Origin of the sequence: Pseudomonas sp. NPDC087185 (genome assembly GCF_044744955.1) — a bacterium.
Taxonomy (GTDB): Bacteria; Pseudomonadota; Gammaproteobacteria; order Pseudomonadales; family Pseudomonadaceae; genus Aquipseudomonas.
The window spans coordinates 764,527-986,604 of record NZ_JBIUZK010000002.1; the positions used below are offsets into that span (position 1 = coordinate 764,527).

219 protein-coding genes, 1 tRNA gene and 4 pseudogenes (2 of these 224 cut by a window edge) are annotated in these 222,078 nt (G+C 59.3%); 106 read left to right on the forward strand and 118 right to left on the reverse strand.

Annotation, left to right across the window (positions count from 1 at the left end; translation table 11 throughout):
- The 3 genes from ACIPIJ_RS09015 to ACIPIJ_RS09025 all read left to right on the forward strand — a co-directional run.
- Positions 1–424: the 3' portion of an IclR family transcriptional regulator gene (locus ACIPIJ_RS09015; RefSeq protein ID WP_401075126.1), read on the forward strand. Its footprint begins 353 nt before the window's first position; 424 of the gene's 777 nt are visible here — the last part of the coding sequence; its start codon lies beyond the left edge, outside the window; it ends in the stop codon at positions 422–424.
- Positions 425–573: 149 nt separating this feature from the next.
- Positions 574–1,626, forward strand: coding sequence for a Gfo/Idh/MocA family protein (locus ACIPIJ_RS09020; RefSeq protein WP_401075128.1), 1,053 nt, complete (start codon positions 574–576; stop codon positions 1,624–1,626).
- A 30-nt stretch (positions 1,627–1,656) separates the two neighbouring features.
- Positions 1,657–2,472, forward strand: coding sequence for a sugar phosphate isomerase/epimerase family protein (locus tag ACIPIJ_RS09025; RefSeq protein WP_401075131.1), 816 nt, complete (start codon positions 1,657–1,659; stop codon positions 2,470–2,472).
- A gap of 80 nt (positions 2,473–2,552) precedes the next feature.
- Here the strand turns inward: ACIPIJ_RS09025 and ACIPIJ_RS09030 are convergent, their stop codons facing one another.
- Positions 2,553–3,734, reverse strand: a complete 1,182-nt coding sequence (locus tag ACIPIJ_RS09030) for an MFS transporter (protein ID WP_401075134.1) — start codon at positions 3,732–3,734, stop codon at positions 2,553–2,555.
- 116 nt (positions 3,735–3,850) lie between these two features.
- Between ACIPIJ_RS09030 and ACIPIJ_RS09035 the strand changes: the two genes are divergently transcribed.
- From ACIPIJ_RS09035 to ACIPIJ_RS09045, 3 genes are all read left to right on the forward strand, one after another.
- Positions 3,851–4,846, forward strand: a complete 996-nt coding sequence (locus ACIPIJ_RS09035; protein ID WP_401075136.1) for a LysR family transcriptional regulator — start codon at positions 3,851–3,853, stop codon at positions 4,844–4,846.
- A 601-nt stretch (positions 4,847–5,447) separates the two neighbouring features.
- The gene (locus ACIPIJ_RS09040) at positions 5,448–6,581 is read left to right on the forward strand and encodes an aminotransferase class V-fold PLP-dependent enzyme (RefSeq protein WP_401075138.1); all 1,134 of its coding nucleotides are present in this window, start codon (positions 5,448–5,450) and stop codon (positions 6,579–6,581) included.
- A 316-nt stretch (positions 6,582–6,897) separates the two neighbouring features.
- On the forward strand, positions 6,898–7,659 hold the full coding sequence (locus ACIPIJ_RS09045) for an SDR family NAD(P)-dependent oxidoreductase (protein WP_401075742.1): 762 nt from the start codon (positions 6,898–6,900) through the stop codon (positions 7,657–7,659).
- Between the two features lie 218 nt (positions 7,660–7,877).
- Here ACIPIJ_RS09045 and ACIPIJ_RS09050 read toward each other — a convergent pair whose 3' ends face one another.
- From ACIPIJ_RS09050 to ACIPIJ_RS09060, 3 genes are all read right to left on the reverse strand, one after another.
- Complete coding sequence (locus tag ACIPIJ_RS09050) at positions 7,878–8,777, reverse strand: helix-turn-helix domain-containing protein (RefSeq protein ID WP_401075140.1); 900 nt, start codon at positions 8,775–8,777, stop codon at positions 7,878–7,880.
- Between the two features lie 206 nt (positions 8,778–8,983).
- Positions 8,984–9,238 carry an Atu4866 domain-containing protein gene (locus tag ACIPIJ_RS09055; RefSeq protein ID WP_401075143.1) on the reverse strand — a complete coding sequence of 85 codons (255 nt, stop codon included), beginning with the start codon at positions 9,236–9,238 and terminating at the stop codon, positions 8,984–8,986.
- 27 nt (positions 9,239–9,265) lie between these two features.
- The gene (locus tag ACIPIJ_RS09060) at positions 9,266–10,003 is read right to left on the reverse strand and encodes an SDR family oxidoreductase (protein ID WP_401075146.1); all 738 of its coding nucleotides are present in this window, start codon (positions 10,001–10,003) and stop codon (positions 9,266–9,268) included.
- Positions 10,004–10,461: 458 nt separating this feature from the next.
- Between ACIPIJ_RS09060 and ACIPIJ_RS09065 the strand changes: the two genes are divergently transcribed.
- The 3 genes from ACIPIJ_RS09065 (at position 10,462) to ACIPIJ_RS09075 (ending at position 13,150) form a co-directional block, all read left to right on the forward strand.
- Positions 10,462–10,677 carry a hypothetical protein gene (locus ACIPIJ_RS09065; RefSeq protein ID WP_401075149.1) on the forward strand — a complete coding sequence of 72 codons (216 nt, stop codon included), beginning with the start codon at positions 10,462–10,464 and terminating at the stop codon, positions 10,675–10,677.
- A gap of 158 nt (positions 10,678–10,835) precedes the next feature.
- The gene (locus ACIPIJ_RS09070) at positions 10,836–11,750 is read left to right on the forward strand and encodes an AraC family transcriptional regulator N-terminal domain-containing protein (RefSeq protein ID WP_401075152.1); all 915 of its coding nucleotides are present in this window, start codon (positions 10,836–10,838) and stop codon (positions 11,748–11,750) included.
- Positions 11,751–12,232: 482 nt separating this feature from the next.
- On the forward strand, positions 12,233–13,150 hold the full coding sequence (locus ACIPIJ_RS09075; protein WP_259135869.1) for a LysR family transcriptional regulator: 918 nt from the start codon (positions 12,233–12,235) through the stop codon (positions 13,148–13,150).
- A 30-nt stretch (positions 13,151–13,180) separates the two neighbouring features.
- Here ACIPIJ_RS09075 and ACIPIJ_RS09080 read toward each other — a convergent pair whose 3' ends face one another.
- The 3 genes from ACIPIJ_RS09080 to ACIPIJ_RS09090 are packed head-to-tail and all read right to left on the reverse strand — an operon-like array spanning position 13,181 to position 15,673.
- Positions 13,181–14,383 (reverse strand): NAD(P)-dependent alcohol dehydrogenase, encoded by a 1,203-nt coding sequence (locus tag ACIPIJ_RS09080; protein ID WP_401075155.1) that lies wholly within the window; start codon positions 14,381–14,383, stop codon positions 13,181–13,183.
- 13 nt (positions 14,384–14,396) lie between these two features.
- The gene (locus ACIPIJ_RS09085) at positions 14,397–15,185 is read right to left on the reverse strand and encodes a carboxymuconolactone decarboxylase family protein (RefSeq protein WP_266030819.1); all 789 of its coding nucleotides are present in this window, start codon (positions 15,183–15,185) and stop codon (positions 14,397–14,399) included.
- A complete protein-coding gene (locus tag ACIPIJ_RS09090) occupies positions 15,182–15,673 on the reverse strand; it encodes a cupin domain-containing protein (protein WP_259135871.1) in 492 nt (163 codons plus the stop codon). The genes ACIPIJ_RS09085 and ACIPIJ_RS09090 overlap by 4 nt, the downstream gene beginning before the upstream one ends.
- A gap of 323 nt (positions 15,674–15,996) precedes the next feature.
- Between ACIPIJ_RS09090 and ACIPIJ_RS09095 the strand changes: the two genes are divergently transcribed.
- The 4 genes from ACIPIJ_RS09095 (at position 15,997) to ACIPIJ_RS09110 (ending at position 21,021) form a co-directional block, all read left to right on the forward strand.
- On the forward strand, positions 15,997–17,244 hold the full coding sequence (locus tag ACIPIJ_RS09095) for a multidrug effflux MFS transporter (protein ID WP_266030821.1): 1,248 nt from the start codon (positions 15,997–15,999) through the stop codon (positions 17,242–17,244).
- Positions 17,245–17,286: 42 nt separating this feature from the next.
- Complete coding sequence (locus ACIPIJ_RS09100) at positions 17,287–18,051, forward strand: SDR family NAD(P)-dependent oxidoreductase (RefSeq protein WP_259135873.1); 765 nt, start codon at positions 17,287–17,289, stop codon at positions 18,049–18,051.
- Positions 18,052–18,169: 118 nt separating this feature from the next.
- On the forward strand, positions 18,170–20,548 hold the full coding sequence (locus ACIPIJ_RS09105; protein WP_401075160.1) for a membrane-bound PQQ-dependent dehydrogenase, glucose/quinate/shikimate family: 2,379 nt from the start codon (positions 18,170–18,172) through the stop codon (positions 20,546–20,548).
- A 59-nt stretch (positions 20,549–20,607) separates the two neighbouring features.
- Entirely contained in the window at positions 20,608–21,021 is a 414-nt protein-coding gene (locus tag ACIPIJ_RS09110) for a putative quinol monooxygenase (RefSeq protein ID WP_401075163.1), read from the forward strand.
- A 63-nt stretch (positions 21,022–21,084) separates the two neighbouring features.
- On the opposite strand, the gene ACIPIJ_RS09115 is transcribed toward ACIPIJ_RS09110, so the two are convergent.
- Entirely contained in the window at positions 21,085–21,984 is a 900-nt protein-coding gene (locus ACIPIJ_RS09115) for a LysR family transcriptional regulator (RefSeq protein ID WP_401075166.1), read from the reverse strand.
- 138 nt (positions 21,985–22,122) lie between these two features.
- On the opposite strand from ACIPIJ_RS09115, the gene ACIPIJ_RS09120 reads away from it, so the two are divergent.
- Positions 22,123–22,551, forward strand: a complete 429-nt coding sequence (locus ACIPIJ_RS09120; RefSeq protein WP_259135877.1) for a cupin domain-containing protein — start codon at positions 22,123–22,125, stop codon at positions 22,549–22,551.
- A 334-nt stretch (positions 22,552–22,885) separates the two neighbouring features.
- Here ACIPIJ_RS09120 and ACIPIJ_RS09125 read toward each other — a convergent pair whose 3' ends face one another.
- Complete coding sequence (locus tag ACIPIJ_RS09125) at positions 22,886–23,272, reverse strand: helix-turn-helix domain-containing protein (protein WP_070096009.1); 387 nt, start codon at positions 23,270–23,272, stop codon at positions 22,886–22,888.
- Between the two features lie 118 nt (positions 23,273–23,390).
- Here ACIPIJ_RS09125 and ACIPIJ_RS09130 point away from each other — a divergent pair, with 118 nt between their 5' ends.
- Positions 23,391–23,855 carry a nuclear transport factor 2 family protein gene (locus ACIPIJ_RS09130; RefSeq protein ID WP_070096008.1) on the forward strand — a complete coding sequence of 155 codons (465 nt, stop codon included), beginning with the start codon at positions 23,391–23,393 and terminating at the stop codon, positions 23,853–23,855.
- A 5-nt stretch (positions 23,856–23,860) separates the two neighbouring features.
- Here the strand turns inward: ACIPIJ_RS09130 and ACIPIJ_RS09135 are convergent, their stop codons facing one another.
- On the reverse strand, positions 23,861–24,754 hold the full coding sequence (locus ACIPIJ_RS09135) for an AraC family transcriptional regulator (RefSeq protein WP_175442723.1): 894 nt from the start codon (positions 24,752–24,754) through the stop codon (positions 23,861–23,863).
- A 139-nt stretch (positions 24,755–24,893) separates the two neighbouring features.
- Here ACIPIJ_RS09135 and ACIPIJ_RS09140 point away from each other — a divergent pair, with 139 nt between their 5' ends.
- From ACIPIJ_RS09140 to ACIPIJ_RS09160, 5 genes are all read left to right on the forward strand, one after another.
- Positions 24,894–25,637, forward strand: a complete 744-nt coding sequence (locus tag ACIPIJ_RS09140; RefSeq protein ID WP_070096007.1) for an SDR family NAD(P)-dependent oxidoreductase — start codon at positions 24,894–24,896, stop codon at positions 25,635–25,637.
- 15 nt (positions 25,638–25,652) lie between these two features.
- Positions 25,653–26,063, forward strand: a complete 411-nt coding sequence (locus tag ACIPIJ_RS09145; protein ID WP_401075170.1) for a VOC family protein — start codon at positions 25,653–25,655, stop codon at positions 26,061–26,063.
- Positions 26,051–27,028: a saccharopine dehydrogenase family protein gene (locus ACIPIJ_RS09150; protein WP_401075173.1), complete on the forward strand. Its 978-nt coding sequence runs from the start codon at positions 26,051–26,053 to the stop codon at positions 27,026–27,028. The genes ACIPIJ_RS09145 and ACIPIJ_RS09150 overlap by 13 nt, the downstream gene beginning before the upstream one ends.
- 78 nt (positions 27,029–27,106) lie before the next feature.
- On the forward strand, positions 27,107–27,601 hold the full coding sequence (locus tag ACIPIJ_RS09155; protein ID WP_401075175.1) for a hypothetical protein: 495 nt from the start codon (positions 27,107–27,109) through the stop codon (positions 27,599–27,601).
- Positions 27,602–27,985: 384 nt separating this feature from the next.
- A complete protein-coding gene (locus tag ACIPIJ_RS09160) occupies positions 27,986–28,546 on the forward strand; it encodes a hypothetical protein (protein WP_401075746.1) in 561 nt (186 codons plus the stop codon).
- A 344-nt stretch (positions 28,547–28,890) separates the two neighbouring features.
- Here ACIPIJ_RS09160 and ACIPIJ_RS09165 read toward each other — a convergent pair whose 3' ends face one another.
- From ACIPIJ_RS09165 to ACIPIJ_RS09185, 5 genes are all read right to left on the reverse strand, one after another.
- The gene (locus ACIPIJ_RS09165; RefSeq protein ID WP_401075178.1) at positions 28,891–29,532 is read right to left on the reverse strand and encodes a 3-oxoacid CoA-transferase subunit B; all 642 of its coding nucleotides are present in this window, start codon (positions 29,530–29,532) and stop codon (positions 28,891–28,893) included.
- A gap of 8 nt (positions 29,533–29,540) precedes the next feature.
- Entirely contained in the window at positions 29,541–30,236 is a 696-nt protein-coding gene (locus ACIPIJ_RS09170) for a 3-oxoacid CoA-transferase subunit A (protein ID WP_401075181.1), read from the reverse strand.
- Positions 30,237–30,673: 437 nt separating this feature from the next.
- Positions 30,674–31,510, reverse strand: coding sequence for an IclR family transcriptional regulator (locus ACIPIJ_RS09175; protein WP_401075184.1), 837 nt, complete (start codon positions 31,508–31,510; stop codon positions 30,674–30,676).
- Positions 31,511–31,618: 108 nt separating this feature from the next.
- Entirely contained in the window at positions 31,619–32,560 is a 942-nt protein-coding gene (locus ACIPIJ_RS09180) for an ATP-binding protein (RefSeq protein ID WP_401075187.1), read from the reverse strand.
- Positions 32,561–33,015: 455 nt separating this feature from the next.
- The gene (locus tag ACIPIJ_RS09185) at positions 33,016–33,738 is read right to left on the reverse strand and encodes a response regulator (RefSeq protein ID WP_401075189.1); all 723 of its coding nucleotides are present in this window, start codon (positions 33,736–33,738) and stop codon (positions 33,016–33,018) included.
- A 219-nt stretch (positions 33,739–33,957) separates the two neighbouring features.
- Here ACIPIJ_RS09185 and ACIPIJ_RS09190 point away from each other — a divergent pair, with 219 nt between their 5' ends.
- The 11 genes from ACIPIJ_RS09190 to ACIPIJ_RS09240 all read left to right on the forward strand — a co-directional run bounded on the left by ACIPIJ_RS09190 (position 33,958) and on the right by ACIPIJ_RS09240 (position 49,138).
- Positions 33,958–34,209, forward strand: coding sequence for a DUF2790 domain-containing protein (locus ACIPIJ_RS09190; protein ID WP_401075191.1), 252 nt, complete (start codon positions 33,958–33,960; stop codon positions 34,207–34,209).
- Between the two features lie 100 nt (positions 34,210–34,309).
- Entirely contained in the window at positions 34,310–37,531 is a 3,222-nt protein-coding gene (locus tag ACIPIJ_RS09195; RefSeq protein WP_401075194.1) for an efflux RND transporter permease subunit, read from the forward strand.
- Positions 37,521–38,687, forward strand: coding sequence for an efflux RND transporter periplasmic adaptor subunit (locus ACIPIJ_RS09200; RefSeq protein ID WP_401075749.1), 1,167 nt, complete (start codon positions 37,521–37,523; stop codon positions 38,685–38,687). Before ACIPIJ_RS09195 ends, ACIPIJ_RS09200 begins: the two co-directional genes overlap by 11 nt.
- On the forward strand, positions 38,671–40,065 hold the full coding sequence (locus ACIPIJ_RS09205; RefSeq protein ID WP_401075197.1) for an efflux transporter outer membrane subunit: 1,395 nt from the start codon (positions 38,671–38,673) through the stop codon (positions 40,063–40,065). The genes ACIPIJ_RS09200 and ACIPIJ_RS09205 overlap by 17 nt, the downstream gene beginning before the upstream one ends.
- Before the next feature lie 192 nt (positions 40,066–40,257).
- Positions 40,258–40,596, forward strand: coding sequence for a hypothetical protein (locus tag ACIPIJ_RS09210; RefSeq protein ID WP_401075200.1), 339 nt, complete (start codon positions 40,258–40,260; stop codon positions 40,594–40,596).
- Between the two features lie 119 nt (positions 40,597–40,715).
- Positions 40,716–42,107 (forward strand): MFS transporter, encoded by a 1,392-nt coding sequence (locus ACIPIJ_RS09215; RefSeq protein ID WP_401075203.1) that lies wholly within the window; start codon positions 40,716–40,718, stop codon positions 42,105–42,107.
- A 123-nt stretch (positions 42,108–42,230) separates the two neighbouring features.
- Positions 42,231–43,160: a dihydrodipicolinate synthase family protein gene (locus tag ACIPIJ_RS09220; RefSeq protein WP_196135580.1), complete on the forward strand. Its 930-nt coding sequence runs from the start codon at positions 42,231–42,233 to the stop codon at positions 43,158–43,160.
- 220 nt (positions 43,161–43,380) lie between these two features.
- Positions 43,381–44,616 carry an OprD family porin gene (locus tag ACIPIJ_RS09225; protein WP_401075752.1) on the forward strand — a complete coding sequence of 412 codons (1,236 nt, stop codon included), beginning with the start codon at positions 43,381–43,383 and terminating at the stop codon, positions 44,614–44,616.
- Positions 44,617–45,036: 420 nt separating this feature from the next.
- Complete coding sequence (locus ACIPIJ_RS09230) at positions 45,037–46,584, forward strand: AMP-binding protein (protein ID WP_401075206.1); 1,548 nt, start codon at positions 45,037–45,039, stop codon at positions 46,582–46,584.
- Positions 46,585–46,599: 15 nt separating this feature from the next.
- On the forward strand, positions 46,600–47,763 hold the full coding sequence (locus ACIPIJ_RS09235) for an acyl-CoA dehydrogenase family protein (protein WP_401075209.1): 1,164 nt from the start codon (positions 46,600–46,602) through the stop codon (positions 47,761–47,763).
- Positions 47,764–47,827: 64 nt separating this feature from the next.
- Positions 47,828–49,138 (forward strand): MFS transporter, encoded by a 1,311-nt coding sequence (locus ACIPIJ_RS09240; RefSeq protein WP_401075211.1) that lies wholly within the window; start codon positions 47,828–47,830, stop codon positions 49,136–49,138.
- Here ACIPIJ_RS09240 and ACIPIJ_RS09245 read toward each other — a convergent pair.
- Complete coding sequence (locus ACIPIJ_RS09245; protein WP_401075214.1) at positions 49,123–50,085, reverse strand: LysR family transcriptional regulator; 963 nt, start codon at positions 50,083–50,085, stop codon at positions 49,123–49,125. The genes ACIPIJ_RS09240 and ACIPIJ_RS09245 overlap by 16 nt on opposite strands.
- Before the next feature lie 150 nt (positions 50,086–50,235).
- Here ACIPIJ_RS09245 and ACIPIJ_RS09250 point away from each other — a divergent pair, with 150 nt between their 5' ends.
- From ACIPIJ_RS09250 to ACIPIJ_RS09260, 3 genes are read left to right on the forward strand one after another with little or no spacing between them, the layout of a single operon-like run.
- Positions 50,236–51,573, forward strand: coding sequence for a DUF1329 domain-containing protein (locus tag ACIPIJ_RS09250; protein WP_401075217.1), 1,338 nt, complete (start codon positions 50,236–50,238; stop codon positions 51,571–51,573).
- Positions 51,574–51,585: 12 nt separating this feature from the next.
- Positions 51,586–51,975 carry a YidH family protein gene (locus tag ACIPIJ_RS09255; protein WP_401075219.1) on the forward strand — a complete coding sequence of 130 codons (390 nt, stop codon included), beginning with the start codon at positions 51,586–51,588 and terminating at the stop codon, positions 51,973–51,975.
- A complete protein-coding gene (locus ACIPIJ_RS09260; RefSeq protein ID WP_401075222.1) occupies positions 51,965–52,264 on the forward strand; it encodes a DUF202 domain-containing protein in 300 nt (99 codons plus the stop codon). The genes ACIPIJ_RS09255 and ACIPIJ_RS09260 overlap by 11 nt, the downstream gene beginning before the upstream one ends.
- Before the next feature lie 18 nt (positions 52,265–52,282).
- On the opposite strand, the gene ACIPIJ_RS09265 is transcribed toward ACIPIJ_RS09260, so the two are convergent.
- Both ACIPIJ_RS09265 and ACIPIJ_RS09270 read right to left on the reverse strand, forming a co-directional pair.
- Entirely contained in the window at positions 52,283–54,241 is a 1,959-nt protein-coding gene (locus tag ACIPIJ_RS09265; protein ID WP_401075225.1) for an alkyl/aryl-sulfatase, read from the reverse strand.
- Positions 54,242–54,342: 101 nt separating this feature from the next.
- Complete coding sequence (locus tag ACIPIJ_RS09270) at positions 54,343–55,242, reverse strand: LysR family transcriptional regulator (RefSeq protein WP_401075228.1); 900 nt, start codon at positions 55,240–55,242, stop codon at positions 54,343–54,345.
- 67 nt (positions 55,243–55,309) lie between these two features.
- Between ACIPIJ_RS09270 and ACIPIJ_RS09275 the strand changes: the two genes are divergently transcribed.
- The 7 genes from ACIPIJ_RS09275 to ACIPIJ_RS09305 all read left to right on the forward strand — a co-directional run bounded on the left by ACIPIJ_RS09275 (position 55,310) and on the right by ACIPIJ_RS09305 (position 64,583).
- Entirely contained in the window at positions 55,310–56,581 is a 1,272-nt protein-coding gene (locus tag ACIPIJ_RS09275; protein WP_401075230.1) for a 3-hydroxyacyl-CoA dehydrogenase NAD-binding domain-containing protein, read from the forward strand.
- Positions 56,578–58,365 carry an acyl-CoA dehydrogenase C-terminal domain-containing protein gene (locus ACIPIJ_RS09280; RefSeq protein WP_401075233.1) on the forward strand — a complete coding sequence of 596 codons (1,788 nt, stop codon included), beginning with the start codon at positions 56,578–56,580 and terminating at the stop codon, positions 58,363–58,365. Before ACIPIJ_RS09275 ends, ACIPIJ_RS09280 begins: the two co-directional genes overlap by 4 nt.
- Positions 58,366–58,408: 43 nt before the next feature.
- Positions 58,409–59,572 (forward strand): iron-containing alcohol dehydrogenase, encoded by a 1,164-nt coding sequence (locus ACIPIJ_RS09285; protein ID WP_401075235.1) that lies wholly within the window; start codon positions 58,409–58,411, stop codon positions 59,570–59,572.
- Positions 59,573–59,574: 2 nt separating this feature from the next.
- Positions 59,575–60,009, forward strand: a complete 435-nt coding sequence (locus tag ACIPIJ_RS09290) for an acyl-CoA thioesterase (protein ID WP_401075238.1) — start codon at positions 59,575–59,577, stop codon at positions 60,007–60,009.
- Positions 60,010–60,030: 21 nt separating this feature from the next.
- Positions 60,031–61,215 (forward strand): acetyl-CoA C-acyltransferase, encoded by a 1,185-nt coding sequence (locus ACIPIJ_RS09295; protein ID WP_401075241.1) that lies wholly within the window; start codon positions 60,031–60,033, stop codon positions 61,213–61,215.
- Positions 61,216–61,389: 174 nt separating this feature from the next.
- On the forward strand, positions 61,390–63,243 hold the full coding sequence (locus ACIPIJ_RS09300) for a DUF1302 domain-containing protein (protein ID WP_401075243.1): 1,854 nt from the start codon (positions 61,390–61,392) through the stop codon (positions 63,241–63,243).
- Positions 63,244–63,263: 20 nt separating this feature from the next.
- Entirely contained in the window at positions 63,264–64,583 is a 1,320-nt protein-coding gene (locus ACIPIJ_RS09305) for a serine hydrolase domain-containing protein (protein WP_401075246.1), read from the forward strand.
- 336 nt (positions 64,584–64,919) lie between these two features.
- Here the strand turns inward: ACIPIJ_RS09305 and ACIPIJ_RS09310 are convergent, their stop codons facing one another.
- Complete coding sequence (locus ACIPIJ_RS09310; RefSeq protein WP_401075248.1) at positions 64,920–65,627, reverse strand: tellurite resistance TerB family protein; 708 nt, start codon at positions 65,625–65,627, stop codon at positions 64,920–64,922.
- Between the two features lie 188 nt (positions 65,628–65,815).
- Positions 65,816–66,016: pseudogene (locus ACIPIJ_RS09315) on the reverse strand (polyphosphate kinase 2); the annotation flags it as partial.
- A 162-nt stretch (positions 66,017–66,178) separates the two neighbouring features.
- Between ACIPIJ_RS09315 and pstS the strand changes: the two are divergent.
- From pstS to ACIPIJ_RS09345, 6 genes are all read left to right on the forward strand, one after another.
- Complete coding sequence (gene pstS / locus ACIPIJ_RS09320) at positions 66,179–67,210, forward strand: phosphate ABC transporter substrate-binding protein PstS (RefSeq protein WP_401075251.1); 1,032 nt, start codon at positions 66,179–66,181, stop codon at positions 67,208–67,210.
- A gap of 74 nt (positions 67,211–67,284) precedes the next feature.
- A complete protein-coding gene (gene pstC / locus ACIPIJ_RS09325) occupies positions 67,285–68,253 on the forward strand; it encodes a phosphate ABC transporter permease subunit PstC (protein WP_401075253.1) in 969 nt (322 codons plus the stop codon).
- Entirely contained in the window at positions 68,250–69,143 is an 894-nt protein-coding gene (gene pstA / locus ACIPIJ_RS09330; RefSeq protein ID WP_401075255.1) for a phosphate ABC transporter permease PstA, read from the forward strand. The genes pstC and pstA overlap by 4 nt, the downstream gene beginning before the upstream one ends.
- A gap of 74 nt (positions 69,144–69,217) precedes the next feature.
- On the forward strand, positions 69,218–69,979 hold the full coding sequence (gene pstB, locus ACIPIJ_RS09335) for a phosphate ABC transporter ATP-binding protein PstB (protein ID WP_238343281.1): 762 nt from the start codon (positions 69,218–69,220) through the stop codon (positions 69,977–69,979).
- 92 nt (positions 69,980–70,071) lie between these two features.
- Complete coding sequence (locus tag ACIPIJ_RS09340; protein WP_401075258.1) at positions 70,072–70,770, forward strand: hypothetical protein; 699 nt, start codon at positions 70,072–70,074, stop codon at positions 70,768–70,770.
- A complete protein-coding gene (locus ACIPIJ_RS09345) occupies positions 70,770–71,369 on the forward strand; it encodes a hypothetical protein (protein WP_401075261.1) in 600 nt (199 codons plus the stop codon). The genes ACIPIJ_RS09340 and ACIPIJ_RS09345 overlap by 1 nt, the downstream gene beginning before the upstream one ends.
- A 558-nt stretch (positions 71,370–71,927) precedes the next feature.
- Here ACIPIJ_RS09345 and ACIPIJ_RS09350 read toward each other — a convergent pair.
- Entirely contained in the window at positions 71,928–72,104 is a 177-nt protein-coding gene (locus ACIPIJ_RS09350; RefSeq protein ID WP_401075264.1) for a restriction endonuclease, read from the reverse strand.
- Positions 72,105–72,665: 561 nt separating this feature from the next.
- Between ACIPIJ_RS09350 and ACIPIJ_RS09355 the strand changes: the two genes are divergently transcribed.
- On the forward strand, positions 72,666–73,934 hold the full coding sequence (locus tag ACIPIJ_RS09355) for a DUF6861 domain-containing protein (protein ID WP_401075755.1): 1,269 nt from the start codon (positions 72,666–72,668) through the stop codon (positions 73,932–73,934).
- Positions 73,934–74,407 carry a lytic transglycosylase gene (locus ACIPIJ_RS09360; protein ID WP_401075267.1) on the forward strand — a complete coding sequence of 158 codons (474 nt, stop codon included), beginning with the start codon at positions 73,934–73,936 and terminating at the stop codon, positions 74,405–74,407. Before ACIPIJ_RS09355 ends, ACIPIJ_RS09360 begins: the two co-directional genes overlap by 1 nt.
- On the opposite strand, the gene ACIPIJ_RS09365 is transcribed toward ACIPIJ_RS09360, so the two are convergent.
- Entirely contained in the window at positions 74,350–74,880 is a 531-nt protein-coding gene (locus tag ACIPIJ_RS09365) for an EamA family transporter (RefSeq protein ID WP_401075270.1), read from the reverse strand. The genes ACIPIJ_RS09360 and ACIPIJ_RS09365 overlap by 58 nt on opposite strands.
- A gap of 350 nt (positions 74,881–75,230) precedes the next feature.
- On the opposite strand from ACIPIJ_RS09365, the gene ACIPIJ_RS09370 reads away from it, so the two are divergent.
- Both ACIPIJ_RS09370 and ACIPIJ_RS09375 read left to right on the forward strand, forming a co-directional pair.
- Entirely contained in the window at positions 75,231–75,716 is a 486-nt protein-coding gene (locus tag ACIPIJ_RS09370; RefSeq protein WP_401075273.1) for an AAA family ATPase, read from the forward strand.
- 129 nt (positions 75,717–75,845) lie between these two features.
- Positions 75,846–76,181 carry a hypothetical protein gene (locus tag ACIPIJ_RS09375; protein ID WP_401075276.1) on the forward strand — a complete coding sequence of 112 codons (336 nt, stop codon included), beginning with the start codon at positions 75,846–75,848 and terminating at the stop codon, positions 76,179–76,181.
- Between the two features lie 40 nt (positions 76,182–76,221).
- Here ACIPIJ_RS09375 and ACIPIJ_RS09380 read toward each other — a convergent pair whose 3' ends face one another.
- Positions 76,222–78,177, reverse strand: coding sequence for a hypothetical protein (locus ACIPIJ_RS09380; protein WP_401075279.1), 1,956 nt, complete (start codon positions 78,175–78,177; stop codon positions 76,222–76,224).
- 76 nt (positions 78,178–78,253) lie between these two features.
- Positions 78,254–78,538, reverse strand: a complete 285-nt coding sequence (locus ACIPIJ_RS09385) for a hypothetical protein (RefSeq protein ID WP_401075282.1) — start codon at positions 78,536–78,538, stop codon at positions 78,254–78,256.
- A 90-nt stretch (positions 78,539–78,628) separates the two neighbouring features.
- Between ACIPIJ_RS09385 and ACIPIJ_RS09390 the strand changes: the two genes are divergently transcribed.
- Positions 78,629–79,621: a hypothetical protein gene (locus tag ACIPIJ_RS09390; RefSeq protein WP_401075284.1), complete on the forward strand. Its 993-nt coding sequence runs from the start codon at positions 78,629–78,631 to the stop codon at positions 79,619–79,621.
- 133 nt (positions 79,622–79,754) lie between these two features.
- On the opposite strand, the gene ACIPIJ_RS09395 is transcribed toward ACIPIJ_RS09390, so the two are convergent.
- Both ACIPIJ_RS09395 and ACIPIJ_RS09400 read right to left on the reverse strand, forming a co-directional pair.
- Positions 79,755–81,380 (reverse strand): diguanylate cyclase, encoded by a 1,626-nt coding sequence (locus ACIPIJ_RS09395; RefSeq protein WP_401075758.1) that lies wholly within the window; start codon positions 81,378–81,380, stop codon positions 79,755–79,757.
- 215 nt (positions 81,381–81,595) lie between these two features.
- Positions 81,596–81,828, reverse strand: a pseudogene (locus tag ACIPIJ_RS09400) (phosphonoacetaldehyde hydrolase); the annotation flags it as partial.
- Positions 81,829–82,020: 192 nt separating this feature from the next.
- Here ACIPIJ_RS09400 and ACIPIJ_RS09405 point away from each other — a divergent pair.
- Positions 82,021–83,592 carry an EAL domain-containing protein gene (locus tag ACIPIJ_RS09405; RefSeq protein WP_401075287.1) on the forward strand — a complete coding sequence of 524 codons (1,572 nt, stop codon included), beginning with the start codon at positions 82,021–82,023 and terminating at the stop codon, positions 83,590–83,592.
- 172 nt (positions 83,593–83,764) lie between these two features.
- On the opposite strand, the gene ACIPIJ_RS09410 is transcribed toward ACIPIJ_RS09405, so the two are convergent.
- From ACIPIJ_RS09410 to ACIPIJ_RS09445, 8 genes are all read right to left on the reverse strand, one after another.
- Positions 83,765–84,658: a LysR family transcriptional regulator gene (locus ACIPIJ_RS09410; RefSeq protein WP_401075290.1), complete on the reverse strand. Its 894-nt coding sequence runs from the start codon at positions 84,656–84,658 to the stop codon at positions 83,765–83,767.
- An 82-nt stretch (positions 84,659–84,740) separates the two neighbouring features.
- On the reverse strand, positions 84,741–85,793 hold the full coding sequence (locus ACIPIJ_RS09415; RefSeq protein WP_401075293.1) for an alpha/beta hydrolase: 1,053 nt from the start codon (positions 85,791–85,793) through the stop codon (positions 84,741–84,743).
- A 49-nt stretch (positions 85,794–85,842) separates the two neighbouring features.
- Positions 85,843–86,787, reverse strand: coding sequence for an alpha/beta fold hydrolase (locus tag ACIPIJ_RS09420; RefSeq protein WP_401075761.1), 945 nt, complete (start codon positions 86,785–86,787; stop codon positions 85,843–85,845).
- A gap of 121 nt (positions 86,788–86,908) precedes the next feature.
- Positions 86,909–87,682, reverse strand: a complete 774-nt coding sequence (locus tag ACIPIJ_RS09425; RefSeq protein ID WP_401075296.1) for a carboxymuconolactone decarboxylase family protein — start codon at positions 87,680–87,682, stop codon at positions 86,909–86,911.
- A gap of 228 nt (positions 87,683–87,910) precedes the next feature.
- Positions 87,911–88,378, reverse strand: coding sequence for a cupin domain-containing protein (locus ACIPIJ_RS09430; RefSeq protein ID WP_401075299.1), 468 nt, complete (start codon positions 88,376–88,378; stop codon positions 87,911–87,913).
- A 59-nt stretch (positions 88,379–88,437) separates the two neighbouring features.
- On the reverse strand, positions 88,438–89,430 hold the full coding sequence (locus ACIPIJ_RS09435) for an aldo/keto reductase (RefSeq protein WP_401075302.1): 993 nt from the start codon (positions 89,428–89,430) through the stop codon (positions 88,438–88,440).
- A gap of 24 nt (positions 89,431–89,454) precedes the next feature.
- Complete coding sequence (locus ACIPIJ_RS09440; protein ID WP_401075304.1) at positions 89,455–90,045, reverse strand: flavodoxin; 591 nt, start codon at positions 90,043–90,045, stop codon at positions 89,455–89,457.
- Positions 90,042–91,031 (reverse strand): aldo/keto reductase, encoded by a 990-nt coding sequence (locus ACIPIJ_RS09445; RefSeq protein ID WP_401075306.1) that lies wholly within the window; start codon positions 91,029–91,031, stop codon positions 90,042–90,044. Before ACIPIJ_RS09445 ends, ACIPIJ_RS09440 begins: the two co-directional genes overlap by 4 nt.
- Before the next feature lie 481 nt (positions 91,032–91,512).
- Here ACIPIJ_RS09445 and ACIPIJ_RS09450 point away from each other — a divergent pair.
- Both ACIPIJ_RS09450 and ACIPIJ_RS09455 read left to right on the forward strand, forming a co-directional pair.
- A pseudogene (locus ACIPIJ_RS09450) lies at positions 91,513–91,647 on the forward strand (sensor histidine kinase); the annotation flags it as partial.
- Positions 91,598–91,864, forward strand: a complete 267-nt coding sequence (locus ACIPIJ_RS09455) for an ATP-binding protein (protein ID WP_401075764.1) — start codon at positions 91,598–91,600, stop codon at positions 91,862–91,864. The pseudogene ACIPIJ_RS09450 and the gene ACIPIJ_RS09455, both read left to right, overlap by 50 nt.
- Before the next feature lie 93 nt (positions 91,865–91,957).
- On the opposite strand, the gene ACIPIJ_RS09460 is transcribed toward ACIPIJ_RS09455, so the two are convergent.
- From ACIPIJ_RS09460 to ACIPIJ_RS09470, 3 genes are all read right to left on the reverse strand, one after another.
- Complete coding sequence (locus ACIPIJ_RS09460) at positions 91,958–92,467, reverse strand: ProQ/FinO family protein (protein ID WP_401075309.1); 510 nt, start codon at positions 92,465–92,467, stop codon at positions 91,958–91,960.
- A gap of 257 nt (positions 92,468–92,724) precedes the next feature.
- Entirely contained in the window at positions 92,725–93,279 is a 555-nt protein-coding gene (locus ACIPIJ_RS09465) for a YdeI/OmpD-associated family protein (RefSeq protein ID WP_401075312.1), read from the reverse strand.
- A gap of 27 nt (positions 93,280–93,306) precedes the next feature.
- A complete protein-coding gene (locus ACIPIJ_RS09470; RefSeq protein ID WP_401075315.1) occupies positions 93,307–93,801 on the reverse strand; it encodes a GNAT family N-acetyltransferase in 495 nt (164 codons plus the stop codon).
- Positions 93,802–94,072: 271 nt separating this feature from the next.
- On the opposite strand from ACIPIJ_RS09470, the gene ACIPIJ_RS09475 reads away from it, so the two are divergent.
- Positions 94,073–95,614, forward strand: a complete 1,542-nt coding sequence (locus ACIPIJ_RS09475) for a gamma-glutamyltransferase family protein (protein WP_401075318.1) — start codon at positions 94,073–94,075, stop codon at positions 95,612–95,614.
- 77 nt (positions 95,615–95,691) lie between these two features.
- Entirely contained in the window at positions 95,692–96,387 is a 696-nt protein-coding gene (locus ACIPIJ_RS09480; RefSeq protein WP_401075321.1) for a GntR family transcriptional regulator, read from the forward strand.
- Here ACIPIJ_RS09480 and ACIPIJ_RS09485 read toward each other — a convergent pair.
- The 4 genes from ACIPIJ_RS09485 to ACIPIJ_RS09500 are packed head-to-tail and all read right to left on the reverse strand — an operon-like array spanning position 96,356 to position 102,140.
- The gene (locus ACIPIJ_RS09485; protein ID WP_401075323.1) at positions 96,356–97,603 is read right to left on the reverse strand and encodes an amidohydrolase family protein; all 1,248 of its coding nucleotides are present in this window, start codon (positions 97,601–97,603) and stop codon (positions 96,356–96,358) included. The genes ACIPIJ_RS09480 and ACIPIJ_RS09485 overlap by 32 nt on opposite strands.
- Positions 97,600–100,080, reverse strand: coding sequence for an ATP-binding cassette domain-containing protein (locus ACIPIJ_RS09490; RefSeq protein WP_401075325.1), 2,481 nt, complete (start codon positions 100,078–100,080; stop codon positions 97,600–97,602). Before ACIPIJ_RS09490 ends, ACIPIJ_RS09485 begins: the two co-directional genes overlap by 4 nt.
- Before the next feature lie 2 nt (positions 100,081–100,082).
- Positions 100,083–100,952 carry a branched-chain amino acid ABC transporter permease gene (locus ACIPIJ_RS09495; protein ID WP_401075328.1) on the reverse strand — a complete coding sequence of 290 codons (870 nt, stop codon included), beginning with the start codon at positions 100,950–100,952 and terminating at the stop codon, positions 100,083–100,085.
- A gap of 15 nt (positions 100,953–100,967) precedes the next feature.
- Positions 100,968–102,140, reverse strand: coding sequence for an ABC transporter substrate-binding protein (locus ACIPIJ_RS09500; protein ID WP_401075331.1), 1,173 nt, complete (start codon positions 102,138–102,140; stop codon positions 100,968–100,970).
- 184 nt (positions 102,141–102,324) lie between these two features.
- Here ACIPIJ_RS09500 and ACIPIJ_RS09505 point away from each other — a divergent pair, with 184 nt between their 5' ends.
- On the forward strand, positions 102,325–102,723 hold the full coding sequence (locus tag ACIPIJ_RS09505) for a nuclear transport factor 2 family protein (RefSeq protein WP_401075334.1): 399 nt from the start codon (positions 102,325–102,327) through the stop codon (positions 102,721–102,723).
- A gap of 144 nt (positions 102,724–102,867) precedes the next feature.
- Here ACIPIJ_RS09505 and ACIPIJ_RS09510 read toward each other — a convergent pair whose 3' ends face one another.
- The 14 genes from ACIPIJ_RS09510 to gspE form a co-directional block, all read right to left on the reverse strand.
- Entirely contained in the window at positions 102,868–103,647 is a 780-nt protein-coding gene (locus ACIPIJ_RS09510; RefSeq protein ID WP_401075337.1) for a transglutaminase N-terminal domain-containing protein, read from the reverse strand.
- On the reverse strand, positions 103,644–104,594 hold the full coding sequence (locus ACIPIJ_RS09515; protein WP_401075339.1) for an alpha-E domain-containing protein: 951 nt from the start codon (positions 104,592–104,594) through the stop codon (positions 103,644–103,646). Before ACIPIJ_RS09515 ends, ACIPIJ_RS09510 begins: the two co-directional genes overlap by 4 nt.
- A 3-nt stretch (positions 104,595–104,597) precedes the next feature.
- A complete protein-coding gene (locus ACIPIJ_RS09520) occupies positions 104,598–106,007 on the reverse strand; it encodes a circularly permuted type 2 ATP-grasp protein (protein ID WP_401075341.1) in 1,410 nt (469 codons plus the stop codon).
- A gap of 308 nt (positions 106,008–106,315) precedes the next feature.
- Positions 106,316–108,565: a type II secretion system secretin GspD gene (gene gspD / locus ACIPIJ_RS09525; RefSeq protein WP_401075344.1), complete on the reverse strand. Its 2,250-nt coding sequence runs from the start codon at positions 108,563–108,565 to the stop codon at positions 106,316–106,318.
- Entirely contained in the window at positions 108,562–109,074 is a 513-nt protein-coding gene (locus tag ACIPIJ_RS09530; protein WP_401075346.1) for a hypothetical protein, read from the reverse strand. The genes gspD and ACIPIJ_RS09530 overlap by 4 nt, the downstream gene beginning before the upstream one ends.
- Complete coding sequence (gene gspM / locus ACIPIJ_RS09535) at positions 109,071–109,682, reverse strand: type II secretion system protein GspM (protein WP_401075348.1); 612 nt, start codon at positions 109,680–109,682, stop codon at positions 109,071–109,073. The genes ACIPIJ_RS09530 and gspM overlap by 4 nt, the downstream gene beginning before the upstream one ends.
- The gene (locus ACIPIJ_RS09540; protein ID WP_401075350.1) at positions 109,666–110,715 is read right to left on the reverse strand and encodes a type II secretion system protein GspL; all 1,050 of its coding nucleotides are present in this window, start codon (positions 110,713–110,715) and stop codon (positions 109,666–109,668) included. The genes gspM and ACIPIJ_RS09540 overlap by 17 nt, the downstream gene beginning before the upstream one ends.
- Entirely contained in the window at positions 110,703–111,416 is a 714-nt protein-coding gene (locus ACIPIJ_RS09545) for a type II secretion system minor pseudopilin GspK (protein ID WP_401075353.1), read from the reverse strand. Before ACIPIJ_RS09545 ends, ACIPIJ_RS09540 begins: the two co-directional genes overlap by 13 nt.
- Positions 111,413–112,018: a prepilin-type N-terminal cleavage/methylation domain-containing protein gene (locus ACIPIJ_RS09550; protein WP_401075355.1), complete on the reverse strand. Its 606-nt coding sequence runs from the start codon at positions 112,016–112,018 to the stop codon at positions 111,413–111,415. The genes ACIPIJ_RS09545 and ACIPIJ_RS09550 overlap by 4 nt, the downstream gene beginning before the upstream one ends.
- Positions 112,015–112,377, reverse strand: coding sequence for a type II secretion system protein (locus ACIPIJ_RS09555; RefSeq protein WP_401075358.1), 363 nt, complete (start codon positions 112,375–112,377; stop codon positions 112,015–112,017). Before ACIPIJ_RS09555 ends, ACIPIJ_RS09550 begins: the two co-directional genes overlap by 4 nt.
- The gene (locus ACIPIJ_RS09560) at positions 112,374–112,814 is read right to left on the reverse strand and encodes a GspH/FimT family pseudopilin (protein WP_401075360.1); all 441 of its coding nucleotides are present in this window, start codon (positions 112,812–112,814) and stop codon (positions 112,374–112,376) included. Before ACIPIJ_RS09560 ends, ACIPIJ_RS09555 begins: the two co-directional genes overlap by 4 nt.
- A gap of 2 nt (positions 112,815–112,816) precedes the next feature.
- Positions 112,817–113,239, reverse strand: a complete 423-nt coding sequence (gene gspG / locus ACIPIJ_RS09565) for a type II secretion system major pseudopilin GspG (protein WP_401075363.1) — start codon at positions 113,237–113,239, stop codon at positions 112,817–112,819.
- 10 nt (positions 113,240–113,249) lie between these two features.
- A complete protein-coding gene (locus tag ACIPIJ_RS09570; protein WP_401075365.1) occupies positions 113,250–114,449 on the reverse strand; it encodes a type II secretion system F family protein in 1,200 nt (399 codons plus the stop codon).
- Between the two features lies 1 nt (position 114,450).
- Positions 114,451–116,139, reverse strand: a complete 1,689-nt coding sequence (gene gspE, locus ACIPIJ_RS09575) for a type II secretion system ATPase GspE (RefSeq protein ID WP_401075368.1) — start codon at positions 116,137–116,139, stop codon at positions 114,451–114,453.
- A 485-nt stretch (positions 116,140–116,624) separates the two neighbouring features.
- Here gspE and ACIPIJ_RS09580 point away from each other — a divergent pair, with 485 nt between their 5' ends.
- Together ACIPIJ_RS09580 and ACIPIJ_RS09585 are read left to right on the forward strand one after the other, a co-directional pair.
- Positions 116,625–116,867, forward strand: coding sequence for a hypothetical protein (locus tag ACIPIJ_RS09580; RefSeq protein WP_401075370.1), 243 nt, complete (start codon positions 116,625–116,627; stop codon positions 116,865–116,867).
- Positions 116,868–116,943: 76 nt separating this feature from the next.
- Positions 116,944–119,598 (forward strand): glycoside hydrolase family 3 C-terminal domain-containing protein, encoded by a 2,655-nt coding sequence (locus ACIPIJ_RS09585; protein WP_401075767.1) that lies wholly within the window; start codon positions 116,944–116,946, stop codon positions 119,596–119,598.
- An 8-nt stretch (positions 119,599–119,606) separates the two neighbouring features.
- Here ACIPIJ_RS09585 and ACIPIJ_RS09590 read toward each other — a convergent pair whose 3' ends face one another.
- On the reverse strand, positions 119,607–120,251 hold the full coding sequence (locus tag ACIPIJ_RS09590; RefSeq protein WP_401075373.1) for a TetR/AcrR family transcriptional regulator: 645 nt from the start codon (positions 120,249–120,251) through the stop codon (positions 119,607–119,609).
- A gap of 59 nt (positions 120,252–120,310) precedes the next feature.
- Positions 120,311–121,657: an MATE family efflux transporter gene (locus tag ACIPIJ_RS09595; RefSeq protein ID WP_401075376.1), complete on the reverse strand. Its 1,347-nt coding sequence runs from the start codon at positions 121,655–121,657 to the stop codon at positions 120,311–120,313.
- 381 nt (positions 121,658–122,038) lie between these two features.
- On the opposite strand from ACIPIJ_RS09595, the pseudogene ACIPIJ_RS09600 reads away from it, so the two are divergent.
- A pseudogene (locus ACIPIJ_RS09600) lies at positions 122,039–122,161 on the forward strand (DUF6021 family protein); the annotation flags it as partial.
- Between the two features lie 85 nt (positions 122,162–122,246).
- Here the strand turns inward: ACIPIJ_RS09600 and ACIPIJ_RS09605 are convergent.
- The 4 genes from ACIPIJ_RS09605 to ACIPIJ_RS09620 all read right to left on the reverse strand — a co-directional run bounded on the left by ACIPIJ_RS09605 (position 122,247) and on the right by ACIPIJ_RS09620 (position 127,329).
- Complete coding sequence (locus ACIPIJ_RS09605) at positions 122,247–124,100, reverse strand: ABC transporter ATP-binding protein (protein ID WP_401075378.1); 1,854 nt, start codon at positions 124,098–124,100, stop codon at positions 122,247–122,249.
- Positions 124,101–124,240: 140 nt separating this feature from the next.
- The gene (locus ACIPIJ_RS09610) at positions 124,241–124,732 is read right to left on the reverse strand and encodes a DUF1543 domain-containing protein (protein WP_401075381.1); all 492 of its coding nucleotides are present in this window, start codon (positions 124,730–124,732) and stop codon (positions 124,241–124,243) included.
- Positions 124,733–124,830: 98 nt separating this feature from the next.
- Positions 124,831–126,006: a M20 aminoacylase family protein gene (locus ACIPIJ_RS09615; protein ID WP_401075383.1), complete on the reverse strand. Its 1,176-nt coding sequence runs from the start codon at positions 126,004–126,006 to the stop codon at positions 124,831–124,833.
- A gap of 3 nt (positions 126,007–126,009) precedes the next feature.
- Positions 126,010–127,329 carry an MFS transporter gene (locus tag ACIPIJ_RS09620; RefSeq protein WP_401075386.1) on the reverse strand — a complete coding sequence of 440 codons (1,320 nt, stop codon included), beginning with the start codon at positions 127,327–127,329 and terminating at the stop codon, positions 126,010–126,012.
- Between the two features lie 418 nt (positions 127,330–127,747).
- On the opposite strand from ACIPIJ_RS09620, the gene ACIPIJ_RS09625 reads away from it, so the two are divergent.
- The gene (locus ACIPIJ_RS09625) at positions 127,748–128,842 is read left to right on the forward strand and encodes a porin (RefSeq protein ID WP_401075389.1); all 1,095 of its coding nucleotides are present in this window, start codon (positions 127,748–127,750) and stop codon (positions 128,840–128,842) included.
- A gap of 25 nt (positions 128,843–128,867) precedes the next feature.
- Here ACIPIJ_RS09625 and ACIPIJ_RS09630 read toward each other — a convergent pair whose 3' ends face one another.
- Positions 128,868–129,767, reverse strand: coding sequence for a LysR family transcriptional regulator (locus tag ACIPIJ_RS09630; RefSeq protein WP_401075391.1), 900 nt, complete (start codon positions 129,765–129,767; stop codon positions 128,868–128,870).
- A gap of 245 nt (positions 129,768–130,012) precedes the next feature.
- On the opposite strand from ACIPIJ_RS09630, the gene ACIPIJ_RS09635 reads away from it, so the two are divergent.
- Positions 130,013–130,906 (forward strand): LysR substrate-binding domain-containing protein, encoded by an 894-nt coding sequence (locus tag ACIPIJ_RS09635; RefSeq protein WP_401075394.1) that lies wholly within the window; start codon positions 130,013–130,015, stop codon positions 130,904–130,906.
- A gap of 93 nt (positions 130,907–130,999) precedes the next feature.
- Here the strand turns inward: ACIPIJ_RS09635 and ACIPIJ_RS09640 are convergent, their stop codons facing one another.
- The 3 genes from ACIPIJ_RS09640 to ACIPIJ_RS09650 all read right to left on the reverse strand — a co-directional run bounded on the left by ACIPIJ_RS09640 (position 131,000) and on the right by ACIPIJ_RS09650 (position 133,200).
- A complete protein-coding gene (locus ACIPIJ_RS09640; RefSeq protein ID WP_401075396.1) occupies positions 131,000–131,329 on the reverse strand; it encodes a YnfA family protein in 330 nt (109 codons plus the stop codon).
- A gap of 303 nt (positions 131,330–131,632) precedes the next feature.
- A complete protein-coding gene (locus tag ACIPIJ_RS09645; protein ID WP_401075399.1) occupies positions 131,633–132,097 on the reverse strand; it encodes a hemerythrin domain-containing protein in 465 nt (154 codons plus the stop codon).
- Between the two features lie 245 nt (positions 132,098–132,342).
- On the reverse strand, positions 132,343–133,200 hold the full coding sequence (locus tag ACIPIJ_RS09650; RefSeq protein WP_401075402.1) for a glucose 1-dehydrogenase: 858 nt from the start codon (positions 133,198–133,200) through the stop codon (positions 132,343–132,345).
- Between the two features lie 196 nt (positions 133,201–133,396).
- Here ACIPIJ_RS09650 and ACIPIJ_RS09655 point away from each other — a divergent pair, with 196 nt between their 5' ends.
- The 4 genes from ACIPIJ_RS09655 (at position 133,397) to ACIPIJ_RS09670 (ending at position 135,664) form a co-directional block, all read left to right on the forward strand.
- Entirely contained in the window at positions 133,397–133,921 is a 525-nt protein-coding gene (locus ACIPIJ_RS09655) for a hypothetical protein (protein ID WP_401075405.1), read from the forward strand.
- Positions 133,922–134,402: 481 nt separating this feature from the next.
- Positions 134,403–134,648, forward strand: a complete 246-nt coding sequence (locus tag ACIPIJ_RS09660; protein WP_401075408.1) for a hypothetical protein — start codon at positions 134,403–134,405, stop codon at positions 134,646–134,648.
- A gap of 364 nt (positions 134,649–135,012) precedes the next feature.
- The gene (locus ACIPIJ_RS09665) at positions 135,013–135,381 is read left to right on the forward strand and encodes a hypothetical protein (protein ID WP_256818925.1); all 369 of its coding nucleotides are present in this window, start codon (positions 135,013–135,015) and stop codon (positions 135,379–135,381) included.
- Between the two features lie 16 nt (positions 135,382–135,397).
- The gene (locus ACIPIJ_RS09670) at positions 135,398–135,664 is read left to right on the forward strand and encodes a DUF3800 domain-containing protein (protein WP_401075411.1); all 267 of its coding nucleotides are present in this window, start codon (positions 135,398–135,400) and stop codon (positions 135,662–135,664) included.
- A 376-nt stretch (positions 135,665–136,040) separates the two neighbouring features.
- Here the strand turns inward: ACIPIJ_RS09670 and ACIPIJ_RS09675 are convergent, their stop codons facing one another.
- Positions 136,041–136,259: a hypothetical protein gene (locus ACIPIJ_RS09675; RefSeq protein ID WP_401075414.1), complete on the reverse strand. Its 219-nt coding sequence runs from the start codon at positions 136,257–136,259 to the stop codon at positions 136,041–136,043.
- The gene (locus tag ACIPIJ_RS09680) at positions 136,256–136,972 is read right to left on the reverse strand and encodes a hypothetical protein (RefSeq protein ID WP_401075417.1); all 717 of its coding nucleotides are present in this window, start codon (positions 136,970–136,972) and stop codon (positions 136,256–136,258) included. The genes ACIPIJ_RS09675 and ACIPIJ_RS09680 overlap by 4 nt, the downstream gene beginning before the upstream one ends.
- A gap of 138 nt (positions 136,973–137,110) precedes the next feature.
- On the opposite strand from ACIPIJ_RS09680, the gene ACIPIJ_RS09685 reads away from it, so the two are divergent.
- Positions 137,111–137,416: a hypothetical protein gene (locus tag ACIPIJ_RS09685; protein WP_401075419.1), complete on the forward strand. Its 306-nt coding sequence runs from the start codon at positions 137,111–137,113 to the stop codon at positions 137,414–137,416.
- Between the two features lie 57 nt (positions 137,417–137,473).
- Entirely contained in the window at positions 137,474–137,683 is a 210-nt protein-coding gene (locus tag ACIPIJ_RS09690; protein ID WP_401075422.1) for a hypothetical protein, read from the forward strand.
- Positions 137,684–137,692: 9 nt separating this feature from the next.
- Here ACIPIJ_RS09690 and ACIPIJ_RS09695 read toward each other — a convergent pair whose 3' ends face one another.
- Positions 137,693–138,016 carry an SH3 domain-containing protein gene (locus tag ACIPIJ_RS09695; protein ID WP_401075770.1) on the reverse strand — a complete coding sequence of 108 codons (324 nt, stop codon included), beginning with the start codon at positions 138,014–138,016 and terminating at the stop codon, positions 137,693–137,695.
- A gap of 165 nt (positions 138,017–138,181) precedes the next feature.
- Here ACIPIJ_RS09695 and ACIPIJ_RS09700 point away from each other — a divergent pair, with 165 nt between their 5' ends.
- Entirely contained in the window at positions 138,182–138,805 is a 624-nt protein-coding gene (locus ACIPIJ_RS09700) for a class I SAM-dependent methyltransferase (RefSeq protein WP_401075424.1), read from the forward strand.
- A gap of 19 nt (positions 138,806–138,824) precedes the next feature.
- On the opposite strand, the gene tnpC is transcribed toward ACIPIJ_RS09700, so the two are convergent.
- From tnpC to ACIPIJ_RS09720, 4 genes are all read right to left on the reverse strand, one after another.
- Positions 138,825–140,399 carry an IS66 family transposase gene (gene tnpC / locus ACIPIJ_RS09705; protein ID WP_401075427.1) on the reverse strand — a complete coding sequence of 525 codons (1,575 nt, stop codon included), beginning with the start codon at positions 140,397–140,399 and terminating at the stop codon, positions 138,825–138,827.
- 81 nt (positions 140,400–140,480) lie between these two features.
- On the reverse strand, positions 140,481–140,816 hold the full coding sequence (gene tnpB, locus ACIPIJ_RS09710) for an IS66 family insertion sequence element accessory protein TnpB (RefSeq protein WP_387524068.1): 336 nt from the start codon (positions 140,814–140,816) through the stop codon (positions 140,481–140,483).
- Positions 140,813–141,145 (reverse strand): IS66-like element accessory protein TnpA, encoded by a 333-nt coding sequence (gene tnpA, locus ACIPIJ_RS09715; RefSeq protein WP_400629948.1) that lies wholly within the window; start codon positions 141,143–141,145, stop codon positions 140,813–140,815. The genes tnpB and tnpA overlap by 4 nt, the downstream gene beginning before the upstream one ends.
- 73 nt (positions 141,146–141,218) lie before the next feature.
- Complete coding sequence (locus ACIPIJ_RS09720) at positions 141,219–141,458, reverse strand: hypothetical protein (protein WP_401075430.1); 240 nt, start codon at positions 141,456–141,458, stop codon at positions 141,219–141,221.
- A gap of 434 nt (positions 141,459–141,892) precedes the next feature.
- On the opposite strand from ACIPIJ_RS09720, the gene ACIPIJ_RS09725 reads away from it, so the two are divergent.
- The 4 genes from ACIPIJ_RS09725 to ACIPIJ_RS09740 all read left to right on the forward strand — a co-directional run bounded on the left by ACIPIJ_RS09725 (position 141,893) and on the right by ACIPIJ_RS09740 (position 144,271).
- Positions 141,893–142,138, forward strand: a complete 246-nt coding sequence (locus ACIPIJ_RS09725; RefSeq protein WP_401075433.1) for a hypothetical protein — start codon at positions 141,893–141,895, stop codon at positions 142,136–142,138.
- Between the two features lie 23 nt (positions 142,139–142,161).
- Positions 142,162–142,881: a metallophosphoesterase gene (locus tag ACIPIJ_RS09730; RefSeq protein WP_401075435.1), complete on the forward strand. Its 720-nt coding sequence runs from the start codon at positions 142,162–142,164 to the stop codon at positions 142,879–142,881.
- Between the two features lie 106 nt (positions 142,882–142,987).
- The gene (locus ACIPIJ_RS09735; RefSeq protein ID WP_401075438.1) at positions 142,988–143,497 is read left to right on the forward strand and encodes a hypothetical protein; all 510 of its coding nucleotides are present in this window, start codon (positions 142,988–142,990) and stop codon (positions 143,495–143,497) included.
- Between the two features lie 675 nt (positions 143,498–144,172).
- A tRNA-Pro gene (locus tag ACIPIJ_RS09740) sits at positions 144,173–144,271 on the forward strand.
- Between the two features lie 552 nt (positions 144,272–144,823).
- Here the strand turns inward: ACIPIJ_RS09740 and ACIPIJ_RS09745 are convergent.
- The 3 genes from ACIPIJ_RS09745 to ACIPIJ_RS09755 all read right to left on the reverse strand — a co-directional run bounded on the left by ACIPIJ_RS09745 (position 144,824) and on the right by ACIPIJ_RS09755 (position 150,079).
- Positions 144,824–145,042 carry a hypothetical protein gene (locus tag ACIPIJ_RS09745; protein WP_401075440.1) on the reverse strand — a complete coding sequence of 73 codons (219 nt, stop codon included), beginning with the start codon at positions 145,040–145,042 and terminating at the stop codon, positions 144,824–144,826.
- A 105-nt stretch (positions 145,043–145,147) separates the two neighbouring features.
- Positions 145,148–145,969 carry a GIY-YIG nuclease family protein gene (locus ACIPIJ_RS09750; RefSeq protein WP_401075442.1) on the reverse strand — a complete coding sequence of 274 codons (822 nt, stop codon included), beginning with the start codon at positions 145,967–145,969 and terminating at the stop codon, positions 145,148–145,150.
- A gap of 21 nt (positions 145,970–145,990) precedes the next feature.
- Complete coding sequence (locus tag ACIPIJ_RS09755; protein ID WP_401075445.1) at positions 145,991–150,079, reverse strand: P-loop NTPase fold protein; 4,089 nt, start codon at positions 150,077–150,079, stop codon at positions 145,991–145,993.
- 229 nt (positions 150,080–150,308) lie between these two features.
- Between ACIPIJ_RS09755 and ACIPIJ_RS09760 the strand changes: the two genes are divergently transcribed.
- Together ACIPIJ_RS09760 and ACIPIJ_RS09765 are read left to right on the forward strand one after the other, a co-directional pair.
- Positions 150,309–151,967 carry an ATP-dependent nuclease gene (locus tag ACIPIJ_RS09760; protein ID WP_401075448.1) on the forward strand — a complete coding sequence of 553 codons (1,659 nt, stop codon included), beginning with the start codon at positions 150,309–150,311 and terminating at the stop codon, positions 151,965–151,967.
- Entirely contained in the window at positions 151,960–153,138 is a 1,179-nt protein-coding gene (locus ACIPIJ_RS09765) for a UvrD-helicase domain-containing protein (protein ID WP_401075451.1), read from the forward strand. Before ACIPIJ_RS09760 ends, ACIPIJ_RS09765 begins: the two co-directional genes overlap by 8 nt.
- Before the next feature lie 265 nt (positions 153,139–153,403).
- On the opposite strand, the gene mobH is transcribed toward ACIPIJ_RS09765, so the two are convergent.
- Positions 153,404–155,122: a MobH family relaxase gene (gene mobH / locus ACIPIJ_RS09770; RefSeq protein WP_401075453.1), complete on the reverse strand. Its 1,719-nt coding sequence runs from the start codon at positions 155,120–155,122 to the stop codon at positions 153,404–153,406.
- Between the two features lie 222 nt (positions 155,123–155,344).
- On the opposite strand from mobH, the gene ACIPIJ_RS09775 reads away from it, so the two are divergent.
- Both ACIPIJ_RS09775 and ACIPIJ_RS09780 read left to right on the forward strand, forming a co-directional pair.
- A complete protein-coding gene (locus ACIPIJ_RS09775) occupies positions 155,345–155,539 on the forward strand; it encodes a hypothetical protein (protein ID WP_401075456.1) in 195 nt (64 codons plus the stop codon).
- A gap of 125 nt (positions 155,540–155,664) precedes the next feature.
- The gene (locus ACIPIJ_RS09780; RefSeq protein WP_089230089.1) at positions 155,665–156,030 is read left to right on the forward strand and encodes a histone-like nucleoid-structuring protein, MvaT/MvaU family; all 366 of its coding nucleotides are present in this window, start codon (positions 155,665–155,667) and stop codon (positions 156,028–156,030) included.
- An 85-nt stretch (positions 156,031–156,115) separates the two neighbouring features.
- Here the strand turns inward: ACIPIJ_RS09780 and ACIPIJ_RS09785 are convergent, their stop codons facing one another.
- Together ACIPIJ_RS09785 and ACIPIJ_RS09790 are read right to left on the reverse strand one after the other, a co-directional pair.
- A complete protein-coding gene (locus tag ACIPIJ_RS09785) occupies positions 156,116–157,054 on the reverse strand; it encodes an ArdC family protein (protein ID WP_401075459.1) in 939 nt (312 codons plus the stop codon).
- Between the two features lie 706 nt (positions 157,055–157,760).
- Entirely contained in the window at positions 157,761–158,126 is a 366-nt protein-coding gene (locus tag ACIPIJ_RS09790) for a DUF3085 domain-containing protein (protein WP_401075462.1), read from the reverse strand.
- A 572-nt stretch (positions 158,127–158,698) separates the two neighbouring features.
- Between ACIPIJ_RS09790 and ACIPIJ_RS09795 the strand changes: the two genes are divergently transcribed.
- On the forward strand, positions 158,699–158,929 hold the full coding sequence (locus ACIPIJ_RS09795) for a hypothetical protein (protein ID WP_192907280.1): 231 nt from the start codon (positions 158,699–158,701) through the stop codon (positions 158,927–158,929).
- On the opposite strand, the gene ACIPIJ_RS09800 is transcribed toward ACIPIJ_RS09795, so the two are convergent.
- The 13 genes from ACIPIJ_RS09800 to ACIPIJ_RS09860 all read right to left on the reverse strand — a co-directional run bounded on the left by ACIPIJ_RS09800 (position 158,918) and on the right by ACIPIJ_RS09860 (position 170,748).
- Positions 158,918–160,459: a conjugal transfer protein TraG N-terminal domain-containing protein gene (locus tag ACIPIJ_RS09800; protein WP_401075465.1), complete on the reverse strand. Its 1,542-nt coding sequence runs from the start codon at positions 160,457–160,459 to the stop codon at positions 158,918–158,920. The genes ACIPIJ_RS09795 and ACIPIJ_RS09800 overlap by 12 nt on opposite strands.
- 9 nt (positions 160,460–160,468) lie before the next feature.
- Positions 160,469–160,774 carry a hypothetical protein gene (locus ACIPIJ_RS09805; RefSeq protein WP_401075468.1) on the reverse strand — a complete coding sequence of 102 codons (306 nt, stop codon included), beginning with the start codon at positions 160,772–160,774 and terminating at the stop codon, positions 160,469–160,471.
- Positions 160,771–162,126 (reverse strand): integrating conjugative element protein, encoded by a 1,356-nt coding sequence (locus ACIPIJ_RS09810; RefSeq protein WP_401075470.1) that lies wholly within the window; start codon positions 162,124–162,126, stop codon positions 160,771–160,773. The genes ACIPIJ_RS09805 and ACIPIJ_RS09810 overlap by 4 nt, the downstream gene beginning before the upstream one ends.
- Positions 162,126–163,103, reverse strand: coding sequence for a TIGR03756 family integrating conjugative element protein (locus ACIPIJ_RS09815; RefSeq protein WP_401075472.1), 978 nt, complete (start codon positions 163,101–163,103; stop codon positions 162,126–162,128). The genes ACIPIJ_RS09810 and ACIPIJ_RS09815 overlap by 1 nt, the downstream gene beginning before the upstream one ends.
- 222 nt (positions 163,104–163,325) lie before the next feature.
- Positions 163,326–166,067 carry a conjugative transfer ATPase gene (locus ACIPIJ_RS09820; RefSeq protein ID WP_401075475.1) on the reverse strand — a complete coding sequence of 914 codons (2,742 nt, stop codon included), beginning with the start codon at positions 166,065–166,067 and terminating at the stop codon, positions 163,326–163,328.
- Complete coding sequence (locus tag ACIPIJ_RS09825; protein WP_401075478.1) at positions 166,067–166,486, reverse strand: TIGR03751 family conjugal transfer lipoprotein; 420 nt, start codon at positions 166,484–166,486, stop codon at positions 166,067–166,069. The genes ACIPIJ_RS09820 and ACIPIJ_RS09825 overlap by 1 nt, the downstream gene beginning before the upstream one ends.
- The gene (locus ACIPIJ_RS09830) at positions 166,449–167,957 is read right to left on the reverse strand and encodes a TIGR03752 family integrating conjugative element protein (protein WP_401075481.1); all 1,509 of its coding nucleotides are present in this window, start codon (positions 167,955–167,957) and stop codon (positions 166,449–166,451) included. The genes ACIPIJ_RS09825 and ACIPIJ_RS09830 overlap by 38 nt, the downstream gene beginning before the upstream one ends.
- Positions 167,947–168,753, reverse strand: coding sequence for a TIGR03749 family integrating conjugative element protein (locus tag ACIPIJ_RS09835; RefSeq protein WP_401075484.1), 807 nt, complete (start codon positions 168,751–168,753; stop codon positions 167,947–167,949). The genes ACIPIJ_RS09830 and ACIPIJ_RS09835 overlap by 11 nt, the downstream gene beginning before the upstream one ends.
- Entirely contained in the window at positions 168,753–169,391 is a 639-nt protein-coding gene (locus tag ACIPIJ_RS09840) for a PFL_4703 family integrating conjugative element protein (RefSeq protein WP_401075487.1), read from the reverse strand. The genes ACIPIJ_RS09835 and ACIPIJ_RS09840 overlap by 1 nt, the downstream gene beginning before the upstream one ends.
- Entirely contained in the window at positions 169,388–169,789 is a 402-nt protein-coding gene (locus tag ACIPIJ_RS09845; RefSeq protein WP_401075489.1) for a TIGR03750 family conjugal transfer protein, read from the reverse strand. The genes ACIPIJ_RS09840 and ACIPIJ_RS09845 overlap by 4 nt, the downstream gene beginning before the upstream one ends.
- Positions 169,790–169,796: 7 nt before the next feature.
- Entirely contained in the window at positions 169,797–170,174 is a 378-nt protein-coding gene (locus ACIPIJ_RS09850; RefSeq protein WP_138736114.1) for a TIGR03745 family integrating conjugative element membrane protein, read from the reverse strand.
- 15 nt (positions 170,175–170,189) lie between these two features.
- The gene (locus tag ACIPIJ_RS09855; protein WP_401075492.1) at positions 170,190–170,429 is read right to left on the reverse strand and encodes a TIGR03758 family integrating conjugative element protein; all 240 of its coding nucleotides are present in this window, start codon (positions 170,427–170,429) and stop codon (positions 170,190–170,192) included.
- A complete protein-coding gene (locus tag ACIPIJ_RS09860; protein ID WP_401075773.1) occupies positions 170,416–170,748 on the reverse strand; it encodes an RAQPRD family integrative conjugative element protein in 333 nt (110 codons plus the stop codon). The genes ACIPIJ_RS09855 and ACIPIJ_RS09860 overlap by 14 nt, the downstream gene beginning before the upstream one ends.
- Before the next feature lie 620 nt (positions 170,749–171,368).
- Between ACIPIJ_RS09860 and ACIPIJ_RS09865 the strand changes: the two genes are divergently transcribed.
- A complete protein-coding gene (locus tag ACIPIJ_RS09865; RefSeq protein WP_401075495.1) occupies positions 171,369–171,884 on the forward strand; it encodes an OsmC family protein in 516 nt (171 codons plus the stop codon).
- A 210-nt stretch (positions 171,885–172,094) separates the two neighbouring features.
- On the opposite strand, the gene ACIPIJ_RS09870 is transcribed toward ACIPIJ_RS09865, so the two are convergent.
- The 13 genes from ACIPIJ_RS09870 to ACIPIJ_RS09930 all read right to left on the reverse strand — a co-directional run bounded on the left by ACIPIJ_RS09870 (position 172,095) and on the right by ACIPIJ_RS09930 (position 183,319).
- Entirely contained in the window at positions 172,095–172,823 is a 729-nt protein-coding gene (locus ACIPIJ_RS09870) for a TIGR03747 family integrating conjugative element membrane protein (RefSeq protein WP_401075498.1), read from the reverse strand.
- Between the two features lie 24 nt (positions 172,824–172,847).
- Positions 172,848–174,974 (reverse strand): type IV conjugative transfer system coupling protein TraD, encoded by a 2,127-nt coding sequence (gene traD, locus ACIPIJ_RS09875; protein WP_401075499.1) that lies wholly within the window; start codon positions 174,972–174,974, stop codon positions 172,848–172,850.
- Positions 174,975–174,983: 9 nt separating this feature from the next.
- The gene (locus ACIPIJ_RS09880) at positions 174,984–175,403 is read right to left on the reverse strand and encodes an integrating conjugative element protein (RefSeq protein ID WP_401075502.1); all 420 of its coding nucleotides are present in this window, start codon (positions 175,401–175,403) and stop codon (positions 174,984–174,986) included.
- Complete coding sequence (locus tag ACIPIJ_RS09885) at positions 175,400–175,954, reverse strand: transglycosylase (protein WP_401075504.1); 555 nt, start codon at positions 175,952–175,954, stop codon at positions 175,400–175,402. Before ACIPIJ_RS09885 ends, ACIPIJ_RS09880 begins: the two co-directional genes overlap by 4 nt.
- Positions 175,936–176,625, reverse strand: coding sequence for a TIGR03759 family integrating conjugative element protein (locus ACIPIJ_RS09890; protein WP_401075776.1), 690 nt, complete (start codon positions 176,623–176,625; stop codon positions 175,936–175,938). Before ACIPIJ_RS09890 ends, ACIPIJ_RS09885 begins: the two co-directional genes overlap by 19 nt.
- A 40-nt stretch (positions 176,626–176,665) precedes the next feature.
- On the reverse strand, positions 176,666–177,334 hold the full coding sequence (locus tag ACIPIJ_RS09895; protein WP_401075505.1) for a hypothetical protein: 669 nt from the start codon (positions 177,332–177,334) through the stop codon (positions 176,666–176,668).
- Positions 177,331–177,840 (reverse strand): PilL N-terminal domain-containing protein, encoded by a 510-nt coding sequence (locus ACIPIJ_RS09900; protein ID WP_401075508.1) that lies wholly within the window; start codon positions 177,838–177,840, stop codon positions 177,331–177,333. Before ACIPIJ_RS09900 ends, ACIPIJ_RS09895 begins: the two co-directional genes overlap by 4 nt.
- Before the next feature lie 131 nt (positions 177,841–177,971).
- Positions 177,972–178,688, reverse strand: a complete 717-nt coding sequence (locus ACIPIJ_RS09905) for a hypothetical protein (protein WP_401075510.1) — start codon at positions 178,686–178,688, stop codon at positions 177,972–177,974.
- Positions 178,689–178,753: 65 nt separating this feature from the next.
- Positions 178,754–179,248: a JAB domain-containing protein gene (locus ACIPIJ_RS09910; RefSeq protein WP_401075513.1), complete on the reverse strand. Its 495-nt coding sequence runs from the start codon at positions 179,246–179,248 to the stop codon at positions 178,754–178,756.
- 65 nt (positions 179,249–179,313) lie between these two features.
- Complete coding sequence (locus tag ACIPIJ_RS09915) at positions 179,314–179,571, reverse strand: hypothetical protein (protein ID WP_401075516.1); 258 nt, start codon at positions 179,569–179,571, stop codon at positions 179,314–179,316.
- A 67-nt stretch (positions 179,572–179,638) separates the two neighbouring features.
- The gene (locus tag ACIPIJ_RS09920; protein ID WP_401075518.1) at positions 179,639–180,166 is read right to left on the reverse strand and encodes an STY4534 family ICE replication protein; all 528 of its coding nucleotides are present in this window, start codon (positions 180,164–180,166) and stop codon (positions 179,639–179,641) included.
- A 742-nt stretch (positions 180,167–180,908) separates the two neighbouring features.
- The gene (locus ACIPIJ_RS09925) at positions 180,909–182,876 is read right to left on the reverse strand and encodes a DNA topoisomerase III (RefSeq protein WP_401075521.1); all 1,968 of its coding nucleotides are present in this window, start codon (positions 182,874–182,876) and stop codon (positions 180,909–180,911) included.
- Between the two features lie 98 nt (positions 182,877–182,974).
- Positions 182,975–183,319, reverse strand: coding sequence for a helix-turn-helix domain-containing protein (locus ACIPIJ_RS09930; RefSeq protein WP_088512832.1), 345 nt, complete (start codon positions 183,317–183,319; stop codon positions 182,975–182,977).
- 140 nt (positions 183,320–183,459) lie between these two features.
- Between ACIPIJ_RS09930 and ACIPIJ_RS09935 the strand changes: the two genes are divergently transcribed.
- Positions 183,460–183,687, forward strand: coding sequence for a hypothetical protein (locus ACIPIJ_RS09935; RefSeq protein ID WP_138736130.1), 228 nt, complete (start codon positions 183,460–183,462; stop codon positions 183,685–183,687).
- Positions 183,688–183,781: 94 nt separating this feature from the next.
- Here the strand turns inward: ACIPIJ_RS09935 and ACIPIJ_RS09940 are convergent, their stop codons facing one another.
- The 10 genes from ACIPIJ_RS09940 to ACIPIJ_RS09985 all read right to left on the reverse strand — a co-directional run bounded on the left by ACIPIJ_RS09940 (position 183,782) and on the right by ACIPIJ_RS09985 (position 192,291).
- Positions 183,782–184,210: a single-stranded DNA-binding protein gene (locus ACIPIJ_RS09940; protein WP_401075524.1), complete on the reverse strand. Its 429-nt coding sequence runs from the start codon at positions 184,208–184,210 to the stop codon at positions 183,782–183,784.
- A 4-nt stretch (positions 184,211–184,214) separates the two neighbouring features.
- Positions 184,215–184,709, reverse strand: a complete 495-nt coding sequence (locus ACIPIJ_RS09945; RefSeq protein WP_401075527.1) for a DUF3158 family protein — start codon at positions 184,707–184,709, stop codon at positions 184,215–184,217.
- Entirely contained in the window at positions 184,706–185,461 is a 756-nt protein-coding gene (locus ACIPIJ_RS09950; protein WP_401075530.1) for a PFL_4669 family integrating conjugative element protein, read from the reverse strand. Before ACIPIJ_RS09950 ends, ACIPIJ_RS09945 begins: the two co-directional genes overlap by 4 nt.
- A 150-nt stretch (positions 185,462–185,611) precedes the next feature.
- Entirely contained in the window at positions 185,612–186,829 is a 1,218-nt protein-coding gene (locus ACIPIJ_RS09955; RefSeq protein ID WP_401075533.1) for an STY4528 family pathogenicity island replication protein, read from the reverse strand.
- Positions 186,823–187,374, reverse strand: a complete 552-nt coding sequence (locus ACIPIJ_RS09960; RefSeq protein ID WP_401075536.1) for a DUF2857 domain-containing protein — start codon at positions 187,372–187,374, stop codon at positions 186,823–186,825. The genes ACIPIJ_RS09955 and ACIPIJ_RS09960 overlap by 7 nt, the downstream gene beginning before the upstream one ends.
- 16 nt (positions 187,375–187,390) lie before the next feature.
- On the reverse strand, positions 187,391–188,929 hold the full coding sequence (locus tag ACIPIJ_RS09965) for a ParB family protein (RefSeq protein WP_401075538.1): 1,539 nt from the start codon (positions 188,927–188,929) through the stop codon (positions 187,391–187,393).
- Positions 188,930–188,943: 14 nt separating this feature from the next.
- The gene (locus ACIPIJ_RS09970; protein ID WP_401075541.1) at positions 188,944–189,819 is read right to left on the reverse strand and encodes a ParA family protein; all 876 of its coding nucleotides are present in this window, start codon (positions 189,817–189,819) and stop codon (positions 188,944–188,946) included.
- Positions 189,820–189,822: 3 nt separating this feature from the next.
- Positions 189,823–190,038 carry an AlpA family transcriptional regulator gene (locus tag ACIPIJ_RS09975; protein WP_401075544.1) on the reverse strand — a complete coding sequence of 72 codons (216 nt, stop codon included), beginning with the start codon at positions 190,036–190,038 and terminating at the stop codon, positions 189,823–189,825.
- A 113-nt stretch (positions 190,039–190,151) separates the two neighbouring features.
- Entirely contained in the window at positions 190,152–190,889 is a 738-nt protein-coding gene (locus ACIPIJ_RS09980) for a hypothetical protein (protein WP_401075547.1), read from the reverse strand.
- Between the two features lie 556 nt (positions 190,890–191,445).
- Positions 191,446–192,291, reverse strand: a complete 846-nt coding sequence (locus ACIPIJ_RS09985) for an SDR family oxidoreductase (RefSeq protein ID WP_401075550.1) — start codon at positions 192,289–192,291, stop codon at positions 191,446–191,448.
- 115 nt (positions 192,292–192,406) lie between these two features.
- On the opposite strand from ACIPIJ_RS09985, the gene ACIPIJ_RS09990 reads away from it, so the two are divergent.
- From ACIPIJ_RS09990 to ACIPIJ_RS10020, 7 genes are all read left to right on the forward strand, one after another.
- Positions 192,407–192,850 carry a winged helix-turn-helix transcriptional regulator gene (locus ACIPIJ_RS09990; RefSeq protein ID WP_401075780.1) on the forward strand — a complete coding sequence of 148 codons (444 nt, stop codon included), beginning with the start codon at positions 192,407–192,409 and terminating at the stop codon, positions 192,848–192,850.
- A 74-nt stretch (positions 192,851–192,924) separates the two neighbouring features.
- Complete coding sequence (locus ACIPIJ_RS09995; protein WP_401075553.1) at positions 192,925–193,785, forward strand: LysR substrate-binding domain-containing protein; 861 nt, start codon at positions 192,925–192,927, stop codon at positions 193,783–193,785.
- Positions 193,786–194,322: 537 nt separating this feature from the next.
- Complete coding sequence (locus ACIPIJ_RS10000) at positions 194,323–195,120, forward strand: transporter substrate-binding domain-containing protein (RefSeq protein ID WP_401075783.1); 798 nt, start codon at positions 194,323–194,325, stop codon at positions 195,118–195,120.
- Positions 195,121–195,140: 20 nt separating this feature from the next.
- Positions 195,141–195,815 (forward strand): RraA family protein, encoded by a 675-nt coding sequence (locus tag ACIPIJ_RS10005; protein ID WP_401075556.1) that lies wholly within the window; start codon positions 195,141–195,143, stop codon positions 195,813–195,815.
- A 387-nt stretch (positions 195,816–196,202) separates the two neighbouring features.
- Entirely contained in the window at positions 196,203–197,492 is a 1,290-nt protein-coding gene (locus ACIPIJ_RS10010; protein WP_401075558.1) for an OprD family porin, read from the forward strand.
- A 94-nt stretch (positions 197,493–197,586) separates the two neighbouring features.
- Positions 197,587–198,453 carry a transporter substrate-binding domain-containing protein gene (locus ACIPIJ_RS10015; RefSeq protein WP_401075561.1) on the forward strand — a complete coding sequence of 289 codons (867 nt, stop codon included), beginning with the start codon at positions 197,587–197,589 and terminating at the stop codon, positions 198,451–198,453.
- Between the two features lie 17 nt (positions 198,454–198,470).
- Positions 198,471–199,778 carry an LLM class flavin-dependent oxidoreductase gene (locus ACIPIJ_RS10020; protein WP_401075564.1) on the forward strand — a complete coding sequence of 436 codons (1,308 nt, stop codon included), beginning with the start codon at positions 198,471–198,473 and terminating at the stop codon, positions 199,776–199,778.
- 154 nt (positions 199,779–199,932) lie between these two features.
- Here the strand turns inward: ACIPIJ_RS10020 and ACIPIJ_RS10025 are convergent, their stop codons facing one another.
- Positions 199,933–200,775 (reverse strand): LysR substrate-binding domain-containing protein, encoded by an 843-nt coding sequence (locus tag ACIPIJ_RS10025; protein WP_401075567.1) that lies wholly within the window; start codon positions 200,773–200,775, stop codon positions 199,933–199,935.
- Between the two features lie 192 nt (positions 200,776–200,967).
- Between ACIPIJ_RS10025 and ACIPIJ_RS10030 the strand changes: the two genes are divergently transcribed.
- The 9 genes from ACIPIJ_RS10030 to metC all read left to right on the forward strand — a co-directional run bounded on the left by ACIPIJ_RS10030 (position 200,968) and on the right by metC (position 210,070).
- Entirely contained in the window at positions 200,968–201,762 is a 795-nt protein-coding gene (locus ACIPIJ_RS10030) for a transporter substrate-binding domain-containing protein (RefSeq protein WP_401075570.1), read from the forward strand.
- 53 nt (positions 201,763–201,815) lie between these two features.
- Positions 201,816–202,610, forward strand: coding sequence for a transporter substrate-binding domain-containing protein (locus ACIPIJ_RS10035; RefSeq protein WP_401075786.1), 795 nt, complete (start codon positions 201,816–201,818; stop codon positions 202,608–202,610).
- A gap of 103 nt (positions 202,611–202,713) precedes the next feature.
- On the forward strand, positions 202,714–203,928 hold the full coding sequence (locus tag ACIPIJ_RS10040) for an aminotransferase class I/II-fold pyridoxal phosphate-dependent enzyme (RefSeq protein WP_401075789.1): 1,215 nt from the start codon (positions 202,714–202,716) through the stop codon (positions 203,926–203,928).
- A complete protein-coding gene (locus ACIPIJ_RS10045) occupies positions 203,925–204,659 on the forward strand; it encodes an amino acid ABC transporter permease (protein WP_401075573.1) in 735 nt (244 codons plus the stop codon). Before ACIPIJ_RS10040 ends, ACIPIJ_RS10045 begins: the two co-directional genes overlap by 4 nt.
- Entirely contained in the window at positions 204,649–205,323 is a 675-nt protein-coding gene (locus ACIPIJ_RS10050; RefSeq protein WP_401075575.1) for an amino acid ABC transporter permease, read from the forward strand. Before ACIPIJ_RS10045 ends, ACIPIJ_RS10050 begins: the two co-directional genes overlap by 11 nt.
- Positions 205,310–206,134 (forward strand): amino acid ABC transporter ATP-binding protein, encoded by an 825-nt coding sequence (locus tag ACIPIJ_RS10055; protein ID WP_401075577.1) that lies wholly within the window; start codon positions 205,310–205,312, stop codon positions 206,132–206,134. The genes ACIPIJ_RS10050 and ACIPIJ_RS10055 overlap by 14 nt, the downstream gene beginning before the upstream one ends.
- 29 nt (positions 206,135–206,163) lie before the next feature.
- Entirely contained in the window at positions 206,164–206,760 is a 597-nt protein-coding gene (locus tag ACIPIJ_RS10060; protein ID WP_401075580.1) for a cysteine dioxygenase, read from the forward strand.
- Complete coding sequence (locus ACIPIJ_RS10065) at positions 206,757–207,389, forward strand: glutathione S-transferase family protein (RefSeq protein WP_401075583.1); 633 nt, start codon at positions 206,757–206,759, stop codon at positions 207,387–207,389. Before ACIPIJ_RS10060 ends, ACIPIJ_RS10065 begins: the two co-directional genes overlap by 4 nt.
- Positions 207,390–207,391: 2 nt before the next feature.
- Positions 207,392–210,070, forward strand: a complete 2,679-nt coding sequence (gene metC / locus ACIPIJ_RS10070) for a cystathionine beta-lyase (RefSeq protein ID WP_401075586.1) — start codon at positions 207,392–207,394, stop codon at positions 210,068–210,070.
- 157 nt (positions 210,071–210,227) lie between these two features.
- On the opposite strand, the gene ACIPIJ_RS10075 is transcribed toward metC, so the two are convergent.
- Positions 210,228–211,076 (reverse strand): sulfurtransferase, encoded by an 849-nt coding sequence (locus ACIPIJ_RS10075; protein WP_401075588.1) that lies wholly within the window; start codon positions 211,074–211,076, stop codon positions 210,228–210,230.
- Positions 211,077–211,090: 14 nt separating this feature from the next.
- Positions 211,091–211,693, reverse strand: coding sequence for a TetR/AcrR family transcriptional regulator (locus tag ACIPIJ_RS10080; RefSeq protein WP_401075591.1), 603 nt, complete (start codon positions 211,691–211,693; stop codon positions 211,091–211,093).
- 191 nt (positions 211,694–211,884) lie between these two features.
- On the opposite strand from ACIPIJ_RS10080, the gene ACIPIJ_RS10085 reads away from it, so the two are divergent.
- From ACIPIJ_RS10085 to ACIPIJ_RS10115, 7 genes are all read left to right on the forward strand, one after another.
- Positions 211,885–212,802 (forward strand): glycine betaine ABC transporter substrate-binding protein, encoded by a 918-nt coding sequence (locus ACIPIJ_RS10085; RefSeq protein ID WP_401075594.1) that lies wholly within the window; start codon positions 211,885–211,887, stop codon positions 212,800–212,802.
- A 40-nt stretch (positions 212,803–212,842) separates the two neighbouring features.
- Complete coding sequence (locus ACIPIJ_RS10090) at positions 212,843–214,018, forward strand: glycine betaine/L-proline ABC transporter ATP-binding protein (RefSeq protein ID WP_401075596.1); 1,176 nt, start codon at positions 212,843–212,845, stop codon at positions 214,016–214,018.
- A 47-nt stretch (positions 214,019–214,065) separates the two neighbouring features.
- The gene (locus ACIPIJ_RS10095; protein ID WP_401075598.1) at positions 214,066–214,890 is read left to right on the forward strand and encodes an ABC transporter permease; all 825 of its coding nucleotides are present in this window, start codon (positions 214,066–214,068) and stop codon (positions 214,888–214,890) included.
- A 17-nt stretch (positions 214,891–214,907) separates the two neighbouring features.
- Positions 214,908–216,221, forward strand: a complete 1,314-nt coding sequence (locus tag ACIPIJ_RS10100) for an NtaA/DmoA family FMN-dependent monooxygenase (protein WP_401075601.1) — start codon at positions 214,908–214,910, stop codon at positions 216,219–216,221.
- A 344-nt stretch (positions 216,222–216,565) separates the two neighbouring features.
- Positions 216,566–217,498: a DMT family transporter gene (locus tag ACIPIJ_RS10105; protein ID WP_401075604.1), complete on the forward strand. Its 933-nt coding sequence runs from the start codon at positions 216,566–216,568 to the stop codon at positions 217,496–217,498.
- A 76-nt stretch (positions 217,499–217,574) separates the two neighbouring features.
- Positions 217,575–218,684 (forward strand): alcohol dehydrogenase family protein, encoded by a 1,110-nt coding sequence (locus ACIPIJ_RS10110; protein WP_401075606.1) that lies wholly within the window; start codon positions 217,575–217,577, stop codon positions 218,682–218,684.
- Between the two features lie 62 nt (positions 218,685–218,746).
- Positions 218,747–219,850 carry a mandelate racemase/muconate lactonizing enzyme family protein gene (locus tag ACIPIJ_RS10115; protein WP_401075608.1) on the forward strand — a complete coding sequence of 368 codons (1,104 nt, stop codon included), beginning with the start codon at positions 218,747–218,749 and terminating at the stop codon, positions 219,848–219,850.
- 462 nt (positions 219,851–220,312) lie between these two features.
- Here the strand turns inward: ACIPIJ_RS10115 and ACIPIJ_RS10120 are convergent, their stop codons facing one another.
- Positions 220,313–221,074, reverse strand: coding sequence for an IclR family transcriptional regulator (locus ACIPIJ_RS10120; RefSeq protein WP_401075610.1), 762 nt, complete (start codon positions 221,072–221,074; stop codon positions 220,313–220,315).
- Positions 221,075–221,181: 107 nt separating this feature from the next.
- On the opposite strand from ACIPIJ_RS10120, the gene ACIPIJ_RS10125 reads away from it, so the two are divergent.
- Together ACIPIJ_RS10125 and ACIPIJ_RS10130 are read left to right on the forward strand one after the other, a co-directional pair.
- Positions 221,182–221,934, forward strand: coding sequence for an SDR family NAD(P)-dependent oxidoreductase (locus tag ACIPIJ_RS10125; RefSeq protein ID WP_401075613.1), 753 nt, complete (start codon positions 221,182–221,184; stop codon positions 221,932–221,934).
- Positions 221,935–221,959: 25 nt separating this feature from the next.
- Positions 221,960–222,078 carry the 5' end (the start) of a DsbA family protein gene (locus tag ACIPIJ_RS10130; RefSeq protein WP_401075792.1) on the forward strand. It continues 436 nt past the right edge of the window, so only the first 119 of its 555 coding nucleotides appear in the window; its start codon is at positions 221,960–221,962; its stop codon lies beyond the right edge, outside the window.

Below are 222,078 nucleotides of genomic sequence, written 5' to 3' on the forward strand. Positions count from 1 at the left end.
TTCCGGGCTGCGCTACGACCCCGACATGGGCCGCGATGCGCCGCTGTTCTACACCGCCTCCGGGCATGCCTGGCTGGCCAGCCTGAGTGATGACGAAGCGTTGCAGATGGTGTTGCGCCAGGGCATTGCCGACCCCGAGCAATTCGGCCCCAACGCGCCGCGGTCCACGCAACAACTGCTGAGCTACCTGGCCTGCGCCCGGGAACGGGGTTATGCCTGGGTGGAGCAAACGTCTGCCATTGGTACTTCGGCCCTGGCTGCCGTGATCCATCGCCCGCAAGGCGGGGGCGTGATCGGCGTGCTGAGTATCGCAGGCCCCAGTGCACGCCTATCGCCTGCGCGTGTGCCGCAATTGGCGCCGCTGTTGTTGGCAGCAGCGGAGGAATTGTCGGCGGCCAGCCAGGCGAGCGAGTTGTTTGCCTGACAGCTCGACCCTCAATTTGCGGTCGATAACCGCACACTCTGTGCTGTCTGTCCTTTTGTAAAACGGACCGGGGTTCTAGATTGTTGTTGGCGGATTGTGGAACCTGGTTCTGAAACTGCCAAGACAATAAAGACAAGAGGACAGCCCCGTTGAACGCACCCCTACGTATCGCCCTGATTGGCGCCGGCATCATGGGCCGCCAGCATTACCAGCACCTGTGCCAGGTCCCCGAGGCGCGGTTGTGCGCGATTGCCGACCCCGGCCCGCAAGCTGAAGCCTTTGCCGCCGAATGCGGCGTGCCGTATTACGCCGACCACCGTCAGTTGCTGGCGCATGTCCGCCCCGAGGCAGTGATCGTCGCCAACCCGAACAACCTGCATGTGGCTACCGCCCTGGACTGTGTCGAGGCTGGCGTGCCGGTACTGGTGGAAAAGCCGGTTGGGGTGCACCTGGATGAAGTCCGCGCGCTGGTGGAGGCATCGCGCCGCCGTGGTGTACCCGTGCTGGTCGGCCATCACCGGCGGCACAACCCGCTGATCGCCAGCGCGCAGGGGATGATCGCCGACGGGGCGCTGGGCCGGCTGATCAATGTCACCGCGCTGTGGCAGTTGCAGAAGCCCGACAGCTATTTCGACACACCATGGCGCCGCGAGCCCGGCGCGGGCTTTCTGCTGACCAACCTGATCCACGACCTGGACCTGCTGCGTTACCTGTGTGGTGAAGTGGTGCAGGTGCAGGCCTTTACCCGCAACGACGTGCGCGGTTATGCCAACGAGGACAGCGCGGCAGTGCTGCTGGAATTCGCTAACGGGGCACTGGGCAGCCTGACCGGATCCGATGCGGTGGCGGCACCGTGGAGCTGGGAGCTGAGCTCGGGTGAAAGCCCGATCTACCCGCGCCAAGAGGCCCAACCGTGCTACCTGCTTGCCGGCACCCGCGGTGCGCTGAGCATCCCGCAGCTCAAGCACTGGCAATACGCCGAGGCCAACGCGGGTTGGCACACGCCGCTGCTCGAGAGCGGGGCGGACATCCCGGCCGGAGCGGCGTTGACCCTGCAATTGCAGCACTTTGTTCGTGTTGCCCGAGGTGAACAGGCACCGCTGACCGATGCCGCCGACGGTGGCCGCACCCTGGCGTTGGTCGAGGCAATCCGCCAGGCGGCCGCCAGCGGCCGTGCTTGCGCACCCGAACTCATCGCCTGACAACTAACCCCGGTTCTTCAGGAAACAACCATGACCGACCGTATCTTTTCCCTGGCCGCCTTGACGGTACTTGAGCTGTCCCCACCCGCAATGATCGAAGCTGCCGCCCGCGCCGGCTACAGCCACGTGGGCCTGCGCCTGGTGCCGGCCACGCTTGAGGAGCAGCACTTCCCGCTGGCCACCGACCGCGAGCTGCGCCGCCAGACCCAGGCGCGGCTGCGCGACACTGGCATCAAGGTCCTCGACCTGGAAATCCTGCGCCTCAAGCCCGACACCCGCGTTGCCGACTTCGAGCCGACCCTGGCGGTGGGTGCCGAACTGGGCGGCAGCGAACTACTGGTGGCCGGCAATGACCCGAGCGAGGCCCGCCTCACCGAGCGCTTTGCGGAACTGTGCGACCTGGCCGCCGGCTATGGCATTTATCCGCACCTGGAGTTCATGCCCTGGACCGACGTGCGCGACCTGCACCAGGCCATGCGCATCGTTGCCAATGCCGACCGCGCGAATGGCTGCGTGTTGGTGGATGCATTCCACTTCAACCGCTCGCAATCGTCGCTCGATGACCTGGCGCGCCTGGCTCCGCAACGCATGCGCTATGCCCAGTTATGTGATGTGGCCGGGCCGGTGCCCGATGACATGGACGAAATCCTGCGCCAGGCGCGTAACGAACGGCGATTCCCGGGGGAGGGGGATGCAGACCTGATTAGCCTCTTGCGGGGCTTGCCGGCAACGGTGCCCCTGAGCCTGGAGATTCCGACCCGGCGGTTGCTGGAACAGGGGGTGAGTGGTGAACAGCGGGCGCGGATGGCGCTGGAAAAGGCCAAGGCGCTAGTGGCCCAGCTTTAAACGGAAGGGGCCGCTGTGCGGCCCCGCCCTGGCATGCCAGCATTTACTAGCGGTCAGTAACGCAGCCGTGTTCGATCAAACTACTTGCGCGCCAGCAGCACTGCAGCCAAACCCACGGCCAGCATGGCGATAGCGGCGCCCACCCAGCCGAGCGCAGGCAGGCCGAGGTGCTCGATGGTCGCCCCACCGATGGCCGCACCCAGGCCGATCCCGCCGTTGGCCGCCGAGACGTTGAGCGTGCCAGCAAGCGCTTGCGCCCTGGAGCCGGCGATCATCACGCGCACCTGGCAAACGGGAAACAGCGCAGTGTAGGCAATGCCCCAGGCCGCCAGTGCAACAATCAGCAGCCACAGTGTGTTCACTGCCGGCGCTGCGGCTGCCATGCCGGCACCGAGCACAGTCAGCAGCAGGATCGTCGCCCCCAACGGGCTGCGGTCGACAAGCCGCCCGCCCACGGCATTGCCGATCATGCCTACGGCACCGAAGCCCATCAGCCACCAGCCAACCTGAGGGCCGGGTACCTGTGCAAGGCGCTCCAAAATGTCGGCCAGGTAGGTGTAGGCGCTGAACATCGCAGTGAACACCACCACCGAAAGCAGCACGTGCACAACGAACTTCGGGTCTTTGAGGATGATCGTCTGACGCTCGCCCGCCGGGCGTTGCGGGGCTTTTGGCAGTTGCGGCAGCAGTGCCCACATCAGCACTGCAATGGCCAGGCAAAGCCCTGAAATCAGCCAGAAGGTGCCTCGCCAGCCGAGCGCATTGGCTGCCAGCGTACCCAGCGGGATGCCGAACACGAAGGCGGCGGTGATACCCAGGTAGACCTGGGCAACCGCTTTGCCTTCCTTGCCTTTGCCTGCCAGTTGCGCCGCCGACTCGCTGGCCGTGCCCCAGAACACAGGCAGCGCTGCCGCAGCCAGAATGCGCGAAAACGCCATCGTCCAGAAGTCCGTGGCCACGGCGGACAATGCATTGGACAAGGCAAAGATGATCAGGATACCCAGGAAGAGTTTCCTGCGATCCCAATGGGCAATCGCTGCCGTCAGGAACGGCCCCAGCAACATCACGGTAAACGCGAACACGCTGACCAGCTGGCCCGCTTTGGGGATGCTGATGCCGAGGTCGCGGGCAAGGCCCGGGAGAATCCCCAGGATGATGAATTCGGTGGTCAGCACGGCGAACGCCGCAAGGGTCAGCAACAGGATACTGCTGCTGGTCCGGGCATCAGTTGCTCCCGATATCGGAGCCGTGGTGGCAGGCATGAGCGGGTTACTCCAAACCGGTAAAGTTGGAGCGGGAGGGTATAGTGGAAAAAAAGTATCATCTGCGGTATTTCGGCAATAATGGCGCCGAATAAAATTCCATAATCGAGGTCACCGTGCTCAGCGAACAACGCTTCAAAGGCTTGGTCGTATTCGTGTGTGTCGCCGAGGCCGGCAGTTTCACAGCCGCCGCCGAACGCCTGAACCTGACGACCTCCGCCGTCAGCAAAAGCATCGCACGCCTGGAAGAACGGCTGAGCATCAAGCTCTTCGAGCGCACCACTCGCCGTCTTGCACTGACCGATGCAGGCCTCAATTACTACCAAACCTGCAAACGCATGCTGGCCAGCCTGGATGAGGCCGAACTGGACATGCACGCGGACCAGACCGAGCCTCGCGGCCGGGTGCGTATCGACCTGCCTGCTTCATACGGCAAACTGCGGGTGATGCCGGTGCTGATCGACTTCATCGCCGAACACCCGTTGCTCATGCCGCATATCACGCTGACGGACCGCTTCGTCGACCAGGTGGAGGAGGGCATCGACATTGTGGTACGCATTGGCGGCCCGGAGACATGGCCTGCGGGGGTCGAGCGGCGCTTGATGGGTGTCCAGCGGCAGATTTTTTGCGCGGCGCCCAGCTACCTGGCGCGCCAAGGCAAACCCACGACTGAACGGGACTTGCATGAGCACGGCTGCGTGCTCTACGGCAAGCGTGACGGCGGGGTCTACCCACTTCACTTCCCGGGCTCCCAGGCAGGCGACAGCGAGCAACGCGTTGTCTCGGGCCGGATCGCCATCGGCGATGCGCAAGGGCAGCTGGCGATGGTGCTGGCCGGGTTGGGGATTGCCCAGCTTCCTACCTGGCTGGTGCAGGCGCATCTTGATGCGGGCACGCTAGTGAACATCTTGCCCCAGCTGACCACCAGCGGGTTGCCTATCAATATTGCATGGCTTGAAAACAGGCAGACGCTGCCAAAGGTTCGTGCACTGGTCGAGGCCATCTATAGCCGCATCAGCGTTGAGGCTGTTGCGCAGCCGGTGTTCGGCCTTACGGCCCCAAAGCACTCCGGCGAGGGCCGCAAGAGCGCTATGAAAAAGGGCGCGGTTTGAACGTCTAATGTCGATCAAGGTTTCGACATACGGATGACGATTCATGAACTTGACCCAAGACGCTGCGAGCGCGCTTCTTGACGGCCATGGCGGACAACGTCCCAACGCTCAGTAGTCAGTACCGGCCTCTGACCACTATCGACCCAAAGCAGACGCTTGCCAGGGCCGGCTGTCGATCAAAATCGCCCGCTGCATGACGATTTGAATCTGCTAACGTGAAGGCCAAATCCGCACGGTAGCGGCCGGCGGCTCATCTGGAGGGGCGATGATGATTCATGGGGAGTGGCATCAGCTACCCTGCTTCGGACGCGGCCTTAGGTTCGCTCAGCGCTATCGCTCCACAGGAACTCCCTGTCGAGTACTACCGGTTGCTGAGCCATAGCAATGGCGGCGAGGGGCCCCTACCTATTGATCCAGAAGCGTTCGTGCCCCTGATGGGAAGGGAGTAAGGCTACTGATCAACACGCTGGTTCGAGGCGGTCTGCATAGCCCTGGCGTAACGGCTATACGATACCTGTAAACAGTCCCGATCAATCTTCTCGTTTGCCAAGGCATAGGACAGGGTCCATACCAATGACATCTCTGCCAAAGGAATCACCACATGTCAAAGCTCTATCCAAGTATTGATCCTGAGGGGCTGGTCGAGTACTCGGTGGTCTACACCGACCGCTCGCTCAATCACATGTCGCAGACATTTCAAGGCGTGATGAAAAACATTTCCAGGACCCTGAAACAGGTCTACAACGCCCAAGCTGTTGCAGTCGTGCCGGGCAGCGGTACATTCGGCATGGAATCGGTCGCGCGACAGTTTGCCACCGGCCAGCATTGCCTGGTGATCCGCAACGGTTGGTTCAGTTATCGCTGGAGCCAGATCCTTGAGATGGGCAACATCCCGGCGGCTACCACGGTGATGAAAGCCCGACCGGTCGACACGGCTCACCAGGCAGCCTACGCGCCCCCGCCTCTGGACGAAGTGCTGGCGGCCATTGAGGCGCATAAGCCGCAGATTGTCTTTGCCCCCCACGTTGAAACCTCATCCGGGATCATACTGCCCGACGATTACTTGCGGGCCATTGGCGACGCCGTGCATGCAGTGGGGGGGCTGTTCGTGCTGGATTGCATCGCCTCAGGCACGCTGTGGGTTGATATGCAAACGTGCGCAGTCGACCTGCTGATCAGCGCACCGCAGAAAGGGTGGAGTGCCTCCCCTTGCTGCGCACTGGTAATGCTCAGTGCTTTGGCCCTCGAGCGCATCGAGCAGACCCATAGCAGTAGCTTTGCCTGCGACCTGAAAAGGTGGCTTCAGATCATGCAGGCTTATGAACAGGGCGGACATGCTTACCATGCGACCATGCCCAGCGATTCTCTCGCGCGATTCAACGACGTGATGAATGAAATGCAAGCCTACGGTTTCGACAAACTCCGCGGTGAACAACAGGCCCTGGGCGATCGGGTGCGCGCCATGTTGACCGGCAAAGGCATCATAAGTGTGGCCGCAGCCGGCTTTCAGGCCCCCGGGGTAGTGGTGAGCTATACCGATGATGCTGACATCAAGAACGGTAGGAAATTTGCAGAGCACGGCCTGCAGATAGCCGCCGGAGTGCCGCTGCAATGTGACGAACCGGCCGACTTCCAGACCTTCCGTATTGGTCTGTTCGGGCTCGAAAAGCTGCACAATATAGAGCGCACGGTCAGCACCCTTGAACAGGCATTGGAAGAAGTGATGGTGAAGTAAGACCTCTTCTTGGCTACCGCACGGCTAGGGTTGTGGGATATGGGGCGATAGTGGTCAGTCGCGACCGGCTGCCTTCGACCCACAGCTGCCGCTCGTAGCCTCGGTAGCACGATATCCGTGAGTACTACGATCCCTTCCAGGCGGCTTACGCGTTGGACGCTCCCGTGGTGATGGCGAGCTAGCGCGCTGCCAAGTGTTGCAACGAAAGAAGCAAAACTCCGATAGGCAGAGCAAGGTCGCCAAGGAGTTTAACGTCAAAAAGAGAGAAATTGGCATCGTCGAAAGCGACAACCAATTCCTGACTTGGAGACATGAAATGACTGACTTCACCCCAACCCCAAACGAAGTTGCGGGCAAAGTAGTGCTGGTGACCGGCGCGGCTAGCGGCATCGGTAAGGCTATCGCCGAGCTTCTTCACACTCGCGGTGCAAAAATAATCGCCGAGGATATCGACCCGAAAGTCTACGCGCTTGAGCGGCCCGGCCTGGTTCCTTTCGTCGCCGACATCACCGTCGACGGCTCTGCCGAGCAAGCAGTGGCGCTGGCGGTAGAGAAGTTCGGCAAGCTGGACGTCCTGGTCAATAACGCCGGTCGCATCCTGTACAAGCCCTTGGTCGAGATGACCCGAGAAGATTGGGAGTGGCAGATGCAAACCAACGTGACGGGTGCGTTTCTTCATTCCCGAGAGGCGATGAAGGAGATGATGAAGAACAAGAGCGGCGCAATCGTGAACATCGCCTCGTACGCGTCCTACTTCGCCTTCCCCGGTATCGCGGCTTACACCGCGTCCAAAGGCGCGTTGGCGCAGTTGACGCGTACCCAGGCGTTGGAAGCTATCGAGCACGGCATTCGGGTCAATGCCATTGGCGTGGGGGATGTGGTTACCAACCTGTTGAACCACTTCATGGAAGACGGTCGTGGGTTCCTGCAAGAGCATGGCAAGTCCGCGCCGATCGGTCGAGCTGCAGCACCGGAAGAGATCGCCGAGATCGTCTCTTTCCTGGCTTCCGAGCGAGCCAGCTTCATTGTCGGTTCGGTGGTCATGGCCGATGGCGGCATGAGCGTCCCGGTAGGTTGATCCTTTGCCTTGTCCGCGTTGTGCTGCATCGGTAGTACAACGCGTTTTCTCGCTACTAGACCTTTGCAACGAAGGCGTCATGACCGCACTTCGTAGACCGATGGAGCAGCCGAGAACGCTGCACGACAAGGGGGCGGTCAATTCATGGTGGCGGGGGATACCCTGGATTTTCGCCAGCAATTCCGTTCCCAGAACCTCTGAATGGTGCGGCCCACTCACTATTTGCGGTATTGAGTGGGCGTGACGCCAACCTCACGTTTGAACACCTGAGAAAAATGGCTTGGGCTGCTGTATCCGATCTCCAAGCCTATATCGATCACGCTCCGATCCGTTTCGACCAAGAGCTGCCGTGCTCTTGCCATCCTCAGTCTGATAAAGAACTGCGACGGGGAATAACCAGCGGCTTTTTTGAACAGCCGGCTGAAGTGGTACTCGCTCATCCCCGCTATTTCGGCCAAGTGCCCGAGATTGAATTCCCCAGCCAGATCGGCCTCCATCGCCGACAGCACCCGGCGCAGTTTGTAAGCGGGCAACGCGTTGCGGCGCACGATATCGTCCGCTGAGCTGTCTAGGTAACCGCGGGCAAGGTGAACGGCAATGCACTGGGCCAGCCCCTGAAGATAAAGAGGGCTAGCCCTGTGCCCCGTCAGCTCCAGGCGAACTTGCTCCAGTAGAACGGACAACCCATCGTCACGCCCACCCGAGACTTCACGTAGTCGAACCGCTTCCACGAAGCCGCCCAAGACCTCATGGATGGCTTTTTCCAAAAGGGGAATGCCGAGATAGATATGCATTACTTCGAAGGGTTCTGCTCCGTCCACTTTCCAGCGCATTTCGTACGGCTGTGCCGAGGTGGTTAAAAAGAAATCACCTTTAGCCACCTGGCTGCATTGCCAATCGCCGTCAAGCTCTCGCTCCTGCACGGCAGCACTCCCTGAAATAATCCACACCAGTAAGGGCTCGGCTACGGCAGGAACGATGAAGCTATTTTCCTCACGCTCCCGGTTAAAGATTTGCACCAACATATCCCGATCGGCCAGAACGTCCGAGGCGGCAAGCCGTTCACCCCGAATGTAAGCCTCCAAACCATGGGCTGAAGTCCGCGCTATAACATCCATGGGAATTGTCGCCTCAGTCAGTAAGCCGGCTCGAACGAGCGATCTCGGGCATTGGTCTCACAGGGTGGCCTCGAAGTTCAAGCCTAGGTGTTCGACAGTGAGGGCCGTTCGCGGACCTGTAGGGGACGTAAAAAAACGCTCTGGATGCGTGTTCTGAAAGGCAGTAGTCGAAAAAAAGCCGGAATGTCTCCATTCCGGCCGGCGTTTCAACGCTCGGGATAGAGAATCATCCCTGCGTGATACAGCACGTTGCTGCGAAACTCCCCGTCGGCAGTAAAGCCGGTGTCATCCACATAGTCGATGTGATCACCCTCTAACCAGTATCGACCTTGATAGGCGCTTTGTTGCCCTCCGCGGGCTTCGTCATACCGGCCGCCAGGCAGGAGCTCATGGCGAATGCGACCGTCAGCCGTCACCCACATGCCAACGTATTTGTCCTGATCCCCAAGTGGTTCACCCATGGCATTTCCTCGCTGTCGACCGGACATTCAGAATGGACTTGCGGTTGGACGCACGATCAGTTCGCTGACATCGACATCCGCAGGCTGTTCTACGGCGTAGGCGATCGCCCGGGCAATCGTTGAGGCTGGAATCGCGATCTTGCGAAACTCGCGCATCTCGGCACGCCCGCCCTCATCGGAGATACTGTCGGCCAGTTCGGACTCGGTGACGCCTGGGGCAATGACGGTGACCCGGATATCACCGCCCACCTCCTGGCGCAAGCCCTCGGAAATGGCCCGTACGGCATATTTGGTAGCGCAGTACACCGCAGCGGTCGGGCTCACAGCGTAGGCTCCAATGGAGGCAATATTGATGATCTGACCGGCGCGCTGTTCTTGCATGAGCGGCAGCGTTGCGGCAATGCCGTGCAGAACGCCGCGAATATTCACATCGATCATCCGGTTCCACTCATCGACCTTGAGCGCTTCGAGTTTCGAAAGCGGCATGACGCCGGCATTGTTGATTAGAACGTCGACGCGGCCGTGCAATTCGACAGCGAAGTCGATGAAGGACTGCATGTCATCCAGGTTGGTGACATCCAGCGCCAGGACATCAGCGATACCGCCTGCTGAACGAATCTCTTTGGCCAGAGTTTCCAGGCGATCTGTGCGGCGGGCGCCCAAGACCACGCGAGCGCCTTTGCTGGCAAGCAGGCGGGCTGTTGCTTCGCCGATGCCACTGCTGGCGCCGGTGATCACGATGACTTTTTGTTCGATGCCGTGCATTTTCATACTCCTGTTTCTGGCTTTAGAGGCCACCGCCGATACGTAGGTGGTGAAGCAAGAGTAAGAAGCCTGGGCTGGGCTGGGTTATCCGATTCCTGCGGGCAACATGCACGATCCTGCGTGAGTGCTCGGCGTTGAACGTCATGCAATGTCGGCGGGCAAAAGGCAAAAAGTGCTTATCTATTTCATCGAACATAAACCACGAAATTAAGTGTCTATTCAGCCATGTGAGGCCGGTCCACACTTCCTCCATACCAGCGTTTCATGGTTACGCCACTCAGGCTCTTGCAGCGCCCGACAGGCTTGCGCACAAACCCGGTGGGTTATCACTTCTTCACGTTGGTGGGATTTCTGCCGCCGGCCATCAGAGCGACCGAGCCTGCAACAAACAGGAACCCACGTCACGCTTTGCACTGACAACCGGCAACGAATCCATCGCAAATCACGGAGTCGCTGTCATGAAAACAGTACATTCAATGATCACTGTAATCGCCTTATCTGCTCTCAGTGCAGGTTCGATGGCACTGCCAGCCAAAGAAATCGGCCATTGGACCAATCAGACCGGCAAAGAAGTGATGGCTCCCCTTGTGGTTGAAAGTGGTGCGAACCGTCTCACTTACCGCCGCGTGGCAGAGGGTGGTGCGGAAGGTCTTAATGCCCGTAGAGTGGCTTGAGTTGATGCTGAACGCGCCACCTATGTCTGACGTGCATAGCCCATCCTACCGAGAGCCCGGCCCGCCGGGCTCTTGCAGTTGAAGGGTTCATTAAGCATCTACCCAAAAGGCTGCCGACCAACTTATTCTTTGCAATAGAAACAGCCTAACGGGAGGTAATGGCAGTGGATGATTGGGACGAAGAGCTGACACGTCTGAGGGCCGAGCTAGCATCAACCATGAAACGTTTTGCTCCGACCTACGGCGTGTTTCAGACGGGAATTGCTCCGCTGCATTTCATACGCAGTGATACTCCAACCGATGTGATCCACACTGTACATAAGCCGGGGTTATGCATCATTGTGCAGGGCCGTAAACAGGTGCAGTTGTGGGAAGAGAGCTATGTCTATGACCCTTTGAACTATCTGGTCGTCTCGGTAACCCTGCCTCTAGCGGGTCGGGTGACAGAGGCATCCCCAGACAAGCCCTATTTCTGCATCCGCCTGGATATCGATCCGGCAGAAATCGCTCAGATGATCGCAGACGTCAGTCCTATCGGCGTGCCGAGCCAACAGCCCCACCGAGGGCTATATCTGGATAAGATCGATAGCTCCTTGCTCGATGCGATGCTGCGACTGGTACGTCTGTTGGATGTCCCATCAGACATCCCAGCGTTGGCGCCGCTTGTACTAAGAGAAATTTTCTACCGACTGCTCAAAGGCCGGCAGGGTCAGCGTTTACATGAGATAGCCATAACCGATAGCCAGACCCATCGCGTGACTCGTGCCATTGAGTGGCTGAACAATAATTATGCACAGCCGTTGCACATTGATGAGCTAGCGAGCTACGTCAACCTGAGTAACTCCACGCTTCATCATCGATTTAAGGCTGTCACCGCAATGAGTCCTTTGCAGTATCAAAAACAACTTCGCCTCCAGCACGCACGCAGGTTGATGATCTCAGACGGACTGGATGTTTCCACAGCCGGGTTCAAAGTGGGTTATGAAAGCCCGTCACAGTTCAGCCGTGAATACAGCCGAATGTTTGGGGCTCCACCGAGCCGAGATATCGCGAAGCTTCGGTCTCTCGGGTGAGGTGCTGCTGAAGGCTTGGCTAAAACAATCCTGATGGCGGACGTCGAGCAGAATGAGGTGCAGTGCCTCATGGTCCGCTATGGGGCGAAAGCGGTCAGTCGAGAGTGGCAGCTTTCGACCCAAAGCGGTCATCCCTAGGTTAGTTCCCTAGATCGCCTCACATCTGGTTGTTAGCCGCCAGGTGACATACCAAGCCCTCATCTTCGACAGAATCTCGAGAGGAATCGTTGGGACGTTCGTTACGGCTATTCGCGAATCAGAACCTATGTCGATCACTGACTAGTCATGTGATTCGCAATGCATTAAGCAGATTCGTGAAGGTGAGCCCATAACACGCGCAACATCGACCCTAAGGATATTGATGAGAAATTTATGCTTATATACTGATTAATACTCATTAGTCGGCGGCTCAATCACCCGTAGAATGGCGGCCACTTTGGATGGCTAATGGGGCCTTCTCCATCACTAGCGGACCATGGAACATGAATCTTAACCGTGCAAACTTTGCCGATTTCGTTTATTTCCTGGCCATTGTCCGGCACCAGAGCTTCAGCCGGGCGGGCAAGGAGGTTGGCATCAGTGCGTCCGCGTTGAGCCATGCCATCAAGGGGCTTGAGACGCGTCTCGGCGTTCGTCTCCTCAACCGCACCACTCGCAGTGTCACGCTGACGGCGGCAGGCGAGGAGTTGCACGGCTTTATCTGCAAGCCTATGGACGAAATCGCTCAAGCAGCCGAAGCGTTGAATCGTTATCGGGATGAGCCTACCGGGCGTATTCGTCTTAATCTTCTCAGTGACGCTGCCGATCTCTTGCTGGGCCCGGTTCTCCCGGTCTTTAACGACCGCTACCCGGACATGCAAGTCGATTTGACAGTCACCAACTTGATCGTAGACGTCATCGGCGGCGGGCACGATGCTGGTATTCGTTACGGCGGCACGGTGCCCGAAGACATGATCGCCCAGCGTCTGTCACCAGACATCCGTTGGGTCGTGGCAGGCAGTCCGGACTATCTCAAACGTTTCGGCGTGCCGCAGCATCCGAACGATCTTGTGCAACATCGTTGCCTGCGCATTCGCCTGGGGAATGGCGCAATGTATGACTGGGAATTCGAAAAGGACGGTGAGCAGTTGGCAATTGCTGTTCCGGGCTGCATCACCATCGACGAGACACGCGTCGGGCTTTCGCTGGTGCGCCAGGGAGCTGGTCTGATGTACGCCCCGGAGCCTGCGATTGCTCCTCTGGTGGAGCGCGGGGAGGTGATCCGGGTGCTCGATGACTGGGCCAGCGTGGCACCGGGATTCCACATGTACTTTTCGAGCCACAGGCAGGTCCCGATGGGCCTGACGCTGTTGATCGACCTGATCAGGGAACTTAAACCAATGGGGGAGTGCCTGCCGTAGCCGCATCAGACCTCGATGCGGCTGGCTTTCTCAGACTCGTTTCGAGGCGGCTATATCGATGACGAATCGATAGCGCACATCCTTATCGATAACTCGTGCATAGGCCTGGTCAATCTCGTCTGGCTTGATCAATTCGATATCCGCGGAGATGTTACGTGCCGCACAGTAATCGATGACTTCTTGAGTTTCGGCGATCCCGCCAATCAGGGAACCGGCGAATGTTTTGCGTCCAAACGCCATGAGCATTCCGCTTAATCCTTGCAGGTCATCCAGAGCGCCGACGTTAACGAAGGTCGCATCTAGTTTCAGCAGGTTGACGAAGCGCTGCATGGGGTAGGCCTGCGGCACCGTGGAAATGATCAGGTCGAAGTGGTTGGCGAGTCGATCAAAGGCTGCTTCATCGCTCCACAAGATCGCCTCACGCGCACCCAAGCGCTTGGCGTCCTGAACTTTGCTGGCAGTGGTGGTGAAGACCGTCACCTCGGCTCGCCGAGCGGCACCCAGTTTCACTGCAACATGTCCTAATCCTCCCAGGCCGATGACGGCGACTTTTTGCCCGGGTTTGAGGTTCCAGTGCTGCATCGGTGAGAAGGTCGTGACGCCCGCGCAAAGCAGTGGCGTCATGGCTGCCAGGTTGGCGCCCGAAGGCATTCGGATCGCAAAATGCTCGGCCACCACGATGCGTTCGCAGTAGCCGCCATACGTCATCCCTCCCAACACCTTGTCTGGGGATGCGTAGGTGAATGTCGTCCCTTTGAGACAGTTCTGTTCGCGGTCTGCCAGGCAATTTTCGCAGGTGCCGCATGCGTCCACCATGCACCCGACGCCTGCATAATCACCCACCTTGAATTTGGTGACCTGCGCTCCAATGGCTGAGACTTTACCGACAATTTCATGGCCAGGAACGCAGGGGTAGGGTGTCTCGGACCATTCGCTGTGTGCGATGTGGATATCCGAGTGGCAGACGCCTGCGTACTCGATATCGATCAACACATCTTTGGGGCCCACGGCCCGGCGCTGGATCTGCATTGGTGCAAAGCCCGCCCGGACCCCTTTCGTGCCGTAGGCACGGACGCTGAACGGACCTTTGAGTTGTGCAGGTTCCGAAGCCTGGGCTACTGACTCGCCTGCTCCGCTCAGCAAGGGAGCAGCCGCCAGTCCTGCTCCCGCCATCAATACTTTGCGCCGACTCATGGCCGAAGGCGTCGCGTCGGATGTCTTCTCTTCACTCATGCAACTTCGCTCCTCAGGTTTTCTTGCGGCCAGCAAATACATCGTTGACTACGGGCACTGCGGTAAACACATTCGGCCATCCGGTGTAGAACGCCAGTTGTGTCAGCACCTCAGAGGCTTCTCCCTGAGTCAGCCCGTTGTCCATGGCTCGGTTGAGGTGCGCGCCGAGCTGTGCGACCTGCCCGGTGGCGATCAAAGCGCTGACCGTTATGAGGCTTCGATCCCGTGGAGCGAGCCCGGGTCGTAGCCACAAGTCGTGAAAGAGAGCAGCGCTGGTGTAATGCACCACACCCGGTGATACCGGACCGACTGTCTTGTCGACGAAGGTCGTGCGCACTTTCTCTGATGTTTGGTCGATAGGTAGCAGCGGGGGGGATACGGGGGGGAGTTGATCCGCTGTGACGCCGCGATGGGCGAACACCTGCTTGGTCACCAGAATGGTTGCGGTGGCATTGCCCCAACCGGTGTAGAAGGCCAGATGGTTGATGACTTCGGAAATTTCCGAAGGCTTGACGCCGTTATCCAGGGCCAGGTTCAGGTGGTACGCCAATTCGACGGTTTGCTGCTTGGAAATCAGCACTGCGAGGGTAACCAGACTGCGGTCGCGAGGAGACAACCCTGGGCGTTTCCACACTTCCCCGAGCAGCATCGATTCAGTGTTGTGTGCCAGCGTTGGAGACACGGCACGCATGTCATCCAGGCTTGGAACAGGAGGTGTTTGAGCCGAGTCGCCGGGCGTGTGGTTGGAGCACGCTGCCAGCAGCAATGACAGAGAGGCCAATCCTAGCTTCACCAACTTCATCGTGAGGCCTCGTACTGTGCCTCAGTGACAGGCTCCAGCCACTCCACATTCTTGCCATCCAGGGATTCCTGGATCGCAATGTGGCTCATCCCGGTCGTTGCAGTCGCGCCATGCCAATGTTTGACGCCGGGTGGCGTCCAGATCACATCGCCAGGCTTGATGACGATTTTCTCGCCGTTTTCCTGCTGTATCCAGCCCATGCCAGCCGTGACGACCAACGTCTGCCCCAAGGGATGGGTGTGCCACACCGAGCGCGCGCCGGGCTGAAAGGTAACCGCACCTGCCGACACCTTCGAGGGCGCACGTACCGCGATCAGTGGATCAATTCGGGCGCTACCCACAAAATTTCCGGGTGCACCCATGATGGAGGCCTGCTCGCCATTGCGAATCACGTTCATGGTTTTCTCGGCGGGAATGTCGGCGCCGTAGCCAGACATCGTGGCCATCAATGTCGCGGCCAGCGTAGATAGGGTGGCGAGTGCTCTCATCGGTAAGCTCCTGCTCGTTAAACGGAAGAGCTGAAACGCTAGTGGAACATCTTCGGCAGAACTACCCCACAAATCCTGCATGAAGCGATGAGCAATGCTCATCAATTAGCCAGCCGAACAACGTCAACGCTGCTTGGGTGATTGATGAGTAATACTCACAGGAACATCCCGCTTTAGGCGGGTACTTGTCTCAGTCGAGGTTGATTACCGTAACCCCACCGAACAATGGCGTCGCGTTGCCCCTTTCCAGCATTGAAGATCAAGGGTCCAGGAGAATGATCCCACGCGGCAAGCATTCGTATTTTCCCCCGAGAGAACACACAGTGAGCAAACTGGAGGTGATTGCGTCGCGTGGTGACGTCGCGCTGGCCGAAGTATCGACAAATACTGTTGAGCATGGGTTGCGGGTTCTGCTGATTCTCAGTGCGTTACTGGCGTTTGCCTCCATTTCCACTGATCTCTACCTGCCCGCGATGCCGGTCATGGCGACGTCGCTGCATGCCACCAGCGGCATGATGGAACTGACGGTCAGCGGTTATCTGGCGGGGTTCAGTCTGGGCCAGCTGTTTTGGGGGCCGTTCAGTGATCGCTTCGGGCGGCGCCTGCCAGTCGCCTTGGGGTTGCTGCTGTTTATCATTGGTTCCAGCGGCTGCGCGCTTGCTGCCGACGGCTCGACGATCATCTTCTGGCGAGTTATTCAGGCATTGGGAGCGTGCGCCAATGTCGTCCTGGCACGAGCGATGGTGCGTGACCTGTACGAAGGCCAGCGTGCTGCGCAGAAGATGTCGACGCTGATGACCATCATGGCAATTGCCCCATTGGCGGGTCCGACTGTGGGTGGGCAGATTCTGCACTGGTTGTCCTGGCAGGCGATCTTCTGGACGTTGGTGCTGGTTGCGCTGACGACCTTGGCCAGTCTGCTGTGGCTGCCCGAGACCCTCCCAGCTCACCGTCGAACGCTTACATCACCCCGTGCAGTCGTGATGCGCTACGGAAGTTTGCTAAGCCACCGCAAATTCATCGGTTATGTCGCTGCGGGTGGGTTCTTTTACGCCGGAACATTCGCGTACATCGCCGGTTCTCCGTTTGCCTACATCACCTATCACCACGTCACCCCCCAATGGTATGGCGCCTTGTTTGGCGCTGGGATCGTCGGGCTGATGCTCACCAATCAGATCAACGCCAAGCTGCTCAACCGCTACACCAGCGACACGATGATGACCGTGGGCGGGTTGGTCTCTTGCGTGGCCGGACTGGTGCTCGCCATCAATACGTGGGCCGATCTGGGCGGACTGCCTCTGATGATCTGCGGCTGCCTTTTATTCGTATCGGCTACGGGGCTGGTGTTGGCGAACTCGATATCGGGCGCGCTCGGCTGTATGCCGCAGTTCGCAGGCTCAGCCTCTGCGCTGGCCGGTGCTCTGCAATACGGCGCGGGCATTTTCGGCTCGGCGCTCGTAGCTATTTTCGCTGACGGCACACCCTGGCCGATGGGGTTGGTACTGGCCGTTTGCGGAGTGGGGTGCCTTATCAGCGCGGTATTGGTGCTGCGCGCCCCTGACGATTATTGAACCATTTTAAAACTTGAACCATTGGAACTGAGGAACACACCCGTGAGCTTTTCATTCGAGAATCAGGTCGCGCTGGTCACCGGCGCTGCGTCCGGTATCGGTCTGGCAACTGCGCAGGCCTTTGCCCGTGCAGGTGCCGCTGTGGCATTGGCCGACGTCAACGGCGAAGCCGCGCAGGCGGCTGCCGAGGCTTTGATCGCCGAAGGTCATCGCGCCATCGGGATTCGTTGCGACGTATCTGACATGGATCAGGTCGAAGCCATGGTCAAGGAAACCGTCGCCGCTTTTGGCCGTCTGGACGCGGCGTTCAACAACGCCGGTATCCAGAACAAACTGGCAGAAATCGCCGATGCGACGGTCGAGGACTACGACAAGGTCATGTCGGTCAACCTGCGCGGCGTCTGGAGTTGCATGAAGTTCGAACTGGAACACATGCGCCGCCAAGGCAGCGGCACCATTGTCAATTGCTCGTCTTTGGGTGGTTTGGTGGGTGGTGCCGAACGTGCCAATTATCACGCAGCAAAGCATGGCGTGATCGGCCTGACCAAGAGCGCAGCTCTTGAATACGCCGCTCGCAACATTCGGGTCAACGCCGTGTGTCCAGGCCTGATCTGGACGCCGATGGCCGATCAAATGGTCGCAAGCGGTCAAGGCGAAGCGCTGGCAGGCATGACCCAGATGATTCCGATGGGGCGTCACGGCAAACCTGAAGAGATCGCCGATGCCGTGCTCTGGCTGAGCAGTTCGACCTCGAGCTACGTCACTGGCCAGTCCATCTCGGTGGACGGCGGATTCATCATGCGCTGATGTGATTGCAGCCACATACACCTGACGCCTCACGACAAAACCCCAGACTTCAGATTTCAACTTTGTTGAAGTCATGGTCAGGCTTTGCCTGAACATCATCTGAAAGGAACCCAGATCCATGCCGCCATCGAGCACTCCCAGGTTAACTACTGCACTGCTGATCATCCTCGGTATCGTCGTCTTACTCGTTGGCCTGGCGCTGCTTGTGGGGGGCGGGTATCTCGTCGTGCTGGGCGGGTCGTGGTATTTCGCGTTGGCGGGAGCGGGACTGGTTGTCAGCGGCCTGTTTCTGATACGGCAGCGGTTACCGGGTGCGGTCGTGTATCTGCTGGTGTTCGCGGCGTCTGTCGTCTGGTCGGTGTGGGATGTAGGTCTGGCATTCTGGCCACTGTTTTCCCGGCTGTTCGCGCTGGGCGTGGCGTTGGTTTTCGTGCTGATGGCGGCCCCGCATCTGCGGGCCCGCCGACGTCCCGCCCCGGCTCCGCTGGCGTACCTTACAGCGGCAGTGGTGACGGTCGGTCTGGGGGTGACCTTTTACACCGCGCTGCAACCGCAGCCCATCCAGATGGCTGACGGAACGCCAGCGCCCGTGCCGGGCAAGGCAGTCGGAACGGTCGAGCCTGAGACCGACTGGCGCTATTTCGGCCACACACCATCGGGCACACGCCATGCCATGGTCGACCAGATCACACCGCAAAACGTATCGGGTCTGAAGGTGGCGTGGACCTACCGGACAGGCGAAATTCCCGCAGGCAGCCAAGGCCATGTTGTGACGCCGCTTCATGTCAACGGCATGGTCTACGGCTGCACCCAGTCCAGTCAGTTGTTCGCGCTGGACGCCGACACGGGCAAGGAGATCTGGCATCACGATCCCAAGGTGCAGGCAAACAACACCTACCCGCGCTGTCGCGGCGTGGGTTACTACGACGCGACACCTGAGCAAGCCGCCTCTGCCACGGTTGCAGGCCCACAAGCCTGTACACGACGGATCATCGCCACCACCGTCGATGCACGACTGGTCGCAGTGGATGCGCAGACCGGGCAGGCCTGCACTGATTTTGGCGACCATGGCAGCGTGAGTTTGCGCATTGGCATGGGAGGCCAGGATCAGGACCTGTATTTTCCGACTGCGGCACCCACAGTGGTTCGTGATCTGATCGTTGTCGGCGGGCTGGTGTGGGACAACCAGAAAACCGGCGAACCGTCTGGCGTAGTCCGCGCGTTCAATGCGCAAACCGGGCAACTCGCCTGGGCTTGGGATCTGGGTAATCCGGCGATTACACGTGAGCCGCCAGAAGGTCAAACCTACACCCCTGGCACACCTAATGTCTGGTCCACACCTGCCTTCGACGATGCGCTGGGTTTGATCTACCTGCCCACCGGCAACGCGACCCCGGATTTTTGGGGCGGCCATCGCACCGAAGCCGATGATCGGTATTCATCTTCCGTCGTCGCGCTGGACATTGCGACCGGCCGCGAACGCTGGCGTTTCCAGACCGTTCATCATGATCTGTGGGACTACGATGTACCTTCGCAACCGGCGCTTTACGACGTTCCGGATGGCCATGGCGGCGTGCTCCCGGCGCTCATCCAGACCACCAAGCGCGGCCAGATTTTCATGCTTGACCGTCGCACCGGCACCCCGATAGCGCAGGTCGAGGAGCGACCGGTTCCACAGGGCGGCGTGGCAGACGATCACACGGAGCCGACGCAGCCTTACTCCGTGGGCATGCCGTCCATTGGCACCGAGCCGCTCAGTGAAAAACGCATGTGGGGCCTCACGCCGCTAGATCAGTTGATATGCCGAATCGATTTTCGCAAGGCGCGCTATGAGGGTGAATTCACGCCGCCGAGCGAGCGTCTGACGATTCAATATCCGAGCTGGTTGGGAGGCATGAACTGGGGTTCGGTTTCCATCGCTGAGAACCTTGGCTACATGATCGTCAACGACACCCGCGTTGCCATCTGGAATCGCATGATTCCACGCGCCGCCTACGACGAGAAAACCCACAGTGGCGGCGGCCATGAAGGCAACGCGCCGCAGGCGGGCACTCCTTGGGGTATCGAGCAAGGCCGCTTCCTGTCGCCGCTTGGGATTCCATGCCAGGAGCCGCCTTACGGCACTCTCACGGCCATTGATCTGGCGACGCGCAAGGTGGCGTGGTCGATGCCGTTGGGCACCACCGAACAGACCGGCCCGCTGGGTATCGCGACCCATTTGCCGATGCCGATTGGCATGCCTACGCGGGGAGGGCCGATCACCACTTCGACAGGGCTGGTGTTCATGGCCGGCACTCAGGATTTCTATATCCGGGCCTTCGATGTACGCACGGGTGATGAACTCTGGAAAGGGCGCTTGCCGGTTGGCGCCGAAGCCACGCCCATGACCTATGTCTCGCCGAAGACGGGCAGGCAGTTCGTGCTCATCAGCGCGGGCGGTAACTCTGCTACTACCCAGAAAGGCGATTACATCGTGGCGTATGCACTGCCCCAATGAACCTGGCAGGGGGGCTGTGAAGTGGTTTTTTTGGTGATGCTGTACGTACGGGAGAGGTCATGTTGAACGTCAAAGCAATCTTGGGAGTGATGGCGATGGTGGTTTTACCGGTACAACAGGCGGTGAGCGGTGAATCGCAAGGCCGGGTCATCCGCATCGCCCAGCTTGAGATCGATCCTGCGCAACTGGCCGCCTATGAGCGTGCGGTCAAGGAAGAAATTGCAGAGTCGATCCGGGTCGAGCCGGGTGTGGTGTCCATCTATTCGGTGGCCGACAAGGATCACCCTAACCAACTTCATTTTTTTGAAATCTACGCCAGCGACGCGGCCTACCGCAGCCACATCGCCTCGCCTCACTTCCAGAAATATGTCGCGGTCACTCAGATAATGATCCTGAGCAAACGTTTGATCGAAACCAAACCGGTGATGCTGGATGCGCAGCCTGGCGCTGGCGAGCGATTGACTGCCCCGTGAGGGTTCTGCTGCTCTCATCTCAGATTTTGCTGTATGGCGGGATATAGGCCAATTCTTCGGTTTCTACGTTGCCGAACTCCCGGCTTTCAAGGCCTCTACCACAAGGGCGACCGCCTGTGACGTTTGCCGCCTGCTGGGGTAGAAAAGGTGATAGCCGGGGTAGGTGGGGAACCATTCTTCAAGTACCCAGGCCAGTTGCCCGGTCTCGACGTGAGGCTTTGCCAGGTCGAAGGGAACGTAAGCCAAGCCGAAGCCTTCCAGTGCGGCCTCCAGCATCTGATACGTACTGTTGAACACCCACTGCCCATCGACCCTGACCTGCAAATCGCGCCCCCCTTTGCTCAGTTCCCAAGGCATCAGCGAATCCCGGGTTGGCAGCCGCAGGTTGATGCAGTTGTGATGGGTGAGGTCTTGGGGTGTCACGCAAGGGCCGTTTGCAGCCAGGTAATGTGGCGCGCCGACGATAGCCATGGTGAGGTCCGGGCTGATACGGGCGGCGATCATGTCTTTCTCGACTTGATCGCCCAGACGAATCCCGATGTCGTAGCTTTGCTCGACGATGTTCGCCAGCCCGTAATCATTGATCAATTCGACCCGAATATCCGGGTACTCATGCAGAAGCAATTTCAGACGCGGCCAGACATAGGCCTGTGTTGCGTAGTCAGTGGTTGTGATTCGGACTGTACCGGTCGGCCTGTCGCGAAGGTCGCTCAGCGCCTCCAGTTCTGCATCGATTTCCTCAAAACGAGGAGTGATCGCGGCCAACACTCTCCTTCCCGCCTCGGTGGGGGAGACGCTTCGTGTGGTGCGGGTTAGTAGTCGCAGCCCCATCCGGGTTTCCAAGGCACTGATGGTGCGGCTCAGTGCCGATTGCGAAATGCCCAGCTGAGCGGCAGCGCGGGTGAAGTTTCGCTCGCGGGCCACGGTCAGCAACGCGAACAAATCATTCAGGTTTTCTCGCATTGATGCTCCTGAGCATAAGTGCATGCCAATTCTGCCGTCTAATCATAGGTCCTGAATGATCTTAGAGTAAGTCCACGGCTGAAGCGGTGGACTGCCTTGGCGTTCTTCAATGACTTAACGGATCAAAAGAGGGTATTTATGGAACTCAAACGTGTTGGCTCGCAGGCTTCGATGAAAGGCCCGGAAGCCTGGTTCACTGGTACGGTGCGCGTCGATCCTCTGAACTTCCCGCCAGAACCTTCACGGGTGACGGTGGCTAGCGTAACTTTCGAGCCGGGTGCCCGTTCCGCCTGGCATACCCATCCGCTGGGGCAAACGCTCATCGTTACCGCAGGCTGCGGCTGGACTCAATGCGAAGGCGAGCCGATCGTTGAAATTCGTGCCGGTGACGTGATCTGGTGTCCGCCTGGCCATAAACATTGGCACGGGGCGTCAGCGACCACGTCGATGACACACATCGCCATTCAAGAAGCTTTAGACGGTGTGAACGTCGTCTGGATGGAGAAGGTGACGGATGAGGAATACAACGTCGGCCCTACCTCTACTCCCCACGACCACAGTCATTGATGGGGGGACTCGATCGTCCATCCTTTTTCCTCTCAGATCAAATGGGGACACCCATAGGCCTCATTGACGGCGACCTCTGAGTTTTTCAAGTTTGCGGTTCTACGCCCGTGCACGAGGTCTACAAATGTCCGCTTCTGGCCGATAGCGGTCACTCCACATCAAATGACTAGGGTGGAGCCACCTGACCTGCACAACGACGACTGCCAGTCCTCGAAGAGGTTTGCCAGCCGAAGCAGCGGGCAGCCTCTGAGTTCCGAGCCTATTCATCGTCAGCCCGACAGAGAGGGCACCAGCGGAATCGTTGTATGTGCTGACCCTTCAGGCACTGCCCGTGTCAGCAGCGAACTTGGGTTTCGCGCTCATCGAACTCCGATTGCGCCTCCATGACAGTGGACAGATGCTGGACCGTCCAAAGGCGTAGCGCCGTGAAAGGCTCCTCCAGAGTCCGTCCCAAGGGGGTTATTCGATATTCCACTGCCACCTGCGAAGAGGGAATGACAAGACGAGCAAGTATCCCGTTGCGTTCGAGTCGCCTCAGGGCTTGCGTCAACGCTTTTTGCGTGATGCCCTCCAGACACCGTTTCAGTTCATTGAAACGCAGTGGCTTCTCGCAAAGCGCTGTGAGAATCAGCATCGTCCACTTATCACCGATTTGATCCAGTAAATAACGACTCGGGCAACTGGTCGCGTCGTTGGGTATGTCGATCCTGGCGTCAATCATATAAGCCTCTTCGCGTGCATGTGGTGTATTCGGATAAACCTGATGACCTGAAAGTGCGTAATTGTCATTTATTCTGCATCTTATACCCTGACGCCTTACTTCAATCAGGGTGTTAACCATGTCATCTCAACTCGTTCAAGAAACGACTGACAAACTTGCAGTTGCTGAAGCACTTTACCGCTACGCGGCGGGTATCGATCTGCGTGACCCCGCGCTTTTGGCTTCGGTTCTTACGGAAAGTGCAGTTTCTGATTTCAGGCCAGCCGCAGCTAAAGCCGGTTTTGAATACCCTGTTCTGGAGGGGCGGGACACAATTGTGCAAGCCCTGATGGCTTCACTCACCCCGTTCGACACCACGCACTCGGTGAACAATGCCCGCGTCACCATTGACGGGGACAAGGCAGTGCTAGATGCGCTGGTAGAAGCCCAGCACGTGCTGAAAACCGACAGGACTCGTCATTACCTCATGAAAAACCGCTACGACGTTCAGTTGGTCAAACAGGGTGAAACCTGGCTGATCCAGCACATCATCGTGGACAACGTGTGGCGCACGGGAGATCCCTCCGTCCTGGCCGGTGTTTAATTTGTTTACGCCTTAAATACTCTTTGTTCGCTGAGAATGCGCGCAGCGTCTCGTGAAGGCGGCAGCCCGAAGACTTTCGCGTAGTCCCGGCTGAACTGGTTGCTGCTTTCATAGCCGACTTCAAAAGCAACAGCAGTGACACTTTTCGCGTTGGCCACCATCAGCGTGCGCGCCTGAAGCAGGCGAACACGTTTTTGGTATTGCAGCGGACTCAGTGTGGTAACGGCCTTGAAATGCCGGTGAAAGGCCGAGACGCTCATCGCGGCTCTTTCAGCCATGTGTTCGACGCGAATGGATTGGGCAAAGTCGCGGCGGATCCATTGAATGGCTTGATTGACGCGGGCCATGGCCGAGTCTGGCGCAGCGATTTCACGCAGCATCCAGCCGTGAGGGCCTTGCAGTACGCGGTAGAGAATTTCGCGCTCGTAGGCGGGCGCGAGTGCCGCGATACCTTGCGGGTCACCCATCAAGCGCAGCAGCCGCACCCAGGCATCCATCAGCTCAGGCGTGACCGGCGCTACGGAAAAACCCGGATCCTGATCGTGGCGATCCGCTGGAAGCGGTAGATCGGCCAGCAACGTGGTCAGCGCCACCGGGTCGAGCGTCAGGCTTACCGCCAAATAAGGCTCACCTGTCGATGCCGGATGAACAGAGCCCACGGCGGGCAGCTCGATGGACATCACAAAGTACGTCGCCGGGTCATAGTGCAACGTGTGCTCCCCGACAGTCATGGTTTTACTGCCCTGGAGAATCAGGTTGATCATCGGCTCGTAAACGGCGGCCAGCATGTGCTCGGGAATCTCACCCTGCACCATAGCCACCCTGGGAATTCCCGTTTCAGTGCGTCGATTTTCAGCACTTGCAGTCAGGGCTCGCAGTTCATTTAGTTGTGTATTCATGGACTGGATGCTGCCCCGCGCTTTCAGCACTTGGCAAGCAAAAAGCAGAAACAGGCAGGTTTCGAGTAGGAATGGCCACGTTTCGAAGGGGCGTGATCTCTACTGTGGAGGCTCAAGTCATCGACACGGGAATCGCACCATGGGCGTCATCGTTATTACCGGAGGCAGTCGCGGCATCGGCGCGAGCGCCGCTCAACACATTGCAGAGCGAGGGATGGGCGTCATCCTCACCTATAACCAGAATCCCGATGCAGCAAACCAGGTCGTCGGGCAAATCGAGGCGGCGGGTGGCAAGGCCGTTGCACTGCGGTTGGACGTAGGCGATACCGCAAGCTTCGCTGCATTTCGTGATTCGGTGTTCACCGTTCTGGAAATGACCTGGGGCATAACTACGCTGGCTGGATTGGTGAATAACGCAGGGTACGGGCTGTTCAATCCGCTGGAATCGGTCAGCGAGGAACAGTTCGACGGCCTGTTCGCGGTGCACCTTAAAGGGCCTTTTTTCCTGACTCAAACCCTGCTGCCGTTGCTCGAAGACGGCGCCAGCATCGTCAACCTGACCAGTGCTACCACGCGCGTTGCGACCGCAGGCGTAGCGCCCTATGCCGCCTTCAAAGGCGGTCTCGAAGTGCTGACCCGCTACATGGCGAAGGAGCTGGGCGAGCGCGGTATTCGCGCCAATGCGGTTTCTCCCGGTGCAATTCGCACCGAGTTGGGCGGCGGATTGAACGATGAGTTCGAGGCCTTGCTCGCCGGGCAAACCGCGCTGGGCCGGGTGGGTGAGCCGCAAGACGTCGCTCGCGTCATCGCGATGCTGGTGTCTGGCGAAAGCACCTGGATCAATGCCCAGACCATCGAAGTCGCAGGCGGCTACATCATCTGAATTGTCGGAGGCTCCATGCTCGATCATATTTTTCTCTCGGTGAGCGACATCCAGCGCTCGATCCATTTTTACGAGGCGGCATTGACGCCGCTTGGCATCACGGCACGTCTGGATTACGACGGCAAGGACGGCCCGCCCGGTCATCCTGACCTCAAGGGTTTTGGCGCTCATGGCCGAATGTTCTTCTGGCTGCGCGAAGGGGTGGTTGAGGGGCAGGCGGTGCACGTCGGTTTCGTCGCCAATAGCCGTGCCGACGTCGATGCTGCCTATGCAGCGGCCATGGCCCAAGGAGCGACAGACAATGGTGCTCCCGGCGCGCGGCTGCATTACGACCCGAACTACTACGCGGCCAATGTCCTCGACCCGGACGGTTATAGCCTCGAATTCGTCTACAAAAACTGGCAGCACGCCCAATGCAGACCCTGATGATTTATGGTGCGACCGGCTACACCGGGCGTATGGCCGTGAAGCACGCAAAAGCAGCTGGCCTGGAACTGATTCTGGCGGGGCGTAGCGCGAACCGACTGACGCCTCTGGCCGCCGAACTGGATCTGCCGTTTCGCTTGTTCAGCGCTGAACACGTAACGGCAGACGCCCTGGCCGGTATCAGCGTCCTGCTGAATTTCGCCGGGCCATTTGCGCATACCGCCGAGCCGTTGATGCGCGCCTGCATTCAGTCAAGCGTGGACTACCTGGACATCACCGCAGAGATCAACGTCTACCGGCTGGCGGAGTCTCTGGATCTTGAAGCTGCGCAAGCGGGCGTGATGTTACTGCCTGGCGTGGGCTGGGACGTGGTGCCGACTGATTGCCTGGCCCTGCATGTGGCGGCGAGGGTTGAACAACCTCAGTCCCTGAACGTGGCGCTGCAAGTGGCAGGCCCCATGTCTCGCGGCTCGGCATCGAGCGTGAGTGAGATCATCGGCGCAGGTGTGCTGGCGCGTGTCGAAGGTCAACTTGTGGCGACCCCCGATCAGCCACCCCGACAGTTTGATTTTGGAGCCGGCCCAAAGCTGTGCGTGCCACTGTCGTTCGGGGATCTGGTGACCGGTTGGCGATCCACAGGCATTCCCGACATCGCCATGTACGTGCACATCCCGGACGCCGCCTTTCCCGAGGGTGACCTCTCGGAACTGCCTGAAGGGCCAAGTGAAGATGAACGTCTAGCGCATCGTGCGTTTGCCGTAGCCGAGGTCGTGGGAGCAGATGGCAGTAAGGCCCGCTCAGTGATTGAGACGGTCAACGGGTACACCTACACACCGCTGGCAGCAGTTGAGGCGGCGCGTCGTGTGCTGGGCGGTGAGCGTCGAGCGGGTTTCGAAACACCGGCACACCTACTCGGTGTCGGGTTCGCCGAGACCATCGCCGGTACAACCATTACGGATTTCTAGTCAGAGTTGGGCAGCCGAGCAAAGCTGCCCTGACGTCATTCACCGACAACCTCGACAACGAACCACAGGCAGGATGCGATGAACATTTCGATATGCGGCGTGGCGCTGCTCGCACTTTTCACCACCTTGGACTGCTCGGCTGCGTTGCAAACAGACGATCCTGCGGTGGTGTGCGCGATATTGCGGGATACACAATTGCTCGCTGGCAACTGGACGCAAACCTCAAGCAACGGGGCGCGATGTCAAAGTCCCGGTCGGCCAGTGCGCGGCGATGAGCGCCAGGGCAGCGAAATGACTTACTTGGCTGAGGGTGAGGAGGGTCGCGTAAAGCGGGTGTCCCTCATCGTCAAGGTCAAGAATCCAAACGTCCTTGATGCCGCTGAGCGAGAGCTGCTGCACGCGTCGAACCGTCTATCTGTGCGGCTGCTGGGCTTATCGATCCCCACCCAAATTCGCGAGGCGCTAAAAAACCCAGCGGCAGCAAGCGCCCTGGTCGGTAGTGGATCGATTCACGTGTATCGAGAGCAGGCCAAAGGCAGTCATGCCCTGAGCATTTTTGTCGTGATGGAGTAGAAATGCGGGTCGAGCAACGTTCGCAGTCTGTAGAGAAGCAGCGGCTGCTTTCGACCCTTAGCTGACTGCCAACTGCAAGGTGGCACTGACTGACTTGCTCTTCGCTAACGAACTTCAAATAAACGGGAGCGGTCTGCTCGCGGTGGTACCGAGTATACGGGCGGCTCTTTCTTTGGGTGGCCGCTTGGGTCATTAGCGGTCAACTGCGAATGGCTGCGTGGTCTTGACTCGCCCCTCGGCGGGAGGCGGATAAGCCGCATGGTTTCATGCTCGACGTCGTCTATTACTTAATTCATCACCCGAGAGCCTGGGATGCTGCGGCGAGCGGGAATGGCCATCAACGGTACGCTTTGCGAAAGCGAGCGTACATTCGAGGAGGTTTTCGTGGCCAACTTCACAGTTCTGGTGACTGTGCTTTCGATGGTACTGGGTTTGTCCATAACCAGGATCCTGTTGGGCCTCATCACCGTTTTTCGGATCCGCCGCACCGCCAGGCCAGACTGGGTAGCTCTTGCATGGGCCTTCACGCTTTTTCTTTTCCAACTGCAATTCTGGTGGGCCCTCAATGACCTCTCCACCATCAAGAAGGAATTTTCATTCGGAGAATTCCTGCTTCTGGTCAGTCTGACCCTCGCGCTATTCACCGCTGCGGCGTTGATCCTCCCAAGCCGCAGCGAGGACGAACTGGATGGCCTTCAGGTCTACTTTGAGCAGGATGGGCGGTACGCTTTATTGGCGATTTGTACGTACCTCGGACTAGGCAGTGTGATCAATATCGTGTTCTTCCATGCCTCACCATTTCAGCTGTGGGCAGTCTTGGATCTGGTCATGATCACCTTGTCGTCGGCAGCTTTCTTTGCACCGTCACGCCGGCTCTACGCTTCCCTTACATTGGCCTATCTACCGTTGTCGGTATTCGATACCGCCGTGTCATTGAACTCATAGGCAGACCAGCGCTTTGCCGCCTGAAAGCACGGGTTTCTTAGCCTGAAGCTGGGAACGCGTGTCATCGCGAGCAATTGTGATACAGCGGAAAACTCAGCGGCCCGGGTAGTTTGAGATTGCAGAGCGAACACGCTGGCTCCAGAGGCCTGGATACATCAAGCTCGATGACGCATTGGCGATGGCGGAGCAGACGGAGGCCCGATCGCCTACAGCGACGGTCAAGGTATGACCGTCGCTGTCCGACCCATAGCGGCCCGTCGGTATCGGCTGAAATCGGTCAGAATCAGCCGCCCGAGCAGCGGTTTAAAGGACGCCGATTCGAGGCTCAATGCGTGCTGCGCCGATTACTGGATCAAGGGCACGCCACTCAGCGCTTGCAACTGCTCGAAGTCGATATCCGCAAAAATCTCGACCACGCGCAGCCCATCTGAGGTTACATCCAGCACGGCCAGGTCGGTGTAGATGCGGCTGACACAACCGAAGCCGGTCGGCGGGTAGGTGCACTCGGGCACCAACTTGCTTTCGCCGGACTTGGTAAGGTGGTTCATCATCACGAACACGTGGCGGGCGCCAGTGGCCAGGTCCATTGCGCCGCCCACGGCGGGGATCGAACCTGCGGCGCCGGTGTGCCAGTTGGCCAAGTCGCCCTTGACCGATACCTGGAACGCGCCCAGTACGGCGATGTCCAGATGGCCGCCACGCATCATCGAGAACGAATCGGCGTGGTGGAAGAAAGCGCCACCGGGGAGCATGGTGACGTGCTCTTTACCGGCGTTGATTAGGTCATCGTCTTCCTCGTCCGGTGCCGGGCTCGGGCCCATGCCCAGCAGGCCGTTCTCGCTGTGCAGGAATACTTCCTTGTCGCCCAGGTAGTTGGCTACCAGGGTGGGGGCGCCAATGCCCAGGTTTACGTACGCGCCTTCCTGGATGTCTGCGGCCACGCGCTGGGCCATCTCGGTGCGGGAGAGCTTTTTGGTGATGGTCATGGCAGGCCTCAGACAGCTTTGGCAATCGAAGAAGTGGCAGCACCGCTAACGGCAACCACGCGCTGGACGAAGATACCGGGGGTGATAATGTGTTCCGGGTCCAGTTCACCAAGTTCGACAACCTGGTCGACCTGGGCGATGGCGGTCTTGGCGGCCATGGCCATGATCGGGCCGAAGTTACGGGCGGCCTTGCGGTAGGTCAGGTTGCCCCAACGGTCGCCCTTGTGCGCCTTGATCAGTGCGAAGTCGGCGTGCAGCGGCATTTCCAGCACGTACATGCGGCCGTCGATTTCACGGGTTTCCTTACCTTCGGCCAGCAGGGTGCCGTAGCCGGTCGGCGAGAAGAACGCACCGATGCCCGAACCTGCTGCGCGGATGCGCTCGGCCAGGTTGCCTTGCGGCACCACCTCCAGTTCGATCTTGCCGGCGCGGTACAGTTCGTCGAACACGTAGGAGTCGGACTGACGCGGGAACGAGCAGACCACCTTGCGCACGTGGCCCGCCTTAAGCAGGGCGGCCAGACCAATCTCGCCGTTGCCGGCATTGTTGCTGATGATAGTCAGGTCGCGGGCACGAGTGGCGATGAGCCCGTCGATGAGCTCGGACGGCATGCCTGCCGTACCAAAGCCACCGACCATGATGGTCGAACCGTCGATGATGCCTTCTACCGCGCTGGCGACGGACTCAAACGTTTTATTGATCACAGCGAGCTCCTGGTTATTCCTGGAGTTGGGTTGATCTGATCAACCGCTGAGCAGTGCGGGGAATGGTGGCCACTCAGCGATTGGCGTTGTTTTGCTGATGTGGCTCTAGCGTGCCGCAAGACTGGGTAAGAAGGGGAGAGGGAGAAGTGGAATTTGTGCGTTTATCGAACGGTTGTGCGATGTTCGGTTGTCCTCGCTGCCACGCTTTAAACTGTCGCCTGAACGGCGTGCTTCCTGAAAATAGTGCGGAGGATGTCGATGAAGAACGACAGCTTGGGAAACAGATTCAAGCTGTCCTGGGATATACGACGTGAGTATCCGCGGGTGGCGTCTGATATTCCTCCAGCATCTCCGTCAGCCGCCCACTGTGCAGGTACTGGCCCAGACCCCGCTCCAAGTGAGAATCGGCTCAACCTATAACGGGTATCGTTTGACGGTTACAGGCTGGAATTGATGCTTCCGTTCGCTTGTAGTGCTCGCCCGATATTCTTCGCCGCGGTAAGGGTCACGGACAGCGCTCGATGTTCAAGCTCCTCTGTGGTGCACCGCACTGCCGGCGCTGCGATACTGATGGCGCCAACTGGGTAGCCGTCGATATCAAGGACTGGAACGGCGAGGATGCGCAGACCCTCGGCGAACAGCGAGTCGGTGATGATGTACCCATCCTTACGAATCTGCTCCAACACCTCGGACAACGGCCGTGAGAGGGATTTGCTCATGAAGGACGTGGACGAGGAAAGCTCCTGGATGCGCTCAACTTCGTGATCAGGAAGGAACGCGAGGATTGATTGGCCAATCGCGGTCTGGCAAGCCGGCACCGTTGTGCCAATACGAATATCCACTCCAAGCCGAGTGATACCTGCCCTGACACGTTCTAGGTACAGAACGTCTGTGCCTTGCAGCACGGCGAAGCTTGCGGCTTCACTGGTTTCACTGACCAGCCCCCTCAGCACAGGGCGAACCAGACTGCGCAGGTCCGTGTGAGCAATGGCATGGAAGCCCAGGTTGAGGATTTTGAGTGTGAGGGAGAATCGCTTGCTCTCAGGAATTCGAGAAACATAGCCGAGGTCCACCAACGTATTCAGCATGCGATAGGTCGTGCCTGGGTCGAGCTCAGCCTTGGCAGCGATCTGGCTCAGGGTCAGCTCGTCGCTTTCCGCTGTGAAGGCCTCCAGGACTCGAAATCCTTTGGCAAGAGACTGCACAGTGCTGCGCTGATTTTTATCTTCGTCAGCGGCGGTCGTTTCGCTTTTTGTTGAGGTTCTAGGAGCCATGCGCGCTATCCACCTGGTGTAATTCTTGTTTTCGGAATGCGAAAAAATTCGTTAAAGAAGAATAGCACCAGGCGCTGCCTCATCCCACCTTAGATTTCTGCCGCTTACCTAGTTTTCAGGGAGCGAAATGATGGCATCCAACCCTCCATCGTGATTGATTAGGGTGACCTCGCCGCCATGCTGACGGGCTATGGTGCGTACGATGGAGAGGCCCAGGCCGACCCCGCCAGTATTGCGGTTTCTGGAGTGTTCCAAGCGGTAGAACGGGGTAAAAACAGCTTCAAGCTCTGAATCAGGAATACCATTTCCTCTGTCCGTCACCGAAATGTGGACCTGCTTATCCGCACTGTAGACGCGCACATCTGCGCACTCGCCGTATCTCACAGCATTCTCGATGAGATTACGGATCGCTCGCCGTAGAGCGTCAGGCCGGCATTCCAAAATGACTTTTGAGTTGCAGGAGAAAGACACGGCCATTCCCAAGGCGACCATGTCTTCGCACAAGCTTTCGACCAAAGTCCCGATGTCCATGGTCCTGGTTGGCTCGGTCACAGCATTGTCACGGCCGTAACCAATTGCGGCTTCAGTGATAGCCGTAATCTCGTCCAGGGTCGCAAGCATCTTGCGCTGTACTTCAGGATCCTGAATGAACTCAACACGCAGCCTGAGCGAGGTCAACGGAGTTCTAAGGTCGTGGCCCACCGCAGCCAACATGCGCGTACGATCATCGACAAAGCGCTGAATTCTGCGTTGCATCTGGTTGAAGGCTTGGGCGGTGCGACGGATATCTTCAGGCCCATGCTCGCGCAACTCCGTGCCTGAATGGCCTCGGCCCAATCGCTGGGCAGCACGTGCTAAATCTCGCAGGGGCTGGCTGATACCCCTGGCGATCAACACGGCAATCAAAGTGAGGGCCACTGCGGTGATACCCAGGGATACCAATGCTCGGCGACTAAACGGAGAGTCCGTCACTGGCTTGGCGTAAGCGGCATGTAACCACGTTCCATCATTCAGCGGGGTGGCCAGCCCCATGACATTGAGCTGCGGCAAGTAGATGAACCTAGCCGTTCGAGTGGAGGGCCACAGATCTTCGCTCGGCACAGACCAAGCAGCTGTCGCATCAATCGTTGCCGGTGGGACCTCGTCTTCGCTTCGGAACTGCAGAGGGATGCTTCCCTGTGGCTGCCCATGGCTCAAAGGTTCAAGCAAATGCCTACGAGCGAACTTCCACCACTCCGAGGGTTGGCTCGGTGAGGCTGGAAAGAGCCAGAACCGTTCGTAAGCGGTGCTGCTGACCTGGAGCGTCATTTGGCGTTCATCCACGGGCATTCGGTCCAGGAGTGATGCCAAGGATGAGGTTCGACTCAGAAAGTCAGACTTCGCCACCTCCCTAAGCGCACCCGCTCGCTCGTCCCAAAAAATACTGAGCGTCAGCGCTTGGGAGGCTATCAGCGCTAATAACATAAGCCCGATGAATCTTGCGGCTAAATTGGGGTTTCGTAGTTTCATGTTGATTTGGAAACCGGGTGCACAAATGCGTAGCCGCCGCCCCAATGAGTTCTAATATAAATCGGGTTTTTTGGGTCTGGCTCAATCTTTCTGCGAAGCCGGCTGATTTGGTTATCGATACTCCGGTCAAAGGGTTCGCTAGCACGGCCTGAGACTTTATTAAGGAGGTCATCGCGCGTGACGATTTCACCTGGCTTTTCTAATAATGCAGCCAGTAGCCTGAACTCGGTCCCACTCAATGAAACCGATACACCGTCAGCTCCTAATAACTCCCTTAGTTTGCAGTTCAACATCCAATCGCCGAAGCGGATCGACCCCTCTACCAAGCTGGAAGCACCCTCGCTTGCTGACGTGGACCGACGTAGCAAAGCTTTGACGCGAGCCAGCAATTCACGGGGGTTGAAGGGCTTTTTGAGATAGTCATCGCCCCCCATCTCAAGTCCGAGGATTACGTCCAGATCTTCTGTGCGGGCACTCAAAAAAAGTACTGGTGTATTAGAGCGAGAGCGGATGTGCCTGCACAGACTTAATCCGTCTTCGCCGGGCATCATGACATCAAGAATGATTAAGTCAGGGGTATCTTTATCAAGCAGATCCCTGAGTGCGTTGCCATCAGCTACAGCTGTCACACGATAGCCTTCTTGGGACAGGTATTGTGCAACTAGTTCGCGGATGTCTGGATAGTCATCAACGATTGCAATGTGCTGGCTGGAACTCATTTGTAAACCATCTGATGTAGTCGAGTCCTTTCAGCCTAAGGTACAGACGGCATTTTGAAAAGGGCTGCACAAATTGGCCTGATACAAAGCTGATACATTTCTGACAGGTTTGTGAGATTTCAGATGCATAAAACACACAATCCGTCCCACAAGGGACAAACTTTTCACGCCCCTCGGGACTTAGGATTCAGGCTCGATCACACAAACGAGAGCCCTGAGATGAGCAAGTTCAAAAACGCCGTCCTGTTCTGTCTGGTTTGCTCCGCAAGCGCCCTGTCGGTCACCGCCAACGCGGACCCTTCTCCGTACGAGTACGGTAAAACCTTGGATGTTGCGAAGGTCATCAAGCTGAACGAGCCGAACCCTGCGGTTTGCAAGGTCGTGGAGGCCACCATGACCTACGAGGATTCTCAGGGCGCGGTGAAGACCGTTTCCTATCGCCGCCTGGCTGACGTGTGTACCAACCGCTGATTGGCAGCCTTTTGAACCTCTTCGAGCATTCGTTTAGCGCACCTGTTCTTGCGCACCCGGCGGCGATGCCGCTGCCGCCTGCATCACCGTTGGAGTCTTTATGCTTGGCCTAGTCAAGACGGCGCTGCACAAGCCTTACACCTTTGCAGTCCTTGCCATCCTCATCTGTATCGTCGGTCCGCTCGCTGCCTTGCGCACGCCCACTGACGTGTTCCCCGACATCGATATCCCGGTAATCGCGGTTGTATGGCAGTACAACGGGCTTTCGCCGAATGACATGGCCGGTAGGGTGATCTACACCTACGAGCGTGCGCTTGGCACAACCGTTAACGATATCCAGCACATCGAATCGCAGTCGCTGCCTGGGATGGGGATCGTCAAAATCTTCTTCCAATCCGGGGTGGACATCCGCACGGCCAATGCCCAGGTCACAGCGATATCCCAGACGGTGTTGAAACAAATGCCTCCTGGCATCACCCCGCCGATGATCTTGAACTACAAAGCTTCCACTGTTCCGATTTTGCAGATGGCGTTCTCCAGCAGTTCGCTGTCTGAAGCAAAGATTCGAGATCTGGCTCTCAACAGCATCCGTCCACAGCTCTCCAGTATCGAAGGCTTGGCCATGCCTTTCCCCTATGGCGGGAAACAGCGGCAGATCACGCTTGATCTGGACCCTCAGGCGTTGGCGGCCAAAGGCCTCTCCGCCCAGGACGTTGGCAAAGCACTGTCTGCCCAGAACCAGATCATTCCGGTGGGAACGCTCAAACTTGACCGCTCGGAGTACACCGTGTTGTTGAACAACAGCCCGGTAGCAGTTGAGGCACTGAACCAGTTGCCGGTGAAGACGGTGAATGGTGTAACCATCACGCTGGGCCAGGTCGCTCACGTGCGTGACGGTTCGTCGCCGCAGACCAACATCGTGCGTGTAGATGGACGCCGTGCGGTACTGATGCCAGCGCTGAAGAATGGCGCGGTTTCGACCCTTTCGATCGTTCAGCAGATCCGTGAAGCCTTCCCAGCGATGTACGAGGTTCTTCCAGACTCGCTGAAAACGTCGTTACTCGCTGATGCTTCGGTATTCGTGAAGGCCTCGGTAGAAAGCGTGGCTCACGAGGGCATTATCGCGGCCGTGCTCACCAGCTTGATGATCCTGCTGTTCTTGGGCAGCTGGCGAAGCACTGTGATCATCGCGTCTTCCATTCCGTTGGCCATTCTCTCGGCGATCGCGCTACTGTCGGTCACCGGACAAACCTTGAACGTCATGACCCTGGGCGGATTGGCGCTTGCGGTCGGGATTCTGGTCGACGATGCGACGGTCACCATTGAGAACATCAACTGGCATTTGGAACAAGGCAAGGCAGTCAGGGACGCCATCCTCGATGGTGCTCGTCAGATCGTAGGGCCTGCATTCGTATCGCTGCTCTGTATCTGCATCGTGTTCGTACCGATGTTCTTGCTAAACGGTATTGCCGGCTACCTGTTCCGTCCCATGGCGCTCGCGGTCATCTTCGCGATGGGCTCATCGTTCCTGCTCTCACGGACACTGGTGCCGACTATGGCGCTCTTCCTGCTCAAACCCCATCAGGTCGAGTCGGGCGAAGGTCGCCACCCTGAAGAACCGTACCTGAACCACCACGAAGGTGATCACCCCCGCGGCCATTTGACCAAGGGGCTTGTAGCGTTCCAGCAAGGATTCGAAAAACGGTTCTCCGCCATCCGGGACCAATATCTTGATGTGCTGCGCTTCGCCCTTGCACGGCGTCGAGTGTTCCTCGGCTCTTTCCTGGGCTGCGTACTCGCCTCGTTCCTGCTGGTGCCAACGCTCGGCAAGGATTTCTTTCCGGCAGTGGACGGCGGCGCAATCGCATTGCATGTTCGCCTGCCTCTCGGTACTCGGATCGAAGAAAGCGCCGCGATGTTCGACAGGATCGAGGACTCGATTCGTAAGGTCATTCCTGGCAACCAGCTCGCAACCCTCATGGACAACATTGGTATCCCGGCGTCGGGTATCAACATGGCCTACAACAACACCGGCACCACTGGACCTCATGACGGTGACATTCAGATCGAGCTGAAAGCGGGGCATGCGGCTACTGCTTCATACGTGAAAGCGCTGCGCGAGCAATTACCTGTCGAGTTCCCGGGCACCACATTCTCCTTCCTGCCGGCCGACGTAAGCAGTCAAATTCTCAACTTCGGCTCCCCTGCACCGCTGGACGTGCAGATCTCGGGGCCCAATGACGAAGCCAACCGCGCATTTGCTGCAGCGCTGATGAAGCGGCTTCGGTTGATCCCCGGGATTGCTGACCTCAGGCTGCAGCAACCGACCGGCTACCCGACCTTCAAGGTCAGCGTGGACCGCTTGAAAGCTTCGCCGCTGGGTATCACCGAAGCCGACGTTACCAGCAGCATGACATCGTCCCTGGCAGGCAGCTCACAGATTGCGCCGGCGTTCTGGCTCGATCCCAAGTCTGGGGTTTCGTATGGCCTGGTGGCGGCTGCCCCGCAATACCGTATGGATGACCTCAGCAAACTGGAGGCGCTTCCCATCACCGGAGCCGATGGGCGTACGCAGATGCTGGGCAACCTGGCCACCATCACTCGCGAGTCGAGTCCGGCAGTTATCAGCCACTACAACATCCGACCCACGCTCAACCTCTATGCCAATGTCCAGGACCGAGACCTGGGTGGCGTCGCAACAGATATCCAACGCGTGTTGAAAGGTGCCGAATCGATACGTCCCAAAGGCGTCTCCGCTTCGCTGCATGGCCAGATCGAGGCCATGGATGAAGCGTTCAGTGGCCTGATGTTTGGATTGGTCGGGGCAATCGTGCTGATTTACCTACTGACGGTTGTGAACTTCCAATCCTGGATCGATCCGGTGGTGATCATTTCCGCGCTTCCTGCGGGCCTCGCCGGCATTGTCTGGATGCTGTTCCTGACGGGTACGACCCTTTCCGTTCCGGCGCTGACCGGGGCAATTCTGTGCATGGGTGTGGCTACGGCCAACTCAATCCTGATTGTCAGCTTCTGCAGAGAGCGCCTTGCTGCCCACGGCGATGCATTGAAAGCCGCTGTTGAGGCGGGCTTCACGCGCTTCCGCCCCGTGTGCATGACAGCGCTGGCAATGATCATCGGGATGCTACCCACCGCACTGTCCACCGAACAAAACGCTCCGCTGGGCCGCGCTGTGGTCGGCGGATTGATCTTGGCGACATGCGCCACGCTGCTGTTTGTTCCAACACTGTTCAGCCTTGTCCATGGGCGCAAGGGCTCGAACGAACTTTTGATGAATGCTGGAGAACGCCCGGATGTCGCGTAATAAAACCGCCACGACGAATCAGTCGAAAAAATTCTTTGTGGGCGGAGCTGCCTTGGTCATGATCGCCGTGGGCAGCGGCCTCGCTGTTCGTGCGTACCAGGCCAATGCGGTAGAAGCGTGGGCTATTGCACACGCTGAGCCGACTGTGAGCACCGTGATTGCGAGTAACGACTCATCCGAAAAGACGCTCCGGTTACCTGCCACATTGGCCCCTTGGAGTGATGCGCCTATCCATGCTCGGGTCAGTGGATACTTGAAGCGCTGGACGGCCGACTTGGGTACGCGTGTAAGTGCAGGGGACGTGCTGGCAGAGATTGATAGTCCTGAGTTGGACCAGCAGATTGCCCAAGCGAAGGCCGACTTGGAGCAAGCTCGCGCCCAAGCAGCGATTGCCCGCATCACTGCCTCTCGATGGCAGCGACTGTTAGTCGAGCACTCCGTGTCTCAACAAGATGCAGATGAGAAAGCGGCGGACTCCCGCGCTATTTCAGCGCGCGCTGATGGGGCCAAAGCGAACTACGAGCGTCTCCTGCAAATGGGTCAGTTCAAGGTGTTGCGAGCACCGTTCGACGGGATAGTCACTGCCCGTAATACGGATGTTGGCCAGCTGATACATGCGGATAACACTGCCGGCCCTGAGCTGTTCCACATGGTCGCGTTGCATGATTTAAGACTGCTTGTACCCATTCCCCAAAGCTACGCGACCGCGCTTTCGGCAGATTTCAAAGCCAAATTGCGAGTACCTGAGCGTCCAGGTGAAGCATTTGATGCAACACTGATGAGCACTGCGGGCTCGATCGACCAGCGCTCTGGCACCCTGATGGCGCAGTTCAAAGTGAGCAACTCCGATGGCAGGCTTCTCCCAGGGGGATATGCCGAGGTTGAGTTACCCGTTGGCAGTCGGCCAAGCAGCGTCGCCGTGCCTGCAACCAGTTTGATTTTCCGCAAAGCAGGACCGCAGGTAGCTGTGGTGAATAAAGCAGGTTTCGTTGCCCTTCGAGATGTGCACATAGGCCTCGACCTGGGCACAAGTCTGCAATTGGACGCAGGCCTTCAGGCTGGAGAGCAGGTCATCGATAACCCGCCAGATGGGTTACGGGCTGGCGACAAGGTCAAAGTGGCAGAGGGAGTGGTTAACCATGCCCCGAAAGCCTGAGCTTTTATTGCTTGCCGTACTGATCAGTGGGTGTTCGCTTGCACCCCAATACAGCGCGCCGATAGTCGATTTGCCAGCCCAATACTTTGAGCCCGGTTGGCAATCTGCTTCACCGTCTGACGCCACGAAATCAATCGACTGGGGCTTGTTCAACGACACCACCTTGAGCGACCTCCAAGCGCTCCTGATCAAGCGGAACCCGGACATACATGCGGCGCTAGCGCATTACCAAGCCGCCACGGCGTATGCCGCAGGTGTATCCGGGTTGTCTGCGCCTCAGCTGGAGGCTGAGGTGGCCACCCTTCGGCAGCGACAGTCTGACAATCGCCCGCTGCGCGGTGCCAGTCAGCCTTCCGTCTACAACAGTAATACGTTGGGGTTGGCCGGCACGTTGGATCTCGATCTGTGGGGTCGACTGCGCAACGAAGCCTCGATGGCCCAGGCTCAAGCAGAGGCGTCAGCCGAGGATCTGCGAGAAGCTCAGCGCTCGTTGCAAACACAGTTGGCCATCCATTACCTCCGGTTGAGGGGCATGGATGCACAAAGCAAAATTCTTCGCGAGACGATCAACAGCTATGGCCAGGCTCTGAAACTGGTCGAGAGCCGTTATCGCGGCGCGATCGCCTCAGAGCTCGATCTTGTTCGAGCCAAGCACCAACTCTCAGACGCTAAAGCACAGCTTGACGAGACGCTCGGACTGCGCGCGGTAGAGCTCCACATGGTGGCCGCCCTCGTTGGGTCTACTGCTGAGCAATTGAAGCTGGCCTTACCTGATCCGCAGCCTGAGCTGCCCGACATCCCGAAAACGCTTCCCAGCGCTTTGTTACAGCAGAGGCCCGATATTTCCGCTGCTGAGCGCCGAGTTTACGCCGCCAATCGCGGTATCGGCGTAGCGCGGGCCGCAATGTACCCAGATATAGGACTGACCGCCTCAATCGGAGGGCAGACCACCGGGAGCGGCAGCCTCATAGCAGCCAGCAATCGATATTGGGCCTTGGGCCCGTTGATCCACCTGCCGATTTTCGAAGGCGGCCGCTTGCAAGCGCAGGAAGATCAAAAGGTGGCCGAATTTGATGAAGCCTCTGCTCATTACCGCAGCATCGTGCTGAATGCGATTCGCGAGGTTGAGGACAACCTTGCAATGCTCAATCACCTGAAGCAGCAAGCATCGGATGAGAGTGACGCGCTGAGCGCAGCGCAGCGTGCTACGACCCTGGCCACACAGCGCTACAAAGAAGGTGCCATCAGCTACCTGGAGGTCCTCACTGCGCAGACTTTGGACCTCGCAGCTCAGCGAGAGCTGCAGAAGGTTCAGACCAACCTGATGATTCACAGTGCCCGATTGATCGGTGCCATAGGCGGTGAGTGGGGCTCGTAGAGCGCCGCGAAGCTATTCAGGAAGTGCTCATAAAAGCTAATGGAATTTCAGAGGGAATGGACATGGCATAAAAGAATAAAAAATCAGTTGAAGGGCCCAAAAAAGGATGGGCCCTGCCTACTGATGGTGATACTCTATTTGAAAAGAAGAAAAAACTTTCGCAATCCGAAAAACAACAAGGTGCGAAGAAAGATGAAACAGATTTTCAAACAACATGCCTGTTCCAAGCGTGCCGTCTACTCAGATCCAGGCAGCTGCGGCAATTTCGGTCTCTCCGTGATTGGATCATGTCTTTCGCGTGCTATGCCCAGTTCACATCTGAGGCAAGCTGTCATTCGCACCCAAATCAATATCGTCGCCTTTATCCATAAGGCGCGGCGCTTCGGTACTTGCGGCGCTGTCCGGCTTCGCCCCTCGTCGCTGTTCTCAAACGACTCTTTCAACACTCCACTTAATAAAGCCCCTGGCGTTTTTCGCAGCCGTCGTGGACCGGGCTATGAAGTGGTCGTTTTCGAAAAACTGATTACATAGCGTGATAAATCTGAACTGATTCTAAATCAGCTTATAGATTAACTACGCCATTGCACTGTGTTTACCACGGCAAGCTTTTGCTCGCCCCGAAAAACGCAAAAATAATAAAAGGTAGTGCTATGTTGATGCAGCAAGTAGAGACTGAACCCTTGCCGGACAAGGTGAAAAGTCAGGCCAATATAAGTGCCAGATTAGAGAGACTCCCAATCACCAAGCAGGTTTTTTGGGCTCGAAACATTATCGGTGCCGCAACATTCTTTGATGGATACACCGTGATTGCGATCGCCTACGCAATGCCGGTGCTGGCCAAGGAGTGGAGCTTGAGCGGTGCGCAGATCGGCATGATCCTTTCGGCGGGCTATCTGGGCCAGCTGTTCGGTGCGTTGATCTTTGGCTGGCTCGCTGAAAAGCTCGGGCGTATGAAGGTACTGACCTTTACCATCCTCCTGTTCGTGTCGATGGACGTGGCCTGCCTGTTCGCCTCCGGCGCAGCGATGATGATTGCGTTCCGGTTCATCCAAGGCATCGGCACGGGAGGAGAGGTACCTGTAGCCAGTGCTTATATCAACGAGCTAATCGGCTCTAAGAAACGAGGAAAATTCTTCCTCCTTTACGAGGTCATGTTCCTGTTGGGCTTGGTCGGAGCCGGCATCATTGGTTACTTCCTGGTGCCGATATACGGTTGGCAGGCCATGTTCGCCGTTGGGGTTGTCCCCGCCATGCTGCTGATACCGCTGCGCTTCTTCCTGTTCGAATCGCCGCGTTGGCTCGCCTCCAAAGGCCGCTTGGACGAGGCTGATCGAATCGTTACTCGGCTGGAAAATAGCGCGGTTAAAGCCGGCAAAACGTTGCAACCTCCAGTTGAAGTGCCGCAGATCCAAACGGACAAGAACGGTTTGGGCTGGAAAGAGCTTTTCAAGGGCATGTACCTCAAGCGCTCGCTGGTGATCTGGGCAATGTGGTTTGGCTCCTACATGGTCGCCAATGGTCTAATTACCTGGCTGCCAACCCTTTATCGCCAACACTTCAACTTGCCGCTTGAAACGAGCTTGGCCTATGGATTTATGACCTCAGCTGGGGGTGTAGTTGCCGCAGTAATTTGCGCATTGCTTATTGACAAAGTCGGCCGTCGTCGCTGGTATATGGGGGCACTCTTCTTGGCAGCCATCCCATTAGCAATCCTGGCAACTACTGGTGCAAGTGCTCCATTGAAGATTTTGGCCCTGGCAGGTCTAGGATACGCACTGGTTCAAACAGTTACTTTCTCTCTCTATCTCTACTCGGCAGAGCTTTACCCCACTCGACTGCGCGCTTTGGGAACCGGCGTCGGTAGTGCTTGGCTGAGAATGGGTTCTGCACTTGGCCCGATCATTGTAGGCTTTACAGTTTCCGGTGTTGGTGTTCAGTATGTATTCGGAACTTTCGCGGTCGTACTGCTGATCACTGCAATCATCACAGCTTTGTTCGCAATTGAAACCAAAGGGCGGATTCTGGAAGAACTTTCGCCTTGAGTATTAACTGGAAATAACAAGCGGCGGTACCTGACCTAGCAGCAATCTCAGAACACATCAATGTGTGTTTTGCGCCCGCGCATGCGTTAGTTGCGAAAATTAACTAAACCAGAGGTAACAAAAATGAGCACTAAAAACACCATCGACCTGAAAGGCCTCGTTCCTGCTCCAGTAACTCCGTTCACCCGTGACGGCGAAGTTGACTACGCAGCCATTCAGAAACTGGGCTCGTGGCTGGGCAGCATCGAAGGCGTCAAAGGCCTGGTCGTTTTGGGTCACGCTGGTGAAGGTACGTTCCTGACCCAGGCCGAACAGGGCCGCGTCATCCAGGCTTTCAAAGAATCGGTTGGCGGCCGCCTGCCAATCATCGCCGGCATCACCGGTGAAGGTACTCAAGTCGCCGCTGAGGAAGCCAAACGCGCTGTAGACAACGGTGCTGCTGCAGGTCTGGTGTACCCATCCCACGGCTGGCTGCGCTTCGGCTACCAGAAAGGCGCCGCCCAGGACCGCTACAAGGCCATCTACGAAGAAAGCGGTCTGCCGCTGATCCTCTTCCAGTACCCGGACGTGACCAAGGCCACCTACGACCTGGAAACCCAACTGGAAATCGCCAAGCAGCCCGGCGTCTTCGCCATGAAGAACGGTGTTCGTAACATGCGCCGTTGGGACACCGAGATCCCAGTAATCCGTCGTGAAGTGCCGGACCTGCAGATCCTGACCTGCCATGACGAATACCTGCTGCACACCATGTTCGACGTGGACGGTGCCCTGGTTGGCTACGGCGGCCTGACCCCTGAGCCGCTGATCGAGCTGATCGCTGCTGGTAAGCGTCGCGACTACCCAGCTGCTCGTGCCATCCACGACAAGCTGCTGCCGGTAACCCGCAATGTCTACCACCGCGGTTCCCACATGGAAGGCACCGTGGCTCTGAAACACGGCCTGGTTGCCCGAGGCATCCTGGATCACGCCACCGTGCGTTCGCCGCTGCTGCCTCTGGCAGAAGGCGCCGACAAGGAAATCGCTGACGCTCTGCGCAGCGCTGGCCTGGTCTGATCCCAAGCCAAAGCCAGCACCGAGCCTTTTCGGTGCTGGCCTTCAGCTGAAATACCGGCCAGGGCCCTGCGCATCAGGGTCTTGGCATCTTTCGATTCGGATTCTGCTTCACACACGAATAACGATCCGTTTTCCCGGAAGGACGGCATTCGCCCGCTCAACCGGCGATGACAGGCCAACAAAGCCCTTCAATAAAAACAACAGGGGACCGGTCTTGAACATGAATGCAAATCGCAAAAGCCTCGTACTCGTCATTCCTACTCTGCTTCTGCCTATCCATGTTTGGGCTGAAGGGTTCGTGGAAGACACTAGCGCCACTCTGACCTTCAGAAACTTCTTTTTTGAACGCAATTTCACTGCACCTGGTGTCGCTCAGAGCCATGCCCGTGAGTGGACGCAGGGTTTTATCTTTGATCTCAAGTCAGGATTTACACAGGGCACTATTGGCTTCGGCGTGGATGTCTTGGGTAAGTATGCAGTGAAGCTCGACGGGGGCGCAGGTGAGTACGGTGCGCTGCTGTTGCCTAAGGATGGCGATGGTGATCCAGCCGGAAGCTTCGGCAGGCTTGGGGTTGCGGTAAAGGCGAAGCTGTCGAGCACCGAGGTAAAGGTCGGCGAGTGGATGCCTAATTTCCCGATCGTCACCGCAGACGACTTCAGGGCGCTGCCGCAGACTTTCCGCGGCGCTCAGCTCGCTTCGCAAGCGCTCAAGAACTGGTCGTTTTACGCAGGCGAGTTCACCAAGACCAGCCTTCGAAATGACTCCTCCATGGAGGATTTCTCATTCGGATCTGCGCAGTCAGACTCCTTCAAATTCCTAGGTGCTGACTACCGCGCTACCGCTAAAAATACGACTGTCCGTCTCTGGTCGGGGGAGTTGGAAGACATTTACCAGCAGCACTACCTTGGGCTCATCAAGAAATGGCCGCTCAGCCAAGCGATATCGTTTACCTCAAACCTTGGCTATTTCTGGGGCAAAGATGCGGGGGCTGCAAAGGCAGGCTCGCTGGATAACCAGACAGCTTCCGCTCTGTTCAGCCTCAACATCGCTCAGCACTCGATCAGTATCGGGCTGCAAAATGTTTCGGGTGACACCGGGTGGATGCGCATCGGCGGGACCGGCGGCATTTACCTTGCGAACAACACCTTCAACCATGCCTTCGACAATCCTCGCGAAAGATCCTGGCAGGTTCGATATGACCTCAATTTCGTCGGCTACGGGATACCTGGTCTGACTTTCATGACGCGGTATGTGCATGGCGATAACGTGGAATTGAGAAACGTCAAAGACGGTTCGGAATGGGCACGAGAATCAGAACTGGGTTACGTGGTTCAGAGCGGCAAGCTGAAGGATCTGGCCGTGCGGTGGCGAAACTCCAGCGTCCGACGAGATTTCAACGCGAGCGATTACGACGAGAACCGACTGATCGTCAGCTACCCGCTCAACATTTTCTAGGAGGCCGAATCACATCATGCAAATGTACGAAGCTACCGAAGTCATTGAGGTGCTTGGCCAGGCGTCCGCCAATGAGTTGCTCAAGGAGGGGTGGACTCTGCTCGCAATCGTCCCGAGCGCGCAATCGACTCCTTGGTACATTCTCGGGAAGCGCTCTTAGCCGAGTGGCATCTTGTACGGACGCTCCCGGGTCAATTGGGCAGTTTCGAACGGGGAGTTTTACCTCGATAGCGGTCAGTGCTGAGCGGCCGATTCCGACGCAACCAATGACTGCCACGTCCCGACGGAGCGCCAGCCCCAGCACGTCAGGCCATTGCGCCAGCTAATTACGTTATGGCCGACATCTGAATCTTGTATTTCATTTGCACGCGCACGGCTGATTAGCATCGTCGATGTCTTCCTGTCGACGAGAACAACAACGTGAACCTTGGAACGATCATTACCCGAAGTGCCCGCTACTGGCCGGACCACATCGCCGTGGCGGACAGCCAGACACGTCTCACATACGCCCAGCTGGAGCGGCGCGGCAACCGCCTGGCCTCAGCGCTGGGCACGCTGGGTGTGGGCGTCGGCGAGCATGTGGCGATCCTCGCCGCCAACCGCGTGGAGCTGGTCGAAGCGGAAGTGGCGCTGTACAAGGCGGCGATGGTCAAGGTGCCGATCAATGCGCGGCTGTCAGTGGATGAAGTGGTGCGGGTGCTGGAAGACTCCTGCAGCGTTGCACTGATCACCGACGCCCGTTTTGCCCAGGCGCTGGCAGCACGGCGCACGGAGTTGCCGCTGCTGCGCCAGCTGATCGTGCTGGAAGGCGAGGGCGCGGACCTGGGTTATGCCGCGTTGCTCGAGCGCGGCAGTGAGGAATCGCTGGGCCTGGACCCGGCCGACGATGCGTTGGCCGTGCTGCATTACACCTCCGGCAGCTCCGGCGTGCTCAAGGCCGCGATGCTCTCGTTCGGCAACCGCAAGGCGCTGGTACGCAAGAGCATCGCCAGCCCCACACGGCGCTCCGGGCCGGGCGACGTCATGGCCCACGTGGGGCCCATCACCCATGCCAGCGGCATGCAGATCATGCCGCTGCTGGCGGTGGGCGCATGCAACCTGCTGCTCGACCGGTATGACGACCGCCTTTTGCTGGAGACCATCCAGCGCGAGCGTGTGACGCGGCTGTTCCTGGTGCCAGCGATGATCAACCGCCTGGTCAATTACCCCGGCGTCGAACGCTTCGACCTGTCCAGCCTGAAGCTGGTCATGTACGGCGCTGCGCCCATGGCGCCGGCCCTGGTGAAACAGGCCATCGAACTGTTCGGTCCGATTCTCGCGCAAGGTTACGGCGCGGGTGAAACCTGTTCACTGGTCACGGTGCTGACCGAGCAGGACCATTTGGTGGAGGACGGCGATTATCACCGCCTGGCTTCCTGCGGGCGATGCTACTTCGAGACTGACCTGCGGGTGGTCAACGAGGCGTTCGAGGATGTGGCGCCGGGTGAAGTCGGCGAGATTGTGGTCAAGGGCCCGGACGTGATGCAGGGCTACTGGCGCGCCCCGGTGCTCACTGCCGAAGTGATGCGTGACGGCTACTACCTCACCGGCGACCTGGCGACGGTCGATGCCCAGGGGTACGTGTTCATCGTCGATCGCAAGAAGGAAATGATCATCTCCGGCGGGTTCAATGTGTACCCCAGCGAAGTGGAGCAGGTGATCTACGGCTTCCCCGAAGTGTTCGAGGTGGCGGTGGTCGGCGTGCCCGACGCGCAGTGGGGTGAAGCGGTGCGCGCGGTGGTAGTGCTCAAGGCCGGGGCGCAGCTGGAGGCCGCCGAACTGATCGAGCGTTGCGGCCGTGCGCTGGCCGGTTTCAAGAAGCCGCGCGGCGTCGACTTTGTCAGCGAACTGCCGAAAAACCCCAATGGCAAGGTGGTGCGCCGCCTGGTCCGGGACACTTACTGGCAACACAGCGAACGTCGTATCTGACCAGGGAGAATCATCATGTATCAACCCAGTGCAAAGGCTGCGCAGATTATCGAAGCGATCGAGGGTTTCGTCCGCGATCAGGTACGCCCGCTGGAGCAGCAGGCACAGCTGGACTGGGCGCGCCCGCATCCCCAGACGGTGCTGCGGCAGGTATGGAAGCTTTCCAGCGAGCAGGGCCTGTACACCGTCATGCTGCCCGAGAGCATGGGCGGGGCCGGCCTGAACGTGGCCGATCTGTGCGCGGTGAAGGAAGCCACGGTGCTGACAGGCTCCATGCTCGCGTCGCACGTGTTGGGCGAGCTGTCGGGGCCGCCGCGGGTCGGCCACCTGTTCAAGGTGGCAAGCCCCTACCAGGTAGAGACCTTCCTCAAGCCGGTATGCCGCGCTGAAAAGGCCGTGTGCTTTGCCCTGACCGAAGCCGAGGCCGGCTCCGATGCAGCCGCCATTGCCACCCAGGCACGCCGCGACGGTGACCACTACGTGCTCAGCGGCAGCAAGCGTTATATCTCCGGCGCCACCTACGCCGACCTGGCGGTGCTGCTGGCGGTGACCGGGCCGGGTAAGGGCGCCCAGGGCATTTCGGCGTTCTTCGTCGACCTCAACGCCCCGGGTGTGCGAATCGACAGCGATTACTCGGTGATGTCCGGTGGCGGTGCGCATGGCGACATCGTGCTCGACCAGGTGCGCGTGCCGGCGGCCAACCTGATCGGTGAAGAGGGGCAGGGGTTCAAACTGGCCATGGGGCGCATCACCCTCAACCGCCTGCTGCATTGCCCGACCCTGCTGGGGATGGCCGGCCTGGCGCTGAACCTGTCGATCGAACATGCGCGCAGCCGCAAGCAGTTCGGCCAGCCGATCGCCATGTTCCAGGCGGTCAACCACATGATCGCCGACATGGCCACCGAGCTGCACGCTGCGCGCAGCATGGTCTACGCCACCGCCCAGGTGAACGACGCCGGGGGCGATATTCGCACCCAGGCGCCAATGTGCAAGCTATTCGTCTCCGAGGCTGCCTTCCGCATCGCCGACAAGGCGGTGCAGGTGCATGGCGGCGCCGGGCTGATGCAGGGCCACCCGGTGGAGTGGATTTTCCGCGCCACGCGGATGATGCGTATCCTCACCGGCACCAGCGAGATCCAGCGCAACACCATTGCCAAAGGCGTGCTGATGCCTGCCTGAACGACGGGCCGCCCTTGCGGCGGCCTTTTTGCAACACCCCACAACAATAACAAGAGTACTCGCCATGACTGCGGATTCTTCCCTGCCCAACCCCCGTACCGCCTGGCTGGTGGCCGCGCTGCTGGCCTTGCTGATGCTGGTCAACTTTCTCGACAAGGTGGTGATCGGCCTGGTGGCGGTGCCGATGAGCGCCGAACTGGGCCTGACGGCCACCGAGTTCGGCCTGATCGGCGGCGCCTTGCACTGGTTCTTCGCGATCTCCGCCGTGGTCGGTGGCTTCATGGCCAACCGGCGCCCCACCCGCACCTTGCTGCTGGGCATGGGCCTGTTCTGGGCGCTGATCCAGCTGCCGATGCTGTTTGCCACCTCACTGTGGGCCATCGTCGCCTGCCGGGTGCTGCTGGGCATCGGTGAGGGGCCGGCATCGCCGGTGGCCACCCATGCGCTGTACAAGTGGTTCCCCAACGACCGGCGCAACCTGCCGGTGGCCCTGCTGCATGCCGGCAGTGCCATGGGGCTGCTGGTGGCGGGGGCGATGATCCCCTGGGTCAGCCTGCATTATGGCTGGCGCAGCAATTTCATCATCCTTGCGCTGATCGGCCTGGTCTGGTGCCTGCTGTGGTGGCGGCTGGGCCAGGAGGGCACCCTCGAACGCCTGCGCGCCAGCCAGCTCAAGGCCGATGAACCGGCTATTCCCTATCGCCGGCTGCTGGCTGACCCCAGCGTGCTGGGCAACTACCTGTGCCACTTCGCCGCCAACTGGTCGCTGGCCCTGACCCTGACCTGGGTGCCCAGTTACCTGCAGGTGGGCCTGGGTATCGACCCGCTGCAGACCGGGCGCATCTTCATCATGTTCGTGGTCGTGACCACGCCGCTGAGCTTGCTGCTGGCCTGGTTCTCCCAGCGCCTGATGCGGCGCGGCGTGCCGTCACGGGTGGCACGCGGCGTGTTCGTTTCAGTGTGCTTGATAGTGGGCGGGCTGTTGTCGGCGTCGCTGATGCTGCCTGGCCTGAGCACGGCCGCAAGGGTCGCTGCGCTGACCTTCAGTGGTGGCCTGGCGTTGGTCATGTACTCCGTGGGCCCGGCAATGCTCGCCGAGTTCACCCCGGCGGCCCAGCGCGGCGGCATCCTCGCCATGGGCAACGGCATCGCCTCGCTGGCCGGGCTGGCAGCACCGGTGGTGACCGGCTTGCTGGTACAAGGTGCGGGTAGCGAGCACCCGGCGGGGTATGCCCAGGGCTTCCTGGTATGCGGCGCGGTGCTGGTGGTGGCCGGGCTGGTGGGCCTGGCCACCCTGAACCCGCAGCGCACCCAGCAGCGCCTGCGCGAGTCGGCTGCAGCTGGCGGGCAGGCGCGCGCTCAGACCGCCAGCTGAACGCCGAGCACGGTCTCCAGCGGTTCGGCATCCTTGCCGATCAGTTCGCCCCGCCAGCGGCCGCTGTTGACCAGGTCGATCAGCACGCTACGCACCAGGTCGCGCAGGCAACCGGCGGCGAACGACAAGGGCTTGTGCTGGGAGTGCGCCAAGGCGATGGTGCGGCTGATGCGCGGTTCGACGATGCGCCGTGCCGTCGTGGGTTCGAGCAGTATGCTCAGCGGCGGCCAGTTGCTGATAGTCGCCGCCAGGCCGGCGCGCACCAGGCTGGCGATGCCGGGCGCCGATTGTTGCTCGTAGGCGGCGGCCAGGGGTACGGCGGCTTCCATGGCGGCTTGTTCGATGCGTCGGCGCAGGTGCAGCGTCCTGGGCGGGAGCACCAGCCGGGTGGCGGCGGCCTCGGCGAGGGTGATGGTGTCGGGGGTGCCAGGGGCTGATGCGCCGACCCAGTAAAGCGCCTCGGTGAAGATCGGCTCGGCCTCGACATGCTCGAGTTCCTCGGCATTGGGCACCACACCGAAGTCCACCTTGCCCAGCTCGATGGCCTGGCCGCCTTCACGGCTGAGGCCATCCCACACCGTCAGGGTGACCCCGGGGAAGCGCTGTTCGGCGCGCCTGACGATTTCCGGCAGCAGCAGGTCGGCGGCCGTGGCCGGGATGGAAATGGCCACGTGGCCCTTGGGGTCGCCGCGGCTGGATTTCAGCTCATCCTTCACCGAGTCGAGTTTCTGCACCACCTGCCGGGCCACCTCGTAGAGCTGGCGACCGGCATCGGTCAGGGCAATGCCATCGTGCTGGCGGTCGAGCAGCTGCATCTCCAGCTCACTTTCCAGCAGGCTGATCTGCCGGCTCAACGCCGGCTGGGCAATGTAGGCGCGACGTGAAGCCGAAGAGAAGCTGCCGGCTTCGACGATGGCGATCAGGTAGCGGAGCTGTTTCAGGGTCATCGGAGCGGTTCCAAAGGTATGCCGAACTGATATGGCACGTATCCGAACACGTTATTTGTGGGGTTCGAAGCGCGGCTCCTAGTATCACCCCGAAAGGGCGTGCCAAGGCAAGCCCGGCCGGGACCACACAACAACAAGAGGCCAAGCCCGATGAAACCATTCGCCTTGCTGCGCAGCTTCCTGTTCGTCAACGCCAGCCTGCTGAGCCTGTACGTGGGGGCCACGCCACTGCCCGCAGGCCTGACGCCGGTGGGGGCCGAAGGCGGGCCCAGCAGCGACGGCCGCATCCCGGCCTGGAGCGGCGGCCTGCAGGCGGGGCACGTGTCGCTGGCGGTCAACGGTACGCCACTGGACCCGTACGCCGATGAGCAGCCGCTGTATGTGATCACCGCCAATAACTACACCCAGTACCGGGAGCAGCTGACGGCGGGGCAGGTGGCCTTGATGCAGCGTTACCCCAAGTCGTTCCGCCTGCCGGTATATCCCTCGCATCGCAGTGTCGCGGTGCCGCCACCCGTGAGCGAGTGGGCCCGGCACAATGCGGCCAGTGCCCGGCTGGTCAATGACGGCAACGGCGTGGAGGGCTTTGCCGGCGTAGTGGCATTCCCCAGGCCCGAGAATGGCTTGCAGGTGCTATGGAACCACCTCACCCGGCCGCGCAACGGCAGCTACAGCCTGGCCTCGGACAGCATCACCCCGCGCGGCGATGGCCGCTTCGCAAGGATGAGCCTGCAACAGAACTTCGCTCGCCCCGACGTACTGGAAGGTGGCCAGGCGGGCAACGTGCTGTATTACCTGAGTTACCGCATGACCGCGCCGTCGCGCCTGGCGGGCGATGCCGTGGTGCTGCACGAAACCCTCGATCAGGTGGCGCAACCGCGCCTCTCGTGGCTGTACAGCAGCAGCCAGCGGAGGGTGCGGCGCGCCCCGGCGCTGGCCTATGACAGCATCACCCCGGGCACGGCCGGCCTGCGCACCGCCGACAGCCGCGACATGTTCAACGGCGCCCCCGACCTTTACCAGTGGACCCTGGTCGGCAAGAAGGCCCTGCACGTGCCGTACAACAGCTATCGCCTGGCATCGCCCCTGCTCGGCTATGCCGCGCTGATCGGGCCGGGGCACGTCAACCCGCAACCCACCCGCTACGAGCTGCACCGGGTGTGGGAAGTGGTGGGCACCCTCAAGCCTGGGGCGAAGCATCTGTATGCCAGCCGCCGCTACTACCTGGACGAGGACAGCTGGGCCATCCTCGAGGCGGACTTCTTTGACCATAAGGGCCAGCTGTGGCGCACCGCCCAGGCCCACAGCTACTACCACGTCACCGGGCAGGCGCTGGTCAACGCCATGGAGGCGATCTACGACCTGCGCAGTGGCCGCTACCAGCTGTCGGGCCTGACCAACGAGCAGCCAAGGCCGTACGCCTTCGACGTGCGCACCAGTGCTTCCTACTTCTCCCCCGGCGCATTGCGCAGCCAAGGGCTGCGTTGACACAGGGCTCCCATGAATTCCGATCACCGTCATACCCCTTGGGAGCGCTGGTTGCTGGGGCAGGGCAAGGCGCCCGACCCGCGGTTCACCCTGGCCAATGAGCGCACCTTTCTTGCCTGGATCCGCACCGCCCTGGCCTTGCTCGGCGGCGCCATCGCCATCGAAACCTTCGCGGCCCAGGCCTGGCCGCCGTCTGGGCGCGTGGCGATGGAGCTGGCGTTGCTGGCCACCAGCTTGCTGGTGAGCCTGGGCGCCGGCTGGCGCTGGTTGGCGGTGGAGCGCGCATTGCGCCGCGAGGCGCCGCTGCCGCTGCCGCGCCTGGTGCCGCTGCTGAGCGTGGCGTGCGGGCTTGCCTGCGTGGCGCTGGTCGGCGTGCTATGGGCGCGTTGGCATGGCGGATAGCGCCCGCGACACCGGCCTGCAGGCCGAACGTACGGTGCTGGCCTGGCGGCGCACGCAGGTGTCGTTGCTGCTGGTAGCGTGCCTCGCCTGGCGTGGCGAACTGTGGATGGTGGCCGGCATGGCTGTGCTGTTGGCGCTGCTTGGGCGGGCCCGCGAGCGCGGGGTGTACCGCCGTGGGTTGGGCATGTTGCACCGCGAGCAGGGCCAGGCGGCCGCCTGGAACGTGCTGCTCTGTGCCTTGGGGGTGGCGGGGCTGGTGCTGAGCGTGTGGTTGCGCCGCTCGCTTTAGGGCGGCGCTGTTGGTCATTCAGGGCGTGACGATATTGAAGCGCCCATCCGGCTCGTCCAGCCCTGCCATGAAGCGCATGAATTTCACCCGCTCACCACTGATCTCGACATCACCCACGGTCGCTTCCTTGAGAAAGCCGGTCTGCTTCAGGGCGATGCGGTCCAGGGTCGCCTTGCTCATTTTTACCTCGACATCCGCCTGCCCGTGGCGGGTGTGGTCACGGTGGGTGAGCACACCGTTGCGCAGGGTCAGTGCGTAGTCTTCGTTCAGGTCGGTGAAGCGCCAATTGATGGTCAGGTCTTGCTCGGCGGCCTTGGCGGCATCCACGCGCACGCCCAGGTAGTCGAAGAACAGCGTCGGGGTCAGGGCGCGTACCAAGTCGTCCGCGCTGCCACCTTTGCTGGCGGCAGGCGCCATGCCATTGCGCAGCTCCTGCGCACCGGTCAGGTAGGCGTTGCGCCAGGTGGCATTCTCACTCTGGTAGCCCAGTTGCTCCAAGGCGTCGGCCTGCAGCTCGCGCGCTGCGCTGTTGTCGGGCTGGGCGAATACCAGGTGCCGGGTGAGCTCGGCAACCCAGCGGTAATCACCGCTGCCATAGGCCTCACGCGCCAGCGTCAGCACCCGCTCGGCGCCGCCCAGGGCCTTGACATAATGCGCACCGGCTTCGCTCGGCGGCAGTGGGTTGAGGGTTGCCGGGTTGCCGTCGTAAAAGCCCATGTAGCGCTGATACACCGCCCGCACGTTGTGGCTGAGCGAACCGTAGTAGTCGCGGCTGTACCATTTGCTGGCCAGCCGTGGCGGCAAGGTGGTCAGCTCGGCGGCGATCTCGGTGGGGCCAAGGCCGCGGTTGATCAGGCGCAGGGTCTGGCTGTCGATGAAAGCGTACATGTCGCGCTGATCGGCCAGGTACTCGCGGATCGCCGCGCCGCCCCAGGTTGGCCAATGGTGCTGGGCAAACACCACTTCGGCCTGCTCGCCATAGCGCAACAGCGACTGGTCGAGGTAGTGCGCCCACACCTTGGCATCGCGCACCTGGGCACCGCGCAGGGTCAACACGTTGTGTTGCACATGGGAGGCGTTCTCGGCCATGCACAGGGCCTTGAACTGGGGGAACCACAGGTTCATTTCAGCGGGCGCTTCGGTGCCGGGGGTGAGCTGGAACTCGATATCGACACCATCGATGCGCAGGGTCTCGAAGGGTTGTTCTATCAGCCGGGTCGGGGCGATCAGGCTGACCGTAGCGTTGGCCGGCACACCTTTGCCCAGGCCGGCGTCCACCTGGCCGCGTGGCCCACGTGGCAGTGGCGCGCCGTACATGTATTGCGCCCGGCGCTTCATTGCAGGCCCGGCCAGCACGTTTTCGCTGATGGCATGTTCGAAGAAACCCTGCGGGGCGATGACCTGCACTTTGCCGGCCTTGACGTCGGCCTCGTCGATCACCCCACGCACCCCCCCGAAGTGATCGACGTGCGGGTGGGTATAGATCACCGCCACCACCGGCCGCTGCGGGCGATGGCGCAAGTACATGGCCAACCCGGCCCTGGCGGTTTCCACCGACAGCAACGGGTCCATCACGATCAGGCCGTGCTCGCCTTCGATCAGGGTCATGTTGGCGAGGTCCAGGCCGCGTACTTGGTAGATGCCTTCGCTGACCTTGAACAACCCGGCAACGGTGTTGAGCTGGGCAATACGCCACAGGCTCGGGTTGACCGTGGCCGGTGCCTCGCCGTTCAGGAACGCATACCGCTGCAGGTCCCAGACGGTTTTGCCGTCGGCATTGACCACGGGCTGGTCGACGGCTTCGAGCAGGCCGCGGCGGGCATTGTCGTAGTCGCTGCGGTCGGCGAAGGGCAGGCGCTGCAACCATTGCTGATTGCTCTGGCGAGTGAGGTCGGTAGCGTCCTTGGCCGGCCCCTCGGCCAGCGCCGCGAAGGGCAGGGCCAGGGCCAGCAGGCAGGGCAGTGTGTGGAGGCGCATGGAGTGGTCCTTGTTGTTCTGAGGGCGAACACTCTAAGGACAGAGCTTGTCGCCGAACCAATACCACTCTGGCATGGCGGACCATGCCGGGATGCGATGGCTCAGCCAGCGCCAATGTCCATGATGCGCGCCACCAGCCAGGCCAGTGCCGGATCGTGCTGGCGATGGGCAAGGTACACCAGCTCCAGCTGGAAGGGCTCCAGGGCGAACGGCAGGTCGAAAACCTGCAGCGGCAGGAGCCGGGCGAAATGGCGAGCCAGGGCGGTGGGCAGCACCACGCACAGGTCGGAGCTTGCAGCCAAGTGCGCGGCCTGCAGGTAATTGGGCGTGGTGTAGACGATGCGCCGGGCCAGGCCCTGTTCCCCCAACCACTGGTCAACCATGCCGCGGGTCTGACCGCCGTGTACCCACAGGTGACGCAGGCTGAGGAAGGCCTGCAGGTCGAGCGCACCCTCCACTTCGGGGTGGCCCTGGCGCACCGCCACGTGCAGGGTTTCGCTGCGCCAGTGGCGCCGTTCGTAGCGCGCGGGCACATCATCGAAGCGCCCCAGCACCAGGTCGAGTTCGCCGCGATCGAGGGCTTCGGCGGGCAGGTTGGGTGTCAGGTGCAGCACATCCACGCGCAGATGCGGCGCTTGGGTTTGCAAGGTGGCCAGCAACGTTGGCATGCACAGCTGTTCGGCAAAGTCGGTAAGGGCGATGCGCAGTTGCCGGTGGCTGAGCCGGGGATCGAAGCTGTCGCCGGAGCCAAGGGTCTGTTCGATCTGTAACAGCGCCGCGCGAATCGGGCCTTCCAGGGCCAAGGCGCGCGGGGTGGGGCGCATGCGCCGGCCCACGCGTACCAGCAGCGGGTCGCCCAGCAGGTCGCGCAGGCGCGCCAGCGCATTGCTCACCGTCGGCTGGGTCAGCGCCAGGCGCTCGGCGGCGCGTGACACGTTCTGTTCACGCAGCAGCATGTCCAGGACGCGCAGCAGGTTGAGGTCGAAGTTGGCTATATTCATGCGAAAAATACATGGGATGGAAAATGAGAATTTCAAAAATAGTAGGCGCCTGACTAGGGTGAGGGCAATGCCTTCACACCTCGAATCAGGAGCGTCACCCGTGAGTACTCCCTACAACGTTCAGCAGGCGGCGGTGATCGGCGCCGGCACCATGGGCCGCGGCATCGTCATCAGCCTGGCCCGTGCAGGCCTTGCGGTACTGTGGTTGGACAACGACCCCAGCGCCACTGAAGCCGGCCTGGCGATGATCGCTCAAACCTGGGCACAGCAGGTGGCCAAGGGCCGCATCGATCAGGCCGAGGCCGACGCTTGCCTTGCGCGGGTACGCCAGGTGACGGCCTATGCCGACCTCGCCGAAGCCGACCTGGTGATCGAAGCGGTGTACGAGAACCTGGCGCTCAAGCAGGCCATCTTCCGTACCCTGGACAGCACGCTCAAGGTCGACGCCATCCTGGCCAGCAACACCTCGGCACTGGACATCGACGCCATCGCTGCCGTAACCCGCCGGCCCGAACAGGTGCTCGGGCTGCATTTCTTCAGCCCGGCCCATGTGATGAAGTTGTTGGAAGTGGTGCGCGGGGAGCGCACCTCGCCTGCGGTGCTCGAGGCGGCCCAGGCCCTCGGGCAGCGCATGGGCAAGGAAGTGGTGGTGGCCGGCAACTGCCCAGGCTTCATCGGTAACCGCATGCTCGCCCGCTACGTGACCGAGGCGCGCAAGCTGCTGCTCGAAGGCGCCACGCCGCGGCAGGTGGATGAGGCGCTGCAGTCGTTCGGCATGGCCATGGGCCCGTTTCGCATGTACGACGTGGTCGGCATCGACCTGGAGTGGCGTGCGCGTCAGCTGGCCAGTAAAGACATGGATGCGCCGTTGGTGCAGGTCGACAATGCCCTGTGCGCGCTGGGGCGTTTCGGGCAGAAAAGCGGCCAGGGGTACTACCGTTATGCCCCCGGCAGCCGCGACGCCGTGCACGACCCCGAGGTCGATGCGCTGGTGCTCAAGGTCGCCCAGGACCTGGGCGTGCACCGGCGCGCGGTCGACGACGAGGAAATCCGCGAGCGCTGCCTGCTGGCGCTGGCCAACGAGGGCGCGAAAATTCTTGAGGAAACGGTGGCCAGCTGCAGCGCTGACATCGACCGGGTCTACCTGCATGGCTATGGCTTCCCGCACGAGGTCGGCGGGCCGATGCGCTGGGCTGACCAGCAGGGGCTGGGCTTGCTGTTGGCACGCCTGGAACGCCTGCAGGGCCTGTTCGGCGAGCACTGGCGCCCGGCCGGGCTGCTGATGCGTCTGGTGGCTGAGGGCAAACAGCTGGCTGACGTCCGCGAGGGCCGCGCATGAACTACCGAGCCCCCCAGCGTGACATGCACTTCGTGCTGCACGAACTGTTCGATGTGACGGCGCACTGTGCCCGCCTGGGCAATGAGCTGGACCGCGAAACCATCGATGGCATTCTTGAGCAGGGTGCACGCTTTGCCGGCGAGGTAGTTGCGCCGCTCAACCGCCAGGGCGATGAGCAGGGTTGCCGCTTGGAGCAAGGCAGCGTGCGCACACCGGATGGTTTTCGCCAGGCCTACCGGCAGTATGTGGAGCAGGGCTGGGGTGGCATGACCGGCCCGCTGGAACATGACGGCCAGGGCCTGCCGCAAATGGTTTCGGCCTGCTTTCACGAAATGCTGATGGGGGCGTCGCTGTCGTTTCGAATTTATTCCGGCCTGACTGAGGGTGCCGTGCTGGCCGTTCATCGGCATGGCAGCGCGGCGCTCAAGCGCGATTACCTGGGCAAGTTGGTCAGCGGCGAATGGGCCGGCACCATGTGCCTGACCGAGCCGCAGGCCGGCACCGACCTGGCGCTGCTGCGTACCCGTGCCGAGCCGCAAGGCGATGGCAGCTGCCGCATCAGCGGCAGCAAGATCTTCATCAGCGGCGGCGACCAGGACCTCACCGACAACATCGTCCACTTGGTGCTGGCGCGCCTGCCGGATGCGCCGGCCGGTGTGCGTGGCATCAGCCTGTTCCTGGTGCCCAAATTCGAATGCACCGAGGGCGGAGGGCTGGGCGCGCGCAATGCGGTCGAATGCGGCGCGCTCGAGCACAAGATGGGCATCAAGGGCGCGGCGACCTGCGTGATGAATTTCGATGGCGCCCGTGGCTGGCTAGTGGGGGAGGCCAACCAGGGTCTCGCGTGCATGTTCACCATGATGAACGATGCGCGCTTCCAGGTCGGCCTGCAGGGGCTGGGCATCGCCGAGGCGGCCTTCCAGGGTGGCCTGGCCTATGCCCGTGAGCGCTTGCAGTCGCGCAGCCTGGCAGGGCCGGTGGCGCCGGAGCGCAGTGCCGACCCGATCATCTGCCACCCTGACGTGCGGCGCATGCTGCTGACCCAGAAAACCCTCAGCGAAGGCTGCCGCATGCTGGCGGCCTTTGCAGCCCAAGCGTTGGACCTGGAGCACGGCGCCGTACAGCCTGAAGTGCAGGCGGCCGCCGGGCGCCGGGCGGCGTTGCTGATCCCCATCGTCAAGGCCTTCCTCACCGATGTCGGCCAAGAGGCCGCCAGCCTGGGCGTGCAGCTGTACGGCGGGCATGGCTACATCCGCGAATGGGGCATGGAGCAACTGATGCGCGACAGCCGCATCACCCAGCTGTACGAGGGCACCAACGGCATCCAGGCGTTGGACCTGATTCGCCACAAGCTGCTTGGCGACGGCGGCGAGCAACTGCGCCTGCTGATCGATGAATTGCTCGAAGCGGCACGCAACTGCCGCGCTCACGCGCTGGCCGGGATGGCCCACACGGTCGCTCAGCGCCTGCAGGAATGGCGCAACCTGAGCGCCGAGGTGCTCGACGCCTGCCGCTGCGACCCGCAGGAAATCGGCGCAGTGTCGGTGGATTTTCTCGCCTATTCAGGCTACGTGCTGCTGGCCGCACTGTGGCTGCGCGCTGCCGAAACCGCCAGCGCGGCACTGGCCGCAGGCAGCCAGGACAGCGCCTTCTACCAGGCCAAGTTGCAGGCTGCAGCCTTTTACTGGCGGCGGGTGTTGCCGCGTGCGAGCGCCCACTGCGAGGCCTTGCGCGGCGGCGCACAGTGCCTGATGAGCCTGGATGAAGCGCACTTCGCCTTTTGAGCTGGCCCAGCTGTTCACCCACAAGAACAAGAGGAACATGAGCATGCAGCCTTTCAGTTTTGCCACCACCCCCCATCTGCTGTGCGAAGCCGGCGCCGCCAGGCGCCTGGCGCAGCTGTGCCAGCAACGCGGCGTGCGCCGCGTGCTGATCGTGACCGACCCAGGCATCGTCAACCTGGGCATGCTCGATGACTTGCTGCCGGGGTTCACCCAGGCGCACCTGAGCGTGGCGATCTTCAGCGAGGTCAGCGCCGACCCCAGCCATACCTGCGTGCTGTCGGCCGTCGGCCGGGCGCGGCATATCGGCGCCGAGCTGATCGTCGGATTCGGTGGCGGCAGCTCCATGGATGTCGCCAAGCTGGTGGCGCTGCTGGCGCACCCGGCCTGTGACCAGACCTTGGAAGCGGTCTACGGCATCGACCAGGCCAAAGGCCAGCGCCTGCCGCTGATCCAGGTGCCGACCACCGCCGGAACGGGGTCGGAGGTCACCCCCGTCGCCGTGATCACCACCGGCGAGGCGGCCAAGATGGCGGTGATTTCCCCCCTGTTGCTGCCCGACCTGGCGCTGCTCGACGCCGAGCGCACCCTGGGCCTGCCCCCGGCGATCACCGCCGCCACGGGGATCGATGCCATGGTCCATGCCATCGAGGCCACCACCAGCCAGTTCAAGCGCAACCCGCTGTCCAGCCTGTTGGCCCGCGAAGCGCTGGCGCTGCTGGCTGGCAACCTCGATCAGGCCGTACACAACGGTGGCAACCTGGCGGCGCGCCAGGCCATGCTGCTGGGGGCCTGCCTGGCCGGGCAGGCGTTTGCCAACGCGCCGGTGGCGGCGGTGCATGCGCTGGCCTACCCACTGGGCGCGCGTTACCACGTGCCGCACGGGCTGGCCAATGCGCTGGTGCTGCCCCACGTGATGCGCTTCAACCGTCGCGAAGCGTTCGCCGACTATGCGGCGCTGGCCCCGGCACTGCTGGGCGAGCGCCTGGTGCCAGGCGCCCCCCATGAGCTGTGCAGCCAGTTCATCGATGAGCTGGAGCAACTGGCGCCACGCTGCGGCCTGCCCAGCCGGCTGCGAGATGTCGGCGTACCGCGGCACAGCCTGCCACTGCTGGCCGAGGATGCCCTGCAACAGCAACGGTTGCTGGTCAACAACCCGCGTAAGGTCACCCTCGACGACGCGTTGGCCCTCTATCAGGCGGCGTTTTGAACATGGCCCGGGAACGCCCGCTGCGCGGCGCCTACCGCCACTTCCAGCCGATCACCACGCGCTGGCACGACAACGACGTGTATGGGCATGTGAACAACGTCGTCTATTACGGCTTTTTCGACAGTGCCGTGAATACCTGGTTGATCGAGCACGCCGGCCTCGATATCCACCACGACCCGGTGGTGGCCTACGTGGCTGGGTCCGCCTGCGACTACTTCGCCGCCGTTGCCTTCCCGCAACGCATCGAGGTGGGCATCGCCGTCGAGCGGTTGGGCAACCGTTCGGTGCACTACGCACTGGCCGTGTTCGTCGAAGGCGAGCCCGAGGCCTGCGCGGCTGGCCGTTTCACCCATGTGTTCGTCGATCGCCGCAACAACCGCACGGTCACCATTCCCGCCAGGCTGCGCAGCGCCTACGAAAGCCTGCTGCCGGTGTAATTGCCCAAGGAGAGCCGTTTCATGCAAGACGCCGTCATCGTATCCACCGCGCGCACGCCCATCGCCAAGGCTTGGCGCGGCGCGTTCAACGACCTCACCACGCCCAGCATGAGCGCCATTGCCATCCGCGCCGCCGTCGAGCGCGCCGGCGTGGAGCCGGGCGAAGTCGAGGACCTGGTGCTGGGCACCGCCATGCAGAGCGGGACCGCCGCCATCAACCCGGCGCGCTTGTCGGCCCTGGCGGCCGGCCTGCCGCTGTCGGTGGCCGGGCAGACCATCGACCGCCAATGCGCCTCAGGGCTGATGGCCATCGCCATTGGCGCTCAGCAGATCCGCGGCGAGGGCATGCAGGTGGTGGTCGGGGCCGGGCAGGAGCAGATCAGCCTGGTGCAACAGGCGCACATGCAAGCCGCCAATGCTGCCCAGGACGCCACGGTGCGGCGCCTGTGCGAGCACGCCTACATGCCGATGCTGCACACGGCCGAGCTCGTCGCCAAACGCTATGGTATCGATCGCCACGCCCAGGACCGTTACGCCTTGCTGTCGCAGCAGCGAACAGCGGCAGCGCAGGAGGCCGGGCGGTTCGCTGATGAAATCGTGGCGGTCACGGCGCAGCGCAAGGTCGTCGACAAGGCCACTGGCATCCTGTCCCACGAACGCGTGCACCTGAGCCAAGACGAAGGTAACCGCCCGCACACCCGGCTGGCGGACCTTGAGGCACTGCAACCTGTGATCGAGGGCGGCTGTGTGACCGCAGGCAATGCCAGCCAGTTGTCCGATGGTGCCAGCGCCTGTGTGCTGATGAGTGGTGCCCGGGCGGCACGCGCAGGCTGCCAGCCGCTGGGGCTGTACCGTGGCATGGCGGTGGTCGGCCTGGCCCCGGAGGAAATGGGCATTGGCCCGGTGCTGGCGATACCGCGCCTGTTGGCGCGCCACGCGTTGCGGGTCGAGGACATCGGGTTGTGGGAGATCAACGAGGCATTCGCCTGCCAGGTGCTCTACTGTGCCGAACACCTGGGCATCGACCCGGCGCGGCTCAACGTCAACGGTGGCGCCATCGCCATCGGCCACCCCTATGGCATGAGCGGTGCGCGCATGGTCGGGCATGCCTTGCTCGAAGGCCGCCGGCGTAAGGTTCGCTATGTGGTGGTGAGCATGTGCGTGGGCGGGGGCATGGGCGCGGCAGGCTTGTTCGAGGTGCTCTGAAGCACCGCCATCGAGCCATAACGAACCGGCATGGCATTGATCCGAAGACGCTATTTGTGAGCGTAATCAAACCTACCTGATACTGCTCGTCACCGACACCGCCGGCCTGGGCGGCCGGCGCGTCCGCGCTGAACCCATCATTTCCCTCTCTAATAAAACAACAAGAGGTTAAGAGTGAGCGCAACCCTTCTTTTCTGCCGGCGCCAGGCGCCGCTGGCGGCCCTGTGCTGCCTGCTCGCCACCCCGGTAGCGGGCGTTCAATTCGACGTTGGCTCGCTGCAAGGGCGTTTCGACTCGGCGCTGTCATTCAGTACCGCCGTCAGCACTGCCAACCCCGACAAACAGCAGTTACAGGCTGCCAATGGCAACGACGCGCGGCGCAACTACCGGTCGGGCGATGTATTTTCGGCGATCTTCAAAGGCACACACGACTTGGAGCTGCGCCGCGATAATGTGGGTGTATTCCTGCGTGGCACCTACTGGTACGACACCGCGCAGCGCGACCACAGCCAGCGGGCCGTCGACATCGACGACCGCAACCGCCAGATTTCGGCGAAAACCGCTGGGGCTGAGCTGCTCGATGCGTTCGCCTACGGCCTTTACGACATTGGCGGTGAGCCCGGTTCGCTGCGCGTGGGCAAACAGGTGGTCAACTGGGGGGAAAGCCTGTTCATTCAGGGCGGACTGAATGTGATCAACCCCTTCAACCAGGCTGCGCTGCGCCGGCCAGGCTCGGAGGTGAAAGACGCCCTGGCCCCGGTCAACTTGTTGTATGTCACGCAGAACCTCAACCAGGCGCTGTCTTTCGATGCCTTTTACCAGCTGGACTGGGAGCAGGCCCGGCTGGAGAACTGTGCAACGTTCTTTTCCGGCAACGACTTCATGCCCGAAGGCTGCCAGGGGCTGGATGTCGGCGGGCAGATGGTAACCAACCCGGCCGTGTCCCCGGCCCTGGCTCCGTTCGGCGTGACGCTGACGGAGGAGGGCGTGCGCGTGCCTCGGGGCGCCGACCAGGATGCACGCAACGGTGGCCAATGGGGTTTTTCGCTGCACTGGTACGTTGAGCCACTGGATACCGAGTTCGGCCTGTTTGCCGCCAATTACCACAGCCGTTCGCCCTACCTGGGCACAGTCAGCAGCCGCTATTACGCCAATACGGGCTTTGCCCGGGAATTGTGCGGCAATGTCGGTGTGGCGCTGGCCAATTGCGGCGCCTTCCTGGCGTCCAGCAACGGGCAGACCCTGGCCGGCGCGCTGCGCATGGGCACCTCGCAGTACCGGGCGCAATACCCCGAGGACATCCGCCTGTACGGCCTGACCTTCGCCACCACCCTGCGCAACGGTGCTGCTGTGCAGGGTGAATTGAGCTACCGGCCGAACATGCCGGTGCAGCTCAACGGCAACGATGTGCTGCAGTCATTGCTCAATGCCCCCGGCCGCAGCCCGCTCAACACCGACGGGCTGCGCCCCGCGACAGACAGCACGCCATTCGACGGTTACCGGCGCAAGGAGGTGAGCCAGGCCCAGGTATCGGCCGTGCAGGCGTTCAGCCAAGTCATGGGCGCCAACCAGCTACTGCTGATGGGCGAGGTGGGCGCCACCTATGTGGGCGGGCTGGAAGGGCGGTTCGGGCCGCGTTATGGCCGCTCCGGTGCCTATGGCAACGGCGAGCTGGCCGACAACAGCCTGTGCCTGGCGATCTCGAAAAGCCCGGGTGACTGCAACGGCGAAGGCTTTGTCACGCCCTTTTCCTGGGGGTACCGCCTGCGCGCGACGTGGAGCTACCCCAACCTGATCCAGGGCCTGGATATCCGCCCAGGCCTGGCCTGGGCCCATGACGTCAAGGGTTACTCACCGGCGGATAGCTCGGCCTTCAACGAAGGCTCGCGCTCGATCAGCCTGGGCGTGGACGTCAGCTTGGCCAGCCAGTACTGGGCAAGCCTTGCCTATACCGATTACCTCGACGGCGATTATGGCACCCGCGGCGACCGCGATTATGTCGCGTTCAGCGTGGGCGCCAACTTCTAGTGCAACCAAGGAGCAAGACCATGTCCAAGCGCAGCATGCAGCCTTCATCCGCCAACCTGACTGGTATCGCCCTGGTGCTGGCCGGTGCCTTGGCCCCAACGCTGGCGGTCGGTGCGCCGACCGGGCAGGGTGTGATGCAGGGGTTTCCTCCGGCGCCGGAGTTGCGGGTCAACCAGGCCAATGCCTTTCAGCCACCTTACTTGCGCTGGTCGATGCGCCACGCCCGCGAGGTGTCGCCCACCCGTGGCATCGGCCGCGCAGCCACACCGCTGACCTTGACCGAAGGCCGTATGGCGGCGCTCGACCAGCTGGCCTTTAGCGCCGCCGACCAGCCTTTGACCTTGGCCGGTTACCTGCAGCAAACCAGTACTGACGGGCTGATCGTGTTGCACCGGGGCAAGGTGGTGTACGAGCGTTATCTGGACGGTTTCCAACCCGGCCAGCCACATATCTGGGCGTCGATGACCAAGTCGGTCACCGGCCTGATCGCCGCCCAGCTGATCGCCGAAGGTGCCCTCGACCCGCAGCGTACGTTGGCGCATTACGTGCCGGAACTGAGCGGCACGCCGTTCGGCGAGGCGACAGTGCAGGCCAACCTGGACATGCAGGTGGCAGTGCAGTACCCAGCGCAGATGCCTCCGGACCTCGGCCTGTTTGCCGCCACCGGGCTGATACCGCGGGGCGAGGGCATGCCGGGGGATATCTACAGCTTCCTCCGGCAGGTGCAGCAGGCGCCGAACCCCGCTGGCCAGGCGCCGTTCTTCTACCAGAACGGCTCGCCGGAGGCGCTGGCCTGGGCGTTACGGCGTATCACCGGGCTGAACTGGGCCCAGTTGGTCGAACAGCGTTTGTGGTCACGCTTCGCCGAAGACGATGCCTATGTGCAAGTCGACCCGCTCGGTACCGAAATGGCCAGTGGCGGCATCAGCTGCAACTTGCGCGACACCGCCCGCTTCGCCGAACTGGTACGCCGCGAACTGGCCCGCGATGCCAAGGGCGACAGCTTCAACCAGGCGGTGCACAGCACCTTCCAGCCTGCGGACCCGGCAGTGTTCGCCCAGGGCAGCCTCGGCCCCGGCCGCCCTGGCTACGGCTACCGCAATTACTGGTACCAGAAAAACGACGGTGACGGTTCGTTCGAGGCCAGCGGGCGCTTTGGGCAGAAAATCTACATCAACCCCCGCCGCGAACTGGTAATCGTGAAGCTCTCCGCCACCGCCGATCAGGCCCGTCGCGCCACGCGTGCTGACGGCGAGGTGAATGCCCCCGCGCGCGTCGTGGACTCGCCGGCTACGTTCAACAGCATGGTAGGTGCGGTGTTGGCGGCCCTGCCCGGTTGAGGTGTAGGGGGCGGGCAGGGGCGGGCTGCATGCGGAAACCCTTCAGTGCGGGAAGTCCGCTATTGACCCATTGCGCACATCTGAAGGCTGGGGCCGCTTCGCGGCCCATCGCCGGCAAGCGCGGCTCCCACGGATACTGCGTAGGCCCGGAGGCTGGTGATATTCCTGTGGGAGCCGGCTTACCGGCGATGAGGCCGGTACTGGCGACAGAGCGTTGGGACGGTGTCCGCCATAGGTCGAAAGCAGTCACCTGCGATCACAAGACTTCATACCCTTTCAGGTGCATGGCCTGCGCTGTGATCCGGGTTGACGACCCGCTCAGGCATCTCGGCTCCATCAGGCGCCGCCCTTGGCCTGCTGTTCCAGGTGCACCTGCAATGTCGGGTCGATTTGCAACGCACTGGCCAACTCGTCAAGGTAGGTTCGCTCTGCGGCCTGCTGGTCATCCACCAGCATCACGCTGGCCAGGTACATTTCCGCGGCCATGGCCGTGTCCTGGGCCGACTCTGCCACCTCGGTAGCATCGAGTGGCTTGCTAACTTCCTCATCCAGCCATTGCTGCAGCTGAGGGTCGCTGGTGTGACGTTTGATCTCGGCGTAGATCAACTGTTCTTCTTGCGGGTCGATGCGACCGTCAGCCTTGGCTGCTGCAATCAGCGCGCGCAGGATGGCATGGCTATGATCCTCGGCTTCGGGGCCGGACAGTTGATCGACAGTGCGCATGGCCTGTTGCGGCGCTGCGGCCTGGCTGCGCTGCCAGCTTTGATAGGCCTGGAACGCCATCATGCCCAAGGACGCCAGGGCGGCGTAATGGCTGCCGCCTGTGGAGCGCCCCTGTGTAGCGCCGCCAGTGCTGCTGCCAGCACCGCCACCCAACAGGCCGCCCAGTAAACCACCCAGGCCAGCACTGCCACCTGATGCCCTGCCGCCGCCAAGCAGGCCACCCAGCAAGCCGCCCAAACCGCCCAGGCCGTCATTGCCTTGTTGCACTCGCGAGCCCTGGCCGGCCCGGAGTAACTGTTCAAGCAGATCACTGGTGTTCATGGCACCGCCCTCGGTCGGTAGTCGTTGCCCAGACAAGCAACGATAGCCCTCCCAAGGCGATCCGCCATGACCGTCTGGCCGGCGGCAAAACCGGCGAGGCAGTAAAACTGCGGCACGATGATTTGCGCTGGCGCCGGGCTGCGGGTGTAGTCCGCCTGCCTGACGCGTTGCGGCAGTTCGATCATCGGCACTTCGACTTCTTCATAGGGCAGGCGCAACAGTTCGCTGAAATACAGCCTGCGCTCGGCCTTCTCGCTGCCGTCCTCGACGTGTTCATCAAACAGCGCGTTCAGGTCATGGCCGTCGTCGCAGAGCTCCAGCTCTTCATCGCTGTGATCCAGCAGCTCACGGTGGGTGCGCTTCATCAGACTTGGTTCGGTCGAAAGCATGGAAGGGGCGCGCAGCAAGGGGGGATGACAACGTGTTGGTTGCATTTGGTTACCAATAAATGACTGCCCGGGTAATGATTCCCTCGGCTTGCCATTTAACGTTCATAAAGTTGTCATGATGCTGCTGCAAAGTGTGTCGGCCATCACACGGAGCACTTTTTGATGATACGCCTGATGAAGTCTGCTGCACTCGCCGTTGCGGTTTCCCTTTGCGCCACTTCGGCATCCTTTGCCGCAGAGAGCGTCCGCCTGACGGGGTCCGGCGCCAGTTTCCCTGCACCGATCTACCTCACCTGGTTCAAGGACTTCAGCAAGAACACCGCTGGCGTCACCGTTGACTACCAGTCCAAGGGGAGCGGGGCGGGTGTCCAGGACTTCCTGAACAAGACGGTCGACTTCGCTGCCAGTGACTCGGCGATGAAACCCGAAGAAATCGCCAAGGTCGGCGAAGGCGTGCAGTTGCTGCCAATGACCGCAGGCGAAATCGTGCTGGCGTACAACCTGCCGGGCAACCCCAAGGGTCTGAAGCTGCCGCGCGATGTGTATTCCAACATCTTCCTCGGCAAGATCACCCAGTGGAACGACCCGCAGATCGTTGCAGCCAACCCTGACTTGAAGCTGCCTGCCACCCCGATCACCGTGGTCGTGCGTGCCGACTCCAGCGGTACCACCGCAGTGTTCACCAAGCACTTGTCGGCCATCAACCCAGGTTTCAAGGACGCGCTGGGTGAAGGCAACACGGTCAACTGGCCGGCTACCGACAAGTTCATCAAGTCGCCCAAGAACGATGGCGTGACCGCCACCGTCCGCCAGACCCCAGGCGCCATCGGCTACATCGAATACGGCTTCGCCAAGCTGGCCAAGGTCGACTTCGCCCAGCTGCAGAACAAGGCCGGCCAATACGTTGTGCCGAACGCCGAAAGCGGTGCCGAGGCACTGGCTGCGGTGAACATGCCGGAGAACCTGGTGGCCTGGCTGCCTGACCCGGACGGTGCCAAGTCCTACCCGATCACTTCCTACACCTGGATGATCTTCCGTAAGGACAACGGCAACCCGGCCAAGGCCAAGGCCATGCGCGAGATGGTCGAGTACAGCCTCACTGAAGGCCAGAAGATCGCCGACTCGATGGGCTACATCCCGCTGCCGCAGTCGGTTATCGACCAAGTGCGCAAAGCGTCTGCCAACATCCAGTAAGGCTTGTCAGGCCGCCCCTGGCATGGCCCGCAAGCCATGCCAGGGGCGTGTGCCACTCGTTGCGGAATTAACCCATGAACACACCCTTTGCCATACCGGATAACCCCGACTCCGCTTGCCGGCCACCGTCTGCGAAAGATTTCCTGGTCGATCGCACCTTCCGTGCGCTCGCCCGCATCGGCGTGGTACTGGTGCTGGCGCTGGTTTTCGCGCTGGTCTATGAAGTAGGGCGCAAGGCATTGCCCGGCATGGAAAAGCACGGCTTTGACGTGCTGTTCGGTAGCGTGTGGGATGTCAACCAAGGCAAGTACGGCATTCTGCCGGCAATTTGGGGCACCCTTTACAGCGCCCTGATCGCCTTGTTGGTTGCCGGTTTCTTTGGCGTCAGCATGGCCATTTTCCTCACCCAGGATTTCCTCCCGCCCAAGCTTGCGGCGGTGTTTCGCACCATCGTCGAATTGCTCGCCGCGATCCCCAGCGTCGTTTACGGCCTGTGGGGCATCTACGTGGTGATCCCGGCGATCCGCCCGCTGACCGCCTGGTTGAACAGCGAGCTGGGCTGGATCCCGTTTTTCGGCACCTCATTGAGTGGCCCCGGGCTGCTCCCTGCAGCATTGGTGTTGGCCATCATGATCCTGCCGACCATCGCCGCCGTCTCGCAGGATGCGCTGACGAGCGTGCCGATGAAAACCAAGCAGGCGGCCTATGGCATGGGCACCACGCATTGGGAAGCCATCCTCAAGGTGATGGTGCCTTCCGCTGCCACCGGCATCTTCGGCTCCCTGGTGCTCGGCCTGGGCCGCGCACTGGGTGAAACCATGGCGCTGGCTATGCTGGTCGGCAACGCCAATACCATTTCTCTGTCCCTGTTTGCCCCGGCCAACACGCTGGCGGCCTTGCTGGCACTGAACTTCCCGGAAGCCGGGCCGAACGAGGTCGAGGTGCTGATGTACGCCGCGCTGGTGCTGATGTTCATCACGCTGCTGGTGAACGTACTCGGTTCGATGATCATGCTCTACGCCCAGCGGGGTAACAAACAATGACTGACCTGACCACCCCTGCCGCCGCATTGCCCAGCCTGCAGCGCAGGTTCGAAGGGCGTGCCCTGCGCAGCCTGGTGCTGACCTCCCTGGTGTGGTGCACGGCACTGGTGGCCAGCGTGCCGCTGATTTCCGTGCTGTACATGCTGATCACCCGCGGCGGCGCACGCCTGAGCCTGGAAGTGTTCACCGAGCTGCCGCCCACTGGGTTCGAGATGGGCGGCGGCTTTGGCAACGCCATGGCGGGTACTTTCGTCATGGTGGGTATTGCTGCGGCGATCGCTGTGCCGGTCGGTATCCTGGCCGCGGTGTTCCTGGCCGAACTGGGCCCGGACAGCAAGCTGGCGAACGCCTCGCGCTTTGCCGCCAGGATGCTCACCGGCTTGCCATCGATCCTGGCCGGGGTATTTGCCTACGCGCTGGTGGTGATGACCACAGGTACCTACTCGGCACCGGCAGGTGGCGTGGCCTTGGCGGTGCTGATGCTGCCGATCGTCGTGCTGACGGCGGAAGAGGCGATGAAGATGGTGCCCAAGATCATGAAGGATGCCGCCTACGGCATGGGCTGCACCCGTGCGCAGGTGATCTGGAAGATCGTCCTGCCCACCGGCCTGCCGGCGATCCTCACCGGCGTCATGCTGGCCGTGGCGCGCGCTGCCGGCGAGACGGCGCCGCTGCTGTTCACCGCGTTGTTCAGCAACTACTGGATCTACCATGACGGCAGCTTGGCGGTCATGAACCCTACGGCATCGCTCGCCGTACTTATCTACAACTTCTCCGGCATGCCTTTCGACAACCAGCTCGAGCTCGCCTGGGCGGCCTCGCTGGTACTGGTGATGATCGTGCTGGTGGTAAACATCGTGAGCCGTATTTTCGGCAAGCCTAAGTATTGAAGCGGGAGCACCTGAACGTGAACGTATCGACTGCGCAACGAGCCGCTCCCTTGGCCAGCCAGGCACCAGTGGTCATGGACTGCAAGCTGGACAAGATTTTCTACGGTAACTTCATGGCGGTCCGCGACAGCCATGTGCCGATCGAAAAAAACAAGATCACCGGTTTCATCGGGCCGTCCGGCTGCGGCAAGAGCACCGTGCTGCGTAGCCTCAACCGCATGAACGACCTGGTAAAAGGCTTTCGCTTCGAAGGCCATGTGCACTTCCTGGGCCAGGATGTCTATGGCAAAGGCGTTGACCCTGTGGTGGTGCGCCGTTACATCGGCATGGTATTCCAGCAGCCGAACCCGTTCTCGATGAGCATTTTCGACAACGTCGCGTTCGGCCTGCGCCTCAACCGTTACAAGGGTGACCTGGGCGATCGCGTCAAGCATGCGCTGCAAGGCGCGGCACTGTGGGATGAGGTCAAGGACAAGCTCAAGGTCAGCGGCCTGTCCCTGTCCGGCGGCCAGCAGCAACGGTTGTGCATCGCCCGCGCGATTGCCACCGAACCGGAAGTGCTGTTGCTGGACGAGCCGTGCTCGGCGCTGGACCCAATCGCCACCCGCCGGGTGGAGGAGTTGATGGTCGAGCTGAAGAAGGATTACACCATCGCGCTGGTGACGCACAACATGCAGCAGGCGATTCGCGTGGCCGACACCACCGCGTTTTTCTCGGTCGACATCTCCCAGGGCACGCGCACCGGCTACCTGGTCGAAATGGGCCCGACCACGCAGATTTTCCAGAACCCGCGTGAGCAGCTGACGAGTGATTACATCAGCGGCAAGTTCAGCTGATCGCGCCACCTACACAGGGCAGCCAAGCGTTCGACTCCCGTGCTCGAACGTTTGGCTGCTTTACCTTCGTTCAGTGTTTCTCGGGATTGCCAATGCGTGCGACGCGTCATCTTGATCTGCCAGCCATCGAACGCGCACTGCGCGAGGTGCAGGGCGGCTTTGCCGAACTCAGCCGACACTTCACCGAGCCGCGTGATCCGTTTACCGACGAGGTGCTGCTGAATGTGGTTGAAGGCTATGCGCTGATTGACGAGTATGTCGCACGGGGCATCGACCTGTTCGAGCTTCAGCACCTCAACCTGATGCTGGAGATCAATGCCACGGTGCTGTGTGGTCGCGACCCGGCGCGTCGCGAGGAGTTCGCCCAACACCTGGCAGCGACCGAGGCGCACTTTTTCAATAACGTGGAAGGCGGCATCAAGGACCTGCACAACTGGTATTGCGCCTACCGCAGTGATTCGGTGTGGAAGCGGGCAGCCGGTGTCTATGTGCGTATCCTCAGCAAGCCGCAACTGTTCATTGAAGGCAACAACCGCACGGGGTCGCTCATCGTCAGCTATTTGCTGATGCGTGCAGGGCTGCCGCCGTTCGTGCTGACGCTGGACAACGCCAAAGGTTACTTCAACCCGTCCTCGGTCATACGCAACTCCGCCAAACATGGTGTCAAGGCATTGTACGAATTGCCCAAGATCAAGAAAAAGTACGCCGCGTTCCTGGAAGCGAAAGCGCCTGATCCGGCGAAATTCTTCCTCAGCGGCGCAGCGCTGCCCCGCGTTCAGGAGAGCCTCTGATGTTGCGTCAGGCATTGCTCAAGCGTGTGTCCAAGCGCCCGCAGATCCGTATTTCGTTCGACGTCGATGACACGCTCGCCTGCCTGCCCGAGCACAGCGCCGCCGAGCACAGCAAGTTGCCTGCGTGCATCCACCGCTGGCTTGGCGAGCCCCTGCGCAGCGGCACCCGCTCACTGTTTCGCGACCTGCGCCGGCAGGGGTGCAGCATCTGGATCTACACATCGTCCGGGCGCACGCCGTCCTATATCAGGCGCTGGCTGATGCTGTATGGCCTGCATGTCGACGGGGTGGTCAACAGTGACCGGCACCTGCATGCCGTGACCGAGCAGGGGCTTGCGACCCCCCCCTCGAAGTTTCCGCCGGCATTTGCCATCGATTTGCATGTCGATGATTCCGAAGGCGTCGGCATGGAAGGTGATGACCACGGTTTTCGCGTCGCGGTGGTATCCCCGCAGGATGAAAACTGGGCGCAGAAAGTCATGGCGGCAGCTGCAAAGGTTCAGGCCCAGGTGGCATGGCAGCAATCGTTCACGCAGGATGTACCGGTGAGGCAGCGCGCGGATGCGTTTGGGGCGTCAGCCATGCTGGAGCCGTTGTAGTCGGCGGCTGCCCGGTACATCCAAGCGCTATTGCCGGGATCGTCGCAACGATCATGGTTGCACGCATGAAATCCCTCTCCCGGCTGCCAACGGTAAAGGGTCTGGATCGAGCGTTTGTGAGTAACGCCGGAATCACCGTCACCGAGTCGAATGCGTACGTTCAGTGCGGCGTGTCGGGCTTTGGAATAATCCAAGCACCAGGAATCACCTACTTTGGGTCGATAGCTGCCGGTCATGAATGGCCGCTATCGACCCATAGCAGACACTCGCTCGGCTAACCCAGCGGCTTGTTCCGCGCTTACCTCAAGCCCCTCACGTTAGCGGGGGCAAGCGGCCCAGCCATAATCTGCACGGCTCTCCCTAGTCACTCCTTAGTGGCAATGCATTCCGCCCCTCAAGAACGGAAAAAGTAAGTCCGGGTTACGACACTCGCTATTTAGCTTCAAGCGTGCAGCCTTCGCGAGCGATCTGGTCGGGTAGCTTGGCTTCATATCTAGTCCATGACAGCATCAGGATCGGCCCTGGAAGCGGAGCGAGTTTCGTACTTGGCTTCCCCCTCTATGATCGAGACCAGCGCATTGCCGTGCGCTTGGCGTACTTGATCGCTGCTGATTGAAAGCCCGATGTCGCTAAGAGCATTCCCTTGTGGGCCCTAATCGACCTCACGTTGTCATGTAATACCTGAACCAGCTCGTGCTCGATGGCTCCCCGATACTTTTTGCATTCAATCAGCACCGTGATTTCGACGCCAGCGAATGCGCGAAATTTTTCCAGGTCGTCAATTTGTCAGGTTGAGTCGTAGGTCTCGACTTTTGCATCATGGGTCACCTCTAGCGAGCTTAGGTCGCCGCCTTGGGTGAGAAGTCACTGTTTTACCAAGTGCTCAAATTCAGTCGGAGTAACTTCGAGATTGCCGTTCGCCATCGGTGGGAACATATATTGTCCTTGAACCGAAATTACCCGTCTAGCTCGCTGCTGGTAGGATACTCCTGGTCGGATACTCTCACGGATCGACTGATAGTCGCCGAGCCTATTTAGTTTCTGGGTCATGCTTAGGTTCAGCACGTAGCCGCTCGCCGGCTAATATATTTCTTGAGGCCCAGAGTTTGATTGTGAAGCCTTGATTGCATTCTAAGGTGATAGTTGTATTTTTATCGTGGCGTTGATAATAATCATGTGAAACAAGTTCATTACATTCGGCAACCATTTGATGTGGCCATCATAAAAATGTTGATTTTCTGTCATGCCCTCATTCATACTGAAATTTGGAGAAAAAATAGTCAGGGAGATTACTGCATGTTTTTTGGTCAGGTGCCGTCATGGCAGCAGATTGAAGATCGTATAGCCAATCAGATGGGCTACCAGGGGGGAGCAAGCTTTCGAACCCATCTCAATGAATACGTGGCCTCCGTATCGCTGAATATTCGTCGCGTCAACAGTGTCAGAACGGCATTTATCCACGCCGAATGGAAGGCCAGAGACCTGTTGCGGCAACGCTTCTCCGAGCTTGATATTTCCAGCATCCTTCACGAATTGCTCGGTGTCGTTACCCAAATGTCGATGATTGTTGCGGGCAGCGTCCTGACCGGAGGGGCAATTGGCGCAGGTGTAGGCGCTTTTGCTGGCGGTGCAGGCGCCATCCCGATGGGAGCAGCAGGGGCTGCAATGGGCCTTCAAGTCAGCACCTGGATTTTGGGAATATTAGGACTAACGTCCATTGCTGAGTTTTTCGTAGAAGGTTTGCCCTCCATTGCCCACTATTACTTGGATGGTATCAATATTGCCTGGGAAGGAACACAGGGGGACGATGATTTAAGCTCATACAGCCGTGATGACCCGTTTGCACAGCAAAGAGCGACCAATCAGATTGCATTAGGGCATGTAGAAGTGGTTGTTCTGTTGCTGGGGGCCATCGTCGATTACCTTACTCGTGGCCGCGGTAATGCACACGTTCTTGCCCAGGAGATGCGCACCAGTCCCAAGGGGCCAAGAATAGGCGAGTGGATGCTCAAACATGAGGACGCACTGAAAAAACGCCCTGACTTGCAAGCGCCGAAATCTCGCAAGGGTGCTTTTAAACCCGCAGACCCTCCTCAAACTCTTCCCAGTAATTCAAGTAATAAAGAAATAGCCGGCGATGCGGCAAATGCGTCATCAAAGCCAGAGTGGCTGCGACGGCTTGATGCTGGAAATGAATTTAACAAAGTTCATTCAAAAAACTACCCGTATAATGAAGTTTACATAGAAAGGCCGGATGGGAATGGCTACTATCGAGTGGATTCATACAGCCCGGCAACCGGGGAAATTGTATCCCGAAAATTTACACAGCTTTCGGAGATCTCGGAAGCGACTGCCAAAAGTTACATAAAAGAAGCTGCAACAAAATATGCCAATGGCTCTACTATCGCAAGTGTTCCATCTAGTGGCTCCTTGGCTGGGCAAAAATTACAAGGGACGGTTATATTGGAGGTTCCGCAGCAAAATGGTATAATTCCTAAGTCTGTCTTAGGCTCCGCAAACAAAGCGGCTGTATTGATTAGAGATACCAATGGGAGAATTTATTGATGAAGATGCCAGTTTTTTATTGTGATTCTTGGTTCCGCCTCAAGAGCACTGCAATAGGCCCTCTCAGTGAAGATGATGCCAGAAATCGGCATGTTTCTGGAAAGCCATATGTCGCGTTAATCGGCTCAGATATTACTCCATCTTGCTTTGTTGAATTTCTATTGGATAGAAGCATGGTAGGCGTTGGCTTTTTAGATGATAAATGCCGTGAATACCTTACATATCAATTCCAATGCTTGAATTCAGAAAAACTTTTTCTCACCATGGCGACTCATCGTGAATTTGACGTTGATGGTAAGGTGTCTGTTGGGACGAGCTATATTTTTAAAGAGAATGGTGGGCTTGTAATTAGGCGTGAAAAATTCAATCCTTATGAGCTGGAAGAGGCTAATTCAAGTTTTGACCCGATAAGTAATTATGAGGACATCCCAGCGTTCGGTGAGTACACCGGAATAATCAAGAAGAATAGGTAACTTAGAATGGCATTATTATGGCCATTGCTCATCAAAAAAAACGCCTTTCTACGGGTTCTCCCGCCTATGTCAGCGTTTTGCACCAAAAGAAGAGCGAATGCAATTCCTTCCAGAACAATCAGGGAAGCGGCCACCATTCGAGAAGAATGTGGTTCGCTGAGCAGTATCACTCCCGCAATAGAGGCAAGCACCGGGACGCTGAACTGTAGGGTTGCCGCTGTTTGCGCGTGCAGCCGTTTCACGACCGCGTACCACATGACGTAGCCGGCGCCGGAGGCAAGAACTCCTGAAGCGGCAGAGTAAATGGCCCCCGGCGCAGTGATGTGCAGACTTACCTGGGCAAGCCCTATTGCCGCGACGGCTACCATTGGTGGCAGGTTGCGCATGAAGTTTCCTGCGGTAGCCCGAGCAGGGCTTTCTGAGCATTTTCCCAGCACCGAGTAGCATCCCCAGGCAATACCGGAGACTGCCATGAATAGCGCGCTAAGGCGGCGCACTGCCACCCGGGGCGAGTAGGACGATCAGGCCAGAGAACGCGATCAGCATTCCCAGCACCACCCATATTTTAAGCTTTTCCCCTGCCCTGATGCCCAGGGCGAGCATCGTGATCTGCACGGCGCCAAATAAGATCAGTGCGCCTGCGTCCAGTTGCACATAGGCTAGCGAGAAGAGGGATCTGTTAACCCGATATCATCCCTTTGTGAAGGGCCGCTATGGGTCGTAAGCAGCCGGTCGGGACTGACTGCTCTCGACCCATAGCAGACGTGAATTGCTTCAGCGCTTTACAATCAGCATCATCGGGGTTCGACAAGGAGACGTCTCTATGCCCAAACCAGTGCTGCATCTCATTTCAGGAAAGATTGCATCAGGTAAGTCAACGCTAGCCAAAAGCTTGGCAGCTGAAGGATCGACGGTTCTGCTGAGTGAAGATTACTGGCTCTCACGGCTATACCCTGAACAGATCAAATCAGTAACCGACTATGTGCGTCTTGCGCGCCAGATTCGGGAGGTGCTGGGCCCGCTCGTCATCGATGTTCTTCGGGCTGGAGTGACTGTCGTTTTGGATTTTCCTGCAAATACTCCTCAAGATCGACAATGGCTGGGCGACCTGGCTGACGCAGCCAAGGTTGCGCATCGCGCCCACTACATCGAGGTGGACGATGACACCTGTCGAGACAGGTTGCATCGTCGCAACGACCGTGGTGAGCATGAGTTTGCGGCGACTGACGCGGAGTTTGATCTGATCACTAGCTACTTTCGAGCACCCCATGAAGATGAAGGGCTCCAGATTGAAGTTCACCGAAATTGACGAGTAGCCCCCCGTCAGATTCATTTATCCCTAATGCGGCTTTGGGCCGCTAGCGGCCCACATCGGATGGCCTCTATGGGTCGATAGCAGCCAGCGCTCCCCACGGTAGCCTCAGGAGATACAAGCACCATGTCCTCTACAGCAATCGTTGTTCTTGGCATGTGGTTATACGCGATCGGGTCACTTGCCACATTGCCGTGCAAGATCGTTCGCATGAAGCGGCGATCCGAGGACCTTCGGACCTTTCTGACGCGGCGGCGACTTCTCTTTCTTGGCGTGCTCTACCTGATCACTGCACCGTTGGTAGGAATGCTCATCATCGGCATCACTGCCGCTGGGATAGGCGGCAGCGACGCATCGGGCGTATCTGATACGTTTGTGTTTTTTGGCTGGCTGAACCTGTGGACGTTCATGGTAGCCGGCTGCTTTGCCTTGGTCGGTGCCGGCCTGTGGCATCGCTCCTGATAACTGCGCGAATGCGACGATTCTCAGAGAAAACCAAGGCTCACCAACTTCCTGGCACATCCCAGGCAATCAGGCCGTTCGAGCATCGCCCCCAAAGGTGTTTACCTGATAGGCTCCATTGCAGTTGCGCAAGACCACTGCATTTGGCGTCGTCGGTTTTCAGTGTCAGCGACCGCCCACTTTGCAGGTTCCATAGCACTACCGCATCTTCAGGGCCGCCGGTGCCCATTGCCAGCAGTCGACCGTCAGGCGAGCCCACTGCGGTACTCAGAGAGTCCTGCCCCGGGAGTGTCAGCGAATAGCGAATCTTGCCACTGACGATGTCGATAACATGCAGACCAGGCTTGCGCCGTTGGCCCTCCATCAACACGAAGCCGACGGCAATCCAGCCGCCTTTGGCTGAGCCAAATGGCTCTGGCGTCCATTGCGCCATGCCGCTGTCATCGCGTAAATCGACCTCGCCAAAGCGCCGAGGCAGCTTCACCACGCGCAGCACATGGCCAGTTTTGCCGTCGATTTCGGTGAGCCCGTAAACGTCTTCTACCCATGCGGTGGGCATCAACCCGTCCCAATGTACAGGTTTGATCTGGCTGTTGGTCCGCGATGGCCCCTTCATCATGTCCTGGCGTGGGGTGGCATAGCGCAGCGTATACGTCCATACGCTGCCATCGCCAGCGGGTTGTGCAGCAGGCTCCCACACCTCCAGAGTATCCCGAGGGCCGCGAGAGTTATGGCGGTAAGTCAGCGGTACGCCACTTCCGTCATGCAAGTAGTCCATGTACCTGAAGCCAAGCCGGTCGTGTGTGTCGTAGGCCATGGTATGTGCGGCCAACATTGTGCTTTTCGCGTCAAAACGAATCACCAGACCTTCCAGCGCCAAGTACGCGGTATTACCAATTATATCCCGGGTCAATTGCGACTTGCTGTAGCTCCCCGCAGACGTCCAGACCTCGCGCGGCTCGCCACCTGTGGCGGGTGACCAGTGCAGGAGTGCGCGTGGATAGTTGCGAAACAGCAAGACGCTGTCATCGGCCAGCACGGTGAATTTGTCCGTGCTGCGCACAGCGAACATCGCCGCCGCCTGGAGTATCTTCGCATGGCTGTCCGGCAAGGTGAGTTTGGGCTCGGCAACCAGCGGGGTTGGTGTTGCGGGAGCGCGCCACTGTTCCGGGTTTGCTCCCAGTTGCAGATTAGCCTTGGGCAGTGCACTCAACGCGTCGTAGACCGGGCTCAGCAGTTCCTGGGGCACGTTTTGCCTATGCAAACGATTTGGGGCGGTAGGGCTGAAGATGTCGAATTTGGCCAGCTCCCTTAGCCGACCGATGAAGTTGGCCTCGGGGTTGGGAAACTCGTCGACTCGCGTCAAGTAAACTGCGCTGGCAGGCCGCCCAAAGATAGCGTCAATTTGCTTCACGTTGGCAACGAGAATGCTTGTACTGCGCCCAAACGCACCGTGAGTACGTCGCACGCTACCGTGCCACTGCTTGTAGGGCTCCGTCAAAGGCGCCATGCGCTCGTTGCCTGATTGAAAGCGTAAAGTCCTTTCGATGCGGGCAATATGAGCGGGAATTTCGGAACTCGCCAACGCCCCGTCGCGAACATCCTGCTGCAAACTGGGTAGAACGACCTGATCGACCAGGCCCTTCACCAGGTCGGGTCGACGCGACAGCAGCACCTCACCCCAGTCGTCGCTCAGGCGCGACAACGGTTGTTGAGCAATCTCGTCTTGCACAGGGCCAAGTCGCCTCAAGGCCGCAGCGACTATCGGCATAACTTGGCTGTACGGCAGGTCCACGACGATTTCTACACTGGCAACCCTGCGCCCGTCTTTGGCCAATTCCTGCGATTGCAAAGCCGACGGCAGCCCACGTTCGAGGTCCTCGGCCGCCGGCGGGTGGATCTGCCATCCCTGTGGTAACGCTGCTCCGTGGCCTGAACCACAGCAGCCGATTGCTGCAATGCACAATGCGTGCTTCCAGAAATTTGCCGGTTTCATGCAGATTGCCTCCTTGGCAGTGTGGCGGTGCGGGCTCGCTCCTTGTTGAGACTGCTCAGCCGAAGAAATGAACGGGTTATAAGAGTGGAATTAATGTGGCAACTGCCGCACCGGTTTGAACCAAGAGCATTACCGAGAGCCATTTGGGCTCCCGCCGGATAAACCAGTAAACCGCGTTGAATATCATTGAAATCAGGTTGGTGAGCCCGAGGATTACAAATGCAATGGCGCCCGAGATATTGACGGGTGAAGTGGTTGGCGATTGCAGCACGTAGAGCGCCAGGATCGGGCCCAGGATGACTGTTGTGATCGAAAGGCCTGCGACCGTACGGGTAAGGAGTAAAGCCTCATCGGGCGTCATGCTGGGGATTTCCTTCTCTGATCGGGCTTGGGGCATCACTGCCAATGGGTCTATTCTGCTGCGTTCACGTAAGGGTTAACAAGGACGTCCATGATTCCCGTCGATATGCCGGTCATGTTGCTCGGCTACATGATCTACATTTTTTCCGAGGTTTTTCTCTGGCTTTTCATCGCCGGCCTGATCGCTTTGCTGGTTCCACGAAGCCGTCGTTATATGGTGGCGCGGCGCTGGAGGTTCGGCTTGTTGCTGATGTTGCTGGCAGTCGGTACTGTCCCTTACGTCGAGTCCACCAACAGGCTCTGGCAGGATTGGCGTGCGCACAATCCCCGCCTCGAACACGAGGAAGTGCTCGGTGATTTGGTGCTTCCAGCCGGGACGCGAGTCCATCTGCAAGACCTGGAGCCTTTTAACAACCTGTCCGGCGATCCCGTGCCCTATGGCATGCAGAGCCTGGATCATGCTGATTTCGACCGCACGCCAGGTCACATCATGAGCATGCCTGTGCGTCGTCTGAAACTGGCGCAGGGCCATGGTTTCGCTACGGTCGAGACCCTGTCGGCCCATGAACTGGCAGGATGGAAATGTGAGCCTGGGGAGATCGAGTTCGATTTTCCGTTCGGTGCTCATTTCAAGTTTTCCGAATGGAAGGTGAGTCGATGCACGCTGGCGCCCGGTACCGAGCTGGGCGGCATCGTTTGGCCTGGGGCGGTAAGGGTATCCTCCAACACTCCTGGTTGGCTGGCCGAGTCAGAGGAGCGCCCGGTCAAGGTACTGGGGATCGAAATGCGCTCACTGATCATGATCCTGGATCGCCCATATGGGGAGGGGCGCTGGTGGCAAGGCCACGCGAACCAGCCTTTCGACTTCGGCCCTATTCACTATCCGGCCGACATCCAGGTCAGCCTTGATCAAGGCCAGATGCTGTTCAGTCTGCCACCGGACGCACAAGCCCAGGATCGACATACCGGAGCGCCCATAGAGGGCGGTCAGACAGTGGTCCAGAGCATGGCGGGTCAGGTGTTACGAATACGCACCAACCGCTCCATGGGTGTTTATTTTCCTGACGAAATCATAGTGCGCTGAGGCTAAATGAGCTGAGGCGGGCCGCAGTGTCGGCAATGGGTCGCAAGCTTCCAGTCGTGGATGACCGCTACCGACTCATGGCGGACGGACGCCCAAGCGATGAAAATCATGCGCATGCGGTCATCTGAGTTTTTCAGGCCGTTACACCCATGAAGCACTCCACCCGGTTTCGCCCACTTTCTTTCGCTCGGTAAAGGCAATCATCCGCCCGTTTGAGAACAGTTTCGCACTCTATGCCTTCACCATCACAACTTGCTACGCCAATCGATATTGTTATGTGGCCCACGACCGGAATCTCGTTGTTGGCGACAGCCTGACGAACCCTTTCTGCAATCAAGGTTGCGGCATCCCGGCCTGTGTCGGGCAATATCAGCAGAAATTCCTCGCCCCCGGCCCTGCAAGCCAGATCCGCAGCACGCGAATACTCCGTCAGCGTTTGCGCCACTTCCCTGATCGCCAGATCGCCTTTGTCGTGACCAAAGGTGTCGTTAACCCGCTTGAAGTGATCGATGTCCAACGACAGCACCGAGTAGGCTTGCCCAGCTTGCTGTAGCCCTCGCAGCGCTTCATCCATTGCCCTGCGGTTGGCTAGCCCGGTAAGCGGGTCGGTAAGTGCCTGGTGGTTGAGCCGGCCCATCTTCGCTTGTAACAGTTGCACGCCCGCGAGCATCGCCTGGCGAATGGCCGCGGCCTCGCGATACCAGGCCTTGACCCGCTTCAAGTCGTCGGTAGTCTGGGGGGCGGCAAGTTGCCCCGCAATTGTCGAAAGTTCACGCAAAGGCCGGGAAATCATCAGCGCACCCCCGGCAATCAAGATAATGCCGAAGATCGCAGCCGGGACCATGCCTAAAATCATGTCACGCATCAACGTGCTCAGTGGCGCCAGACTGACTTCTTGCGGCTGCTGGGCAACTACTGCCCAGCCGGGGCCTGACACTTTCGCATAACCTGCCAGCATCGGGACGCCCTTGTAATTACGCACCACCATGGAGCCGGTGTGGCCCGCCAATGCGGCGTCGACAGTCTTGCTCCAGCCAAGCTTTTCGCCCATGCGCGCCTTGTCGGGGTGATAGAGCAAATGCCGATCATGATCAGCTACGAACGCGAAAGTACCCTCATGTTGGAAATGCTGGCTGATCAATGTATGTAGCGAACTTTCCTCCTGCAGATAAATGGAGCCGCCAATGATGCCAATATAGCGATCGGTGGCATCGAAAATCGGTACGGATATGAAGACCACCCGGTTGCCCGCAGCCGACACATACGCCGAACTGACATAGGGTTGCCGGGCTGCAAGTGCTCGGCCGACGGCTTCAGAACGCAACGTAGAGCCGTTAATTTGCAGCGTGTCAGGATACGCATCCAATACTCTCGACGTGGTATCAATGATGGCGATGGAGTTGAAGTCAGCGTCCTGCTGCTGCAGGCGCCGGGCCTCAGCATGCAGAATTTCACTGTTGCTCCAGTGGTAGCGCAGTTGTTCGGCACTAAACTGCAAACGGCTTTGTGCCGCCCGAATGAACTCCTCAATATTTGACGCAAGCTTGGCCGCGTAGGCGCTGTTTGATTCCAAGGCATGTTCGATCAACGCCTCACGCTGCACTCGGTAGGCGGTGACAAGGCTGTTGGCAAATGTGGCCAGCACAGCCAACAGCACAAGCCCTAGAATCAGCAGGCGCAAGTCGAATACCCTCGCCAAGCGATGGGGGCCGCCCAGCGGCGGATTGGTCTGTGATTGCTGTTCGCCAGGTTGGTCCATCATGGCTGGTAACGCCTCGGGTCAATCCGCCACCCCGACACTGCTATAGCCAGCCTCATACCCTCTCCCTTGACTGCTATTTCAAAGGCCCCGCTGGCCTGCGTTAACCTTAGCCAATTTGGGACGATCCACCATCATCGTCGGTTAACTGGTACCGTGCGAGAGGCGGGCTTTTGGCAGCCGTGCCAAAAGCCGGCTGTCGAGCAAGTTGAGCGTCAGACGCTCTGGGGCCTCTCACCTCGTTCAAGTCGCGCCTCAATATCGGCGATCACTCCCGGTAATTCGGCAATAGTGCCGATCAGGTAGTGCGGTCGTGCCCTTCGAACATCTGGCCAATGCGCATACGCGCCTGCTCAAGCTCTGCCTCCGGCAGTGATTTGTACTGTTCCTAGGGCAGGCCAAGTGCATTGCCTGAGCAGGTCCGTGCAACCGTCCACATGCCTATCTTTATTACCTGGCCGAGTGGCGCAGCAGCCGGGTCGTCGACTCATTTTTGTCGATAGCGCTGTAGGGAAAGTGGACAGTTAGCGCGCCATCGACTTCAGTACCAGAGTGCCATTAGCATGGCCTGTTGACCCCCGGCGCCAGTGGCGGGTGCTGCGGGCATGCCGATCCCTTTCCGTTTTCCAAGGCAGGTAACATGAAGCGGTCCACTATCATGCGGCGGGGGCTTTTCCTAAGCTTCCTGGCGGTCGCAGTTCCCTTGGCATTGACCGTCACCTTCAGTTGGCTATTGACCATTCAGTCCACAAAGGCCCGCCTTTCGACCATTGCCCAGATTGCATCCGAGCGCGCCGGAAGCACCTTTGAGCAAGCCTCCCAGGCGCTCAAGAGCATCGCGCTTACCGACCTGCCTCCTTGCTCGCCTGAAGGCATTGATCAGATGCGTATCGTGGCGATGAATACGTTTTCGGTCGAATCTGTGGGCTACGAGGAAGACGTGTTCGCTTGCACCTCCTGGGGCCCAAGTGCACCCCGGCGCAATACCTGGCCGGAAGACTTCGTTATCGACGACGGGGTGAAGGTTTCCATCGATGTGCAGTCCGATAGCGAGTGGGTAAAGCCGATGCTGGCCTTGCAGTACGCAGCCTTCAACGTACTGATTGATCCTGAGCAGTTCCGCGAAGTTGCGCTGGACGAAGGCATCAGGGTGGCGGTAGGCACCCCGCACGGCCGCGCTTTGGGCCCGACCACAACCACTACCGCACATTTTCTGGCGCTGGTACACGCCGGCCCCACTCATGGGTTGAAGGACGGGTTTCTCTACACCCTGGTGCCCCAGCGACATTTCACCGTGGTTGCCGCCATCCCTCGCCAGCAGTTGTTAATTAGTCTGTGGCAACACCAGCTCTACCTGCTGCCGGTCACAATCATCATTGCGGCGTGGCTGCTCGCCGCAGTGCTGCGCTCGTGGAGACGCAAGCTGTCTCCCGTTGCCGCGCTGGAACGGGCGGTCCGCAGGCATGAGTTTGATGTGCACTACCAACCACTCATCGAGATCGAGAACCATCGCTGCATCGGTGCCGAAGCATTGGTCAGATGGCGGAAACCCAGCGGCGAGATGATACCTCCGGACCTGTTCATCCCCCTTGCCGAAGAAAGCGGGCTTATTTTGCCCATTACTGATCAGGTGATTGCGACGGTTCTGAATGAGCTCGGTCCGATGCTGGTGGCCGACCGATCGCTGCATGTCGCCATCAACCTTGCCGCAGCAGATGTTTGCTCGGGTCGATTCTTGCCTGTACTGCAGCGTGAGATCAAGCGAGCCGATGTCCATGCGCAGCAGATCTGGCTGGAAGTTACCGAACGCAGCTTCATCAGCGCAGACGCTGCCCGCAAGACCATCGAACAAGCGCGCCAGGCTGGGTTCATCGTGGCGCTGGATGATTTCGGCACAGGCTATTCCAGCCTGCAGTATCTACAACAGCTCTCCCTTGATGTCTTGAAGATTGATCGATCATTCATTGATAATATCGGCAAGCCAGACGGCAAGGACAGCCTGGTTTCCCATGTTATCGAAATGGGCCTTGCCCTGCGCCTGACACTAGTGGCCGAAGGCGTGGAAACCACCGCTCAACTGGCTTACCTGCGCGAAAACCAGGTCCTCTACGCACAGGGCTGGTTATTCGCCAAAGCGATGGACTGTCATCAGTTTGTCCAGTTCTATAGTCAGCAGGGAGCAACGCTGATCACAGATCCCCTTGCTACTTAATCAAGTTGATCCGGCCGGTGTGAATGACTGCTATCGACCCAAAGCAGCCTTTCACGAAGGCTTCTAAAGATCCATTGCAACCGGTCGCGTACGACTGCAATCGATCAAAAGCATCTACTCATTCGCGGGTTGCTGGTGCGGGTAAAATTTAGACGCCTTGAACGTCGATGACTCAGCGCTTGTAGAGTAACGCTTCAACTACAACGCCGAACGCTGATGAATGTTCACGGCGATTAGGATAGTAGAGATGATAACCGGCAAAGGGTTGGCACCAATCTTCCAACACCCGCACAAGGCTACCGTCGGCTAGCTCCTTCTCCACCATGTCCTCCGGCAGGAAAGCCAAGCCACATCCCGCCACGGCCGCACGCAGGATCGGCACGCTGCTGTTGAATGTCCATTGACCTTCGACACGGGCCTTCAGCTCGTGACCATCCTTTTCAAAATCCCATTGCATCAGGCTGCCATGAGTGGGTAGGCGCAGATTGATGCAATTTTGCGCCGCAAGGTCACCGGGCACCTTGGGCACTGGCCGCTTGTTGAAATATTCGGGTGAGCCCACGACTGCGATGCGCAAGGGTGGCCCGATAGGAACGGCGATCATGTCCTTGGCCACCTGATCTCCCAGGCGTACGCCGGCGTCATAGCGTTGCGCGACGATGTCGGAGAGGGCGTAGTCGACAGTGATTTCGACTTTGATGTCCGGATAGTCGGGGAGCACCTTTAAAAGCTTGGGCCACAGAATATTGTTGGCGGCATGTTCGGACGCTTGAATGCGCACACTGCCTGCCGGGGTGTCACGAAACTCGCTGACCGCGGCCAGTTCGAGTTCGATCTCATCGAACCGCGGCGCCATCGATTGATACAGCCGCTGACCCGCCTCGGTCGGCGAAATGCTGCGGGTGGTACGTGTCAGCAAGCGCACGCCCAATCGGCTTTCCAGTGCGCGCATGGTGTGGCTCAGTGCCGACTGCGAAACGCCAAGCTGAGCGGCCGCGCGGGTGAAACTGCCTTCGCGGGTGATGATCACGAAGGCTTGCAGGTCGTTTAGATTGGCGCGGGACATTGATGAGAACCTCTCATGAGGGGCGCGGGATTAATCCATGAAAGCAGGTTGCACACGAATGCGCGAGCCCTCAAGAGACTGGTTACAAGGTGCGGGCGTAAAACGCGGTCAGTTTGCCAATTGCGGCATCGACATAACGCGGCACCCAGTAGGTCTCGATGTGCGTCGCACCGTCGAGGATAAACACTTCCTTGTCGGTGGTACCGGTGGCTTTGGGCAAAGTATCCTGCGTCATGTACAGGCTGTCGGCTTTGCTGCCGGCGATCATCAGCAACGGTTGGTTGATCAGCTCGATATGGTCAGTGGCGTCGAAACGCATCAGGTCGATCAGGCTGCTGGTGGTGTATTTGAAGGTCGAGTTCGGGTGCGCATGGGTCTTCCAGTAGTACTCATAACCTTGGCGATACAGCTCGAAGGGCAGTTTGGCAATTTGCTCGTCGGTGAGGTTGGCATCGCCCGAGTACAGCACCGCGCCGCCGGCCGCTTCTTGCGCGCGGGCTGCTGACGCCTGTTGCAGGCGTTGATGAATGCTGTCCATTTGCGAGTCGTTGTAGCCGTTGCGACGTACCCTTCCTGAGTTGAACATGCTCACCGTTGCCAGCGATTTGAAGCGTTTGTCAGTTTGCGCTGCCGCCAACGAGTAACCACCGCCACCACAGATGCCGAGCAGGCCCAGGCGCTTGTCATCGACGCCGGCAAACTGGCTGATGAAGTCGGCCATGCCGTGAATGTCTTCGATGCGATACGCCGGTTTATCGATGCTGCGCGGCTGACCACCGCTGGCCCCCTGATACGCCGCATCGGCAGTGATGGTGATGTAGCCTTGTTCGGCCAGGCGTTGGGCATACAGACCGGCGACTTGTTCTTTAACGCCACCATTGGGGTGTGCGACAACCACGGTCGGGTAGGTCTTCTTCGCGTCATAGTTAGCCGGGGTGTAGACGTTGGCGGCGATATCCAGACCGTTGAGCTTGTAGCTGACCGGATAGACGTTGACCTTGCCCGGTTCGTTCTTGCTGATCGCGCCGTCGTAGGCGAGGGTGAACGGGTTCTTTTTGTAATCGGCGGCCAAGGCTTCGCCCGCCGAGAGGCCGACCAATGCCGACATGAATGTGGCTTTGAGAGTGTTTTTCACGTGAAGCTCCTGAGCAATCAAAAGGGCGGCATTTGCAAAAGTGTTTGGGTCAGTCCAGCTGGTTTTCTTTGAGGAATTGCGCGACCAGGTCAGCGATCTGCACGTTGTTCAGATCCGACATGGGGAAGTGGGTATTGCCGAGAATGCCGATCTCCGGCAGATGGATCAGTCGCACATCTCCACCGTGGCGATTAACCGCGTCACGCCAGAGCCGGGCCATTTTCAGGCGTGCGCGCCAACTGTCCTGAGCGGGCAGGTCGACCGCCTGCTCAGGAATGTTGTCGCCGTAGAGGATCAGAATCGGAATGCGCGTGAGGGCCATGAATTGCTCCATCGGCACCGCCGCGCCTTGCACCGTGTCGAACGCGCTGGGAATCGGCGTAGGCACTTCAGCATCAGCAAACACGAAGCTGCTGCCCGGTTCGAACGCCACGATGGCTTTGACCTTGTCGTTCTTGATCGCCGTCAACCATCCCGGCCCGCCACCTTGCGAATGGGTGAATAAAATCCCCGGGCCGATTTTGTCGAACAGAGCTGACACGCCATCAGAGACCACGCTCATGTCGAACGGCCCGGTGTTCGGCGTCATCGCCCGGAAAAACTGCTCGCGGGTCTGGGCATCCTGAGCAAATTGCACGCCGTTGAAGTAGTTGGGCCACAGGCCGATGCGGAACTGGTTGAACCACAGTTGCTCGTCAGGCACAGGCTTGATTGTGGTCTCGACCATGCTACGCCCGGCATCGCCACGCCGTGGCTGATCGATCAGGTAGACGCCGTAATGGCGGCGCAGAAAGATGTTCTGAAAGCCTTCGCGACCATCGGCGGTGGTTTCCCAGGTCTTGGAAAACTGACCCGCCCCGTGCCACATGACGATGGGCAGTTTTCGCGCATCCACCGGGATTTGATAGAAGGCGTAGACGTGGTCACCGTGGTAGGTCTGGCCGTTGGGCGTCATCGGTTGGTGCGGGTTGAAGGTGCCCGGTGCAGTGGTCACCGTTCCGCCGGCGGCGAAGCTGCCTTGCTGTTGAATCAGCAACGAGCCATTGGGGTGGTTGGTGCAGGCCGCCAACAGGCTCAACAGCGTGATGCTCAGCAGGTACTTTGCACATTTCATGTCATTTCCCCGAAGCCGCGAGGGTCTGGGTCAACGCAGTACTGGCACGTTCAGCCGTCTGCGCATCGCCGTGTTTTTTCAGCAGTTCGGTGACCTCGTGCAACTGTGCCGTGCTCAGACCGACGCGCAAGCTCGCCGTCATGTGCGAGCGCAACTGCGGCTCGACACCTGGTGTTGCCGCCAGCGCCCCGACGGTCGCCAGTTCGCGGCTTTGCCAGTCGAGGTTGTCACGCTCGAAGATGTCGCCGAACAGGTGGGTTTGCAGGAACCGGTTGATCACCGGAGCGAACTCGAACACCGGGCCTTTCACCGGGGCGCCAGATATCTTGGTTTGATTCGCGGTGCCAGCAACCAGCAGCTCATCCCCGACCGGAATCGCCCGGCTCGGCTCACGCCCCGGCGCGTCTTCGATACCGCGCTGTTTGCGCGCATGCACGACCGTCATAAGCTCGTTCAAGGCGTTGAGGCTGCGCGGGAAGCCCACATACGCGTAAAGCTGCACCAGAATTTCCCGGGCTTCGCTGATGGACAGGCCGGCATCGAGCCCCTGATTGAGCGCGGTGTTGAGGTTGGGCATATCGCTGGTCGCCATGAACGCGGCGATCAGAGGGATCGTTTGTTGTTGGCGCGACAAGGTGGCTGCGCTGGCGGGCTTGCTTACCATGATCTGCGATGCCTCGGCTGCTTGAGTGGTAACGCTGAACATCGCCCCAATACCCAGACAAAGCGCCATGAGTGCGGGAAGAGCAGTGCTGTTGCGTGCGTCAGTGGTCATCTTGAAGGCTCCGTCCATTGCGGATCACTGCGATCTCGCCGGATCCTACGGAGGAAGGTTGTGTCGATTAACCCCGAAATTGCGCATGGACTTCTGAGCAAAACTCATGAGTCGGCATTGCCATAACCGCTGTAATTCGGGAACGACCCCGCTGATGCGGGGCTTGGAGGGCAGAAGACGGTTTGCGACCAAGGTGCCGGGCGAGCGGCTTTGACACATTCCGTAACTTCATTGGCCGGCGTATTGCGCCTCCGAGACCTGTTCCGCCCAGGTGACGGTCTTGCCGTCCTCGGCTTCCGCGATGGCGATATGGGTCATGCCGTTGCTGGCCGTGGCACCATGCCAGTGCCGGGTGTGTGGCGGAATCCAGACAGTGTCGCCCGGTCGGATTTCCTGTCGCGGGCCACCCTCTTGTTGAACGTAGCCGACGCCTGCGGTAACGATCAGCGTTTGCCCTAGCGGATGGGTGTGCCACGCCGTGCGTGCGCCGGGCTCGAAGGTGACCGTGCCGCCGCCGACGCGCGCCGGCGCATCACCGTTGAACAGGCCATCAACGCGCACCGTGCCAGTAAAGTTTTGAGCCGCGCCCTTGACCGAGGGCTGTGAGCCGTTCGGCGTAATGCGTATTTCGCTGGCAGCCTGGGCTTCTGCCGCCATGAATGACAAAGCCACGAGTGGTGCGATCAATCGGTTCATCGGGTCAACTCCAGTCAGGCGTGAAAGCGGCGCCGCACGTGGCGGCGCGTTGGGCAGGCTCAGAGCCCAGTCATCTTCAGTGCCGATTCCGGCAGGCGTTCACCGTGTACTTGAATCTGCGCCATTTGTTCGTTGATCTCGCGCAGATCGTCGCCGGTCAATTGCAGCTCCACTGCGCCCAGGTTTTCTTCCAGTCGGTGGAGCTTGGTCGTGCCGGGGATCGGCACAATCCACGGTTTCTGTGCAAGCAACCAGGCCAGCGCGACTTGCGCCGCAGTAGCGTGTTTGCGTTGTGCGACGGCTTTCACCACCTCGACCAGCGCTAGATTGGCCTTGCGGGCTTTAGGGGAAAAGCGCGGAACGAAGTTGCGAAAATCGCTGGCGTCGAACTGCGTGTGCTCGTCGATGTGACCGGTGAGGAAACCAGCGCCGAGCGGGCTGAACGGTACGAAGCCGATCCCCAGTTCTTCCAGCACTGCCAGCAACTCCAGCTCCGGGCCTCGCCAGAACAGCGAATATTCGCTCTGCACCGCCGTGACCGCTTGCACCGCGTGTGCCCGGCGGATGGTTTCCACACCCGCTTCAGACAGGCCAAAATGCTTGACCTTGCCCTCGGCGATCAGCTCCTTGACGGTGCCGGCGACGTCTTCGATGGGGACTTGTGGATCAACGCGATGCTGATAAAGCAGGTCGATGCAATCGGTGCGCAGACGCTTCAACGACGCCTCGGCCGCCGCGCGGATATGCTCCGGACGGCTATTGGTGCCGCCGTTGCGTGCGCCGGTGATCAGGTCGATATCGAAGCCAAACTTGGTAGCGATGACGACCTGCTCGCGGATGGGCTGCAAGGCTTCACCCAATAGTTCTTCATTGGCGAACGGGCCATACGCTTCGGCGGTGTCGAACAAGGTGATGCCTTGCTCGTGGGCTGAACGAATCAGCTTGATCATGCCGGTTTTTTCGGCAGCCGGCCCATAGGCTGAGGTCATGCTCATGCAGCCAAGGCCCAGTGCGGACACTTGCAGGCCGTTGCCCAACTTGCGGATCTTCATGATGTCACTCCGTACTGAATTCGATCAACGCGTGAGGGGGTGATCGCTCAGCCAGCCGTTCACGCGTTCCATGGTCTTGCGCTCCTGCTCACTCTCCATCACAAAACCTTCCAGAACCCTGGCCTTCGGCGCGTGCTCGACCAGCACGCTGCGGCTGTTGCCCAAGCCATAACCGCCGTGGGTATTGAAGGGGATGAGGGTCTTGTCGGTCAGGTCGTGGGCGCTGAGAAAGGCGCGCACGATGGGTGGGGCGGTTTCACCCCAGATCGGAAAGCCGAGATAGAGCGTGTCGTAGTCGCGGAGGGCGTGAACCGTGTCTTGCAGCTCGGGCTCGAAGCCGCTGTCTCGCTCCTGACGCGCCTGCTCCACGGTTTGCAGATAGTCCTCGGGGTAGGCGTGGGCCGGACGAATCTCGAAGAGATCGGCACCCAGCCCTCGCTGGATCAGCCCTGCAACGACGCGGGTATTACCCGAGCGCGAGAAATACGCGACCAGAATCCGCGAGCCTGAGCGCGGTGTTTCACTGGCGCCTTGGGTGCCTGCGAGCGACAGCAGCGGGGCGCTGGCCAGAGCGGCGATCACCGTGCGCCGCAGCGGATCATGATCGTTGCTCATCGACCGACTCGCGCCTTGAGTGCCTCGGGATACCGCTTGCCTTCGATGCGGATCTGCGCCAACGCTGTATCAATTGCCTTCAGTTCGAGGGCTTCGAGGGTGATGTCTGCGCCGCCGAGATTTTCTTCCAGGCGATGCAGTTTGGTCGTCCCTGGAATCGGCACAATCCACGGCGCCTGCGCCAGCAGCCATGCCAGCGCAATCTGCGCGGGTGTGGCTTGTTTTTGCGCGGCTATCTCGCGGATCAACACCACCAGGGCCTGATTGGCTTGCAGCGCCGACTGGCTGAAGCGCGGGACGATGCTGCGAAAATCATCGCTGCCGTAGGTGGTATCTGCCGACACCGTGCCGGTAAGAAAACCTTTGCCCAAAGGGCTGAACGGCACGAAGCCGATGCCCAACTCCCAAAGCGTCGGCAGGATTTCCCGCTCAGGCTCGCGCCACCACAATGAGTATTCGCTTTGCAGTGCTGCGACCGGCTGCACCGCGTGTGCACGGCGAATGGTTTGCGCACCGGCTTCCGACAGGCCGAAGTGCTTGACCTTGCCTTCGCCAATCAAGTCTTTCACCACGCCGGCGACGTCCTCGATCGGCACGTCCGGGTCAACGCGGTGCTGGTAAAGCAGGTCGATGTAATCGGTCTTCAGTCGACGTAAAGAACCTTCGACCGCGACCCGGATGTGCTCGGGGCGGCTGTTGAGAATCTGCTGCTTATTGTCTTCGCCGAAGGTGAAGCCGAACTTGGTGGCGATGACCACTTGATCGCGCACCGGTGCCAGAGCTTCGCCCACCACCTGTTCGTTCACGTAGGGGCCGTAAACCTCGGCGGTATCGAAGAACGTGACGCCCCGGTCAAACGCCGATCGGATCAGCGCAATGGCCTGTTGTGTATCAGTCGCCGGGCCGTAGCCATGGCTCAAACCCATGCAACCCAAGCCCAGAGCTGACACTTCAAGTGAACTGTTTCCGAGTGTGCGCTTGTGCATCTGGATCTCCCAAAATTTGATGTTGGGAGAACAGTAAGCGAGCTACCGAGTGGGGACTAGACGGTTAAATCGGCAAGGGTTCATGAAGTCTGTTCATCAATCACATAAGGTGGGCGGTAGGACTTTATCCGTGCCCTGAGCAAGAGCTAAGAAACAGACCTTACGTTCGCGTTTGAAGGAAGACATCGAGCGGCCGCTTCTGGCCGTTTGCTGCCCTCAATCACCGGCAGCTATGGGTCGGTTTCAGCCGGTCATGGCAGGCAGAAATCGGCCATAAGCAATCGGTGGAACACATGGGGTCGAGCAGTCCGAGGAGGAACATATGGCCATGGTGGTTTTCGGCGTTGGGGCTTTCTTCCGAACGGTATTCAGCTATTGCCGAAGTCACTCGGTTATCGAAGAACTGCGCACTGCCTTCCCCGACGCCAGGATTGTTTTGCGTGAACAGGCGGCCATCGCAGGGTTATTTGACCCCGCACGGATGGCCCAAGTCTTTTCGAATTTGATTAGCAACGCAATCTGCCATGGTGATCCAGCTCTCCCGATCCATGTGACCGTATTTGACCATGAAGGTCATCCGTGCGTCAGTGTCCATAATTGGGGAGAAGTCATTCCCCCTGAGGCCATGCCGCATCTCTTCAAGCCGGAAGGGCGTTACTCGAGCTACGCGGCCGGTGATAGGGGGGGCAGCAGGTCTGGGCCTGGGGTTGTTCATCGCAGCAGAGATAGTGGCCAGCCATGGTGGCAAAATTCAGGTCATGTCATCAGTAGAGGGGGGAACCGTGTTTGAGGTGATCATGGCTCCTTCATCACCCGCTGAGCACTCCCTGTAAGTGCGCGCCTATAGGGCGCGCGGTTATGTCACTACTCAATGACCTTGCCAGCGATCCGAGTGGTTGGCGACATGACATCGAGCGTGACTGAATTCAGTCTGTAGCCTGCTCCACGGCGGTATCGCCGGTGGGGGCCGGGGCCGGCGCTTTGGCCTTCGCACGGTTGCGACGATCCTGGCTTCGTTGGCGGGAAGCCTGCTGCTTCGCATGCAGCGCCTGGGCGGCGGTCACCGTCCCAGCGGCTTGTCCGTTCAAGTCCAGGCGCGGCGCATTTTCCACCATGCTTGCCCAGTATCGAGCGCCCCGGCACCAGGTGGAGATCCCCAGCTTGAGCTGTTCCTGGGTTAGCCCGAGCAACTCCAGGTGCTGTTCTGCATCCTTGAAAATGCCTTCCTTCAGCGGAACCTTGGGGGCCGGATTGACAGGGAAGGCCAAAGGGAAATGCTTCTGCAATGGCCAGATCGCGGCCACTGCCGGGTCCTGCTCACGAGGCTTGGTCTGCGGGGCCGGCTTGCGCTTGGGGGGGGCCGGGCGATCGCCATTGGCCTGCTTTTTTTCAGCCCGCAGGCGGTCGCGTAGTTCAGCTAGTTGTTCAAAACCCATCGTTCAATTCACTGCTTCGAAGTTGATTGCGTGGGCTAAGGATAATCCATGCAGCCCAGGGAAACAGCTGAAACACGACAAATCGCTTGTGGTTTCGTGCATGCATGTTGGCCACTGCTAGCCGAAAACAGCCTATCGCGACCGGCAGCGCTCGGTTTATTGCGGGCATCTGCATGCCGGGGCCGGTGCTGACTACGATCATGCGCTAGCCTCGCGCGCTGCTTCCTGCTGGCTCGCAGGCCAACGAAAGGCGCCACTCAATCATCTTGTGCCTCAGGTGCGCGGAAGGCCTTGCTGTAGTAACCAGAGGGGTCGAAACAGCAAACTTGCTGCTTGCCGGATGCAAGCATGTCGCAGGCGCTGGCCATTCGTTTTGCGCGTGTTGCGGACTGTTTGGCTGACGTCATCCAGTGTATCCAGTCTACTCGCGCGAGGGTCGTCGTCGTGTTCCAAACCAGACGCGCTTGAGGGGCGGCTGCCAATGCTTCCTGAAAATCCGCCGGGATGTCAGGTTCGGGCTCTTTCTTCACTGGGGTCAATTCCAGCACAACGGTATCGCCAATGGCGGCATTCGCGGCTTCGAGTAAAGCCGCACTGATCTGCAGCCAATGGCTGAGCTGACCATCCGGCTCAAGGGTCGCCTGAAAAGGGTGCCCATTCATTTTGCCTTCAACGGTCGTCCTTCCTCGCCGCGGAAGCCGAGCACTCGCGTCTTTGGGCAGCACGACGAACGCCCATGACGAATCATTTCCGGGTTTTGCCGGCCGAAGAACTCTTGCTTCGAATCGGGAAGTCATGGTGATTGCTGTCATTGCAACGCCTCCAGTAGAAAGCGGTTGCTATCGCGTTATGGATTTGGCCATCTCCGAGGTTCCTGCCCAACCGATTTGCGCATAGACCGGTTTGCCCGTCTCGGTGGCGTGCAGCACGGCGAAGGTGATGCCTCGTCGAGCGAACTCCGCTTCAGATGCTTGCATCAAAGCCGAAGCCAGCCCTCGGCGACGGTAGGCCGGCTCGACGAACACATTCAACACGTACCCGCGCTTGTCCAGGGTTGGGTGCGATGGATGGGGAGGCCAGTCAATGCTCATCAGGCCAACGGAAGCGACCGGTTGGTCGCCATCCACAAGCTTGAATCCGTAATACCGGCCGTCATCGAGCCGCGCCTGTAGCCAGGGGCGAAAGTGCTGAGTCATGACCTGTAGTTCTTCAGGACTGCCACCCGCCTCAAGAAACATCTCCTGGCGATGCGAGCAGATCATCTCAACGTCAGAGGGCCCAACAGCACGGCACTCCAGCCCGGAAAATCCCACACACCCTTGTGATTCGACCATCGTTTACCCAGCGTCAGTAGCGTCCATTGATAAGCAAGCAGCCTATGGCACGTTCAGGCGTATTTGCAATGGACTGTCGGGGACGGTGTGAAACATCTGCAGGCGCAAGCGCGCGATGCATGCTGCCCGCACAGCGCACTGTGAGTGCCGTTGGGTGCACTGGATCAGGGCGTTGCACGTTGGGATTGGTTGATTGGTCTAATCACCAGCCATCCGGGTGATTGGGAACGATCCTTGCTGATTGCTAGCAATATTCGAAAAGGAGCTAGCAATGAAACAGTCCCTGGTCGCCCAATCCCGTGGTGGCGTACTCTGCACCCCACACCCCTTGGCCAGCGCGGCGGGCCTGGAGGTGCTCGACGGCGGCGGCACTGCCATCGACGCCATGTTCGCCGCCAGTGCGGTGCTGGCGGCGGTGTACCCCCACATGACCGGCCTGGGCGGCGATGCACTGTGGTTGGTGCATGATGACCAGGTACGCACCATCATCGGGATCGGCCAGGCGGGTAGACGCTTGCCCGAGGTGGGCGCGATCAGCCTGCGGGGGGCCGCCTCGGTGGCGACCACGGCCGGTGCGATGGCCAGTTGGGGCAGGGCCAAGGCAGTGAGTGAACAGTGGGGGTCGCGGCTGAGCTGGGCTGATGTGCTGACCGGTGCGGCCGGGCTGGCCCGTGAAGGGGTGCAGGTGTCGCCGTCGCAACTGTTCTGGCAAGCGCAGCGCGCCCGCCTGATCGAAACCCTGCCCAGCCTGCAGCCCCTGTGCGTCGGCGAGGGCGAGCGGTTGCGCCAACCCGCGCTGGCCAACAGCCTGGAGCAACTGGCACGGCGTGGCCCGCAAGACTTCTACAACGGCGAGCTGGCAGAGGCGTTTGGCGTGGCGTTCGATGCGCTGGGCTGCGGCCTGACCCTGGACGATCTGCGCGCCACCCGTGCCTACCTGGCAGCGCCTGTCTCCGTCCGTTATCGCCAGGGGCGGCTGTACAACGTGGCACCGCCAACGCAGGGCCTGTACACGCTGCGCGCCATGGCGGCGCTAGAGAACGTCGACCTGGGCGAAAACGGTACGCCGCGCTACTACCACCTGCTGGTCGAAGCGATCAAGCAGGGCCTGCTGCAACGCAACCATCAACTCCACGACCCGCTTGCCTCTGGCTGGGACTTCGAACAGGCCCTGGCCCAGCCAGCGGCCATCCTCGATGCACAGCACGCCTCACCCTGGGCCGAGCCCGGGCAACCCGCCGACACCGTGTGGATGGCTGCCACCGACCGCGCCGGGCGCAGCGCTTGTCTGATCCAGAGCCTGTTTCACGACTTCGGCTCGGGCTGCATCCTCGGCGATACCGGCATCCTCTGGCACAACCGCGCGGCCGGCTTCAACCCGCAGCCTGGGCACAGCAACGCCTGGGCGCCCGGCAAGCGGCCGGCGCACACGCTCAACCCTTCGGCGTACCTGGCCGATGATGGGCGGCGCTGGTTCTTTGGCACCCAGGGCGGCGATGGCCAGCCGCAGACGCAGATGGTGCTCGCCACCCAGCTGATCGACTACCGGCAATCGGCCGAGGCGGCGTTGCGGGCACCGCGCTTCCTGCTTGGCCGTAGCTTTTTCGACAGCACCGACAACCTCAAGCTGGAGGCCGATATCGGCGCAGCGGTGCTGGAAGGGTTGGCGGAGCGCGGCCACGAGATCGAGACCACGCCCGTGCTCAGCCCGTTGATGGGCCTGGCCGGTGTGATCGCCATCGATGCTGACAACAACCGCACGGCCGCCTACGACCCGCGCAGCCAAGGCAGTGCCCTCGGCCAGCAGGATTGATGAGCCATGCCGATTGCCGCGGCGCAAGGGCCGGCGGATAATGCCGGCCGAATGCGTATGAGGGTTTTGAGGTCGCGATGAAAGGCAAGACGGTCAGCAGCAAGCAACAGGAAGTCCAGCGCATCGCCGAGATGCTTGCCAAGGCTATCGCCCAGCACCGCCTGCGGCCTGGCGTGCGGCTGGTCGAGGCGCACATCGTCGAGACCTTGCAGGCCAACCGCAACCACGTGCAGGCGGCGCTGCAGCGCCTGGCCATGCAGCGTATCGTCGACATCGAGCCCAACCGCGGCGCCACCGTGGCGCAGCCCAGCGCGCGGGAAGCGCGCGAGATCTTCGCTGCCCGCCGTGCGGTGGAGCGGGCGATCGTCGAGGCCATCACGCCTGCGCATATCGCCGAGCACCAGGTGCGCATCGAGCAACACATGCACAACGAACGCGCCGCAACCGCCAGCACCGACCGCCGCGCGATCGTCCGCGAGCTCAGCGAGTTTCACCTCTTGCTAGGGGAGGTGTCCGGCAACCAGGTACTGGCCGATATCCTCGGCAACCTGATGGTGCGCAGCTCCTTGATCGTCGGCCTCTACCAGCGGGGCGACAGCCCGCCCTGTGCCTCGGACGAGCACCAGGCGATCATCGATGCGCTGCGTGCGGGTGACACCCAGGCCGCCGTGGAAGAAATGATCGAGCACCTGGACGAACTCGAGGGCCAGTTGGCCCTCGACGATGTGGACGCGCCGGAGGTCAACCTGCGTCAGGCACTGTCAGGGCTGTAAGCTGCGCGGGGAACAGCTCTGCGGGCGGCCGGCTGAAGGTCTGCCGGCCACGCTTGAAACCCATCAGCGGCGCGGCGATACGGCCGATTACCTCGGCGGGCGAGGGCGCATCGAATACCACGAAGTCTGCCCGGCAACCCGGCTCCAGGCCATAGTCGGCCAGGCGCAGCAGGCGCGCCGATTGCCGCGAAATCCAGCCCAGGCACAGCAGCAGTTCCTGCGGCGTACCCAGTTGGGCGACGTTGGCGTACAGGTTGGCCTGGCGCACCAGCGAGGCGTCCCCGTAGGGCGTGAACGGGTTGCCGATATTGTTGCTCGACAATGAGCAGGTCACCCCGCATTCATGCAGCTGGGCCAGCGGCGCCAGGCCCCTGGGTTTGTCGTGGAAACGGTCGCGACCCGTGAGGAACAGGTCGGTGGCCGGAAGGCAGGTCACCTGCACGCCGGCTTCGGCCAGCGCGCGGCCCATGTTCATCAGTTCGGCCTGCGGCAGCGCCGAAAGCTTGGTCACATGGCCGACGGTGACCCGGCCCTGCCAGCCGTGCTGGTGGGTGCAGCGGATGACTTCACCGAGGGTCATGCCGGTTACCTTAAGGTCGAAGTCCAGGTGCAGGTCCAAGTCACGGTCGTAGGCCACCGCCAGTTCGAACAGGCGGCGGATTTGCGCGTGCGGGTCGGTGTCGGTGTAAGGGCAGCCGCCGAGCACCTCGGCGCCTTCATCCAGGGCCTGGCACAGCAGGGCTTCGGTACCGGGGTTGTCGAGCATGCCTTCTTGCGGGAAGACGCAGATTTCCAGGGTCACGGCCCAGGCATAGTCGGCCTGCAGCCGGCGGATCGCGCGCAGGCCGATGAGACCGATGCCGGGGTCGATCTCGACATGCGTGCGCAGGTGCGTGGTGCCCTGCACGATAGCTTTCTCCAGCACTGCGGCGCCGCGGGCGTACACATCGGCTTCGGTGAACTCCGCCTTGGCCAGGCGGGTTTGCGCGATGGCTTCGGCCAGTGTGCCTTCACGCAGTTGGCAGCGCGAGAGGATGCAGGCCTTGTCCAGGTGGATATGGGTTTCGATCAGGCCCGGCAACACCAGCCGGCCACCCAGGTCGAGGGTGGGCGCTGGCCGGCTCAGTCGCGTGACGAAGTGGCCGTCCTCGATCAGCAGCCGGCTCAGTTGCGGGCCACCGTCCAGACGTACATTGATCAGCTCCAGGTTGCTCATGCGGCGGCTCCTGCGCCCAGGTAGGCGGCTTCCAGTTGCGGGTCGCCGCGCAGTTGCTCGGCGCTGCCATGTTTGACGATGCGCCCGGTCTCCAGCACGTAGGCGCGGTCGGCCACCTGCAGCGCCAGGTTGGCCATCTGGTCGACCAGCAGCAGGGTCACGCCTTCGTCGCGCAGGGCGGCGAGCGCGTCGTACAGTTCGCCGATCATCGCCGGGGACAGGCCCAGGGACGGTTCGTCCAGCAGCAGGATGCGCGGCTTGGCCATCAGCCCGCGGCCAATCGCGACCATCTGCTGTTCACCGCCCGACAGCAGCCCGGCGGGGCTGTCGATGCGCTCGCGCAGGCGCGGGAAGCGGCTGAGGATAGCCGCGATCTCGGCGTCGGCATCGACCGCGTCCTGGCGAACGTTGGCGCCCAGCAGCAGGTTCTCGCGCACGCTCAGCTGGCCGAACAACTGGCGGCCCTCGGGCACCAGGGCCAGGCCGAGGCGGGCGATCTGGCTGGCATCCAGGCTTTCGATGCTGTCGTTGTTCAGCACGATGCTGCCGCCACGCGGCCGGTGCAGCCCGGCGAGCGCCTGGAGGATGCTCGACTTGCCAGCCCCGTTGGCGCCGAGAATGGCAATCAGCTCGCCGGGGTTGACCACCAGGTCGACGCCTTCGACCACGGGCGCGGCGCCATAGTCGATGCACAGGTCGCGCACGTGCAGCACCGCATCGCGCGAGCCGGCCCAGGCCTGCGCACGCGGCTGCGCCTGGTACTCGGTGCCGCCCAGGTAGGCAGCGATCACCTTGGGGTTGCAGCGCACCTGCTCGGGTGTGCCCCAGGCAATCGGCTTGCCGGCATCGAGCACCAGCAGCCGCTGCGACACCGCCATCACCAACGGCATGTCGTGTTCGACCAGGATGATCGCCAGGTTGAATGCGGCCAGGCGTTGCAGCAGCGTGGCCAGGCGGTCGGTGTCCTGGCGGCCGAGGCCGGCGGCCGGTTCGTCGAGCAGCAGCACCTGCGGCCGGCTGGCCAAGCCCCTGGCGATCTCGACCAGGCGGCGGTCGACGTGGGGCAGGTCATCGGCTGGGGCGTGCAGGTTGCCCCGGTAGCCGACCAGCGCCAGCAGCTGAATCGCCAGTGCCTTGCGGCTGGCCTGCTGGCGGGGCCACGGCCGTTCGATGGCGCCCTGCTGGAAGGCCAGCAGCAGGTTTTCCAGCACGCTCAGTTCGCCGAACAACTGGGTAGTCTGGTAGGTACGGGCGATGCCGGCACGGGCGATGCGCCAGGCCGGTTGCCCGGCCAATTCGCGGCCCAGCTGGATTGAGCCGCTGTCGGTGCGGTAGAAGCCACTGATCAGGTTGAGCACGGTGGATTTGCCCGCGCCGTTGGGGCCGATCAGGCTGGTGATGCTGCCAGGCAAGGCCTGCAGGCTGACCTGCTGGGCTGCTTGCACGCCACCGAAGCGGATACCGATGCCCTCGACGGTCAGCCCGTGTTGCGCGCCACCGGCGAAGAACGCCTGCAGCGTGGCCGTGTCGGGCTGCGCGGTGACCGGCGCGTGCGCTGGCCGCCAGAAGCGCCGGGCAAGGCTGCCCAGCACGCCGCGCGGCGCCGCCCACAGCACCGCCAGCAGCAACAGCGAAAACGCCAGCAGCCGGTACTCGGCAAAGTCCGCCAGCAATTCCGGCAACAGTACGATCACCAGCGCGCCGAGCACGGGCCCGAACAGCAGGCCGGCACCCCCGACGATCACCGCCAGCACGAACAGGATCGACTGCGAAAACGGAAACGCCGCCGGGTTGATGAACATCAGCACCGGCGCCACCAACGCGCCAGCCGCACCCGCCAGGCCGGCCGAGAGGGCAAAGGCGAGGGTGCGCGTCTGCACCGGGTTCACGCCCAGCGAGCGCGCGGCGATTTCCGATGCCTTCACCGCGCGCATCGCCAGGCCCCAGCCGCTGCGCTGCAGGCTCCAGTAGAACAGCAGCGCCGCCAGCATCAGCAGCACCGCGCCCAGCGCCAGCAGCACCGCCGGGTCCAGGGTGCCTAGCTCAGGCAACGGGATACCCATCAGGCCATTGGCCCCACCGGTGACGCTACGCCACTCGATCAGGCCGTTGTGTACCACCAGGGCAAAGGCGATGGTGATCATTGCCAGGTAAGGCCCGCTGACTCGCAGCGCCGGGATCGCCAGCAGGCCGCCGAGCAACGCACAGCCAAGGGCGGCCAGCGGCAGGGCGCCAGCCAGCGGCACCCCGGCAAGCGTCAACAGGGCCGACAGGTAGGCGCCGATGGCATAGAAAGCGATGTGGCCGAAGGACATCTGCCCGGACAAGCCGATCAGGATGTTCAGGCCGACGCCGACGGTGACCGCCAGCGCGTACAAGGTCAGGATCAACAGCCAGTAGCTGTCCAGGCCCAGTGCCAGGCCAATGCTGGCGGCCCCGAACAGGGCCAGCCCAACGGGGGCGAGTCGCTCGCGCATGGTCATACCTTCACCCAGAGTTTGCGGCCGAACAGGCCGTCAGGACGTGCCGCGAGCACCACGATCACCAGTGCAAAGCACAGCAATTGGGTGAACGCGGAGCCGAAATACAACGTGACCAACGCCTCGATCAGGCCAAACAGCAGGCCGGCGGCAAACACCCCGCCCGCGCTGGCGATGCCACCGAGGATGGCCACCGCAAACGCCTTCAGGCCAAACAGCGTGCCCATGTCGGCGTGCACGCTGTACAGCGGCGCGATCAGCAGGCCGGCCAGGGCCGCGAACACGGTCGACAGGGCAAACGCCGCCGCCACCACCCGGTTCACCTCGATGCCCATCAGCCGTGCCGCCCGTGGGTTCTGCACGCAGGCTTCGAGGCGCAGCCCCAGTTGCGTGCGCCGGCGCACCCAGTACAACGTTGCCGCCACCCCCGCGCCGGCCAGCGGAATCGCCAGCTGCACCGCGTTCAAGCTGCTGTCGCCGAGTTCCAGGCGCAGGCTGGTCAGGGCGCTGCCAAACTGCCGCGGCTCCTTGCCGAAGGTGAACATCGCCAGGTTGTCCAGCAGCAGCCCGCCCGCCACCGTCGCCATCAGCCAGGCGTCCGAGCCTCGGCTGTGGAAGGGCCGCACCAGGAAGCGCTCGATCACAAGGCCCAGCACCGCGCACAGCACCAAGGTGGTGGGCAGGGCCAGCCACAGCGGCCAGCCCCAGGTCACCGCCAGGCTGTAGCCAAGCACGGCGCCGACCATCATCGCGCTGCCCTGGGCAAAGTTGACCGTGCGCGACACGGCGTAGGTGAGGTGAAAGCCGAGGGCCAGCAGCGCGTACATGCTGCCCAGGCCCAGGCCGCTGACCAGTGCGGTGGTGATCATGTCGAAGGCCTCCGCTCAGGGCTTCACGGGCACGATGGTGTCGCCGTCGAAGCGGCTGAAGACATAGTCGTCAGGGCCCAGGGCATCGTGGCGATCCGCGCTGAAGGGTTGCTGGTAATGCTTGATCAGGCCCGCGTAGTCAGTGATGGCGTAGAAGCCGTCGCGCACTTTGGCGCCTTGGGTGTCCTGCGCCTTGTCGATCGCAAGGCCCACCAGGTGCATGGCGTCATAGGCGTTGGCGATGCCCACGGCCGGGGTCACGTCGGCCAGGGTCTTGACTTGCGGGTAGCGCTGTTTGAGGGCGGCCAGCAAGGCATCGCCGCGGGCACTGTTGTGCGTGCCGAAGACGAACGTCTGGATGAAGTGCACACGCCCGGCATCCGGCCCGGCGAGCTCGCCGAAGCGGCCTCCGGCCGGGCCCCAGTGCGACACCACCGGCACCTTCCAGCCCATTTGCTGCAGGCCCTTGACCACCTGCGCCGAGGGCCCGACGTTGCCGACCAGCAACAGGGTATCGACGCCTGCGTTTTTCAGGCGGGTGAGTTGCGGGACCATGTCCAGGTCGCTGTCTTCGAAGCGTTCGGCTGGCGCCTGGGCCATGTCGCGGCGAGCGAGGGCAGCGTTGAGCCCAGCCAGGTTCGACTCGCCCCAAGGGTTGTTGGCCAGGATCAGCCCCGGCTGTTTCATGCCCTGGCGCAGGCCATAGGCGACCAGCGCCTCGTCGACCTGTTCGTCCACCGCCGAGACGCGGAACACGTAGTTGTCCTTCGCGCCGTTCTCGGTGATCTTGGTGCCCGCCGCCCAGATGCCCATGAACGGCGTCTTCAGCTGGTTGGCCAGCGGCACGATGGCCAGCGACACCGGGGTGTCGAGGCCGCCGAACAGCACGCTGACCTTCTCCCGCTGGATCAGCTCGCGTGCCGCCAGCATGCCCTTGGCCGGGTTGCTCTCGTCGTCGCGGCGCACCAGCTCCACAGGGCGTCCGAGCAGGCCGCCCTGGGCGTTGATTTCATCGATGGCCAGGGTCAGGCCACGGGTCAGGGCCTCGCCGGACTTGGCCGACTGCCCGGACAACGCGGCTACCAGGCCGACCTTGATCGGCTCGGCAGCCTGCACGAAGCCTGTGCAACAGGCCAGGGAAAGGGCTGCACAGGGCAGCCAGCGACGCAGCAGGGAACGGGTGAACATGGCGTGAACTCCTGATTGCTAGCAATTTATAAAAATGTGCTAGCAAAACAGGTGCCATTTGGAAAATACTCCAGACACCCCGTGTTTTGGGGCCTACGCCAATGGGTCCAGCGCCCTCGCGTGCACTGGATCAAGGCATCGCCCGGGGCCTACGCCCCGTTCTGGACACCCTCGGAGACTTGCAATGACCGACAGCAACAGCGCCGTACAGATCGTCCGCGACTTCCTCGCCGCCTCCATGGCCCCCGACCCGGTACGTGCCGCCACGTTCATGAGCGACGACGTGCGCATCACCTTCACCGGCGGCAGGCCAATGCCGACGCCCACCGACATCACCGCCTTCAACGGCGCGCGTTACACCTGGGTGAAAAAGCAGTTGGGGCAGTTCGACTGGTGCGAGCGCGAGGACCATACCGTGGTGTACTCCAACGGTACGCTGTACGGGCAATGGCCGGATGGCCGGAGTTTTTCCGGTAACCGCTACCTGGACCGCTTCGAAGTGAAGGCAGGCAAGATCGTGCGCATGGATGTGTGGAACGACAGCGCGGAATGGATGCTGGTGCCGGGCATTGCCAAGGCGTGAGCCAAAGGGCGGTGATGGTTGAGGCGTTGGGGTATTTCTGATTTCAACGATTCAGTTTGCCAAGCCCCTGGGCGTCTCGCCAGGGGTGACCATGGCGCGCAGCCCAGCGTTGGAGGCTGAGCTGCGCGCACTGGGCAAGCTGCCTTACTGGCGCTGTACCTGGACGCTGGCCAGCATCGACTCTGCGCCACCCCCACGGCGCACGCCCCGGACCGGGCAGGCATCGAGGTAGTCCAGGCCTACGGCCAGTTTGAGGTGGCGCTCGGGCCGGGTAAGGCGGTTGGTCACATCGAAACTGTACCAGGCGTCATCCACCCAGGCTTCAGCCCAGGCATGGCTGGCCAGGTGGGTCTCGTCCTCGGTGCACAGGTAACCGGAGACGTAGCGGGCCGGCACGCCCAGGCTGCGCGCGCAGGCCAGGAACGCATGGGTGTGGTCCTGGCAGACCCCGGCTGCCCCGGCGAAGGCCTCGATGGCGGTGGTGCCCACCGTGGTCGAGCCCGGGCGGTAGGGCATGTGCTCGGCCAGTGCCTGCATCAGTTCGGTCAGTGCCACCCGGTCGCTGCGGACGCCGCATTGCCGAACGGCGAAGGCCTTGAGTGCATCGTCGGCCTGGGTCAGCTTGCTGCTGCGCAAAAAGGGCAGGGGGGACCGGCTGCCGGCTTCCTGATCGCAGTCCGGGTCGATCTCCACCTGGCCATGGGCGGTCAGGGCCAGGTGGCCATGGGGCTTCTCCAGGGTCAGCACATGCAGGATGTTGCCGTATGGGTCTATCTGGCTGCCGACCTTGCAGGGCAGGTCCAGTTGCCATTCGAGGATGCGCTGGCGTTCGCTGCTGCGCGGCGTCAGGCGCAGAAACTGGATGCTGTTGCTGACGTCGCTGGCGTAGCTGTAGGTCGTGTCGTGGCGGATGGACAGTCTCATAAAACCTCCAGGTAGGCGTGGTGAACGGACTGCCCCAGTTGCTGGATGCGACCGAGAAAATCGGTCAGCCACAGGTGCAGCCCTGCTTCCAGGATTTCGTCGATCGCCGTGTAGCGCAGCCGTGCGTTGAGTTCGGCGGCCATGCGCTGGGCGGCGCGCCCGGTGGTGCCGGGCAGGGCAGCCAGAATCTGGTCGAGTTCCTCGATGCAGGCATGCAGCGAGCGGGGTACGTCCACCCGCAGCAACAAAAGCTCGGATACCGGCCTGGCACTGGGCGCGTTGCGGTAGATCTCGTTGAAGGCTTCGTAGGAGGTCAGCGCACGCAACAGGGCGCTCCACTGGTAGTAGCCGCGGGCGGAGTTGTCGCTCACTTCCTCGGAGGCTTCGCCAAACATTTCGTAGCGGGCATCGAGCAGGCGCAGGGTGTTGTCCGCCCGCTCCAGAAAGGTGCCCAGGCGGATGAAGCTGTAGGCATCGTTGCGCATGATGGTGCCAGAGGTGGCGCCACGGAACAGGTGCGAGCGCTCCTTGACCCAGTCGCAGAACTGGCTGATGCCGTAGCGCCCCAGGCCGTTGCTGGCGATGTTGCGCATTTCGATCCAGGTGGCGTTGATGTTCTCCCACATGTCGGCCGTGATGCGGCCGCGCACGGCATGGGCGTTGGTCCTGGCCGCTTGCAGGCAACAGTAGATGCTGCTGGGGTTGGTCGCATCGAGGGCGAAGAAGTGCAGCATGCGCTCGGTGTCGAGCTCGGTGTGCCGGCTGATGTAGTCGTCCAGGGTGCCGGAGGCCAGCAACGACATCGCAAGCTCCGCGTGGCCATCGCTGCGCCCGGCCTGCGGCATCAGCGACAGCGAGTAGCTGACCTCCAGCATGCGCGCCAGGTTTTCCGCGCGCTCCAGGTAGCGGGACATCCAGTACAGGTCGGAAGCGGTTCTCGAAAGCATGGTTCAGTCCTCCACCACCCAGGTGTCCTTGGTGCCGCCGCCCTGCGACGAGTTGACCACCAGTGAGCCTTCCTGCAGCGCCACGCGGGTCAGGCCGCCGGGCACCAGGCGAATTTCGCTGCCACACAGCACGAAGGGGCGCAGGTCGATGTGGCGCGGTGCGATGCCGTTCTCGACAAAGGTCGGGCAGGTCGACAGGCACAGCGTGGGTTGGGCGATGTAAGCGTGAGGGCGGGCCTTGATCCGCGCGCGGAAATCCTCGATTTGCGCTGCGCTGGCAGCGGGGCCGACCAGCATGCCGTAGCCGCCGGAGCCTTGGGTTTCCTTGACCACCAGCTCGGGCAGGTTGGCCAGCACGTGGGCCAGCTCCAGGGGCTTGCGGCACTGAAAGGTGGGCACGTTCTTGAGGATCGGCTCTTCGCCCAGGTAGAAGCGGATCATGTCACCGACGTAGGGGTAGATCGACTTGTCATCGGCCACCCCTGTACCGACCGCGTTGGCCAGCACCACGTTGCCTGCGCGGTACACGGCGATCAGCCCGGGAATACCCAGCGTGGAGTCGGGGTTGAACGACAGCGGGTCGAGGTACTCGTCGTCCAGCCGGCGGTAGATCACGTCCACTTGCTTGGGGCCTGCAGTGGTGCGCATGAACACATGGTCGTCGCGCACGAACAGGTCGGCACCCTCGACCAGTTCGATGCCCATTTCCCGCGCCAGGAATGCATGCTCGAAGTACGCACTGTTGAAGCGGCCCGGGGTAAGCACGACGGCGGTCGGGTTATCCAGCGGGCTGGCGCTTTTGAGGGTGTCCAGCAGCAGGTTGGGGTAGTGATCGATGGGCGCGACGCGCTGGGCGGCAAACAGCTCGGGGAACAGGCGCATCATCATCTTGCGGTCTTCGAGCATGTAGCTGACGCCGCTGGGGGTGCGCAGGTTGTCCTCCAGCACGTAGTAGCTGCCATCGCTGTCACGCACCAGGTCGACCCCGGCAATATGCGCATACAAGCCACGGTGCAGGGCCAAGCCCTGCATGGCGACCTGGTAGCCCTCGTTGGCCAGCACTTGTTCCGGCGGGATGATGCCGGCCTTGAGGATGCGCTGGTCGTGGTAGATGTCCTGCAGGAACAGGTTCAGCGCCTGGACCCGCTGGATGCAGCCGCGCTCGACCGTGCGCCATTCGCTGGCGCGGATGCTGCGGGGGATGATGTCGAAGGGGATCAGGCGCTCGGTGTCCTGTTTGTCACCGTACAAGGTGAAGGTGATGCCGGCACGGTGGAACAGCAGGTCGGCCTCGCGTCGACGTTGCTCCAGCAATTGCAGGGGGGTGTTCGCCAGCCAGCGAGCGAACTCTTGGTAATGAGGGCGGCAACGGCCGTCGCCATCGTACATTTCGTTGAAAAAAGCCCGGGACATACCCACTCCTTGCCATGAATCGACGGCATTTATTGCAAAGCATCCACTTCAGATGCCTTGCAACGAGGATGCCGGAATGGCGGGCTTTTACTGATTGCGGGCTTGCAGGGCGGTAAACGGCGCGAAACCGCTCAGGGAAGGGCATGCATCAGAAAAGGGCATGGTCTGACGCGTCGCGGCTTTTGAACCAACTCAGTGCAGCTGGGCAGATCCTTTGGACAGTTTCAGCGCAATGGCTACCGCTGCGTGGCGGGCCGGCCGGGGCGGCAACACCCTGTGGGTGGAAATGGCCGCCTCGCCGGAGGTTTTCAGTGGCTGCCTGCCGACTGCAGCTTGAGCAGTTGCATCTGCTGACGGTAATCGGCCGTCACCTGCCGCGACTGTTCGGGGTTGTTGACCACCTTGGGCGTGATCAGCACGATCAGCTCGGTACGGTCGCGGCTCTTGGAGGTGCTGCCGAACAGCCAGCCCAGGCCAGGGACGCTCGAAAGCCAGGGCACGCGGGTGTCGGACTGTGCATTGTCCTGTTTGATCAGGCCGCCGAGCAGCACCGTCTGGCCGCTCTGCACGGCCACTTGGGTCGATACCGCGCGGCTGGAGATGCGCGGGTTGGGCTGGGTGGTGGTGACGGCGCTGTCGTCGGCGTCGCTGACCTGCTGCTGGATGTCCATGTAGACCAGGCCACCGGGGTTGATCCGTGGCACCACGTCGAGGATCACGCCCGTCTGCACATACTCGACGCTGCTCAGGGTGGTGTCGGAGGTGCTGGTGTTGACGGTGGTCTGGTTGATCGGGATATTGTCGCCGACCTGGATCTGCGCCTGCTGGTTGTTCAGCACCACCAGCGAGGGTGCCGAGAGCACTTGGGTCAGGCCGCGGGTTTCCAGGGCGCGCAGGGCGACCTGCAGGTTGCTGCTGACGAAGGAATAGAACATCGAGCTGCTGCCCAGCGCGACGCCACCGGCACCCAGCGCACCCTGGCTGCCGCTTTCGTTGGCGACGGTGGTGCTGGAGGAGTTGCCGGCCAGGCGGCCCAGGTACCACTGCACGCCGAGGTCGAGGTCGCCGGTGAGCTTCACTTCCAGGATGCGCGTTTCGATCTGCACCTGCAGCGGCGGGCTGTCCAGGCGTTTGATCGCCGATTCGATCTCTTTCCACTGGGCCGGCCGGGTGCGTACCAGCAGCTGGTTGCTGCTTTTTTGCGCCGTGATACGTACCGATTCCTCAAGGCTTTTGGCCGAGGCATCGCCGGCTTCGGCGCTGCTGGCGTCGGGTTGTTCCGCTTCGTCGTATTCGTCGCCCGACGTGTCTTCGCTGTTGTTCTCCTGGGTGCGCATGCCCAGGCCACCCAGCCCCTGGGCGGACTGGCCCGACGTGCCGTTGAGCGAGGTCAGGCTAGTGGTTTTCAGCCCCGGCGCTACCTTCGCGGCCTTGTCGTCGGCAATCTGCCCCGAGCCATAGATCTGGCGCAGGTAGCGCGCCAGGTCGGCGGCTTTCATGTTGCGCACGTCGTAGACGAACAGCTGCGGTTCGTTGCCGCCACCCTCGTCGATGGTGCGAATCCAGTCGCCGACTTCCTGCAGGTATTCCGGTTGCGCGGAAATCGCGACGATCGAGTTGGTGCGCTCGTTGGGCATGAACCTGACCATGTCCGACAACGGCATGCCGCTGTCGGGGCCGAACAGCTTCTGCAACTGCGGCATGAGTTCCGCTACCGAGGCGCGTTGCAGCCCGTACACGCCAATCGACATGCCCTTGAGCCAGTCGACATCGAAGGTGTCGATGGTGTCCTGGTAGTTGGCCAGTTCATCCGGGGTGCCCGCCAGGCTGATCACGTTGCGCGCAGGGTCGACCAGCAGGAAGGCATTTTCGCGCACGAACGGCTTGAGCAGTTTCTGCATTTCGCTGGCGCCGATGTAGCGCAGCGGGAAGAGCCTGGCGGCCAGGCCGGTGGCGGGTTGTGCGACCGCTACCTCGGGCACCAGCTTACCGGCGACGGCCTTGTCTGAGGGCAGGATCACATAGCGGTCACCCTGGCGGATCATGGCGTTGTCGGTCCATGACAGCAGCGTTTCCAGGATGCTCAGTGCCTGCTGTTTGGTCACAGGCTTGGAGGTGGAAAAGCTGACGCTGCCTTTGACGCCCTGGCTGATGCTGTAGTTTTCATGCAGCAGGTCGCCCATGACGCTGTTGATCACCGCCTCGATGGGTTGGTCGGTGAAGTTGAAGACGATATCGCCCTGCTCGGCCTCGCCCTTCGCGGCAGCTGGTGCGGCTGGCCGGACGAAACGCTGGTTGCCGCGGATGATCTGCCGGCCGGGCGCTGTGTGCGGGGTGGCTGCAACAGATGCGTTGGCGCTGGCCGCAGCGGGGACCTCGGCAGGGGTGACCGGTGCGGGGGCGCCTGCGCCGCTGAAGGCCTGCTCCATCAGCGCAGGGTCGGTGTGCAGGTCGCGTTGCGAACTGGCGCACCCGGCCAGGGCGACGGCAACGCTCAGGCCGAGCAACGGCGTGCGCAGTGTGTGGAACGGGTTACGGGAAGCAAGTGGCATGGTCATGGGGTTTCAATACGCGGAAGAGTGATGACGGGGGCCTTGGACGGCGGCGGCAGGCGCAGCAGTGGCATGCTCAGGGTGTGGTCTTGCCCAGCACGGGTGAAGGTGGCGGTCAGCGCGGTGAGCTGGGTCAGGGTCCAGCCGCTGTCTAGCGTCGTGCCGAGCGCGACCTTGCTGGCGGGTTTGTTGCCTTCGCGCAGGTAGGCCCAGCGGGACTGCCCGTCGAGCACCACACCGGTCAGGGTGAGGTTGGCCAGCGCAGGGGTGTGTTGGCCCTGCTTTTGAGGGTCGGGCTGGCGGTCGGCGCTGAAGATGGGCTGGGCCCACGTCGCAGCGCGCACCGGCTGGGCAAGTTCCGCCAGCGGCGCCGGGGGGCGGCGGGTGGCTGCTGGCGCGGGCTTGCGTGCGGGCAGCCACTGGGGCGGATGGGGGGCTGCAAGCATCCAGGCGATGGCGAGCAGCGCACTGACATTGACGGCCAGCAGCACCCGGTTGGAAGTGGGTAGCTTCATGCGTCGTTACCTTCTGCCGGTTGCGCACGCAGGTAGCCGCGTATCAGCAGGTGAACCTCCAGCCGCCCGGCGGGGCCCTTGGCCGGTGCCGCCGCACTGCGACGAATGCTCAGCTGGTCGATGAACAGGCTCGGCTGGCCGTACTCGAGTGCATGCAGCAGGGCTGCCAGTGGCTCGATGGCGCAGGTCAGCGTGAGGCTGACGTTTACCGGGCGATAAGGTTCGGCCTGTTCCTGTTCGGCCGGGGCGATGGGCATGCGCTGGGTGATGTCGCAGCCCGGGCCGCGTTGCGCCTGTGCCTTGACCTGCTCGACGGCGTGCTGCATCAGGTCGGCGGCGACGGCGTTGGGGTCTTCGCCTGGCAGCAGGCTGTTGCGCTGGGCCGGGTCGTTCCGGCTGCGTTGCAGTTGGGCCTGCAGATCAGGCTGTTCGAGCATCAGGCTGGCATAGCGACGCTGCTGTTCGCGCAACGCCTGGGCTTGTTCGTCCAGGCTGCGCAGTGGCCCCAGCCACAGGCATTCGAATAGTACGTACCACGTTAGCCACAGCAGCAGGCCAAGCAGCCCGAGGGCCGCGATCTTGCGTTCCCGGTTAGTGAGCGGACGCATGTGGCACCTCCTGCCTGAGCTGCGCGGTGATGGAAAAACGCTCGCGGCCGGTGGCTTTATCCGCTTGGATGATGCCTTGGAACTGTGCGTGATCGAGCGTCGTGCAGGCCTTCACCTGGGCCAGCAACGCGCTGGCATGCGCGCTCTGGCCGGAGAAGCTGACGTGCGTGCCATCGCGTACTTCCAGTTGCTCCACCCAGGTGTCGCTGCCCAGGCACGCCGTCAGGTCGGCGAGCAGTGCGGTGAGGGTTGGGCGTTGCGCCTTGAGGCTCGCCAGGTAGGTCGAGGCGCCCAAGGTGGTATCGAGGGACTGGCGCAACTGCTGGACCTGCTGGGCTGCCTGACGCTGTACGGCGACCTCGCGTTGCATGGCCTCGACCTCGCCCTGGCGCCGATCGAGCCACGCCGTTGCAAGCAACACCGCGCAGGCACAGCAGCCGAGCCACAGCCAGCGCCCCAGCCGGCCCGGGCCTGCCAGCGTGCCGGCACTGCCGGTCGGCAGCAGGTTGATTGCCAGGCGCGCACCGTCACCGTCCAGCGCGTCGATGCCGACCAGCTGCACACCGCGCTCGCGACAGGCCGCGAGCATGCCGTCCAGGGCGCTGCGGGCGATGGCCACGAGTTCGACCTGGGCCAGGGTGGAGCGACGTGCAACAACCCGCGCGACGAAATGCACCTGCTCGGCGGTATAGGGGGTGTAACGGTCGATTTCGAACGCCAGCACCTGGGCGAGGTTGCGCGTCGCGGCAAGCGGCAGGTCGATGCGCTGCGCCAGCACCTGCGACGCGGGCAGCAGCAGAACCGCAGCGCGCCCGCGCTCAGGATGCTCGGGCAACGGCCACGGCAGCAAGCGGGGCGTGTTGCCATCGGCCAGGCGTCCGGCCAGAGCAGGCGGGAGCATGCCCTGCAACTCGGCCAGCCAGGCGTTAAGCCAGCGCCTTGCAAGGCTGGCTTGCCAGCGTGCGTGGTGAACCTGCCATTGGCTGGCCCAGTGCGCCACAGAGCGCTTGGCCAGGCGGATCAATCCTGCCACCTCACCACCCGGTACGGCTTGCCACCGGCATAGGCAGGCAGCAGCACGAAGGTGGCCTTCAGGCGTGATTCAAACCCGCTGGCCAAGGTGGCCGTGCTGGTGACGGTGAGAATCTGCCCGGCATCCACTGCTGATGCGCGATGGCGGGGCAGGCCGAGCACCTTGGCCAGTGCGGGTGTGGCCAGGCTCGGGTCGGGCTGGGCATTGCCCGACCAGACGGTGATGAAGGGCAGGGCACGGTCATAGATGGCATAGGTCATGCCGGGCAGTTGGCGAAATTCTTCGAGCATTCGCAGCGGTACCTGGTTGCGCCTCGTCCTTAAAGCCTGAGTGATGGTTTGAGAGCGTTCGGCACTGGCACCGCTGGCGCGCAGCAGTTGTACCAGGCTCGTTGCGGGTGTTGCGTTGAGGTCCAGCTTGCCGCGCTCGCTGACCACGCTGATCTGCAGCGTGCTGTCGGCAAAGCGCAGTACGTGTTGCGTGCCATCGGCCAGCCAGCGCGCCTGGCCACCGCCGAGTAGGTTGGCGACGGCCAGGTTGAAACCTGCCTGGGCCGCGAAGGCGGCCTGGGTGTGGTTGCCTTGCCAGCGCGCCTGGCGCTGCTGCAGCTGCACCGACATCGCCAGGCCACCGAGCATCACGCTCAGCAAACCCACGACCCAGAGCACCAGCAACAGGGCCGCGCCGCGTTGTCGGCTCATGGCCGGCCACCGTCGCCGGACAGGTCGAGCAGCAGGTTGACCTGCAGCAGGGGCCACGCCTGGCTGCCGTGCAGGTGCACCGCCACTCGCACGGCTTGGGGCAGGCGCTCTGGCCAGGGCCACCGGGTCATCCAGCCGGTAGCCTTGCCCAGCGGGGTGTAGCCGCGGTAACTCAGTTGCAGTCGCTCGGCCCCCTCCAGCAACCGTTGCGGCTCGCCCCAGGGCTGCAGGCGCTGGCCTTCCAGTTTGGCCAGCTGGATTTCCAGGCGCCCGTTATCAAGCTGCAGGCGCTGGCGGTAGATGCCGCCGCCCACCGAGCTGGGTAACGGCGCAAAAAACAGCACGCTGTCGCCGTTACCTTCGAACGTCGTGGTGTGGCCGCCGTTGCCGGTCGCTGCACTCAATGGCAACACCTGGCTCAGCGACTGGCGCAGGAAACGTTGCGTGGCGCGCAGTTCGTCGAGCCTGGCGCTGCTGTGCTGGGCCTTGGCGACGGCGCGGTTGGCCGCCACCAGGGCGCTGCCGACCAGCCCCAGCAGCAGCCCCAGCAGGCTGATGACCACCAGGATTTCCAGCAGCGTGAACCCTGCCTGGCGCTTCACTGAGCGGCACCTGCTGCGCGGGCGCGCAGGGTGCTAAAGTGCGAGGTGCGCCCGTTTTCGCTCAGGCTGAGGTCCAGTTGGTACAGCACGAAACGCGATGCCGCCTGCTGTTTCAGGGTGACGTCCAGCACCCATTCGATGCCCTGCCAGTTGCCGTGTTGTTGGCCTACGGCCAGCTCGCCCAGGTCGAACTCATCCATCAGCGAACGGGCGGCGGCGTTGTGCCGGTCGCTGCTCTGCACCTGTGCCAGCGAGCGGCTGCTTTGGGCGAACGCGCCCAGCAGGACGGACGAGGCCACCACCAGCAAGGTAATCGCCGCGAGCATTTCCAACAGGGTGAAACCACGCTGGCGGGTCATGGCAAGTCCCGCAGTTGCACGCTACCGGTGAGCCAGCTCACATCGATACGCCAACGCGCCTGGCCACGGCTGATCAGGATGTTGCCGCCACTGGCCGCACCGTCGGGGTAGAACTCGAATGCTGCGCCCAAGCCACGGGCGGTCTGCAGGCGCACGCGCAAATCCTCAGGCCAACCCTCTGGCTTGCGCCCAGGTGCCTGCACCTGCCTGCGCTGCAGGTCAAAAACCGCCCGCACCGGTTGCCCGCTGGCGATGGCTTGCACCCGGGCACTGCGCAGGGCCGAAACCATGTGTGCCAAAGCGCTGCGCTCGTTGGCCGCGTGCATGCCGCGGCTTACCCCAAGCGCCAGGATCGACGTGGCAACGCCGACCAGCACAATCACTATGAGCAATTCGAACAAGGTAAAACCCTGCTGGCGGGGCGGGCGTGCTGTCACGTTTACTCCCAGTTGCCCAGGTCGGCCTTGTAGCCTTCACCACCCGATGCGCCATCCTGGCCGAGGAAGATCAGGTCGAAGCTGCCGTGGCTGCCGGGGAAGTGGTAGGCGAAGGCGTGGCCAAACGGGTCGACCAGGTCCGAGGGTTTTGCATACGGCCCGGCCCAGCTGCTGGCGTTGGCGGGCTTGTGCAGCAACTGTTCGAGGTTCGCCGGTGGTGCGCCCACATCCAGTGCGTAGCTTTCGACCTTCATGCTCAGGCTGGCCAGTTGCGCTTTGCCGGCGCCGTATTTGCCTTTGTCGACGTTGCCGCCCACCTGGCGCACAACGATGGTCGCGACAATGCCCAGCAGCACGATCACGGCGAGCATTTCGAGCAGGGTGAAGCCCGCTTGGCGGGCGTTGGGGCGTTGCTTGGAGGGCATGGGCAGGTTCCTAGATATTGCTGGTGAGGCTCATTAGCGGCAGCATGATGGCGAGCATGATTGCCGCCACCATCACCGCCATGACGATGGTCAGGGTCGGCACCAGCGCCGCGAGCAGGCGGTCGATGGTGCGTTTGGCTTCGAGGTCGTAGACATCGGCGACTTTCAGCAGCATGGCGCCGAGGGTGCCGGACTGTTCGCCGACTTCGATCATCTGCAGGGCCAGTTCGGGCAGCAGTGCGTCCGCCGTCAGCGCCCTGGTGAGGCTGCTGCCTTGCCTGACCTGTTCGGTGGTAAGGGCGATGTGTCCGCGCAGGGCATGGTTGGCACTGACCTCGCGGCCGATTGCCAGCGCGCCGAGCAGGCTGACGCTGTTGCTCAGGAGGGTGCCGAGGGTGCGCGCCAGGCGTGCGGTTTCCAGGCGCTGCAGCAGCGGGCCAAACAGGCGGTTGCACCACAGGCGTCGGTCCTGCGCGGTACGCCTTTGCGGGTTGCGGCGCGCGGCCAGGCCAAGCCATGCGGCAGCGAGCAACGCCAACAGGCTGGCCAGCCCCCAAGCATTGACGAACTCGCCCATGGCCAGCACTGCGCGGGTGACGAGGGGGATGGGCACGCCCAGGTCCTGGAAGATCGGCACGAACTGCGGCACCACATAGGCCAACAGCAGCGCGAGCGAACCGACCACCCCGATCACCAGAAATGCGGGGTAAATGAGCGCGTTGATCACTTCGCCGCGCAGTTTATGGCTCTGCTCCAGGTAGCCACTGAGCTGCGCCAGAGTGACGTCGAGCACGCCGCCGGCCTCGCCGGCGCGCACCAGGCTGGTATAGAACGGCGAGAAGTTGCCAGGGTGTTCCTCAAGGGCCTGCGACAACGGCAGCCCAGCCTTGACCTGGTCGCGTACCCGCTCCAGCACTGCCCGGGCGGCTGGCCTGCGGACGTTCTTGAGCACGGTGCCCAGCGCCTTGTCCAAGGGCTGGCCAGCGCTGATCAAGGTGGTGAGCTGTTGGGTGAGGGTGATCAGCTCTACCGGCCGGAATACACTGCGCGCCTTGCCCAGGGGCAGCCACCGGCTGCCCTGCTTCAGGTGCACGAGCAGCAGGCCGCGGCGCTGCAATTGGCGCACGGCGCTGTCGCGGTCGTTGGCGTCCATCTCGCCGTGCTGCTTGCGGCCCTCGCTGTCGAGTGCGGTGTAGGAAAAAACGGGCACGTCAATCACCCCCTGTGACGCGCAGCACTTCTTCGAGCGAGGTGACGCCGGCCAAGGCCTGGCGCAGCCCATCCTGGTAAAGCGTGACCAGGCCGTTCTGGCGAGCATGGGCTTCGAGGGTGGCGGCGTCCGTCTGGCGCATGAGCATGCCGCGCAGGTCTTCATCCATGACCAGCAATTCGGTGATCGCACTGCGGCCATGGTAGCCACCGCCTGCGGCCTGCTCGTCGGGGCGATACAGCAGGATTGGCCGCTGCTGCGTGTAGCGTGCCAGCTGATGGCGCTCGATCAGCTCGGCAGGGGCTTCGAACGCGATACGCGTGGCCGGGTCGAGCCGGCGCACCAGGCGCTGGGCGAGAATACCTTGCAGGGTGGAGGCGAGCAGGTAGCCTTCGACCCCCATGTCCAGCAGGCGGGTGATGCTGGCTGCAGCACTGTTGGTGTGCAGCGTCGACAGCACCAGGTGCCCAGTCAGCGATGACTGGATGGCGATGCGACAAGTTTCCAGGTCGCGCATTTCACCGATCATGATCACGTCCGGGTCCTGGCGCACGATCGACCGCAACGCGGTGGCAAAGCCCAGGCCGATGGCGGGCTTGACCTGGATCTGGTTGATGCCGGTGAGCTGGTACTCGACCGGGTCTTCGACGGTGATGATCTTGCGCTCGGCCGTATTCAGGCCAGACAGCGCGGTGTAAAGGGTGGTGGTTTTGCCAGAGCCGGTCGGCCCGGTGACCAGGAAGATACCGTGCGGGCGTGCCAGCAGTTGCTCGACGCGGCGCAGGGTCGGCCCATGAATGCCCAGGCTTTCGAAATCGAAGCTGACGGTTTGCCGGTCCAGCAGGCGCATCACCACCGACTCGCCGAAACTGGTCGGTACCGTCGAAACCCGCAAGTCCAGCTCGCGGCCCTGGATGCGCAGCATGATCCGCCCATCCTGCGGCAAACGGCGTTCGGCGATGTCCAGCCGGGCCATGATCTTCAGCCGCGAGATGACTGCAGCGGCATAGCCGGCGGGTGGCGCTTCGCCTTCGACCAGCACGCCGTCAACCCTGTAGCGCACTTTCAGCTGTGTTTCGAACGGTTCTACGTGAATGTCCGAAGCGCGGCGGTCGACGGCGTGCTGCAGCATCAGGTTGACCAGGCGGATCACCGGGGCTTCGGAGGCCATGTCCTTGAGCTGCTCGATATCGCCTTCGTCGATGCTGTCGTCGTCAAGGGTCTGGATCAGTGCACCCATCGCCGAACGGCCCTCGCCATAAGCCTGTTCGATCAGCGCGATGACCTCTTCGCCGGTGCCCACCACCAGTTCAATCGGTTTTGCGGCCTGATAGCCGAGGGCGTTCAGGGCATAGGCCGAAAGCGGCACCGCAGCGGCGACCCGCAGGTGGCTGCTGCTTTCGCCCAAGGTAACCACACCATGGTGGCGCGCGAAGCGCTCAGTGGCTACCGGTGGGGTTTCGACGCTTTGCCCGGCCAGCCGTGGTGCGTTCAGTAACTCGGCATAGGCGGTGGCCATTTGCTGCTCTTTTACGGCACCCAGGCGCAGCAAGGTGCGCAACTTGTCATATTCGCCAATTCCCTGCGCGGATTCCAGCCGTGCAGCACGCTGCATATCGGCAGGTTGCAATGCGCCAGCATCGAGCAGCCACTCACATATAGCGTCAGCAGTTGGGATAATTGATTTCATAATGATGGCTTAGTTTAAGTGCTGGCTATATAGCGGCACTTTACTAGGTGTCGAGGCTGGAGGTGGCCGGGAGAATACTTCGGAATTTTATCCGGTGCAACACAGTAAAAGCGGGTGTGTTTCAAGCTGGGCAAGTGGCTATTCGCAGGGGCATTGATAGCTTATCAGCTCGCTAAACCTAATTGCAACTAGGTTTAGTGATTGGTTAAAAATTGCTGTAAAAATTGAAAAAACGCAATAAATATTATGCATGAACAATAAATATATGCTTAAAGTTGCGTGAAGTCACTGTTGTTCTGTTATTTATGTGCGAGTGGATATTGTGTTTCACGCTTGTTTTTCACGATTTTCCAAGTTAATTCGATGCGCTGCGCCAACTCTTTTCTCGGGTGCTTGAACTTTTTAGTGAAGTGCCCAGACTTACGCGCCGGCGTACCGCTTATTAGCGGTTGCCCATTCCTGAACCCCCTCTCGAGAACTATTCGATGAATAGACTATTGCTGTCGCTCGCGTGCTCGGCACTGCTCGCCTCGCCGTTGTTTGCATCTGCAGATACAACCAACACTTCGACAGGCTCAACCGCTTACCAGGCGCGCGAACAGCTGGATAGCCAACGTGAACAACTTTCCGGCGTCAGCAGCGTTGCCCAGGGCAACACAGAGGTCAATGCGTTCCTCGATGCCCCGGTAGACACCGACGATGCGCCGGCGCTGGTCAGCCAGCCGTAAGGCCGATCGCAACCCAGCTCCCATTCCGTTCATAAGGTTCCCAATCGTGAAACATTTCAAACAGGCCCTGAGCCTGATGGCGCTAGGCGTCATGCAGGCGTCCGGTGTACTCGCTGCCGCGCCAGCCACGGGCAATGAGGTGGAAGCCCGTGTCAGCTCCATCCTCGACAACATGAACCAAGCCGAGAAGATCAACTTCACCCGGGTCGACGACGGTCACATGATCCCGTCGCTGCCCAAATGGGGCATCAAGGGCACGTTGGCCTACGATTCGTCCATGGGCGTGCATGTCAACAACGCAACGTTTGGCGCGCAATACCCGTCGCAGTCTGCACTGGCGGCAACCTGGAGCATCAACCGGGCCAAAGAGTTCGGCCTGGCCATTGCCTATGAGACGCGCATCTCCGGCGCCCAGCAGATGCTTTCGCCTGGGGTGAACCTGTACCGCACACCCTACAACGGGCGCTCGGCCGAGTACGTCAGTGGCGAAGACCCGTTCCTCGGTGCGGTGCTGGCGCCGGCCATCGTCAACGGCATCCAGGCCCAGGGTATCCAGGCCAGCGGCAAGCACTACCTGGCCAACGAGCAGGAGGCCAACCGCCAGGCAGTCAACGTGGTGGCCGATGAGCGTACCCTGCGTGAGCTGTACTTGCCGGGCTTCGAGTCGATGGTCAAGAACGCCAATGTGGCCTCGATCATGTGCGGCTTCAACAAGGTCAACGGCGACTACGCCTGCGAAAACCACCATTTGATCACCGAGGTGCTCAAAGGTGAGTGGGGCTACCAAGGCACGGTGATCAGTGACTTCAACGCCATTCACGACCCGTTCAAGGGTGCGTGGGCCGGTACCGACCTGGACATGCCGTCGGGCTTGCAGTTCACCGAGGCCAACCTGCTGCCTTACCTGTGGAGCGGCCAGCTGACCCAGAACGTCATCGACGACAAGGTCAAGCGCAACCTGCGGGCCGTGGTCAGCTACGACTTCCAGGAAAACCTCAACACCGCCCAGACGCTGGAACACACCGAGTACGGCCAGCGGGCGTCGCTGAACGCTGCGCGTGAAGGTATCGTATTGCTGCGCAACGCTGACACCGCCGCCGGCAAGCCGTTGCTGCCGCTGGCGCGCACGGCCAAGGTCGCGGTGATCGGTGACTGGGCGAACCAGGCACCTGCCTCGCCATTCGGCACGGCCAACTCGCCCCCCAATAGCTACGTGACCGAGCTCAGCGGCCTGCAGCAACTGGCCTCCAACAGCACCAACGTCACCTACCTGTCGGCATTGAGCCTGGACCCGAAGGCAGCGGTCTGGTACCAGCCCTCCTCGGACAAGAGCAGTGTCAGTAACGCTGGGGTGAAGGCGGAATACTTCAGCAACGCCAACCTCAGCGGCGACCCGGTACTGACCCGGGTGGAGCCCGGCGTGAACCTGAACTGGACCACCAGTACCAACGAGACCAACACCGGTACTACCGCCGTGTCCGGCTTCAGCCCGACTGCCGGCGCGTTCTCGGCGCGCTTCACCGCGACCATCAAGCCAACCGTTTCCGGTGCTCATGTGTTCAAGGTGCGGGCCGACGGCCCCTACAAGCTTTGGGTCGATGGCAAGCTGGTGGTGGAGAGCGACGGCGTGCCGTACTCGTCGGACGTCGTCAACGCATTGACCACGTCGGGCAAGAGCACTGCGCTGGTCGCAGGCAAGTCCTACACCATCAAGCTCGAGTACCGCCGCGTACAAGGTAACTTCACCCCGGCACTGGGCGGCCTGGCAGGCGTGCAGATGAGCTGGGCCTCGCTGCGCCCGCCCAAGGATATCGCCAGCTACGATGCCGTGGTGATCGCCGCAGGCACCAACTATGAGAACGAAGGCGAGGGTTCAGACCACGGTTACGCGCTGCCCGACCAGCAGGCGGAGCTGATCAGCTTCGTCACCAAGGCCAACCCGAACACCATCGTCGTCACCCATGGCGGCGGCGTGGCAGACATGCAGCCGTGGGCCAAGAAGGTTGGCGCTGCACTGCACGCCTGGTTCCCGGGCCAGCAGGGTGGCCAGGCGCTGGCCGAGATCCTTTATGGCAAGGTAAACCCGTCGGGCAAACTGCCGGTGACCATCGACAAGAAGATCGAGGACAACCCAAGCTACGCCTCCTATCCCGACCCAGCGGCCTACCGGGGTGACAACGCGCTGACCGAGATCAACTACAGCGAAGGCCTGTACATGGGCTACCGTGGCTATGACAAGCAACACGCCAAGCCGCTGTACCCGTTCGGCTTTGGCTTGTCGTACACCACGTTCGGCTACTCGGACCTCAAGCTCTCGACCAATGTGATGACCCCCGGCAACACTGTCGACGTCACGTTCACCTTGACCAACACCGGTGACAAGGCCGGCTTCGAGGTCGCGCAGCTGTACATCCAGCCGATCGCCCCGCAAGTCGATCGCCCGAAAAAAGAGCTCAAGGGCTTCACCAAGGTGTACCTGGAACCTGGCCAGAGCAAGACCGTGAGCCTGCCGATCGATTCGCGTTCGCTGGCGTACTTCGTGCAAAACACTGACAGCTGGGACGTCGATGCCGGCAAGTTCAAGGTCTGGGTCGGCCCGGATTCGGAAAACCTGACGTTGCAACGCACCCTGGTCACCCTGATGCCGCAACACCTGACCACCCGCGACAGCAACCCGCTACCGGCTCCGCTGCAAACTGCCGTGCAGGTCAGCGCCAACCAAGCTTACTGACCGGCGCTTCAGGCCCTGATGCAAGAGGCCAGGCGTGACAGGTAGGCGTCGAACACCGCTTCGACGTCGACCTGGTCCGGAGCCCGCAGCCACTGGATTTGCAGGCCGTCCATCACGGCGAAGATCTCGGTGGCCAACAGCTTCACATCAATGTCCGCACGAATCTCGCCCTGCTCGGCCAACGCTGCCAGGTGCGTCTGCGCGTGTGCATGGGTCAGCGCGAACTTCTCTTTGTACCAGGGCCAGGCCGGGTGCTGATCGGAGAGGCTTTCGACGCTGATCATCATCGACGCCTGGCACTCGAGCAGGTTGTGCACGCTGAAATTCATGCTCATGCGCACGAATGCCAGGAAGTTATCCAGCGTCGCTGCCATCTCCAGCGCGGCGAATTTCTCGGTGACCCGGCGATCGCGCCGATCAAGCAATGCCTGCAACAGCGACACCTTGTTGGGGAAGTGATGCAGCAGCCCGACCGTGGTGATCCCGGCAATCTCGGCGACATCGCGCATCGACGCCGCCGCATACCCATCCTTGGCGAACACCGCAGTGGCCGCATCCAGCAGGGCCGCGCGGCGCATCTCGCCCTTGGGCGCACGGCGGCGCTTGGTGGTAGGCGTGCTGGACGCTTCGCTATCGTGATCCTGACCTGACATAAACCAACTTCAAGCTGTGGTGAGTGGCGTGCCGGTTCTGCTGAACCGGGCAGGGGGGATTATGGCAAAACTTCCAGGGTTCGTGTGCCGTGGCGGTTGATCCATAAGGCCGTGACGATCGAGGCCAGGGCGACCAGCGCGTTGCCGAGCCACAGGCCGAGCATGACACCGCTGGCCCCCTGCAGCGCAGCCCCGGCAGCAACGAAGGGCAGCGTACCGAGGGTTGCGCGGAGCCAGGCGTAGAAGGCGACCCAGCCAACATGCCCACGGCAGATGAATACCGAGATGGCGATGAAATCCAGGCCCAGGATGATCCACAGCCCCGGGCCGAAGCGGCACAGGTCGTGGATCAACGCTTGCCCAGGGCCGGACAAGCCGAAGGCATGGGCTAGCCACGGGCTGGCGATGGCCAGTATGGCCCAGGCGGCCAGGCCATACAGCACCACCAACCGGGCGGCGCTGTACAGCGCTGCCCGGGAACGGCCGCTACGGTGCGCCCCCAGGTTTTGCGCAAGAATCGGCACCAGCGCGCCAGGCAAGGCGAAGTAGACGCAATAGGTGAGCTGCAGCACCCTGTCCATCACCGCCATGCCAGCCATCACCGACACCCCGAACAGCGCCAGTTGCGCCATCGTATAGGTCAAGGCAACCGGCATTGCCAGGTTGGCGACGGTAAACGGCAAGGCGATGCGCGCCATGCGAGCCCCGTACAGCCACAACAGCCGTAGGCGCACGCGCGCCATAAGGCCGACCTGGCGCTTGACCTGGTAAAGGCCCACCCCACAGCCGAGCATGCCCGCCACCAGGCACGACACGCCGGCGCCGAATAGCTTGAGGTCGAAGCCGAAGATCAAGACCGGGTCGACGATTGCCAGGCAGGCTGCGCTGCTGAGCACCACTGTCATGGCGCGCCCACTGTAGCCATGCGCCCTCAGTGCCTGCGCGGCTGCCTGGGTAAGTACCATCAGTACCGACGCGACCAGCGTCATGGCAATGAATTGCCTGGCCAGCGGGGAGGAGGGTGCATGGGCACCCAGCAGGCTGGCAAAGAAGTCCAGGCAGTACCACTGCAGTGCGGACACGCTGGCTGAAAGTAGCGCAGCGAGCACCAGCATGTGCGTGGTCAAGGCAGGCAGTGCCGCGCGCGAACCCTGGCCCACCCGGCGTGAAATCAGGGTGCCAGCCGCGACGATGACGCCCGCGACCAGGCTTGAGTTGAAGAAGGCCAGTGTCTTGGCGATGCCGACTGCAGCGACCAGCGTTTCGTCATGCAGCATCGCGACATAGCTGAGCGTCAGGATGTCGGTGAGAAAAAGGGCGAGCAAGCTCAGCCCACTGGTGAACGCCATCACCCGGACGTGATGGTCCAAGGATCCATGGGTGAACGTGGCGGCAGGTTTGATCATCGGCGTACTGCGCAGGTCTTTGCGTGGGCGCGGTGCCGAGATGGCGTGGGCGCAGCGTAGTTTAATCGAAAACCGCAGCGTGTTCATGGCCGCACGGCGGCTCACGCCAGAGGTGGGGCGGCCGCTATTACCTCGCCATCTATCCACACCCCGGCAGTGGGTGTGAACTTCCACGGTGCCCAGGCTTCCTCTGATAGAGCGGCCGAAATCGGCTGACCACTTAGAAGGCTGGGAGCAATCATGAAGACAGATAACACGGTGCCCTCGAAAACCGCCCAACCGGGCACTCAGGGTGAGGAAGAGCGCGACAATGACGCTCATCGGCCGGACGGTTCAGCCGGCACCTCGCATGATTCCACCGCGCAGAAAACCGCCCGCGGCAAGGGGCCACACTCGTCCGAGCATGCGAGCAGCGAAGATGATCTGGGCTTCGACCCGGATTCTCCCGACCTGGATGACCCCCAAGTCGATCCGCAGGGGCCGGCCAAGGCTCCCAAGGGTTGAGAAGCACTCATGATGGGGTTGTGGCTGCAGCGCTGGCGGATCGCGCCGCGCGCTGCCCAAGGGCGCTCGGCCCATGGCGAGGCAGTCACTCCATGGCCTCGGCCACCCCCTGATCTTCACCCAGGAAACCCCCGCTCTGGTGCTGCCAGAGCCGCGCGTAGGTGCCATTGCGGGCCAGCAGTTCGCCGTGTGTGCCTTGCTCGATGATGCGCCCCTCATCCATGACGATCAGCCGGTCCATGGCCGCGATCGTCGACAGCCGGTGGGCGATGGCGATGACGGTCTTGCCGTGCATCATTTCATTGAGGCTTTCCTGGATGGCGACTTCGACTTCCGAGTCCAGCGCGCTGGTGGCCTCGTCCAGCAGCAGGATCGGGGCGTTCTTGAGCATCACCCGGGCGATGGCGATGCGTTGCCGTTGGCCACCGGAAAGCTTGATGCCACGCTCACCGACCAGGGTGTCATAGCCGCTGTGGCCTTGGCGGTCGCTCAATTGGTTGATGAAGCCGTCGGCCTGGGCATTGGCTGCGGCGCGGTGGATCTGCGCCTCGGTGGCATCGGGGCGGCCGTAGGCGATGTTGTCGCGGATCGAGCGGTGCAGCAGAGACGTATCCTGGGTAACCATGCCGATGGCGCTGCGCAGGCTGTCCTGGGTGACCTTGGCGATGTTCTGCCCGTCGATGCGAATTTCGCCGCTGTCGACGTCGTAGAAGCGCAGCAGCAGGTTGATCAGCGTGGATTTGCCGGCACCGGAGCGGCCCACCAGGCCGACCTTCTCGCCAGGGCGGATGTTCAGGGTCAGGCCATCGAGCACCTGGCGCTCACCGTTGTAGTTGAAGCTGACATGGTCGAAAGTCACTGCGCCGCCGTGGGTTTGCAGCACACCCGCGTTTGGCGAATCCTGCACCTTGGGGCCACGGGTCAGGGTTTCCATGCCGTCCTGCAGGGTGCCGATATTCTCGAACAACGATGTCATCTGCCACATGATCCAGTGCGACATGCCATTGATGCGCAAGGCCATCGCAGTGATCGCCGCCACCGCGCCGGTGCCGACTTCGCCCTGGTGCCACAGCCACAGGGCATAGCCGCCTGCGCCGAGAATCAAACCGACCACCAATGCCTGGTTGACGATCTCGAACTGGCTGACCAGGCGCATCTGGCGAAAGCCGGTCTGTTTGAAGTCCTCCATGGCCGCGCGCGCAAAGTGCGCTTCACGTTTGGAATGCGAGAACAGCTTCACGGTGGTGATGTTGGTGTAAGCGTCGGAAACACGACCGGTCATCGACGAGCGCGCATGGGCCTGTTCCTGCCCGACCTTGCCCAGGCGCGGCACGAAGTACAGCATGGCCAGGCCGAACAAGGCGACCCAGGCAATGAAAGGCAGCATCAGCTTCAGGTCGAAACCGCCCGCCAGGGCGATGATCGCAATGAAGTACACGCCGATGCCGGGTGCGATTTCGATCACGGTGAAAAGCACCTCGCGCACCGCCAGTGCCGTCTGCATGACCTTGGTGGTGACCCGGCCGGAGAACTCGTCGGAAAAGAACGAAAGGCTTTGCCGCAGCATCAGGCGGTGGAAGTCCCAGCGCAGCCGCAGCGGCAAGTTGATCGCCAACACTTGGTGCTGCACCATCGTGCGCAGCGCCACCAGCCCGATGCTGGTCAGCAGGACGATGCCGATACCCCATAGCACTCGGCTTTCCTGCCCAGCGGCAGCGCCGCCCGCCTGCCAGGTCGAGAGCAGGTCTACCACCTGCCCCAGGAAGGAAAACAACCAGGCTTCATAGATCGACACGCCGGCACTGAGCAGCGCAAGCGCCAGAATGTAGCCGCGGGCGCCCCGGGTGCAGGCCCACAGGAACCGTAACAGGCCCATCGGGGGTGGTGGCGCCTCGTCGGGCGGGAAGGGGTCGAGCTGTCGTTCAAAGGCACCCAGCATAATGGTCTCCTGAAAGTTTCAACTGACATTAGGCCATAGCGGGTCGATCGCCGTTCACTTCAGTGCCCGATCGGTCGTGGGGCCGACCGATCATTAAGCGCGTATTGAGCAGTGGCCCACACTGCCTGCTGCCCCTGCACTCAGATAAGGATGTAATCGCTGCGTTGCACAACGCCCTGATGGACACCTTCGATCAGGTGCACATAGCGCCCAGCCACAAGGTCAATCGGTAGACAATCGTCGACATCGAGCACCGCGTCGGTATGCGGCTTCAACCATCCCGACGCCATTCGCTGCTTGCCCAGCTGCTTGGCGGCGGCTTTGTCGGTGGCAGCCACCAGCAGGTAGCGGTGTGCTTCGCCGAATACCTGCCGCTCGTACCCCCCCAGGTTCAGGAAGAACAGGCGCAGGGCCCCAGGTTGCGGCGCGGCATGGGTGAGCTCGACACGATAGCCATCCACCCCATGCACTTCCAGCCAGGAGTCGATGTGCAAGCCCTTAGGGCTACCGAACCAGGCGTTGCGCAATTGCGGATAAGTTTGCTCCAGCCCATCGGCCTGGGCGAACACAACATCGTGGACCTCGATGCTGGCGCGCGGGTGACGCCCGCCGAGCATGACAACGTAAAGCATGGATGATCCTGCTGATGCGTGGGTTTGTCGCAGGATAAAGGGGGACAGGTTGCGCTTCAATGCCCCGCCGAGCTGCGGGTCCTGGCCCCGCGCGCAGTTCAAACCAGAAAGTCGCTCACCAGCGTGTACCAACAGTCTGCACCCAGGCGGATCAGCTCATCGTTGAAGTCGTAGTGTGGGTTGTGCACCGAACACCCATGAAACTCGCCCTCGCCATTGCCCAGCATGAAATAGCACCCCGGTACCTCAGTCAGCATCCAGGCGAAATCTTCCGTGCCCATCACCTTTGGCCCGCGGCTGTGCAGGTGCCCAGGCGCGAACAACGGCGTCAGGCTGTGCCGAACCTGCTCTGTCTCGGCCGTGTGGTTGATCAACGCAGGGGCCAGCTGGGTGAAGGTCAATGCGATGCTGACACCGAACGCCTGCTCATGGCCACTGACGATCGCTGCCAGGCGTTGGTTGATCTTCTGTTGGGTCTGCGCAGTGTCGGTACGCACGCTGATGAGCATGTTGGCCTCATCCGGGATGATGTTGTATACGCTCCCGGCCTGCAGCATGCCGATACTGACCACGGCGTATTCCTCCGGGCCGAGGTTGCGCGACTTGATTGTCTGGATCGCGTTGATCAGGCTTGCCACCACCGGCAGCGGGTCCACGGCCAGTTCGGGCATGGCGCCGTGGCCGCCTTTGCCAGTGATGTGCAGTTGCACCCGTTCCGAGGAGGCCATGGTTGGCCCGGCTTGTACCACGGCGGTGCCGACGGGCGAGCCCGGCATGTTGTGCAAGGCAAAAATCGCATCACACGGGAAGCGCTGGAACAGGCCGTCGTCGATCATTGCCTTGGCGCCGCACAGTCCTTCTTCGTCAGGTTGAAAGATCAGGTTCAGCGTGCCGTTGAACGCGCACTTCGCCAAGCGACAGGCCGCCGCGAGCAAGATCGCCGTATGGCCATCGTGGCCGCAAGCATGCATGCGCCCGGGAATCTGGCTGGCATGGGCAAAGGCGTTTTTCTCTTGCATGGGCAGTGCGTCCATGTCGGCACGCAGGCCGATGCGGCGCGTGCCTTGGCCCTTCTGCAGCACGCCGACCAGCCCATGCCCGCCGATTCCGCGATGCACTTGGTAACCCCACTGTTGCAACGAGGCCGCGACCAGTTCAGCGGTGTGCGGGGTGTCGCCGCCAAGTTCCGGCGCCGCATGAATCTGCCGACGCAGGGCCGTGAAGGCCAGCAGTTCGGTGTCGCTCAAGGCATTGCGGGTTTTTCGAGTATCCATGGTTCAGGCCCTTCCGATGGTTTCCGGGAACAGTTTCAGGCAGACAAGGCTGATCGCCCCACCGCCCAGCAGGTAGAAGGCGGGTGCCAATGGGTCGTCGAGGGCCGACGTGAGCCAGGTGGCAATCAGCGGCGAGAAGCCACCAAACAGGGTCACCCCGAAGCTGTAGCTGACCGACGTGCCCAATGCGCGCTGTGGCTTGGCGAACCCCTCCATGATCAGGGCGAAGAATGCCCCCGAGCCGACGCACCCAGGCAGCACCAGCAGCGCCACGATCAGCATGGCGGCGTACAGGTCGGTGGTGTGCGACAACAGCCAGAACGCCGGCCATGCGCTGATGACCGGGAGGGCTACGGTCCACACCAGCAGTTTTTTGCGCAGGCGATGGCGGTCGGCGTAGCGCCCGGCAATCGGGCTGATGATCGCCAGGCACGCGGCTGCGACACAGGCAATCGCCATCGCGCTGCGTTGCGGGTAGTGCAGCGTGGTGATCAGGTACGAGGGCATGTAGAAAATGAACAGGTACATGCCGATGGTTGCGCTCGCCATCAACCCGGTAGCCAATACGGTGTTGCGCAGGTCGATCATGCTGCGCCAATCAGGCTTGGCGAGGGCAGGGCGCGGCGTGCTGGGCCCTTCCTGTTCGAGCGTTTCAGGCATGCAGCGGCGGATGTACAGCCCGACCGGGCCGATCAGCAGGCCGATAAGGAACGGGATGCGCCAGCCCCAGCCCTCGAGGTCCGGGGTGCTCATCACGCTGCTCAGCAGCAGGCCGATGCCAGCCCCTACCAACGCGGCATAGCCTTGGCTGGCGGCCTGCCAGCTGACGCTCGCGCAACGATGGCGGGAGGTGGTGGACTCCATCAGTAATACCGACGCCGTGCCGATCTCACCCCCAGCGGAAAACCCTTGGGTGAGGCGCCCGACCACTAGCATCACCGTGCCAAAGACGCCTGCTTGCTGGTAGGTGGGCGCGAAGGCGATCAGCGCGGTACCCAGGGTCATGAGCAGGATGGTCAGGGTCAGGGCCGCCTTGCGGCCCTTGCGGTCGGCCAGGCGGCCGATAACCATGGCCCCCACCGGGCGCATCAGAAAGCCCACGCCGAATGCGGTCAGCGACATCAGCAACGAGGCGACCGGCGATTGTGCCGGGAAAAAATGTTTCGCGATGATCACGGCAAAAAAACTGTAGATGGTGAAATCGTACATCTCGAGGGCATTGCCTAGTGCACACGCCACGGTGGCGCGCCTGGAGCCGACGGCAGGTTTCTCGACAGGTAGTGTGCCGTTCGCCAATCGGGTATCCGGATGCAGGGTCGTCATGGGCTCTCTCCGAGTCATTCGTGTTGTGGACGAACTATCGGGTAACCCGGGCGCTGAATCACTTGCGCTTTTTGCAAGCACATTACCCAGGGTTAACAAGGTCGGGGGCAAGGGGTAGGGCGCGCACCAAACGGGTGCGCAGATGGCCGTTCTGCGCATCCCTTGCACAGATTCCTTAGCCGGCCGGTGCGTGTAATGGGCCTATAAATCCGCCAATAGCGTTAGCTGCAGCTCATTTCGGCGCCGCTGAAGCGGGATTCTGCCGTTTGCCGAGTGGCCAATTAGCAAAAAGGCATAGCCTTATCAAATTGGCGATTTCCGAGCGTTTTTATTTTCGTGGAGGCTGCGAACCCGTACCCACTTCCACGGAGAGTCTGCAATGGGGGCGTTCGCTACGCGTACTGGATCACTGGCCGCCATGCTCGTTGGGCTCGGGCTGCCACTGGCAAGTGAGGCTGATGGGTTCCCTTCGATAGGGCGGGTGGCATCGGGCTTCGGTTACTACAACGTGGACAAGGGTTACGACGACACGCTCAAGGTATATGGCACCGTCGATGCCTTCGTGAACTACCAGGAGTCCGGCCATTACTCAGGCTACAAGATCGCCGGTGGCGGTGCCTGGACCAACAAATTGGGGCTGTATATGCGCAAGGCGCTCGGCCCGGACACGGTGCTGGAAATGGACGTGGAGGAGGGCTTCAATGTCAACGGCCAGGCATTTGCACAGCACTGGAAGCAGATTGGCGGGCTGCGCCTGGCACTGGTCGCACTGCGCTCGCGCGATTACGGCAAGCTGGAGTTCGGCAAGACCTACGGCATGGGAACACCCACCTACGCCGACCCCTTCCTGGCCACCTACGGTTCGCCCTACACCTACCTGACCAGCCCGCCTGCGGGCAACGGTGCGTATTACCTCGACATGCGGCCCAAGCATACCTTGGCCTACACCACCCCTAAATTTGCGGGTTTCAGTGTGGGCAGCGCGGTGAGCCTGGGCTTGAACGACACCGCCAGCTCAGGCAAGACCCTGCGCGGCAAGGGCGTGAGCGTGCAGTACAGCAACGCGCGGTGGATCGTGCTGGGGTCATTCAATGATTACCTGAGCGACCCCTGGGGTGAAGACAATCGCCAAACCCACAATTATTTCACGAGCGCTTCGGTGTTCCGTGATTTCGGGCCGGTGGCCGGTAGCCTGACCTGGCAGCGCCAGGACGTGGATAACCACGCCACGCCCAGCCTGCAGGCGTGGACCTTGGGCTTCAGTGCGCCGGTAGGCAAGGCCGATGTCGCACGCCTGGCGCTGGTCAAGCGTGACATTGAGTTCGGCGACAAGGATGCCTACGGGATGATGATCGGCTATGACCACTTCCTGCTGCCTCAGTGGGCGATCTATGGTCGCTTGGCGCTGATCGCCAACCGCCCCGAGTCAGCCATCACCTATGCCGGCATCCCGCTCGAACAGGTCGGCGACGATCCGCAGAACGTGGCCATTGGCATGTACTATCACTTCTAGGGTGCGGACGCGTTTCGTACAGAGCCTAACGCGAAAGCTTGGTCCTCAGGCTGTGAAACAGCTCTTTGGCCGGTGAGGTCAGTGCGTGTCGATCGACACAGACCAGGTAGATAGGGTATTCGGGGATGATTTCCTCGACGTCGACCCTGGTCAGTTTCGCTGCCTGCCCCGTTGTGAGGGTATTGGCCGCAGCGAAATCACTGAGGGTCATGAACGCGTTCGCGTTCTCCACCAAGCCCAGTGCCAATAGCAAGGACGAGCATTCGATGACGTTCTGCGGTGGGTTGACATCATTCACCTCGAACATCTGGTAGAACTGCGAGGAGCGATCGGCGGCCGCGTCCAGGCTGATCCAGTTGGCATATTGCAGCTGGCGCAGTGAGCGTGAATGACGCAGCGGGTTGGCGGGGTTGCAGAACACATTGCCCTGGATACGGTGCACGGCCTCCCAATCCAGGTTCAGCCGTTGCGTGTTTTGTTGTGACGTGAGGGCAAAGTCCAGGGAGCCGTCGCGCAGCCGTTGGACGATGTGGCTGGGGCGCTGCTCGGTAAGCTTGAGCCGAACGCGCGGGTTTTTCGCCTGGAAGTCACTGATGCACGGCCCGAACCCGGGCAGCACTGCGGTCAGGGACGTCACGCCGACGGCCACTTCACCGACGGCGGTGTCATGGATGTTGTCGGCCTCGATCTGTAGCCGGCGCATGCTCTCGACCGCCATCTGCGCGTGGCGAAGGATGCGCCGGCCCTCTTCGGTAAGGGACATGCCCTTGTAGGTGCGCTGCATCAAGGTCAGCCCCAGTTCACGCTCTAGTTCCTTGATCGAGCGGCTCAGCGCCGGTTGAGTGACATGCAGCCGCTGCGACGCCTCATTGATGCTGCCACATTGATCGACCGCTACCAGCGCTTTGATTTGATGGAATTTCACGCTACCCGACTCTTGTTGTTGGTTGACTGGGGACTGCAAGATGCCAGCCAACACCCTACATCATCCCGAGCATGAGGTAGGTACCACGCAGGGCGGCCATCGACTTATCTGTTGGCAAGGGTTCCTTTTTGCGGCTTCGATGGCTAGCCTCGCCGAAGTGTTCTTTCAAACCGGCACGCGCTGGAGGTGCCATTCAGGTTAGGAAGCGACGTCACATTTCCATCGTCGATAGAAACGCCATTGCCATGCCAGAAGGTTTTTCATCATTGCCGTCGCTCAATGCACTTCGCGTACTTGAGGTCGTTGCGCGTCATCTGAACTTCCGCCTGGCTGCCGAAGAGCTGGGCGTGACTCAAGCCGCGGTTGCGCAGCAGATTCGTGGGTTGGAGGCCAGCCTGGGCATCCGCCTGTTCGAACGGCTGCCCCGCGGCCTGGGCTTGACCGATGCGGGCCATGCCTACAGTGCGAGTGTGCGCAGCGCCTTTGTGATGCTTGAAGAAGCCACCCGCTTGCTAAAACCGGCACCCTCTCACCTGACGGTGAGTGTCACTCCGACCTTTGCGGCAAAATGGTTGATACCCAAGCTGGGGGCGTTCGCCGATGCGCATCCGGACATCGACCTGCGGGTGCTGGCGACAGATCGGCTGTCACACTTTCACAACGAAGGTGTCGACATCGCCGTGCGTTATGGTCAGCCACCGTTTGGCCCAGGCTTGAACGCAGAACTGCTGATGGAGCAGCGCATTGTTGCAGTGGCCAGCCCAGGCTTGCTTGCCGACAAGGGGGTGCCGGACAGTTTCGCTGCACTGCAGAGGCTGATCATCCTTCACGACGCGCATAATTTTTGGCCCGCGTTCACCGCTGCCGTGTTCCCCGGCCACGGGCAGGCCAGCGCCAAGAATTTGCGCTTCAACCAGACTTCGCTGGCTATCGAGGCGGCCGCTAGCGGCCAAGGGGTCGCGCTGGCGAACGCTGCGTTCGTCAAGGACGATATTGCTGCAGGGCGCCTTGTACAGGTATTTGCCCCATCGCTACAGCTTGAAAAGGCGTTCTACCTGGTGTGGCTGCGCAAGGCGCATCAGTCGTGCGCCTTTTCAGTGGTCAAGGAGTGGCTGATCCAGCAGGGAGCAGAGCGCTGAGTGGTGGCTGGGACGCTGCTGCCTGGTTGGGGAAGAGGCCCGTGGCATGGGCCGGTCGAGTTGCGGGTTGTCGCTTATAAGGCCAACGGGCGTTCAGGTGCGAGGCGCGAACATGATGATCGCCATCCCGCATAGCGCGACGAATGTCCCTACCAGGTCCCACATCGTTGGTTTTATTCCATCAACCTGCCACAGCCAGAGAATGGCCACGAAGATATAGACACCGCCATACGCCGCATAAACTCGACCAGCAGCAGCCGGATGAAGGGTCAGCAGCCACGCAAACAACGCCAGGCTGATAGCGGCAGGTATCAACAGCAGGATGGACTTACCCTCCCTCAGCCACAGGTAGGGAAGGTAGCAGCCGAGAATTTCCGCCAGGGCAGTGAGTACAAAAAGCCCAAAGGTTTTCAGTTCTGGCATGGGGGCCTCTCTATTTCGGGCACCTAGAGTAGCCTACCTGGTCCAGCCCCGACACCGAATGTTCGTTCTCCACTAAAAGACGCGAGACTTTCAATTCCCCCATTGGCCCGGCGTTGAACATGATTTCAGGGACTATCAAGATCCCCGAAGAACATTTGGGCAGGGCTATGGGCGGTGGTTTTAGTTCGCTTAACTAGAAACCACGCCCCTACATACCCCCGATCCCCCTGCAGGATGCGCGATCGAGAAGCGCTAATTCAGGACGCCATTACCAGATCGCTGATCCGGCAAAGCGCCTTGGATTCAAGCGGCACGCTGCTCACCCTTCAGCAGTTTTTTCTGCGTCTCCATGGCCTGACCTAGCGCCTCCAATTGGTCTTTACCGAGGAGCTTCTTCGCAGTTGGGAAGAGCTCGCCTTCCTCTTCCTCGATGTGATGCTCAAGCAGCTCTTTCATCACCTTCACTCGACCGGCGAATTCGAGCGTGCCGGTTTCAGTATGAAGCAGGTCAGGGAGTACCAGTGCGTCAACTGTCCGGTGTTCTTCTTTGGCCTCGTAATACATCTTGGCCTCCTCTTTACCACCGGCCTGCTTGATCGCTGGATACAGAATGTCCTCTTCCAGCGCGGTGTGGACTTGCAGTTCCTGCTCAATACGGTGCAGCAGTTCAGCGCGTTTTTTTACGGCGCGTTCAGTGGTCGATGAGAGTTCTTCCAGCAGTTTCTTGACCACTTTATGGTCCTGGATCAGCAGATCGATGGCATTCATGGAGGCACCTCGTCACGGGGGATAAATACTGGCTTCCTAGGAGTTGAGTGGCCGACACCGGCAGGGTTCAACGATAATGATGATCGGCGTAGGGCCGGTCTGTTCCAGCGCTCTGGCCCTTGAGCGTCAATAGCGTGGCACACAATGCCGCAGCGTTTTCAGCTAGCGCGCTTTTCACGGACTCACAATGGGCCTGCGCGCATCACGCCTTCAGTCGTGCCGCTGCGGCTGAGGCCGTATCGTCATCAGAGGATGGGTTTGCCGCCAGTGACCCCGTAGCGTGAACCCGAGATGTAGCTGGCTTCATCAGAGCCCAACAACACGTAGATCGGCGCCACTTCCACGGGTTGCCCAGGCCGTCCCATGGGGTAGCTCGAACCGAAGTTCCTGACCGCTTCATCAGGCATGGTGGCAGGAATCAGCGGAGTCCAGATCGGGCCCGGCGCCACGCTGTTGACCCGAATGCCTTTCTTGCCAAGTGATTGGGCCAGGCCTGCAGTGAAATTGGCAATGGCCCCCTTGGTAGCGGCATACGCCAACAGGCTGGGTGATGGGTCATCGGAGTTGACCGAGCTGGTGTTGATGATCGAACCGCCTTTGGGCATCGAGGGCAACGCGCGCTGGCAAATCCGAAAAATGGCGGTGATGTTGATATCGAAGGTCTTCACCCATTCATCATCGTCGATCTCGTCCAAGCCCTCATGAGCCATCTGGAACGCGGCGTTGTTGACCAGAATATCGATGCGGCCGAACTGCGCGACGGTCTTGTCGACGATTTCGTAGCAATGCTGTTTCTGCGCCAGGTCGCCCGGTAGCAGTAAGCACTGGCGTCCCGCAGCCTCAACCCAACGGGCGGTTTCCTGCGCATCTTCGTGCTCATCCAGGTAGGAAATGGCGACATCCGCGCCCTCGCGAGCGTAGGCGATTGCGACTGCACGCCCGATGCCGCTGTCGGCGCCAGTGATCAAGGCGATTTTCCCTTCGAGCCGATTGTTGCCTGTATAGGTCTTTTCACCACAGTCCGGATAGGGCTCCATCTTACGTTGTGAACCGGGAACGCGTTGCGGTTGAGATGGGAATGGGGGAGTAGGGTAGTCGCTCATGGTGCACACTCCTGCAGTGGAGAACGGTCACTACCCTTCGAGCGGTGCGAAAGCTCAATGTTGAGCTGAGTTCAGGTTTGGCACGACGGGCGGTCACGCCTTCGATTTCCATTGAATTCTCAAGGGTTGAATAGCTCTACCGCTGACCCGTCTCACGCTTTGCGTGGAAGGCTGGACCATTATCTGGAGCGTCCAAGTGCCTCGAATCATTACCCCCACTACGCCCGAACATGAGATCGATCAGCAGAATGCGAGGATGTTCGGTACCCCGAAAGAGCGTCTGGATTTCTATCGACGCGAAATACAGTACGAGACCACCATCCTGGCCAACCGAACCGATGCGTACCTCGCGGCTCAGTCGTTTTTGGTCATCGCATTCGTGTCGTCGATGAGCAATCTGAACCAGGGCTGGGGCGAGATGTTCACGTTGATGGTGCCGGCGTTTCTCGCACTGCTCGGCGTGCTGAGTTCGCTGAACGCCTGGCCAGGGATTCGCGCTGCCTTTCGGATCATCGAGCACTGGCAGCTCAAGCAAAGTCACTTGCTGCGCAGTGAGCCGATGATGGGATTGGCGTATGACGAATCGCCGTTGTTCTGCGAAGCGGAAACCTCTCAGGCGGGGCATCGCAAATCGCTACTGTTTTCCCTGCGCACACCCTGGATTTTTCTCGGCTTCTGGGTCTTGCTGGGCACCTATTCGGTTTATATCCAGCTGGCGTGACCCGCGCCCTCCAGGCGACCTGAAGCATCACCGGAGGGCGCGTCGCAAAAAGCTCCACTCAACCTGGCAGCGCCTTGATCAACTGTTCGTTTAGGGGCCGGCACCGGCAGGTAAAGTTCCTGCGCGATGCTCAGCGGCTCGCATCAGCGGCGCCTGCGGTGCGTGCGAGTAATGATTAGCCCGGCAATGAGGCCGAGAACTGCCGCACTCACCAACAGCGGTGTGCGTGATTTTTCGCTGACTGCGTAGCGCCTGTAGAACGAGGGCGAAAGACGATTTCAGTGTCATATGCGATCTCTCCGCTTGAGCGTGTCTCCGGTGAAATCCCCCCTCGGATTTCCGCGCAGCCTCGAAGCCTGTGGGCTGGCCTGGCCCCGCGGTCAGGAGGAGCTACCGTTCCGTCGAAACACTGTTGATGCATCCAGTATATCTCGCTAAGCTCGTGAGGAGAACATTTGTACTACTCGCGGTGATAAGCGTTATGAACAAGCCAGACCAAACCCCTGATGATCGCTTTGCTTTTTTCTCGCGCGAGGAGCTGCTCGAGCAGCAGTGCCTGTTGCTTGAGAGCGAGTTGGCGGTGATGGGCGAGGAATTGACGGCCTCTCGCGAAAAGATCGCCACCTTGGTTTTAATGTGGACTGGCGTCAAAGCGGAGCTGCAGAAGGCGGAGATAGAGCTGACTCAGGCGAGGTATCAGCTTCAGGTGGGCAGCGCGGCTCACTGAAGATTCTGGCGCTCGCAACTACTCAGCTTTGCCCTGCTGCTTGAGTTGGGACATGAGGCGCCAGGGTTGCGTCTGATAGTTAAACGGTTGAGCCTGCAGTCTACTTCAGCAGAGCTGCTTCCCCGCATTGATCCAACCTGTGCGCGACTGGACTCACTGGTTTTACGACATGGATGAGTTGCGCCTGGATGGATTAGTCCCAGAGGTCGTAGCCGGTCTCATGAACCAGCTAATCTCGGGGAGATCCTGGAAGTGACTCCCCTTGCCCCAAAGAAAAGCTCACTGGCAAGCGGGAAAGTGTTGAATGATGGCATTTAGCCTTGCCGCGAGATAAGCTCGAGCTTCAGATCATTCAAGGAAGACTATGAACAAGTTCATTGCTGTCGTCGGGATGTGCTTCTGGCTGGGCGCATGCGCCACGTCCCACTACACCGCTGGACGCGACTTCTCGTCGGCGGGTGTAGCGAGTATCACTAAAGGAAAGACCACGACGACGGAGCTGAAAGCTCTTTTCGGTGAGCCCTACACGAAGAGTGCTGTGAGCGAAACAGACGAGAAGTGGATTTATACGTATACGTCTGGCTCTGCTCATGCGCAAAGCTACGTAGTGACGATGAAGGTCACCACCACCGGTACGCAAAAGACCCTGGATGTTCTGATCCGCGATGATGTAGTCATCAACTACACATTCAGCGAAGGGCCCGCTCCTGGTAGCAGCACAGCTACCTATTGATGAGGAAGGTACCTGATTGGACAGAACATATGCCTATGTCGACGAGTCGGGTAATTCTGACCTAGACACATCCAAGGCTGGGAGCTCTGGCTTCTTCGTGATTTGCTCCATCATTGTGGCTGAGAAAGACCTGCAGAACGCCTACCAGCGTGCGAGGAGCATCGCCGACAGCACTTCCAGGCAGGCGAAATCAAGTCAAGTAAGGTGCGAGCGAAGGATGCTGACCGGCGTGTTCGTATCCTCACAGACCTGGCGAAGCTTCCGATCGGCAGCGAGGGGTTGATAGCTGGGTGGCCTGACACGCGTGCCAGTAAACAAGCTTTAAGTGTAAAAACCGCCCCTCGGGCGGTTTTATGAGAGGATGCTAAGAACCTAGGTTCGAGACCGCATTTATCTCGAACTAAGCTTACCCTTACATTGTGATGCAGGCACCATGTTGCTGAGTGAGCATTTGGCAATATTCGCCTGGTAACCACATTCCAAAGGTTTGCGAGCTGGCACAATACTCATTAAAGTTTGAGTATTCTTCCTCCTGCCAAAAGTGCTCCGAAATCGCTAGCCTATCATAGCGGTATTCGTTATCCAGTAGGCAGTTGTCACAACCTGCTCGGGAGTATGCATCTTGCGTTTCCTGGTAATAAGTACTGTACGCGTTATCGTCATCGAAAAAAATCAACCCAATATTTTTCACCAGTTGGCCCTATCTGAAGATACAAATAGGTGCCGACTATGAAGTATCCTCCAGCACTGGTTGGTTTGGTCTCCGCCACGACACCGCGACAGTGGTTCGTCTGTTTGGAGTCTGCGGTTGGTAGCGCCATTGCAGAGCCACTGACAATAGTGAGCCCCAAGGCGATAATCAGGGCCGTTATTTTCATTTCGCCTCCTTGGCAATAAGTTCTTCTGCATACTGCACGAGCCAGTTTCTCGTTGAGGCGTCAGTCCCGCTCTTCTGCACAGCATGATCTATGTCATTTGAAACCCACCACAACGTCGTGTAACTGTTCCCCTTTTTGTCCCTGTAGCCATACATCCGCCCGGATATACCGCTAACCACAATGTTGTTCTGCTCCTTGATCACTACCTTGCGCATTCCGAAGAAGGTCATATCCTTGGTGTACACGTCTCCGTCCGGGCATTTAAAATACCTGGAAAACCCTGAATATTCTTTCCTCTTTCGTGAATAGACACCGTTTGCATCTGTAGCCATCAATTCACAGGCGCTGGTTGCTTTCAGATCAATCGGCTTGATCATGAGTGAGGAATAATTCGTCAGTGGGAGCTGGCTACCGGGCTTGTAGCTGATCAACGCATTGTCAGCCTCGTAAACGTGATCGTTTGGATAGGTAGCTAGGGCAGCTGCAGCTGCATCGTTTCGCTTCGAGCCGCTTGTGCGGGCACCTCGTGTGCCTTCAGTACGGAGCTGTTTACTGTACTCACGAACAGATGCGTCCAAATCCTTTTCGCTCCCCATTGGCAACTCATGGATGGAGATCTCCGTGTAGCGCGATTTTGGGCGGCTATCGGGGAGATCTGCAGCTAAACAAATATCTGCAATTGCTAAGCTGAGCGCGAGCATCGAAAATTTCATATATCCCTCATGAATTATGTTAGGAAGTCGAACGCTACCAGAGAGCATTTACAGCTTTTGGTTGCGAGCGCTGATGCGGCGAGTAACAAGACGGAGGATTTGACTTTTTTACAGAAAGGTCTTGTTACAAGAAGTTTCATGCGCACTCATCGTATGCGCCTTACGTATCCTGGGGAGCTACAGCAACTGCCTCCCCAAATCCAGCAGTTCCAGATACCCGATGGGCATCGCTTCGAGATCTTGGTGCGCCAGGTAGTGAAAGGCGAGCGTATCCGTTCACTGTTCTGCAGGAACACCGAGATCTACATCCTGGATGGGGACGAGGTTATTCACGCAATCTTCGACATAGTGGCTGCCGGGGGAGGAGATGGTGTTGTTCGTCCCGAGCGTATCGAGTTAATCGCCGAGGGGTACCGCCATTCTGCGGCTGCACCCAGGCACTGAATAAAGTGGTTGTATTTGTAGCCAACTCAGGATGCACAGATCACCGGAGTAACCACGATGAAGAAGGATCTCAGCAAGGTTTTGCTTCCAGACCATCCAATGTACACCGATGCAGTGGATGCTTTGAAACGATACCACCGAGCCCAAGTCACCGGTGTGACGGGGAGTGAGCTTGAGCGCCTTCGTCTCTTGGCGGAGCATCAGTTTCAAGCGGTCACCGACTATCAGTTGCAAGCGTTCGGTGCGTCGGCAGAGCCTAGGGACTAGAGGTGCCTGCTACACGCCATACCGCTTGTTCCCGCCAGAGGTAATGCAGTAGCGACCGCCTCTTGGGCCTATACAGATACGACCAGAAGAGCAGGGGCACGATGATCCGTATTCGGTTGTTGTGCTGCGAGCTGGCTGTGGAGCGGGCCGCTCTCTCTTCGATGGTGAGGTGGCAAAGCAGTTCGAGCCGCTGCAGAGATTTTTGTAAGAGATCCATCGTTGCGGCTGGCCGTCGAGGCTGATACGAGCCCATTCGTTTTTCTGCTCGTAGACCTGAACCTTCTCACCGCGCTTGAGGCTGGAGATAACTTTCCCTCCCGGTTGAGCGCGCAGGGTAAGCGTATGCCCAAGTCACCTTGCGTAATGGGATCCCTCAGAGCACCGCCCTAGGAGATGTACCCCGCTGCAAATCGAGACCCTATGGTCTGGCTGCCTTTTAGAGAGACTCCGCATCGAATCCATGCCAGCATACGAACGATCACAGGGAAGGATAAAAGAATGCAACTCAACGATCCGTGTGGGGCGTCCAGGTGGAAAACGTATTACGAGCACCACAGAGACCGTCCAGCATCATCGCTTCTTCACACAGCACTTGGACTTGCTAGCACTCAGACGAACTCTAGAAAAGCTGTGGATCTGGGTTGTGGCTCTGGCAATGAGACTCGCGCTTTACTTCAAGCTGGCTGGGATGTTCTAGCTATTGACCGAGAGCCGGCCGCAATCGAAATGGTACACGCTATCGGTCTGGCTCACCCTGGTGCAAAGCTAGAAACAGCTACCCAACTGTTTGAAAGCCTTGAGTCTTTGCCACCCTCGTCATTGATCCATGCAGGAATGGCCTTACCATTCTGTCATCCAGATCACTTTGAAAAATTCTGGTCAGTTGTGATATCTGCGCTTCTGCCGGGAGGCATTTTCGTGGGCCAACTCTTCGGCGACAAAGATGATTGGGCATCCGACACGGCGAGAACCTTTCACTCTGAGCTAGAGGCCCGTGCGCTATTCCGGGGGCTTAGCTTGAAGGTTTTCGAAATCCTTGAATATGATGGGCCCAGTATGCGGGGCACGAAGCATTGGCATCGCTTTGACGTCGTTGCCCAAAAGCCAGCATCGAGCGAGTGAGCTTGGCTACCTTGTATTTTTACCCCAAAGGGTAACGCCAGTTGTGTGGCAGTAAATTGGCAATTTCGCTTGCCTGCTGCTTCGGCAACTGCGTTAGCACATCTTTGAGATAGGCATACGGATCGTGCCCATTGTTCCGGGCCGACTGGATCAAACTCATGATCGCAGCGGCGCGTTTGCCGCTGCGTAGTGACCCAGCAAAGAGGCAGTTCTTGCGCCCCAGCGCCCAAGGCCGTATCTGGTTTTCACACCAATTATTATCAATGGCTACAGCGCCGTCATCGAGGTAGCGCGACAATGCCGTCCAGCGTTTCAAGCTGTAATCCAAGGCTTTGCCAATGGCTGAACCGTTGTGCACGATATCGCGCTGGGCAACCATCCAGGCATGCAATGCATCCATCACCGGTACCGCTTTCTCTTGCCGTATTCGGCGACGTATGTCCGGCTTCAGATCCTTGATTTCCCCCTCGATCTCGTACAACGCCTGCATGTAACGCAAGGCTTGTTCAGCCAGCGTGCTCTTGTGGGTCGCATGCAGTTCAAAAAACTTACGTCGAGCATGGGCCATGCAGCCGATTTCCGTCACGCCGAGTTCGAAGCTGGCCTTGTAACCGCCGAAATCATCGCAGACCAGTTTGCCCTTCCAGTCTTGCAGGAAGTTACGCGCACTCTCGCCGGCCCGGCTGAGGCTGAAGTCGTAAACAACAGCCGATGTTTCGCAAAACGGGCTGGTGGCATAGGCCCAAACATAGGAACGATGAGTTTTCTTCGTGCCCGGCATGAGCATTTGCACCGGCGTTTCATCAACATGAACGACCGGCTGCTCAAGCACCACTTCGCGCAGCGCATCGACCAGTGGCTGCAACTGTATACCGCAGGCGCCAACCCATTGGGCGAGAGTAGAACGCGGGATAGCCAGGCCGGCGCGGCCAAACATGGCTTCCTGACGGTACAGCGGTAGGTGGTCAGCAAACTTCGCAATCATGACGTGGGCCAACAAGCCCGCAGTCGGGATGCCCTTGTCGATCACCTGCGCCGGCACCGGTGCCTGAATCAGTGTTTCGCAACTGTCGCAGACCCACTTACCACGGATATGGCGCTCCACGGTGAACACGCCGGGTGTGTAATCGAGCTTCTCGCTGACATCTTCACCGATGCGTTTGAGCGCGCAGCCACAGGCACACTCCCTGTTGTCCGGCTCATGATGGATCAGCGTGCGGGGAAACTCAGGCGGCAAGGCGCGACGTTTGGGTTTCTGCTTTTCCTGGGTAGGTGCCGGAGTAACTTGCAGCGACTCCAGCTCTGCTTCAATGGCAGCGATATCGGTATCGATCAGATCGTCGAGCAAACTGGCCTGTTCCGGGCTCATTTGCTCGCTGCGTTTGGCGAACTTGAAGCGCTTGAGCTGGGCGATTTCGTGGCTGAGTTTTTCGATCAGCGTTTTGTCGTGATGGATCTTCTTGTCCATGACCTGAACGGTCTTGCCCATCGTTTCGACTTGCTCGTCGAGCGCCGAGACGCGTTGCAACAACTGCGCCGCCAGAGCGCGCAGTTGTTCGGGATTCAGGTGGTCGAGGTCAGGGATCGAAGTCATGCCGACAATCTTGCGAGATCAGCATAAACAAGACGACAGGCTGATCGGACAATTGCACTGCCGGATGGGGCATGGCTCGATTCAGATGATGGAAATGGCGTTTCCGGGGCCAACTCTTTGCCAAGGCAAGCCCAGTATCAAGGCGTGTAGCTGTTCGGCGCTCAGCTCCATTTGTGAACCTTGGCGCGTGCCAGGCCAGGCGAATTTTCCTTGGTGGAGCCGACGTGCCGCCAACCAGATACCCAACCCATCATGCACCAGAACTTTCATGCGGGTGGCGCGGCGATTGGCGAACAGATAAGCACAGTGCGGCTGCGCCGCACCGAACACCGCGATCACGCGGGCCATGGCGGTGTCGGTGCCGGCACGCATGTCCATCGGCTCGGTGGCGAGCCAGATGGTATCGATGCGGATCATCTCAGTAGCTCTCGAAGAAAGCTCGCGCAGGCGGCTGCGCTTTCCACTGGCCAAGTCATCTTAATGGGCGTTCGCGGGTGCTGGATGTCAAGGCTGATACTGGAGGGCTGAGCATGTGTGCCAGCGCCGAGCATCTGCGGATGCAGCGGGATGAACGCAGGCTGCAGCGCCACGGCTTTTTGATTATGCAGCCGAATCCATTTATGGACGAGGTTGGCATTAAGGCTGTAGCCCAAGGCGATGTTTGCGATGGAGGCACCGGGCTCTAAGCACTCTTGGATGACCTGGGCTTTGAAAGATTTGCTGTAGGTTCGGCGCTGAGGGTGCATAAGAAATCCGCTTGAGAGGCCAGAAATGGTGTCCGCTTAAATTAGGTGGACACCATGGCCTTCGGCGGTTGCGTCAGGAAGATGTGTTGGCCGGACGGATACCGCGCAGGTTCAGATTGTCCGCGTTGACGAAATGCACAGGTGCTGAGGCTTGTGTAGGTTGTGGTGTCGGTGATGAGGTTGATGCCAAGGTGCTCACTGGCGTCTGGCTGAGTGGAGGCTCAGTTTTGGACGAATCCTTCTTGCCGACAGCCCAACCCACCACGAAGAGAACCAACAGCATCAGAAACCATGACTGGCCATTCTTGCGCATATCCTTTGCAACCTTGATGTGAGAGCTGTCTTTTTCAAGCAGAGCTGGCTGGATCGCCGGAGCACCGGATAGCCCAATTCGGCAATGTCCGCCGGGCGAGCAATTTCTTATCCGCCATCGCTGAAGACAGCTTAGACGAGTGGCGTAGATGGGGAGGGCAGCCGTCTTATGTCTCAAGACATCTTCGATAGGTCGCTAAATAAGAGGCAGCAAGCGGAGCGCGCCGGCGTGACGGATGGAAGCCCGAAGGGTCGAGACGTCGTCGTCCGACGATGGCTCGATTCACGACAGCCGGGCCCGGAAGGGTACGCTGCCCGTGAAGCTCAATCGAACCCGTCTTTCCCCGTAGGGAACGTGTCGTTGTAAAATCCTGTGAACCGACGTTTCGGTCGTATTAGTCGCCGGCACATGACGCATTTTAAGGAGCAGCACCTGTGTTCAGGACGCTCATGGATTTGATCTTTGTGGTGAGCGTGGCTCTCACTGTACTCGCGTTCATTTTCATACCCTGCACGATCATGAGTCTCGGAGTGTTGTTCGTGCTCGGCATCGACGACAGGTTTGTGAGCCCGGTTGTGGCTTACATTGCACTCCCAGAGGCCGTGATCATTAGCGGGTATTTGCTGCTTCACTACTGGAGGCAAATCACCGAAATCATCAAGTCGATTACACCGTGGTGATGTAGGAATGTGTGGAAAAGCGAGTGATTTGGTTTCTGGGTGACGTACATGGACGCTTTGATCACGTCATCAGGTTGGTGCAGCGTCATTGTCCTGAGGCAGTGGTATTTCTGGGTGACCTCGAATGCAGCTTGCCCTTGGACATGATCCAGCGTCCGATCCTAGACCAGACAGAAATCTGGTTCATTCACGGCAACCATGACAGCGATCGTCCAGCCTATTGGCATAATCTTCACGGCTGCGGCCTCGCTGAGCGCAGCCTGCATCGCCGGGTAGTAGAGATTGCTGGACATCATATAGCGGGGCTGGGTGGCACATTCGAGTCGCAGGTCTGGCGACCAGGCAGCCCTGATACCGACATCCAGAGTTACCGGGAATTTCTCGAGCGCCTGGCGCTCAGACCTCAGCACGAAGACATCGTAGCGACGAAGGAGCAACACGCGCTTTCTGCAATCTACCCGGACGACTACTTCTTTCTCGCGATGGAGAAGGCGGAAATTTTGGTATGTCACGAGGCTCCCAGCTGCCACCCTCACGGTTTTTCAGAGATCGATGAACTAGCCCAGGCAATGGGCGCAAAAATGGTCGTGCATGGTCATCATCATGATTGCCTGGATTACAGGTCGGAATGGCCGAAACCGGGGTTTAAGGCTTTTGGATGCTTTCAGGTCGATAATAGCCATCGACGGTCGAGTCATCTGCTGAGGGCAACATCGCATCGCGCGGCAAACGAGCAAAAATGATCAGAAAAATGTGCTCTGAATTCCGAGGTGCCATTTTGGGTTGCAGTATCTACGGTTGGGGGTAAGGTCGGACTCGGGATGCCTTTGTCCCGACCTAGGAGCTTTTATGCAACTGAAAAAATGGTTTTCGGTGGTGCCAGGCGCGATCGGGGTAATGATCACGTTAGCACTTCTGCTCGTGCAAACTCGTGTGTTTGACGTCATCGCGTGGGACTACAACGTCTGCCACTTGGTGTTCGGTTTCACCGCCCCGTTCTTCCTGAGCTACCTAGGGATTCCAACGGGAAAGGTTGAAGTGCTTCCGCTGCGTGAGGTGATCAATTGTATTGCTGCGGTGCCGTTGATCACCTGGCCTCTGCAATCCCTGCGTGCCATCGGTCGCGGTGTGAAGCGTGACTTCATTGAAGGGCTGCCTTGGACTCCTTGGATGGGGGTTGCGCTGACGCTTTGCCTTTCGATTGGCAACGAAATGTTTGTTGACCCTGCAACGAACGGTATTCCGTTCACGTCTGCGTATGGCAATTTCGTTGCGGACGTCCTCGGTATGATTCTGTTCCTTTGCGTGGCACAACCGATCGTGCGACGCGCCAAGCAAGCTGCATCTTCGCTGGTTTGATCGGAAGGCCGCCTAGGGATGGGCGGCATCCGTCCTAAAGCTCATGCTTATGCGAGTAATCACCTCCAAGGTAAGCGTCCGGGCAAGTCATCTACGTTTGAGCGCAATAAAGAGGAGGGCTAACCCGCGTGGCTTTATTCAGAATGCATTCTCCTGTCCCAGCCAAAGGTGTCAGCGCAGGGTGCCAACCACTGCTGGATTTTTGCATTGCGTGCTAGCTCATTGGGCTTCAGTAAGCGTGCGCCAAAATCGACATGGCGAAGGAATTGAATCTCAAGACACTGTTCCAACTGCTCTGCCAGCAGTGGAAAGTCCATAAGCCTCTGCATGCGTGGCCACCTGACGAGCTTACGGTAGCGTAGCTGCTGAGACTCAATACGCAGATCATCATTCGGGCGCCACTGGACATTGAATAGGTCGTCATGACGTGACAGGTCGACGCGCCAGTTACCACTGGATGGGATACACAGATCGAGCTTAAGGCTGTCAGGCCGCAATTTGTTGCGCTTGAAAAGGTGGTTCGGTCATCAGATCGATAGAGCAGACGCTGTATGACACCTCAGCTATATCGAATCGAGAGAACCATTCGGCGATTTCGGGACAGACCGGATGATCGAACACACTTGACCTCTTCCTGAGTAGTTGTCGGATAGGCGTCCCTCCGACTGTCCGCTGTGGGTCGAAAGCAGCCGGTCACGACGGACCGCTATCGAGCCATATCGCTCTTGCATGGGGTGCAAGGGGTCGAGTGTTCGAATCACTCCGTCCCGACCAAATAACTCCAAAGAATCCAGTCACTTAGCGGTGGCTGGATTTTTTTATGCCTGTCCGTTTTTCACTGCTTCGCATTTTTGCCCCACTTTTTGCCCCACCGAATTTCAACTGCCGTTAGTCAAGAATTCAGAAACGGCAGAGTCTCGGGCATTTGCAGTCGCTCATGGGAGATGGCGATTAGCCTTGAGGGAGGGGCGGTTGGAAGTTCGAATCTCTACGCTTCCGCCACTATTTTTCATCAAAGCCCTGATTTTTCGGGGCTTTTTTGTGTGTTGACGTTTTTGGTCCCCCATCTAGTCCCCCATTTTTACTTCGGCTTCCTCTGGCCTTCTGTGGGTTCTGGTGGACGTATTGTCTTCATGTGGGGCCGTAGACTCACGTCAGGAAAGGGGAGCAGTTCAGGTTTCACAAACGCCAGGTCCGACCTTCATTTACAAGCCTGAATTACTCCCTAGCGACAGGCGCAGTCCTTCACCTGTTCCCAAACATGCGACGTCAAAGCTGGATTTAGAGGCGCTCATCATGACGCCTCGGAATCCAACAGAAGGGGCTTCAGGCAGGTCTAACAGCCACGCTGCTGCTCATGCCCTGTACCTTGAGCACGTAGCCGCCACTCTCCTGAGCAACCTTGGCTTGAGGCATGTAGGCGTAGAAATATTCGTACTGATAAACCGCCTGCTTCCACTTCCTGCCACCATAGAGCTCAAACACAGTGTCAGCATTCTTGAAGCCCTTGAATGCGCCGCGCAGTTGCCCTTCGCAGATGACCATGGGTGACACTCCTTGTGGTTGGTCGCCATGAGCCTCTCGCTCATGACTAATGTGCATGCATTGACCGCTGGCAACCCATTCGGGGCGCGTTGCCTGCAGTGCTCCTCAGTTCAGGTTGTAGCCAAATTCTCGGCTCAGCAGAATCTGCTTCCAGTGGCTTTCTCGCGTATCGATCTCTCCTGGCATGGCATGGATATCAGCGATCTCCAGAATTGAGAATCTTAGGTGCCGCTGCCGCCCGGGAAGGGCGTCAATGCCAAACTCTTTTTTCAAGGCAACGTTGCCACCGTGTGCAGTGGCCGCGTATGTGCACCAGCGTCCCCAAATGCCGCTTTCGCCGTCGGCCTTGCCGACATACAGTTTACCGGTTTCACTGTCTGTGATCAGATAGACGCCCTTGACGTTCGACAATGCTGCACGCCAGGTTGGAATGTTTTGGCGTACGACGATATCCAGATGTTCTTTGGTCAAGTTGACCGACTTGAAACCTGGGAAATCACCTATCGTGAGACGCTTGGGAAGCAACTCCGAGACGACAAGGTCATTCTCCAGGGTTTTGCCCAGTGGGTACGAATGGCGTTGTTTGTACGTGCTCTTGAGGTAGAGGCGACCTACCCATTCCTCGGCTGCTTCTATGCGTTCCAGGTCGTAGATGTAGTGACTTCGTGGCTCGGCATGATGGACGCAACCCTTCCTGCGGAACAGTCCCGCAAAGAGCCAGCGAGTAGGGCGTCCCGCCTGGATCAGAGAAACGACGTACTCCTTTTTGAAGTTCTGCTGGGATTGCCACGACTGCCACCTGTCAAAACGGCCTTCCAGGAACACGTCGAGCGGACGTTCCTCGCCGTTGAATCGCGCAAGGTGAACCTTCGCGGTGCTGGGAGTAAAGGCAGGCTCCCATTGTTTGAGCAGGTCAAAAAGCAGCATAGAGTAATGTCCGTCTGAGCTTCATCGCGCTTTGCGATTTTTCCATCGTGTGGCGAGCCCCCTCATGAGGGAGCTTGAACCGAAGATATTCTGGATGATATTGAGGTCGTCCTCGGCCATCCCTGCGGGTTTAACGTCTCTCAACACGGCCTCGGTACCCAGGCTCTTGGCCCAGGCAGCCATGTAACCTTTGGCTGTGTCCGATCCGCCGTTTCGCAGTTCACTTAGTAAGGTCTGAGCGAACGAGAGCCGATCTTCCTGGGTCAGGAAGCGCTTGTTGATCTCCGGGCGGAGGGTGTTGACTGATGTCCAAGTGAGGGGGCTATCTGTCATTTCGAGTAACCCGAGCGCCAGTTGGGGCACCTCATTTGACTCTTTCTCGCTTTGCCCCCCTTCAGCACGAATCACCTGCTGGAACAGCCGGGACCGCTGCTCATCATTGGTGCCATCGTCGAGCAGCAATTTTTTGAGGTTACCGTAAGCTTCTGCGCCAAGTGCCCTGCACCACAATGACAAGGCCAAGTCAGTATCCTGAATTCCCCCACGCTTTCCTTTAAGCAGGACAGCTCTTGTCGCTTCAAGATCTTCAAGGATGGAGAGGTGTGGAGTGATCGCTTTCCATGCTCGCTCCAGTAACCGGACTTCCTCGTTGTTGTTGTAGTCGATCGCATCAGCCAAATCGGAGATCTGTGCAACGGACAAATCCTTTCTGCCTGAGCTGAGGAAATCAACGGCCTCCGCTGGTCTTTGTTGCCACACGATGCATGCTGTTTCGTCCAGTGTTGACGACAGCGACTCTGGTACCACTCCATTGTCCAGCATGCTATTCATGGACGCGAGAGTGTGCTTTCCAGCGAAGCCTGGGTTAGACACAGCTGTTTGCCTTGCCTCCATGAACAATGCTTGAGGCTGATATCCGTTGGGAAGCTGCTCCTGAGTTGGCCATTGTCCTGCTAGGTGGCTGTGAAGGGGGTCGAAGGACTGTTGGTACGACTTGGCAGTGGTAACAAGTTTCTGCAACGCTGGGCCTAGTACCGCTGAACTAGCATGGATAAAGACTTTCGAAAGTCCTGGCATCAGGTGTGCGAGGTAGCTGTCCCACTCGCCGGCCTTGCCCGCTAGAGTCGGAAGAAGCTTGTCGAGGTGTCCTCTGAGATATTGCTGGCCCCACAGTTTCGCCTGGATATGGGTCGCTGCGCCGGTATAGAGAGCCTCGTCTTCACCGTCGAATTCTGAGCGCTGAGTCATCCCTGTCAGGTGATTGGCAAGCTCCTCTTGGTCCTCCTCAATCAAGCTTTCGTAGACCAAGAACAATGCATTCCGGCACTGATTCGGAACGCGCTCAAGTGGTCGCTTTATCCAGCGTTGCGCCACGCTGTGAAGCGCTCGCTCATTGTGAACGACAAAGGTATGAAACACTTCAGTAGCGTCGTTCTCATAGCCCTCGATGGCGCTCAGGAGGACGCAGAGATCGGCGTAGGCTTCATGCTGCTGGTTATCGAAATAGCTGAGGCGTTCAGCACCCAGATCGGCCACAAGGCGGAATGCACGCTTGTAGTCCAGCGGCAAGTCCTGGAAGTCTGAGACCCTTCGTACGAATCGAGAGAGGCACTCCACAATCTGTTCTACATGGCCGTGAGCGAGGTGACGCTCGAAGGCCTGCATAACACATCCGGTTATCTCGGTTGAGTGCATCATGGCAACGGATTTCACCTGTTCCCAAAGTCGGTCACGGCTTTCATCCCCCTCGCTGGCCATGGACTCCCAGACGACGCTGATACGCTGAGCCAGGAGTGACATGTCGAGAGTGTCCAATTCCTCGAAGTCATCGCCAGTATTTTCTTCAAAGTCATGCAGCGCTCGGGTCAGTTGCTCGACGTAGGTGGAGCCGATTTCTGGCAAGAGTGCTTGCTCGTACGTGTCCATCCAGCGTTGTAACTGGATAAAACCAAGCTTGTAGTTGCCCGTAGGTGCGGTGACATTGCGCTCACAGAGCCACGCAAAGAGCTGGTCTTTAGCGTGGACAGGAAGGGTGTGATCTTTCAGAACAGTCAGCACAATGCCTGCAGCCCCAATAGCCATGGCAGCGGCTTCGTCGATGTTGGGCGCTTGGCCTGAGGGCAAGCGCATGGAGATGTTCTTGCCATTAGTGAGCAGTTCTTCGATGAGGACACAGGAGATCTGTTGTTGGTCGATCACGTTGGCCACAGCAACTATTCGGCCAATTTTCTCGACACCTAGGAGTGATCTGAGCTCGCCTGACGTGACGATATCGTTGCTCAGTATGCCCAGCACCAAATCCCGGGTGCGCGGTGGCAGGCGATCAATGATGTCTGCGACAACGCGCATGGCGTTGTATTTGAGCGACTGCTCAGTACGATGAAGCTCACTGAGCATGGTGTGTAGCAACTGCATTTCCTGATCGCTCAAGAAGTCGTTCGCGCGAGGTGAGAGAGCTTCCAAGAAACCTTGAGTATCGCCAGATACCAGGTGGCCGTAGATTCTTGAAGCCTGTCCTCCATAGCGCCTGGTGACTGAGTCTTCAGAAAGCAAGAGAAGGCTCTGGAGAGAGTCCGGCCATGGAACGCCGACGAGGCTTGCAAGGAATTGGCGCAGGTCTCGACAACCCTCAACCAAGATCGTCTTACCATCATCGTCTTCTTTAACGTATTGCTTGAGTATGTGCTGAGCTTCAATCGGTTCGTCTTTGAGCAGTGTCTGCCTGACCATGAGGTTGGTCAGGCGTTGAAGTAGCTGTGGGTCATCCTGAAGGTCACGATAAAACCCTGGAAAGCTCACGCGTGCGGCGCTCAGCGCCCCGAGTGCTATAGGGTGTTTCGTGACTGCACCTTCATGCAACCCACCTGGGCGCTCACTGCCGACAGCATCAAGCTCTCGGGCCTTGGCCAACCACCACGTTTGAGTAAATGCGTTGACGATCTGAAGGGCGTTACGGGGGTCGGTGACGTTGATGTGAATCATCCGATCCACTACCTGTTCCACTGAGGCGCCTTTCTCAGCAACCTCTTTGACCAGCTCGGGGAAACCCTTCAGCTTGGCAAGCGCGAACTGGCGCATGTCATTGCGAGGCGGTGGGGGTATCTCCAAACGGAACTGGAAGATGCGATCTAGGTAGCGCCGTGCGTCGGTGGGGTTGAAGATCGAGCCTGGTTGTTCTGGGTTGCCGCGCCGGCGAGACAGGGCGTCTGCGACCTTACCTTCGTCACAAGAAATGACAAATACGAGCCCCATGTTCTCTGGCAGTTTATCGCTAGGGATCTCCATGAAGGTTCTAACAGCGTCAAGGCCTAAGACCATCTCTTCAGCGGAGAGTCGATCGAGGTCGTCCACGAAAATGACCAAGCGCTCAAAGGGCACCGAGTTACCATTTGTTGGCTTGAATGTACGGAGCTGCTGAAGCAGCAGATCTTCGTACTGCTCTGCGTTGACGCTGGGCAGATGCACTCGCGTTACCGTGTTGAACGGATTGACGGGGACTGGCTTCATCAATTTCATGAGGTAGCCATACAGACCGCTGAACGCAAGAGTGAACATTCCTTGGGCATTGCCGTCACTCAATGGCAAATACAAGAGACCGAGTACGCCCAACGCAACGTAGCCGGCAAATGCGATCAGAAAAGCAGGGAGGGGAGCCGCCCAGCTTGTCAGGTGCTCTCCAATAAGCTGCAAGGTAGTTTTGCGAGTGGTTGTCGTGTGGGTGACGTTTCGATAGAGGTCATCCTGCAGTTTCCCTTCATCGCCGCCCAGTTCAATGAAGACATGGCGAAGGAGCGCCCGCTTGATGTCCTGCTCTTTTCCTCCGAACCGCCAGGCGTTGAAGGTGATGCTTCTGTAGCGTTGGCTTCTAGGTCGACGCCCGCCGGCTACTGACGTGTCATCTGCGAGCGCGCGAGTATAGAGTTCTTTGACCGAGCTCTTGCCGGTACCCCAGCCGCCCAGCAAGCCGATGCTGAAAGGTGGCTTGTGGCCTTCTTCCTCGACTAAGCAGCGCAATGCTTGAGCGTAATGCCGATGGCCAAAGGCGTCTTGGTCTTCGGTTTCAATGTGGCGATCCAGCACGGCAGGCAGAGTGCGGCGGGAATCGAGCATACGATCATCCCTTATCAGTATGGCAAATGGCTATTGTCAGGTGAGCATACTGGTCGCTGCTGTTTGAGGCCAGTGGGCGCGGCGAGATGTGCGAAATCGTGAGCGCCCGGGATGGTGACATGTCGCAAGAAATCATGGGGTAGCCGATAGACAGTGTGCAGAGGGGGTTGTACTGTCTGTGCGAAAGTGGCGCTAGGCCACTACTTGCCGGCTTCTAGAGGGAATTAGAGTGCGTGTTAAATCGATCAAGCTAACAAATTTCAAAAAATTCAAAGATGACCACCTTGAGTTCAACGACGATGTGAACATCTTTGTCGGCGATAACAATGCCGGTAAGAGCACCATTCTGGAAGCTTTGGAAATCGTTCTTAACTACAACTACCGGGGTCGTCCCTTTGGCACCGAGTTCACGCCAGACATTTTTAATAAGGACGCTGTCCAGCAGTTCCTGGATTCCGACAAATCGGCCAACTACCTGCCTAGGTTGGTGATCGAGGCGTTCATCGACGGCGTGCCTGATTATCGCGGCGCGAACAATTTCTTGAAGGTGGATGCCCAGGGCGTCACGGTGCAAGCGTGCTTCGATGCCTCACTTGATGACGTCTATGCCGACTACCTGAAGACGAAACCCAACATCACTAGCATTCCGATCGAGTTCTACAAGCTGGAGTGGCTGGATTTCGGATGGAATCCCATCAAAGCCGTGGCCAAGAAATTCAGGGCGTTGTACATCGATCCGACCCGTATCCACCCGACCTTGGGCAAAAATCAATACATTTCGACCATTCTGAACACAGCTTTGGATAAGGAAGAACTGGTCAAACTGACGCTCAACTATCGTGAAAATCAGCAGGTGTTTAACGATTCGGGTGAGGTCAAAGCGGTCAATGCGGGCTTGGATGCAGATCACCTAATCACTGACAAGAAGCTCTCCATTGCAGCGAGTACCTTGCCAGCTGGGTCTATTCAGACCGGGCTTCAGCTTGAGGTGGATGACGTGCCATTCCAGTTCATCGGGAAGGGTGAGCAGAGCAATGTGCAGATCAAACTCGCCATTCAAAACAAGTCGAAGGATATCGATCTGGTAATGATGGAGGAGCCGGAAAACCACCTCTCGCACACCAATCTCAACAAACTGGTGCACTACATCGAGAAGCAGCGTGGCACCAAGCAGCTGTTCCTTACGACTCACAGTTCGTACGTTCTTAACAAGCTGAGCATCGACAAAATCTGTCTTGTGCAATCAGGCTACCAGCGTCTACACAAGCTGGATCCCGATGTCGTCAAGACCCTCAAGCGGTTGCCTGGCTATGACTCTTTGCGCGTGGCGTTGTCACGGAAGGTGATTCTGGTAGAAGGGCCGTCCGATGAGTTGGTGCTCAAGAAAATTTACTACCGCAAGCATGACCGTCTACCGGAGCAGGATGGCATAGATATCATCGTGGTTCGCGGAGTCGGGTTCGATACCTTTATCTCTGTTGGTAAGGAGATTGGTACCCGAATCAACGTCCTCAGGGACAATGACGGTGACTATCAGAGCAACGTTGTGAAGGCCCGAGACGATTATGCGGCCTTTGCAAACATCAAGCTCATCTCCTCAGCCAAAGACGAGGAATTCTCGCTTGAGCCCGCAATGATTTACGCCAACGCGACTGACCTGAAAACGCTGAACGCCTTCGCGAAGGAAGTGCTATCCACGCAAACCTTCAATCTCTACAAGGAGGAAGCCGGATTGGATAAACGTCGCGAATTTCTGATCAATTGGTTCAAAAGCGTCAAGGGCAATGGCAAGGGGGCGCGCAAGGTCGATTCGGCAATCAAGCTTTTCGATGGGAGCCTGGATTTCAAGTATCCGGCATTTCTGGATGAGGTGTTCGACTTTGGCTAATGAATTTTGGATCGCTGGAGCCGGGTCAGGCAAAACCCACAAAATCATTGAAGATGCTATCGAAGTCATCAAGGCGGGTGGACGCGTGTTGGTCGTTACCTACACGATGAGCAACCAAGCCGAGTTGCGTTCTCGCTTCGTCGAGGTGTACGGCAGAAGCTGTGACGATTTTGTCGTCAAAGGTCTGTTCTCTTTCTACTTGGAAGACATGGTGAGACCGTACCAACACTTTGTGTTCCCTCAGCGTATCACTACGACAATGTTTACGGAGCAGAACCCTCACCTGATCCCGGGTACGAAGACTTGGTTTCCCAATAGAGGGGAGAAGACCGAGGACGGCTTGAACCCGCTCCATTATCTGACCTCTTGTAAGACAAAAGCCTATACCGGCTTGCTCGCGAAATTGGCGACGAGGGTCTCGGCTGCGTCTAAGAATGCTCCTGCTAAGCGGCTGAAGGAAATTTATCAGCGGGTCTTTTTCGATGAGGTTCAGGATCTGGTGGGCTGGGATTACGACGTCATCAAGGCGCTGAGTAAGGTCATGCCTGACTCGATTTGCTGTGTCGGTGATTTTCGTCAAACCATTTACACGACTACGTTCGGCCACAAGGCGCCGGAAACGCCGCTGCAGAAGATCCAATACTTCCAGCGCTTGAAGTTTGAACAGCGCTCGCTGCCGAAGAACCGTCGATGCATCCAGGACATCTGTGATCTGTCCGACACGATTCACCCTGGTCTTTATGACAAGACTCTGTCAGAAGTAGAGCACGTTCCTGATGAAGTGGCCCACCACTACGGCGCCTTCGTCATCAAACGCTCACAGGTGAGCGAGTATCTCGCTGCGTTCAAGCCTCAGGTCTTGCGATGGTCGTCGTCTATGGGCAAAAGCTATTTGCCGCCTAGCCTGGCCTGTCACACCTTCGGCTCCAGCAAAGGTCTTGGGTTTGATCGCGTTCTGATTATCTCTCCGGACAAACATCTCAAGTATTTAGGCGGTGACCTTCAGGTTTTCGATAAGGACAAAACGGAGGAGTCCAGGAACAAGCTGTACGTGGCTATCACCCGCGCGAGGTACAGTCTTGCATTCGTGGTCGAAGATGAGCACCTTGAAAATATTCAGTTGCCGCTTTGGAATGGTATGGGGCAAGCCGTTGCTGAGCTGGTGTTTTAGTCATGGACGAAGACGGGCCTCCCTTTGATGGCGGCTCGACTGTGGCTTCATTGCATCCGGGAGTGAAGATCGCGGTCTCGAACGCACGGTGCCCCTCGCAGGCCCAGAGTGCAGAAAGGTTCCCATAGCCCTGCCATAATCCGCGAGACTTAGCAATGCTATTATCGATAACCGAGCGATCATGGGCATCGGAAGCTCAATGGCGTGAATTATCGCGGTTAGGGTAAATACGAGCGCAACCAGCTTCCATCGCCGGGTCGCGTAACTACCCAGATATTTGCAATGAAAGGAATGGGTTTGCAGTTGGAGTGACATCGGCAATGCTTGCCGCTTCGAGAATAAGGTAGCCATTTAGGAGGCTTGTTTTGCGAGGGCCTCTTACCGTGCAGGTCCATATGTTCTGTCCGTTAGCTCGTTTCTGATGAATACCCAGCCTCTCAAAGTGACGTTGAATGTGGCGCCAAGGTGCAATCTCATCGTCCGTTTTCGCCTGCTCCGGATGCTCCGCGGCGTAGCGTTGGAAAATGCCCGGAGTGACCAGGAAAAAGGTACCCTCCACGGTGTGGACTTTGGCCTTGCTGTCGTTAATCACCAATCGATGACTGCGCAGACCGTCGCGCAGCCACTCTAGAAAGGCCACTCCGATGGTATCCTCGGGCTGTGCAGTTGCAGGCTGCTCGCTTCTAGTGCTTGAGTTGGTCTCAGGCTGACGCGGCTCCTCCAACATATTCATCAGATCGTCGAGGTAATCGAAATCCTGACTCAGGGGAGCGGCGGCCGGCCGCGTCTTTTCCGCGGCATTTTGCGGCCCAGCTGTACTCGATTCGCTGGTTTCATTAGTTGGCAGGGGGGCGACCGTCATCGGTTCAATCGTGCCGCTAAAGTAGTCTGGTCGGAGCTCATCGGCCCAGATCAGACTCGGCTGCAGGCGAAGGAAGGTGAAGCGATGCTGCCAGTCACCGTCCGAGACAGTGGCGTTCCAAACCGCTTTGCTTTCCGGTGTCGCTTCCACCAATCCATGTGACTGCAGCTCATCGAACAAGGCGATGTTGGAGGTGGGGATACCGTCCACAGCCTGGGCCAGTAGATGTGCGCGCAGTTTGTCGGTCGTGGTCTTGCTGACCAGCCATAGGTGGTCTTCGGTGAGCCATCCGGCCGCGCCGGGCTGGTTGAGCTTGAACTCGTTCTTCACCAGATGGCGCAGTCCCATTAGCAAGTGGTGCTGCAGGGAGTGCTTGGGCGCCTGCAAAGCCTTCGCAGGATTGCCACCGATGTTTTGCGCGGTGGAGACACGGTCAGCCTGCAGCACCAATTCCCCGAGTGTCCCAGCGTGCTCGTAGTGGTCGGCGAGCAGGAACAGCAATTGGCTCCACAATTCGGGGTAATCGCTGAGCCAGTCGAGCAGGGCGGGAGACAGGATCTGCGTATAGAGCAACCCCGCCGCGGCACCGTGCAGCTTGTAATCGCGGCCTGGGTGGTAGCGGAAACGGTAGGGCTGGCTCAGCGGTCCGTGCCAGGGGTGCCAGCGTTCGGCATTCTGACACTCGACCTGCAGGTCGACGGCGATTTTGCCGATATCATGGAGCAGAGCACCATAGGCAATCGCGGCGCTCCAGGCATCGGCTTGTGCCGCCTGGTCTTCTGGCGCCGCGCCGCTGGGGAGGAGGTAGGATTGGCGTAGCTTCAAGCTGCACGCCACCAGTTCCAACCCGTGATCGAGCATGCCCCCGGGATAGGCGTGATGATGGCTTTCGCTCGCCGGGAGTTGCTGTACAAAGCTGGCGTAGCGGCGGATGGGCTCGAGGTAGAGCCGATTAAACTGCGCTTCGGAGAGGGCCGTGTACTGCCAGATGCGTTCGAGCAGCTTTCTCCGGTGATCGGCGGCGAGTAGAGATTCGGCCGACTGGGGAAGCAGGAAGCCCTGGGCGATGGGCGTGGGCTCTGCCGCCTCACCTTTTCGAAATTTCAACCACCAGCATTTCATCGCATGACCTGTTGTTCGTTCGGGAGGTCCTTTTGCCTTTTCGGATAGAGCTCTTTCCCTTGCGCCCCCTTCCATTGCCGCCGTTACCCTTTACCGCCTTGACCCTTTTCACGCGTGTGATAATTCGCAGCCAGGTCCATCGGGATCGGCGGCCGCTCGGAATAGCGGTCCCTTTGTTCAGGGCGTAGACTGCCCGGCATGATTGCTAGAGCAGGGGCGCGGATGACGTTGAGTGATGCGGCATTGATCGTGTTACTGGCCGATCGAATTCATGGCACGGATGCGGCCATCCGAGCTGCGGCCAAGCGCTGTGCGAAAAAGCTGCCGCGCAGCCAGCGCGATATCGTGTTCAAGATTGGAAATAGCGCAAATCCGCGGCAACTTGTGGCGCACCTGTGTCACCACTTGTCTGATTGAGCGATCAAGCGAGGTCGTTTTAACCGACACCTTGCAAGAGCGCGTGCGCTTTAAGTAAACCCTCGGCTAAAGTCGCAGTCTCAGTTATTATCTCAGTACTTGTCCCACGCCTAGGAAGATTATTCATGTCCAAACTTGCCGAGTTCAAAGCACTGGAAGCGCAACTGGCCGCACAGCTGCAACAGCTGGATGCCATGAAAAACGACTCCGGTTTGAAGCAGGAAATCGAGTTTGAACAGAAACTCAAAGCGTTGCTGGAACAGTACGGCATGGGCCTGCGCCAAGTGATCAGCATTCTGGACCCGGCCAAGGGCTTGAGCGTACCGACCGCGAGGGCGTCCAGCAGCAGCCAGCGCAAGCCGCGCGAGGTGAAACGCTACAAGCATCCACAGAGCGGTGAGGTTGTGGAAACCAAGGGCGGCAACCACAAGATCCTCAAACAGTGGAAGCAGGAACACGGCTCGGACACCGTTGAGAGCTGGGTACAGTAATCACTGACTTACTGAAAGCGGTAAAAGTCGCGCTGCAGACAAAGTAAAGGCCCCGGATAGGGGCCTTTTTGCTGGGTGTGTGCAATCACGCGGTGAGACGAGCTGGCGTATCCGTGGCTTGATCAGACTGCAAGGCCAACAGGTACTCAGAGGCTTCCCGGGCCTGACCACTGGCGCGGAAAATGGCTCGCTTGTCCTCCTTGAGGATCTTCAGCCAGCACGCTAGGTACTCCTCGTGACGCAACTCACCCGTGGTACCGGTGAGTGCGCAGAGAAACGCGGCGCCCATTTCTGCGACCAGCTCCTCGAAGGCATACGCCGTAGAGCCGAATGCATGTCCGCCGGTGATACCTTCACGGTTCAGACGAGTACGGTGGCCCGACCAGTGCGTCAGCTCATGCAGCGCCGTTGCGTAGTAGCTGCCGACGTCTTCGAACTGCGCCTTCGTCGGCAGTTGGATCAGATCACGAATCGGCTGATAAAACGCGTCATCGCTGTAGCGATGCTCAATGCGCGCCCCGCTGGCGACCAGCAGATGCTCGGCCGGTTCATGATCGATGAAGGTTGCGGGCTCGGCGTGCTCAGCGGAGGCTGGCTCCTCGCCTGGTAAGCCTTCGGTCTGTTCGATGTTGAACAGGCAGTGCGTCCGCAGCAGCGCAAACTGCACCATCTTGATATTGCCCTGTTCATCACGAACGACTTGGCCGTCCTCGTCGTGCGCTTCCTTGCTCATCGGTTTGTACAGCACCGCGAGGGTGGATTGCTCGCCCTTGCGCACATGGCCTCCGGCTTTGCGCGCCTGGTTGTAGGTCAGCCAGCGATCTTGGGTGAAGCCTCGCAGTCGCGCCTCCGCCCACAGTAGCGGAATGTTGATGCCAGCGTAGGGACGCCGAGTGATGGCGTTGATGGGAAAAGGGCCGTCAGCGCTTGAACCTGTGATGGTCCAGGGCTTGATCCAGGGGATCACGCCTTGGCTCAGGGCGTTGACGATCTTATTGGTGACGTCCAGATAGATGTCGGACATGACGTTCTCCGATTGTGAAGGGGAACGCCACCCCATCCGGGATGGTGTCCCGAGTGGGGTAAGGGCAGAGGAGGTGCTGGTCGTGTCAGAGGACTGTGAGATCCACCGATTGCTCAGCTGGCAAGCGGATGTGCAGGAAGGAAGGGGCGCTACGTGGCGTGATGTGGGCCAACTGCAACAGCGAAAGTTGTTCGGCCGCAGATGGCGCGACGTCCTGTGGCAACTGAATGTGCAGATCAGTGGGGCAGGGTGACGAATGAGTAGCAGCCGCCAGAGCACTAGTGAGCAGGATGGCCAGACGTTGTGCTACCTGATCTGCGGAGACGTTTCCTGGGCCAGGCTTCATGAGTTGCTGCCATACGCCAGGGCTGAGCACGATGGCCGTGGAGAGGCTGCAGTGGCTTGACATGAGTACCTCCGGAGTAGATCGCGCGAGCACCTCAGTCGAAGTGTGGCGGGGCTTAGTCGCTGTAAATATTGCAGCGAGCAGGGAGTGCCTAAGCAGTAAAAAACCTGTGTTGAGCGGTGGTCAATGGCCACTCAGGAACATCGCGAATACTCATATCCAGAGCGTTCCAAGGAAGGCTAGGCGCTTTAGCTTTCTGATAAATGGCGACCTCGGATAGAACAGAAGGCAGCCGGAAAGGCGCTTCCAGAGGTCCCGACAGCGAGCCCTCTGGAAGCACCTGTGACTTAGGTCAGGTGGTCAAAATTTTCCCGTCGGCTCGACCTCGGCGGCCAAGTACAGGTGAGTGGAAGTGGCTTCAACCACCAAAGATCCTGCTGTCCCGCGAAGACTGGCCAGGACAGGATTATCGATGTCGAAGTACTCAGCGAAATCGTCACCGCCGAATTCGTCTTTAGCGCGATTCCACCAGGTATCGAAGTCGTCGACCTCGGGGTTGCAGCCAATGGCATACGCCACTCGCTTGCGGCCGCTTCCATCGGTTTTGTTCTCGCCGATCTCGGCCATCAGGTAAACGCCGTGATCCTTGACCAGCATCACTTTGCAGCCATTGATACCGGCCTCGGCCAACACCGCGTGAAGTTCAGAGCCTGTGAAGCGCAGCATGATGAAATCCTCCAAGAGGTGCGGAGGAATGCCACCCGTGCGGGAGAATTCCCAGCACTGGAATGGTTTGAGTGGGCGCATCGAAGATGCAGGCTTTGGGAGCCCGGGGATTTAGAGGGCGTTCATCACCGCGGGAGCGGTGACCATGCGAGCTACCGAACGCTAATCGCACTTGGGACAACCATCACATGTGTGACGTAGCCTCGAAGGTCATGGCTACCTGGGATGCTGGATAACCAGCGATTGCACTTATTCAATATCAGGCAGGTTGGTTGTGGTCAATGGTGGGGCAGATGCAGATTCAGTCGTCGTGTCCGCATTGTTCCATGGCGGTGTTTCAGTCCGCTGCTGAACGATGAGCGGCGCTGTTCGTGGGGCGGAAAGGAGTAGACTTGAATCTTGGATCCAACGGGCTATCTGCCTGTGGGAGGTACAAGATGCGTAGCCAAGTCCGTCCTCATTCATTTTCGGGCCGTATGGGTTCGAGCCTTGGAGCAGCCTGGCGAAATTTGGCCTCCAAGTTAGTTAGCTCTCAGAGCCCGGCCCAAGCTCCATGTAGAAAGTTTTTGGTTATGGCAGCCAGCAAGTTACTTTGTGTGTTTGGTCTTGTTGCTGTCGCTCTTTCTTTTATTTTGCTGATCGTCACCAGTCTGGCATTTGCTCTAGTTCGAAGCTGGTGGGAGAGCGCCGAACCTGTGGCGAGTCGAGAAGAATCAGTCCCAGACTCTCTGGGTGCTGACCTCTATATTGGCGATTATGATAGCAACGGCCATTACATAGGTGACTTTAAGTCACCTGATTGATTTCTTGCCGGCACTCGTCAATTGCGCTGTGCCTTTGCTTGCAGCGTCGGTTGCATTCTTGCCGCCACTTGCCAGCATGCTCTGGATCCCGTTACCCACGGCATAACCTGTCCAGCTCATGGTGCCCACGAACAACGCTGGCAAGACAATGAACATTGCGCCCATGACGTACTCGATCACCTGTGCGGTAACCGTCCCGTCCATGAATCCGGCCGTCGGCAACGACAACAGTGCCTGGTCTGTGACCGACACTTGGTTGTATAGCGTTTCCAGCATGCTCGAATCGATCCAGCGCGCAAGCTCCCACCAGAACGTCAGCATGTGCAGGGTGAACAGCGCGAACGTGATGGTCATGAGCGCCTTCAACTGGTAGGTGCTGATCAGCAGCACCAGGGGCAAGCTGATGATGGTGCCCATGATCAGGAAGGCCTGAACCATGGGTAGGGCTGCACGCAAGGCATTCATCGCTGGGAAGTTGCTGAAAGAACCCAGGGCCAGGCCGGTGTTGGTGGCCAGGTTGTTGAGCCCTTGCGTCAGTGATCCACCACGGGCACTGCTGCCGTAGTCCTGGAACACTTCCCCGGGTGCCATGCTCAATGACTGTTGCCGCGGGCTCACCAGCTCTCGCAAGGTAGCGTCTTCGATCTCGGTGGTGGTGCGCTTAGTCAGCCAGCCCCGCAACTGCGACATCAGCGATGGATCGACCTGGGCCACCAAGCGATCGCGTAATCCGATGGTGCCATCGCTCCACCACTGCTTGCAGGTGGGATAACCAGCACCGTTGTCGAGCTGGGGCAGAGAGGTATCTCTCGTCTCGTCGTATGGCCAATCGACCCTGGGCATTCGCGAGCGATCGGTGTCGTAGTAGCCCGGTGTGTTGAGTAGGTAGGTCGAGCCAATCCAGGACGCGTCGTAGCTCTGGGATTCGTCCAAATCGGGCCGATTGGTGAACAGCCGTGAGCGCGAAAAGCCGTAGCAGTCTCGGGTGAAGTCGGCGACTTCCTGCAGCAGTACCTGGTCGTTGATCCGCGAGCTGTCGATCTCCATGCGCATCGCACGGATGTCGGGTGCGCAGGGGATCGACGCGGTCGCGGCGGCGGTGATGCCCTTGCTCATGGCATGCACCAGGAACCACCACACCGGCACGTTCGCTGACTTCTCGCCGATGGTGGTGAAAGTCGTGCCCCAAGCCGTGTCCGCTGGTTTGGCCATGGACACCCCACAGCGCTGGCTCGCCGCATCGTCAAAGCTCTCGGAGGACAGGTTGAGCGGAAAGAACGGCATGCAGCCAAACAGTATGACCACGTAGCTCATCCACAGCCGGTTCTCGACGCGAGGGATCGACAACAGCCCCTTGTTGCCCTCGTCGGCACCCTGTTGGCGGGCCGACAACCATTCCTGCAGGATGATTGCACCGAACGGAGCGGCGAACAGCCCGGTGTCCGCCAATGTGTTCCAGATGCCGTTGTTGATGATCCAGGCCAGCAGCGACAGGTAGTACTCGAGGTAGCTGTTGGTGCTCATGTTCATGGTTGCACCTCACACGCGAGACAGTTCGACCAGGATGATCGAGCTGAAGCCGATTAAGCCCAGGCGCTTCAGCCGTTGCTGATCTGCGGGCGAAGTTCGTCTGCGCAACGCTGCGGCCCAACCGGCGAACATCAGGGTGTACAAGAGCGCACGCCAGCACGAGAAGTAAGGCGCTGTCGCTCGCGTTGGTTCGAGCCAATTCAGCTGGGTCACGGACAGGTGCAGCGCCATCCAAGCCATCAACAAAATGCCCAGCATGGCACCGAGGATCAGCAGCACACGCGCGAGCGTAGACTTCACCGAAAACGCGATCATGGTGTGCTCCTCTCCTGTTCGGCCCGGCGCAGTCGGTCCGGCTCCGGATCGCGTTGATCGATGCTACGCGAGGCGTCGGCGCCGCCAGCGTGACGATCGAGGACCAGGCTGGCGGTGTTGGTGGCCAGCGACTGGCGTACCTGTAGCTCGGTTTGCAGCAGGCGGATCTCGCGCTCCAGCGTTTCCACGTTGCCGTTAAGGGCGTTGGTGGCGGGCTGCGCCGAAGCCACGTTGGGCTCGTGGCTGCCGGCAAACAGCGTGCGCTGCAGCAGCATCGCTTTGTAGATCACGCTGGACAGCGCGGTCTCGCTGGCCAGGCGTCGGGCTAGCAAGTTCTGGTCGGGGTCGTCGCGTAGCCCCTCAATGACACCACGGGAGACCTGCAGCAACGGGCTGGAGACCTTGCCCAGGTTCTCCGGTGTTGGCTGCTCGGCGCCTGAAACCATGCGTTGCAAGCCTTCCAGGTTTTCCGTGTAGGTTTCCTGGATCAGCGGCGACAGGCCGGTACCGGCGGTTACCCGCAGCGTCTCGCAGTCGTCGCAGGTCTGAACCTCGGTTTCCCCGAGCACACGCGTCGCCCACTCGGAGGCCTCCTCGGGACTCGACCAGGCTTGGCAGATGGCGCCATTCTGGCAACCCGAACCAAGGGCCGAGGTGTCCTCGACCGCCCGATTGTGCAGCAGGTTGTAGCCGGCTTTGACCACGTCCGACGTCACCCGAATGGGTTGCTGGCCGTTGCCACCGGCTTTCTGCCCGCCGACCCAACTGACGCCGTTGTTGCCGTTGTTCGCTTCGGTGTCCTTCACCGCCGTCACAGCGTCACCGGCGGACTGCTCGAGGTTGTGCTGCATCTCCTGGTTCTGCGCCAGCGCCCCCCAACCGGCTTGGTCGACTTTGTCGGCCATCTTCGCCGCCATTGCCTGACAGGTGAGCTTGGAGCGGTCGAAGTCGATCCGTCCCTGCAGCACTCCATTGCTGAGCAGCTCATACAGCCCGGGATTGGCGCGTTGGATGATCATCGCCGGCAGCGACATCACCGCCTGCGTGGCGTTCTGAATGACGTTGCCCATGATCTGTTGGAACCCCTGGGTGGCGCCATTGAGCTGGTTCTGCAGGGTGTTTGAGAGGTTCATGTTTCCGCACATCATGTTGGCGCGCCAAGACATGCCCACGCCGAGGCCATTGGGTCGGTAGAGCGAGGAGGGCGCTCCTGCCGCTGAACCGCCGCCGATGGTGTACATCACCCGGTCGTCCAGCACCGGAGCCTGGTCACCAAGGTGGTAGCCGTTTTCGGCGGCGTGGCCCACGGCATAGACGAGGAAGCACAGCAGACCGAGCGAGAGGGTCTTCATCATTGGCCTCCGTCAAAATCGATGCTGAACAGGAAGGTCTGGCCCATGCGCTGGCAGCAGCGATAGGGCCGCCACAGCGACCAGGCATAGGCGCCGTCGGCGCTCTGGATCGTAGGGCTGGGGAAGATGGCGCAGGTGCTTTGGATCACCGGCGTGAGCAATTGCCAGCGGTGGTTGTTGACGTTGTTCTCAATCACCGGCTGCGGCGGCCAGTAGCCGGGAGCGGGCATTGGCTGCAACTGCACGTAGACATGCGGCTGGCCAGCGCGGGTGATGAAATCACTGGCGCGCTGGGCCATTACGGCAGCCGCCTTGAAATCATCGGGCTGCACCAGAAAACCGTGGCGTGGGTAGACGCTACCCCACATGTCGCCGAGTGCCTGGTTACCAATCTCGCGCATGCCCGGAACCAGTGCTTGCGGGTACACAGATTCGGGAATGGCCTGGCGCCACGCCAGCGGGTCGAGGGTACTGAGGTAGTAGGGCGCAAACGGCACGGCACCGCTTGGGCACGCATAGCCGAACGTGTGCGCCAAGGCCGTCAGGGCAGCCCCGCCGGGGTGCCCGATGCCGTCGACATTCTTGAACCGAGGCAGGTTATCGCGCTGCAGCGAAGGCGTGATCAGGTTGCCCCCCCCTTGTGACGCTGGCGTAGGTGTCGACAGTGCGGACATCTCGCTCCAGGGGTTGGCGCCGGTGTCGGCATAACTCGACACCACCAGCTCGGGAATGAAATGCCGGATCTTCGGCGAGGTTCGCACCGTGCAGCCGAACGGCGTGCACAGCAGCCAGTAGCAGATCCCGACGACCCGGTACTCCAGGCACTGGAGTGAAGTGACGGAGGCGATGATGGTCGGGGTGGTCAGTGCCAGGCACTGCTCGGTGGCGATGAGCAGAACCGCCGCAGTGAGCGCACGACTTCGGCCAGCCTTCTTGGGCATCGGTGATCTGCAGCGGGTAGAGACGGTCACGTTCATGGGCAACGCTCAGCTGGTGGCGGCCGTGTGCATCCATGCGCCAAGTTTCAGCATCCCGGATCCGGCGCTGGAGGAGGGGAGACAAACTGAGTCCGGGTAGATCGGTTTCGTCTGGCGGCTGATTGAGGTGAGTGGGTCAGGCAAATAAGCGAAAGAGTACAAATGTGCTCCTGTCGATTTTTTGCTGAACTAAGGGGTTGCGAACAGTCCTGGCGGTATCGGTCACGACAGCCCGCGCAGGCGATCGATGTCGGCCGCGACCTGCAGAGCGGCCTCCAGCTCGGACTGCTGGTGCTCTTCCATCAATCGCCAGCGCTGGGCTTTTTCCTCGGGCTCGGTCATGGCCAAGGCGAGGTAGAGGCTCGGCGGCACCGCGCGGAACAGCGTTTCCAGGTTCTTCGACAGGACTACGCCCTCGGTGTACTTGCCCGAGGCCTTGCTCGCGGAGAGCAGCAGCGCCTTCTGCGCCGGTGTGAGTTTCTTGAAGCGAGAAATTTCCTCGATTTCCGCCGGCGGCATGTTCAGGCAGATCCACCACTCAATCATGTTGAGCATGGTCTGCGCCGCGTCAGGGAAGTCGGCCAGGTTCTGCGTCGCCAGCCAAAACCAGGCGCCCAGCTTGCGCCACATCTTTGTGCCCTTGACCACAAAGGGGGCGAGTAGCGGATTCTTGGTGATGATGTGGCCCTCATCGGTAACCATGATGATCGGCCGCCCGAGGTATTGGTCGCGCTCGGCGAGGTTGTTTACCGTGTTCATCAGGCTGATGTAGCTGATCGACATCTGCGCCTCGTAACCCTCACGGGCGTAGGTGGCGAGATCGACAATCGTCACATCGCTCTCCGGCCAGGGCGTGCCGGGCCGGTCAAACAGGGCGCCCTCAAAGCCTTGGCAGAACAGGTCGATGGACTCGGCCATCTCCTGGGCACGCTCCCGGCGTTTGTCAGGCAAATGGGCGTCGCTGGCGACCTGACGCAGGGCATCGCGGACATGTCTCGTCAGCACCTGTTGCTCGGCGGCTGCGCAATGCTGGGCGGCATCGAGGATGCACTCGCGTATCAGGCTGCGGTCCGCGCGGGTCAGGCGCGCCTCTTCCTTCGCTTCACCTCCGGTGATCATCAGCCGTGCGGTGATCTCCAATTCGCCCAGCACATCGCGCTGCTCATCACTGTCCGGCGCGTTTTCATCCAGGTCTTCGGTCGACAGGCTGGCCACCTGATCCGGGTGCTCGATCAGCCGACGGGCATCGGCAAACGGCGCCAGGCTTAGGCCACTGCCGGGTTTGAGCTGGACCTTGTTGACGGACAAGCCGAGCGTGGCGAAGTAATCGCCCTGCAGGCCAAAGGAGTTGCCCGCTTCAACGATGAACAGCCTCGGCCGGTACACGGCCATGACCTGCATCAGGATCGATACCAGGGTGGCCGATTTGCCGGCGCCGGTCGGACCGAACAACAGCAGGTGGCCATTCATCGAGCGGTCGAAACGTGACAACGGGTCAAACGACAGCGATGCACCCCCACGGTTGAAGAAGGTGACGCCTGGATTGCCGGTGCCGATGCTGCGCCCCCACAGCGGCAACAGGTTGGCGACGTGCTGGGCGAACAACAGGCGGGTGTACCAGTTGCGCGTGTCTCGTGCCGGGTTGTAGACCATCGGCAACCAGCGCAGGTAGCTGTTGCAGGCGGCCACTTCATCGCCCTCGCGCACCGGCTGCAGGCCAGCGCCGAGCAGTACGTTGGCGGCCTGAGTCGAGCGCTGGCGCAGCTGCTGTTCATCGGTTCCACGCAGATACAACGCCAAGGTGCCGCGGTACAGCTTGTGCTGGCGCCCGATCAGCGCTCGGGCTTCTTCCACGTCTTGGCGGGTTTGGGTTGAGGCGAGGTTCTCGCCGATGGCTTTACGTGCCAGGCGGTTGAGTTGCTCCTCGAGCACATCCTGGGGCGTGATCACGAGGGTCAGGCTCATCACCGCCTGCTCGGGTAATTGATCGAACAAGGCGTTCAACGCCTCGCCTTTGCGCGTTTCCCCGGTCAGCTGGCCGATATGCGGCGGCCTGCGCAGCTTGTCGACCACCATCACCGTATGAGGCTGTTGATCGAAGTACCAGAAGCCCTGTTCGCTATCGGAGCGCGGTTCCTGGAAAAACAGCCGCTCGGCGAAATCGTGGTCGAACGGCAGCGACAAGTCCTCGCCGTCGTCCGTCTCCGGATAGGGCACGCGTCGATAGAACGCTGCGGGAGATTCGTCGGTTAAGGCAGGGGACGGGTTGAACCAGGGCAGCAACCAGGCGTAGAAGTCGCGTCCGGTCAACCGGCGAGGGCAGACCCCGCAAGCCTGCAGCGAGGCCACCAGGCGGTCGCACGTGCGGCTCAGCAGCTGAGTCGGGCTCTGCCCATCATCATCGGCCTGCTCCCCGAGCCAGCGGTAGACCACCAGTCGAATCCGTCGATTGCTGCCGCGCCAAGGCAGGTGGGACACGACATGGTCGTCGAACAGCCCACCCGGTTTAGCAATGGCGTCGAGGTGACGTTGCATCGAAGCGAGGAAGGCCCGGGTAAATGGTGTGCCGCGAGCCCTCGGCGCGATATAGCGCTCCAGGCGATCAAGGTACGGGGCAAAGTCACTGTCGTCCTGGCAGAAAAACTGCACCACCCAGGGCGCCTGGTCCAGTTCGTCGAAGCTGTCCTGCAGCGCATCTTCCAGGGCGTCGCGGGCCGCCATCAACCACTCAGGCTCACGGCCCTCGGTCCCGATCGGCTGCAGCTCGAACGCTGCGCCCACCGAGCGGTTGTCGTCGAGCAGAAAGCACTGCTCGTCCTCGAGGTATTCGACCCAGGGCAGGTGATCGGCAAAGCTGGGATTGTGCGCATACTGGGCGGCCTCGTCGGCAAGCGTCGCGCGCCGGCGCTGCGCCGCGCGCCAGGGAATCCAGTGTGGTTGGTCGCGACTCGAGTCATCTGCCATCACAGATCGTCCAGACGTTCGCCGGGCAGCGCGTACTGGACCTTCTCGTACAGCGGAAATACCGTCGAGTAGCCAGGTACCGGTGTCTGCTGGGTACCGGCCAGGTGCGGGTACACGTACATGACCAGGTCCGGATTGGGCAGGCGCGGGAACTGGGCGCGGATCTCGTTGGCGGCCGTGCGCGTGTAAGCGCTTTGGTCGCCTATCAGGCGCTCAGGGTCGAGTACTGGACGGCGCAGTTCGCCACGCGCTTCCTGCAACTGCTGCTGGGAGCCCACTGAGCCACCGCCGTTCCAGATGTCCAACATGGTTTGATCGCCATGGGGCAGCATTTCCTCCTTGCTGGTGGAGCAGCCGCTCAGGTGCAGGGCGAGCAGCAGACTAATCCAGGTCCAGTACCGAAACGGATGGGCTTTCATGGTTCACTCTCCGGCCTTTCGGCTCGTAGTCGATGCTGATCTCGTGATCCAGGTGCAAGGCCACCTTGGCCCCGGGCGGCACGTAGATGGCGGCAAAGGCTTCGCCATAGAGCTTGTTGATCCACTCACGGATATCGCCAATGCCACCGCTGATAACTGAGTTCAGCGCACTGTTGCCGCTGTTCTGGGTCAAGCCCAGGCTGCCGCCGGCCGAGTTGATGAACGAGGTGTTGGTCTGCTCGCTGCCCAGGGCTGCGGCGAAGCCGGCGCCGGCCGCCGTGATCAGGCTCTGGCTGCCCAGGTACTGCTGGGCGTTGGAGCGGCGCTCCCCGGAGATGCAGGGAATGCCGTAGGGATCGGAGATGTAGCCCAGGCCGCCACGGATCTTCTCGGTGTCCGAGGTCTGGGCGCTGCTGCGATTGCGGCTGACGACCTTCTGCGGCTGTGGCACCGTGCGGACGGTACCGTCGCTGAATACAAAGGTGATCGACTCGACCTGGCCGCGCACGCAGGACAACGTCCAGTCGCCGGCGGCGGTGCCGCTCATGACCGCGCCGACCACGTCCGGCAGGTCGATGCCGTTGGCGGTGAGGTTGTCCGGGCCCACCAGCACCTTGAACGGATAAGGGTCGTTCACGGTGCCGTCCACCGGGACCCGGCCAATCAGCGCGGTCATGGCGATCGATCCCATCAGCGTCGAGTTTTCAGGGAGGGTGTAAACGGGCTTGGCGCCCTCAGCGCGGTTCTGAGCGTTCTCCAAGTCATGCTCGCCTTTGGCGACGGCACGCAAACGGTCCTGGCCACGGTCGATGGCGTTGTTGTCCAGGCCGTGCAGGTCCTTGAACGTCGACGTCAGCGATGACAGCGGACCGTCAGCTTTGCTGGCGTCATCCTGGCCGACGCGCGCATTTGACGGCTCGATCCACTGCACTGCATCAGGCGCTGATTGCGCACCCGAAAACTGTTGCTCGTCGCCGGGCTCAAGGCCAAACCCTGCGGGGAGATCCGACTTCGCGGCCGGCTTGTTGGTGAGCTGGTCCTTGAGCCTGGACAGCAGACCCTGTGTTTCGCGGTGCTGCTGTTCGGCCTTCTGCCGGGCATCGTTGGCTTGCTGGCGCTGCTCGGTGACCTGCTGGGTGACGCTGCTTAAGGAGCTCTGGATGCGCGTGTCGATATTGCCTTCGCGCGAGCGTAGCCGGTTGTTCTCGGTTTGCAGGGCATCGTTGCCTTTCTTCAGTGTCTGCATCTCACTGCGCATCGCCTTGACCTGGCCAATAAGCGTGGCCACGGTGTCGCGCGGGGTGTCGCCCGCGATGCCCAAGGCCTTGGCCTGTTCCGCGCTGAGCGTGGTTTTGTCCGGATCGTGCGCGGGCTGGCCGTCCGGCGTGATCACCCAAGATTTGCCGATGATCAGCACGATGCCCAGCAGAACCCCGGGTACTAACCACTTCAGCAGGCTGTTAGCTTTCATGATCGGCAGCCTCCGGTTTTGGTGGAGGCAACAGCAGCGCGTGCTTAAGGTCGCTTCCGCGGGTGACGAGGTAGACCACGGTAGTGTCTTCAGGCGTGCCGGCGAGGCCAAGGTCGGGGTGCTGGAACGTTGCGGCGTACAGCGTGGCCTGCAGGTGATGGGGATCCAGCGCGACTTTGCCGGGGCCGCGGTTCACGATCTTTACCGCCGTTACCCAGTAATCGCCCAACCGCCACGCAGCAAGCGCCTTGATCGAAACCCGCTCGGTGGGCAGCAAGGTGCTGAACGCGATGGAGTCGGTCAGCGGCACACGCCGCACACCAGGCAATGGCGCCACGGTACGCAAAGGCGCATACAGGTTCTGCGCGGCATAACGAGTGAGCACGACCGGTACTGGCGTCGCCGCGGGTGCTGCATCTTTCTTGGTCTCCGCGTCCGGCACCTGAATCTGGTCCACGATCTTGACCGGCTCCAGCGCCTCGCTGCCGTCCAGCGCTTCGATGTCGATCAGGATGATGTCGCCCGACTTCACCGACTGCAGCTGCAGCCGGGTAGGGGGCAGCGCTTCCGCGGCGCGCAGGTACACCGTCCCTCCGACCGACTGCACGCGAAGCTTGCTGGCGATCGCACTGGGCAGTCCGACGCGAACGTCCTCGTCCAGCATCAAGACCCGCTCCTGGCCCACCGTGAGCGGAACGGCCAAGGGCAGGCGGTCCCAGTATTTGACCTCGACGGCGCCGACCGCTGAACACCAGCCGCTGGCCATCACCAGAATCAGGATCAAGACACGCATCATCACGCACCTCCCGGCAGGGTCAGCTTCTGCGGTGTGCCTTCGTAGCAGTCCAGGGCTAGGCCCCATTTGTTGCGCTCGGGGTCGACGTCGAAGCGCACCACCCGCAGCGGATAGCGCACCACCACGCGTTTCACTGGCTCGGCGGCGTAGTACTCGTCGGCGTTGAGGTCGAGCTTGACCAGCCAGCTGTGCTTATCCAGCTGCTTCACCCGCAGGTCGGGGTCGTCGCTGTAGCCGCGGCCGAGCACCTCGTATACCCCGCGCACTCGGCCACGCAGTTCGCCGGCGGCCTTGCGATATTCAAAGTCGCCGTCGAAAAACGTCTTGCACGCGGGCGTCAGGTAGGGCTGCAGAGCAAAGATGGCGTGGTGGTAGTCGACCTCACCATCGGTGGGCCAACGGTTGAGCTGGCCGAAGATGTACAGGGCAAAGGCGTAGATGTTCTCGGGGGGCACATCCCACCACTTGCGCGTGCTGCCGGAGCGCAGATCAGGCGGTACGTGAATGGTGAGTTCGGAGGGCGCGGCCTGCCAGCCGTACCAGAGACCGCAGCACAGCAGCGCCAGGATTGCCACGGCAAGACGCAGGCTAAAAATGTGCGCCTGCTGCGCATCCACCTTGTTGCGAAAGCGGCTCATGGATTGGCCCTCCTATGCCGGCGAGTCCGGCGCACGGTCCACGGCCCCGAATGCAGGATCAGCTGGTGGGTACCGATGCGCCAGTGCACTGCCAGATGCCACTGCAGCCGCCGGTACAACCAGGTTTCGGGGCGGGCACGCTTGGCCCGGCGCAGCAGCTTGCCGCCGCCGAGCAACACCAACGCCATGCACAAGAACATGCAGGTGGGTAAAGTCGCGATGGAGGCGGTGGCCACCGCCAGCGGTGCACCAAGGATCATGCCCAGCGCGGCACCGACGATCAGGGCGACCCACATCTCGTCGTTGGTGAGGCCGCGCAGGACGGCCGGGTCACGGTTGAGGCGTTCCGGGAGGAAGGTCAGTGTGCCGTCAGGCCGCGTGGCAGGGACGTCGGACATGAGGACCTCACAGAATCGTCGCGGCTTTGGTGAGGAACCACAGGATCACCACCACCAGCAGCGCGCCGACGCCGACCACGGCGCCAAGGTCCTTCCAGGTCTTGCGCTGGTTCTGCACGTCTGCGTAGACCGTGAGCGAATGCCAGGCCACGCCGAGGAAGGCGAGGGTGGCGATCAACAGGCCGAGCAGGATGCCGCCGTCGTAGGCGTAGTTCTTGATGGTATCGATCAGCCCCGAACCCTCGCCGCGAGAGGGCGCTTCCATAGTCGGTAGGTCGGCCATGGCGAACGTCGAACTCAGCAAAACTAGACCGCCGAACAGGGCTTTGGAACAGGTATTCCCCAGCAGGAGAAACGGGCGAATGAAGTGGCGGGAGAGTTTCATGTCAAGATCTCCGGGTTACGACAGCATGAAAAACATGAGCACGATCAGGGCGAGGGCCAGCCGCAGCGTGCTACCGCCTAGCGCGCCGAAATTGAGGTTGCCGGCCGCCCAGCCGCGGTAACCGGTCCACAGGGCCCAGGTGCACCAGAGCAATGCGAGCACTAGTACCGATGAACGCCAAAGCACCGAGCTAAGCTGCGGGTTAAACCCGGCCACGGCAGAGAACGCGCTCAGTTGGGCATCAGTCATGCTCATGGGAAGGGCTCGAGTCAGGTATTTCAGCCCGGTAATCACCGGTCAGCTCGACCAGATCGGCCGGCTGCGCGCGTGAGGGGGACAGATAGTTGTTGATGCCGTGCCGCACGCGCTCCAAGTCTGCAGTCAACCTGGGGTAGTCGAAGCGGTAACGAACTCGATCAGTGGCGGTAGCGCTGCTACGGGCTCGATCAGCCAAGAGCTCGATGGCATCGAGCTGCCGCTGCACCAGGCCAAGATCCGAGTGCTCACGCCCATCCTGTGCGGCGGTCGTGAGGGCAACTAAGCAGGTTATGAGTAAGGGGTAGGGGGAAAGCATCATGGCGAAATCCAGCTGAGTAACTGGTCTTCACCATGACCAGTAAGGTTGGCGTTGGCATGCGCTAAAGGGAATGTAGAGGGTTCGGTTTTAACGAATCGGGAGCGCGGTCGCTAGCAGAGCCGAGATGCTTCAGTCTGAAAAGGGCAGCTCCACTTGCATCGCGCCTGTGTCCGCGGCCCTTGGTGCTCTGGAGGAGGAGGAGGAGGAGGAGGAGCGCCTGACGCATTCGCCGCAGTACTGGGGTGAACAGAAGCCTTCCTTGTGTGTCTGGCACCACTTGTTGCTTTTTCAACACGCGCTTTGGTGGTTTAGCAATGTCTACAATGGGTCGGTTGCATCGGTTCTCGAATGCCCGCAATCGACCCATAGCTGAAATTCAAGGCAAAGGGCTGATTCGGGAGTTGGTTAGCTTCTTCACATCAAAACACTCCAGCAAGCAGTGTCAAGCCAGCCATAAGGCTACCTCGCCGGCCTAGCTCATTGCTTTCGCACAACCAACGCATGCATCAATGCAAACAAGTGAAGCTGGTTGGGAGCCACACTGAGCGCGCAAGATTACAGTGCTAACGCGAGAAGAGCGGATCATCTTCTGGGCATCTTTCAACACAGGAGTGACGATGAGAGAACACAATTATGCTGTCACAATCAATTGGATAGGCAACACCGGTGAGGGTACTGCCAGCTATACGGCTTACCAGAGAGACTTCACTGTCGAGTCGTCAGGGAAAGCGCCTATCCCTGGTTCCGCCGACCCTGCTTTTCGTGGTAATCCAGAATGCTGGAACCCTGAAGACATGTTGCTGGCATCGATCTCGGCCTGCCACAAGCTCTGGTATCTTCATCTGTGCGCCGTTAACAACGTGTGCGTGCTGGAATACGTCGACCACCCGGTGGCCCGTATGATCGAAGGCGATGGCCAGCGCAAGGGCCATTTCAAGGAAGCAGAGCTAAGACCTCAGATCATCATTAGTAGTCAATCAGATAGAGATCTTGCAATGCGCTTGCATGACGATGCTCACCACGAGTGTTTCATTGCCAACTCGGTCAACTTCCCTATCAAATGTAGGGCTGTTATCAACTATCGAAACTCATCCCTCAAAGGCGCTAGCGTCGGTATCGGCCCGGACATCTAAATGTCTGCATGGGGTCGATGGCAGCCACCCGAGAACGGCAGCTATCGACCCATTGCGGACGTTCGCCATGACATCTTCAGCGCCTATGAGATCGAGCGCCGCGCGGGCGGCGCTCGATCTCATAGGCGCTGAAGATGTCGAGGCGAACACATCCGAACACCGCACTAACCCCAGGGCATGTAGGGACCGTTTCGGGTCGATAGCAGACAGTCAAAGGTATTTTTTGAAGGTTGTAGCCGTTATTGCCACCATCCATCCAAGCAATGCAGCGCATGGCACTAGCACCCAAATGGGATTCACTGAGGTGGGGAAGGAGAGGTAGATCACCCAGGGGCTCACCATTAATGGCAACAATGTCCGTTTCGCTCGGTGGTATACAAAGCTGCTCTCGCGATCGGCGCTGAATTTGCGAAGGTCTCGGCGCATCAATCCATCGACAGCGCCGGTGATTACCGCTAATAGGAAGAGGGGCATGGCCAGGGTAAGGACGGCCAGGCGTACCACGAAGGTAAAAACAGTGAACAGGGCAGCCAATAGGTAGTCCTGCATCACAACGTACGCTTGAGCAAACTGGCCCTGCACTGACATTTCTTGACTTAAGAGCTTCAGCTGAGTGTCTGAATGTGCCCAGCCAGAGCGAACCACGACCCATTCGTTCAGGTGCTGAAGTACTTTAGCGGTGGCTTGCGCGGGCTCCTCCACGAGCAGCGAGTTTTTGAAGTGATCGCTGAGCCATCCCAGTTCACTGAGCCACATGGCATGGCTGTGATGCCAGCCCTGGTCGGGCCAGAACCACAGCATGCCCACGAACTCCAGAACGATAGAGAAGATCAGCGAAGCGAACAGCAAGCCGAGCAACTGCAGGCAAAGCTCAAGCGTGCCGAATATCAGCCCCGGACGTCTTTGCACAGGAGGTTGGCTGGCTGGAGTGGTCGGCATGGGGGCTCCACAGTATTCGCTCGCTTACGGCGCGTGCCTGCGCGCTGGTAGAGGCATCTCGGGATCGAAATCAGCCGTGGGGGCACCTCCCGCGCTACTCCACCAACTCCCCGCGTTGGCGTTGTAGGACTCACGCATGCGCGCGGCCAAGGTCTGCAGGTCCTCTGGCATCGCATCATCGCTGGCCGGCTTCGGTAGTGGCATTCGGACCTTCCACAGTTGGCCGCCTTCCTGGAACGAGAACATCTGCCCTTTGGGCAAGGCGATGATGTGCGCCGGTTCGATCAGCGGTACTGCAGTGGTGGTGACGCGATCCTGCGAGGACGAGGTGAAGTCGGTACGGGCATCCGGATCGGCGGTGTCCGTCGCCCCGGAGACCAAGGTGCGTGTCAGCACGTTGACCTTGGGTAGCTGGTTGGTCAGCATTTCAGCGGTCGCGGTTTCACGCACACGTAGCATCTGCAGGGTGTTGAAGTTGCCGATGACCTGGCCGGCCTTGGCCCGGTTGCCGATGCGCGCCTCGATGTCGCTCAAGGTCTGGGTGTAGGCGGTAACCTGGATACCGGCACCGCCGCCCTTGTTGATCAGCGGGATAAACTCATCGCCCATCAACTCGTTGAACTCGTCGGCGTGCAGGTTGATCGGCACCTTGTCTGCTGCGCTGGAGGAGCCTGGCAGGCCGTGATCGATGCCGTGCTTGTAGATGTGGCCTGCAACGGAGACCAGGTCGGCGAACATCGAGTTACCGACGGCGGCGGCCACTTCCGCATCCGACAATGCATCCAGGCCGACGTAGACAATGCCGCGTTTGCGGATGACCTGCAGCCAGTCGAAGATTGGCCGCGGGTCGTCCAGGTCAGAGTAGTTTGGGGCCAGCAGTTGTGCGGTCTTGCCGCTGGTGAGCTTTTCCAGCAGTGGCAGTAGTGAAGCGACGATCTTGTCGAAGTAGGTGCGGTCGTAGCGCACGGCCGAGCGCAGGCCATCCATGACGGGATCGAAGATGCGCTTGGCGGTCAGGTACTGCTCGATGGCAACCACGCGCTTTTCCCGGCCAACCATGTGCCGCGGAATGTTCTTCTCGTTCAAGCGGCCTTCGATCTGCACGATCGCTTCCCAAGCCTGTGGATCGTGGCGGGCGAAGAAGTGCTGGGCATACTCGATGAATAGCGCGTCGATGTTCACTACGTGCCTTTGGATCTGAAGGTAGTCCGGGCGGCGGCCAAGTTCTATCAGCGCTCGTGCGATAATGTTGACGAAGCGCCAGGCGAACTCGCGGAAGGCCGCCGAGTTGCCCTCGCCACTCAACTGGCCGGCGATCCGAGTAGCGACTTCCGAAATACGACCAAAGCGGCCGATGGCGTTATAGCGTGCGGAGATCTCCGGCCAGCCCAGGTGAAACACATAGAACTCGTGCTCACGGCCGGCGCGACGGGCCTCAACGTACATGCGCTTGAGCAAGTCTGCATCGCCCTTGGGGTCGAAGACGATGACCACTTCCCGGCTCGGTCGATGGATGTCCTGGGTGATATACACCTCGGCCAGGCGCGTCTTGCCCACCCGTGTGGTGCCCAGCACCAGGGTATGTCCGACCCGTTCGCCGAGCGGCAGGCTGGCTTCCTGTTCCTTCGGTTCGACCCCATGCAGCAATGGCGAGCCACCCACCGGTGGCAGCGGACGTACAGGGTTGAACGGGCTGTCCCAGGCAGTCAGCCGAGGTAGCAGCGATAGCCCCGGCGGTGCCTTCTCCAGCAGCTGTTCCATCCGTCGCGCCCACTGGTGGGCAGCCGACTGGCTGACATAGCGGGCCAGCGTCGGGTCCTGAGCTTCGAGCAGGCGCTGCGTGTGCAGGCGGGTCCAGCGAAAGCCGCGGCCCATGAACAGCCGCTTGCCGCTCACCGGAATCTGCCGGCTGGTCAGCGAATAGCGCGGCAGGCGGCGGATATTGCGCCGGTAGCGCAGGACGATCCGCGCCTCGTTGAGTCGCTTCAGGCCGAACGCGGTGTAGGCCAGTGCCATGCCAGTCCCTACCTCTGGCGACAGTGCCACGGCCCAGGGCGAATGCAGGCACAGCGCACCGGCGCCGGCGCAGATACCCACGGTGTACAGTTCCACCGCTGGGCGCAGCAGGGATTCCATCGCATGTTCGCCCATGGAGTGTCCTCACTGTTCCAGGCCGGTGGGCGTGATCAGCACTGGATAGTGGTCCAGCTCCAACCGCTCGGCTATGTCGTCACCACTGACTGGCCAGATGTTCAGTCCGGGAGCTGCCGTCTGGATGCGACGCAGAGACTGCACATCGTCTACCTCGACCGCTAATCCGTTGGCGCCCAAATCTTGCAGCGCCTGGGCGTGCCGCGACAGCCACTCCAGGGAAACGGCGTCCTGCCCAACCAGGAAGAGCGGTATCATGCCCGGCAGCCTCAACGTCCTGGGCGGCACGGCGCCAGGGGAGAGTCGAGCGCTGTGCACCGGCAGCACCCAATTCAGCGTGGTGGAGGCAGGTAGATTGCTGGACTCAGCGCTCGCGGCAAACGACAGCCAAGGGCAGAGGGCCAGGGCCATCAAGCGCAAACAGCTCATGGCTGTGTCCGTCCGGGGACCGACGCGACGGATTGGACGCCTTGCCAGTGACGAGTGAATTGACGGCGATAGCGTGCCGCTGGGGGACCGCCGGCGGGCCGGTGATAGCGGCCGGCGGCGACAACCCAGTCGCCGGTTTCGGCGTAGTGCGCGCGCAACAGCTCGGCGGTGACCGCGAGATTGGTGCGGGGATCGAGGGCATCGCAGGCGCTGGGGTAGCGGTCCGGGTGATAACCCAGGTTGGTTTGTCCCAGCCCGACATCAATGCGCTTGGGATCGTGATGGCTGAGCGCCTCCCTCAGCGCAACACACGCTTCCTCGCGACGGGCAAAACGCAGCGGTGAACCCGCAACATTCAAGGTCCAGGGCCAAGGCATGAGCTGCCCGCGCAGCGGCGTGCCACTTTCCTGCAAGGCAATGGCGAACAGCACCGAGGCGGGGATACCGGCGCGCGCGGCCGCCAATTGATACGCCGGCGGCGGTATAATACCTGCGTGAGCGGCGGTGGCGCCAACCATCGCCAGGGCGAGAATCAATCGATGCGCTGCCATTTTCCGTCCACCTGCTGATAGCGGGCTGGCAGGGGCCGGCTGGCGCCCAGGGCAAACCAGCGGCCGCGGTCATGGTTCAAGGTGACCTGGCCGCCGCTGACCTGGCCAGCGGTGATGCCAGCGCCCTTGGCCCATTGGCGCAGTCGCGCATCGTTGCCTTGGCTGCCGACGAGGTATACATCCAGATGCGCACCGGCCTGTAGCCATTGCTGCAGACTGGTCACGCAGGCGGCGCAATGATCTTCCACGAACAGCGCCGTGCGGCTGCTGCTCGAGGGGCCGGCATCGTCGCTCATGCCCTGCACCGGTTGCAGGCCCGGAAACAGCCGCGCCCAGGCAGCGGAGTAGGCTTTCTGATAGGCCAATTCGCGCTCGGCACGCCTGGCTTCCAGACGGACCTGCAGTTCGGCGTAGCGCTGCCGCTCCTGATCCGAGTTGGCCTCGACACCCAGGGTGGTGAGTGGGTCAAGTTGCGGCGACCAGTAATGGCGGGGGCCGGTCTGCAGGTGCTCAAAGGTGGTCCACTCGTCATCTGTCAGGCCCCAGGCCTCGGCTTGGTCAGATGCGGACTCCTGCCGCACCAGCGGCGACTGCTCGCTGAACTGCACCTGAGCGTCGGCATGCTTGGGGACGCTCGAGCCCTGATCGGCGAACACGTAAGCCGGCAGCAGGATAAGCGCAACAGCGGAAAACCTAGGCACGTTCACCTCCTCACGGGATGGGCAGGGTGCGGTCGCCATGGCCTGGGACGTGGAACACGGCCTGGCCCTTGCGAATCGCCCGCAGTTGCCAGCCGTTCAAGCTGTCACCGGGCTGGAGCAGGTGCACGGTGGACAGTGCATGGGTGCCGGCAGGCAACGCGGTGACGAACCTGACGGTGCCGCGCGTCTCGATCCCCCGCAGGGTGAAGGGCGGCTGCGGCGCCTTGGCTTTTGATTGATCGCTGATGGGGGACGTTGGGGACGAAGCGGCGGCCGGCACTTTAGGGGCGGTCGACAGTTTCTGGAGTATTATTTCTGCCGCTTCCACGCGTTGCGTCAGGGCGGTCAGATCGGCGCTGCTCGGTCCTGGCGGTACCGCTTGCAGGACCATGACGGAAGCCGCCAGTTCGTCGAGTTGCTGGCCGAGCGTTGCCTGCGCAGTGGTCTGCTGGTGTTGTGCGTCTTCCAGGGCCGCGACTTGTGGCGAAAGCGTGGCGAGTGTGGTGCGCAATTCACCGATGTCGCGACGCAGTGACGGGCCAGGGTCAGCCGGCGCATTCCGTGCAGCAGTCTGCAGTTCTGACAGTTGCTGATGCTGGTTGTAGCTTTCAGCCGCGAGGACGCCAGCACCTAGGCACAGGGCGCCGATCACCAAGGCCTGAAAATGGTGAACCTTCATGGTGCTGTCTCCAGTGTCGAAAACGGTGGTTCGGGTGTTGGCTGGCGCAGGGCGTAGCACACGCTCCGCTCGATCGGATCAATGTCCAGTCGCCAAGCGGGGCCACCGATGACGGTCAAGGCATCCAGCAGCGAGACCGGTCCGAGATCGTGATGGACGGCGGGCAAGAGGCGATGGAATAACTGCGCCACGGCAGCGCTGTCGGGACAGAGGGAGTAGCCCGAGTGCTGCAGCATGTGGCGCAGTGCTTCACCGACCGTCGCGTGCAGCGCGGGGGCGATCTGGACGTTGACCAACTGATACAGCGGTTGGCGCTGCTCCAGCGTTGGCCGGGTGCTGACCAAGGTGTAGCGGTCCTGGCGGACCCAGGCGGGTACCGGGGATTTTGGCTTGGCCACTGCGGTCGGGGCCGGTGCAGGTGGCGCCGGGGTGGGCGCCGGTGGCGGGGTGCTGCAGCCCAGCAACGTGAGCGTCAGTCCGAGCGTGAAGAAGGTGGGGGTATGCATGACCAGGTCTCGACAAAAGATGCCGACACCTTGTCGAAAAGCCAGAGTGCGCCGCCACTGAAAAATCGAATCTCGCCGCCCGAATTACGCTGGCGCAACCATAAAAAAGGCGCCCGGAGGGCGCCTTGAGGTCAATCTTCGGTGAACAACGGCAGTTCGGGCAGCGGCCGCGCATCAGGGTCGAAGATCAGCAAACGGGTGTCTGCTTCACCGGCCAGCAAGAGCAGGCGCAGCAGCACCGGTGGCACATGATCCGCGCGCAGACGTGCAGTCACCTCCTCAATGCAGCAGTAGCTGCCGCCCGCGGCAATGTTTCTGAGCCAGGGCGTCGAGTACAGCTTGCAGCCCACCGCGTTGTTGCTAGTCAGCACGAAGCATTCGAAGAAGCCCGACGGTGAACGACACCAGGCGCACACCTGCAGGTACTCGAACTCTTCTGCCGGCAGGTGTGCACTGCTGATTTCCCAACTGCGGCTGTAGTGCCCGGTTGCGAAGGACAGCTGGTCAATCAAGTCCTGTGCAGCTTCCTCACTGGGAAGATCGCTGACGTGTTGCCGCTTGCCATGATGTAGCCCAGTGACCTGATACAGCACCTGGCTGACGGTACCGTCGGCAGGACATGGCATGCGGACAAACTCGGGCACGCTTTCGCCGTCGGTGATCACCGCGAAGTCATCATCGAACAGGCAAGGCTGGAAATTGATGCCGTCATCCGGCAGGTCATTTAGGGCAGGGTGAAGAGATCGGTAGCAGGGTGGGCAATCGTCGGCGTAGCTGATCTGCACCACGCGTTCGTAGCTCAGATCCTGAAAGCCGCGGAGAAATGGATTGCGAAGGGAAGTGGACATGGGGGCGCTCCAAGAAAACGAAGGTCACCCCGTACAGGCAGTGACCCTCCAAGTGGTGGGGATGGTCAGATCCAGCCGTATTCGGCCAGCGACAGCGGCGTGCCTTCACCCACGATGATGTGGTCCAGCACACGGACCTCAACCAGGGCCAAGGCCTCGATCAGGCGGGTAGTGAGCACCCGATCGGCACCGCTCGGTTCCGAGCAGCCAGAGGGGTGGTTGTGACTGAAGATCACCGCAGCGGCGTTGTGCTCGAGTGCCTTGACGACGACCTGGCGCGGGTACACGGAGGCACCGTCGATGCTGCCGGTGAAGAGGATGTCGAAGCTCAGCACGCGGTGCCGGGAGTCCAGGCAGAGCAGGGCAAACACCTCATGGTGGTAGGGTGCGAGCTGCAACTTCAGATACGACGCGGCATCGCACGGTGTGATCAGTTGCTCGCCGCGCTGAAAGTAACGTTGATCCAGCAATTCCAGCGCTTCGGTCAGCAACGCATCCTCGCGGGCACGCTGGGCCAATGCGGGGTCGAGACGCTCGACTCGGTTCTGGGCAGTGTTCATGGGTAATTCCTCGTGGGAGGCGGAGCGCCCCAGGGGGAGAGCCCCAGGCTGGTGAGAGTGGTGAGTCACAGAGGCGTAAAACGATGTCGAGCTCCGTGCAGTGGGCTGTGGCAGCCCTCGCAGGGCCGGGTGGAAAAGACCTCGATGCCGGTGCCAGTGCAGGGATCGAAATCAGCACTCAGTGGCAACAAGGTTTGCAGTTCGCTGCGCAGATGGGCGATGCGTTGGTCTACCTCAGCCTCGCTGTAGTAGAGCGACAGTGCACTGAAGTCGTCATACGCGACTGCCTGCAAGCAGTCCTCGCATAGCCAGAAGCTCTCCATGGCGACCTCCGACGTAGATGAACCACAGGCGTCCGTGAGAACGCCTGTGGTTGCCGGTCAAGCTGCCTCAGGCAGACTGGCGAGCTGCGGTGGATTTGCGTTCAGCGGGCGGGGCAGGCTGACGCTGCTCGCCACCGGTTTCGGCCTCGTCCACCTCAGCTTCAGCCTCAGGGGCAGCAGCAGACTCGGTGCGAGCGGGTGCTCGGTAGCTGAACTGGCCATCGACCTTGATCCATTCGATGAAGATCAGCCGGCCTTTGAGGCTGGCGCCGGGTTGCCCCTTGCGCTCGCCTTTCTCGTACAGGAACGGATCAACCCAGAGGTCGCCAATGCGAAACGCGATAAGAACCTTGCGTTCCGCGCGGACGTCTTCCAGGTGCTCACGGATCAGCCGGTCGGCTTCACCGCTGGCGACCTTGCAGTCGAAGCGGGTGTACTCGACGTCGTCAGCGGCGCCGTGCAAGGCGGCGATGTCACACGCCATGAACGCTTGCCCACGGCGAACCGGGACTTCGCGCACACGGTTCAAGTAACCGATGCCTTGAGTGTGCAGGTTGAAGTAGGCGGTAGGGGCGTTGTTGCTTGCAGTAGTCATGATTGATCTCCTGGTGAGCAGAAACGCGGACAGCCACCGGCCCTGGCGGCTGGTGAATTCCGCAAGGGGATGTACAAAAACGTGATCGTTTAGAGGGCGCTCATCACTGCGGGAGGCAGTAACCGTGCGAGCTACCGAACGCGGATCGCACTTGGGGAGAACCACCCGAAACGGGCATAGCCTTGAAGGTTCTGGCTACCTGGACGCTGTCAACGACAGCGGTGTGCAGCCCATCTATAAAACCCCGGGAAAGGCCCGTCAACTGCGGATTCAACGCGCTCTAGGCAAGCGGAAGTGGTTGGTGCTCAGTAGATTCTCAACGGCGAAAAAATAGCCCGACGGTCGTCAGGCTAGGAGGAGTTGGACCACGTTTGACCCGGCAATCGGACACCGGGGTTCGTCGCAAAACCACCGCTATCGATCCACCTGAATCACCCGACCCTTGTCGTGGCCTGGGTCGGAATCAACTGGCACGCATCCGCGCACAAAAGGTGCCCAGTGTTTCGCCGGCGGGCACCGGAGCTGAGCATCGTCGCCGAAGCGGATGACCTGTGCGACCTAGGATAAGTCTTACAGGTCATCCGCCTAAGTAACTTGAAAACGCTGAGAAGCGATCCGAGGACGCTGAGTAGTGTGGCTCCGAACTCTACGAGTCCGACCGAGCTGCCCGGAGCGAATCGGTCTTTGGTCGCCAAGCGGCGAGGGCCTGATCACTACACCAGCGCCGCTGTCCCGCGTCAAGTTATGCGTCTTTGGAGCGTCTGGACTTGGCCACCGGCTTGGTGCCCTTGCAGTCCGGGTAGCGGGTACACGACCAGAAGCTGCCGGTGCGGCCCTTGCGCTGGCGCATGGCGCTGCGGCAGACCGGGCAGTTCGGCCCTTTGACGGGAGGTGGGCGCAGGGTCAGCGAGGCGTGTGAGCGGACCAGACGGGTCAACCACTCCGCCTGTTTGGCGAGAAAGGTGTCGACGCTCAATTGGCCCGCTTCGATGCGGTCTAGCGCCTGCTCCCATAGTGCCGTCAGTACCGGATCAGCCACCTCCCGCGGCACTGCCTCAATCAAGGTGTGGGCTGCGGCCGACGCCGCTAGGCTGCGTTTCTTCTTGGTCAGATATCCGTGGTCGATCAGTCCCTGGATGATGGCGGCGCGGGTCGCCTCGGTACCCAGTCCGCAACTGTCTTTGAGCTTCTGCTTGAGCCGCGGATCGGTCACCTGGTTGGCGATGGTTTTCATCGCCTTGACCAATGTGCCCTCCGTGTAAGCCTTCGGCGGCTGGGTACGCTGGGCCACGGCCGTGGCATCCGTCACCGCCACCACGGCGAATTCGCGTAGCGTGGGCAAACGCTGGGCCTGTTCGCCGCCCTCGTCGCTGTGGCTTTCGTCGATCACCGCCTTCCAGCCACGCGCCAGAATCTGCTTGCCGCGGGCCAGCAGTTGATCGGTCCCCCTCTGCAGCAGCACCTGTGATTTCAGGTATTCGTGCTCTGGCAGAAACTGCGCCAGGTAACGGGCGCGGATCAGCGCGTACACTGCTTGCTCGCGCTCGCTGAACTGGGACAGGTCCAGGGAGGCGGCAGTGGGGATGACGCCGTGGTGCGCGGTGATCTTGCTGCTGTTCCAGGCGCGAGAACGGCGGCAGGGGTCGACCTCTTGCAGTATCTTTCCCGAGGATGGGCTGGCGGCGGCCAAGGCGCGAAGGATTCGCGGCACCTCGTCGAGCATGCTTTCGGGTAGGTAGCCGCAGTCGGTGCGTGGGTAGGTCGTTGCCTTGTGGGTTTCGTACAGGGCTTGCGCGGTGGCTAAGGTTTCCTGCGCACCTAGGCCCAGCTTGGCGGAGCAGATCTCCTGCAGGGTGCCCAGGTCGAACGGTAGTGGTGGACCTTCGCGGACCTGCTCGATATCGATGCTTTGAACGCGCGCCGTCGCCTGTTGGCGTAGACGTCGGGCGGCTTGCTGTGCCGCAGCCTCGTCGATGCAGTGGCCCGCGGCGTCACAGGCGGGCTCCGGCGGCTGCCAGCGGGCTTTGAAGGTGACGCCCTCAGTCTCCACTTGGGCATCGACGATCCAGAACGGCTGCGGCACAAAGCTCGCGATTGCCCGGTCGCGCTCGACGACCAGACGCAAGGTTGGAGTTTGTACGCGGCCCACCGGCAGCAGACCTTCGAAGCCGGCACGGCGGCCGAGCAGGGTGAACAGCCGGCTCAGGTTGATTCCCACCAGCCAGTCGGCTCGAGAGCGGGCCAATGCACAGTGGTACAGCGGCAATGTCTGCTCACCGGGGCGCAGCGCGGCCAAGGCGCGACGGATCGAGGCATCGTCGAGCGCGGACAGCCACAGGCGTGAGATCGGTCCCTGGTACTGGCAGCGTTCGAGAATCTCCCGGGCAATCATCTCGCCCTCGCGATCGGCGTCCGTGGCAATGATCACTTCGCTGCAGGTGCGCAGCAGCTGACCGATCACCTTGAGCTGGCTGGCGACCTTGGGTTTGACCACCACCTTCCAGCGTCCGGGGATGATGGGTAGATGCTCGAGCGACCAGCGTTTGTAATCGCCGTAGGCTTCCGGCGGCGCGGTCTCCAACAGATGCCCGATGCACCACGTCACGGTGATGCCTTGCCCCTGCAGGCAGCCGTCTCCGCGACGGTTGGCCTGTAGGACGCGGGCAATGTCCCGGGCTTGGGATGGTTTCTCGCAAATAAACAGGCGCATGGATTGGCCCTCTCGATGAGTACCGACAGGGTGGCGGGGTGATTAGGGACTGCTAGCGAAAATACGATGGCGCCGCGCTCATATCGGCGGGGACAGACCTACTTGCGTTGAGCGAGGTGGCTGGCCAGCGTTTGCAGGAACTGCAGGGCGAACTGCTTATCCGCTTCGCTCAGTTCCTTGATGATCGAGGTGATCTGCTGGCCTTGATCCTGCGGGCGCGGACTGATGGCCAACAGCAGCTCATCGGCGGGGCAGCCATACAGGTCGGCCAATCGCAGCAGCTTACTGACCGAGAGCTCGACCTCGCCACGCTCGAGCCGTGACACGGCTTCACCGGAGATCCCCAGGTGCTCGCCCACCTTCGCCTGGGTCAGATTGCGGGCGCGACGATACTCCGCCAGCTGGCGACCAATGTGATGTGGACTAGGCTCTTTCACTGGCAATGGGGGCACTCTCCAATTCGACCCATATGGTCGACCAGCCACCCAAAGATATGAACGACCTGAAAGGTTGACTGCCAACCCTATGAGGCGTATCACCGAAAATACCTGTAAGACCCGCCCGTCACTACGGAGGAAAGCCCTTGCACGGATCAAACCAGCGTCAGACGGATGCGCTCGCGATCAAGGCCTACGAGTTGTTCATGGCTACCCACCTGGAACCGGACAATGCCGAGGCGCGTGCCACGTTGATCGCCTGGGTTCAGGAGAGCCCGGAGCACTGGCAGGCGTTCCTTGCCCTGGACCAGTACCTGGCAGAGGTATCGCACGTGTTGCACGGCGATGGGGAAGGGAGGTCGCGACGGAACTGAACAGTGCCCGATAGCCGGGATTGCCCGCCGAGCAGGGCGTACGAACCCCAGTGGTATCGCGCGGCGGGCGCTCGCTCCACTGAGTACCACCTGATCAACCGGCCTTGCGTGGGGCTTTCTTGCCGCCCCCCTTGCGCCCGGAACCGGCGTTCTCCTGCGCCTTTTCACGCATGGACACCGACGCCAGGCGGTGCGGCAGGATACCGATGCGCCGTGCCTCCACCTTGAAGGTCACCCGCGCATTGTCCTCGCTGTCCTCCCATTCCTCTTTGACCGTGCGGCCCTCGACCAGGATGCGCATGCCTTTCTGGTACAAGGTGCTCCAGTGCTCGGCGTCGCGGTGCCACAACTCGACCGGGGCCCAGTAGCCGCCGCGGTCCTCGTAACCGCCTTCACGCGGCACCGGGTTGTCGAAGTAGACGTTCAACCGCAGCAAGCGCCGCGGTTCATCCGGGGTGGTGTTGAACTCCTGAAACTCCGGCACGCTGCCGATGATGCCTTCGCCAACAAATAACGTACTCATGGGGCTACTCCTCGGTGGGGGAACAGGAAAGAGCGTGTTCGGCGGCCTCGAGCTTGCTGACACCGCTGCTGGCTTGGCGATACAGCGATTGCAGGCTGCTCATCTGCAGGTTCAGCACCACGCGGTTGGTCTCCAGTTGGTACAGTGCCTGCCGCAGCTCCGGGTGCAGGTGCGGATGAAGCACCGCTGCCTGCCACACCTGCACGCCCATGTGCTGAAAGTCCGGACTGCGCCAGCGCAGGAAATCGGTGCCCGTCGCGCTGTGCTGGATGACCAGTCGCAGGTCCAGCAGCACGAACGGCGGTTGCGCCATGATCGCCAGCATCACCCCCATCAGTTCGGCGACCTGGGTGCGCAGGCGCAGGATCGTGTCGGCGAACTGCTGCAGCTCCCCCTTACCCTTAAAAGGCTTTAAAAGGCCTTTTAGGGAGGCACCTTGTGCGAACTCGCGATAGGCATCGTTCGACAAGCGTCGGGCAATCGCCTCAGCCAAGGTCATGCCTCACCCCCTTCGTCCGGGACACCCGGTAGAGGCGGGGCCTCGGCCTCCAGCGATTCAGCCGGCTCTGTTACAGAGCCCGCGCTGGTGCGCACAATCGGAGGCGCGAACTGGGAGCGGCGGGTGCCTTCCAGAATGTCCAGGGGCGGCGTGCCAAATTTCTCGAGGGCTTCACGGCCCCGGGCGTTGTTGGCGGCCATGTCTCCCCGAGTGACGCCCGCCAGGCGATAGTTCTGGGCCAGGCCGAACAGGCTGCGCAGGTGATGGGCCCCGCCATCGATCCAGCTTTCCATGTCGACCCGGCCGATCAGCGCGGTGTGGTGGGCGAGTAGCACACGACGGACCAGGGTGTCGTAATCGGTGAGCAGGTAGACCGCGAGAAAACCGAGCTGACTGCCGATATACAGCGGCAGGGTCACCGGGTGGATGTTGAGGTTGTCACCGACATCGACCTGGGTGGGCAGCTCGCGCTCCACCTGACTGACCTGGTGGACCAGATTGCGTAGCTCGGCCTTCGTCTGCAGCAGTTTTTCCTCCAGCTGCAGCATGAACCAGTCGGCATACGGGTCATCCTGACTGCTGGCTTGCTTGAGCAGATTGGTGACGGCGATGTAGCCAGGCATGCCGAGGATGGGATGCACGCCCTCGCGTCGGGAGCGACCCTGCCACAGCCGCGCCGCATGATGCGTGTGCAGGGTTAGGGTGATGCTGCTGCGCAGAGACCCCAAGTTGAGCTGGTAGTGATCGGCCATCGCCAGTACCTCGCCGTCGGAATGACGCCGACGATGGGCTGGTTTGCGAAGGCCTACGAGCATCAACACGAAGGTGATCAGGTCGCTTTTATCGAGCTGTGTACGTCTCTGGAAATGATTGCAGAGGCATTGATTCCACCAAGGTCCAGCCTACGTCGGCGCACTGACGCCGCGACAGCGTTGCTTCAGTTCCTCGAGGCAGGAGAGGGCCAGGGGAGAGGCAGTACGCTGGCCGCTGCGGCGAGGTGGTTCGCTGGATGGCTGCGACAAAGGTACGAACTTCGCCGTCCTCGAAGGGGCGGGCGCCGAGGTCGACGCTTCAGCGCGGGCGGCCCACAAGGTGAATTCGCCCTGACAAGCGCGTTTGATCAAACCCATCAGGTAGGCGACCGGTTTGCGGATCTCTCCGCGGGCGCAGCGCACCGCTGCTTCGTTGATTACCGCTTGTTGCTGTTCCGGTTCGAGCTGACGCATCGCCTGTGAGGCCATGCGTCGCTCAGTCGGGTTCAGCGGTAAGTCCTCGGGCCATCGCGCTCGACCAAACTCCACCTGCGCCAGTACTGTACGTTTTTTGCTTTTGTCTTTCTGTACAGTACGGGCAGCGTCGGCATTCCGAACGTCAGCTGGAACCGGTGCATTGCTGCAGGGTTCGGAATCGGTGGCGGCAGCGCGAGAATCCCGAACGGGGTGGCGCTCGCCAGGTTCGGAATTTTCCCCGTCGCCACACGTCAGCGGCAGCGCTTGCTGTTGCACGGGCGGAACTGCCGCGGCTAGCTGATCCTTGTCTGCTTGGGCCACTTGCGGGTCGGCCAGGATCTCCTCAATGACGTGCTGTGTCACATCCCGCACGCCTTTGGTGGCATGGCTGAGATTCTGCTGCAGCAGGGTCGCGTAGCCGTTGTCGAGTTCGAGCTGCTCGGCCGGGGTCAACGGATCGCCGTGCAGCACGTAGACACAGCCCCGCAGGCAGCCATGAGCATCACGTGAGCGGTCGACCAGGCTGAGCCAGCGGGTGGTGCGCAAGACATTGAGCGCGCGGGCAATGGTCTCGCGTGAGGCTTGTGTGCCGCAGGGGCTGGTGGCCAGATACGGTTGCAGGTCTTGGTAGCGTGGGGTTCTGACCTTGCGCTCGGTGATGAGCCAGCGCAACACCTGCCAGGTATTGCGCTCCAGCGGTGTCAGTCGGCGATCCAGCAGCAGCGCCATCGGCAACGGAATGTTGTCGCCGTAGTAGATGGTGCGCACCGCTGGCGTCTCATCGGCCTCGGCAAGCTTGGCTTGCGCTGCCTGCCATTCATTCCGCCGGCGCAGTGCGTCGTAGCATTGGCGCACCACGTCCTGCCAGTCGACTTCGTAAAAACTCAGCACGGTGCACCTCCGTACAACTCAACTTGTTGCCAGACCAGGGTCAAGGTGATGTGTTGTTCCTCGGCCAGCATCATCATCGTGTCCAGCGGATCGTTATCGGGATCCTCCGCCCGCAGTTGGCTCCAACGGTTCCACACCGCATGCTCCTGGGCTTCGCTTAGTTGAACCGGTCGGCCGCGGTGGGTCTCGATTTTCAGCACGCGCCGGCGCAACGCGGTTTCCGAATGGTCCAGACCGAAGCAGCGGTACATGATGTTGGAGCTTGCCCCCAGCTTGAGCGCCCGGTTGATCAGCCGCTCGTTCATCTCGTCACGTTCGGCCTGGGCAATGAGGCGACGCAGCACGATCGTATCGACCTTTACTTCGACCCAGGCGATCGACGAATGCGCCAGGTGCGAAAGGGTGGTCGGCGGCAGCGACTGCAACACCTCGATGTCCTCATCGGCCAGACCCAAAGCTTTGCAGCGCTGCAGCCGGCCATGGCGCAGCTCATGCAGCACCTGGTTCAACATGGCATGGTTCAAGAGATTGAAGGTCGTGCTCATGAGGTAGCTCCTCACGTTAGCGAGTGGTCGACAGCGTCAGCTCAATCAGCTGCCGGGCGTGGCGAATCAGCATGAACAGTTGCTCGAGTTGGGCGTCGGGGAGCCGCTCGAGGCCTACCGTCAGGGCAGGGCGTTCGGCAAAAGGCAGGTCGTAGGCACCAATCAGCAGCTGTCCGAACAGGGCTGCGGGTAACTGTTGGCGCTCTTTCCAGCTCACGTCGTCCTGCAGTCGTAGCAGCGCGGAAAGCAGCAACTGAATGCCAGTGTGGCGCGCACTCATCTGCTCGCCGTGTTCCGGGTTCAACGTAAAACCCAGGCCATCCGTGTGTGGACTGACCATGGCACTGGTATCGGCAAAGGTGGCGAGATCAGCCGCCAGTGCGGCGCAGCGCTTACGCAAGGCACTGAGGTCATCCTCCGCCAGATGCTGGAGTGGCGCTGAGTCCACCGGTACCTGAACAAGTACAGGGTCGTCCGATCTTTCGTCGAACGGCGGTTCGTCACTGAGTGCCTGGCGGATGTGGGGAAGACGTGGCGCTTGCAACGGGGTGGTGTCGCCGTCGCTTTCGCCCTGATCTGGGCTGGGTGACTCCGTCGCTGATTTGGGGACGTCGTCGATGACCGATAACTGCGGCGGTGCATCGGGGGGTAGATCCTGGAGCAGACGCCGGGCGGGACTCGATTGAAGTGGCGAAGGTTGGTGTTCTTGGTGCAACTCCAGGGCCAGCAGTCGAGGTGTCTGTTTGAGGATCACCGACATCCTGGATAGCAGTTCGTCCTGCAACTCGCCCGCGTCCAGCTCTGGCTTATCACCGTCATGCATCGACAGTACTTCGAGCCAGAGCTGCACAAACTGTAGGGCGTCGCCGAAATGCTGGTTCCAGATTGACTCCGCCCGCCGTCGCAAGCTGATGAGCCGGGCGATGGTAGGTTTACCGAGGCCGGCGTACAGCACCTGCGGAATGGCAGGCAGCAGGTACTCAAGCGTGTCGAACATGCGGCTGATATGCGACTGTGAGATCGGATAGCCGCCTTGGCTCAGGCGTGATGAAAGCTCGCGCTGACTCAGTGACTCATCACTCCCCTGAAGCATGCCCTGCAGTTGCGCCACCGCCAGCGCCCGCTCAATGAAGGTGAGCTGGCCATGCAGATCGCTTTCGGCCAAGTGCCCGAGCAATGTATGGGCCTCGGACTGCCAGGGCCGGAACAGGCAGTGGATGCGGAAAAACCGTTCTTCGCGGGTTTCTTGCCAGAGTTCGCCAAGGATACTCAGGCGCGTGTTGCCACCGTTGCGGATGATGAAGTGCGGTTCGTTAGGGCGGCGTGTGATGGACGGCGGCTGGTCCAGCCCGCGTTCGCGGATCGAAGCCTTGATGTCGTCGTAGAGAGGGTTGCGAACCACACGTGGGTTCAGCTCATACGGGCGCAGTTGCTCAAGGCTGACCACCATCGGGGTATCGGCGATCGGTACGGACGAACCCTCGCGACCGGGGTTCTGTGGAAAATGTCCCTGCTGCAGCTGACGCGTAATGCCTTCGGACGTTGGCGGCTTCATTACCCATCCTCCGTTTAGCCGCGACGGACTAGGTCGTGTTCAGCAGACTGTTGACCTGGCACATGCACTTCCAAGGCAAGAAGCTCTTCGGCCCACTGAGGGAAGAGCTCGACTGCCAGAGCCCGCATCACCCGGGCAGCGCAAGGACTGCGGCTACCAGACGGTGGCCTAGGTTCCACCCGGTGTACGGGTAGCCCCAGCGAAGCGGCATTGGTGTAGGCCACGCGGTCGGGAATCGTCGTGGTACAGACGCTGACATGCGGATCGGCCTGGAAGGAAGCTTGCAGGCTCTGCATGATCAATCGGGTGTCGCGGCGATTGGCATTGACCTGGTTGAGCAGCAGCTTCACCGACGGCATGGCGACGCCCAAGTAGCGGTAGGGCTCCAACTCTTCAAATAGACCCAGGGTGCCACGGCGTAACTCGCGTGCCGCGAGCATTTCTGGTGGGACCGGACACAGCGCGCAATCGGTAGCAAGAATCACCATCTCGACCACCACACTGCGGGCGCCTTGAGTATCGATGATCAATACATCGTAAAGATCTTCGAAGGCGGACAGTAGGTTGCGCAGCCGTAGCCGACCATCGGCTGCGTGTAAGAGCAGGGTGCTGATGTGGCCAGCGCGGTCGTTGGACACGATCAGATCGAGGTGTGGAATGACGGTGGTGGAGATCACCGACTCCGGTGTCGTGAGCCCCTGCGCGATGAGTTCGTAGCTGCCGGCTTCACGAGGTTCGCGCAGGCCGTAGTAACTGGACAGCGTGGGCTGGCTGTCCAGATCCAGCAGCAATACACGGAGGCCGGCATCGGCAAGTAATCCACCCAGGTTAGCGGCGACGGTGGTCTTGCCCGCGCCGCCCTTGGTCGAGATCAGCGAAAGGACGTCCATGATTCAGTCCCCGCTGGACAGCCGGTCTTGAACCCACTGTTCGATTTCCAGCGAATCCCAGCCGACAGCACGGGTGCCGATCCGTCGGCACTGCGGGAACTGGCCAGCCTTCATCAGGTTGTAGATGTGCGAACGCTTGAAGCCGGTTTTTTGCTCCACTTCATCGCGACGCATGATGTGTCGGTCGGCAGGTACGGGGGTAGGACTGGTCGGTTGCATGATGTCACTCCGTAGCGCCGGGTGGCGCGTGGTGGGATGTGACAGTCAGTGAAGGCTCGCTGAAAGAAAAAAACATTGTCAGGCAATGGCCGGCATTGCCTGACAATGCTGCGTCACGCCCGGGAAACCTGGGCGAAATGGCGGCGAGCCTCGGCAAATCTCCGATCAAGGGTACTTTTGCTTAGGCCGCTCACTCCCGGGAAACGGCGGGTGATTTCCTCGACCAAGGCCGCCTGGCTTGGATAGATTGACTGCACTTGGCCGCTTTTCGATTTGCCCAGCGTGGCTTCCAGTAAGGCACCGACGAGTGTGTTATGCATACACTCGGAGGTCTCAGAGGGTATGCCGCAGACCTCCAGCCGTTCTGATAGCTCTCTGTTGGAGCTCATAAGCGTTGCCATTTCTTCGGTAATGGCTGCGAGCTCTTGGCGCAGCTTTGCTATGGTGCGATGGGACGCGTCAATTTCTGCTTCCTGCACCAAATGAGCGTTCAAGCTGATGCATTCTGAATGATCAAGACTTGGAGGAAACAGAAATGCGGGTCTCTGATCAGGAAAGGTCCGTACGAACCAGACCAATAGGTCGGCACGCCGTACCGAGCAGTACTCATGATGCACTTGGTAGTCTGAAGAGATCGGGCGCCCCAAGTAAGTTGCAGGCAGCTCGCCACAGCTGATTGCATCGCAGATACACTCAAGGTGCTTCTGCAGCGAGGGCCACTGTGGGAAATGCTTTCGTAGGCAACCCGGCTGGGACACGTCGATTCGTAAGATTTCGTCTTGGTAAGCGGCAAGGTCACACCACATAATTGCGGCGTCAATTGGATGGTAAGAGCTTCTGATCGAAGTCATGGCACACAGCCTCCAGCTGCGTTCGTCCTAGAATCGCTGGCGGAGGCGTGGGTAGAGGGCCCCTGTCGAGCGAGCCGGGTTCCAATTTACGGATCCAATGTTGGTGACAATGGTTCCAGGGGTTGGTTCCGGTGTGAACACGTGCTTGCGACAGGTTTCGACCGCATACGGATTTTTCAAACGTGACAGCCGTTCTGGACGAATTCTGGGCATGATCACCGTACGCGGGGAGGTCAGGTGAGCGACGTGTAGCGGTTTGTGGGCCCGAGTATCGCGCCTAACAGCATAATGTGGATAACTGCAGGCCTTCGGACTGATGCAGTGTGAATCCGGTTACACTTTCAGCTTGTCGACGAGAGTGGAGAGCGCTGCCATTTCATCCGCGGCGGCAGAATAATTTTGCTGCAATTGCTCAAGAGTACTCAGGGAAAAGTCGAGTTCGGCTTGTTTAAGCGCGCTTCATAGTGGGGCGCTTCATCAATTTTGAATCGCTAACGTAGAACGCCACGGAGGCCTTTGGCCTTTTTCGTGGCGTTCCTAGAAGCAACGTAATGTATTACTTCAGGGCTTCAGTCACCGACGCTGCCAGAGTGGTCGTTGGTCGTTCGAGCAAAGTCGACAACGTTTTATCAGTGGCGAAAAGAGCACCATTGCTCGCCCCTACATCCCACGAAGCGATTGCTGCGGCGAGGCCTTCTGGCAAGCCCGCAGCGGTCAAAGCCTGGGCATATGCTTCTTCGGGAATGTTCGCGTATGGAATCTCCTGGCCTGACTGCTTCGCGATTTCTGCTGCGAGATCACTAAGCGTGTAAGCATTGTCCCCGGCGAACTCATAGGTCTTCCCATCATGACCTGCGGTGGTCAGTACCACCGCTGCCGCTTCTGCATAGTCCGCACGCGGTGCGGAGGAGATCTTTCCGTTGCCTGCACTGCCATAAAACGCACCGTTCTCCAGGGCCGTTGGAGCGGATGCAGTGTAGTTCTCCGTGTACCAGCCATTCCGAAGGATGGTGTAGGTGATGCCCGAATTTTTGAGGTCGTGCTCTGTCTGTACGTGCTCGGGGGCCAGGTTCAGTGAAGATGTGTCGGCATGGAGCAGGCTGGTGTACACGATCTTCTTCACGCCATTTTTCTTAGCAGCATCAAAGACGTTTTTGTGCTGAGTGGCTCGCTGGCCCAGCTCGTTGCCCGAAATGAGCAGCAGGGTATCGACACCCTTGAGCGCCTGTTCCAAAGAGTCCTTCGCAGTGTAGTCAGCCTGGCGCACTGCGACTCCCAGGTCGGCAGCTTTTGCAGGATCACGGGCTAGCGCAACGATTCCACCTGCTGAGGTTTTGGTTTTCAGTTTCTGGATAACCAAACGGCCCAGTTGGCCAGTGGCACCGGTGATTGCAATAGTCATCTTGCGTCCTCTCAAGGTTTGTGTGGGTACGGAGAGACTATAGATAACAAGCTAACCTTTCGTAAGTACCTACAAAAAGGTAAGCTAAGGCGATTTTTGTGAGGAGTGTGTCGTGATCACCAATCAACCGCCGCAGCCCAATAGTTTAGACACGCCTGGTTCGTTGACTGAGAAGCTGATGAGAGGGAATGTGATGGCCGCAGCATGCCCATCTCGAAAGATCTTGAAGCACCTCACTAGCAGGTGGGGTGTCCTTGTTCTTATCGCTCTGGTGCCTGGAACGCAGCGATTCAGTGAACTGCGCCGGCGGATCGAAGGGGTGAGCGAGCGGATGCTTGCGCAGACGCTGCAGTGGCTGGAAGCAGACGGGATGGTGCACCGTCGTTCCCTGAATACTGTGCCACCTCACGTCGAGTACACGCTTACCTCACTTGGCGAGGTGGCGGCTTGCAAGGTACGAGATCTTGCTGACTGGCTTGAATTCAACCTTGCTTCGATCCTAGAGAGCCGTAGCGAGCGTGATAACGCGGAAACTGCCAACGTCGCGGAAGATGATTGAGGTCGCATTCGCTCCATTGGGAAAGGTGTAATAGAATGAATCCATATCCCGCCATGATTCAGGAATCTTGAACTATGGATACGATCCTGGACATTGACCTGCTGCGCACGTTTCACACCGTGCATAGGCTTAAAAGATTCAAAGCGGCAGCTGAGTTTCTTCACAAAAGCCCTGCGGCCATCAGCATGCACATCCAGCGATTGGAGTCCATTGTGGGAGGGCGTTTACTCGAGCGCGATAATCAAGCAGTCCTGCTGACCGGGCTTGGCAAGCGGGTGATGTCGACAACGTTGGAGCTCTTGGATCTTCATGATCGCGCTGTTAGAGACCTTTATGGAAATGAGGCGAGTGGGAGAGTCATCCTAGGAGTACCGGACGAATATATCGTTCACGTCATCCAGGACATCTTGCCGATCTTTGGGAGCATGTGGCCGAACGTTGTCTTGGAGATCAAGACCGCGCCCAGTTTGCTGCTTAGGGAGCAGGTCGCCCGTGGACACCTGGATGTGGCGATTATTGCTCAGCCCCCGGGTGGAACGCGATCCCAAGGGATCGTTTTGCAGTACACCGCTCCGGTATGGGCAGCTGCAACCCATTTTGTATTCAACGAGGATGGCATACTGCCGCTAGCGCTTTATGCCTCACCTTGTCCTTATCGTGAAGCGATGACGGCAGCTCTTGATAAAGCGGGAATCAAGTGGAGAGCAGTTTTGGACACAGAGTCGGGTGTAGCGGTCAGAGCTTGTGTAGAAGCAGGTCTCGGTGTGAGTGTCATCGATCGGTCTAAAATCACACCTAGCATGCAAATACTCAATGACCTGCCGGCGATTCCTGATCATGAAATAACGATCCTACAGGCACCAGTAAGCCGTGACCAATCTATCGAAGCGGTAACATTGTTGTTGGATACGATCCAACAGCGTTTTTGTTATTAGTTATGATGGTTGATTAAGGTGCTGAAAAGGGAGGGAGCAACTAAGGAGGTCACCTCTAGCCGCATAAACATTACTGTGATGATCCTTAGCTCGCCATGAAGCTGACTTTATTGTCCGCTGAATCTCCGTGGACTCTACTCACAGGTGGGGCGACCAGCGTATTCCAAGGGTTTCGTTTGAGCTGATTTTGCGCTTCGTGTTCGATAATTCCATAACATATCTTAAAAAACACATCAGAAATCATGATGCTTTTGTGCCTTCCTATACGGCAGAAAATCTGTTATTTCCCCGAGCTCTGTGGCTTTGAGAGCGGCTAGGTGGTGTCTGATTAACCTTAGATATAAGCATAGATTCTTTAATTTTTAGGCTGGTACGCTTCAGTTGGCTAGGATTGCGACCAGCTGTGAAAGCCAGGCTAAATATTTTTCGTGCGATGAATGATCGGACGGGGACCTAGAAGATGAAGAATCGTTGTTGGGGGATCAGATGAATTTGTGTGGTATTTGTAAGCTTGGATTGAGCGTCGTATTTCTGAGTATGGCTATCGGCACTGCTTCAGCTCATGCTGACGAAACCCTGGATCGCATTCATGAGCGCAGTGTCATCCGTGTTGGTGTGATGCTCAGCGGCTTACCGTTTGGCACCCTTGATCCGAAAACTGGTAAGCCAACCGGATATAACGTTGAGTTGGCCGAAGGTGTAGCAAAGGGCCTTGGAGTAAAAACCGAACTCGTCCCTGTGCTTGCGCCGGCCCGGGTTCAGTTTTTGGAGCAGGGCAGGGTAGATATTCTGATCGCGAACATGAATCTCACCCCAGCGCGTGACAAGTTGCTGGATCATGTGCCCACACCTTATGAGGAAGTGGCTGCTGCTGCGTTGATGCACAAAAATAGCGGAATCAAGAAATGGGAAGACCTTCGGGGCAAGCCTGTATGTGTCTCGCAAGGTAGTAACTTCATCACTTGGTTGCGAGGCACCTACGGCGCAGATATCAAGGCATTCAGAAGCCAGGCAGAATCTCTGCTCTCGCTTCGAGGCAACGGATGTGTAGCCGCTGTACATGTTAGCCCTACCATGCTCTCGCTGCTTGATCAGCCTGAATGGTCTGACTACGAAATTCCGCTTGCTCCTGACCGCCAGCCACTGCTGTCGGTTATCTGGCTGCGTAAAGGTTCACCAGACGCTAGCGCAGCCATCGACAAGGTCGTTAGAGAGTGGCATCGCACTGGCTGGCTCCTGGAAGTCGGCGAACGTAACGGTCTGAAACCATCGGCAGGCCTGAGAGCTCTGCATGAGAAGTTCCGTGACGCACAACCTCTGAACGCCAACCTTTAACGCTGTGTGAGGAGTAGGGTATGTCAGTAGGGTTCAGAGTGCTGAGTCGAGAACGATCCGTATCACTGGAGCAGGTAAGCCGTTTCAGAGGTTTGCCGGTCGCAAACATCAGTGATTCAATGGGTAGAATGGCCGCTGGTGGCACGAGATTGCGCCCTTACCATGAGGGTGGGTATATGGTCGGGTCGGCGATCACCGTCAAAGCTAGGCCAGGTGACAACCTAATGCTGCATTATGCGCTTAACATCGCTGAAGCCGGCGATGTTATCGTGGTTGACGCCGGTGGTGATCTAACCAACGCATTGATCGGGGAGCTAATGCTCCGTTTCGCCGAGAAGAAAGGCCTCGCAGGAGTTGTCATTGACGGTGCGATTCGTGACCTGGAGAGCATCGAGAAGTCATCGCTCCCCGTTTATGCTGCGGGCGTAACTCACCGGGGCCCATATAAAGATGGCCCAGGTGAGATCAATGTATCGATCGCGATTGATGGGATGGTCGTGCATCCAGGGGATCTTATCGTAGGAGATAAGGACGGCGTTCTATCTATTCCCTACGATCAAATCGAGTTTGTGTACGAGTTAGCCTCTAAAAGACATCAGGACGAAATAGCAAAGCTTGCAGCCATCGACAGTGGCCGGAATGATAGGAGCTGGGTCGAGGCCAAGCTGAAAAATCTTGGGTGTGAATTGGTTTGATTTGGTGAAAACTATACCTTTCAGGGCATATGGAGGGTGTACTAACCAGAGCGGCGTCGAGAAGACGCCGTTTTTTTTGCCTATTTTTAAGTGTCCAAAAATTCGGTTTACATTTGCTGGTGAATAGGAAGTATTTGTTTTGAGATGTAATCTATAATGAATCGTAATTTTTAGGCGGTGGGTAGATATGGGGCGGCTGTAGAGTCTGAAAACATTGACTTATTGCGTTAGGTTACTTGCTTATTCGTTGCTGAGTTATAACGTTAAGTCATCATGTTCCTAGGAGTCGTTTGGGCAATCCCCTATCATTTTGTACCAGCGGTATTGATTGGCGCGGTGTCAATCGAGAAACGACTGTGTTTCATTACAAGGATCGGGTGGGGATTGATGTTCAAAAAAGTGGTTTTAGTAGCGGCCAGCGGTGTGTTCGTTCAGCAGGCGTACGCAGCCGGATTTGTAGAAAATAGTGTTGCCAAATTGACTGCGCGAAATTTTTACTACAATGGGGATAATAGGGACGGAGCTAACGAGCCCTCCAAGCAGGAGGAGTGGGGTCAAGGGTTTATCCTAGATTACAAGTCTGGCTTCACAGAGGGTACGGTTGGTGTTGGAATCGATGCCCTGGGCCTCTGGGGAATTAAGTTGGATTCGGGAAGAGGACGGTCTGGGCAGCTCTTTCCAAGCGGGGACGATGGCCGGGCTGAACGTGAGTTTGGCAGCCTTGGGTTGACTGCCAAAGCTAGAATATCCAAAACAGTAGCAAGGGTCGGAACCCTGCTTCCAAAAAATCCAGTAGCTGTATACAACGATGGCAGACTTTTGCCTCAAACATTCGAAGGTTACGAGGTACAAAGTAACGAATCTGACAGGTTAAGTCTTGTCGGTGGCAGGCTTCTGCACGCCAAGGCGCGAAACTCATCTGACCGAGAGCCACTGTCTATCGCGGGGTCGAACAAATCCGGTGGGCAGCGCAGCAATGATTTTTATTATGCGGGTGCTGATTACAAGCTCGGAAAGAACCTTGTGGCGCAATACTACTACGGGACGCTAGCTGATTTCTACAAACAGCACTTTTTGGGGCTTAAGCATACCGCTAGCGTTGCCGGCGGTAAGTTGATCACCGACGCCAGGTACTTCAACAGCGATTCAGATGGGAAAAATGCTAGCTCGGAAGGCCGCTTAGAGGGATATAAGGGCAGTGGTAAGGATAGTGCTAGTACCGAAGTCGACAGCAGGGTGTGGAGCCTTATGTCCACGTACTCAAAAGGTGGGCACTCTGTAGGGCTTGGTTACCAGGAAGCGATAGGTGACAGTGATATGCCCTTCTTGAATCAAGGCGATGGCTCTTCTGTTTACCTCATCACCAACGCCCAGATCGGAAAATTTCAACGTGCAGGCGAGCGGACGTGGGTCGCGAAGTATGGCTATGACTTTGCTTCGGTTGGATTGGACGGTCTCACCGCCTCTGTCGCTTACTTTTCTGGTAGTGGCGTAAAAGCTGCCGGTACAGGAAGTGAATGGGAGCGAGACTTGGCGCTTTCGTATGTCATTCAGGATGGTAGCTTCAAAGGACTCGGCGTAGCTTTGAAAAGTGCCGCAATCCGCTCGGGTGTTAATAGTCAGCGGGGGCAGGATCGAAATCGCATTATGCTGAGTTATACACTTTCCATATTGTAGTTTCGTAGGCTTTGAGTTCAATTAACAATGCTAAGTGCTCTAGGTGTGGAGTGCTTGCATATCTGTGACTGTTTGAAAACATATAGGGGGTTGCATGGACAGTCTCAAGAGGGGCTTGCTAAGCCTTGCTTTGGGTGCAAGCGTAACATTTTTCAATACTTTGGCGTGGGCTGATGCCACATGGGACAAAATTCAGCAGCGTAAAGAGGTTTCCATAGGGATCATCGTTACCGGTCTTCCCTTCGGAACGATTGATCCTAAAACCCGTGAAATTGTCGGATACTCTGCGGATCTGGCTGCAGATATAGCAAGGCGACTTAACGTAAAACTTAATCCAGTTGCAGTATTGGCGCCTAATCGGGTGCAGTTCCTGCAGCAAGGTAAAGTGGACATGCTTGTCGCCAACATGGGGTTGACTCCCGAGCGTGCAGAGATTCTCGATTACGTTCCCACACCCTATGAGTCTATCGGTGGAGCGCTTCTGACTCGCAAGGGTAGTGGCATTAAACGGTGGGAGGATGTGAAGGGGAAAAATGTGTGCGTTTCCCAAGGCGGACGCTTCAGCTTGGCTTTAGAGCGCGACTATGGCGCTATTGTGAAGGCTTATCGCGCACAGTCTGAATCATTGCTCGCGCTTCGGGGCAATGGCTGTGTGGCGTCAGTGCACGTTAGTCCTACCATGCACCGTTTAGCAAAACTTCCGGAGTGGTCGGATTACGAGATTCCTATTCCTAGCGATATCTGGCCTTCAGATTCAGTTATCTGGTTACGTAAAGGACAAAAGGATGTCCAACAACAACTGGATGCCATCGTTCAGGATTGGCACAGAACTGGTTGGTTGATCAAGGTTGGCGAGAAGTATGGCATTGATCCATCTCAAGCACTGCTCAACCTACATGAGCAATACAAAGAGAAACCTCTGGGAGCTGGCAAAGCTTCGGAAGTTGCGGTATCCCATTAATACACTGAGGGTAGTATATGCATCTGGGCGTTTTTGTAAAAGAGACTGGTCACCATCTTTCCGCCTGGCGACATCCGGAAGGTTCGCAGAACAAACTCAGTCTTGAGCATCATATTCAATTAGCCAAGCTGGCCGAAAAGGGAAAGTTGGATTTTCTTTTCCTTGCTGACCATCCAGCGGTGACAGGTGAGCCGGGAGCTCCGGAGAAAGAGGCGGAGCCTGTTCGACTGGAACCGATTACGTTGTTATCGGTGCTCAGTGCCCATACCCGAAACATCGGCCTGATCGCCAGTGCTTCAACTACCTACAGCACACCTTATACCTTGGCCAGGCAGCTCTCTTCGTTAGATCATCTCAGTAATGGGCGTGCAGGCTGGAACGTTGTGACGTCAGTGAACGACAGTGAAGCTCGCAATTTTGGCAGCGACACCCATATGGAGCATGGGCTGAGGTATGAGAGGGCCAGCGAGTTTTTGGGCGTCATGAAAGGTCTGTGGGACAGCTGGGATGATGATGCATTCGCTGTACCGCCAGAAACAGGCCTTTCATTCGATCCAGCCAAGATGCATGTCCTGAATCACGAAGGGCAATTCTTCAAGGTTAGGGGCCCCTTAAACCTCTCACGCTCACCTAGCGGCTATCCAGTCATTGTCCAGGCAGGGTCATCTCCGGCGGGTCGTGATCTCGCAGCGCGGCATGGTGAGGTGATCTTTACCGCCACGGCGGATGTTGAGCTAGCAAAGGAATTTTACGCCGACGTCAAAAAACGCACGGTTGGCGTAGGCAGAGCTGCCTCCGACATCAAAATCATGCCCGGCATCTTCCCAGTCGTAGCCGCTAGCGAAGCAGCGGCACGAGCTCGGTTCGAAGAGCTGCAGGAACTCATCGATATCCCATCGGGATTGGCACAGCTGTCTCGAATTTTCGGCTACGCAGATCTGTCTGGCATTGATCTTGATAAGCCTCTCCCAGACCTTCCTGTCACCAACGCGCGTAAAGCCAGGTTTGAGTATGCGACTCGGATTGCGAAAGAAGGCAACCTGACTGTCCGGCAGTTGATTCGCGAGCTCACAGGCGCTCGTACTCACTGGAAAGTGTTCGGTGATGCAGGCCAGATTGCGGATACGATGGAGCACTGGGTGAAGAATGGAGCCGCTGATGGCTTCAATATATTGGCACCCATCATGCTGCCTGATTTAGCCAAGTTCGTGGAAGAGGTTGTTCCTGAGCTTCAACGCAGAGGCTTATTCCGCACCGAGTATTCAGACGGCGGACTGCGTGCCAACCTTGGAATTGCTCGACCTGGTGTTGGGGGCTCTAAATAACAATCAGCTCTACCTCGAGTAAGTCGGGTCTGGGGGTGTAAACGTCATGCCGGTGATTGTGAAGGCATCCTTGTTACCACTAGGGCGGCTACCTCGCAAAGGGAGTTTCGAGCTTGCCGCCATGCTCTTGCCTAGGGCTCATTCCAGGTCGACCTCAGTGAGTGGCGAGCTCAAAAACGCGCCTCACAAGTTCGTTGACTGAATTGGGCCTGATCCAAAGGTGATACGTCACATCTGGCAGTCTAGGAAGGCCTTCGCGTTCGCCTAGTACACGCATGTCTGATCCCAGCAGTTCCATGCTGCGAGGCGTTATACCGAGACCTGCCCGGACAGCCGCCTTGATGCCAATCAAATTGGATGCGGCATAGGCCTGGCGCCACGCTATGCCTGCTTCTTCCAGCGCCTCTAGAGCGTACCTACGATAGATACTGGGTTCATCCACAAGTACCAGGGGAAGGGGAGAAGCTGGATCATGCCGATAGTTAGCTGCGCAGATCCACCATACAGGTGAGGTGCGCAGCGGTATGCCTTGAAGACGCTCATCGAAGCGTGTCGAGATAGCCATATCTATTCGGCCTCGATGGAGGTCTTCCATGATGAAGGGGCTTCGTCCAACGTCCAGCTCAAGCCTCACATTAGGCGCTGCTCGCGCAATTTTCGTGAGAAGGGGAGGCAGAATCGTATCGGCGATGTCATGAGGGGAGCCTATCCGAAGCACCCCGGTTGGCCCGTCTTGGCTAAGTGCGGCTAGCACCTCATCGTTCAGGGAAAGCATCTGGCGGGCCTGGCGTAGCAATTGCTGTCCCGATTCAGTCAGATGCTTGTTGCGGCCCTCTTTACGCAGCAGCGCCACCCCCACGCTGTGCTCCAGTCGTTGCAGGTGCTGAGTGACCGACGATTGCGTTCTTCCCAGAATTTGTCCGGCTTCAACGAAGCTCTTGGATTCTGCCACGGTCACGAAGGTTCGTAACAAATCGAGATCAAGGGTGGAGTTCATATAATGTTAGCCACTTAATGTATTACAAGCGTGAATGTATTTGACCTTTAGGTACATTGTAAAAGCCTGAAATTCCTAAGCTAGGGTTTTTTCTGATTTTTGAGTTATAACGATAGGCGATATTTTCATTTGCCCTTGCAATCCGTGAGTCCTTAGCATCGCTACTCAAATAAATTCCTTTGGACGGGCATCATGGTGCGAAGCGGTTTGTCGGTTTTGGTTGGTCTAATAGGATGCTTGAGCGGGGTCGGAGCTTTCGCCGAGGGTACACTTGATCGCGTCAAATCTCGCCAAGAAATCAAGGTGGGGGTGATGCTTTCCGGTGGGCCATTTGGTGCCCTCAACCCCTCCGACAGGCAGCCCCAGGGGCTGAATGTCGATATTGCTAATGAAGTGGGTAAGGTTCTCGGTGTAAAAGTCGAGTTGGTGTCGGTGTTGCCGGCTAATCGCATCCAGTTTCTGCAGCAAGGAAAAGTTGACTTGTTGGTTGCCAACATGGAACTCAATGAGGAGCGTGGGAAAATTTTGGGTCATGTGCCAACGCCTTTTTACAAGGTAGGTGGTGCGGCAATTTTTCCTAAGACTACCTCGCTTCAATCTTGGTCAGATCTCAAGTCGAAGCCAGTTTGCACCTCACAGGGTAGTAGCTATGTGAAGCCGCTTACCGAACTGGGTGCTGACATCAAAGCTTTCAAAAGCTCGGCTGAATCGTTGCTCGCTTTGCGCGGAGGAAACTGTATAGCGGCTGTCCATGATTCGACTTTGATTGAGCCGCTACAGGCTAAAAACCCTGAGTGGAAAGACTACCGGCTATTTGCCGAGCAGCTAAACCCTGCACCGTCGGTAATTTGGACGCGTAAAGGTGATGCGGAGCTCCAAGGTACGCTTGACGCGGCGGTCAAAGGTTGGCACCGCACTGGATGGCTTGTTGAAGCTGAAAAGCGAAACGGAATAAAAGAGCTTGGCCCGGAGCAGTTTGGGCTTTGAATGGAGGCTGTCCCGTGACCAAGTTCCTCGCTGTTATTTGCGCCTCGCTTTCTATGCTTGCTAACTCGGTGGCTTATGCGGATGCGACGCTGGATAAAATTTCCGAGCGCCATTCAATCAGTATCGGGATTATGTTGACTGGTCTCCCGTTTGGTTCAATTGACCCAAAGACTCAATTGCCTGTTGGGTATAACGTAGAGCTGGCTAAAGAAGTCGGGGCCAAGCTTAGGGTGGAGGTAGAAACTGTTTCGGTTTTACCTCCAAATCGAGTGCAGTTTCTCCAGCAAGGCAAGGTCGATGTTTTGATCGCTAACATGCAGTACACGGACGAGCGAGCGCATATTCTTGATTACTCACCTACGCCTTACGAGCAGGTGGGCGGGGCCGCTGTCATTGCCAAAGGTGCGGGTATCAAAGATTGGTCAGATCTTCGGGGGAAACCTGTATGTGTGTCTCAGGGCAGTAACTTCATTGCTCCTCTCCAAGAGCAGTACGGCGCAGCCATTAAGGCATTTCGTAGCCAAAGTGAGTCGCTGTTAACTCTTAGGGGTAATGGGTGCGTAGCCGCCGTGCATGTCGCTCCTACGATGAGGAACCTTCTGAAACAGTCTGAATGGGCAAATTACGAAACACCCATTGCTCAAGAGCTGATTCCTTCTGATTCGGTTATGTGGGTTAGGAAGGGGGAGCACGATATTCAAGCCCGACTGGATGAAATCATCCGGGACTGGCACCGAACTGGCTGGCTCATCGAGCTTGGCAAACGCACAGGGATGGAGCCATCGAGCGCGCTCTATGCGCTCCATGAGAAGTATCGTGGCGATGCAGCTGCAAAAGTAAGCCGTTAAGCAATTATCTGTGGAATTGGTGATCAAGGCAGGCCTAGTCAAGTGGCAATCAAAATGCCCCTTAATCATCCATTTGCGTGAAGATTATTTTGGAGATGAAGTTGTGTCATTGAAGCTTTCTCGACGCGCTCAACGAGTGAATGTTTCGCCCAATGCTGCCTCGAAGGCGCGCGCGACTGAGCTGCGAGCAGAGGGATGCGATGTCTTGGATCTCACAACTGGTGAGCCAGACTTCGATACCCCTTCCCACATCAAAGCGGCGGCGTGCGGGGCAATCGAGGCCGGCTCAACCAAATACACTGCAACTGGAGGAATGAAAGAACTTCGAGCGGCGGTGGTGAATAAGCTCCTTCGTGAAAATTACCTTAATTATCAGCACAATCAAACCTTCATTGCTAATGGAGCGAAACAAGTCATCTTCAACGCTTTTGCAGCGACCCTAGATGACGGGGATGAGGTAGTCATTCCTACCCCTTACTGGCCTACATTCCCAGATGCGGTGAGGTTCAATGGTGGCGAGCCCGTGCTGGTTAAATGCGGGTATGACCAAGGGTGCAAGATAAAGCCAGAGCAGCTGGCCGCAGCTATCGGCCCAAAGACCAAGTGGCTTGTTCTTAACAACCCAGGCAATCCCAGTGGTGCCTTGTACACCTGTGTGGAACTGTCTGCATTAGCAGAAGTTTTACGAAAGACTCCCCACGTCTGGCTAATGCTTGACGAGTTGTACGAACACATTCGCTTTGACGGAAGCTTGTCTAAGAGCCTGCTCAATGTCGCACCAGACTTGGTAGAGAGAAGCCTTTTCGTCGGAGGAGTATCCAAGACGTATGCCATGACAGGCTGGCGTATCGGCTATGGCGCTGGGCCCGCTGCATTGGTGAAAGCTATGACTGTTGTGCAGTCACAGTCTACGTCTGGTGCGAGCTCCATTAGCCAGGCGGCTGCAGTTGCTGCACTAAACGGCGGATTGGCGTTTTTGCCAGATCAGGTCGCGACCTACAAATCCCGGCGTGACGTGTTCGTATCCAAGCTTGCAGAAGTCGCGGATCTGCAAGTGCTGGTACCCGATGGTGGATTCTTTGTGTTTGTTTGCTGCGCCAAGCTGATTGGGCTGGTTCGACCCGATGGTGAGCGCATTCGAAGTGACGACGACTTGATTGAGTGGCTGCTTGAAAATGGCGTGGCTGCTATTTCCGGCAGCGCCTATGGACTTTCCCCTTGGCTGCGCTTCTCGATTGCTACCGATAGCAAGGCAGTAGCAGAGGCGGCCAACCGCGTTGTGCGCGCTTGCGAACTACTGAAAGAGGGGAAGGAATGACAGATTGGATTACAAGCTTCGTCGCTTTCACGGCGAAGTTCGGCTTGAACTACGAGTTCCTTGCTGATGCGTACAGTCGCGGGATGATGGTAGACGGCATGCTCACAACGTTGGAGCTTGCTGCTCTCAGCACTGTAGGTAGCCTGACAGTTGGAGTGGTGCTTGCTGCCGCCTTGATCAGTAAATCAAGAGCGATATCTGCGCCCGCTAGGGCATTTGTCGAGTTAATTCGGAACACCCCGACACTTGTTCAGCTTTACTGCGCATTCTTGGTGCTCAACATGCTGCTGACCCAGTCGTTGGGTGCTAGCAATCCATTTACCCCTTTTGCCTGGGTGGTAATTGTTATCTCATTCCATAAGGGCGCATTTCATGCCGAGGCGCTTAGAGCAGGATTGCAAGCGGTACCGCCAACGACATTGGAGGCTGCTGACTCTCTGGCGTTCACGCCGCTTCAACGGCTGACCAATGTTCAGCTGCCCTTGGCTTTTCGATTCGCTATACCATCACTTGTAAATAATCTCATTGACATGATGAAAATGACGGCGGTGGCCTCTGCTATCGCTGTGAATGACATTACCTACGCGTCAATCATGGTTTGGACTCAAAGTGATAATGTGATTGAACTCATGATTCTGATCTTAGGCTTCTTCGGGATTCTTGGATTCACTATTAATGTTATTGGTCGCTGGCTTGAAGCGCGCCTGAGGATGCCTGGTTATGGCCAATGAAGTGATCTCCGCTTTGATTGAGTGGACGCCAGCTTTGATCGCTGGTCTTGGGCAGAACGTATTGATCAGTGTCACTGCAATGGCCTTGGGAAGTATTGCAGGCCTCCTGATCGGTGCATTGAACTTTTCACCTTTCCGAGGTTTTGCTCGCGTTTGGGTGCAGGTGTTTCGAAATGCACCCTGGTTGGTTTTGATCTACTTTACAACTTATGTGTTTCCGTTCGAAATCAAAGTTTTTGGGCAGTACCTTACCTTCCCTGACTGGTTGAAAGTTACTTTGGGTTTGGCTTTGCCTGCGAGTGCGAACGTTGCCGAAATTTTGCGAGGAGCAGTTGGCTCCATACCTGCCACTCAGTGGGAAGCTGCAAAGTCACTCGCATTTACCCCAACTCAAGTGTTCACGCAGATTATCCTGCCGCAGTGCTTCAAACGCATGCTCCCGCCTTGGATGAATCTGTATGCAATTATCACGATGGGCACATCGCTTGCCTCATTGGTTGGTGTTCATGACGTCATTGATGTAGCCCAGATTGCAAGTAATACCGTAAACCGTATTCCGTTTACCCTGTTGATTTACGTTAGCCTGTTGGCGCTGTTTTTCGCTTGGTGCTACCCAATTTCTCGCTATACACAACGTTTGGAGCGCCGATATGCTTTCCGATAACCAACCCGTAGTGCAGTTGCGCAACGTTCACTTGAGCTTCGGTGCAACAGAGGTTCTGAAAGGCATCGATTTGAATGTGAAGAAGGGGCAGGCTGTTTCGATTGTAGGCCCCTCGGGCTCTGGCAAATCGACAATCTTGCGCTGCCTTACAGGCCTGCTGAAACCGCAATTGGGCACTCTGACAGTGGCTGGGCATGAGCTCCACAAGATGGAGCTCGAATCCGATATTCGTAAGCTGCGTCAACGTGTGGGCTTTGTTTTTCAGCAATACAACCTGTTCCCACACTTAAGTGTATTGGACAATCTCACGATTGCACCTAGGAAGGTATTGGGAATCGGGAAGGAAGAAGCTCGTGCGCAGGCCATGAGCTTATTGGAGAAGGTTCGCATGGATCACAAGGTTCGTGCCTATCCCGGTGAGCTTTCTGGCGGTCAGCAGCAGCGAGTTGCCATTGCCCGCGCCCTCGCCATGCGTCCGGAGCTTATGTTGTTCGATGAGGTCACTTCGGCTCTGGATCCAGAAATGGTCGGGGAAGTGCTCAAGGTTATCGGAGAGCTCACCGATGAGGGCATGACATGTGTGCTGGTTACCCATGAGATGCGCTTCGCGGAAGACATCAGTGATCAGGTTTATTTCACTGAGCACGGTGTGATCGTTGAGCACGGATCGGCTGCACAGATTTTCAATCATCCGCGCGAAGAGCGGACGCGTGATTTTCTACGCCATGCACTAGGTGATTCTTCTCGTCGCCAGGCCACACAGCAGAGCATTTTCATCCAGAACCTTAGCCAATATCACATCAGCGTTTAAGGACACCACATGTCCAAGGGAGATTCAAAATGAGTCATGCTCGCGTTGCAGTTGTTCAAGAGTTCTTGGATAAAGTTCGTGACATCAACGATGCCGGCGTTGATCGAGCGGCTTTGCAAAAAATTGTTGGCTTGCTCGAGGAACTGAGTGAACGCGTTGATCTCTTCAATTTTAAAGAGTTTCCTGCTCCTGTCCCAGGTGAGGGAAAGACTGCATTTCGGTATCGTCTGAACGATAACGGCAATGGCCCGACGTTGTATCTTAATTCCTTGCTTCCTGGTAAGCGGACTGTTCCACACAATCACGAAACCTGGGCGATCATCGTAGCGCTCGAGGGTGAGGAGCTGAACAAGGTCTATCGTCGTCTTGATGACGGCTCCGTGCCCGACTTCGCTGACTTGGAGGTTGATCGCGAGGTGGTTGTACGTCCTGGCACGCCCATCTCTTTCCTCGGTGACGACCTGCACAGTATCCAAGTCGCAGGTGAAAATCCTACGCTTCATTTCCACCTGTATGGACGGCCACTCGAGTCTTTGGATGGTCGCTTTGGTGTCCAAGAGGATGGAAAGGTGATGGGCTACAACAAGTCCCAAATGGAGCCATCTATCGAGGCGTATGGCTCATGATTCAACTGCATTATTGGCCGACAGCGAAATGCCTGAAAATCGGCATTCTGCTTGAGGAACTCAAGCTTGAGTATGAGCTCCTGCCGGTGAATATCCGTCGTGCTGAGCACAAAACTGACGATTTTCTAAAGGTAGGGGCAGGCGGGCGTATCCCAGTGATGGTGGATACGGGTGGCAATCTCTCTTTGTTTGAGTCTGGTGCCATCCTTAATTACCTAGGAACTGCGTTTGTCCCTGAAGCAAACTCGCCGGCCTATCACAAGGTTCAGCAATGGTTGTTCTGGCAAGTGGGCCACATCAGTCCTTGCCTGGGACAACTGCAGTTCCTTCGCGAAAAGGCACCTGCTGCGAATTTGTTCGTTCAAGACCTGTTCCAGACTGAAGCGTTCCGGCTTTACGAGGTGCTGGAGCGTGCTTTGCTGCATCACGAGTATGTGGCTGAGACCTATTCGATAGCTGATATGGCGATCTTTCCCTGGATCCAGCCTACACGGCAGGGCATTGACCTCGCGGACTTCCCCGCGATCGAAGCATGGCGCAATCGCATTAAGGCACGCCCGGCAGTACAGGAAGCCTACAAGCGTGGCCGCTCGATCGCGGCAGAAGAAAAGTCGTTGGTGGTGGAGTAATCATGAGTAATTGGGTATCAAGCGAAGAGCTCGAGGCATGGCTTTTCGACGGTCACGAGCTTGCCCTTTTCGATGTGCGTGAACATGGCCAGTACGGCGAGGCGCACCTCTTTTTTGCCGTCAATGTGCCTTACAGCCGACTTGAGCTGGATGCTATCCGGCTCGCTCCGAACCGCGCCGTACGAGCCGTGGTCTACGACACCGACGGTGGGGAACTGGCAGTGCGTGCTTCCAGTCGTCTCCAAGCGCTGGGTTACAGCCATGTCTTCTGTCTGCAAGGTGGCACAGATGGCTGGCAACGTTCTGGTCGTGAACTTTTCGCCGGCGTGCATGTGCCTTCTAAGGCATTCGGAGAGATCGTAGAGGAGCACTGCCATACTCCGCACATTGGCCCGCTGGAGTTAGCTAGCTGGCAGAGCGAAGGGCGTGCCGTCACCATCCTTGATGGCAGGCCCCGCGAAGAGTTTTTGAAGATGAATATCCCGGGCGGCGTCTGCTGTCCTAACGGCGAATTGGGTTTGCGTGCACAGGCAATGGTGCCTGATGTTTCCACACCGATAGTCATCAACTGCGCGGGCAGAACCAGAAGCATCATTGGTGCACAAACGCTGATCAACCTGGGCGTCCCCAATCCTGTGATAGCCCTGGAGAATGGTACGCAAGGCTGGTTCCTGGCAGACCTGGAGCTCGAGCGCGGGAAAGATCTGCACTACCCCCCAGCTCCAGAGGATACGCGGGAGTTGCAACGAGCAGCCGCTGCTCTTGCGGAGCGCACGGGCGTACTGCATGTAGACGCTGCCCAAGTCGAAGCCTGGTGTGACGACCAAAGACGCACGCTTTTCGTGTTTGATGTTCGTACGCCTGAGGAATTTGCTGCCGGCACTTTGCGAGGCGTCGAACACGCTCCTGGTGGACAGCTCGTTCAAGCTACTGACCTGTATGTTGGGGTCAGAGGTGCACGGATCGTCGTGGCCGATGATGAAGGCGTTCGTGCACCGATAGTTGCGAGCTGGCTTCGTCAGTTGGGCCACGAGGCGTATGTTTTGAACGAGGGTATTCACAGCCCGCTCGAACTTCCAGAAGTTGCGAAACCGCTTTACCGACTCACGCCGGCAGAGTTGGGGTCGGCTGAGGGAGTAGTTTTTGATCTGCGTGACAGTGCATCCTTCATCAAGCGGCGTGCTCGTGGATCCTGCTGGTCGACGCGTAGCAAAATTGCGAAGGATGCAGGCTCGGTCGAAGGTCAGGTCTGGCTGCTAGCAGCTTCTGAAGAGGTCGCCGCCCTGGCTGCTGCAGAGTTGCCCCCTGAGGTTCTATCCAGCGCCCGTTGGTTAGCGAGCCTGGACGGCTTGGAGGTTGATGAAGGAGGGGAGCCGCTTGCCCAAGCGGAGCGAATCGATTACCTGTTCTTCGTCCATGATCGTCATGCGGGCAACAAGGAAGCTGCGCGTCAATACCTAGCCTGGGAAACGGGGCTGTTGTCGCAAATGACCCCCATGGAGCGGCAGAGCTTCAAGCCTCTTACCAATAGTGAGCCTCTGGCAACCCGCTTGTTACACGCCGGTCGTGGTCATCAAGGTAAAGAACCTCATGGAGTTAACGCGCCGGTTTCCCGGCTCAGCACAGTCTTATTCGACAGTTGGTCTCAAATGCGAGAAGCGCGTCAGCGTCGTGACCATGAGAGACTTCTGAGTTATGGAGCTAGGGGAAACCCCACTGCTCATGAGCTAGAAGACCTGATTACCGAACTAGAGGGCGGCTACCGTACCAAATTGTTCCCAACAGGACTCGCTGCGACAGCCCAGGTTCTGCTTACGTACCTTCGACCTGGTGATCATGTCCTCATCACCGAAGGCGTATATGCCCCTGTGCGCAGGCTCGCTGAAGACTTTCTGAAGCCGTTCGGGATCAGCTACGAATACTATTCGGCCAACGGCACGGATCTCAAGTCGCTGATCAAGCCCAACACTCGGATGGTTTACGCGGAGGTGCCGGGTTCATCGTACTACTCGCTGATTGATCTGCCGGCGGTCGCGAATCTTTGCAAGCCACTTGGCATCCTGGTCGCAGTAGACAACACGTGGGGCTCGGGCTGCTTGTACAGACCCCTTGAGCTGGGAGCCGATATTTCAATCATGGCACTGACAAAGTATGTGGCTGGCCACAGTGATGTGATGATGGGTAGTGTTTGCACTACTCGCGACGCATTCGAGCCTCTTTCCCGTATGAGCGACACGGTGGGGCAGACGGTTAGCCCGGACGATGCCTGGCTGGTTCTTAGAGGGGCGCGCACCCTTGTTTCCAGGCTTGATGTGCATGCTAAGCAGGCTCTTGAGGTGGCGCAGTGGTTGAGCCATCAAGAAGTGGTTATCCGTGTCTACCACCCCGCGCTACCTACGCATCCTGGACACGAAATCTGGCGCAGAGACTTTGATGGCTCTAATGGGCTGCTAACCGTTGAGTTTTGCCAAGGTTTTGATGCGGAATGCTTCGTAGATTCCCTAGCGCTTTTTGGGATCGGAGCGTCTTGGGGCGGCTTCGAAAGCCTGGTCACGCTTGTGGAGACAGATCGGCAGCTGGGCGTTCGTCCGGCTGGGCCTGTCGTCCGGTTGCACATCGGTCTAGAAGCCGTTTCATCGCTTGTGAGCGATATCAGGCAGGCAATGGCCAAGGCCGTGTAATGGGATCTATGAAGCGCTGCCGGTTTGTGTGCCGCTGGTAGATCTCAAGGATGCTTCAGGCGCTACCTAGCGCGCTTTTTCCCCACATCGCCAGTTTTGAGCCTGGGTACTTGCCCAGGCTCAGCTGGATACCGCAGCAGGCCACTCTGATGGGAAGTTATCCATCTGCTTCGACTGGCGAGCCGGGAAGGCTAGACCACTCACTCCAGGATCCTGCGTAGAGCCGGGGTGCGCCAAGTCCTGCTACTTCCATCGCTAGTATGTTGTGACAGGCGGTTACCCCAGAACCACACTGATGAACGATTGAGCTTTTCGGCCTGGAACCGAGCAGATCGGAAAATTCCTGGGATAGCTGAGAGCTAGGCTTGAAGAATCCTTGTGAGTCCAGATTCTCCATGTAAAAACGATTTAGCGCTCCTGGGATATGTCCTGCCTTTGCATCCAGGGTTTCATTTTGCCCAGCGAATCGCTGCGGGGAACGTGCGTCGACAACTGTCAGTAGGCGCTGCCCAGTGATGTCATTGTAAAGCTCTGAATAGTCGATAGTAGTGTTGGCTGAGCCCCTACGGATGAAGGTACCGAGCGAAGCCTCTTGGGTCATTCCCGCGATCGGTTTGCCAGCCGACAGCCAGGCACTCAGCCCGCCATTTAACACCGCTACTTCGGTGTGTCCGAGAGATCGCAGAAGCCACCACGCCCGGGCTGCAAAAATTCCACCCTGGTCATCGTAGACGACGACTTGCTGACGATAATTTAACCCCAGCGCTCTTAATCGATTTTCAAAGACCTCAGGAGAGGGGAGTGGATGCCGACCATTCCGTCCATTCTTCGCGCCACTGAGATCATGGTCGAGATGAAGATATTGCGCACCTGGAATATGTGCCTTCTTGAACGCGCGTTCTCCAAGTTCTGGATCGGTCAGGTCAAAGCGAGTATCGAATACGAAAACGTTTCCAATTATGCCTTCAAGTTGTTCTGTAGTAATAAGAGTGTTGTAGCTTGCCATCGGATTTCCTTGAGCTAGGCGTTATATTTGCAATTATTGAGAATTACGTGCGCAGCGCTGCCTGTAATTTTAATAATTGATGAGTCTTTGTTAATGGTTATGAAGGCTAAGGCTCCATCGTAGAGGGCGGCAATTTGTAGGGCAATCGATAGGCGGTTTTCAACCTGCGATGGAATATGGGAGGCTATCAGCTCTCTAATCGCTCGCTTATGGTTTTGAGCTGCAGCCAGGACTTCGTCGGACTCTGGATATTCTGAAGCTGCCAGCAAAAAAGCACAGCCGCGAAATGTAGGTGTCGATGCTTTTTCATCAAGCAGATCAAATAAATGCAATATCCTTTTTTTCCAGTCCGGTTCCGCGGTTGTCTCTGATAATGTTGATATGACTTTTTCATGCCTAGCATTCAGGTATGAAACGACAATGTCATCCTTGTTTTTAAAGTTGTTGTAGAGTGTCGCTTTCGCAACCCCTGCTTCTTGACAAAGCCTGTCGACTCCTACAGCCCTTATGCCCTCGCTGTAAAATACTTTGTCTGCAGCTGAAAGTATTAGGTCGCGCGCCTTGATCTCGTTTTCCCGCCCAATCTTTATGTTTTTTGTCCGATCTGTTTTATTCATTTGGCAGAAATCCCTAGAGCCTTTTTCTAGTTAACATGATTAGATGGCTACTTGCTAGATTTAAAACAAATATGCTTATGAGCAGACAGTATATCCTGAACTTGACTGATCGGTATAGGATGGCGCCATTGACCCACTGAGGCTCTCCCCGTGGTGCACGCATAGAGCCATTTCCCCAGGACTTGACGCAGATGTCATCTGAAAAACACCTCATCACCCGCAGAAAACTCATACAGGTCGCAGGCGCTGCGGCAGCTGCCGCATCACTCCCATTTGCTGTACGGGCAAGTGGTGCGAGCAAGGCCCTTGTTTATTCGTACACCGCAGGTTGGGCTAATGCTGCCGGACAGGCTTATATCGGTGCTCAGCTCCTTAGAGAGCGCTTCGGCTACGAAGTCAGCCTTATGCCCCTGGATCCGGCCATCGCTTTCACAGCCATCAAGACTGGCAAGGCAGACGTCTACTCTACGACCTACCTGGAGGGTGAGGGCGCGTTCAAAGGCGAGTTTCGAGGAGGCATGGCAGACATGGTGGCTGCGAATAGCAAATATCTAAAGATTGCCGGCAAGGCCCAGGGGCCAATGACTCAAGGTTTTGCAGTCCCTGAATATGTACCAATCAAGTCAATCGAAGAAATCAACCAGGTTCTAGATAAAATCGGTGGCCGTCTGATTGGGATTGAGGCCGGAGCGGGCATCATGAGCACAGCGGAACAGGCCATTGCTGCTTACGGTCTTAACGTCTCGCTATTGCCTAGTAGCGTTGCATCCATGCAATCCCTCGTGCGTCGCGCTGTGAGCCGTAATGAGTGGGTGGTAGCCACTTGCTGGGAGCCTGACTCCCTTTGGAATCAAGTAAAGCTGCGTTACCTCGATGATCCAAAAAATATCATGATGAAGGAGCCTTATTTTAACTTTCACTCGGTTTCATTGAGCCTTAAAGAAAACTTCCCTCGTGCAGCGGGCTTCTTTGGGAAGTTCTGGATGGATAATTCTGATGTTGCCTTGGTCATGGGGTGGATTGACGAAGGGATGAAGCCGGAAGATGCTGCAGATAAGTGGATCAAGACCGTAGCTAATCCGGAAGTTATTGAGAGCTGGCTTTCGTGATACCGCTAGAGATCTAGCCAAGCCGGCGCAGAGGTGAATTATGCAGCGTGATGTTTACATTCGCATTGAAAAAATTTCCAAAGATTATGACAAAGTTAAACGTTTAGGGTTTTTGCATCCGCTGAAGAGCAAGGCTATGCTAGGAGCCAATAAAAGACCGGCACTTGATGGGGTAAGCCTATCAATCCCGCGAGGTAAAATCTTCGTTTTGATGGGCTTGTCTGGTAGTGGTAAATCCACACTGCTGCGTTGCATCAATAGGTTAGTAGAGCCTAGCTCTGGAAAAATTTATATCGACGGGCAGGATGTCACTCAACTGACCTCTAGGAATCTAAGGTCTCTTCGTAACTCTACAGTTGGCATGGTGTTTCAGCATTTCGCATTGCTCCCTCATCTCACCATCTTGGATAACGTTGCTCTTGGGTTAAGGATCTCAAAATTTTCTAAGGCTGAGCGGCAAGTAAAGGCGCTCGAGGTGATCCAGCAGGTGGGGTTAGCGGGATGGGAAAACCATAAGCCTTCCGAACTTAGTGGTGGAATGCAACAGCGTGTGGGGATTGCCCGTGCGTTGGTTATGGATACACCGATTCTGTTAATGGATGAACCCTTCAGCGCCCTTGACCCCTTGATTCGTGTTGAGATGCAGCAGGAGCTACTACGTCTGCAGCGTCTTTACAATAAGACTATTGTTTTCGTTACCCATGATCCTAACGAAGCAATTATTCTAGGTGATGAAATTGCCATTTTGAAAGATGGCAAGGTTGTTCAGCATGGAGACATAAGGGAAATCCGGAATACACCGGCCAATGAATACGTGCGCAATTTCTTTAAGTCGGTTAATGGTTTCGGGGTTGGAACTGCCAAGGATGCTGTGGATAAAACGGTATTGATTATGCCTGGGCGCGAGCAAGCCTATCGGTCAGATTCTACTGTTCTGGTTGATAAAGGCAACTCAATGCTGGGGGTGGTGAGTGGCTCTCGCATAGACTCTGAGCGGAAACTATTCAATAAGTGGCATTCAGGTGAGAATTATGTCACCGTTGGGCTAGATACCCCAATTTCAGAAATACTTAATCTAAATAGTGAGTGGCGGGAATTGATTGCGGTGGTTGAGCCTGATGGTCGGTTTTATGGGGCTATCACTCCAGTATCCCTCTTGAAGCACATCAGCTCTTCGACTAAAGCCATAGATGCAGTAGAACCTGCCAACGCTTGATTATGTTGTCGAAGTCGAAATTTCAAGTGTTTTTAGTCGAGGATAAAATGAGTATTTCGACATCAGTGAGCACGTCTATTGATAATTTTGCAAATTATCTCAATGAAAATTTTAGCTTCATCTTCGCAGGTGTCTCTGCAGCTGTTGGAGCTGTAACCGATTCGGTTGCGCATGTTCTTTCCTCTACACCCCCTTGGGCATTGATTGCGATTACAACAATTTTTGCGCTTTGGAGAGGTGGTATCGGGCTAGCTCTTCTGGCAGCTGCCGGGCTTGGTATTATTGAAGTCCTAGAACTTTGGGCTCCGTCAATGGTGACGTTGTCATTAGTGTTGTCATCCATTTTCTTTTCGCTCTTGATTGGGATACCTATTGGTGCATTAATTTCTGAGTCGGAGAGGCTGCGTAAATGGAGTGAGCCGATTCTTGATTTTATGCAAACAATGCCTTCATTTGTATTATTGGTACCAGCGGTATTGTTTTTCGGCGTGGGTAATGTTCCTGCTGTCATTGCAACTGTTTTTTTTGCAATGCCGCTCCCCATCCGATTTGCAGCGCACGGTCTCGCGACCGTGGATAAAGAGGCCGTAGAGGCTGGCCACTCATTGGGCGCTACTCGCCTTCAACTTTTGTTTTTGATAAAACTTCCACTTGCTTTTAAAACGATCATGGTTGGTGTTAATCAGTGCACGATGATGTGTCTCGCCATGGTTATTGTGGCTTCCATGATCGGTGCTGGTGGTTTGGGTGATGAGATCATTCGAGCCATTTCTCGTCTCCAGATCGGTAAAGGCATACAAGCGGGTTTTGCAGTCGTTATTCTTGCGATTCTGATGGATCGGATCACTAAGAAAATTTCCAACGTATTTTAAAGGTTTCAGGGTGTCTAATGGCTCATCAATTTCATTTGGCTGCATATCTTAATACATCGCCGACTATCCATAGCGATGGAGCTTGGAAGCACTCGGCGGCAACGAATGGTTTTTTGACACCAGAGTTCTACCAAGGCATCGCCAGAAACCTTGAGGCTGCTTGCTTTGATTTCGCTTTCTTCGCAGACAACCTGGCAGCCCATGCTAAGTATGGTGGTTCTTACCGACATTCGGTGGAAAAGGGCGTGCAGTTTGTGGCTGCCCTCGAGCCCACCTATGCCGCCCTGGTAATGGCAGGTGTAACTCAGAATTTGGGATTAGGGGTGACAAAGTCTACTACCTATTCATCTCCCTTCGATTTGGCAAGAGTTTTTGCTACGTTGGATCATCTCAGCAAGGGGAGAATTGCCTGGAATATTGTTACTTCCATAAATGATGCTGAAGCCCGGAATTTTGGATTTGATCAGCATTTGGATAGGCAATCCCGTTACGAGCGTGCGCATGAATTTGTAGAGGCGTCTGTAAAACTTTGGGAAAGCTGGGATCCTGATGCGTTGCTGTTTGACAAGGAGGGTCAACGCTTTGCCGATGCGGACAAAGTGAAATCTGTAAAGTTCACGGGTAAGTGGATCACTTGTGAAGGGCCGCTGACGGTGCCCCACAGCCCCCAAGGACGGCCAGTATTCATGCAGGCTGGGGCATCAGCTCAAGGAATGGAATTTGCGGCAAAATGGGCTGAGTTAGTGTTCGTTATCGATCCTACAGAGGCTGGGCGTCGTAAAAAATACAAAGCTATGAAAGAGCTCCTATCTGAGTTCGGACGTGATCCAGATTCACTAAAGGTCTTTCCTGCCTTTATGCCATTTGTGGCAGAGACCGAAGCATCGGCTCAGGAGAAAAAAGATAGGCACAATGCTTTGGTTGATCCCATCGCCGGATTAATTACACTATCGTCGCATTTAGATATCGATTTATCTGGATTCGATCTCTCTCAGAAATTTATGGATATACCGGGCTCTGGTGGTGTTGTTGGTACGCTACAGGTTGCAAAGCAAATGGCAGGAACCGATGACCTCACTCTTTCAGAAATTGGTCAGCTGTATGGTGAGGGGATGTTCGTACCTCAAATAGTGGGCACGCCGACGCAAATCGCCGACTTCCTAGAGTACTGTCATAAAGACGGACAGGCAGATGGATTCATTATCTCTCCGCCGTACCTGCCGGGCGGTTTCGATGACTTTACCAATCTTGTCGTCCCTGAACTTCAGCGGCGAGGCCTGGTTAAGTCCCAATATTCGGGTTCCACGTTGAGAGAAAATCTCAATCTGTAGTGACCTGGCCGCCGGCACCCTAATGGTCGGCGGATTTTTACAAACCGAAGCTTTGGGTGGATAGGGACATACGTGCTCTACCATCCAAGGTTTCATAGTGCTGAACCAGCGCGCGGCTGGAGCCACTCCACAGATGGCTAGCGGGATCATCATTCGTCATCAGCCGTCACGTAAAGGTGCCCTCTATCGGCTGAGAGCCTGCTTGCCGCCTAAGCGCCCCATTGCCCGTCATCCTACCCTCCATTTCGGTCATTCAGGAATCGTGAAGAACAGGTTAATTTAATTTTGATTTATTAAATTTGCGGTTCTGGCTACTCTCGAGTCATTGTCTAGGAGAGTCCTCGATGTCGATCGAAGTACCCGCTGTACTCCCCCGTTCCAGCTGGCTGTTGCTTTTGCCTGTTCCACTTTTGGAGGCTGCAATGGTGATTGCCTGGAGCTCGGGTTTTGTTGGCGCACGCTTTTCGATTGATTACGCACCACCTTTTTTGGTGGTGTTTTGGCGCTGCTTTCTGCTCTCATTGTTCATCCTTCCGTTGGTCTGGAAAGATCTCAGAACCACAAATTTCAGTACCTTATGTCGCCAGGGGGGCATCGGCATGCTTGCCATGGCCGGTTATCTCGGTGGGGTTGTTTATGGCATCTCTTTAGGCGTTCCCGCAGGGCTTGCGGCACTTTTCGCTGATCTGCTGCCGATCGGTACTGCAGTGCTGGCTTTTGCGCTTGGCCAACTGAGCTTGTCCAAGAAGGGTTGGATGGGACTGGGCGTTGGGCTTGTTGGGGTGTTGCTGGTGACCCATGATGCGTTTGGCTACGGCGAGGCGCCTCTGTGGGCTAACTTACTCCCACTTCTAGGCATGTTGTCTCTCGCAGTGGCAACTGTATGGCGAAATCACAGCTCTGATGCGCCCAAGATGGGCATGCTCGCCAGCTTATGGCTTCAATGCGCGGTGTCAGCTGTCATCTTCGGAGTTGTTGTTGGTTTCGACTCCGGGTTGGCTCCAATCTACAACGCAGGTTTTGCATCTAGCGTTATTTGGACTGCGCTAGTTTCAACACTGGGCGGCTACGGGCTTTATTGGGTGTGCTTGCATCGCACATCTCCAACCCGGGTTGCGAGTGCTCTTTATTTGAGTCCCGCGGTAACGCTGATTTGGGCCTGGGCAATGTTCGGTGAGCCGTTATCTGCTCTGATGTTCCTTGGGCTGGCGATCAGTGCTGTTGGGATCAGTATGGTCATAAAAGGTGAGCGCTCGAGATCTGCAGCAGTAGATTGAGACAGATTCTTTGTCTGAATCATGCGAAATTGAAAGTGGCTTATGACGATTGTAGTTCACATACGGAGGGTTAAAGATGTCTAAAGATATTCCAGAAACCATGCACGCCGTTTTGTTAACCGGGTACGGTGGAGCCGAGAAATTAGAGTACCGAACAGATGTTCCTGTGCCATCTCCCGGCCCTGAGCAAGTGCTTATCCGTGTGGGTGCTACTGCAGTTAATAACACCGATATCAACACACGCATCGGCTGGTATTCGAAAGGCATTACCGCTGATACTGAAAGTGGTAGTAAGGCCGGATTCAGTGAAGTGGATAGCGAAGATGCTTCTTGGTCGGGCGTTCCGCTGCAGTTTCCTTTGATTCAGGGCGCAGATTGCTGCGGCTACATCGTTGCTGTAGGGGAGGGTGTTGATCCACAGCGGGTCGGTGAGCGGGTACTGGTTCGCAACATGCTACGAGAGCCTGTCGGTCGCCGCCCCTACGAATGTTGGACGTTTGGGTCTGAGTGCGACGGCGGGTTTGCCCAATACGCCGTCGCACCGGCGGGTGACACCTGGGCAGTTGATTGTGATTGGGCCGATAGTGATTTGGCTTCGATCCCTTGCTCCTATTCAACGGCTGAGTTGATGCTCCACCGTGCAAGCGTTACCAGCCAGGACACTGTGTTGATCACAGGTGCGGGAGGAGGCGTTGGGTCGGCTGCTGTTCAGTTGGCTAAATGCAGAGGCGCACGCGTTATTGCCATCGCCTCCAATGCGAAGCGTCACCAAATCCTTGAGCTGGGTGCCGACGAGGTAGTGGATCGAGGAGAGGATATCGTAGGGAAACTTGGGGAAAAAAGCGTTTCTGTCGTCCTGGATATCGTTGGAGGGCCGGATTGGCCTGCTTTGCTCAAAGTTCTAAAGATCGGTGGCCGCTACGCCGTATCGGGTGCTATTGCCGGCCCGATGGTAGAGCTGGATCTACGAACGCTCTATCTCAAAGATCTGTCGTTCTTTGGGGGGACTTTCCAGGACGATCTGATTTTTGACAACGTAATCAAATATATCGAAGAGGGAAAAATCCGTCCAGTTGTCAGCAAAGTATACCCTTTGCGCGAAATTGCTGAGGCGCAAGATGATTTCGTACAGAAACGGCATACCGGCAAGCTAGTGTTGGTGCCTCCTCAATTTGACTTGATATGATTCATGAGGTGTTCGACAAGTTTTCATATTTACTTAATCTTCAAGAATAAGCAGGGTAAAAAATGAAAGTCGCGCAAATTCATATATATCAAGTGGATCTGCCTGTACTCAACGGGCCTTACAAAATGTCTCATTCCACCGTGTGGGCTCTTAAATCCACACTGGTTAAGGTGGTATCTGACAACGGGTTGGTGGGCTGGGGCGAAACGTGCCCTGTCGGTTCGACTTACAACGAGTCATTTGCAGCGGGGGCACCTGCAGCGCTTTCTGAGCTCAGCCAAGGCTTGATCGGCACATCGGTTTTGCCGCTCCATGTGCACCGTCGGATGAGTGAACTGCTCACAGGTAACCACTATGCCAAGGCTGCGATTGATATCGCTATCCACGATCTGCTAGGTAAGCATCTCAAGCTCAGGGTTGCAGACTTGCTTGGCGGCGCGCTGACCAATCGTGTTCCTTCCTACTACGCACTCAACATCTCAAGTCCCGAGGATGCTGCTATCAAGGCGGCAGAGAAATGTGATGAAGGGTACCCAAGACTTCAATTGAAGGTGGGTGGCCGCGATGTGAGTGAGGACATCGCCACCGTTAGAAAGGTTTGGGAAACCATCAAGGGCCGGAACGTACGACTCGTTTTGGATGCTAACCGTGGTCTTTTGACTCGAGATGCCTTGCACCTTAGCCGTGCCTGTGCGGACGTACCATTTGTTCTCGAGCAACCCTGCCAGAACATTGATGACCTTCGTACTTTGCGATCGGTTATCCAGCATCCGATTTACATGGATGAAAACACCATCAACCTGACAAACGCTGTTTCTGCAGCCGGTTCTGGTCTCGTGGACGGCTTTGGTCTCAAAGTCACTCATCTGGGTGGCCTTCATCCGATGAGGGCAATCAGGGATATATGCGCAATTCGTAGCCTTCCTCATACCTGCGACGACGCATGGGGCGGCGATATTCTCGCGGCTGCATGCGTCCACATGGGAGCAACCGTTGCACCAAATCTCCTAGAGGGCGTTTGGGTTGCAGCCCCATACATCGAAGGCAATTACGATCCTGAAAATGGGATAAAAATCGAGCGAGGCTATATTGAGGTTCCATCTGGGCCTGGCCTGGGTATTCATCCAGACGAGAGCTTAATCGGTTCGCCAGTCGCATCGTTCTAAGACAGAGATTGGCCCAGTGGTTCGATGGACACCACTGGGCTCACTCTCTTGATCCATTGTCAAATCAGGGCTATGTCCTCATTGGTCGCGGGGTGCATGAGCGGCTGGCTCTACTTTTTGGCTCATGACATGCAAGAGTGGTTCGTCAAAGCAGGCCTACCGATAGAAGCAGCCCGGCTATTGATTCTTGGCAACTTCAATGACTGCGTCGCCAGCGCGCTCCGTCAGTCTCAACGAGCGATCGCTACGCCTGGCATACACCGCAGCCGGGCTGAAGCTGCTGCAAGAGAGGTCTGCCAGCGATCCTTGAAGCGCTGCCTTTGAGTCAGTGTATGAGCGCCTACTGGCGAAGTAATTATGCGCTGTGGCTTAAGCTGAGGCTGATCGGGCTGCTGATCGGGGGCTAGGTGCGCGCAGCTGGTGTTTCGCCGCATTCGTTCAGCTGGCTGCACACTTCCTTGCTCAGAGAGAAACCATCGCTCCGAGTTCGCGCAGCGCTCGTTTGGCTTTCACTTTCATCCAGCCTGACTCCATATACGCCGCATATCCACTGATGCCTAGCGCACCCACGAATGCGCCTTGGTATCGAAGCGGAATCGCCATGCAATGGAGCCCTTGGCGTGAGGAGCCTTCATCCAGCGCGTACCCAAAGTCGCATACGTTGTTCAGCTCGTTTTCGAGATGCCGCTCAAGCGGGGCATTCCGGCGAACACGACGTATGAAGGCTGGATCGTGGGCCAGGAAGATCTTCCCGATTGCCGATGTCCTGATGGCATCTCTTCGAATATCGGCATGAGTAGAAAACGCTCTGCCAGAACTGTCTAGGGCACCAAGGGTGAGGTATGACCGGGTGCCGCTAGGAATGGCCAGGAAGCTGTCTCGCTGGCAGATTTCATTGAATGCATGCAGGGCCGGAGCGAAGAGATCTCTAATTGCTTCTGCAGCATCGACCCGGTCGGGGGAGAGCGAACGAATCCGTGCGCCAGGACTGTATTCACTCCCGACATTCGAGACGTAGCCAAGGTCGACAAGTGTGCTTAGGAGCCCATGGGCAGTGCTCTTGCCTAACCCGGTGTATCTGCAGAGCTCCGCCAGGCCTGTGCCATGAGGATTAGCATTCAACTGTTCCAGCAGAGCCATAGCTCTTTCCACTGATTGGATATGCCGGCTGCGCTTAGTCACGTGAAGAATCTCGTCTGATGCTTGCCTCATAGTCTGTCGCATGCGGGGGCGTTCGACAATGTCGAATCTCGCCTTCGTTTTCCTAGTGTGGGCTCTAAATCGTAGCTTCGGTCAGTACAGTGTCTCCAACAACAGCAGAGGTGTGACATATGGACCTTCAATTACAAGGCAAATCTGTTCTGGTCAGTGGTGGATCACGCGGCATTGGTCGAGCGATCGTCGAAGCCTTCCTGCAAGAAGGTGCTCAGGTCAGTTTTTGTGCGCGTGGTGAAGCAGGTGTTCTGGCTGCAGAGCAGGCGTTGGATGGAAAAGCCCGGGGTTTCGTTGTGGACGTCCAGGATGCATCCCAAGTAGCGCAATGGGTAACCGATAGTGCAAAGCTACTGGGAGGCATCGACATTGTCGTTCCCAATGTGAGCGCTTTGGCCGGTGGTGGTGGCATCGAAACATGGCGCAAGGCGTTTGAGATTGACATATTGGGATCGGTCAACATGGTCAATGCGAGTCTGCCCTTCCTGGCTGGATCAGATGCTGCCTCTGTGGTTCTCGTATCAAGTGTGTCAGGAAGGGAGATTGATCGCTTCGCTGAACCATATGGAGTGTTAAAAGCGGCACTGACGCATTATGGTAAGACCCTGTCGGTGCGACATGCTGGGGATGGCATCAGAGTGAATACGGTCGCACCAGGTAACGTGTACTTTGCGGACGGTGTATGGGGAAAAATCGAGCGTAACGATCCCCGTGCCTTCGCTGAGTGTCTTGCTGCTAATCCCTTGGGTAGAATGGCCACTCCGGAAGAGGTCGCGAACGCGACGGTATTCCTGGCCAGTCCTGCAGCAAGCTTCATCACCGGTACCACCTTGCTTGTCGATGGTGGATTAACCCGTGGCGTCCAGTATTAATCCCACACATCAGGATATCGATGGTATGCATCTAGATACGCTTTCATGGGGTCATGGCCCACGTACTCTTGAGGTTTTCCTCGAACCTACCTGTCCCTTTTCGGTGAGAGCTTTTTACAAGTTTGATGAATTGCTCACCGAAGC

What these genes read in the sequence shown, in the direction of transcription:
- metC (WP_401075586.1), top strand. Translation starts at nt 207,392, where the DNA reads ATGAGTAATTGGGTATCAAGCGAAGAGCTCGAGGCATGGCTTTTCGAC.
- ACIPIJ_RS09285 (WP_401075235.1), top strand. Translation starts at nt 58,409, where the DNA reads ATGCAGCCTTTCAGTTTTGCCACCACCCCCCATCTGCTGTGCGAAGCC.
- ACIPIJ_RS09620 (WP_401075386.1), bottom strand. Translation starts at nt 127,329, where the DNA reads ATGACGACCCTGCATCCGGATACCCGATTGGCGAACGGCACACTACCT.
- ACIPIJ_RS09225 (WP_401075752.1), top strand. Translation starts at nt 43,381, where the DNA reads ATGAATGCAAATCGCAAAAGCCTCGTACTCGTCATTCCTACTCTGCTT.
- ACIPIJ_RS09925 (WP_401075521.1), bottom strand. Translation starts at nt 182,876, where the DNA reads ATGCGCCTGTTTATTTGCGAGAAACCATCCCAAGCCCGGGACATTGCC.
- ACIPIJ_RS09800 (WP_401075465.1), bottom strand. Translation starts at nt 160,459, where the DNA reads ATGAACATGAGCACCAACAGCTACCTCGAGTACTACCTGTCGCTGCTG.
- pstS (WP_401075251.1), top strand. Translation starts at nt 66,179, where the DNA reads ATGATACGCCTGATGAAGTCTGCTGCACTCGCCGTTGCGGTTTCCCTT.
- ACIPIJ_RS09910 (WP_401075513.1), bottom strand. Translation starts at nt 179,248, where the DNA reads ATGAACACTGCCCAGAACCGAGTCGAGCGTCTCGACCCCGCATTGGCC.
- ACIPIJ_RS09405 (WP_401075287.1), top strand. Translation starts at nt 82,021, where the DNA reads ATGAAGCGGTCCACTATCATGCGGCGGGGGCTTTTCCTAAGCTTCCTG.
- ACIPIJ_RS09125 (WP_070096009.1), bottom strand. Translation starts at nt 23,272, where the DNA reads ATGATTGACGCCAGGATCGACATACCCAACGACGCGACCAGTTGCCCG.
- ACIPIJ_RS09120 (WP_259135877.1), top strand. Translation starts at nt 22,123, where the DNA reads ATGGAACTCAAACGTGTTGGCTCGCAGGCTTCGATGAAAGGCCCGGAA.
- ACIPIJ_RS09385 (WP_401075282.1), bottom strand. Translation starts at nt 78,538, where the DNA reads ATGACGCCCGATGAGGCTTTACTCCTTACCCGTACGGTCGCAGGCCTT.
- ACIPIJ_RS09140 (WP_070096007.1), top strand. Translation starts at nt 24,894, where the DNA reads ATGGGCGTCATCGTTATTACCGGAGGCAGTCGCGGCATCGGCGCGAGC.
- ACIPIJ_RS09425 (WP_401075296.1), bottom strand. Translation starts at nt 87,682, where the DNA reads ATGACCACTGACGCACGCAACAGCACTGCTCTTCCCGCACTCATGGCG.
- ACIPIJ_RS09675 (WP_401075414.1), bottom strand. Translation starts at nt 136,259, where the DNA reads ATGAAAATAACGGCCCTGATTATCGCCTTGGGGCTCACTATTGTCAGT.
- ACIPIJ_RS09775 (WP_401075456.1), top strand. Translation starts at nt 155,345, where the DNA reads ATGACGTTGAGTGATGCGGCATTGATCGTGTTACTGGCCGATCGAATT.
- gspD (WP_401075344.1), bottom strand. Translation starts at nt 108,565, where the DNA reads ATGACCATGCCACTTGCTTCCCGTAACCCGTTCCACACACTGCGCACG.
- ACIPIJ_RS09820 (WP_401075475.1), bottom strand. Translation starts at nt 166,067, where the DNA reads ATGGCAGATGACTCGAGTCGCGACCAACCACACTGGATTCCCTGGCGC.
- ACIPIJ_RS09605 (WP_401075378.1), bottom strand. Translation starts at nt 124,100, where the DNA reads ATGCTGGGTGCCTTTGAACGACAGCTCGACCCCTTCCCGCCCGACGAG.
- ACIPIJ_RS09815 (WP_401075472.1), bottom strand. Translation starts at nt 163,103, where the DNA reads ATGAACGTGACCGTCTCTACCCGCTGCAGATCACCGATGCCCAAGAAG.
- gspG (WP_401075363.1), bottom strand. Translation starts at nt 113,239, where the DNA reads ATGCCCTCCAAGCAACGCCCCAACGCCCGCCAAGCGGGCTTCACCCTG.
- ACIPIJ_RS09060 (WP_401075146.1), bottom strand. Translation starts at nt 10,003, where the DNA reads ATGCACGGCATCGAACAAAAAGTCATCGTGATCACCGGCGCCAGCAGT.
- ACIPIJ_RS10100 (WP_401075601.1), top strand. Translation starts at nt 214,908, where the DNA reads ATGGCTCATCAATTTCATTTGGCTGCATATCTTAATACATCGCCGACT.
- ACIPIJ_RS09690 (WP_401075422.1), top strand. Translation starts at nt 137,474, where the DNA reads ATGAAGAAGGATCTCAGCAAGGTTTTGCTTCCAGACCATCCAATGTAC.
- ACIPIJ_RS09430 (WP_401075299.1), bottom strand. Translation starts at nt 88,378, where the DNA reads ATGAACCGATTGATCGCACCACTCGTGGCTTTGTCATTCATGGCGGCA.
- ACIPIJ_RS10050 (WP_401075575.1), top strand. Translation starts at nt 204,649, where the DNA reads ATGGCCAATGAAGTGATCTCCGCTTTGATTGAGTGGACGCCAGCTTTG.
- ACIPIJ_RS09175 (WP_401075184.1), bottom strand. Translation starts at nt 31,510, where the DNA reads ATGGCTCCTAGAACCTCAACAAAAAGCGAAACGACCGCCGCTGACGAA.
- ACIPIJ_RS09290 (WP_401075238.1), top strand. Translation starts at nt 59,575, where the DNA reads ATGGCCCGGGAACGCCCGCTGCGCGGCGCCTACCGCCACTTCCAGCCG.
- ACIPIJ_RS09505 (WP_401075334.1), top strand. Translation starts at nt 102,325, where the DNA reads ATGACCGACAGCAACAGCGCCGTACAGATCGTCCGCGACTTCCTCGCC.
- ACIPIJ_RS09475 (WP_401075318.1), top strand. Translation starts at nt 94,073, where the DNA reads ATGAAACAGTCCCTGGTCGCCCAATCCCGTGGTGGCGTACTCTGCACC.
- ACIPIJ_RS09850 (WP_138736114.1), bottom strand. Translation starts at nt 170,174, where the DNA reads ATGAAACTCTCCCGCCACTTCATTCGCCCGTTTCTCCTGCTGGGGAAT.
- ACIPIJ_RS09805 (WP_401075468.1), bottom strand. Translation starts at nt 160,774, where the DNA reads ATGATCGCGTTTTCGGTGAAGTCTACGCTCGCGCGTGTGCTGCTGATC.
- ACIPIJ_RS10080 (WP_401075591.1), bottom strand. Translation starts at nt 211,693, where the DNA reads ATGAATAAAACAGATCGGACAAAAAACATAAAGATTGGGCGGGAAAAC.
- ACIPIJ_RS09940 (WP_401075524.1), bottom strand. Translation starts at nt 184,210, where the DNA reads ATGAGTACGTTATTTGTTGGCGAAGGCATCATCGGCAGCGTGCCGGAG.
- ACIPIJ_RS09920 (WP_401075518.1), bottom strand. Translation starts at nt 180,166, where the DNA reads ATGACTACTGCAAGCAACAACGCCCCTACCGCCTACTTCAACCTGCAC.
- ACIPIJ_RS09970 (WP_401075541.1), bottom strand. Translation starts at nt 189,819, where the DNA reads ATGGACGTCCTTTCGCTGATCTCGACCAAGGGCGGCGCGGGCAAGACC.
- pstC (WP_401075253.1), top strand. Translation starts at nt 67,285, where the DNA reads ATGAACACACCCTTTGCCATACCGGATAACCCCGACTCCGCTTGCCGG.
- ACIPIJ_RS09310 (WP_401075248.1), bottom strand. Translation starts at nt 65,627, where the DNA reads ATGAACACCAGTGATCTGCTTGAACAGTTACTCCGGGCCGGCCAGGGC.
- ACIPIJ_RS09835 (WP_401075484.1), bottom strand. Translation starts at nt 168,753, where the DNA reads ATGATGCGTGTCTTGATCCTGATTCTGGTGATGGCCAGCGGCTGGTGT.
- ACIPIJ_RS09480 (WP_401075321.1), top strand. Translation starts at nt 95,692, where the DNA reads ATGAAAGGCAAGACGGTCAGCAGCAAGCAACAGGAAGTCCAGCGCATC.
- ACIPIJ_RS10035 (WP_401075786.1), top strand. Translation starts at nt 201,816, where the DNA reads ATGCTTGCTAACTCGGTGGCTTATGCGGATGCGACGCTGGATAAAATT.
- ACIPIJ_RS09115 (WP_401075166.1), bottom strand. Translation starts at nt 21,984, where the DNA reads ATGCGAGAAAACCTGAATGATTTGTTCGCGTTGCTGACCGTGGCCCGC.
- ACIPIJ_RS09380 (WP_401075279.1), bottom strand. Translation starts at nt 78,177, where the DNA reads ATGAAACCGGCAAATTTCTGGAAGCACGCATTGTGCATTGCAGCAATC.
- ACIPIJ_RS09375 (WP_401075276.1), top strand. Translation starts at nt 75,846, where the DNA reads ATGTCCTCTACAGCAATCGTTGTTCTTGGCATGTGGTTATACGCGATC.
- ACIPIJ_RS10010 (WP_401075558.1), top strand. Translation starts at nt 196,203, where the DNA reads ATGTTCAAAAAAGTGGTTTTAGTAGCGGCCAGCGGTGTGTTCGTTCAG.
- ACIPIJ_RS09260 (WP_401075222.1), top strand. Translation starts at nt 51,965, where the DNA reads ATGGCGGATAGCGCCCGCGACACCGGCCTGCAGGCCGAACGTACGGTG.
- ACIPIJ_RS09870 (WP_401075498.1), bottom strand. Translation starts at nt 172,823, where the DNA reads ATGCCGACCACTCCAGCCAGCCAACCTCCTGTGCAAAGACGTCCGGGG.
- tnpA (WP_400629948.1), bottom strand. Translation starts at nt 141,145, where the DNA reads ATGCACCCTCAGCGCCGAACCTACAGCAAATCTTTCAAAGCCCAGGTC.
- ACIPIJ_RS09245 (WP_401075214.1), bottom strand. Translation starts at nt 50,085, where the DNA reads ATGACCCTGAAACAGCTCCGCTACCTGATCGCCATCGTCGAAGCCGGC.
- ACIPIJ_RS09860 (WP_401075773.1), bottom strand. Translation starts at nt 170,748, where the DNA reads ATGCTTTCCCCCTACCCCTTACTCATAACCTGCTTAGTTGCCCTCACG.
- ACIPIJ_RS09050 (WP_401075140.1), bottom strand. Translation starts at nt 8,777, where the DNA reads ATGGATGTTATAGCGCGGACTTCAGCCCATGGTTTGGAGGCTTACATT.
- ACIPIJ_RS09960 (WP_401075536.1), bottom strand. Translation starts at nt 187,374, where the DNA reads ATGAGCACGACCTTCAATCTCTTGAACCATGCCATGTTGAACCAGGTG.
- ACIPIJ_RS09220 (WP_196135580.1), top strand. Translation starts at nt 42,231, where the DNA reads ATGAGCACTAAAAACACCATCGACCTGAAAGGCCTCGTTCCTGCTCCA.
- ACIPIJ_RS09465 (WP_401075312.1), bottom strand. Translation starts at nt 93,279, where the DNA reads ATGACAGCAATCACCATGACTTCCCGATTCGAAGCAAGAGTTCTTCGG.
- ACIPIJ_RS09495 (WP_401075328.1), bottom strand. Translation starts at nt 100,952, where the DNA reads ATGATCACCACCGCACTGGTCAGCGGCCTGGGCCTGGGCAGCATGTAC.
- tnpC (WP_401075427.1), bottom strand. Translation starts at nt 140,399, where the DNA reads ATGACTTCGATCCCTGACCTCGACCACCTGAATCCCGAACAACTGCGC.
- ACIPIJ_RS09500 (WP_401075331.1), bottom strand. Translation starts at nt 102,140, where the DNA reads ATGTTCACCCGTTCCCTGCTGCGTCGCTGGCTGCCCTGTGCAGCCCTT.
- ACIPIJ_RS09195 (WP_401075194.1), top strand. Translation starts at nt 34,310, where the DNA reads ATGCTTGGCCTAGTCAAGACGGCGCTGCACAAGCCTTACACCTTTGCA.
- ACIPIJ_RS09895 (WP_401075505.1), bottom strand. Translation starts at nt 177,334, where the DNA reads ATGAAGGTTCACCATTTTCAGGCCTTGGTGATCGGCGCCCTGTGCCTA.
- ACIPIJ_RS09190 (WP_401075191.1), top strand. Translation starts at nt 33,958, where the DNA reads ATGAGCAAGTTCAAAAACGCCGTCCTGTTCTGTCTGGTTTGCTCCGCA.
- ACIPIJ_RS09825 (WP_401075478.1), bottom strand. Translation starts at nt 166,486, where the DNA reads ATGAAAGCCCATCCGTTTCGGTACTGGACCTGGATTAGTCTGCTGCTC.
- gspM (WP_401075348.1), bottom strand. Translation starts at nt 109,682, where the DNA reads ATGCGTCCGCTCACTAACCGGGAACGCAAGATCGCGGCCCTCGGGCTG.
- ACIPIJ_RS09905 (WP_401075510.1), bottom strand. Translation starts at nt 178,688, where the DNA reads ATGTCCACTTCCCTTCGCAATCCATTTCTCCGCGGCTTTCAGGATCTG.
- ACIPIJ_RS10090 (WP_401075596.1), top strand. Translation starts at nt 212,843, where the DNA reads ATGCAGCGTGATGTTTACATTCGCATTGAAAAAATTTCCAAAGATTAT.
- ACIPIJ_RS10045 (WP_401075573.1), top strand. Translation starts at nt 203,925, where the DNA reads ATGACAGATTGGATTACAAGCTTCGTCGCTTTCACGGCGAAGTTCGGC.
- ACIPIJ_RS09555 (WP_401075358.1), bottom strand. Translation starts at nt 112,377, where the DNA reads ATGACCCGCCAGCGTGGTTTCACCCTGTTGGAAATGCTCGCGGCGATT.
- ACIPIJ_RS10020 (WP_401075564.1), top strand. Translation starts at nt 198,471, where the DNA reads ATGCATCTGGGCGTTTTTGTAAAAGAGACTGGTCACCATCTTTCCGCC.
- ACIPIJ_RS09080 (WP_401075155.1), bottom strand. Translation starts at nt 14,383, where the DNA reads ATGAGTGAAGAGAAGACATCCGACGCGACGCCTTCGGCCATGAGTCGG.
- ACIPIJ_RS09900 (WP_401075508.1), bottom strand. Translation starts at nt 177,840, where the DNA reads ATGCATACCCCCACCTTCTTCACGCTCGGACTGACGCTCACGTTGCTG.
- ACIPIJ_RS09305 (WP_401075246.1), top strand. Translation starts at nt 63,264, where the DNA reads ATGTCCAAGCGCAGCATGCAGCCTTCATCCGCCAACCTGACTGGTATC.
- ACIPIJ_RS09660 (WP_401075408.1), top strand. Translation starts at nt 134,403, where the DNA reads ATGAACAAGCCAGACCAAACCCCTGATGATCGCTTTGCTTTTTTCTCG.
- ACIPIJ_RS09460 (WP_401075309.1), bottom strand. Translation starts at nt 92,467, where the DNA reads ATGGGTTTTGAACAACTAGCTGAACTACGCGACCGCCTGCGGGCTGAA.
- ACIPIJ_RS09995 (WP_401075553.1), top strand. Translation starts at nt 192,925, where the DNA reads ATGGATACGATCCTGGACATTGACCTGCTGCGCACGTTTCACACCGTG.
- ACIPIJ_RS09295 (WP_401075241.1), top strand. Translation starts at nt 60,031, where the DNA reads ATGCAAGACGCCGTCATCGTATCCACCGCGCGCACGCCCATCGCCAAG.
- ACIPIJ_RS09735 (WP_401075438.1), top strand. Translation starts at nt 142,988, where the DNA reads ATGCAACTGAAAAAATGGTTTTCGGTGGTGCCAGGCGCGATCGGGGTA.
- ACIPIJ_RS09975 (WP_401075544.1), bottom strand. Translation starts at nt 190,038, where the DNA reads ATGCAACCGACCAGTCCTACCCCCGTACCTGCCGACCGACACATCATG.
- ACIPIJ_RS09065 (WP_401075149.1), top strand. Translation starts at nt 10,462, where the DNA reads ATGAAAACAGTACATTCAATGATCACTGTAATCGCCTTATCTGCTCTC.
- gspE (WP_401075368.1), bottom strand. Translation starts at nt 116,139, where the DNA reads ATGAAATCAATTATCCCAACTGCTGACGCTATATGTGAGTGGCTGCTC.
- ACIPIJ_RS09210 (WP_401075200.1), top strand. Translation starts at nt 40,258, where the DNA reads ATGAAACAGATTTTCAAACAACATGCCTGTTCCAAGCGTGCCGTCTAC.
- ACIPIJ_RS09275 (WP_401075230.1), top strand. Translation starts at nt 55,310, where the DNA reads ATGCCTTCACACCTCGAATCAGGAGCGTCACCCGTGAGTACTCCCTAC.
- ACIPIJ_RS09980 (WP_401075547.1), bottom strand. Translation starts at nt 190,889, where the DNA reads ATGACTTCGATCAGAAGCTCTTACCATCCAATTGACGCCGCAATTATG.
- ACIPIJ_RS10110 (WP_401075606.1), top strand. Translation starts at nt 217,575, where the DNA reads ATGTCTAAAGATATTCCAGAAACCATGCACGCCGTTTTGTTAACCGGG.
- ACIPIJ_RS09055 (WP_401075143.1), bottom strand. Translation starts at nt 9,238, where the DNA reads ATGGGTGAACCACTTGGGGATCAGGACAAATACGTTGGCATGTGGGTG.
- ACIPIJ_RS09445 (WP_401075306.1), bottom strand. Translation starts at nt 91,031, where the DNA reads ATGCACAAGCGCACACTCGGAAACAGTTCACTTGAAGTGTCAGCTCTG.
- ACIPIJ_RS09845 (WP_401075489.1), bottom strand. Translation starts at nt 169,789, where the DNA reads ATGTCCGACGTCCCTGCCACGCGGCCTGACGGCACACTGACCTTCCTC.
- ACIPIJ_RS09885 (WP_401075504.1), bottom strand. Translation starts at nt 175,954, where the DNA reads ATGGCAGCGCATCGATTGATTCTCGCCCTGGCGATGGTTGGCGCCACC.
- ACIPIJ_RS09830 (WP_401075481.1), bottom strand. Translation starts at nt 167,957, where the DNA reads ATGAAAGCTAACAGCCTGCTGAAGTGGTTAGTACCCGGGGTTCTGCTG.
- ACIPIJ_RS10085 (WP_401075594.1), top strand. Translation starts at nt 211,885, where the DNA reads ATGTCATCTGAAAAACACCTCATCACCCGCAGAAAACTCATACAGGTC.
- ACIPIJ_RS09085 (WP_266030819.1), bottom strand. Translation starts at nt 15,185, where the DNA reads ATGAAGTTGGTGAAGCTAGGATTGGCCTCTCTGTCATTGCTGCTGGCA.
- ACIPIJ_RS09130 (WP_070096008.1), top strand. Translation starts at nt 23,391, where the DNA reads ATGTCATCTCAACTCGTTCAAGAAACGACTGACAAACTTGCAGTTGCT.
- ACIPIJ_RS09680 (WP_401075417.1), bottom strand. Translation starts at nt 136,972, where the DNA reads ATGAAATTTTCGATGCTCGCGCTCAGCTTAGCAATTGCAGATATTTGT.
- ACIPIJ_RS09370 (WP_401075273.1), top strand. Translation starts at nt 75,231, where the DNA reads ATGCCCAAACCAGTGCTGCATCTCATTTCAGGAAAGATTGCATCAGGT.
- ACIPIJ_RS09640 (WP_401075396.1), bottom strand. Translation starts at nt 131,329, where the DNA reads ATGCCAGAACTGAAAACCTTTGGGCTTTTTGTACTCACTGCCCTGGCG.
- ACIPIJ_RS09265 (WP_401075225.1), bottom strand. Translation starts at nt 54,241, where the DNA reads ATGCGCCTCCACACACTGCCCTGCCTGCTGGCCCTGGCCCTGCCCTTC.
- ACIPIJ_RS09235 (WP_401075209.1), top strand. Translation starts at nt 46,600, where the DNA reads ATGTATCAACCCAGTGCAAAGGCTGCGCAGATTATCGAAGCGATCGAG.
- ACIPIJ_RS10015 (WP_401075561.1), top strand. Translation starts at nt 197,587, where the DNA reads ATGGACAGTCTCAAGAGGGGCTTGCTAAGCCTTGCTTTGGGTGCAAGC.
- ACIPIJ_RS09635 (WP_401075394.1), top strand. Translation starts at nt 130,013, where the DNA reads ATGCCAGAAGGTTTTTCATCATTGCCGTCGCTCAATGCACTTCGCGTA.
- ACIPIJ_RS09110 (WP_401075163.1), top strand. Translation starts at nt 20,608, where the DNA reads ATGTTGAACGTCAAAGCAATCTTGGGAGTGATGGCGATGGTGGTTTTA.
- ACIPIJ_RS09355 (WP_401075755.1), top strand. Translation starts at nt 72,666, where the DNA reads ATGTTTTTTGGTCAGGTGCCGTCATGGCAGCAGATTGAAGATCGTATA.
- ACIPIJ_RS10030 (WP_401075570.1), top strand. Translation starts at nt 200,968, where the DNA reads ATGGTGCGAAGCGGTTTGTCGGTTTTGGTTGGTCTAATAGGATGCTTG.
- ACIPIJ_RS09790 (WP_401075462.1), bottom strand. Translation starts at nt 158,126, where the DNA reads ATGCTGCGCTTCACAGGCTCTGAACTTCACGCGGTGTTGGCCGAGGCC.
- ACIPIJ_RS09665 (WP_256818925.1), top strand. Translation starts at nt 135,013, where the DNA reads ATGAACAAGTTCATTGCTGTCGTCGGGATGTGCTTCTGGCTGGGCGCA.
- ACIPIJ_RS09440 (WP_401075304.1), bottom strand. Translation starts at nt 90,045, where the DNA reads ATGAGCAACGATCATGATCCGCTGCGGCGCACGGTGATCGCCGCTCTG.
- ACIPIJ_RS09345 (WP_401075261.1), top strand. Translation starts at nt 70,770, where the DNA reads ATGTTGCGTCAGGCATTGCTCAAGCGTGTGTCCAAGCGCCCGCAGATC.
- ACIPIJ_RS09985 (WP_401075550.1), bottom strand. Translation starts at nt 192,291, where the DNA reads ATGACTATTGCAATCACCGGTGCCACTGGCCAACTGGGCCGTTTGGTT.
- ACIPIJ_RS09515 (WP_401075339.1), bottom strand. Translation starts at nt 104,594, where the DNA reads ATGCTTTCGAGAACCGCTTCCGACCTGTACTGGATGTCCCGCTACCTG.
- ACIPIJ_RS10000 (WP_401075783.1), top strand. Translation starts at nt 194,323, where the DNA reads ATGGCTATCGGCACTGCTTCAGCTCATGCTGACGAAACCCTGGATCGC.
- ACIPIJ_RS09490 (WP_401075325.1), bottom strand. Translation starts at nt 100,080, where the DNA reads ATGCGCGAGCGACTCGCCCCCGTTGGGCTGGCCCTGTTCGGGGCCGCC.
- ACIPIJ_RS10120 (WP_401075610.1), bottom strand. Translation starts at nt 221,074, where the DNA reads ATGCGACAGACTATGAGGCAAGCATCAGACGAGATTCTTCACGTGACT.
- ACIPIJ_RS09650 (WP_401075402.1), bottom strand. Translation starts at nt 133,200, where the DNA reads ATGAGCGACTACCCTACTCCCCCATTCCCATCTCAACCGCAACGCGTT.
- ACIPIJ_RS10025 (WP_401075567.1), bottom strand. Translation starts at nt 200,775, where the DNA reads ATGAACTCCACCCTTGATCTCGATTTGTTACGAACCTTCGTGACCGTG.
- ACIPIJ_RS10095 (WP_401075598.1), top strand. Translation starts at nt 214,066, where the DNA reads ATGAGTATTTCGACATCAGTGAGCACGTCTATTGATAATTTTGCAAAT.
- ACIPIJ_RS09950 (WP_401075530.1), bottom strand. Translation starts at nt 185,461, where the DNA reads ATGGCCGATCACTACCAGCTCAACTTGGGGTCTCTGCGCAGCAGCATC.
- tnpB (WP_387524068.1), bottom strand. Translation starts at nt 140,816, where the DNA reads ATGATCCGCATCGATACCATCTGGCTCGCCACCGAGCCGATGGACATG.
- ACIPIJ_RS09685 (WP_401075419.1), top strand. Translation starts at nt 137,111, where the DNA reads ATGCGCACTCATCGTATGCGCCTTACGTATCCTGGGGAGCTACAGCAA.
- ACIPIJ_RS10005 (WP_401075556.1), top strand. Translation starts at nt 195,141, where the DNA reads ATGTCAGTAGGGTTCAGAGTGCTGAGTCGAGAACGATCCGTATCACTG.
- ACIPIJ_RS09410 (WP_401075290.1), bottom strand. Translation starts at nt 84,658, where the DNA reads ATGTCCCGCGCCAATCTAAACGACCTGCAAGCCTTCGTGATCATCACC.
- ACIPIJ_RS09270 (WP_401075228.1), bottom strand. Translation starts at nt 55,242, where the DNA reads ATGAATATAGCCAACTTCGACCTCAACCTGCTGCGCGTCCTGGACATG.
- mobH (WP_401075453.1), bottom strand. Translation starts at nt 155,122, where the DNA reads ATGAAATGCTGGTGGTTGAAATTTCGAAAAGGTGAGGCGGCAGAGCCC.
- ACIPIJ_RS09455 (WP_401075764.1), top strand. Translation starts at nt 91,598, where the DNA reads ATGAAGGTCATCCGTGCGTCAGTGTCCATAATTGGGGAGAAGTCATTC.
- ACIPIJ_RS09965 (WP_401075538.1), bottom strand. Translation starts at nt 188,929, where the DNA reads ATGAAGCCGCCAACGTCCGAAGGCATTACGCGTCAGCTGCAGCAGGGA.
- ACIPIJ_RS09155 (WP_401075175.1), top strand. Translation starts at nt 27,107, where the DNA reads ATGAACATTTCGATATGCGGCGTGGCGCTGCTCGCACTTTTCACCACC.
- ACIPIJ_RS09785 (WP_401075459.1), bottom strand. Translation starts at nt 157,054, where the DNA reads ATGTCCGACATCTATCTGGACGTCACCAATAAGATCGTCAACGCCCTG.
- ACIPIJ_RS09595 (WP_401075376.1), bottom strand. Translation starts at nt 121,657, where the DNA reads ATGATCAAACCTGCCGCCACGTTCACCCATGGATCCTTGGACCATCAC.
- ACIPIJ_RS09075 (WP_259135869.1), top strand. Translation starts at nt 12,233, where the DNA reads ATGAATCTTAACCGTGCAAACTTTGCCGATTTCGTTTATTTCCTGGCC.
- ACIPIJ_RS09580 (WP_401075370.1), top strand. Translation starts at nt 116,625, where the DNA reads ATGAATAGACTATTGCTGTCGCTCGCGTGCTCGGCACTGCTCGCCTCG.
- ACIPIJ_RS10060 (WP_401075580.1), top strand. Translation starts at nt 206,164, where the DNA reads ATGAGTCATGCTCGCGTTGCAGTTGTTCAAGAGTTCTTGGATAAAGTT.
- ACIPIJ_RS10125 (WP_401075613.1), top strand. Translation starts at nt 221,182, where the DNA reads ATGGACCTTCAATTACAAGGCAAATCTGTTCTGGTCAGTGGTGGATCA.
- ACIPIJ_RS09485 (WP_401075323.1), bottom strand. Translation starts at nt 97,603, where the DNA reads ATGAGCAACCTGGAGCTGATCAATGTACGTCTGGACGGTGGCCCGCAA.
- ACIPIJ_RS09915 (WP_401075516.1), bottom strand. Translation starts at nt 179,571, where the DNA reads ATGGAGAGCTTCTGGCTATGCGAGGACTGCTTGCAGGCAGTCGCGTAT.
- ACIPIJ_RS09205 (WP_401075197.1), top strand. Translation starts at nt 38,671, where the DNA reads ATGCCCCGAAAGCCTGAGCTTTTATTGCTTGCCGTACTGATCAGTGGG.
- ACIPIJ_RS09280 (WP_401075233.1), top strand. Translation starts at nt 56,578, where the DNA reads ATGAACTACCGAGCCCCCCAGCGTGACATGCACTTCGTGCTGCACGAA.
- ACIPIJ_RS09340 (WP_401075258.1), top strand. Translation starts at nt 70,072, where the DNA reads ATGCGTGCGACGCGTCATCTTGATCTGCCAGCCATCGAACGCGCACTG.
- ACIPIJ_RS10065 (WP_401075583.1), top strand. Translation starts at nt 206,757, where the DNA reads ATGATTCAACTGCATTATTGGCCGACAGCGAAATGCCTGAAAATCGGC.
- ACIPIJ_RS09615 (WP_401075383.1), bottom strand. Translation starts at nt 126,006, where the DNA reads ATGGATACTCGAAAAACCCGCAATGCCTTGAGCGACACCGAACTGCTG.
- ACIPIJ_RS09545 (WP_401075353.1), bottom strand. Translation starts at nt 111,416, where the DNA reads ATGAGCCGACAACGCGGCGCGGCCCTGTTGCTGGTGCTCTGGGTCGTG.
- pstB (WP_238343281.1), top strand. Translation starts at nt 69,218, where the DNA reads ATGGACTGCAAGCTGGACAAGATTTTCTACGGTAACTTCATGGCGGTC.
- ACIPIJ_RS09745 (WP_401075440.1), bottom strand. Translation starts at nt 145,042, where the DNA reads ATGGTCATCTGCGAAGGGCAACTGCGCGGCGCATTCAAGGGCTTCAAG.
- ACIPIJ_RS09030 (WP_401075134.1), bottom strand. Translation starts at nt 3,734, where the DNA reads ATGCCTGCCACCACGGCTCCGATATCGGGAGCAACTGATGCCCGGACC.
- ACIPIJ_RS09520 (WP_401075341.1), bottom strand. Translation starts at nt 106,007, where the DNA reads ATGTCCCGGGCTTTTTTCAACGAAATGTACGATGGCGACGGCCGTTGC.
- ACIPIJ_RS09240 (WP_401075211.1), top strand. Translation starts at nt 47,828, where the DNA reads ATGACTGCGGATTCTTCCCTGCCCAACCCCCGTACCGCCTGGCTGGTG.
- ACIPIJ_RS09090 (WP_259135871.1), bottom strand. Translation starts at nt 15,673, where the DNA reads ATGAGAGCACTCGCCACCCTATCTACGCTGGCCGCGACATTGATGGCC.
- ACIPIJ_RS09750 (WP_401075442.1), bottom strand. Translation starts at nt 145,969, where the DNA reads ATGCTGCTTTTTGACCTGCTCAAACAATGGGAGCCTGCCTTTACTCCC.
- ACIPIJ_RS09585 (WP_401075767.1), top strand. Translation starts at nt 116,944, where the DNA reads ATGGCGCTAGGCGTCATGCAGGCGTCCGGTGTACTCGCTGCCGCGCCA.
- ACIPIJ_RS09625 (WP_401075389.1), top strand. Translation starts at nt 127,748, where the DNA reads ATGCTCGTTGGGCTCGGGCTGCCACTGGCAAGTGAGGCTGATGGGTTC.
- ACIPIJ_RS09855 (WP_401075492.1), bottom strand. Translation starts at nt 170,429, where the DNA reads ATGAGCATGACTGATGCCCAACTGAGCGCGTTCTCTGCCGTGGCCGGG.
- ACIPIJ_RS09105 (WP_401075160.1), top strand. Translation starts at nt 18,170, where the DNA reads ATGCCGCCATCGAGCACTCCCAGGTTAACTACTGCACTGCTGATCATC.
- ACIPIJ_RS10075 (WP_401075588.1), bottom strand. Translation starts at nt 211,076, where the DNA reads ATGGCAAGCTACAACACTCTTATTACTACAGAACAACTTGAAGGCATA.
- pstA (WP_401075255.1), top strand. Translation starts at nt 68,250, where the DNA reads ATGACTGACCTGACCACCCCTGCCGCCGCATTGCCCAGCCTGCAGCGC.
- ACIPIJ_RS09865 (WP_401075495.1), top strand. Translation starts at nt 171,369, where the DNA reads ATGAGAGAACACAATTATGCTGTCACAATCAATTGGATAGGCAACACC.
- ACIPIJ_RS09810 (WP_401075470.1), bottom strand. Translation starts at nt 162,126, where the DNA reads ATGAAGACCCTCTCGCTCGGTCTGCTGTGCTTCCTCGTCTATGCCGTG.
- ACIPIJ_RS09840 (WP_401075487.1), bottom strand. Translation starts at nt 169,391, where the DNA reads ATGAGCCGCTTTCGCAACAAGGTGGATGCGCAGCAGGCGCACATTTTT.
- ACIPIJ_RS10055 (WP_401075577.1), top strand. Translation starts at nt 205,310, where the DNA reads ATGCTTTCCGATAACCAACCCGTAGTGCAGTTGCGCAACGTTCACTTG.
- ACIPIJ_RS09365 (WP_401075270.1), bottom strand. Translation starts at nt 74,880, where the DNA reads ATGGCAGTCTCCGGTATTGCCTGGGGATGCTACTCGGTGCTGGGAAAA.
- ACIPIJ_RS09070 (WP_401075152.1), top strand. Translation starts at nt 10,836, where the DNA reads ATGGCAGTGGATGATTGGGACGAAGAGCTGACACGTCTGAGGGCCGAG.
- ACIPIJ_RS09610 (WP_401075381.1), bottom strand. Translation starts at nt 124,732, where the DNA reads ATGCTTTACGTTGTCATGCTCGGCGGGCGTCACCCGCGCGCCAGCATC.
- ACIPIJ_RS09250 (WP_401075217.1), top strand. Translation starts at nt 50,236, where the DNA reads ATGAAACCATTCGCCTTGCTGCGCAGCTTCCTGTTCGTCAACGCCAGC.
- ACIPIJ_RS09150 (WP_401075173.1), top strand. Translation starts at nt 26,051, where the DNA reads ATGCAGACCCTGATGATTTATGGTGCGACCGGCTACACCGGGCGTATG.
- ACIPIJ_RS09755 (WP_401075445.1), bottom strand. Translation starts at nt 150,079, where the DNA reads ATGCTCGATTCCCGCCGCACTCTGCCTGCCGTGCTGGATCGCCACATT.
- ACIPIJ_RS09040 (WP_401075138.1), top strand. Translation starts at nt 5,448, where the DNA reads ATGTCAAAGCTCTATCCAAGTATTGATCCTGAGGGGCTGGTCGAGTAC.
- ACIPIJ_RS10105 (WP_401075604.1), top strand. Translation starts at nt 216,566, where the DNA reads ATGTCGATCGAAGTACCCGCTGTACTCCCCCGTTCCAGCTGGCTGTTG.
- ACIPIJ_RS09590 (WP_401075373.1), bottom strand. Translation starts at nt 120,251, where the DNA reads ATGTCAGGTCAGGATCACGATAGCGAAGCGTCCAGCACGCCTACCACC.
- ACIPIJ_RS09255 (WP_401075219.1), top strand. Translation starts at nt 51,586, where the DNA reads ATGAATTCCGATCACCGTCATACCCCTTGGGAGCGCTGGTTGCTGGGG.
- ACIPIJ_RS09390 (WP_401075284.1), top strand. Translation starts at nt 78,629, where the DNA reads ATGATTCCCGTCGATATGCCGGTCATGTTGCTCGGCTACATGATCTAC.
- ACIPIJ_RS09700 (WP_401075424.1), top strand. Translation starts at nt 138,182, where the DNA reads ATGCAACTCAACGATCCGTGTGGGGCGTCCAGGTGGAAAACGTATTAC.
- traD (WP_401075499.1), bottom strand. Translation starts at nt 174,974, where the DNA reads ATGGGCGAACATGCGATGGAATCCCTGCTGCGCCCAGCGGTGGAACTG.
- ACIPIJ_RS09720 (WP_401075430.1), bottom strand. Translation starts at nt 141,458, where the DNA reads ATGCGCAAGAATGGCCAGTCATGGTTTCTGATGCTGTTGGTTCTCTTC.
- ACIPIJ_RS09510 (WP_401075337.1), bottom strand. Translation starts at nt 103,647, where the DNA reads ATGAGACTGTCCATCCGCCACGACACGACCTACAGCTACGCCAGCGAC.
- ACIPIJ_RS09470 (WP_401075315.1), bottom strand. Translation starts at nt 93,801, where the DNA reads ATGGTCGAATCACAAGGGTGTGTGGGATTTTCCGGGCTGGAGTGCCGT.
- ACIPIJ_RS09215 (WP_401075203.1), top strand. Translation starts at nt 40,716, where the DNA reads ATGTTGATGCAGCAAGTAGAGACTGAACCCTTGCCGGACAAGGTGAAA.
- ACIPIJ_RS09530 (WP_401075346.1), bottom strand. Translation starts at nt 109,074, where the DNA reads ATGAAGCTACCCACTTCCAACCGGGTGCTGCTGGCCGTCAATGTCAGT.
- ACIPIJ_RS09395 (WP_401075758.1), bottom strand. Translation starts at nt 81,380, where the DNA reads ATGGACCAACCTGGCGAACAGCAATCACAGACCAATCCGCCGCTGGGC.
- ACIPIJ_RS10115 (WP_401075608.1), top strand. Translation starts at nt 218,747, where the DNA reads ATGAAAGTCGCGCAAATTCATATATATCAAGTGGATCTGCCTGTACTC.
- ACIPIJ_RS09185 (WP_401075189.1), bottom strand. Translation starts at nt 33,738, where the DNA reads ATGAGTTCCAGCCAGCACATTGCAATCGTTGATGACTATCCAGACATC.
- ACIPIJ_RS09435 (WP_401075302.1), bottom strand. Translation starts at nt 89,430, where the DNA reads ATGAAGATCCGCAAGTTGGGCAACGGCCTGCAAGTGTCCGCACTGGGC.
- ACIPIJ_RS09200 (WP_401075749.1), top strand. Translation starts at nt 37,521, where the DNA reads ATGTCGCGTAATAAAACCGCCACGACGAATCAGTCGAAAAAATTCTTT.
- ACIPIJ_RS09025 (WP_401075131.1), top strand. Translation starts at nt 1,657, where the DNA reads ATGACCGACCGTATCTTTTCCCTGGCCGCCTTGACGGTACTTGAGCTG.
- ACIPIJ_RS09645 (WP_401075399.1), bottom strand. Translation starts at nt 132,097, where the DNA reads ATGAATGCCATCGATCTGCTGATCCAGGACCATAAAGTGGTCAAGAAA.
- ACIPIJ_RS09780 (WP_089230089.1), top strand. Translation starts at nt 155,665, where the DNA reads ATGTCCAAACTTGCCGAGTTCAAAGCACTGGAAGCGCAACTGGCCGCA.
- ACIPIJ_RS09145 (WP_401075170.1), top strand. Translation starts at nt 25,653, where the DNA reads ATGCTCGATCATATTTTTCTCTCGGTGAGCGACATCCAGCGCTCGATC.
- ACIPIJ_RS09880 (WP_401075502.1), bottom strand. Translation starts at nt 175,403, where the DNA reads ATGAGCTGTTTGCGCTTGATGGCCCTGGCCCTCTGCCCTTGGCTGTCG.
- ACIPIJ_RS09045 (WP_401075742.1), top strand. Translation starts at nt 6,898, where the DNA reads ATGACTGACTTCACCCCAACCCCAAACGAAGTTGCGGGCAAAGTAGTG.
- ACIPIJ_RS09165 (WP_401075178.1), bottom strand. Translation starts at nt 29,532, where the DNA reads ATGACCATCACCAAAAAGCTCTCCCGCACCGAGATGGCCCAGCGCGTG.
- ACIPIJ_RS09795 (WP_192907280.1), top strand. Translation starts at nt 158,699, where the DNA reads ATGGCAGCCAGCAAGTTACTTTGTGTGTTTGGTCTTGTTGCTGTCGCT.
- ACIPIJ_RS09360 (WP_401075267.1), top strand. Translation starts at nt 73,934, where the DNA reads ATGAAGATGCCAGTTTTTTATTGTGATTCTTGGTTCCGCCTCAAGAGC.
- ACIPIJ_RS09135 (WP_175442723.1), bottom strand. Translation starts at nt 24,754, where the DNA reads ATGAATACACAACTAAATGAACTGCGAGCCCTGACTGCAAGTGCTGAA.
- ACIPIJ_RS09945 (WP_401075527.1), bottom strand. Translation starts at nt 184,709, where the DNA reads ATGACCTTGGCTGAGGCGATTGCCCGACGCTTGTCGAACGATGCCTAT.